The following is a 230,686-nucleotide window of genomic DNA, read 5'->3' as shown; positions in this document are numbered from 1 at the left end:
GTTAGATCCACAATATATTTCGAGTCATAGTTATATGAAAAGTTTCCAGCATATGCAATCGAACGAAAGTTGTTCAAATTGTTCAACAATCCACCTATTGTCTTACGTGTATTGTAGCTGATCCCAGTTTGAAATTGATCATTTGCTGTTCCTCTAATTTTATTTAATGTAGCTGCTGATTGTGAGATTTCCATTTCTGTAAATCCATATATATTAAACACATGCTTTTCATTCACTGCTTTTACATAAGAAAGTAAGTTTCGGTTATACACCTTACTCTTATTATCATAATAACCATAGATTTCTGAACTATTGCCCAGTAATTGCTCAGGCGTGTAGCGATCCTTAGTTGCTGTCGTATAATTATAGTTAAAGGTAGAACTAGCACGTAAACCAGCAAATGGCTCATATTGCACCTCTACTTGCGCGACATAGTTTCCGGTTTTATTTTGATCATCGACATTCAAAGCGGACAATGCGCCCATACTTCCTGAAAACAGAGAAGGTGCTGGATATAAGGAACTCGTATTAACAGATTTTCCTACCCCGGTTTGCATCATGGCATTACCACTACCCATTTGATTTTGCGCTAAATTGGTATTTACATTAGCCATCATCCGGAAGCGCTCATTCGGTTCGTACTGCATATTTGATTGTACCGTATAGCGTTTAAAACCGGTATTTGCGATAATCCCATTCTCATCATAATAGTTCATGTTCACCTTATAGTTGAACACTTGTTCACCTCCTGAGATATTGACATTATGTGTTTGATTATAGGTATTTCTATAAAAATAAGATTGCCAATCGGTCGAATTGTTATAATAAGGGTTTAAACTATCGGCCAACATTGGTGCATCGTTGATACGCTTAAGTGCCGCAGCTAACGTGGTGTCATTTCTTAAAATCTGGTCTACACGAATCATACGCTCATCGCGTCCACCAATTACTCGACGGAGCTCTGGTACAGCACTCATAAAGAACTGACCTTGATATTGTACAAGTGGTATTTTGGAATTACCACGTTTTGTTCTTACCAAGATTACCCCATATGCTCCACGAGAGCCATATAAAGCAGTTGCTTGTGCATCTTTCAATACTGTAATATCTTCGATATCCTCAGGTGGAATCATGGAAATTGGTGATATACCTGGGCCTGCCGTTTCAAAACCGTATTCATAACCGGAGTTGTCATCAATAGGAACTCCATCGATTACAAATAAAGGAGAAGTAGGTGTCAAGAATGTATTGTCGCCATTTCCTGAAACGTTAAAGTTAGATATACCACGTACAGCAATCGAACCACGCATACCCGGGCTACCCGTATTGTTCTGGATATTCATCCCCGCTACTTTACCTTGTAATAAGTCTACAAAGTTACCTGCAGGAATATCTTGAATTTCTTTACCGGAGATGGTGACAACAGAACCTGTCAAAGTTTCACGTTTACGTTGTTGGTATCCAACAACGACAACTTCATCAATTTCTTGATTTTTACTTTCCATTCCAATGTTATATTCATTTTTGGAAGCAGTGACTGTTGCCTTCACTGTACCATACCCTTGGTAAGAAAAGATCATCACGCCATCAACAGGTACAGAAATGGTAAATCGTCCATCTCCACCTGTCTTTCCAAGGTCTCTTTTTGGGTTTTCCATACGAATGGAAACCCCAGCTAAAGGTTTATTATCGGCTCCTTTAACCGTTCCTTTTACCAACTTGGTCTGTGCCATCAAGGCATTCCCCAACATACTGGTAAAAAGAATTATCATTATGCAATATTGTTTCATAATTGTTAGCTAAATCAATTGGTCTATTATCAATCAAACTTCGGAGATTCGTTAGGGAAGCGAAATTGAATTTCCCAATCCCCTTCTTCGTATATACCGAAGTCCAATCCAAAATAATTATCTTCTACTATACCAAAATCACCTTTACGTAGAAATTTAAATTGCATGTAGGCATATAATCCAGTCTCATCTGTATAAGCTGTCATTTGGTTGGTTAAAGGTATTGGATATGCAACATCATAGACGACCTTGTTGTTCTCAAAACGATGATTGAATCCATGAACTAAATGTTCCCAATCGGTCGCTGCAAATTTCTTAGGATCAATCGTATGGTTTAACGAATCTAAAAAGGATATTGTTAAGGTTTTCGAACCTGGAGACTTACTTTCTAACTTGTTAAAATACACATGAATATCGGAATAAAACAAGACCGAATTGGTCCGATCAGACCGCATATTGCCCGACATTTTTGAGACGAAAGCGTAAGGAAAAACCTGCAATCCTGTTATTGGATCTTTAAAGCTTGGTTCATAAGGACGTTCACGCAATGGTTTTAATCTAAAATTGCGTAAATAACGACGACCACCTGTATTCGTCAACTCGACATCAAACACATAACCAGAGTCAGGTTGTGTTTTCACAAAATTAGAGTTAGCAGACTGACCCCAGAAATTAATATTTCCAGATTTTTCCATTATTTCCAGTAACGGACGATATTCCGTTTTGCGTTTACTTTCTATTTCTTCTATCGATTTCTCATAACCGGTATACGTTTCTTTCCAAATTTTTACAGGAAACTTATCATTAAAAAGCGTCGTAGGCTGACCATCTATATCACGCACATTGACAATTTTAAAAGTCAAGGGTTGGGAAGTATTTTGACCAATATTGACAATATTATTGAAAAAGGAATTTCTTCCTAATAAGGGTTCAAATATATTGGTATTATAGACCACATCTTCCCCCAAAGAGTCCTGGTCGCTAGGGATGTTTTTCTTACATGAAGCCAATACGAACAATCCCAATCCGCATAGAACTACTCTTCTAATAGCACTTGTTAATTTCATATGATTATTTTAGGTATGTGGCCAATTTAGAAAATCCATAATTATGGCTAGGAGCCAAAATATGTAACCTTCCATTCGTTGTTCTGATATTGACGACCGAAGTATTACTTTCTTGCCAATACCTTTGAAAGATAGAATTATTCATATCACTTAAGATAATCTGTTGCTGACCTCCATTGATAATCCCTGAGGCAGAGCTCACTTTGTATTTCAAGGTCATGCGATAATCATCGATAGATTGGATGACTTTCCCTTCCACAAAATCTTTCAGATTGTCGGTATCATATATACCATCAAAAGCATAGTGATAGGTTAAAGTATCCATCAATTTTTGTGGTACATCTTCCAAGTATAAAAAAGGTCTATTTGCTGCTTTTCTGATTGCATTCATACCATCGATAGCATTGTTAAAACTATTATTGGTCATCGCAAAAAATGTCAGCGTATCCGCAGGATCTTTCAATCTTGCACGTAAGTCTGGCACTCTTTCTAACACTAACAATAACGAATCATATGTAGACCCTTGATCCTCCAAATATTGTAATGTCGTACCATCATATGAAGTATATTTCACTTGATAGTCTTCATAATACGTATTTCCCTTTTTACAAGCTCCAAGCCCTGCTAACAAGAGCAAGAAGGAAATACCGAGATATATTGTTCTTTTCATCATGGTTTATATTCGTTTATTTCCAATAAGAATTTTGTGATAATTTTGAATTTCGTTCCAAAACATCCGAAGAAATTGGCCAATAAATCCCGCCATTTTCGATCAATGAATTTAAGGTCACATTATTCTTTTTGATTTTGGCCAAACGAATCTGATCATACCATCTCCAACCTTCTCCCATTAATTCACGTCTACGTTCTAAAAATATTTCTTCTAATATATCTTTCGGAGAACTGGCAATATGAGGGACCAATCCACGCTGGGCCTTAATCATATTTAAATATTTGATTGCTTCATCCTTTTGACCAAGAACGTACTTGGCTTCAGCATGTAGCAAATAGATTTCCTCTAAGCGTGTAAACACCAAGTTGGATCCGAAAATCGAGAAATCTGAGTCACCGGAACCATTACGAATAATTTTTATCTTGCTGAAAATCGGGATATCTCCATTATAATTGGTAAAGTAGTTTGTTCTCACCAAGCCAGAAACCGAATCAATACCAAAGCGTGTATCATTGGTATCATCGAAGATTTTATTGATGGTATCACGATTTACATAAATATCTGGTTTAGCTTTTGTCACAATTGGATAGCCTAGTGTCAGGGATTCCAAGTGACCCGTATTTGTCGCTTCTCCCAGTTCATAGGAAGCCCGAACAGCCAAGATCTGCGCGCGCGTACTTGGTCCAAATAAACCATCAGTTGGATTGACTAAGTTAGAAACACTTAATAAATCCAAAATAGATTCCGCTTGATTGTCAATGACGAATTTAGAGTATACATCCGCATTAATGTATTTTCCTTGCCAAGCTGCAATATGAGCCAACAGAGAGTAAGCAGTCATTTTGTTGAACAACACTCCTACCCAGACCGAATAATACTCACCATAATAAGTCTGAGAGCCCAATCCATAGCGATACGGTAAATCTTGAGCGGCTATTAATAGCTCTTCCTCGGCAAAGGCCAATACTGTTGCTTCAGTTGATTTTCCGACTTCCTCGAAAGTCCCGTTATCATAAGAGTTTTTCAATAAAGGCACTTCTCCCCATATCCTTACCATATAAAAATACATCAGCGCTCTGATGCTTCTCGCTTGCGCTATATCATATTTCAAATCACGTTCGGTATAGCGACTATCTTTTCTCATGACTTCGGGTGCGCGCTCAATAAACAGAGATGCAGCATTGATAACCGCGTAAAAACGACGCCAATCTGTCAATCCCTTGATCATGGGATAGGCAGACTTTAACTTATTTTCTTCAACAGCTTTTAAGTCCGCTCGTGAATATGATTTAAAATCACCATAGCGCATTTCGCCATATACCCAGTGACCATAATTATCCACCATGGCCGCACGCATCAAACCATAGATACCCATGAGATGCGCTCTAGTATCCGAAATAGAGGCCCATTCCTTTTCTTCAGAACCTACATTCTTCGCTACGATATCTAATTTTTTATTGCAGGATGTGCCGAGCACGGTCATACCTATCATGAAGAGTAGGTATTTTCCCCATTGATTATATCTTTTCATTTTAAATAGCATTCAATAATTATAAATCCAGTTTGATACCCATAGTAAAGATCGGCGACATAGGCAACCCATAACCTGAGTAGTATCCATTGAAGTCGATTAATTCTGGATCTTTACCTGAAAAATTTGTGATGGTCAATAAATTGGTACCCGACATATAAACATAGGCCCGACGTACTGTCTTCATTTTCTCTTTGATCGAACTTAATTGTGCCAAATCATAGCCTACTGTTAATGCTCTTAGTTTTAAGAAAGAGGCATTTTCTAAGAAAAGGTCTTGATCGATTCTATAGGCAACAATAGGGCTCCATGGATTATAAATGGGATACTTGTCGATATCAACATCCTGTTGCCAATGAAATACCTCGCGAATACCATCCAAAGAGTTTGTATTTTCAGCGTTTATAAAATCGTATTTAGTAGATGCGCGTTGATTGAGCGCTTTATGTCCTAATGCAAAATACCATTGCATGTTCAACTCAAATCCTTTATAACTAAAGTTATTATTAAACCCTCCAACTAACTTAGGCATTGCATTTCCCTTCAGCACGCGATCTTTGTCATCAATTTTAAAATCACCGTTTTGGTCTTTCCAAATAGGATCTCCTACAGCAAAATCGACTCCATCAAATTGCAATTTATTGCCATTTGTAACTGGGATTTCATCTTCCGTATTGTAGATTCCTTTGTTTTCATAAAGCCAAAATTGATCAACTCCTTCACCGACTTTTAACAAACGATTACCAACTTTCAATTCTTGCTTACCATTTGGCAAAGCCGTCAATTTATTTTGGTTGTAATTCAGGTTCAATGCTGCATCCCACTGCAAACCATTTGGATTGCTTAAGATACGGCCGTGTAGATTGAGATCAACACCTCTATTCTGGACAGTCATACCATTAATGATCTGTCCAGAATAACCATATTCAGCAGGTATAGGCATGTTGACCAACTGATTGATATCCTTTTTCTGATATAAAGAAACCGTAAAATCAGCTCTTTTATCTAAGAAAGAACCATCCAATGTTACTTCTGCATGTTCAGTATAAGGCCATTTAACATCATATCCTACCCAACCCTCGGTATAAGGACGAGATGCTACGGCAAAACCATTATAAGAAACGAGCGATTTCTCAGACCCCCAATTCAAATCGGCGGTATAATTAGGACCTCCGGCATATTTACTTGTAAAAATAGGTTTGCCAATACGTGCCCAGGAAGCCTTGATACTTAAATTATCCATTTTAGCTCCCTCTTCCTCATTGATGAGGTGATATTTTGCAGAGAAAGCCGGTGTCATCAACCAGCGTGAATCGGGTTGCATAGTAGACGAACCATCATATCGAAGCACTGCGTTGATATCCAATTTATTGTTCCAGCTATAATTACCGGTTAAGAAAAGTGAATGTAGTCTAAAATCTTCGCGATTAGTCCATCGATTGACATATAATCCTCCAATAGGTTTTAAATAGCTTGCCTCATTGGAATTACCTTCTACGACGTTTACCTTAATAAAATCATTGGGTCCATCATATGCACGTGCATAATGGTAACGATATAAATCTTGGGTATAGTTGGACCCCAGTACAAAATTGAATTTATGTTGTTCTTGAATATTAAAATTATAATCTAGGCTACTATTAAAAGTCAAACGTTCATTGAAGCCAAAGTAACTTGACATATAATTATTTGTCTCCATTAAAGAAACCCGGGAAAAAGGCCTCACGAGTCCCTTCTGAATAATCAACACCAAGGTTTGTATTTAATTTTAAATTTGGTAATAAGTATAAATCTAAGTTGACCAATAGATTTAGCATATTGACAGAATTATTATCGAGTGCTTTTTTGTAAACATCTAGATATTGCCCATACATATCCTTATTTGGCGATATTGGCACTGAGAGATCAGGTACATAAGAAGCTTCGCCAAACCGATCGCGCAAACTACGATTACGATCGCGCATACTACGACTTCCATTGATTGTAGTACCAAAATTAAACCATTTGAACGGAGCCATATTAACGTTAAATAAGGCATTATAACGTTCGAAATTGGTGTTATCTGCAGCGCTCGCATTTTTAGTATAGCCACCCATAAAAGCAAAATTGGCGCGATCTCCTCCACCACGAATCCCTAAATTTCCACCATAAATAGGTGCCGCTTTGTAATACTCTTCGTTCCAATTGGCTGGCCCATAGTAATTCACATTAGTCGAATCACTCAAATAACCCGGGTAATTCAATCGATCGGTATCTGTTCCATATTTATTATAAAAGGAAGAACGGAACTTATTCTCATACTGTGCGTTGACTGGCGTTACTGCAGGTTTTGTTGCTAAGCCTACATAAGCATCAAAACTGATTTCTCGCTTGCCTTCTTTTCCAGGTTTTGTTAATATCCAAATTGCACCATTGGCAGCAAGAGGTCCCAATTTTGCTAATTCTATTGGATCTTTAATGACTTGAATAGATTCGATAGAAGATAAATCAATACCCGCAAAATTGTCTGTTGCTGGACCAATTCGATTGAATTGATATTGTTGAATAGAATAGGTGAAATTATTCTCTCGTGCTATCGGCACGCCGTTAATATATACCGCAGGTTGAACATTCACGGCATCTTTAACTTCAAGAAGAGGGCTGCCAAGTCCGCGCATGACCATGTTCTTGTAAGAGCCTGGCTCGCCACTGGACTCTTGAACATAAAGTCCCGAAATTTGACCTTTCAATACTTCGGAAATACTTACCAATGGTAAACTTTCCACCTGCTTGAAATTAAGGCTATCCTTGACCTGCTTCTTTTGCAATAAGGATTTTAATCTTCCTCGCAAGAGTTGCTGATCCACTTCACTTATCTCAGAAGTGTCTTGTTGCATTTTCCACAAATCCCATGATCGGGCCTGCGTTTTTTGCAACATCGGGACGAGAAATAAAAAACAAAAAAGTCTTTTCATCCGAATATTTTTAGGCTTAAAAAATTTAAAGAAGCAACGATTTTGATTAGTATAAATGGTTACTTCTCTTCGCTCTTTAAAAGCGTGAATAATTGTTAGTTGGAAACAATAATATGACAAATAATCAAATTTAAATGACCGCCAATAAACGAAATCGATTGCGTAATCGAAACAATCGATTGCAAAACTTTATGTAACACATATAATGTATTACTATTCAGTGCAAATAGATTTAAGTATGGGAAAGAGTATCTCCTCAAGCTGCTTAAACAGCTTTTCAGAAAATTCTATCGACAAATATTGAAGTCCAAAGTCATTCTTACACCTAAGAAACAGGAATACAGACGTTTATTTAAGGTAATGATTGGTTTAATTCGGTGATGGTTTATAAAGGCGATTGATTTAGCAAATCATTGCAAATTAGCGATACAAAAATGATCCATAAAAAAAGGCTCCGGAAAATTCCAAAGCCTTTTTATCTATAATCCTGAATTAGTGGCTTATCTAAAAGCCAACACTCTTCAAGTTTAAACCTGCTTTCTCATCAAGATTAAACATGAGATTCATATTTTGTACAGCTTGTCCAGATGCACCCTTTAACAAGTTATCTGTCGCATTTAATATTAATAACTTATCTCCATGTTTCTCGAGGTGAATAATACTTTTATTGGTATTAACGACTTGTTTCAAATCGATATTCTTACGGCTGACATGTGTAAATGGGTGTTCGTTATAGAAACTTTCATATAACTCATAAGCTTCTTCCTCGGACAAGTCAGAATCTACATAAATAACGGAGAAAATACCTCTTGTGAAATCGCCTCTTTGAGGCACAAAATTAATTTTCTCGGCAGCACGCTCTAATAATGTCTTTTCGGACTGTGGTAGAAAACCCTGCTGCAATTGCGCTAAAGATTCGGAAATTTCTTGTACATGTTGATGTTCAAAAGACTTGTAAGCAGATAAATTATTATTTCGCCACGAGAAGTGTGTTGTGGCACCAGGTTTCTGTCCAGCGCCGGTAGAAACCCGTGGTTGCATGTACATGAATCTGGTCGGGTAAGAGGCTTTTACTTGCTAAAGGCAGTAATGCCAATTGGATATTAGTAGCAAAACAACCTGGGTTTGCAATATACGCTGCAGATCTAATTGCATCTCTATTCAATTCTGGTAAACCATATATAAACTGTTTACCTTGAAATTCGGTATTTGCTTTTAAACGATAATCCTGTGATAAATCTATAATTTTCACGGAGGAATCTATCGGATTTGCGTCTAAAAACTTACGCGCATCTCCATGCCCCACACATAAAAATAAAACATCAATATCCGAATGAAAATCAGATGAAAAGGTTAACTCAGTGTCTCCAAATAAATCATTATGTACCTCATAGATTTTGTTGCCAGCATTGGAAGCACTATTGGCAAATATGATTTCTACATGTGGATGATAGATCAACACACGTAATAATTCACCTCCGGTATATCCTGCTGACCCTACTATTCCTACTTTTATCATTTTTTAGTATTTAGTTTAGATGATGGTTTTACTATACAATGGATGTTATAGTACTGCTATTATTCCAACAGTAAATGTTACTGAGTGGATGTTAAAAATGGATCCCTATTTCACCTTTGGTGACTTTGGGATCCATTCCTATATTGTGCAAAGAAATAAGAAACGCTTGCGAGCAAATGTGCTTATTTTCCGTTGACTTTATGCCAAATAATAGTTTGGTTACCAAAAATTTTAGAAAATCCTTTCACATCGTCACCTGTGTAACCTGCATTCATCTCGCCATAAGTTCCAAATTTATTAGACATTAAATCATGCTCTGATTCGATTCCAATGATGACAAAACGATAAGGGTGTAATTCGATGATCACACGTCCAGTTACGGTCTCTTGAGTAGATAACAAAAATGCTTCAATATCTCGCATTACGGGATCGTGCATCTGACCTTCATGCATATAATTTCCGTAGAAACCTGAAATCTGGTCTTTCCATGATAATTGCCACTTAGTCAAGGTATGTTTCTCTAAAGCATGATGTGCTTTAATCAAGATCACTGAAGCTGCTGCCTCAAATCCTACACGTCCTTTAATACCAATAATCGTATCTCCAACGTGAATATCACGGCCTATACCATATGGTTGTGCTAAGGCTTGTAATTCCTGAATAACACGTACCGCATCTAATTTATTGCCATTAAGTGCTGTTGGTTCACCTTTAACAAAATCTAAAGTAATCTGTTGAGGTTCTGTTGAAGTAACAGCGGTTGGCCAAGCAGACTCTGGTAAATATTGATTTGAAGTCAATGTTTCTGCTCCTCCTACTGAGGTGCCCCAGAGACCTTTATTAATGGAGTATTTTGCTTTTTCTGCAGAATATTCAACACCATGCTTATTTAAATATTCGATTTCATCTTCTCGTGATAATTGTAGATCACGAATTGGCGTTATAATTTCAACACCAGGTATTAAGGTATGAAAGATCATATCAAAACGCACTTGATCATTACCTGCTCCTGTAGATCCATGTGCTACGCATTCAGCACCAATCTTCTTTGCATAATTAGCAATAGCAGTTGCTTGACATACACGTTCTGCAGATACAGATAAAGGGTAGGTTGCATTTTTTAATACATTACCAAAAATCAAATACTTAATAGTTTCGCGGTAATAGTCTTCTGTTTCATCAATTGCTGTATGCGATTTTACACCTAAAGCGTAAGCCCGCTCCTCAATCTGTTTTAATTCCTCTTCAGAGAAACCTCCCGTATTAACGACCACTGAGTGAACTTCTAAACCTAAATCTTGTGTAAGATAAATACAACAAAATGATGTATCTAACCCGCCACTGAATGCTAAAACTACTTTTTTCATCTTTTTGGATTAATTCGTTGATAAGCCTCTAATTGAGGTTTCAACAAAAATATAAAAAACTTAAAACTCCTTAACTACTTTTTTACTTTTATGAAAATTGACTGCAACAAACTTCTTTGCTGATTTCCATAACTTTGCTTCAATACGCTTTAATAAAGATTGTTTTTGTGTAATACGTTCCAATCTTTCTTTTGCTTCAGCTTTTCGTTGTATTTTTTCTTTCAATTCACGCTCTTTATCGACAGGATCCCAAAGCATGGCTGTACACATGCAGTTTTTACGATCTTTACTCAATAAGATATCGTAATTTACACAACTCTGACAGCCCTTCCAAAATTCTTCATCTTGCGTTAATTCAGAATAGGTCACAGGTTCATATCCCAGTTCGGAGTTAATTTTCATTACCGCTAAACCAGTTGTTAAACCGAAAATCTTTGCATGAGGATATTTTTCTCGAGATAGTTCGAAAACTCTTTTTTTAATTGCTTTGGCTAGGCCAACCTTACGAAAATCAGGATTAACGATTAAGCCTGAGTTGGCAACGTAGTCTCCATGCCCCCAAGTCTCGATATAGACAAAGCCTGCCCATCGACCATCTTTGTGTAAAGCAATAACAGCTTTACCTTCGATCATTTTATTGGCAACATATTCTGGTTTGCGGCGTGCAATGCCAGTACCTCGAGCTTTTGCAGACTCGAACATTTCACTACAAATTGTCTCAGCATATATAACATGCTCAGGTTTTGCGGGAATAATTAAAAATTCTGAAATAGTCATTGACTTACGACCCAAATAATAAAACTAACAATCGAAATTGCGTTTTGTTATGAAAAAACAATTAATAAAATCGTGGAGCGCCATCATCGGACCTGATGATATTACTGAAAAGAAAAGTCACTACCTCATATCAAGCCCGAGGTAGTATAGGTCGTCGAAAGCGAAGAACCGGAATTTCTACAAAAATAAAAAAACAATAACCCCTCTCTACAAACTTTTGAAAAGCATGTGGTATTGAGAACTTATATATATTGTTATTTTTCATTTCTTCTTTATCGTCTTCGTTATGTGACTGTACAAATGTATAAAATAATTTTTTTCTTTTCTGCAATAATTACGCGCATTTTTTATAAAATGACAAATAACAATAAAAACATAAACATTACAAGTATACAAACTATAAATCAAATACTTAAATGACAATTATACAATAAATTAGTGATTACTAAAAAAATCAATATGCTAACAAAAATCTAAATTCATTAATAACTTACCATCAATGACGTGGAAAATAAAGAAATAGAAACTTTTAGTATTGTCATTAAAATTAGATAATTTTGTAGTTCATCGGTGATCTAATGAAGTTCACCATTAGTACACAACATCATATGAGCACACCAAGTATTATTTTTTATTGCATTTTCGGTATTCCATACTTTATTTTCATGTACTGGTTAGTCAAACAAGATAAGCAAAAATATGCTTGGGGAATAGCGCTCATTACACTGATTGCAATTGTCGCAATTTATGTCTCTCAAAAAGCTAGTAAGGTTGCGATTGATAATTATGAACAACATCAAATTGACTCTCGAGAAATAGAGCAAGAGGAAAGAATGGATAGTCTAAATCATAACTAAAAAAAGCGCTCTAGGCGCTTTTTTTAGTTATGATTTATTTTTTAATATTTTCCAATGCAAACAGGAAAGCATAATTAAGGGCTATATCTTTTAGATAATCAAATCTGCCAGATGCCCCGCCATGCCCGTACTCCATATCTGTTTTTAATAGAAGAACATGATTATCAGTTTTCATCTTCCGTAATTTCGCAACCCACTTTGCAGGCTCAAAGTATTGTACCTGACTATCATGCAGTCCCGTTGTGACCAACATATTGGGATATGCCTTTTCCTCAACATTTTCATAGGGAGAATATCTTTTCATATAGTAATAAGCATCTTTTTCATTTGGATTTCCCCACTCGTCATATTCATTTGTGGTCAACGGAATACTATCATCTAACATTGTATTAACGACATCAACAAACGGCACCTGTGCGATAATGCCATTCCATAGCTCGGGTTCTAGATTGGCAACTACACCCATTAACAAACCTCCTGCACTCCCACCTTGGGCATAAAGATGTCCCAAACTAGTGAACTTTTGATCGATTAAATAATGACCGCAATCAATGAAATCTGTAAAAGTATTCATCTTCTTCATCATTTTTCCATCATCATACCAATATCTTCCCATTTCTTCACCTCCTCGGATATGTGCAATAGCATAGCAGAATCCACGATCTAATAAACTTAATCGAGCACTACTGAAGGTCGGATCCATTGAATAACCGTAGGAACCATATGCATATAGCAATAAGGGTGCTTTCCCATCTCTTTTAAAACCATCTTTATAGACAATCGAAATTGGAATAACTGTTCCGTCCTTAGCTTTTGCGAAAACGCGTTCGGTCTTGTATGCCGTTAAATCATAGCCCCCTACGACTTCTTGCTGCTTTAGTAAACTTCTTCTTTTTGATTTCATATCATATTCAAAAGTCGAAGAAGGGGTAACTAATGAGCTATAACCATAGCGTAATTTATCTGTATTATACTCGACATTGGTGCTCGGATAGACGGTATATGTCACTTCTCCGAAATCTAAATAATGTTGTCCTTTATTATTCAAATCATAAACGGCTAGCTGCGTTAAGCCATCTTTACGTTCTGAGACGACCAAAAAGTCTTTGAATTCATCAATTTCACTCAATAGCACATCAGCTCGATGTGCTATAAATGTCGACCAATTCTCTTTATTGGTTTTGTGCAATGGGCATTGCATCACTTTAAAATTTTTAGCACCGTCATTCGTAATAATCAAAAAACGATCTTCTAAAGCAGTCACCTGATATAATACATCCTTTATTCTGGGTTGGAATATTTGAAAAACCCCATTAGGATCATCGGACTTGATATAGTATACTTCAGAAGAAAGCGTGCCCTCGGATTGAATAAATATATAAGCTCCATTTTTCGATTTCCCTACTCCAATATAATTGGTATTATCATTTTCTTGATATACAGTCGTATCGGCTTTGACATCAGTGCCCAATGTATGCCTATTTATTTTTTCACTTAATAGCGTAATCGGGTTTTTTGCCGTATAAAAAAGTGTCTTATTATCATTGGCCCAAATAGAGCTGCCTGATGTCCTTGGTATTTCATCCTTATACAATTCACCTGATACCAGGTTTTTTACATATATCGTATACTCTCTCCGCGATACGGTATCGACAGCAAAAGCCAACAATTTACTATCGGGACTTATTGAAAATCCTACTGCTGAATAATAAGGGTAACCTTCTGCCATTTTATCAACGTCCAACAGTATCTCTTCTACTGCATGGAGATTATCTTTTTTTCGACAAAACTTAAAGTATTGTTGTCCTTCTTCGGTACGTGTATAGTAGTAATAGCCATTTTTTAGATAGGGAACAGATTCATCTTTCTCCCTGACCCGTGCTTTCATTTCAATAAACAACTGATCCTGCAAAACAGAGGTTGATTCCATGACAGCATCTGTATAGTCATTTTCCTTATTTAAATAATCGATTACCAAATCTGCATCAGGTCCCTTCCTGAAAAAATCATTCATCCAGTAATAATCGTCACTCACTTGATCGTCGTGGATGTTTCTGAAATGGGTCTTAATCTTTGCAACAGGAGCTACAGTTGCCTTTGAGTGCAATCCAATTGATTCACCTTGCTCTTTTAAAACTGCACCTGTAAGGATATTTAAGATAATCATACGTCTAATTTATTATTATAACCAGATAATCCTGTATGAACCTATCAATTCAGGATTACTGCAAGTAAAAATAAGGATGAATTCGCATTATTTAATAAAAATTAACATTTTAAGCCCCTTACTAGCATTATATTTGCTAATCGTAACAACATCAAAATATCAAGAGATGAGATTAAAGAGATTGCTTTATGTATTTGCTATTGGACTAATTCCAACTTTCGGCCATGCCCAAGAAAACAAAAGTGTGCCTGATAATTGGTTCAATTTGGATTATGAGAAAGATGGTGTACTTGGTATAAGTACAGAAAAAACTTACGAAAGTTTATTAAAAGGAAAAAAGTCCGTTCCGGTTATCGTTGCCGTTCTAGATGGGGGTGTTGATGTCCTTCATGAGGACTTAAAGCATGTCGTGTGGATAAACGTAAAAGATAGTGTAGCTAATGGCATAGATAATGATAAGAACGGATTCATCAATGACAAGTATGGTTGGAATTTCATTGGTAATGCTTCGGGAGAAAATGTACAATTCGATAATTTGGAACTGACCCGGCTAATCCGTAAAGATGCACCAAAATTCGAGGACGTGACTGCTACAACAATATTAACCGACCAAGAGAGGCGAGATTATAATGCTTATTCAAAAATGGTGATAGCATATAACGAAAAACTTGATGAAGCCAAGTATGGTGCTTTGAATTATGTTGCATTGAAGGAAAGTGTTGACAATCTCATAAAAGATATCAATAAAGATAAATCGGCAATAACGCCAGCAGATCTGGATAGTCTGAATCCTACTGTGAACCGTCAAAAAATTGCTATTCGCATTGCTAAGGAAGAAATAGAACGAGCAGGTAGTTTCACTCGGTTTTATGAAGACTTAAAATCGGGAGCCGAATACTTTGGCAATCAAGTCGCTTACCATCTGAATAAAGATTATGACTCCCGTTCAATTGTTGGGGATAACTATGACGATGCGAGCGAATATCATTATGGTAACTCGGATGTTACGGGGCCGGACGCGTTGCATGGCACACATGTAGCTGGTATCATTGCGGCAGATCGTAAAAACAGCATCGGTATTAAAGGAGTAGCCGATAATGTTCAGATACTTTCGGTACGCCTTGTCCCTGATGGTGACGAACGTGATAAAGATGTCGCTAATGGCATTCGTTATGCGGTAGATAATGGTGCTAAAGTCATTAATATGAGCTTTGGTAAAAGTTATGCTTATAATAAAAATACAGTAGACGCTGCAGTACAGTATGCAATGTCTAAGGATGTTTCTATTGGTGCATGCTGCGGGTAATGACAGTGAGGATAATGATATTTCGACAAATTATCCAAATAAATATTTTACAGATAGTTTAGGTGCAATTACTGATACTGCTCATGCATGGATAACCGTTGGTGCAACTGGTCCACGTAAAGACGAAGAGCTCCTCGCTAGCTTTTCTAATTATGGTAAGACTTCTGTAGATGTATTCGCACCTGGATTATATATCAATTCTACTGCACCGCATTCGGAGTATAAAGAAGAGCAAGGTACGAGTATGGCTGCACCTGTAGTGGCAGGATTAGCGGGAATGTTGCGTTCTTACTACCCACAGTTAACAGCTTTGGAGACAAAAGAAATCATCATGGACTCAGTTGTAAAAGTCGAGGATACGGTCCGCATCAAATTAGAAGATGGCTCATTTAAAACTGTGAATTTGGCTGATATTTCTATCTCAGGTGGAATTGTGAATGCCTATAATGCTGTGGAAAAGGCAAATGATTATATCGCAAAAAAGAAAAAGTAACATATTGACATAATATTCGCATCTTGTTGAACGTTCTACTTATAAATTGAATGATAACAATAATTGCGTATGGTCGAAAACTTTACAACAGAAAACGAAGTTAAAAACAGCGAAAGAGGTATTAAAATCTCTGATGAGGATGTTGAAAACCTCTTAAAACTTCAACTACCAAAAATCATGATGAATCCAAGTGATTCTTGCATAGAGGGTATTTTGAACTATTCAAAATCGGTAGTCAATAAAAAGGCTTAGTCGAGAGATTAAGCCTTTTTTATTTTTTAAAAACTTAGCTATCTTTGATACATATGTTGAAAAAAGATAGATATAAAGCTTTTGTAGAATATTTTTCTAAGAATAGCCCGGATGCACAGACAGAATTAAATTATAGCAACCCTTATGAATTATTAGTCGCTGTCATATTATCTGCCCAATGCACCGATAAACGAATCAATTTGGTCACCCCAAAGCTTTTTCAACAATTTCCAGATGCCGAAGCATTAGCATATAGCACTTCTGATGAGGTTTTTACCTATATCCGTTCAGTCAGTTACCCCAATAATAAAGCTAAACATCTAGTTGGCATGGCAAAAATGCTGGTCAGTGAATTCGATTCTATCGTTCCTGAAAAAATAGAGGATTTGATTAAGCTCCCAGGTGTGGGACGGAAAACAGCAAATGTAATTTCTTCGGTTGTATATAATAAACCGGCCATGGCCGTAGATACACATGTCTTTCGTGTCAGTAATCGGCTTGGTTTAACCAGCAGGGCGACAACTCCATTAGCCGTAGAGAAGCAACTGGTCAAACACTTACCTGTAGAGACCATCGCTATAGCGCACCATTGGTTGATATTGCATGGACGTTATATCTGCTTAGCCCGCAAACCGCAATGTGACAAATGTGCCATTACCTATATGTGTAAATACTTTGAAAAGGCCCACCAGATTAAAGAAATCAAAGAAAAATCGGTCGAAAAATAATAGACTAACTTTTTTAGTAAAAATATTTTGTACTTTCAAAAGTAATCTGTACTTTTGAATCATCAATACTAAGAATATGAGCAATCCAGATAAATTAAAAGCATTACAGCTTACATTAGATAAATTAGAGAAATCATATGGTAAAGGCGCCATAATGAAATTAGGAGATACGACTGTTGACCCAATTGAATCAATCTCTACAGGTTCTTTAGGTCTTGATATCGCATTGGGTATTGGGGGCGTTCCTAAAGGTCGTGTCATTGAGATTTATGGTCCTGAATCTTCTGGTAAAACAACTCTAGCGACACATATCATTGCTGAAGCTCAAAAACAAGGCGGTATTGCTGCATTTATCGATGCAGAGCATGCTTTTGATAAATACTACGCTCAAAAATTAGGCGTTGATGTAGAAAATTTATTAATTGCTCAACCTGATAACGGCGAGCAGGCTTTAGAAATTGCCGATAATTTAATTCGTTCGGGAGCTATTGACATTATTGTCATTGACTCCGTTGCGGCTTTAGTTCCTAAGGCAGAGATTGAAGGTGAGATGGGTGATTCAAAAATGGGACTTCAAGCCCGTTTAATGTCTCAAGCATTACGTAAATTAACTGGTACTATTTCGAAAACAAACTGTTGTTGTATTTTCATCAACCAACTTCGTGAAAAAATCGGTGTTATGTTTGGTAATCCAGAGACAACAACTGGTGGTAACGCATTAAAATTCTACGCTTCTGTACGTCTGGATATTCGCCGTACTTCTCAGATAAAAGATTCAGATGAAGTATCTGGTAACCGTGTAAAAGTAAAAATCGTTAAAAATAAAGTAGCTCCTCCATTCCGTATCGCTGAATTTGATATCATGTTTGGTGAAGGTATTTCTAAAGTTGGTGAAATCATCGATTTAGGAGTTGAATACAATATCATTAAGAAAGCGGGTTCATGGTTTAGCTATGGCGAAACAAAATTGGGACAAGGTCGTGATGCTGTAAAATCATTATTACATGACAACCCTGATTTAGCCGATGAATTGGAAGCTAAAATTAGAGCTGAGGTTTCTGGCATTGATCCTAACCTAGCTTTAGAAGAAGGTTAATTTTATATTATATAAATAGTTTAGGTATAGCCATTCCCAAAAGAATGGCTATATTTATTTTTAAAAACCTTGACCAATGAAAAAATATATCCTTTATTGTTTTACACTTTTGACTCTATCGTGCAGTACACGAATGCTTTCAGCTCAGGAATTAAAGATTCTGACTTACAATATCCATCATGGTAATCCACCCAGTGAAGATGCAAGCATTATTAATCTAGATACCATTGCAGCAATTATAAAGAGAACCAATGCCGACTTGGTAGGTTTACAAGAAATTGATGTTAACCTTAGTAGATCTCAAAATATCGATCAGGCAAAAAAATTAGCGGAGCTCACAGGAATGCATTATTTCTTTTCTAAGGGTATTGATTTAGATGCAGGTGAATATGGAACGGTCATTCTTTCAAAGCACCCAATTGTAAAGACAGAACGTTTTGAGCTTCCATCTCCTATTGATAGCGAAAAAAGAAGCCTTGCAATCATCCATATTAAACTAAATGGAAAAACAATCAAATTTGCGAACACTCATCTTGATCTGAAAAAAGAAAATAGGCTCGCACAAAGTGCTTTCATTGTTGACAAATTCAAGAACGACAAAGATTTGGTTATTCTAGTTGGTGATTTAAATGCACGCCCTGAAGAGCAGCCTATCCTTAATTTAGAGCAAATATTTAAACGTAGTCAAATTAAAAATGGATTTACAATACCTGAGGTAAATCCAGATCGTGAAATTGACTTCATCATGTTAAATAAAACTCTTCAATTATCATTTAAAAATCATTCTGTTTTAGAAGAAGCATATGCTAGCGATCACAGACCTGTATATGTAGAAATTTATACGCCACAATAGCTCATGAGTATCAATCGAAGAAAATTTTTAGAGGCCTTAACCCTAGCTGGCATAACTTTGCCGAGCGTCACATTTGCTAATTACAAGAGGGAAAACACGAATGATGAAAAATTTAGTTTCATTGTCCCTGCATATTTACAGAATCAAATCGAGAGCAGTATTACTGTATTTTCTATACTCAATAAACCTGCTTTTGCTTGGTTAGAATTATTAGATGATAATAATCAGGTCATCACTAAAATTTATCAAAGTGAAGATGGCATGCTTGAAGCAAATACGGATCTTTTTAAATTTGAAATAGCAACAGCACCTAGAAAATTTAAATATAGAGTAGCGGCTAAGGAGGTACTTAAGTTTGACCCCTATAAAATTTCTTATGGGGAAGAAATCCAATCGGATGTTTTTATGGCTACGTTAGCGAGTCAAGATCAGGAGCAGATTCGCGCCTTGATTTACAATGACGTCCATGAAAATATGGATACCTATCGGGAATTAGTGCCAAATAAAAATACCGATATATATGATTTTTCAATCCTCAATGGAGATTCTTTTCACTATGTAACCAATCAAGTTGATCTTACAGAAAAACTGCTTAAGCCTTTTTCTTTTTTTGCTACCGGTAAACCTTTTATCATGAATCGTGGAAATCATGAAACACGAGGTGCGTTTTCACGACATTTCAAAAAGTATTTTGGTTATCCAGACAATAAATTCTATCAATCTTTCAAATTAGGTCCGATTTACTGGATCTTTTTAGATAGTGGTGAGGATAAACCCGATACTCATGAAGTATATGGGGGAACTGTGGATTATGACAGCTACCGAAAAGAACAAGCTTCTTGGTTAGAGAAAGTATTGCAGTCGAAAGAAAGAAAAACAGCCCAGCATACGATAGTAGTTAGCCACATTCCTGTTTTTCACGCTGATGATTGGCACGGAACATTACATAACCGCTCAACCTTTCACCCGTTGTTTCAAAAATATAGAATTGATGCCATGATTACAGGTCACACCCATAAATATGGTTACTACCCACCTGATCAAGATCATAATTACACCTTATTTATTGGAGGTGGACCGAAAGTTGGGGAGCGTACAATAATTGATGTGATGGGTGATAAAAAAAATCTAGATATAAAAATGATTAAAGATAATGGTGATCTTTTAGGACATCTTAAAAAGTCATAAGAATATTTTAATATTGGATAGAAAAGGCGCCTACTAAGTAGGCGCCTTTTCTATCCAATTTATAATCGATAAGATTATTCGCCTTCTTCTAAGAACGGATACTTATAGTTTGTATCTGGATTAAAAGTTTCTTTGATCGTACGTGGAGATACCCAACGTAATAAATTAATCATCGAACCTGCTTTATCGTTCGTACCAGAACCACGAGCTCCTCCGAATGGTTGTTGACCTACTACCGCTCCAGTACATTTATCATTAACATAGAAGTTACCTGCAGCATTACGCAATGCATGTGTTGCTTGCGCTATTGCATAACGATCTTTAGCGATAACAGAACCTGTTAGGGCATAAATAGATGTTTTATCTACGATCTCTAACGTTTCTTCCCACTTATCGTCTTCATAAACAAAAATCGTCAAAACTGGTCCAAATAACTCTTCGGACATTGTTTCATAATCAGATTTTTTAGCCAAGATGACAGTTGGTGTAATAAAATAACCTTTAGATTTATCGTAAGTACCACCGATTACTACTTCAGCATCATTTGATTCTTTAGCACGGTCAATGTATTTCGCAAGCTTATCGAAAGACTTCTCATCGATAACAGCATTGATAAAGTTTGTGAAATCTTCCGTACCTCCAATTTTGAATGAATTAATATCAGCAGTCATCGCATCTTTCAAAGCAGGCCACATCGATGCAGGAATATATGCACGAGAAGCTGCTGAACATTTTTGTCCTTGGTATTCAAAAGCACCGCGCACTAATGCTGTATTGGTAACCTGTAAGTCCGCTGTTGGGTGAATGACAATAAAATCTTTTCCACCTGTTTCACCTACGATTCTAGGGTATGTTTTATAAAGGTGAATGTTTTGTCCTATTGTCTTCCAGATATCTTGGAAAACACCTGTTGAACCAGTAAAATGGATACCAGCAAAGTCTGGGTGTTTGAAAATCACATCACCTGCATCAGGTCCTGATACATATACTAAGTTGATCACTCCTGCTGGTAAACCTGCTTCAATGAAAATCTCCATTAAAACTTGTGCAGAATAAATCTGTGCATTAGACGGTTTCCATACGACTACGTTACCCATCATCGCTACACACGAAGGTAAATTACCAGCAATGGCTGTAAAGTTAAATGGTGTCAAAGCGAAAACAAAACCTTCTAAAGGGCGTTGCTCTACACGGTTCCACACTCCTTTTCCTGATACTGGAGGTTGTTGTTCATAGATCTGAGTCATGTACTGTACATTGAAACGCAAAAAATCTGTGAACTCACATGCTGCATCAATCTCTGCTTGATATGGGTTTTTTGACTGCGCTAACATCGTTGCCGCATTCAGTTTATAACGATATTTTGTCGAAGCTAATTCAGCTGCTTTCAAAAAGATAGCGGCACGGTCTTCCCATGGTAAATTTTCCCAATCATTTTTAGCTGCTAACGCCGCGTTGATAGCATCCGTTACATGACTTTTTGTACCTTGACTATATTGTCCTAAAATGTGTTGGTGATCATGAGGTGGATTCATGGATACCTTTTTATCCGTACGCACTTCTTTTCCGCCAATATACATCGGAACGTCAACTTGTTTAGCACGCGCTTCGTCAATCGCTGCTTTTAATAATTTACGTTCTTTTGTACCAACAGCATATGAGTAAACTGGCTCATTTGTAGGTGTAGGTACATTAAAAAATCCCTTTATCATAGTAATAATTTTATATTTTCAAAAACCTGAATTTCAGTGAATTCGTTGAAATTCAGAATAAATTTACAAGATCTAAATTCGAGTTCCAATTATTCAATTAGTCTTTAGCTGTACTGGTAAAAATATGTTTAAACTTTTCCAATTTTGGTTTAATCACGAATTGACAGTAGCGGTCTTCTTTGTTATTAGCATAGTAATCTTGATGATAATCTTCGGCCTTATAAAACACTGTATATGGTGCAACTACTGTAACAATAGGTTGATCATACAGCTGCTCTTCTTTCATTTTTTTTAAATAATAATTTACTTTCGCTAATTGCTGTTTGTCATGGACAAAAATAGCGGAACGATACTGCGTTCCCACGTCATTTCCTTGCTTATTTAATTGCGTAGGATCGTGTGCGATAAAGAAAGCTTCTAATAAGGTATCGTATGTGATTTTATTCGGATCATAGACCACATTGATGGCCTCGGCATGCCCTGTCTTACCTGTTATAACCTGTGCATATGTAGGATCCTTTAACTTCCCACCCGTATAGCCGGAAATAACTTGCTGCACACCATCCAAGGTCTTGAGTTGTGCCTCAACACACCAGAAACAACCGGCTGCAAAAGTTGCGGTGTCTATACTACCGATTTGGGAATCTGGCAGAAGATCAAAGGATATTTTTTGATCTTTCTTACTTTTAGATTGGCAAGAGGTCCACAAAGTATAACACAAAATCAGCGCGAGAAGACCGAAGTAATTATTTTTTTTCATCATAATATCCTGAAATTAAAAAGCGGTAAAATGATATCATTTTACCGCTTAATGCTATCGATACTGATTCCTAAATATTATTTAGCTGCAGCATAATTTTTTGCTACTGCATCCCAATTGATTACATTGAAGATTTCTTCTAAGTAAGCTGGACGCTTATTTTGGAATTTTAAGTAGTATGCATGTTCCCAAACATCAATACCCAAAATTGGTGTACCCTTTACTTCTGCAACATCCATCAAAGGATTGTCTTGATTTGGAGTTGAAGTTACTTGTAATTTACCTTCCGCGTTTACAATTAACCAAGACCAACCAGAAACCGAAACGTGTTGCACCAGCATTTTGCAATTGTGTTTTCAATTCTGCGAAAGAACCAAAATTTTCATTGATTGCTGTTGCTAATTCGCCTGTTGGCTCTCCACCAGCATTTGGACCTAACACCGTCCAGAAAAGTTTATGATTATAATGTCCACCGCCGTTATTACGTACTGCTGCAGGATACTTACTGATATTTTTTATGATATCTTCTAAAGACAAATTTTCTGCGTCTGTACCAGCAATTGCTTTATTTAAGTTATCTACGTATGCTTGATGATGTCTATCATGGTGAATTTCCATAGTAGCCTTATCAATATGTGGTTCCAATGCGTCTGCCGAGTATGGTAGCGCCTCTAATACAAATGCCATAATTATTTATTTTTGTGTTTATTAAAAAGATTATTACAATACAAATATAACGTTTAATATACTTTTATGTTTGATTTATGGATGAAATAATGAGCGCTACCCTATCGTTTTTGACGAAAAAATGATTTAACGAGCTCTGCGCATTCTTCGCCTAATTTACCTGACTCCACAATTGTTTTTGGGTGTAAGATTTTATCATGGAATTGTGAATAGCCCCGTTTATCATCTTTCGCACCATATACGATACGTGTAATATGGGTCCAATAAGCAGCCCCAGCACACATCACGCATGGTTCAACTGTCACATATAAGGTGCAATCCACCAAATACTTTCCTCCTAAATGATTAGCTGCTGCTGTAAATGCCTGCATTTCAGCATGTGCAGTTACATCATTCAATCGTTGCGTTAGATTATGACCTCTGCCTATAATATTTCCTTTATGTACTATTACAGCACCAATTGGAACTTCTCCCTCTGCAAGTGCTAACTGCGCTTCTTTTAAAGCCTGCTGCATAAAAAATTCATCTGCGTTGTCCACAGATGTTCCTTCAAAATCGATATATCGCATGTTACATTAATTTCGCGCCATTCGGCACTTTCTTTTCCACGGTAGTCAATATAATATCTCCATTCTCATCAGCAAATCCTGTAATCAAGCATTCTGAGAAGAAGTTTCCAATTTGTTTCGTCGGAAAATTAACAACTGCAACAACTTGTTTTCCTAGTAACTCTTCTTTGGTATAATGCACTGTAATCTGTGCACTACTTTGTTTGATTCCTAAAACCGGCCCAAAATCAACAGTCAATTGATACGCTGGCTTTCGTGCTTTTGGAAAATCTTTTACTTGTTGGATAGTCCCAACACGCAGATCAACTTTCTCAAAATCTGTCCAAGATATATCTTCCATTATAACTGATTACTTGCTATATTACTTAATGATTTAGATAGAGTAAATACGACATATTCACGATCTCTATTTAGACGATTCATTAAATGATTTATCAATATTTCTTCTTGATTTTCATCGAAATGCAAGTCTAAATCAGTAAGATGGTTATATTTTCTTTTTATTTTTTCTTTTGCCGTAATCCAATCAGATTGTGTTATTTTGAGCATTAACATTTTTTAGGTATAAAATTTGTTTATATTTTTACAACTTACTAAAAGTTCAGTTAAAGATACAATTTAAATAGAAAATAAAGTTATGAAGAAAATTTTACCTGCATTGCTATTCATTTGTGGTAGTGTTGCTACCGCTAATGCCCAATTACTACCAGGTGTCGAAGTTGGTTTAAAAGGAGCCCTTAATTTTACTCAATTGAAAAATGATGGAAAATATTTCAACTCAGATAATAAAGCCGGCTATCAAGCTGGATTGTATGGTCGTGTTGGAGTCTTAGGATTTCATGTACAACCTGAAATTTACATTACTGGTAAAAATACAAAAGTTGTCTCAACGACAGACGGAGGGGAAAGTACTGATGTAAAATTTACATCTGTTGACATTCCAGTATTATTAGGCAAACGTTTTGGTTTAGGTCCAATCGGAGCTAGAATTAATACGGGACCCGTTTTTTCATTTGTAGTTGACGAGAAACAGGATAAAAATATAGGCGCCCACTTACAGGCTTCGAATTACAAAAAGAATTCAACTTCTTGGGCTTTTGGAGCGGGTGTTGATGTTTCTAGTCTACGTGTTGATTTACGCTATGAACTAGGCTTAAATAATATCCAAAAAGGCACCACTGAAAAGACAAAAATCAATATGTGGAGCATCGGATTGGGATACCGACTATTTAGCATATAACCCATTCCAGACTAATTATAAAATGCTCGTTATTAAAAAAATAACGAGCATTTTTAGTTTACGATTTAGAATAGTTCTAAATTACTTCTTTTCATGTCAAAATTGTATCATATTTAATATCAAATGGTAAATTTGCCTAATTAAATTAAATTACAAAGGATAATGAGTAAATCAAAGCCAGTTTTAAGTTCTTCTATAGGGAAGAAGCTAATCATGAGCTTAACGGGACTTTTCTTATGTACGTTCCTAATAGTTCACTTGATTGGAAACTTGCAGTTATTTAAAGATGACGCGGGTTTAGCGTTCAACCAGTACGCCTATTTCATGACGCATTTTACACCTATTAAGGTGGTGTCTTATTTATTGTATGCTTCCGTGATCATTCACGTGATTTATGCAATCGTGATTTCATTAAAAAATAAGGCTGCACGTCCTATTGGATATGCATCTTATGATGGAAGTGCTAACAGCAAATGGAACTCACGCAACATGGGTATTTTAGGTACTGTTATCTTGGTATTCTTGGCGACGCACATGTCAAATTTTTGGTGGAAGTACCATAATGACCAAACACCTTACATCGAATATCGTACAGATTTATCGACAGGAGTTACGACACATCAAGAAATCCAAGCTTCAGATTTTCATGATTACTCTGTAATTGTCGAAAATGGTGTTGAAGTTATAAAAGCACGTGACTTGTACAAGCAAGTTGACTATGCGTTTAAAAATGTTGCATTAGTAGCATTATATGTAATCGCAATGGCTGCTTTAGCATTTCACTTAATTCATGGTTTTCAGTCTGCTTTTCAGACCGTTGGATTCAATCACAAAAGATACATTGGATTGGTTCAATTTATTGGTGTATGGGTATTTGGAGTTATTGTTCCAATTCTTTTTGCAGCGATGCCATTATATTTCTATTTCCGTTAACAATATTTTAGGATAGCGGTGCTATACCCTATCTAATAAATAAAATATAAGATATGTTAGATTCAAAAGTACCAGCGGGTCCATTGGCCCAGAAATGGTCAAAACATAAATTTGAAATGAAGCTGGTTAACCCTGCTAACAAACGTAAATTCACAATTATCGTTGTTGGTACAGGATTAGCGGGAGCTTCAGCAGCTGCATCTTTAGCAGAATTAGGTTACAATGTAAAGACTTTCTGTTATCAAGATTCACCTCGTCGTGCGCACTCAATCGCTGCACAAGGTGGTATTAATGCTGCAAAAGATTATCAAAATGACGGTGATTCGGTTTATCGTTTATTCTATGATACAATTAAAGGTGGTGATTATCGTGCACGTGAAGCAAACGTATATCGTTTAGCTGAGGTGTCGAATAACATTATCGATCAGTGTGTTGCTCAAGGAGTTCCTTTTGCTCGCGAATATGGCGGTTTATTAGATAACCGTTCATTTGGTGGTGCTCAAGTATCTCGTACTTTCTATGCACGTGGACAAACTGGACAACAATTATTGTTAGGTGCGTATTCAGCATTAAACCGTCAAATCCATAAAGGTAAAGTAAAATCATACACACGTCATGAGATGCTTGACCTTGTTAAAATTGATGGTCAGGCTCGTGGTATCGTGACTCGTGACTTGGTTACCGGTAAAATCGAATCTCACGAAGGTCATGCCGTATTGCTATGTACAGGTGGATATGGTAACGTATTTTTCCTTTCAACAAATGCAATGGGTTGTAATGTAACAGCTGCATGGAGAGCTCACAAACGTGGTGCTTTATTTGCTAACCCTTGTTATACACAAATTCACCCTACTTGTATTCCAGTTACCGGAGATCACCAGTCGAAATTAACCTTGATGTCAGAATCATTGCGTAATGACGGTCGTGTTTGGGTTCCGAAAACAGTTGAGTTAGCACAGAAATTACAAAAAGGAGAATTAAAGGCTGTTGATATTAAAGAAGATGATAGAGATTACTTCTTAGAACGTAAATATCCATCATTTGGTAACTTGGTACCTCGTGACGTTGCTTCTCGTAATGCTAAAGAAGCGGTAGATGATAAACGTGGTGTTGGTAAAACCGGTGTTGCTGTATTCTTGGACTTCGCAGACGCTATCGGTCGTTTAGGTGAAGATGCTGTACGTGAAAAATACGGTAACTTGTTTGATATGTATTACCAAATTACAGACGAGAATCCTTACAAGCAACCAATGCGTATCTACCCTGCTGTTCACTATACAATGGGTGGTGTATGGGTTGATTACAATTTAATGACAACAGTACCTGGATTATATGCATTAGGAGAATGTAATTTCTCTGATCACGGAGCGAACCGTTTAGGTGCTTCTGCGTTGATGCAAGGGTTATCTGATGGTTACTTTGTTATCCCTTATACTGTTGGAGATTATTTGGCTAATTTAGGTTCATTTGCTCCTGTTGATAAAAACCATCCTGCTTTTGAATCTACTCGTAAAGAGGTTGAAATAAGAATCAATGCTTTATTAGCTTTGAATGGTACTAAAACGGTAGATGATATCCATAAAGAATTGGGCTTGATCATGTGGGAATACTGTGGTATGGCTCGTACTGAAATAGGTTTAACGAAAGCTAAAGGATTGATTCAAAACTTGAAAAAAGAGTTCTGGTCGAACGCAAAAGTTTTAGGTGAAAATGAGGAATTAAACATGTCCCTTGAAAAAGCTGGTCGTGTTGCAGATTTCATCGAATTAGGTGAATTGATGGTTGATGATGCATTGAACCGTAGAGAATCTTGTGGAGGTCACTTCCGCTTAGAGTCGCAAACGGCAGAAGGTGAAGCGCTACGTATCGACGAAGAGTTTACTTATGTTTCTGCTTGGGAATTCAAAGGTGAAAGCCAACCAGAAGTTCTTCACAAAGAGGCGTTAGTTTTCGAAAACGTTAAATTAACACAAAGAAGTTATAAATAATATCATCTGACTACCTGCGGGTAGTCAGTGATAGACTCAATATTATTATTATGAGTGCACATATGAATTTAACGCTAAAAGTTTGGCGTCAAAAAAACGATAAATCTAAAGGTCAATTCGTAACTGTACAAGCAAATGATATCGCTGATGATATGTCATTCTTAGAAATGCTTGATATTGTCAATGATGAATTGACGCGTAAAGGCGAAGATCCAATTTACTTTGATCACGACTGTCGCGAGGGAATCTGTGGAATGTGTTCATTAGTGATTAATGGACGTCCTCACGGGCCTAAATACGGCATCACAACGTGTCAATTGCACATGCGTTCATTTCATGATGGACAAACAATTGTTATTGAGCCTTGGAGAGCGGCAGCCTTCCCTGTTTTAAAAGATTTAGCGGTAGATCGTACATCATTTGACCGTATTCAACAGGCAGGTGGTTATACAAATGTCAACACAGGTGGTGCACAAGATGCTAATAACATTTTGATACCAAAACGTATTGCTGATGAGGCTTTCGAATCGGCTACTTGTATCGGCTGTGGTGCTTGCGTTGCTGCATGTAAAAACGCATCGGCAATGTTGTTCGTTTCTGCTAAGATATCTCAGTTTGCTTTGTTACCACAAGGTCAAACAGAACGTTATGAACGTGCTCAAGCGATGGTTGACCAAATGGATGCAGAAGGCTTTGGTAACTGTACTAACACTGGTGCTTGTGAAGCAGAATGTCCTAAAGGTATTAAATTAACAAATATCGCTCGTATGAATCGTGAGTACTTAGGTGCAAAATTATTCAAAGAGGAAGATATCCACGGATAAAAAATATCACTTTATAGATAAGTCCTTACAATCTTTTTGTAAGGACTTTTTTTATATATTTATATATCTATTCACTGTCAAAATAAAGATTATAAAGTGCCTGTATCCTCGAAAATAAGACTTTTACTTATACTGCTAACGTTAAGCTTTATCGTTACAGCTATTACATTACAGAATGTTGTATCGGATAAAGACATTTTAAATTTCGAGACAGCCAACTTGGAGTCAAAGATCCATGAAAAAGAAGATTTAATCGATCATTTATTCACGGATCCAATTATTTTAAAAACTTTTAAAAATGCCGAAAAATATCCTGACCAATCTTATCGCATATTAGAAAAATATGATAAAGAAGAAGGGATTAAACTTTTTATTTTTAAAAACCATGAGCTTCTTCTCTGGAGTTCTAATATATTTGTACCGCTAACCGATGGTGGTCTTAAAAACACAATCAATTACATCACTACTAACGATCGGACATTTATCGTTAAAAAAAAGGAGATCGGCAACACTACTGTACTAGCCTATGTTACAATAAAAAAATATTTTAACATCAATAATGAATATTTCACAAAAGCGTTCTCACCTTTAATTTCCAAAAGTAATAACATCGAAATTGCCGATTATAAGGATATTGGTAACATTAAAAATATTTATAGTAAAAACAAAATCTACCTATTTTCCATAAAGCTCAAGGCTGGGCAAGTGCAGAACATATTTAGCATCTTGCAAACATTATCTTGGATATTGGCCGCAATATGTTTTATTACATTGAGCTATAGTATTTCTAAACATCTTGTAAATAAAGGAAAGACAATACTTGGAGTCATTCTTTACCTAACTTCTCTAGTTATATTACGGTATATCGATCTTAACTCCAATTGGCTCAGCATTCATGCTAATTTGAGTATCTTCAACCCTAAAAATTATGCCTACAATAATATGTTTCCCAATATTTGGGGGCTACTTATAACCGTAATATTCTGCTTTCTATTTATTCTTTTCCTACATAGTATCAAAGTTAAGTTCAGTATAGAAAGGTATATTAAAAATAAAATACCAAAGATTGTGTTTACGGTAATCGCGATACTGAGTATTTACTTCTTCTTTACGGTACTTTATAGAACTTTAGGTACTCTTATTACACATTCAACAACTACTGCTGTAGATTTCACTAAATTGGTGGAATTAAACATGTTTACTTGGATTGACTTATTCATATTATGCTTAAGCTTAATTACGCTCATTTTATATATTGATATCGTCACTTCTGTAATCAGGAAATTGAAAATATCTGATACCATTTTAATCAATATTCACCTTAGTTGCCTCATTTTATTTATTCTAATAGGTACATTATTAAAAGAGAATAATGGTTTAGTAAATATCCTATTAGCGTTGATTATATTGATTCGATCTTTCAATTCGTTATTAAAATCTCGATATAGACTTGCTACTCACATCGTCGTTATCATCCTGTTATCTGTGATTTTTTCCATATATCATGGTCATTTCTACAAAATGAAGAAGCTTGATAATATGAGGCTTTTCATAAGTAATCTAGAGGCTGAGGATGATATCAACGCTGTTTCTCTGTATACTGAAATAGAAAAGGATATCTTAGAGGATGCGCAGCTAAAACATCTATTTAAAATCAGTTTACCAAATACCAACACACAAACCATAAATGAATATATTGAGCAAAAATATCTGAGTGGATATCTTTCCAAGTATGAATTCATGGGATTTTATTATCATAATAATAAGGAATTAGGACGTTACAAAAACAATAAAATTGAAGAGTATAGAGAAAAGGTAATAAAAAATTCACTAAAAATCAGCAATAATTTTTACAGATTAAACAGTGAACTGGGGACTCATGAGTATTTTTCGATAATCAATCTTCCAATCGATCAACAAAATACAGTATCTCTATATCTTAATCTAAAAAATAGATCTTTTAATAATAGTGTACCATATCCAGAGATATTAGTTGATTCCAGATTAAATAACATTGAGGTAGCGTCTTTTAATAATAGTTCAATTGGCTTATTTAAAGATGGAAATTTAATCACTCAATATGGAAAATATAACTATCCAAGCCATGACAATGCTTACCCCAATAAGGTAGGAGAATACATCAATCTAGATACTGATGATAAATATTTCCATGTCATGTATAGACCCAATAGTCATACAACATTTTTAGTGAGTAATCCTAAAGAAACAGCATGGGAATACTTAGCGACGGCATCATTTCTTTTCTTGGTTATTTTTATCTTTTTTTCTTTCTATTCCATCATCGCTTATGGTTGTAAAATATTAAAAAATAAATCTTTCAAAGTTAGAAGTTTAAAATATCACTATCTCTATTTAGTCAATAGCATCCAATATAGTTCAAGAATCCAAACGCTATTTATATCTTCTATCATTTTGGCCATATTGATATCGGGTATTATATCTTTCATCAGTATCAATATGCAACTGTCTTATAATAATACTTTGGAAAGAGAGAAATCTGTCATGGATATAAGCAAAAGATTAGAAAATATTGTCAGTACTGCTGCTACTGCCGAAGAAAGAGAAGAGCGTCTCATTTATTATCTAAAGTTATTATCAGAATCACTCTCCAAAGACTTTTCACTTTACTCAAAATCAGGCCGTTTACTCTATAGCTCGCAACCAAAAATTTATGATCTAAACATCTTATCTACTTTTATGAATGCAAATGCATTTAGAAAGTTATCACTTTTGAAAAAATCTGAAACTATTGAAGATGAACGTGTCGGAGATTTTAAATATGAATCGAGCTATGCAACAATTCGGGATGAGAACTATGCAACGATCGCTTACTTAGGTATTCCTAATTTTAATGCGCAAAGGGATGATAATTTAAATAAGAATCTTCTTTTAAATACATTAATCAATATCTATTCACTAATCATTATCGGTTTTGGTTTTTATGCTGCATTTGTTGCTAATAAAATAACCGAACCATTAAATCTAATTAGTAAAAAACTTGCTCAAACTAATTTAGGCCAACAAAATGAACCTCTATTTTGGCAGCGAAATGATGAGATAGGTGGACTGATTAAGGAATATAACCTTATGATATTGAAACTAGAGGACTATGCAAATAAAATTAAAGATAACGAACGCGAGTCCACCTGGCGTGAAATGGCACAACAGGTAGCCCATGAAATCAAAAACCCATTGACACCAATGAAACTTGGAATTCAGCAATTAACAAAATCATACCATGACAATGATGTCAAATTTGAGGAACGTTTTAAGCGAATTACGGCATCTTTTATTGAACAAATCAATAGTCTTACCCATATTGCGAAAGAGTTTTCTGCCTTTGCAAAATTGCCTGACACCAAATATGAAAAAGTAAACCTACTGGAAAAACTGAATAAATCCATCGGTGTATATATTCAAAATCCACAAGCTCAAATTAGGTTAACGAACCTAACGAATGATGCCTACTTATTTGTAGAGGCAGATCGCGACCAATTATTAAGAACGTTTAATAATTTATTGAAGAATGCAATAGAAGCAGGTTTCGGGAAAAGAAGAATTAAGATAGATATTAGTATATCGGATGGAGTAAATGAAACATACCTCGTTAAAATAAAAGATAATGGCCTTGGTATACCTCAAGATATGCGAGCACAAATATTCGAGATTAATTTTACAACAAAAAGTTCTGGAACTGGATTAGGACTGGTATTTGTCAAGAAAACTATTGAGGCAATGGGTGGCACCGTACAATTTGAGTCCATAGAAGAACATGGAACAACATTCTATATCGTCTTACCAAAATACAAGACTAATTAGGGTACGATGTTATAGAAATAGTCATTGAACTAAGCTGAAAAACAAATAAGGAGCACATATTCTATGTGCTCCTTATTTTATAATATTCACCGTTAGCAATAAAAGATATTGTTATAATTACTTCAATACGACTGTTGATCTTCCCATAATAGCATTATCTGAATATAGAAGGACAGTATATGCTCCTTTTACAAATTTATTATCGCCAGTCCAGTAAAGCGTATATTCTTCTCCATGATTTGTGAATTGAAGACCATCTTTAAAAGTAAATTGAAGCTTCTCTCCATGAGCATAGAATGTATTACCGTCCTGATTGACGATTAAATTTCCTTGAGGATCAATAATTCTGACGAAAACATCTTTTTTTCCTTCTTTAGCCAAAGTATTATCAGCTATAGTAAAATTGACACTGAGTTTATCCACTCTTTTAGCTCTCTCTTCAATTTCAAGCTTCTTATTTCGCTTTTCTTGAAGACCATAAACAGCTATATTTGAAACCTTAAGTGCAGCTGCAACATTTACTTTTGACGCTAAATTTAGATTCGAATTTTTTAAATCTGAAATCTTATTGGATGACTCAGAGACTTCTTTCTGCAATAGGTCATTCTTTTCCGCCAATATTTTATTTTCCTGTATCAACCTGTTGACATCTAAGGTAAAATATGCAACCTCACTTTTTAAGGAGGTAATTGTTGATTGCGCATAATTAATATCAGATTGTGATAGCTCTTTCCGAGCTAATTTAGCGCGCAAATCGACAATTTTATTTCTAGCATCTAATTCTTTTTCGACTAAGGGAGGAGATAATTGAACATTCTCTATTTTCATTTTATCCAGCTCGGCCTCAATCCGATCAATCTCTACTTCGAGATTTTCTTTTTCGACTGTAAGTGCATATACCTTCTCTCCTGAAGACTTAAACTTTACATAAAAATAAACATTCGTAACAACTAAAGCTGCTATTGCTATTATAAAAAAATAAACTTTCGACGTATTTCTCTTAATCTCTTCCTGCTTATTCCCTTTTACTAATTCAGTTTCCATTACACTTGAACTCCAATTTTTATTTGACTAACCCAATAGCCCTGTAGATATATGTTTACAACAAATATTATTCCAATTTCGTGTTTTAAGTATATTTCACCAATATTATTTGGCAATCTTTTTCTAAACTACGCTAATTAAGGAAGGAGCAATCTATTCTTGTGAAAATTCTTCTTCCCGAACTTGCGATAGGCCTGAATACATCATTTCATTAATAAGCATCCTCAAGTCATATTTAGGGGTCCATTTCAAGCTAATCTTTGTTTTATCAGTATCCATTGATATAAAGTCTACTTTTAATGGGCTGAAAATTGGCTCCTCGATTTTGACAACAGTTTGCCCAAATTTTATCGCATCCTTATCAATATTAAGATTTGCTAATCTTTCTTCATCAATGTCAATTATGACACCTTTTTCCTGCTCTCCCCTGCCACAAAATTCAACTTCTATACCTAGCTCTGCAAAGCTTAATCTGATAAATTCACGTATTGTAGAGGTTAATCCTGTGTCGATGACATGATCTGCGGCTTTATTTTGTTGTAATGTAAGCCAAATTGCTTCTACATAATCTTTAGCATTGCCCCATTTCCTTTGAACTGATAAATTCTCTAGATAAAGACGATCTTGCATGCCTAATGCTATTCGTGCTATAGCTTTAATTATTTTATGCGCTTCAGCTGCTTCTAAAGGGTTTTCGTGATTCAGTAATATAGCATTACATGCATACATCTGATAGGTATCTCGATAGTTAACGGTTGTCCAATATTCATATAGTTGGGATAAAGCATAGGAACTGCTTGAACAAAAAGGTGCAACCTTATCCTTCCCCTCCTCTTGTAAAAGACTGGATATTTCTGATGAGGAACCATGATAAATGCGACATTTATCTGTTAGCCCCAATAAACGTACAGCTTCTAAAATACGTAAGATACCTAATTCATCAACATTGACGCAGTATTCTGGGGATTTATTTGATCTTTTGTCTAATGATTGGGCTCCTAAATTATAAATTTCGTCTGGCTGAACTTTTTGAATGATAGCGCTCAAATTTGTTGAATCTTTCGAATCATTATCATGGAGTATGATATGTCGATCTATTAGTGGACTATCTTGGCACAAAGCAATGACAAGTTCGGAATTAAAAAAATATCCTTGCTTTTTAATCACATGTACAAAATATCCCTTATCTAATAAAAACGCGGCAAGATATACTCCGTCATGTCCCAGAACTCCCGTAATTAAAGCTACTTTTTTCTCACTGCACAACATCGTATTTAGCACTAATTTTATTACTTTTTCAATCTATTCACACTTGTAAAGCATTCTTTTTTAAATAAATAAAGCTATAGTTCCCTATAGCTTTATTTATTTAAACATTTTAATTACTAATTCACTCTAGAAAAAGTAAATACTAAATATGCTTCTCCATTAGTAATAGTTACTGGCATACGCATAACCAATTTATTTGCATCACTATATGAGAGGTCTAAACGATAACCAGTGATAACATTTTTTGCCTTATCCCCAGCATAGATTTTTTTGAATTGAAATTGTGGCTCGCCATTATTTTTTCCCGGGTTATAGATAGACCATATGATATCTCTAGATGCACCAGGAGCACATAGCTTTCCATCAGCTGAAAAAGATATATTTCCTTTACCATTACCTGGTAGAATCCAGGTACTGCCTACAAAACACTCTGCTGGAGCTTCTTCAAATACACTTTTAATGGTATAAGATGCCGGTAAGTTTTCACGATCAATTTGATCTAGTACCCAAGTTCCTTTTACAGCGCCTTTCCAGTCAGATGCGCTAGGGCCAGTAGTCATCGCAGTTGATGAAGAACTGGATGATGTTCCTTTTGGTTGCATACTACAAGCCGAAAAAAGAACCAAACTCAACATGAGAGTTGTGATAGATAAAAGAACTCGATTCATATTCATTAATTTTATAGTTACTTATTGTATTTTTGTTGTAAATATAACAACAAATCATGATTGAGACATCCAAAAATCATACCATTAGTAAGATTGTAGCAAAATCACTAATGCGTATATTCGTTTTACTTTTAGCACTTGCTTCTGTTCCATTATTATCTAATCAGGAAGCAGAATCTAAATTAGATGCAAAGAACGTTGCTTTTCCAAATGAAATGGCTATAGTGGCTCCTGCATTACTTTTTGTTATATTCATTGTTTTGCTTGTTATCATGTTGAAAAATAAATATTCACGTGTAGATATCAATTGGCAATTCTCTTTGTGTACCATATTTTTGTTAATCTATCTTATCCTTTTATACTCGCGTATATATCCTTTAATTGGATAATTGACCTAACGTATTTTTTTAATCAAATTAATAACTTTGAAAATCAATCTCGAAAGTCAAAATATATTCTTAATATCTAATGAATAAAAAACTAATTTGGAAAATAGCTAAAAACCTATTGAAGGTTGTTGTCACTATCACAGCTCTCTATTGGGTATTTAGCCAGGTTTCAATTCAAGATTTGAAAGAAGCTGTGATTAATTCAAATCCGCTATTTTTACTCCTTGCATTCCTAGCCTATGCGATCTCAATCCTCATATCCTCGTCTCGCTTACTCAGTTTCCTGACAGCAATAGGACTTCATGTTTCTGAACGATACAACTTCAAGCTTTATCAACTGGGATTATTTTATAACCTGTTCTTGCCAGGAGGTGTAGGTGGCGATGGATATAAAATTTATTTTCTTCGAAAAAAACATAGTATTAAGGGCCGAAAACTTTTAGGTGCATTATTTTTTGATCGACTAAGTGGACTATGGGCGCTTTGCCTAATTATAGCTGCATTGGTGATTTTTATGCCTCAGCTTGGAATACCTAATTATTTAACCATCATTGGCTTTATTGTTGGTACTGTTCTATATTATATGTTAGTTGGAAAGTTCTTTAAAGATTTTAAATCAAATTTTGTTAAGACACATTTGAAGGCGATAGGAGTACAATCCATGCAGGTTGTTTCTGCTATCATGATTTTATATGCATTAGGTTTTGAAGGTAAATTTTCGCCTTATCTGTTCCTTTTCCTAGCATCTTCATTAGTGGCCATCATCCCCTTTTCGGTCGGTGGATTGGGTATGCGCGAATTGGTATACGTTTGGGGGGCTAATTTCTTTCACCTAGATTCGCATTTAGCTGTTTTAATCAGCCTACTATTTTATATTATATCTGCCATTATGGCCTTTACAGGTTCGTACTATATTTTTCATCCTTCCGTCTTAGGTACCGATAAATTACCCTCTGTTAAAGAGCTGGAAGAATCACAAACTGAAGATTAAATTAAAAAATTATGCCAAATATTATAATAACTGGAGCGAGCAGTGGTGTTGGATTTGAAGCTGTTTTAGATCTAACTGCAAAAAAAGAAAATAATGTGATTGCTTTGGCGCGTTCAGCAGATAAGCTAAAACGATTACATGAGATTGCCTCAGACTTAAACTTTGATGGGGGCAACTTATATCCAGCACAGTTCGATATTGTCTATGATGACTATCAAACGCTATTACCATTCATTAAATCAAAATTTGATCAGGTAGACATTCTTATCAATAATGCAGGAATTTTAATAAACAAACCCTTCATGGAAAGCTCGATGGAGGAAATAGCTTCTATGTTTCAAACCAATATTTTGGCACATGCCAATATGATTCAAAATATCGTCCCGATGATGCAAGAAGGTGCCCATATTCTTAATATTGGAAGCATGGGAGGCGTTCAAGGATCATCAAAATTCAGTGGTTTAGCAGCTTATTCTTCAAGCAAAGCTGCATTAGCAGTGTTGACAGAATGTCTTGCAGAAGAATTTAAGGATAGAGGGATACGTGTGAATTGCTTGGCACTCGGATCAGCTCAAACAGAAATGTTCGAAGCGGCATTCCCTGGTGTAGAAGCAGGTAAATTAGCATTTGAAATGGGTAGATACATCGCAGAATTTGCCCAAAATGGGCATCAATACTACAATGGTAAAATTTTACCCGTAGCATTGACTACTCCATAAAATAATAAAAGGGCTCTAATAGCAATGAGCCCTTTTATTATAAACCAATATGTTCATTTTTATTATCTTTTGGCCCATCTTTACTGATTGCCTTTGGATTATCTCTCGTATAATGCCAGCTAATTTTATCTTCTAATTGCTGCCCATCTATTGAAGCTTTTACCTGAATGGTATTATCTCCTTCTTTCAGTTTAACATTTTGAAAGATATAATGGACATCTGTCTCTCCAATAGCGAATTCCTTTACCTCAACACCATTTACCATCAAAGTAGGTGTGCCGACATTAGAATAAACAGTGACAGCTGTTATCTCATTTGCTCTTTCAACAACGCGACGTTGAGTTAGATATAATACCGGCTCTTTACTCCAATTTGCCTTGTACCAATAGAAAGGGTCTTTTTTAAGCTTCCGGTCAAAAGTAACCAGTCCTTTGTAGTTTCTTGGCTCAACATTTAAAGCTGTAATAGGTGTGGCGAAGTCAAATGTATTCCACAAATATGACGCTAAAAAAACAGGGTGTCTCTTGATCGTCCCCCAATGTATCTCATGAAATTTAGTTGAAAATTCTTCTGGAAAAAACGCGGGGTTTGCCCACTGATTGCCAACATCTCCTACAATTTCTTGCTGATGACTGGGATTGGCCTCAGCTCCATATTCAGAAAAGATTATTTTATAATCTTTAAAGTCTTTTGAAATTTGATCGGCCCATTTATCTACATCACGAATAACGCCATTGTACCACCCAAAATAATGATTTATCCCTTGCATGTCTGCGTTGTTATTAACAGCATGGTCGATTATATTATAACCACTTACTTGTACAGTATATCGAAATGGATCTTCAGTCTTTGCTAAGTCGTTGAGCTTTGTTGTTAATTCGATTGTATAAGCATTGGGTGTATAGACTTCATTGTGTAGACCCCAGGTATAAATGGAAGGATGATTATAATTCTGCCTTATTAGTTCTGTCAATTGCTGTTTAGCATTTGCTTCTTCAAATGTCGTTACACGGTTAACAAATGGAATCTCCGCCCAAACCACAAAGCCCATACTATCGCATTTGGCATAAAAATACTCTGCCTGTTGATAATGTGCTAAGCGAATTGTAGTCGCCCCAATTTCCTTGATAATTGCTAAATCCTCGTCATGATCGGCATTTGATAATGCAGAAACCTTTTCCCCATCTATCTTGATGGCGCGTTACCCCATACATCGGATATTTAATATCGTTTAAAAAGAAACCTTCCCCGGCGCGCATTTCAAACTTACGAAGTCCCAATGGTTGGACTATTTCGTCCAAAACAGTGGTGCCATCTATAATTTGCGTCACAACTTTATACAGGTAAGGGTCGTCAATACCTTGCCATAGGTGCGGATTATTTATTTTAATTTCTTGTACTACCTCCTGTCTACCTTGTGGAAGTATCTGATAGTTCTTTATTTCCTTTGTTTTAACAGTACCATTCTGCTCCAAAATCGTACTTACGATAGCTATATTGCGCGCATCAGCATTTTTATTTTCCAGTTTTACTTTTAAACTTATGTGAGCACTCTTTTTATTTATTTGCTTTTGGCTTATAAATACTCCAGAAGATGCATAGTCCGATACAGCGATGTTAATTTTATCTGTTACTATAAGCTCAACTGGACGATAAATACCACCATACATAGGAAATAGCGTATGGTTTACAGGAATAACTTGTGGGGTAGCCTCGTTACTTACTTTAACAAGGATTTCATTTTCTTCTCCAAATTTCAACATATTTGTCAATTCAAAAACGAAAGCCGAATAGCCACCTTGATGTCTTCCTACAATTTGATAATTTCCATTAGGCTTTGAACTATCATACATCATGTTACCTTTTTCCTTTTTAGATGATAAGGGAGAATTATTGATGTAAACTTCGGAATTTGTATTAACTCCTTCAAACTTTATAAAGATACGCTTACCACGCCATGATTCCTCGGGAGTAATGGTCTTGCGATAATATGCCTCTCCTACATAAAACTTCTCATTAGAGGTGAATCGGTCATTACGGACTTGCATATCTTTTGCATTCCACGTATGGGGGACTGATACAACTTGCCAACTTCCAGAAAAAACGTTGCCGTATTGTAAAACATCTGTCGTAAAAGGTCCCTTTTTGAAAGCCCAATCCTGATTAAAAGCTATAACCTCTCTAGCTGTCGCTATTGAAGCCATAATAGTTAAGAAAGTTAAGATAATAACTGCCTTGAAATTCATAATAATAAAATAAAGGTTTTTGTTTAATAGTGATCATCATGATTATAATGATGGCGTGTAATAACAAAGATATAAACCTATTTGAATTCCAACGAAAGAGGTGGGCACCCCTTTATGAGCATTTACTATTATAAAATATCAATATCACGTCTCAATTAGCTTCAATAGCAATTTACAACGTTATCGCATTTTTAATAAAATAGAAATGCTGTCACTTAAATAATACAAATTAATAAGGATAATTAGCTTATTTGTTGACTGTATGAATCCATTTTACCAAGTCAACTAGCAACTCATTATTCATGGTTTCGCTAATTTCTGCATATTCGGAAACAGCACCAGTTGTCGCTTTTTGAAATAAATGGTTCAAGCCTTCATATTCTTTTAAAATAGTTTTACGATTAAAAGGTAGATTAGATTTCAGACTTTTCAGATTTTCATTTGCAGGGACTTGTACATCCAAGCTTCCAAAAGCCGCATATACTGGAATCGTAATCTTTTTAATAAATGGAATCGGATTAATACGCATAAAATACCGATATGACGGCAACAAAAGCGTCTCGAGTTCCAATTGATTAGCTGAGTTTAATTTTGTTGCATCAATTTTCATATTATCGAGTATCGCTGTCATCGCTTCTTGGTATGGCTTATTACTCTTGACAATTTCAAAATTTATTCTATTGATTTGCATCGCATGATTTAGGGCCTCCTCTGACATTCCCGCAACTTGACCAATACGGTATAATTGCGCTACCATTAATGAATCAATAGCTATTGCAGGGCCAGCTAATGATATGATATATGATAGTGATGGTAGTTTTTGACCAGCTAGCAGTTTCTGCAATCAATCCCCCTTCACTATGACCTATAATACCAATCTTATTCATATCGACGTTTGGTCTCCCTTTAAGGAGGTCTATCCCTGCCATCGCATCTTTACTAAAATTCTCAATTGTTGCATTCATAAAATTTCCTTGCGATTTCCCGACTCCTCGATCATCATAACGCAATACAACTATATTATTTTTGGTCAAATAATCAGAAAGAATACGAAAGGGCTCGTGTCCCATCATGGATTCATTACGATCTTGAGGCCCACTCCCTGAAATCAAAATTACCGCTGGAAATTTTCCTTTCTGTTTAGGAGTTGTTAAAGTTCCGCTCAATTGAACATCATCATACTTATTTTTAAAAAATACATCAACTGTATCGTAAAAATAAGGCGGAATGACTCGTTGAGATCTAACCCGTTTTGTTTCTTTGTTAATATCCCCTGACTTTAATAGATCCAATTTCACTTTAAATGCCCCTTGCTGGAACTCCCCACCTATAAAATCTGCTCGCTCTAATTTCCCTAAATAGCGGATACCCCCATCAATAACAACTTCAATACCATTACCTGTTATGTTCACTTGTGCAGGAATATCAAATGCTCCTTGATCTGGGCTATCTGCGCTTGCCTTCCATACACCCTTTTCTTGAGAAATATGAATTACAAAAACTAAGCTTGAATGACCAACTTTCAAGTCACCTTGCCATTTCCCCGAAAATTCTTGTGAAAAAGAGGATAAAGAACCGCACAATAAAAGAATTATATAAATTAATTTTTTGAAAATCATCATATGTAATAGGGTATAAAAATTGCGCTAATCGCTTCTGATAAGAAAACTATTATTATTAACAGTAAACCATGATAATTTTTCTTACTATTAATAGCAATACGAAAACCTTTAATCAGCAAATAAAAGAAGTAAATAATTAGTAATAATATAATAATCACCCCTATAAACAATAAAATCAAATCACCTTTATCAACGGTGGTTACAGCTTGTGGGTCCAATGCATTTTTTGTCATTAAATCAGCAATCGGATTCAGCCATTTATTAGTGTTTAGTAATGCCATAAAATAGATAGCAGATCTAGCCACCAAAACAGTTGTAAACATATCAACTAATCTCACGCGAGAAGTCAAGATCTTTCCTAGAATAAATAAAACTAGGGTTAATAAAATCGTTGCTATCACATTTTGATAAAATAATTGTAATAATGTCGCTGAATTAGATTTGAAACTTATTAAGCCAGGATAAGACCCCCCTAGATAATAAGCTGCGAAAGTCCCTATCAAAAATGAAATGAAACCAATAACAATCAATTTCGATTCGGAAAGATTATCAAATGGATTTACGATGATTTTATTTATCTTCATTTTAGAAATATTTCTTGATTTACCTTATTAACTATACTTCCTAATTCTTTCTTCTTTTGAGTGCCAATTAATAGTCTAGATCCGTCCTTGAATATTAATTGTAAGCCTTGATTACCTTTTGTATTATATGCCTTACCTTCACCTCCATTTCGATACCCCCAACCACCATAATCTGCGATGGGATTATAATCCTTGACATAAATTTGTTCCAACTCTGACCACTTGATTAATTTACTTTTTAATAAAAAAGGGAAAAATTGGACCGTAATACCGTTTCTATCAATTGTTGTTCTTAATCTAACCAAAGAAAATAAAACCGTAATTGTGAGTATAATCCAAAAACTAGGGTTAATACTGATTTCTTTTAGATTGCCTTTTAATACTGCTTCCCAATCAAAATCTAATGTAGATATAAACAATATCATCATTAATATAACGAGCAGCCAATTCCAAAAAGATTGTTTTTCGTGAAAATCCATATTATTTAATATTTTTAAATTTCAATAATTTTTCGATAAGGTCATCTAATTTATTTCTTACTGTCGGATAGCTCTTACCCAGTTGATTTGCCATTTCTTTCAAACTACCTGAATTTAATAAAAATTGAAGAACAAATTGTTGTTCTTCAAGTGTTAATTGCGTCCAAATGGGTAACGTAAATTTACCAATCACCTCGGTATCACACGATGTACAGGTTAATTTACTGACCTCTAATTTTGCATCACAGCTCGGACATTTATTTGGAAATCTTTTCATTTGTACTATAAATATAAATATTATTAAGAGGAATATCAATATTATGAAAGTAAAATTGAATAAAATTAAAAACATGCACTATCAATTATTTGTAAAGTATATTAATAATTATATTTGCTGCAAATAATTACTAGATTTAAACATGAAGAAGATTATTGGCTTTATTCTGACACCCATTTTTTATTTCTTTTTTGGCTTGTGCCTTTTAATCTTCCATCCAATTCAGTGGTTGAGTTTAAAATTAGGAGGATATGAAGCACATAAGAGAAGTGTAGATATTCTCAATTTTTTGTTAACCTATTGTAATTGCCTTTTACTAAATAGTGTCACTTTTATTGATAATAAAAATATTCCAAGTGGACGTCCTATAATTTTTGTCGCCAATCATCAAAGTTCATTTGACATCCCAGCAATGATTTTCTTTCTAAGGAGATTCCATGGTAAATTTATCTCCAAAATTGAATTAGCTAAGGGAATCCCAAGTATTTCTTTCAACTTAAAACATGGTGGCGCGGCTAACATTGACCGTAAAGATTCAAAACAATCAATAGGAGAAATTTTAAAGCTTGCGAATAATATGAAGACAAAAAATTGGTCTGCTTTTATTTTCCCAGAAGGGACTAGAACTAGGAATGGGAAAATGAAATCTTTTCATATCGGCGGAATCGCTACTCTATTGAAGAAAAATCCACAGGCACTAATTGTCCCAATAGCAATTAAGGGCTCGTATGAAATGACTAAGAATGGCTCATTTCCATTTACTCCTTTTGTAAAAATGAGTTGGGAAGTATTAGACCCTATTGATAAGACAAATAAAAGTTTAGAGGAAATCGTATTGGAAGCTGAACAAAAGATTCGAAAAAAGGTGGAAGATAATTAGACTACTTTACCTGTCTACCTTTCCAATCGTATTTACCAATATTACCCAAGATACCAATGTACACAAGATAAATAATATGTAATAGGGAAAGGATAGGTAAGTAACGAATTAACTCTTCTCTCCCTGCAAATTTTGTCAAAGGTTGTATAAATACATATTCGACAAATATCTTAACGACTAAAATCACCAAGAAAGTAAACAGGTAAGAATAGTGGTAGCATATGCCTCCCAAAAAACAGGCAAGCATGCAGAAATTAAATAGCCAAATCGTTATCCCTAATAATACAACTGCTTTATTTTTATATTTTGTGCTTTTAGAAGCCCAACGTTTTCGCTGGCTAAGAAATGACTTTAAGGTTGGTTTGGCATCGGTATAAACAATGGCTTCTGTGGATTTACAAAAACCTATTTTATTAGCATATTTTTCAGCTACTTTGTGCAAAAATAATTCATCATCTCCAGAAGCCAATTCGTCAATCCCAGAAAATCCGCCCATCTCATAGAAAATATCTTTACGGTAGGCCAAATTTGCACCATTACAGGTTGTTGGATTTCGGTTGCCAATACCGGCAGCTCCTAAACCAATTAAATATAAGAACTCAAGAGTCTGCAGACGCTCAAAAAAAGATTTCTCTTCTGAATAAATGACTGGTGATGATAATAGAAATAAATCTTGTGTTTCGAAATAACTTATTACCGTCTTCAACCAGTTTCTCTCCCATCCTACAGTCAGCATCTGTTGTTACAATAATCTCTCCGGTACTTAAGCCTATCGCTTTTGCAATAGCTAATTTTTTATATGAATTTAATTTATTACTCTCATTCAATTGAATCAATTTAACTCCGCGATCGGCATAAGATGAAATAACTTCACTGGTACGATCGGTCGAATGATCATCTATAATAATCAACTCCAACAATTCCATTGGAAAATTTTGATTAAGAACAGCTTCAATCGTACGTGCTATCCCAGACTCTTCATTACGAGCTGCTATGATAACAGATACGCGCTTCGTAGGTCGATAGTTTGATATCACAGAGGATATCTCAAACCAACCTAAACGCATATACAGCACTAAGGCGATATATATAACCGCCAATATTATTGTTAAAGAGCTAAGACTTAGAATCACCGAAAAAATTTATTTTCAAAACAAAAATAGACCCTAAAACTGCTGGCAGGATCAAATTAACAAACCAAATACAAGAAACAATCGCCATTACTGCCAATTCTTGATTTGTAATATAACTATATAAATTTCCTGCAACAAAGCTCCGAACACTAAAATCAAAAATATCCAATGTCGGTAAGGCCGCTTGTACAAAGAAAAGTATAAATATCATCAAAACCATTGCCATAACTGGCAAATTAGGCAGAATGACCATCATTAAAATAATATATTGTGAAGTAAAAATGATAAAACGAGCTAGTGATATCAAAATAACAACAAGTAATTCTTTAAAGGTATATTCTTCCAATATTGAAAAAAAAGGTTTGATACGATTCAAAAGTTTAATTCTTCCGACCAAGGTATCGATCCAATTTACATTAAAATAGAGTACTAAAAAGCCCGTAGCATAAATAATAGCTAATAGCCATATACCAAATTCAATGGAAACTGGTGTATCTAAATATGTGCAAGCAAACCAAGCTATGCTCAATGCACCTGCAATACTCGTTAATACCAACTGAGCAAATAATCCAACACCCATAGCTACGGCTCCACTAGCTCGGTTTTCAGGTTTTAGAAACAAAACACGACCACCATATTCACCAATTCTATTTGGAGTGAAGATTGCCCAAGTCAATCCACTAAACACAGATTGAAAAGCTTTGCCAAAAGATATTTTTTCAATCCTTACAACTAGATACTGCCATTTTATCACTTCTAGCATCCAATTGGCAAACATTAATAAAACTATCAAAGCAAATGTTAGCCAAAAAAAATGGGGATCAATTCCTGAAATTAATGTTTTAAATTTAAGTAGATTCTTGGGATCAGACAGCTGTTGGTAAATATACCAGCCAGCAAAAGCCAAAACAGCTATCTTAATCAATACACCTACATACTTCTTTTGAGCTTTTGTCAACATTCCTCAATTTTGGACACAATGTTACTAAATTTTAATCAAAGCTAAAGCTATTTTATGGCAATAATAGCATCCTTTAATACCTGACTACATATCCATATCGAATAAAAAATGTAATATTGCACATGCAGAAGGAGAAAGCGAAAGAAAGAATTATTTTAGGTATCGACCCTGGTACAGTAGTATTAGGTTATGGGCTTATTCGTGAACAAGGTAACAATATCAGCCTAATTACAATGGGTGTTATAAAAATGGGACATCTTGACGATCACGCACTAAAACTTCAACGCATATTTAAGAAAACCACTGCACTAATAGAAGAGTACAAGCCCGACAGTGTTGCCCTAGAAGCACCTTTCTATGGAAAAAACATCCAAGTTATGCTCAAATTAGGAAGAGCACAGGGGGTTGCAATGGCTGCCGCATTAAATTTTGATATTCCAATATATGAATACGCTCCAAGAAAAATAAAGCAATCTGTTACCGGAAATGGAAATGCTACGAAAGAGCAAGTTGCCGGTATGCTAAAATCGTTATTAAAGTTTAATGAAAGTCCTGAATTCCTTGATGCAACAGATGGATTAGCTGTCGCTGTATGCCATTCCTTCCAAAAAAATGCTACCTCAGGATCTAGTAAAAGCTACAGCGGTTGGAGCGCATTTGTTAAAGACAACGAAAAAAGGGTCAAATAAGTGCTAAAGCTGCACTTGCCTGATTACATTCTTCACGTTCAATTCAACAATATCTGTCATTGTTTTACACTTTAAATATTGCAGATTTGCCGTCGAAATAGCGTAGGCTTCTCGCAATTGCTTAATGTTAGCCTCCGTCGATAATTGCTGAGTTTTTGAGGCATCGCGCAAATCTGCAATACGATGTCTTTCACTTCTAACACGGTGTACTATCGATGATCGTTCTTCTTGTTGATACTGTAACACCGTTTTTTCTGTCAAATGTTCCATAGAAAGCTTAGCATAGGGAAAATTCTCTTTGAAAAATTGTGGCATATAAACTTTAGGGTTACCCTCATAAAACTGCTGATCAAAATCAATCGCACGAATTCGAAACTGAAAATCATCAAAGTCAGGGGTTATTTGAACCACAAAATTATATGCGCGCATGTCTCCCAAAAGAGTGATAATGCAACGTTCATTAAATTTGACAAATTCCTTCGAAATCCTAGTAAGGTTATAATCCGGCGTATACATACGCTGTTTAGCAAAAGTATCACCAGGAATCCCGACAATATGTTCTTCAACGAGTGTTTCATTGTCGACCATATAGTTTACCTGATTTGGCGATAAAATTTCCTCTAACTCCAAGCCATAAATTCTTGAAGCATCCGCCTGCTTGATATAGAAATAATCGTATACATCATTAAGGCGATTTACAATACGAATTCGAAACGGCCGCGTATTACCAAAGGCACAATACTCAACACGGTCAATATATTTATGCTGTACGATACGGGTATTGCCAGATGCTTTCAATTTTGCATAAATAATCTTTAAACCTTCATAAAGATTATCGATTAGATAGGGTGGGTATAATGGTGTTTCCCAATAAGTATCATTGCCATACTTATCTAGTACAGGTATAGTCTCTGTAAAAGTGAGAAGATCTTTATATGTAATAGGAAATTTTGCATCTCGCTGATACATGCGCAAATATTTATGTAAACCATCTCCAACAGCAAATATTGGTTTCTTTCTCGAAATTCTCACATCTTCTATTTCCATAAATTTCGTTTTATTGGGACAAAGTAAGTCAAAGTTTAAATTAATACTAAAATTGTTATTTAAATATCACATTAACAATATGTCTATTAAATTTTTACTAAATTTACAGACATAAACCAACAAAACTTAGTATTTTTGAAAAATTTAAAATTTTAATCTTTTATATGTATTTATAAATACAACATACAAACAGATTAATTTAATTAAAAACAGCACTTTTAATGGAAAACAACTATTCTAATTACGATTTAGACAATCTTGATATTCAGATATTATCAATTTTGATGAATGATGCGTCTATTCCTTACACAGAAATAGCAAAAAAATTAATTGTATCTGGTGGAACTATCCATGTTCGAATGAAGAAAATGGAAGAATTAGGTATAATTAAAGGATCCAATTTAATTATAAATCCTCAAAAAGTAGGCTTTGACATTACTGCATTCTTAGGTATATATTTAGAAAAAGGTTCTCAATATTCAGATGCTGTAGCACAATTAAAAGAAATCAAAGAAGTCGTTGAGTTGCATTATTGCACAGGGCAATACAGTATTTTTGCGAAAATAATCTGCCGAGATACTGTACATCTACGTAAAGTTCTAAATGAGGATATTCAGTCAGTTCAAGGAATTCAACGTACCGAGACAATTATATCATTGGAAGAAAGCATAAAACGACAAATTAGTCTAATATAAAATGAATAAAAAAGGCACAAATTAATTTGTGCCTTTTTTATTCATTATAATATTTTTTCCAAAATAGCGATATATTCATCTATTCCATTTTTAATTTCATCAACATATATAAATTCATCCGCCATATGACTTCGTCCCGAAAATCCGGGACCCATTTTCACAGAGGGGATTCTTAGCAAAGCTTGATCGCTCATAGTGGGCGACCCATAAGTCTTTTTGCCAAGACTCAAACCCGAAAGAACTAAAGGGTGATTTTCAGGTATAGAGGAAGAGCTTAACCGCGTTGAACGGGCCTTGATTTCTGATTGAACACTATTCTTAATAATATTCAACGTTTCTTCATTAGAATAAGCATCTGTTGTCCTAACGTCTACCACAAAATCACAGGTTGCAGGTACGACATTATGTTGCGCACCACATTGTATCATTGTAACTGACATTTTTATAGGCCCTAGCTTTTTAGATACCCGATCAAACTGATATGATTTAAACCAGTTGATATCTTCGATTGCTTTATATAATGCATTTTCTCCTTCTTCCCGAGCTGCGTGCCCTGCCTGTCCATGTGCAGTACAATCTAGTACCATTAAGCCCTTCTCGGCAATAGCAAGATCCATTAATGTAGGTTCTCCAACAATAGCAAAATCTAAAGAACCTAATTCTGATATAATTGATTCAATACCATTACTTCCAGAAACTTCTTCTTCAGCACTAGCGGCTAAACAAAAATTATATTTTAAATTTTTATTATCATAAAAATGGAGAAATACAGCAATTAACGAAACCAAACATCCACCTGCGTCATTACTCCCTAAACCAAAAAGCTTACCCTCTACAATGTCTGCTGAATATGGATCCTTTAAATATCCCGTATTCGGTTTTACAGTATCATGATGAGAATTCAATAAAATAGTAGGTTTTTGAGCATCATAATATTTATTGTACGCCCAAACATTATTTCCTTTACGATAGGATTTAATACCCTTATTATCAAAAAATTGAACAATAAGCGCTGCTGTCCCACTCTCCTCTCGACTAAATGAGGGAATACTAACCATTGATTTTAGCAATGTTAAACTCTCGTCAAATAATTGAATTCGTTTATTCATTATATAAACCTCCAGCTTTACAAGCAGATAGCTTAATCCCTTTTATAAAAGCAGAACTAAACCCATTGTGCTCCATTTCATTCAAACCAGCAATTGTACAGCCCTTTGGAGAAGTAACTTTATCAATTTCACTTTCTGGATGGCTTTGAGTCTGTAACAATAAATCTGCCGCACCTTTAGCAGTTTGAATTGCCATTTTTAACGCATCATGGGCATGAAAACCAATTTCTACACCGCCTTGCGAAGCTGCACGAATTGCTCTTAAAAAAAAAGCGATTCCACAAGCACACAACGCTGTGGCAGAAGTCATTAAATCCTCATTAATAACCACAACGGCACCAACAGTTTCAAACATAGCCTCAACAGCCCTAACAACATCACTAGATGCATCGTCACTTGCTACACATGTCATCGACTGTCCGATCGCAATTGCGGTATTTGGCATTGCTCTCACAACTGCTGTATCCGTTCCTAATACTGCTTTTATATCTGCACAACTTACTCCAGACACAACCGAAACAAAAACCTGATTAGAATTTCTAACTATCGGAGCAATTTCTTCTAAAACCTTACGTAACTGTTGAGGCAAAATTGCAAAAACAATAATATCAGCTTCTTTTACCGCCAGTAAGTTATTGTCTGTAACAATAAACCCTTCCTGACTTTCAGCGTATAAGGCCTTGACATTCCTTCTTGTCAAAGTAATTTGGTCTGCAGGACAAAATTGTTTCTTAACTAACCCTTTCGCAAGCGATAAACCAATATTACCTGTCCCGATAATGGTGATTCTTTTCATGATTATAAGTTCTATTTTAAGGTTAAACAAGTGCCAAATTGCCCTTGTTGGAACAAATGCAAATTATTGGCATGACCAATATACACATTCCGAACACCTTTTTGAATAGCATCAAAAGCATTTTGCAATTTTGGCACCATTCCGTCGTGGATTATACCATCTTCTTTCAATTTGGAAAATTCATCGGCATGAATAGAATTAATGACAGATTGTTCATCATTAACATCTTTCAATACCCCATTTTTTTCAAAACAGTAAACTAAAGAAGTATCGTACAATGAAGACAATCCAACTGCTAGTGCCGAAGCAATTGTATCCGCATTAGTGTTCAATAATTGACCTAACCCATTATGTGTAATCGCTGAAAACACAGGCACAAAACCCGCCTCCAGGAATTTCTTTATAGAGGCAGTATTAACGGAGTCATGTAAAATATCTCCAACAAAACCATAATCGATATCTCTAACAGGCCGCTTTATGGCCTTAATGGTTCCACCATCAGCACCACTTAAACCAATCGCATCACATTGTAACACCTGAAGTTTAGCTACAATAGTCTTATTTGTTAAACCAGCATAAACCATTGTAACAATACGCAACATCGCTTCATCTGTAATTCGTCTACCCTCAATCATCTTTGCTTCGACACCCAAATCTGATGCCAAACGAGTAGCTATCTTACCCCCACCATGAACCAAAATTTTCTTTCCTGGCAAAGCTGCAAATTTCTCCAAAAATGAATTTAATAATTGTTCATCGTCAATAATATTTCCACCAATTTTTATAATATTCAGGCCACTATTTGACATCTTTCTCTCTAAATCTTCCAAAATAATATATTTTAAAGCTTATCCTTATTTAGCTAAACTTTCCAGCATACGTTTTAATACTACTTGAGCTGCCCAAACACGATTACCTGCTTCTTTAATTACTAATGAATTAGGACCATCCAATATTTCTGCAGACAACTCCAAATCTCTTCTAACAGGCAGACAGTGCATAACCTTGGCATTGTTAGTAAGTGCCAATTTTTGATTATCCATCATCCAATTTTCAGTAACAGGAAAAACTTGACCATATTGCTCATAAGAAGACCAATTTTTCACATATAAAAAATCTGCGTCTTTAATACTTTCTTCCAAATTATTGGAAATATTTGCACCATTCGTAAATTCTTCAGACAACTGATATCCCTTCGGATGAGCAATTGTAAATTCAACTAGACCCTCCACTTGAGCCTGACACATCCATTCCGAAAATGAATTAGGAACTGCTTGTGGCAATGCTTTCACATGAGGAGCCCATACTAGTACAACCTTGGGTTTTTTACTATTTTTGTATTCGGTTATTGTGATTAAATCTGTCAAACTTTGTAAAGGGTGGCGAGTAGCACTTTCTAAGGATACTACTGGAACTCCGCAATATTCAATAAATTTATTAAATAAATCTTCTGAATAATCTTCCTCTCTATCTTTTAGTTTTGGAAAAGAACGTAGGCCTAAAATGTCACAATATTCACCCATAACGGCAGCAGCTTCGCGAATGTGTTCTACAGTAGTTCCATTCATCACAACACCATCTTGAGTTTCTAAAGCCCAGCCATCTTTATCCATATTCATGACCATAACATTCATGCCTAAATTCATAGCTGCTTTTTGAGTACTTAAACGAGTTCTCAAACTTGGATTTAAGAAAACTAAACCCAAAGTTTTATGTTTTCCTAAACTTTCCAGAGCATATGGATTAGCTTTCTGTTCCAAAGCTTCATTTACCACCTCGCTAACAGAGGCGACATCCTTAACTGAAAAAAACTTTTTCATATCTATATATTATTCAAAGCTAATCTTTTAATCTTTCGGCAAAAGCGGTTAAAAACTGATCCGCAACTTCCTTAGTTATATTTAAAGCAGGTAATAATCGGATTACAGAAGGCTTAGCCTCTCCAGTAAATATATTACTCTTATTAAGCAAATCTTTCTTTACATGCGCTAATTCAGCTGGCAAATCAATGCCAATCATTAATCCTCTACCTCGCACATCGATGACTTCATCAAATTTCTTCAATTCTTCAATTAAATATGAGCCCACTACTGCGGCATTTTGAATTAAATTTTCTTGTTTTATAACTTCTAAAACTGAGACCGCGGCAGCACAAGCCAAGTGATTACCCCCAAAAGTAGTACCTAACATTCCAAAAGTGGCAACAAACTTTGGAGCTATACTAATTGCACCTATAGGGAAACCGTTACCCATACCTTTGGCCATAGTATAAATATCCGCTGAGATTCCAGCATAGTCATGGGAATAAAATAGACCCGAACGTCCATATCCACATTGAACAGAATCAGCAATAAAGACTGCATCATACTGATAACAAAGAGAACGAATTAATTTAAGAAACGCGACAGACGCCTCACGAATACCACCAACACCTTGTATTCCCTCGATAATTACCGATGAAATATCATCTCCATAAGATTTAAAAGCTTTAAGAAGAGCCTCTTCATCATTGAAAGGCAAAAATACAACATCATTATTCTCGTTCACAGGAGCAATAATGGCAGGATTGTCAGTACAAGCAACTGCTAAAGAAGTACGCCCGTGAAAGGCTTTTGAAAAAGAAATGATTTTTTTCCTTTTATTATGAAACGACGCTAATTTTAAAGCATTTTCGTTTGCTTCGGCACCGGAATTACATAAAAACAAATGAAAATTCTCTTTTCCAGAAATCTCACCTAACAATCGAGCTAATTCACGCTGGATAGGAATCTCGACTGAATTAGAATAAAAACCAATACGGTCCAATTGATCTTTCAGCCTTTGAACATAATGTGGATGTGTATGACCGATTGAAATCACGGCATGACCACCATATAAATCCAAGTAGGCATTTCCTTCGGCATCCCAAACCGTCGAGCCTTTAGCTCTTACTATATTAATTGGATTAATGGGATAAACGTTAAATAAGTCCATTGACAATGATAAATAATTAAATGAGAAATATAAGTCCGATATGCTTTGCAAATATAGCTAAGTCTTCCTAAAAATCAGTCAAAAATAAAAAAGCCTATCATTTTCATGATAGGCTTTATATCTAATAAAATTAAAGATACTAGTCTTTGTTTTCTTCTTCAGTAGTAGCAGTGGTTTCTGTTTCCGCCTTAGCATCTTCAGTTTCTTCAGCTTTCTTTTTAGAAGTACCACGACGACGCGTTACTTTTTTCTCTGTAGCAGCTTTTCCACCGTAAATTTCATTATAGTCAACCAATTCAATGAATGCCATTTCAGCATTATCACCTAAACGATTTTCCATTTTGATAATACGAGTATACCCACCTGGACGATTAGCTACTTTTTCCGAAATTTCACGGAATAAGATTGTAATAGCCTCTTTGTCTTTTAAGTAAGAGAAAACAGTACGACGAGAGTGAGTCGTATCAGTTTTAGATTTAGTAATCAATGGCTCAACATATTTACGTAAAGCTTTAGCTTTCGCTAAAGTAGTTATAATACGTTTATGTTTTACTAATGACGTTGCCATGTTAGCTAACATTGCCTTTCTATGGCTGTCAGTACGGCCTAAGTGATTTACTTTTTTTCCGTGTCTCATTTTGATTTAAATTTAATGTATGTACCGTCTCTTCACAGAGGGAATTACATACAAGTAGCTTACTTAATATATTATTCTTCGTCTAATTTATATTTAGACAAGTTCATTCCGAATGATAAACCTTTCGATTTAACCAATTCTTGAATTTCGCTTAATGATTTTTTACCGAAGTTTCTGAATTTCAACATATCTGCTACGTCATAAGTAACTAGTTCAGATAATGAACGAATATCAGCAGCTTTCAGACAGTTCAATGCACGAACTGAAAGATCTAGATCTACTAATTCCATTTTCAAAATCTTACGCATATGCAAAATTTCTTCATCAACTACCTTTGTTTCCTCTTTAGTCTGAGACTCTAGAAGCATATTCTCATCAGAGAATAAGATAAAGTGTTGAATAAGGATCTTAGCAGCTTCTTTTAAAGCTTCTTCTGGATGAATAGAACCATCAGTAGAGATATCTAACAACAATTTCTCGTAGTCAGTTTTTTGTTCTACACGGTAGTTCTCAATGGTAAATTTAACATTCTTAATCGGAGTAAAGATCGAATCAATCGCGATTAATCCTACAGGACCATCAACGACTTTATTCTCATCAGCATTTACATAACCACGACCTTTAGCTACGCTCAATTCTACTTCAATTGTAACCGAGCTATCCATATTACAGATAACTAAATCAGGATTTAATACTGTAAAGTTGTTTGAGAATTTTGTGATATCACCAGCTGAGAAGTGCTCTTGACCATTGATTACTACAAATATCTTTTCGCTATCACCTTGATCACCAGTCTTTTGAAAACGAACTTGTTTCAAATTCAAAATGATCTCCGTAACGTCTTCAACTACACCTTTGATAGTTGAAAATTCGTGCGAAACGCCTGAAAACCTTATCGACGTAATTGCATATCCTTCTAATGAGGACAATAAAATACGGCGCAAAGCATTACCAATGGTTACACCAAAACCAGGCTCCAATGGACGAAATTCGAACGTACCATCAAAATCTGTAGATTTTTGCATGATAACTTTATCCGGTCTTTGAAATGCTAAAATTGCCATTTATTTCTTTTTAAAGTTTTTGTAATAATACTTGCAATACAATAGAATATGCATAATCCAGTTTGGACTATGCATATATCTACTTTATTTATTATTTAGAGTATAACTCTACGATTAAGTTCTCTTTAATGTTCTCAGGAATGTCAGATCTTTCTGGGTAACTTAAGAAAGTACCTTTAAGTTCTTTTGCATCCCACTCCAACCACGAGTGTTTGTTGATAATTCTACCAGAAACTGAATCAGTGATTGTTTCAAGTGATTGAGAACGTTCACGAACAGCGATTACATCACCTGGACGTAAGCTATATGATGGAATGTTAACTAAATCTCCGTTAACAGTAATGTGTTTGTGCGATACTAACTGACGAGCAGCAGAACGAGTAGGGGCAATACCTAAACGGTAAACCGTGTTATCTAAACGAGCTTCTAGTAATTTCAAGAAGATCTCCCCTGTAATACCTTGTTTTGAGGCAGCTTTAACAAACAAATTAGCGAATTGACGCTCTAACACCCCGTAAGTGTATTTTGCTTTTTGCTTTTCTAACAACTGAATAGCGTATTCAGATTGTTTACCTCTGCGTTTAGATGCTCCATGTTGTCCAGGAGGATAATTCTTTTTCTCTAACGCTTTATCTGGGCCGAAAATCGGCTCCCTAAATTTACGGGCAATTTTGGACTTAGGTCCTGTATATCTAGCCATTTTTTTTTCTTAAAGTATCTATTAGCCTATAGCTAATGAATCTTATCTTTAACCTAATTAAACTCTTCTACGTTTTGGAGGACGACAACCGTTGTGAGGAAGTGGAGTGATATCTTTAATAGTAGTCACATCAATTCCAACAGTTTGTAATGTTCTGATAGCCGACTCACGTCCAGCACCAGGTCCTTTTACGAATACTTCTACTTTACGTAGTCCTAAATCGTATGCAACTTTACCACAGTCATTAGCTGCCTGTCCTGCTGCGTACGGTGTATTCTTTTTAGACCCTCTAAAACCCATTTTCCCAGCACTTGACCAAGAAATAGTTTGACCTTGATTATTAGTCAAAGTTACAATGATATTATTAAACGTAGCATTGATGTGCGCCTGACCAACAGGCTCAATTACAACAATACGTTTTTTTGCAGCTTTTTTAGTTTTAGCCATTTCTTAATTTTTATTTAGTAGCCTTTTTCTTGTTTGCAACTGTCTTACGTTTACCCTTACGAGTACGAGAGTTGTTTTTAGTGCGTTGACCACGAACTGGTAAATGCTTACGATGACGTAATCCACGGTAACAACCGATATCCATTAATCGTTTAATATTCAGCTGAATCTCTGAACGTAAAGCACCCTCTACTTTAATCTCCTCAGAAATTAATGTACGGATTGCCGCTAATTGTTCATCATTCCAATCTTGAACTTTAACGTCCTGACTGATTCCCGCCTTATCTAAGATAAGCTCCGCTGTTGTTCGACCGATACCAAAAATGTAGGTAAGGCCGATAACACCCCTTTTGTTTTTAGGTAAGTCAATACCTGCTATCCTTGCCATATATGTTTAGCGATTATTTTTAATTAATTAACCCTGACGTTGTTTGTACTTAGGGTTCTTTTTGTTGATTACAAAAACTTTTCCTTTGCGACGAATGATCTTACAATCAGCGCTACGTTTTTTTATTGATGCTCTTACTTTCATGATTTTATTATTTTCAAAAGCTTGCACTATCAGACTATCAGACCGTTACTTATAACGGTATGTAATACGTCCTTTAGTCAAATCATAAGGAGACATTTCTAATTTAACTTTATCCCCAGGCAAAATTTTGATATAGTGCATGCGCATTTTACCAGAAATATGAGCAATAATTTCATGCCCATTTTCCAATTCTACCCTAAACATAGCATTAGAAAGTGCCTCTCTAATTATTCCATCTTGTTCAATTGAGGCTTGTTTAGCCATATATTCTTGATTATTATTTTGTTAAATAGCCTGCAAACAGGAGTGCAAAGATATATAAAATAATTGAAAATCAATTATTTTTCACCTAAAACTTTCTCCACGTGTTCAAATGTCAACAGCACATCGGGCTCGCCTTTACGAATTGCGACCATCTGTTCGAAGTGCGCCGACAGTTTACCATCAACAGTACTTACTGTCCATCCATCATCCCAAAACTTCACGCCTGCTTTTCCTGCGTTAATCATCGGTTCTATACAAATAACTAATCCAGACTCTAGTTTAGCTCCTGAGCCACGTTTACCGTAATTAGGAACTTCAGGCTTTTCATGTAAATGATAACCCACACCATGTCCGACCAATTCTCGTACAATACCAAAACCATATTTAGAAACATGTTCTTGAATGGCAGAACCAATATCGCCTACGCGCTTTCCAGCAACAGCTTGTTCTATGCCTTTATACATAGATTCTTTTGTTACATCAAGTAACAACTGTGCTTCTTCAGTGACATTACCTACACCAAAGGTATATGCAGAATCACTAATAAAACCGTTCAGGTTAACCCCACCATCTACAGAAACTAAGTCTCCATCTTTGATTATATAATCACTAGGAAATCCGTGAACAATCTGGTCATTGACAGAAATACAAAGTGAGTATGGAAATCCATGATAATTAAGAAACGCTGGCGTTCCACCATTATCATGGATAAACTCGTAAGCTAACTTATCAAGAGATAAAGTGGTAATGCCAGGTTTAATAACCTTAGCAACTTCACCAAGCAAGTGGGAAAGTACATTTGCTGACAAACGCACTTGCTCTATATCTTCCTCTGATTTATAATATACTTTAGACATCTAAAGAATTTAAATTGCCGACTGATCTACACCCTCAACCGACGCAGGGGTTTCTACCCTTAATACGTCCAGTTTTCATTAATCCATCATAATGACGCATCAATAAGTGGCTTTCAATTTGTTGCAAAGTATCCAACACAACACCTACCAAAATCAATAAAGACGTACCTCCATAGAAGTGCGCAAATTGATTATTAATACCGAATAAACTTGCAATAGCAGGTAATATAGCAATAATCGCTAGGAAAATTGCACCAGGGAATGTGATGTTTGAAATCACACGATCAATAAAGTTACTTGTTTCTAGACCTGGTTTAATACCTGGAACAAATCCACCATTCTTCTTCATATCATCAGACATCTGCTGAGGATTCACCATAATAGCTGTATAAAAGAATGTAAATGCAATAATTAATACTGCAAAAGTTACATTATACGCAACAGAAGTATAGTTACTCAAAGACGTCAAGAAATCTGACTGAAGATTAGGAAAAAATTGTCCTAAACTCATTGGCACAAACATAATAGCCTGTGCAAAAATGATCGGCATTACACCCGCAGCATTTACCTTTAATGGAATATACTGTCTAACACCACCAACTTGTTTATTTCCAACTATTTTCTTCGCATATTGAACAGGGATTTTACGTACACCTTGTACGATTAAAATCGTAAATACAACAACAAAGAATAAAGCTAAAAATTCCAGTAACAATGGAATTGGTCCACCACCACCTTTACTCATACGTGACACCCACTCCGCGGTAATACCACTTGGCAATTGTGCGATAATACCAGTCATAATGATTAAGGAAATACCATTACCAATACCTTTATCAGTAATTTTTTCACCTAGCCACATTACAAACAAAGTACCCGCTGTCAAAACTATTGCAGTAAGAATTGTGAACATAGGGTCCGCTAAAGTTTTTGCAGCAGGCTCAATCTGAGTCCTAACATATGCAAAAGCTTGAAGCAAAGTGATCGCTAACGTAAGATAGCGAGTAATTTGATTCATTTTAGTACGACCACTTTCACCCTCTTTCTGCATTTTTTGGAAATAAGGAACCGCGATGCCCAATAACTGAACAACAATGGATGCCGAAATATAAGGCATTACCCCTAATGCAAAGATAGCTGAACGAGAGAACGAGCCCCCGGCAAACATATCTAGCAAACCAAGTAATCCTTCTTTTTGACCAGAGGCCAAAGCTTGAGGATTAACTCCTGGCAATACGATATGACACCCAATACGGTAAATTAGAAGAAATAGTAGCGTATTCAAGATACGTGTACGTAAATCGTCAATTTTCCAAATATTGGTTAAGGTTGTGATTAGTTTCTTCATTTATTAAAGTTTAACAATAGAACCGCCTGCTGCTTCAATAGCTTGTTGAGCAGAAGCCGAGAACGCATGCGCTGTTACTTCAACTTTAGCTTTCAACTCTCCACGACCTAAGATTTTTACTTTGTCTTTTTTAGCTACTAAACCATGAGCAACTAATTCTTCTAAGTTTACAACAGTTAAATTATGTTTCTCAACCAATTCTTGTAGAGCATCTAAGTTTACACCATTATACTCAACGCGATTTAAGTTTTTGAAACCAAATTTAGGAACACGACGTTGCAAAGGCATTTGACCACCTTCAAAACCGATTTTCGTACTGTTACCAGAACGAGAGCCAGCTCCTTTGTGACCACGCGTAGATGTACCACCGCGACCAGAAACCTGTACCACGACCAATACGTTTACGATTTTTTACCGAACCTTTTGCAGGTCTTAAATTACTTAAGTTCATTTTAAAACTAAATTGTGTTAGGCCTTCGCTTTCACTAAACAGGTCCTAACGATTAAAAAATTGATTAATAACAAGTAATGGAAAAGACTCTAGAGTCTTTTCCATATGCTACTATTAAATAGTCTCGATAGCTACTAAGTGATTCACTTTTCTTACCATGCCAATAATAGCTGGTGTAGCTTCAACTTCTACTGATTGATTGATTTTTTTCAAACCTAATGCCTCAATAGTTTTCTTTTGGCGCTCGCTTCTGTCGATAACGCTCTTTATCTGGGTGATTTTTATTTTTGCCATGATAATTAACCGTTAAATACTTTGTTTAAATCGACACCGCGGTGTTGTGCTACTGTGTATGCATCACGCATATTAGCCAAAGCGTCAATAGTTGCCTTCACCACGTTGTGTGGGTTAGATGAACCTAATGACTTCGCTAATACGTCTTTGATACCAGCAGACTCTAATACTGCACGCATCGCACCACCTGCTAATACTCCTGTACCTGCGATAGCTGGTTTTATCAAAACTGAACCTCCTGAATATTTACCATATTGAGAGTGAGGAACAGTACCTTTGATAATTGGAACTTTAACTAAGTTTTTCTTAGCGTCGTCAATTCCTTTTGTAATAGCTTCAGTAACCTCTTTCGCTTTACCTAAACCGAAACCAACGATACCGTTTTCATCCCCTACAACAACGATTGCAGAGAAACTGAAAGTACGACCACCTTTAGTAACTTTAGCTACACGTTGGATACTTACTAAGCGATCTTTTAACTCAATCTCGCTTGATTTTACTCTTTTTATATTGCTTAATGCCATTTCTTCTATGATTAAAAGTCTAAACCGCCTTCGCGAGCACCTTCAGCCAAAGATTTGATACGGCCATGGTATAAGTACCCATTACGGTCAAAAACTACTTTACTAATTCCAGCTGCAACTGCTTTTTCTGCAACTAATTTACCTACTGCTTTTGATTGCTCAACTTTGTTGCCTGTAGCAGCAAATTCTTTTGAAGAACTAGAAGCTGACACTAATGTCTTTCCTGCAACATCATCAATTATCTGAGCGTAGATACCTTTATTACTTCTAAAAACTGACAAGCGTGGACGCTCTGTTGATCCAGCCAGGTGTTTTCTGATTCCTTTTTTGATTCTCTCTCTACGAGATGCTTTATGTCCTGCCATGGTTATTATTTTTTAGCTGATTTACCTGCTTTTCTTCTTAATACTTCACCTACAAACTTGATACCTTTACCTTTGTATGGCTCTGGTTTACGGAAACCACGGATTTTCGCTGCGATTTGACCGATTAATTGTTTGTCGATAGATTCCAAAGTGATAGTAGGGTTTTTACCTTTATCAGCAGTTGTTGTTGCTGTAATTTCCTTTGGCAACATAAACACAATCTGGTGAGAGAAACCTAAAGTTAACTCTAATACATTACCAGTGCAAGTTGCACGGTAACCTACACCTACTAATTCTTGAGTAGTTTTGTAACCTTCAGTTACACCGACAACCATATTACTCAATAAAGAGCGGTATAATCCGTGTAGTGCTTTGTGTCTTTTTTGATCTGTGGCACGAGTTACTACGATGTTACCATCTTCTTGAGCAACTGTAATGTCACGATCAACTTGTTGTGTTAATTCACCTTTAGGGCCCTTTACTGTAACTAAATTCTTGTCAGATACAGTCATCGTTACACCTGCAGGCATAGCGATAGGCGCTTTTCCAATTCTTGACATTTCTTTGTGATTTTCCTAGATTAATAAACGTAACATAAAACTTCACCGCCAACATTTTGTAAGCGAGCCTCTTTGTCTGTCATAACTCCTTTAGAAGTTGACAGGACAGCAATACCCAAACCATTCAAAACACGAGGCATAGTCTCAACACTTGCATACTTTCTTAAACCAGGTTTACTCACACGTGTCAACGTACGAATAGCCGAGATTTTGCTAATTGGATTATATTTCAAAGCAATTTTGATTGTGCCTTGAATTCCATCATCCTCAAATTTGTAATTAGCAATATAACCTTTATCAAAAAGAACTTTAGTAATTTCTTTCTTAAGGTTCGATGCAGGAATTTCAACAACCCTGTGGTTGGCCTTAATGGCATTCCTTACTCGTGTAAGGTAATCCGCTATTGGATCTGTATTCATTGTATATAAAATTGTGACAACGGTTTCTTTTCCAACCTTTGGAACAGACCTTTTGCCGATTAATAAATTTTAACGTAAAAAACCCAAGCAAATCTTATAAAAGATTTGCTGGGGCAAAATTACTTTTTTTTTCGATATTACCAAGAAGCTTTTTTAACCCCCGGGATTTTACCATCTAATGCCATCTCACGGAATGTAACACGAGAGATACCGAATTGACGCATATATCCTTTAGGACGTCCTGTTAGTCTACAACGGTTGTGTAAACGAACTGGAGAAGCATTCTTAGGTAATTTATCTAATGCAGCATAATCACCAGCAGCTTTTAACGCAGCACGTTTGTCAGCAAATTTAGCTACTAATTTAGCGCGTTTTACTTCGCGAGCTTTTAATCCTTCCTTAGCCATTGTTATTAGTATTTTGATTTTTAAATGGTAAACCGAATTGTTTCAACAATTCTAAAGCCTCAACATCGTTTCCTGCGCTAGTCACGAAAGTGATGTCCATACCTTGAATTTTGTTGATTTTATCAATGTTTATCTCAGGGAAAATGATTTGCTCAGTAATACCTAAGTTGTAGTTACCTCTTCCATCGAATCCTTTATCGTTGATACCACGGAAGTCACGAATACGTGGAAGTGATACAGCGATTAAACGATCTAAGAACTCATACATGTTATTATCACGTAAAGTAACACGTACACCAACAGGCATACCTTTACGCAATTTAAAGTTTGAGATATCTTTTTTCGATTTAGTTGAAACAGCTTGTTGTCCAGTAATTAATGTCATCTCTGAAAGAGCGTTATCAATTAATTTCTTATCTGAAGTGGCAGCACCTACACCTTGTGAAACAACGATTTTCTCAAGTTTAGGAACCTGCATAACACTTTTATACTGGAATTTATCTTTAAGTGCTGTACGGATTTCCTCCGCATATTTCACTTTTAATCTTGGTATGTAAGTCATTATTTAATTTCCTCCCCTGATTTTTTTGCTACACGAACAAGTTTACCATCTTCATTAACTTTACGACCTACGCGAGTAGGAGCTCCTGTTTTAGGATCGATTAAAGCTAAGTTTGAGATATGAATAGCTGCTTCTTTTTCAATAATACCACCATTAGGAGTAGCCGCACTTGGTTTAGTGTGTTTCTTAATGAAGTTAGCGCCTTCTACAATGGCTCTATCTGCATCCACTAAAACTTGCAATACTTTTCCTTGAACACCTTTAGAGTTACCAGCGATAACTTTCACTAAATCACCTTTTTTAATCTTGATTTTGTGTGTAGTTTTTGTTATTTTCTTGTATGCCATAATTATAAAACCTCCGGTGCTAGTGATACAATTTTCATGAACTGTTTTTCACGTAACTCTCTAGCAACTGGGCCAAAGATACGTGTACCACGTGGTTCATCATTATTATTTAATAATACTGCAGCATTGTCATCAAAACGAATATAAGAACCATCTTTACGACGGATTTCTTTTTTAGTTCTAACAACTACAGCTTTAGAAACAGTACCTTTTTTTACGTTTCCTGAAGGTAAAGCGCTTTTGATGGTAACAACAATTTTATCACCTATCGAAGCATAACGCTTACCTGTGCCACCTAACACACGGATTACTAAAACTTCTTTAGCTCCGCTATTATCAGCAACATTTAGTCTTGATTCCTGTTGTACCATGTTATTTAGCTCTTTCTAATATTTCTACTAATCTCCAATTCTTAGTCTTACTCAGCGGACGAGTTTCCATAATTAATACCGTATCGCCGATACCACAGGTATTAGTTTCGTCATGAGCTTTAAATTTAGTAGTTTTTTTCACGAACTTACCATAGATTGGGTGTTTAACTTTACGTTCAACCGTTACTACGATAGATTTGTCCATTTTATTGCTAACTACTAAGCCGATTCTTGTTTTTCTTAATTGTCTTTCCATTTCGACTTTAATTTATGCCTCAGAGGCTGTTTCTTTTTTAGCTGCAGCTTTACGAGTAGTCAACGCCGTACTAAGACGAGCGATTTGTCTACGAGCCGTTTTGATTACATTAGGGTTCTCAATTGCAGAAACAGCATGTGCAAATTTCAATTTGCTAAGGGCAGCTTTCTCTTCTACTAAACGAGCAGCTAAATCCTCTGTTGATAATTCTAAAATTTCTGAATTTTTCATTTTATTTCAGTTGTTATATTGGGTTATCATTAGTTTATATATAGCCTTAGGAGTAACGGTCCTAAGGCTTAAATAATGATATTACCAACGATTTATGCTTCTACGTAATCTCTACGTATAACAAACTTAGTTTGAACCGGAAGTTTTTGAGCTGCAAGACGTAAAGCTTCTTTAGCAATTTCTAAAGGCACTCCTTCTGCTTCAAATAACATACGGCCTGGGCGTACTACGGCAACCCAGTATTCTGGAGCTCCCTTACCTTTACCCATACGAACCTCTGCAGGTTTCTTAGTTACGGGTTTATCAGGGAAGATACGGATCCAAACTTGACCTTCACGTTTCATGTAACGTGTCACTGCAATACGAGCTGCCTCGATTTGACGGCTTGTGATCCATGCTTCCTCCAATGATTTGATACCGAATGAACCGAAAGCTAACTCTGCTCCACGAGAAGCGTTACCTTTCATACGTCCTTTCTGCATCTTTCTGAACTTTGTTCTTTTTGGCTGTAACATGTTCGTTATCTATTTTAATCTGCTTAAGCAGATATGTTGTTATCTATTAAACTTTTAATCTCTTTTTGCACCACGGTTGTTTCCACCACGATTGTTGTTTCCACCGCGACGATCACCACCACGACCACCTTTACGGTTGTCACGACGATCAGCACCGCCTTCGTTTCCACCACGTGTTTTCACACCAGAAGCTTGACCAAGGTTTGGAGATAAGTCACGTTTACCGTAAACCTCACCTTTACAGATCCAAACTTTGATACCGATTTTACCGTAAGTAGTTAATGCTTCAGCTAATGCATAATCGATATCAGCACGCAATGTGTGTAAAGGAGTTCTTCCTTCTTTGTATTGCTCAGAGCGCGCCATTTCAGCACCACCTAAACGACCAGAACACATTACTTTAATACCTTCAGCACCCATACGCATCGTAGATGCAATCGTAGTTTTCATTGCACGACGGAATGAAATACGAGCCTCTAATTGCTTAGCGATACCTTCAGCCACTAATTTAGCGTCTAACTCAGGGCGTTTAATCTCGAAAATGTTAATTTGAACATCTTTTTTAGTGATTTTCTTTAACTCTTCCTTGATTTTATCAACCTCTTGACCACCTTTACCGATAACGATACCAGGTCTGGCTGTATGGATAGTTACTGTGATACGTTTTAAAGTTCTTTCAATAACAACTTTTGCTACACCACCTTTTGCTATACGAACAGAAAGATATTTTCTAATCTTTTCGTCTTCTACTAATTTATCGGCATAGTTTTTTCCTCCGAACCAATTAGAATCCCAACCTTTGATGATTCCTAATCTGCTACCTATTGGATTTGCTTTTTGTCCCATTTCTCAATAAATTAGTTTTGTTCAACGTTAGATTTACTGTCAACGATCAAAGTAACATGGTTTGAACGCTTACGAATTCTGTAACCGCGACCTTGAGGAGCTGGACGTAATCTTTTCAATTGACGACCACCTGCTACTGATACTTCTTTAACGTATAATTGACTATCTTCAACAGATTTACCTTCGTTTCTAGCCTCCCAGTTTTTAATTGCAGATAATAATAATTTCTCTACACGGATTGCTACTTCTTTGCTTGTATGCTTTAAAATATATAAAGCATTTTCTACTTTCTCGCCACGAATTAAGTCCACTACTAAACGCATCTTACGAGGTGAAGTAGGGCAATTTAATAATTTGGCAGTAGAAGCTCCTCCTATTTGAGCTTTCTCTTGCTCTTTGCGCTGTTTTATTAAAACAGACTTTTTAAGTTTTTTTGTTGCTTCCATTACCTATTATTTTTTCTTTTCTGCGTGGCCTCTGAATGTACGTGTAGGAGCGAATTCGCCTAATTTGTGACCTACCATATTTTCCGTTACATAAACAGGAATAAATTTATTCCCATTGTGCACTGCAAAGGTATGACCAACAAAATCAGGAGAAATCATTGATCTACGAGACCAAGTTTTGATAACTGACTTTTTGTTAGTTTCATTCATAGAAAGAACTTTTCCTTCTAAGTTGTGATCGATATAAGGACCTTTTTTAATTGAACGAGCCATTATTTTTTCCTTCTCTCAATGATGTAACGATTCGATGTTTTCTTCTTGTCGCGTGTTTTGAAGCCTTTAGCTAAAACACCTGTGCGTGAACGAGGTTGACCTCCTGAGGTACGACCCTCACCACCACCCATAGGGTGATCGACTGGGTTCATAGCTACACCACGAACTCTTGGACGACGTCCTAACCAACGGTTACGACCAGCCTTACCTAACACTTCGATTTTTCTATCGTGGTTAGATACTGAACCGATTGTAGCAACGCAAGTCAATAAGATCATACGTGTCTCACTTGAAGGTAATTTGATAATAGCATATTTACCGTCACGAGCAGACAATTGGGCATAAGTACCAGCCGAACGAGCGATTGAACCACCTTGACCAGGGTTCAATTCGATGTTGTGGATGATAGATCCCAATGGAATGTTTGCTAATGGTATTGTATTACCTACTTCAGGGGCAACTTTTTCTCCTGCAACTACTGTCATTCCAACTTTTAAACCAGCTGGAGCAATGATGTAACGTTTCTCACCATCAACATAATGCAATAATGCAATACGTGCTGTACGGTTTGGATCGTACTCAATTGTAGCTACTGTTGCAGGGATATCTTTTTTATCGCGTTTGAAATCTATTAATCGGTAAACTTTCTTGTGTCCCCCACCGATGTAACGCATAGTCATTTTACCGGATTTATTACGACCGCCCGATCTTTTGTTGCTTCCAACTACTAATGTTTTTTCAGGAACATTAGTTGTTACGTCAGAATAGTCAGCGCCTACTCTGAAACGAGTACCAGGGGTTACCGGTTTGAATCTTTTAACTGCCATCTCTAATTATATAGTACTGTAAAAGTCAATAGTTTCGCCGTCCTTAATAGTAATGACAGCTTTTTTATACTTAGGAGCTCTACCAGATACGAAACCCGCTTTTGTGTAACGGCTTTTAGCTTTACCTGCTACTACTGCAGTGTTAACTGCAACAACAGTAACGCCAAACATAGCCTCAATTGCTGTTTTGATCTGAATTTTGTTAGCTCTGTGATCTACTTTGAAAGCATAACGGTTTAATTTTTCCGTTAAAAATGAAGCTTTCTCAGTTAAGATAGGTTTTTTAATAATGTCCATATTACTTAGCTAATGCCTCCTCCAAAGTTTTAAGCGAACCTGTAGTAAATAATAACTTACCTGCATTTAATACATCATATGTATTCAATTGATCTACAGTTGTTACTTTTGCTTTTTTCAAGTTTCTGCTTGATAAATAAACGATATTATCTTGCGCTGATAAAACCAATAAAGTTTTCTCATCTGCTACATTTAAAGCATTTACGAAAGCAACATAGTTTTTAGTTTGGATTGAGTCAAATTTAACTTCATCCAATACTACCACGTTGTTATCAATTGCTTTGTAGCTTAACGCTGATTTACGTGCTACTTGTTTCAATTTTTTATTCAATTTGAAACTGTAATCACGAGGTTGAGGACCGAATACACGGCCACCACCATTAAACAATGGAGATTTGATAGAACCCGCACGAGCACCACCAGTACCTTTTTGTTTGTGTAATTTACGAGTCGAACCCGCAATTTCATTTCGTTGTTTAGATTTGTGAGTTCCTTGGCGTTGATTCGCTAAGTACTGCTTCACGTCCAAATAGATCGCATGATCGTTAGGCTCTAACCCAAATACCGACTCAGGAAGTTGCACCTTGGCACCTGTTTCTTTACCTGATAAATTTAAAACTTTAACTTCCATTTCCTATTTGTCTACAACTACATAAGAACCTTTAGCTCCTGGGATGGAACCACTAACAACGATTAGGTTTTGATCAGCGTAAACTTTCAAAACTTGTAAGTTTTGAACTTTAACTTTATCACCACCCATACGGCCCGCCATACGCATACCTTTAAATACACGCGAAGGCCAAGAAGCCGCACCAATTGAACCTGGCGCACGTAATCTGTTGTGCTGACCGTGAGTCGCACCACCTACACCACCAAATCCATGACGTTTCATTACACCTTGGAAACCCTTACCTTTTGAAGTACCGACTACGTCAACGTACTCGCCCTCCTCAAAAAGTGTAACGTCAACGACGTCACCAAGTTGTTTAGCATCTGGGAAAGTTTTAAACTCTACCAGCTTACGCTTAGGCGTTGTGTTTGCTTTTGCAAAGTGCCCCTTTAAAGAATTCGTTGTGTTCTTTTCCTTAGCTTCACCGAAGCCAAGTTGAACAGCAGCGTAGCCATCTTTCTCTTCCGTACGTATCTGCGTAACCACGCACGGACCAGCTTGAATAACAGTACACGGAATGTTTTTTCCCTCTGCATCAAACAGGCTTGTCATTCCTACTTTTTTTCCAATAATACCTGACATGTTGTAAATTAATTAATTAAAAGTCCATCGAAGCAGTAGGGCTTCGCTCAAGACGTATTTCTCCCAATAAGGGATTGCAAAAGTACAAATAATTTTCTAACTACCAAATTATTAGCACATTATTTTTTATTTTTTTAAGCCTTTTCTAAAACAAAAAAGAACTTTAAACGCCAAAAAAACGAAAGCCGATAAAAAAAAACACCAATGAACTTCAAAGAATATACACAAGAATTAATATGCGACATAATAATCTTTCGGAAATTGTTCTGCTCCCCATGCTTTCTGCGATGTCCATTTCTCAGCAGCGCATGTCCAAAATTCATCATCATCAGGTAGGCCTAAAGGCAAAAAAGATAACGAAGCCACATACATAGAGCCAGCATTAGTATAATAATCTGCTAAATTTTCTTGACGATCCCCCAAGACCCCCATTCGAAGCCATCCTGATGGTGAAAATGTTTTATCAATAAAAATATGCTTAAGCACAGCGGTAAGAGCTGCTCTTACTTGACCTTTAGAAATATCCTCTGGCAATCTGTTTTCCAATGCAACAGCGGCCAAAGGTTGAAAAGCCGCATTTTTATAAGTTGACGATCTGCCCACGACCAAGTAATGTCCCTCCGGAGAAATCATTCGTTCCAAATGATGAGCATAACGTTGCATACGTTTATAAGCCCTATCAAACATCTCTTTATATTTCTCACCTGCACATCTATTATGCCGAAGTGCTTCAACCTGCATATTGTGTATAACGTAACCATTATAATGATCAAAGCTAAAACGAGCTCCATCACTATACCATCCATCTCCAACATACCATTCTTGATCAAACTTATTGACAGCGTAATCGATCTTCTCTCGCACGCAATCTTCGTTTATACTATACAAGAATGTCTCTATCATTGCCGCAAATAGAAGCCAATTACTTTCGTTGGGTTTAATTTTGCGCAATAACTTAAATTCTTCTACAACTCTTTTCTTAGTCAATTCATCCAAAGGTTTCCCATAGTGCTTTTGGCGCACGAAGAAAAGCCAAAGCAAGATGTGCCGCATCTACCAAGGTTTGAGACGAAGCCCCTCTCCAAGTGAAATAATCTGGTGATATCGGATCGACTCCATATTTAATTCCTAATAAAGCCTGCTTTCGTAATCGCTCACGAAGCTTACCCTCATCAGAGTCATCATCAGAAAGGGCAAGCCAAGGTGCCATTCCTGCCAACAGCCTCCCAAAAGCTTCCAGATATCCCACACCCGAATCTCTATTATCAAATGTTGGACTAACTTCCATTGGCATGTTCTTTCTCCACTGTTGTATACTGATATTACTCAAGATTGGCGAGGCTATCTTCGTTAATATTGCAACCCAATAGGAACGATCATTCTCGGTAACCGATTCCTTCATCTCATGTTGAGATTCAGCCTTCGCATCTATTGGCAACGATGTAGCCAAAGTACCTATACCTGCCCCGCCCAATAACTTCAATAATAATCTTCTTTTCATAAATTTGATATTACAACTTGTCAATTTAGTATTATCTCTAATTCACATTTAAAAAACAACATTGCTTAAAAAAAAGCAAGTCTAAAAAATTAAAATGCCGTGTCAATAGATTATACTGGTAGTTGATAATTATTACAAACAAACGGATATATTCCTTCATACTTTTATAAAAGCTGTATAATTTCTTAGCACAACTTGATTATCTCTTATACCGAATCAGACTGATATCCGTCCTCTTCCCAATTGAGAAACTAATCAAGCACATAAATTACTTGGTAATCTCAAAAATAACAGATTGTCCCTCTAATAGCCTTTTATATCTAATTAATGCCTCAACATAATAATAATCAGCATATGTCAAAGGCACATCAACTTCCGAATTCAATGGCAAAGCCCCAACACTATGATTTAACAAATAGCCTCCATTTTCACCAGCTACAGATTTATAGGGTGTTTTTGATAAATTGGTAAGCATAGTCTCTGCTTTAGTCAGATAGAGTATCGACTCTTGCCCCTTCGTATATTGGGAAAGCTCTAGCAATGCCGAAGCATATAAAGTCGCCGCAGAGACATCACGCAAATCTTTTTTCGAATACATCTTATTTGAAGGGTCAATTTTATCCTTATCAAAATCCCAATATGGTATAAGGTCCTCTGGTAATGCTGGGTGATTTAAAATATATTTGGCTATGTGTCTTGCTTGATTTAAAAATTCCTTCTTCTTAGTTTCACGATACATCATTGTATAACCGTACAGGGCCCAACCTTGCCCTCTAGACCATGCCGATTCATCAAATGCACCTTGATGAGTCTTTTTACCAATAACTCCACCTGTAGCTTCATTGTAATCAATAACATGATAAGAACTATAATCCTTTCTAAAATGATTCTTCAATGTTGTTTGTGCATGTGTTACAGCTAAATCATAATATTTCTGATTCCCAGTCATCTTCGATACCTTTGTCAAAAATTCCAAATTCATCATATTATCAATAATAACAGGATAATTCCAAGGCTTATGATCCCATGATCGAATTGTTTTTGTCGTCTCATTAAATCGTGAAGCTAATGATTCCGCCCCTGTTACTAAGACGTGCTTATATTTTACCGTATCTCCCGTTAACCGTAATCCATTACCGAAACTACAAAATAACATAAACCCCAAATCATGCGTACCTTTATTATTTTTCTCTTTCTCCAAAAAAGGTAACTTATCTTCCACTTTTTGAAGTAATTCACGATCATGAGTTCCCTCATATAAATACCACAAAGTACCGGGATAAAAACCAGAACACCACCAGCTAGATGAAGAAAAAACCTGTTTATTATTTTCAAAAGTTTTAGGAAATTTTTCATTTGGTGTCTCTGCTGCGAGCACTTTAATTTGCTGCGCTGCATCATCCAAATTTTTTTGGATAAAGTCCTTCGTTAATTTCAGATTCTTAACTTGCCCATTCACTGTTGCTATTCCCAATATTGAACATAACACAAAAAGGATTTGGTTTTTCATTTTCATAATAAATATACTAATCTTAATTCGCTCTTATTTTATACATTATTTAATTTTTCACTTTTCACTAGCATTTGTACAATAAAGCTTATCCCATACTTTAATCAATCGAGAATCCTTAATTTTCTTAAAATTTACAAACAGGCTCTTTGTATTTCCAGAAACAGGGAAAACATGTCCTTCTAAAGGATCAATTTGATTATATCCGTCCAAAAAAAACAGAAACATCACTACTGTTAGATTCAATCTTTTTAAAAACTGTTACATAATCACCGCGGTTAACAATTGCTAATTATAAAATCGTAATTCAGCACAACTATCCTTAATTATGATTCCAAATACGTCATTGTTCCAAATAAATCATTACACGTAAAAAATACCGTGATAAATCGTATCCGCAATATCATAAATATGAAATACAGTTTTATCCCAACCGTTTGCATATTGACCATAAAAGAACAGTAGGTAAAAATAAATGAATATAATTTTCATGATAGATTCTATTGGTCTCTAAAAATGTAGTTTTTTTACTAGAGACACAAGGGAAACTTACGAAATCGTTTGAGAAGAAATAGACAAATGAAAAAGGTTGACTCTTAATAAGCCAACCTTTCATTTATAAATTAAATTTGTATTTTGCTATATTAACACCTTTATATAGCATCAGACTTAGACTAGTATTGACCTGTACTTAAAAGCACTAAAGTACAAGAATTGTCGGTCAGAATCCCCAATTTTTCCGCAAGCCCAACTAATTCGGGATTTTCAGTTCCAGGATTAAAAATAATCCGTTTAGGATTGGTTGCCAATATATAATCATAAAAACTCTTCTGATTGTTCGCGCTAACATATAACGTAATCGTATCTATATCTTGGTGTATATCACCTATTTTTTCGATTTCCACTCCAGCAACCTCTCCCTTTTTTAAACCTATATTGACAATATCATGTCCATACTTCCTCAATTTAAGAGCAGCTTTATACGAATATCGGTCTGGGTTAGTACTAGCTCCTATAATTAGTGTCTTTTTCATATTTACATCTCCTATTAAACATCATCAGCTGCATTACCGGCATCATTGTATGCGCCCTTTCTCAATATTGGCATACCTAATATTTTGTAAAGTTCATCCAATTTCACCAAGCTACCATTGGCCATATTAGAAAGCAAGACAATCGTAATATTATTTTTTATATCCCTAACATAAAGATTACGAAATCCATGCCACCATCCAGTATGATATATCATAACATCGTCACGATGATGAAAAGTACGCCAACCTAATCCATATCCAAAGATTCCATTCTTAGACTTAGCACGATCCACATAAGCAGAGTCTAAAGTCTCCTTCTTCAGTAATCGTCCCTCGCTTAAAGCCAAATCAAGTTTGTAAAGATCCCTTACCGTACTATAAATACCTTTATCCCCCATGGGACCATCTTGGAAATTCTGCACAACAGATCGTCTCCACACTTTATCATGACCAACAACATCCGTAGGAATTTTTTCATATATTGCTTTTGATAGCGCTACCGTATTAGTCATACCAGCCGGCATAAAGACATTTTCTTTCATCCATTCTGCATAGCTCTGCTTTGTTACCTTTTCAATAATAGCCGCCAAAACCATAAAGTTTGAGTTATTATAAAAAAATTTACCATCAGGTTTACCATAGCGATTCGGTTTGAACTCTGTCAGCATTCGCATAACATCTTGATTGCTCATCCCTTTCTTTTTTTCTTTCCAATGCTCATCAGAAAAGTAAACATAATTGGGTAATCCAGAACGATGTGATAACAATTGTTTTATCGTAATATCGGTATATGGAAAATCTGGATAAAAATCATTAATTGTTTGATCTAAGCTTAATTTACCTTCCTCAACCAATTTTAATATACCTATACCAGTCATCGGTTTCGAAACAGAAGCGAGCTCAAATTTTGAATCAATCTTCAAGCTATCTTTTAAAAGGTAATTAGCCCAACCAAATGAATTTTGATATAAAATTTTTCCATTTTTAGCTATTAAAACATTACCGTTAAAACCAGATTTCTTATGCAAATTTTGCATAAATGCGTCTATTTTTGGATCCGCATCAGCAGGGTTATAAATAAGCTTTAGACTATCTGTTTTAGCCTGTTCAACAAATGCTTGTTGCTTTTTTTCTTCTTTGGAGCTGCACGATATAGTTGTTGCTATAAGAGTTGCAACAAGACCTTGTATTATATATAATTTCACTATTTTATTGGATTCTATTTCTATTCTTATGTCTTAATGCTAAAATGAACATTTTAGTATTAAAAAAAGAAAAAAACAAAAAAAAAGGGCCACTTTATTTAAAGTGACCCTTTTAATACTTATATGAATGAGATTATGCCAGTAATCTTACTGGATTTTCCAATAAAGCTTTAAGTGTTTGTAAAAACTGAGCTCCGTTAGCACCATCCACTACACGGTGATCGCAACCTAAAGTCAATTTCATAACATTTCCTGGAACAACTGCACCATTCTTAACAACAGGCACCTGTTGGATTGCGCCTACAGATAAAATTGCACCATCAGGAGAGTTAATGATTGATGTAAACTCATCAATACCAAACATACCTAAATTTGAAACCGTAAAAGTAGATCCTTCCCAGTCAGCTGGAGTCAATTTCTTTGTTTTAGCTTTTTGTGCAAAATCTTTAACTTCTGCTGAAATATGAGATAAAGATTTACCATCAGCAAAACGAACAACAGGAACTAATAAACCATCTTCAACAGCCATCGCGACACCTATATTCGTATGCTCATTAAAACGAATCTTATCCCCTTTCCAAGAAGAGTTTACTGCAGGGTGTTTTTTCAAAGCAACCGCTACCGCCTTAACTACAATATCATTGAATGAAACTTTAACTGGCGCTACTTCATTGATTTGCGTACGCGCAAGCATCGCATTTTCCATATCAATACTTACAGTTAAGTAGAAATGTGGAGCTGTGAATAAGCTTTCACCTAAACGACGAGCAATCGTTTTACGCATTTGAGAGACAGCAACTTCAGTATATCTTTCTTCTCCTACGTAAGAAGGCAAAGAAATCGCTTTTGTTTCAGTAGCAACTGCAGTAGATGCTGCACTAACTGGAGCTGATTTGGCCGCAGGCGCGTAAGATTCAACATCTTTTTTCACGATACGTCCGCCATCAGCAGAACCTTTAACATCGTTCAAATTAATCCCTTTATCTTTAGCGATTTTACGCGCTAAAGGAGAAGCTTTTACTCTTGAATCGTCAATTACATCAGAGGTTTTATTTTCCACTGAACCACCTGACTCAACTTTAGCTTCCTCTTTTACCTCTGTAGCTGCTGGTTGCGTAACTGTCGTTTTTTGATTTAACAATGGTGTTACATCAGTACCTGCCGGACCTACAATCGCAATGATATCATTTACTTTTGCAGCTTCCCCCGCTTCAAGACCAACATATAACAATGTGCCATCAGCATAAGCCGTCACCTCCATTGTTGCTTTGTCTGTCTCTACATCAGCGATTGAATCATCAGACTTTATGGTATCACCAACTTTAAAATTCCATTGTGCTATAACACCTTCAGTCATCGTGTCGCTTAGCAAAGGCATCGTAATCACTGTTACACCCAATGATTCAGGAGTAACATCTGATTGTGGAGCTACTGCAGTATCAGAAGAAGTCGAAACCTCTTCTTTTTTCTCTACTTCAGCAACCACTTGAGGCGCATCACTTAATAATGATTGAAAATCTTCACCCGGTTCACCAAGAATAGCTATAATAGCATCAATTGCCACTGCTTCACCTTCTTTTGGACCAATATATAAAAGAGTACCTTCTTGGTATGATTCAAAATCCATTGTTGCTTTATCCGTTTCGATTTCTGCAACTAAATCACCAGAATTAACTTTATCACCAACTTGTTTGTGCCATTTAGCGATGACCCCTTCAGTCATGGTATCGCTCATTTTCGGCATTCTAACTACTTCAGCCATTGTATTTTATTTATCTAGTTAAAGTAACTTATATTAATCTAATATAAATGGATAATCTTCTTGAACGTACACATCTTTGTACAATTCATCTACTGTTGGAAAAGGAGACTCCTCAGCAAATTTAACAGACTCATCTACGATGCTTTTCACTTCTGCGTCCACCTCAGCAAACCATGCTTCATCAGCATAATTATTTTCAACAATTGCATGCTTAGTCGCTAATAATGGGTCACGACCTTTATATTCTTCTAATTCTTCTTTCGTACGGTATTTAGCAGGATCGGACATCGAGTGACCTTTATAACGGTAAGTACGAATTTCTAAGAAAGTAGGACCTTCTCCAGCACGTGCGCGTTGAACAGCTTCATCCATTGCATTGTGAACAGCAACTACGTCCATACCATCTACAGGAGCACAAGGCATATCAAAGCCTAAACCCATTTTATAAATATCTTGCATATTGGTTGTACGTTGTACAGAAGTACCCATTGCGTAACCATTGTTTTCACAAACAAAAATTACAGGTAATTTCCACAGCATCGCCATATTCAAAGATTCATTAAAAGCACCCTGACGAACAGCACCATCACCCATGTAACATACGTTAACATTATTAGTACCCAAATATTTTTCAGCAAAAGCGATACCAGCACCTAATGGAATTTGACCACCAACTATTCCGTGGCCACCCATCATCTTATGTTCTTTAGAGAAAAAGTGCATAGATCCACCTTTACCTTTTGAACAACCAGTTGCTTTTCCAAACATCTCAGCCATACATGCATTTGCAGACACACCTTTTGCTAAAGCATGTGCGTGATCACGATAGGCAGTAATTAAAGAATCTTCAGGTTTGATAACAGACATCGTTCCCGCTACCACTGCCTCTTGTCCAATGTACAAGTGACAGAAACCACGGATTTTTTGTTGTCCATAAAGTTGACCTGTTTTTTCTTCAAACTTACGCATAAGTAGCATAGATCTATACCACTCTAAATATGTCTCTTTTGTTATAGGTGTTGAACTCATTTCAAAGTTTTGAATTTCTTACTAATCTTGACTACAAATCTAATCAATTTGGGTGATATTTTGGTCAGAAAAACAAATTTTATTCTAGTTTTAGACAGTTCTAAGACATTTGAATTAAACGACATAAGAACAATGGCAAATAAATGACTGGCTTATTTTAGTAAATTAAATTAAGAACAAACTAAAAAGCCAAAAGACATGATATTCTTTTGGCTTTTGATATATTGTAACAAAGATGATTTTATTTCAAGTGATTGACCAAAGTCTCTTCATCCATTTTTATTTGATCTCCTGAAAACATATCTTTCAATGAAAGTTTCCCTGTAGACACTTCTTCTTCCCCGACCAATAAAACAAAAGGAATGCCTTTACTATCGGCATAGCTCATCTGTTTTTTTAATTTCGCAGCAGTTGGGTAAAGTTCGACGGCAATATTTGCTTGACGTAAACGATTCAATAGTGGCAAAGTATAAGATTCAATTTCTTTATCGAAATTCACGATAAGTAGCTTACTAAAATCCCCCTTATCTTCAGGGAACAAATTCAACTCTTCCAAAACATCATATATTCTATCGGCACCAAATGAAACACCAGCTCCTGTTAAGCCCTTTAAGCCAAACATACCCGTTAAGTCATCATATCGTCCCCCGCCGCCAATACTGCCCATGGCTACTTCATTAGTTTTCACCTCAAAAATACAACCAGTATAGTAGTTTAATCCACGAGCTAGCGTAATATCAACCTCAACAAAACCAGTTAAAACTGCTTCAGAAGGATCCAACTTTTTGATATAGTCAAAAGTCTCTTCAATTTCAGCAATTCCCTCCTGACCAACTTCGGAATTTAAAAGCACGTCCTTCAAAGCAGACAACTTCTCCTCATTCGAACCCTCTAACAAAATTATAGGTCGTAAAATGTCTAAATCAGTTGTTGTAAAACCTCTTTCCAACAACTCTTTATTCACACCTTCTAGACCTATTTTATCCAATTTATCGATAGCAACGGTCATATCAACAATTAGTTCTGGTTTACCAATAATCTCAGCTATTCCAGACAGGATTTTACGGTTGTTGATTTTAATTGTAAAGTCCTTTAATCCCAGATTAATCAATGCTTCATGATAAATCAGGATAAATTCCGCCTCATTCAATAAGCTATCAGAGCCAACCACGTCCACATCACATTGATAGAATTCACGGTAACGTCCTCGCTGTGGTCTATCTGCACGCCAAACAGGTTGAATTTGAAAGCGTTTAAAAGGCAAGGAAATATCATTCTGATGCATGACTACATACCTTGCAAAGGGTACAGTCAGATCATATCGAAGAGCCTTTTCAGAAATATGGGTTATTAACTTAGTCGAAGATTTCGCTTCCAGCAGATTTTCAGGAGCTTTACTCAAATAATCACCCGAATTCAATATTTTAAAAATCAGCTTATCCCCTTCGTCACCATACTTCCCAGTAAGTGTCTGTAAATTTTCAAAAGAAGGAGTTTGAATTTCACTATAACCATATTTTTTAAAAACGCATTTTAAAGTATTAAAAATATAATTACGTTTAAGCATCTCAGCAGGTGAAAAATCACGGGTGCCTTTAGCTAAAGAAGGTTTTACTATTGCCATTCGGCAAAGTTAAGATTTAAGAAGGATTTATTGGAACTTCGACAAAAAAAGCTTAAACAAGCTCTAAAATTTTTAAATATTCACATGCCTTTTCTGCAGCAGTTTTTTCGGCACTCTTTTTATTAAAGTCTTGCCCCAATCCACATACTTCACCTTGAACAACGGCTTCCACAGAAAACATCTTACTCGATTCTCCTGGCGGGTTTTCGACTTGATTAAAAACAACCTCTTTACCATTATGTTGGCACCACTCAATTAAGCGACTTTTGAAATTAGTTTCCGTTTGTTCTAATAGCAGAATATCCACATGTGGTTTTATGATGCGATTTAACAAGAAATTTTTAGTGAAAACGTAACCTTTATCCAAATAAACAGCACCTATCAGTGCCTCAAATGCATCTCCTAGCAGAGACCCTTGTTTGTTAGGGAAACTAATCATTCTGGCATCAAATTGTATCAGTTCATTCAATCCCAATTTACGAGAAAGCTGATTGAGGTGTGCTCGACTCACAATTTTAGATCTCATTTCAGTTAAGAAACCCTCGTCTTTATAAGGATATTTTTTAAATAGTAATTCTGCTACCACAGACCCCAAAATAGCATCGCCGAGAAACTCCAGTCGCTCGTTACTATTTTTCGCTCCCTCTTTAATCAAGACAGCCACAGACTTATGCCTAAAGGCCATTTGATAAAGACGTACGTTTCCAGGGACAAAACCGAGTAGGTTCTTCAACTTTCTGACATAAACTTTGTCAGAAGAAAAATATAATTTATAAATCCTTGAGAAAGGCATCTTTATCTTAAAAAGGGACAACAGGTCAAAATCAACCTGTTGTATCCCAATTATTTTTAATAACTTTTAATAAGTAACTCTTACGCTTTGTACTTTTTCACCACAATCGTAGCGTTATGTCCACCAAAGCCAAAAGTATTACTCATCGCAGCATTTACAATACGCTTTTCAGCTTTATTAAATGTGAAATTCAACTTATTGTCCAATTGTGGATCATCTGTAAAATGATTAATAGTAGGCGGTACTATATCATTTTGAACAGCTAAAATAGAAGCAATAGTCTCAATAGCACCGGCAGCACCTAAAAGGTGTCCAGTCATCGATTTCGTCGAACTAATGTTCAATTTATAAGCATGTTCACCAAACAAATCCACGATTGCTTTCGTTTCGCTAATATCACCTACCGGTGTCGAGGTTCCATGAACATTGATGTAGTCAATATCTGTGAAATTTAATTCCGCATCATTAACTGCCATTGTCATAGCAAGTTTCGCTCCCAATCCTTCAGGATGTGAAGCTGTGATATGATGAGCATCTGCGCTCATACCACCCCCACCGATTTCAGCATAAATTTTAGCACCACGCGCTAAGGCATGTTCTAAACTTTCTAATATTATAGCTCCAGAACCCTCTCCAGAAACAAAACCATCACGATCTTTATCAAAAGGTCGTGAAGCTGTTTTAGGATCATCATTTCTTGTTGACAGTGCATGCATGGCATTAAATCCACCAATTCCGGCTTCATTAATTGTCGCCTCTGAGCCACCTGTAACGATTATATCAGCTTTTCCCATACGGATATAGTTGAAAGCATCAATCATTGCATTAGTTGCAGAAGCACATGCTGAAACAGCAGAAAAGTTAGGTCCACGAAGACCGTGACGCATTGAAATATGTCCCGGCGCAATATCGACAAGCATTTTAGGAATGAAGAAAGGATTGAAACGTGGTGTTCCATCTCCTTTTGCGAAATTCACTACTTCATCTGTAAAAGTAGTTAATCCCCCAATTCCTGATCCCCAAATTACCCCGATACGATTTGTATCTAAATTTTCAAAAATTAAACCAGCATCCTTAATTGCTTCATCAGATGATGCAATAGCATACTGTACAAAAGGATCTACTTTGCGAGCTTCCTTGCGATCCATAAATTCATGCGGATCAAACCCCTTCACTTCACAAGCGAATTGGGTTTTAAATTTTGACGCATCAAAATGCGTAATGGGAGCAGCACCGCTTACACCATTTAGTAAACTATTCCAATATTCTGAAACAGTATTACCAATTGGTGTAAGTGCGCCTAATCCTGTTACTACTACTCTTTTAAGCTCCATTTATACGATTTGGCCCAATTAATTAGTTAGTTAACGTTTTTTTCCAAATAAGTGATTGCTTGTCCCACTGTACCAATAGTCTCAGCTTGGTCATCAGGTATAGCAACGTTGAATTCTTTCTCAAATTCCATGATTAACTCTACAGTATCAAGTGAATCTGCACCTAAATCATTAGTGAAAGAAGCTTCTGGTGTTACCTCGTTTTCGTCTACACCTAATTTTTCAACGATAATTGCCTTTACTCTTGAAGCGATATCTGACATGATTTTATAGTTTAATTGTTTAATAAATCTGTGCAAAGAAAATTAATTTTCATCAAATATAAAAATCCATTTGATTTTTAGATTGTCAAATTATTTTCCATCTCGGTATAGCCACACCCTTAACTCGCTATAAACTAACCTTCTTCAAGTATAACAATAATTCCTAATATGTACAAACATGAAGGCAATTAATTCAAATTTTACATTAAATTCACAGCAATTGCATCAATTTTTCGTATTTTCGTCAAGAACTCAAGCATAGATTTTCACTTTGAATAACAAAACGATACTAAAATGGGACCTAGAATTTGATGCAGAATTAGACTTCGTGCTCATTGCTATTTCATGTCCTTTGAAAGATTATCGCCTCTGTCACTTTATTAATAAAATGACCCTACTGAATTTCGTCAGGGGGAAGGAGGATAAATATGATCATAATCAAAAAATAAAGCAAAAACCGGAGGAAGAATTAGAATATCATACTATTTTTGACTCCAGCAAGAAGACAACGCAGCACTTCACGACCTTTTGGTATATCAACACCAAATTTCAAACGGAATTCTATTTAATCAACAACAAAAGTATTGAGGGAAGTCTTCTAATACCTGAACATCCCAATTTTGATTATTTTATAATCATAAAAAATTATATCGATGAAGATGACCTAGATCGAATTATAAAAAATATAAACAAAATACCTGAAGTGGTGTTTGTAAAAGAAATATCGCCAAAAATATTGAAATCTAAAGAAAATCTGATATTTTAGCAAACTATTTAATAGTGTACAAGATACACGCTTTAAATCTAAATTTTTCCTCGTCAATGAAAACGAGTTATATAACTCCATATATTATTGAGTTATACAATATAAAGTACATAGTATAAAAAAATTAGAATGGAAAAAGTTCAAAAAAGGACTAAAATTGTTGCAACGTTAGGTCCAGCATCTGCAGATAAACAAGTGTTAACAAATATGATTGCCAAAGGTGTAGACGTTTGTCGTTTAAACTTCTCTCACGGTAGTCAAGAAGATCACTTGAAAGTTATCCAAACCATCAATGCGATCAATGAAGAAACTAATTACAATGTTGCGATCTTAGCCGATCTTCAAGGTCCTAAAATTCGCATTGGAAAAATGAAAGAAGGTGGTGCTATTTTAGTAAATGGTTCCAAAGTTGAGATTACCACTCACGAGTTAATAGGTGATGAAGAAAAAATCTACATTACTTACGAAAACTTTCCTAACGATGTTTCAGAAAATGAAATCATCTTATTAGATGACGGTAAATTGCAATTGCGTGTTTTAAGCACGAACCATAAAGATACGGTAAAATGTGAAGTTGTACACGGTGGTGTATTAACTTCTCGCAAGGGTGTCAACTTACCCAACACTAAAGTTTCGATTCCTTCCTTAACAGAAGAAGATTTAGATAACTTAAATTTTGCGCTTGACCATGGGGCAGATTGGATTGCTATGTCATTTGTCCGCTCAGCCGAAGACATCTATCAATGTAAAAAAATCATTGCTGAAAAAGGAAGTCATGCACAGGTAATCGCGAAAATCGAAAAACCTGAGGCTATAGAAAATATTGATGCCATTATCGAAGCAACGGATGCAATCATGGTCGCACGTGGTGACCTTGGTGTTGAAATGCCAATGGAAGAAGTACCGGGATTACAAAAGATAATCGTTCAGAAATGTCGTGATTTATCAAAACCTGTCATCATCGCAACCCAAATGTTGGAAAGCATGATTACAACTCCTCGCGCTACACGTGCAGAGGTAAACGATGTTGCAAACTCTGTTATTGATGGAGCTGATGCTGTAATGTTAAGTGGCGAAACTTCTGTAGGTGAATTCCCTGAGATTGTTATCGAAACGATGAGCAAAATCATTATCCACGTGGAACAAACGTCTTACCCATATTATAATGAGAAAGTTAGTGAAATTAGCGATGGAACCAAAATTCCTGATGCAATCTGTGCCTCATCAGTATATTTAGCTAAGAAAACAGATGCTGCAGCTATTGCTGTATTAACATCTTCGGGTGCTACCGCATTCGAGATCGCTAGTTACAGGCCGAATGCAGACATCATGGTCTTTACGGGCACGAAGACATTGCTGCGTCAATTGAGCTTGCTGTGGGGTGTTAAAACCTTTATCTACGACAAGTTTGATAGCACTGATGGTTCGATTCATGATGTGAACAAATTTATCGTTAAGAACAACTACATCGCGCCAGGTTCTATTATTATTAACACCGCATCGACTCCATTGATCGAAAAAGGAAAAACAAATACCATTCGCGTGTCTCAATTGTAGACATCAATCAATAAATATCAAAAGCGCTTACTAAAATAATTAGTGAGCGCTTTTTCTTTATAGCAACTCTTTATCTTGGTGGGCACATCCTACTTCTAAATACATCTCCTATTTTAAAACTTACCATCACACAAAACGCTACAACCATTTGGGTATACATTTTCACCGCCCCATTGAAAAGTATAATTCATCTTCATTAAAGCACGAAAATTGTATTCAAAAACATAAGAAACTATTTCAACTGTCGATCAGCACCTCGCCTCAAGGGGCTGTCAATACGATGAAATGCACTATCTCGCAAAGCCTTATTTATAACACGATTGCTTGTTGAATCTTGATTCAATTTACGCATGTATCCCCCTTCTGGCATAATAAAATCTTCATGACTATTAGGGATTTCAATGGTACGAAGTTGTTTTGTTTTCTTATGTAATATATGATAGTAAATGTTGGAGTCGGCCGGAATTTTTAACACAGGTGTTCTCGAAAGATAAGAATGAGCTTCGACTTTCGATTTTATTTTTAACGTATCTTTAGCTATACTTTTTTGTTGTGCATGCAGCAAAAAAAACGAAGTACAAAAACACATACAGGTCAATAACTTTTTCATATCTTCACTATTTAAAAAACACATAATCTAATATACCTATTAATAGCCTTAAAGAAAAACAATCAGCTTGTTAAACATTGTTAAAAGCAATTAAATCAAGTAAAGCATTCATATATTTGTAACAAATGAGAAAAAGAAGCATAGTTTTGATTATTAGTCTAATGACCCTCGCCTTATTGGGAGTGGCAGCTATGCAATTCTATTTTATCAGAGAATCATATCGTCAAAAATCCCAACTTTTCGATGAATCGGTAAATGCATCACTCACAGCCGTTGCTGGCAAAATAGAAAGACGCGAAGTGATTGACTTTGCTAAAGTTCAACAGCAGAACAATATAAAAAAATATCAATTCGAGCAAGAAAAACAAAGACATCTTGCAGAACAGCTTAAATTGCAAAGAGATTTAGAGGCCCTAAGAGCGGAACAATACGCAATAAAAGAAAAATTTAAGGAAGCAGAAGACCAATTAAAAGAAACTTTCCCAAGTGTAATATCGATTGAGAACTGGTTTTTCGAAACTTATATTAATAAAAAGAACAAAGAAAATTTACTAAGCATTGATGTTATTAAATACAATAGCCCAGACCATGTCGTTAATGAATATGTTGAGATTGGTGCTACAAAATTTCTACCAAAGGTAAATGCAAAGGATGACAGTTCTCGATTTGTCATACCCACAATCGACCCCGTTTTAAAACAAGCAGTAGAATATAAAATAGCAACTTTACCCCCTAAGATCAATAAAAAAATTGGCTATAAAATAATCGAGCTCGAAAATAAACTGGAAAGTATGAGCGGTCAAAATTTGATTGGCCCTGGGAAAAATGTATTTGATACGATTGCTGCCATAGGTGGTAAAAGATCCGGGTTAATCGAAGATGTAGCGATTGGAATGGAATTGTCAAAACGCCCTTTTAGAGATCGACTCAACATTAGTCTTATCCAGAATTTATTAAAAGAAGAGTTGGCTGAACGCGATATTAAATATCCTTTTAATATTGAGGTTAGAGACAGTAGCAACATCGTATTCAGTGTACAGACAATAGACAATATCATCAAGCCAAACAAAATCACACGTTATTCAACGGCACTATTTAAAGGTGATATTGGCTCCCCCCCAGGAAGATTGAGCGTCTATTTCCCTCGAAAAAGCACAATTATAGTTGACAACATGAGTTATCTCCTTTTACCAACATTAGCCTTGCTATTTCTGCTCATCGGATGTTTTGCCTATACGCTATTAATTATTTTTAAGCAAAAAAAAGTGTCAGAGATGAAAACAGATTTCATCAACAATATGACTCATGAATTTAAAACCCCTGTTGCAACCATAATGATTGCAAGTGAATCACTACGTGACCCCGAAATTATTTCGGATGAACGTCGTGTGAAACGACTTGCGAATATCATCTATGATGAAAATGTGCGCTTAGGTAATCATATTGAACGCGTTCTTGACATAGCCCGTCTTGAAAAGGAAACATTAAAACTAGAAAAAACAACTATTCGCATCAATGATCTTTTGTTCGCAGTACTTGACAGCATGCAATTACAATTACAAAAAGTAGGAGGCCATTTTGAGCATCACTTAGAAGCAAAGCATGATACAATTATTGGCGATGAGCTACATCTTTCTAATGTCTTTTTCAATTTGATTGATAATGCCATAAAATACAGCAAAGATAATCCTCAAATCACAGTAAAAACAAAAAACACAAAGGACAGTATCCAAATTACTATTATTGATAATGGAATAGGAATGGCAAAAGACCATTTAATAAAAATATTTGATCAATTCTATCGAATCCCAACAGGAAATATACATAATGTAAAAGGATTTGGCTTAGGGCTTTCCTACGTTTATGATATAATCAAAAGAATGAACGGTAAAATTCAAGTTAAAAGCGAGAAAGACAAATGGACTCAGTTTGAAATAACATTACCCATAAAAAATTAAACCGATATTAATTTCGTATATTATCATCAATATTCGAACAAAACTATAAGAATATGCAGAAGATATTATTAGCAGAAGACGACCCAAACTTAGGGGATTTGTTAAAAGATTACCTAGAACTGAAAGGTAAATTTGACGTCACACTTTGCACGGACGGAGAAGATGCAGTTAATCAATTTCGTAAAAACACTTTTGATCTTTGCATTCTAGATGTCATGATGCCAAAAAAAGATGGCTTCACAGTTGGTAGAGAAATAAGAAAAATAAACAACACGACCCCTATCATATTTGCGACAGCAAAAGGTATGATGGAAGATAAAACGGAAGCATTTGAGCTCGGTGGAGATGATTATATCACGAAACCATTCCGTGTAGAAGAATTGCTTCTTCGCATCCATGCATTACTTAAACGAGTAGTAAGGGAAAAAGATGAACAAGTTATTAGTGATAAGTTTGAAATCGGAGAGTATTTCTTCGATTATACAAGTCAACAAATTGCACACAAGGGACTACAGCAAAAACTATCTACAAAAGAAGCAGAGCTACTTCGACTGCTATGTCTAAAGAAAAATGATGTACTAACACGAGAAGAAGCCCTATTAAAAATTTGGCACGATGATAATTACTTCACGGGCAGAAGTATGGATGTTTTCTTAAGTAAACTAAGAAAATATTTAAGAGATGACCCTAAAGTAGAAATTGTCAATGTGCATGGAAAAGGTTATAAATTATTAGTAAGCTAAAAAAAGCTTCAATTTAAAGAGATGTATATAGCGTCTCTTTAAATTGAAGCTTTCCTCAATAAAAAGGCGTCATAATCGTTGATGTGATACAGAGAACTTCTTGCATTCATATCGATGAGCTATCTAAGTTAGAAAACCGCTATAAATACGCGCTCACTTTATGCCAAGTAAAATTATTATTTAAGTACAACAATGAAAATTTCATCCCTATTATTTTTAAGCCTCTTACTATCCTTCTATTCAACATCTCTCCATGCCCAAAGTGACTCGTTATCACTTATTAATTCTAAAGCCGAAGTCAAACAGATATCATACAAGCAATTACTTGTCCCAGCCACATTAATAACGTATGGAATAGTATCCTTAAAAAGCCCTTACCTAAAACATAAAAATGAACAAATAAACAATGCAATAAATAACAATCCGTCGAAAACATTCAAGCTCGATAATCTCACACTTTTTATTCCTTCGGCAGCTGTATATGGTCTTGATATACTCGGGATACCCAGTAAACACAGTCTCAAAGAACGTTTGGCAATTAGCACAATCTCTCACGCTATCACCCTCTCAACTGTATATACAATTAAGCATACCACCCCTACTTGGAGGCCAGACCAAGCAGACCAAGAGTCATTCCCATCAGGACACACTGCAATCGCCTTTACAGGAGCAGAGATGTTGTGGCAAGAATATAAAGATCAATCTGTTTGGTATGGAATTGCAGGTTACACAATTGCTGCAGGAACAGGATACCTCAGAATGTATAACCATAAACATTGGTTTTCTGATGTAGCAATGGGCGCAGGTATCGGAATCATGGGAACCAAAATTGCATATTGGCTGCTACCCCTCTTCGATAAACATTTACAATCAAAAAAAAGAACTCCATTCACGATGGCCTCTCCATTTTACAATGGCAAACAACTCGGAATGGTTGCTACATTTCAATTATAATACACGATTCTTTGTCATTTTTTCACAAAAGTTATAAAAACTTTGTTTTTCTAAAAGAAATTCCGATATTTACAGCACTTATAGAGAAAGGCAGAGGGAATAGACCCAATGAAGCCTTAGCAACCTGTCATTTGACAAGGTGCTACATTCTACCCAATCAAATTGGGAATGATAAGCTAGACACAAAATATCCTGTGCCCTCCTCTCTAAAAGCAATCAAAAAATTTAGTAAAATAGATTCAAGAATTTTTGATCGTTTTTTATTTCAAATACAAAACTCTTCTAATTTCTTGCTTCGTTAAGGTTGAACAAATAAAATAATCTCATATTTATGTTACTAACGAACAACTTAGGTTACCCACGTGTAGGTGCCTTTCGCGAGTTGAAAAAGGCCAATGAAGCATATTGGGCTAAAAAAATCAGCGCGCAAGAATTATTGCAGGCTGGACTGAAAATCCGTGAAGGCAACTGGAAAACTCAAAAAGATGCTGGCATCGATTTGATTCCTTCAAATGATTTTTCATTTTATGACCAAGTTTTAGATTTGACTTTAACGGTAGGCGCAATTCCTGCACAATACCAATCTCTTTTAGATACAAAAGATAATGGCTACAACTTAGATCTTTACTTTGCAATGGCACGTGGCTTCCAACAAGATGGTGTTGATGTTACGGCAATGGAAATGACAAAATGGTTTGATACAAACTACCATTACATCGTTCCAGAATTCGTGAAAAATCAAGAATTCAAATTAACTTCAGAAAAGTTCCTAAACGAATATAACGAAGCAAAATCTTTGGGTATCGAAACTAAACCAGTTTTAATCGGCCCAATCTCATACTTATTATTAGGTAAAGAAAAAGAAACTGGTTTCAACCGTATCGATTTAATCGACAAGTTAGTTCCTGTTTATGAAGAAATCCTAGGCAAATTGGCTGCCGCTGGTGCAAAATATGTACAAATTGACGAGCCATTTTTAGCATTAGATATTGATGATGCAACACGTGCATTATACACAAGTGTATTCACGAAATTAGCTGCTGCAGCTAAAGACATCAAAATTATTGTAACAACATATTTCGAGGCTTTACGTGACAATGAAGAAACTGCATTAAACTTACCTGTTTACGCTGTTCACGTTGACTTAGTAAGAGGTGAAAACCAACTCGACACCATATTAGCAAAAGTTCCAGCCTCATTAACACTTTCATTAGGTGTTGTTGAAGGTCGTAACATTTGGAAAAATGATTATGAAAAATCTTTAGCACAAATCAAAAAAGCTGTTGATGCTTTAGGTAAAGACCGTGTATTAATTGGACCTTCGAGTTCTTTACTACACGTTCCTTTCGATTTGGATAACGAAGACAATGAAGAATCACTACCAAAAGAAGTGAAAAATTGGTTAGCATTTGCTAAACAAAAATTAGCTGAGGTAAAAGATTTAGCGATTTTAGCTGATGGCGAAGTAGATTCAAAAACTGCTGAGCGTTTCGAAGCAAATAAAGCTGCTGCTGAAGATCGTCGTACTTCTACCTTGATTCATAAACCAGAAGTTAAAGAACGTACTGCAAATATCACTGATGATGATGCTAAACGTACTTCTACATTTACTTCACGTAAAGAAGCACAACAAGAAAAATTTAACCTTCCTGCATTCCCAACAACAACTATCGGTTCATTCCCACAAACGAAAGATGTTCGTAAATGGAGAGCAGACTTGAAAAAAGGTGTAATTTCTCAAGAGCAGTATGATAAAGAAATCGCCGAAGAAACAGAAAGAACAATCCGCCTTCAAGAGCAATTAGATATCGACGTTCTAGTTCACGGTGAGTTCGAGCGTAATGATATGGTTGAGTATTTCGGTGAGCAATTAGCTGGTTACGCATTCACTAAAAATGGTTGGGTACAATCATATGGTTCACGTTGTGTTAAACCTCCAGTTATTTATGGCGATGTATACCGTCCTGCAGACATGACAGTTCGTTGGTCAGCCTATGCACAGACTTTAACTAACCGTCCTGTAAAAGGAATGTTAACTGGTCCAGTAACAATCTTACAATGGTCATTCGTACGTAACGATCAACCCCGTTCTACCACAACATACCAAATTGCATTAGCGATCTTAGATGAAGTACAAGCTCTAGAAAAAGCAGGTATCAAAATTATCCAGATTGATGAGCCAGCAATACGCGAAGGCCTTCCATTACGCAAAGCTGATCAACAACAATATTTGGATTGGGCAGTCCGCTCATTCCGTGTATCTTCTTCAAATGTAGACGATGATACACAAATTCATACACACATGTGTTACTCTGAATTCAATGATATCATCGAAGATATCGCTGCAATGGATGCTGACGTAATCACGATTGAAACATCTCGTTCTCAAATGGAGTTATTAGACGCTTTTGCTGCTGATTTTAAATACCCGAACGATATAGGTCCAGGTGTATATGACATCCACTCTCCTCGCGTACCTAGTACAGAAGAAATGGTTGAATTATTACGCAAAGCAAAAGCTGTAGTTCCTGCAGCACAACTTTGGGTAAACCCTGACTGTGGTTTGAAAACTCGTGCTTGGCCTGAAACTAAAGCTGCTTTAGAAGCAATGGTTGCAGCTGCTAAAATCTTAAGAGCTGAATAAGTTCAGAAATTTAGTATTATAAATTATAGCAAGCCCGATGTATTTTATTTCGGGCTTGCTTTTTTAATATATTGAACGTGACCGCTTAATTCTAAGTCAAGAATAGTTATTTTTACGGAAGTAAAATAACCATAAGATGAAGAATCTGATCAACTCCATATACTTGCTATTTTGCACAGCAATAAGCAGCTTTGCACAAGAAGGTTATCCAACACCAGCAATCAATCCAAAATTTCTTTTCTATATTCAGCATAGTGAAGGTCATAACACTTATGTTTATGAAGCTAACATGATTGATAAATTAAATTTTGACAATAAAAATCCGATTAAAAACTACCGTATTTTATATGATAAAAATGGAGAAATTAGACCCCTGACAGGTATCCAACAAAAATTTGCATATGGTATTAAATCAAAAGAATTGGAAAACAATACCTTTGAAATCAAAATTGTGTCTTATGCCAATCAACCACTATACCTCAAAATTGACAAAACAGGTAAGCCCTATGTAGAAACTGTAGTCAATGGGCACAAGCTTAATCTTCAAAGGATATTCATCAAACAGAAAGAGGGAACTTCCGGATTAGGAACTCAAGTAGAATATCTCCTATTCTATGGCACTGACCACTATGGCAAAAAAGTTCATGAAAAATTAATCCCATAGTCAATCATATATAATTATCCTGTTCTCATAGCATCTCATATAGTTTCAGAAATTGTGGATATGTGATAAAATTCACCTCATGAATTAATCTTAATGGAAACATAAATAGCGATAACCCATAATTTTATTCTCTATTTTGGCTCTCTTTTAACAATTAAAATCATACTACCTTCTATGACCAAATAACCATATTCATAAACAAAAAAGTAGGTTTGCCCTTTTACATTTATAAAAGTATTTGTATAATACTTCATGTCAAATCCCTGTTGCAGCAATTTTTCTCTATTAACCTTTAACATCCCCTCTTCCCCCAAAAGCTCTAGCAGGATACGTCTATTTTTACGTAGTGTGTAGTTGATTTTTCGTACTAGGTTCGTATGGTCACTGTTCTGTCGATTATTATAGCTATTCCGACAATTATCATCGCAAAACCGCTTATCAGCTCTTCCACGTATAGGTTGATTGCATTCCAAACAAATTTTTAAAACATTTTCTAACATAAGCTTAAAAAATAAACGACAACAAACGTTTACAAACGCTTACAGTCGAATATAAACGTTTAATAACCGACTAAATTTTATTCTAATTCTGACTTTTACAGCAGTTATTCGACGTTGTTGAAGAACATAATTATTGAAGTTAAACAATTTTATATCATTTAAAGCTAAAGTTATGAGTACATTAAGAAACAAAGTTCAGTTAATTGGTCATTTAGGTGGGGATCCCATTATCAAAACAAGTAATAGCGGAACCAAGGTATCTACGCTGAGACTAGCAACCAAAGATTTATTTAAGAACAAAGCCGGAGAGTGGGTGGACGAAACCCAATGGCACACCCTAGTTGTATGGGGCAACCTCAATAATATCATTGAGAAACATTGCCAAAAGGGATCACAGGTATTAGTAGAAGGAAAACTAACTTACCGCGAATTTGAGGATAGTATTAACGGCAAGAGAACACTAACTGAGATTAAAGTTGAAAACATTATTGTGATGAGCAAGTCTAAATCAAGTAAAGGAAACACTACTGTTAATTCTGAAGATACGATAGAAGAAGATTTACCTTTCTAGAAAAAATGAATGTAAAGAACAAACATTAGAACCTAATGCTTGTTCTTTATTAAAACACAATATATCATGAAGAGAATATTTCCAATAGTATTTATCCTGTTAACTTGCCTTTCTTTAACGAGCTGCTCGGTAATTGAGGGCATTTTCAAAGCAGGTGTATGGTCAGGCATTATCGTAGTCGTCATTGTAGTGGGTCTAATCCTTTGGATTGTATCCAAACTTTTTGGAGGAGGAAAAAAGTCAGACATCGATTAAAAAAAAAGCTCCTAAACAATTTTAGGAGCTTTTTTTGATTGTTACTTTTCTATATCTTTCAAACTATTCATTTTCTTATATTCAAGAAATCCTTTTATATCTGTAAAATGCTCACGAACACGTTTATTTCCAAATTCAAATACTTTGTGCGCTAGACCATCCAAGAAGTCACGATCATGGGATACTAAAATCAATGTCCCATCAAAATCTTGAAGAGCATCTTTTATAATGTCCTTCGTTTTCATGTCCAAGTGATTGGTAGGTTCATCGAGAATCAGAACATTGACAGGCTCCAACAATAATTTTATCATGGCTAAACGTGTTTTTTCTCCCCCTGACAAGACCTTCACTTTTTTAGTTGTATCGTCACCACTAAACATAAAAGCACCTAGTAAATCCTTAATTTTCACACGGACATCCCCAACTGCAATTTGATCTATGGTGTCAAAAACAGTTAATTCACCGTCTAATAACGCAGCCTGATTCTGTGCGAAATAACCAATCTTAGCATTATGACCGATTTTCAAACTCCCTTCATACTCGATTTCTCCCATGATTGCTTTAATCATAGTTGACTTCCCTTCACCATTTTTACCAACAAAAGCAACCTTTTCACCACGTTCAATGACCATATCTGCTTTCTGAAAAACAACATGGTCGCCATATTTCTTGGTTAGTTCCTCAACCATCACAGGATATTGACCCGAGCGAGGAGAAGGTGGAAATTTTAATCGCAACGCTGATGTATCAACCTCATCAATTTCGATAACTTCTAATTTTTCCAACATCTTAACACGCGATTGTACCTGTAGTGTTTTTGAATATGTTCCCCTAAAACGGTCTATAAATTCTTGATTGTCCGCAATAAATCGCTGCTGCTCTTCATAAGCTTTTAGCTGGTGCAAGCGACGATCTCTACGAAGCTCTAGGTAATGACTGTATTTAGCTTTATAGTCGTAAATACGACCCATCGTTACCTCTATCGTCCGATTGGTAATATTATCAACAAAGGCTCTATCGTGTGAAATAACAATCACTGCTTTAGCTGAGTTCATTAAAAAATCCTCTAACCATTGAATACTTTCAATATCCATGTGGTTAGTTGGCTCATCCAATAAAATTAAATCAGGCTTTTTTAATAATATTTTTGCCAATTCAATACGCATGCGCCATCCTCCAGAGAATTCGGAAGTCTGACGTGTAAAATCATTACGCTCAAAACCTAGACCCTTTAATACTTTTTCAACCTCAGCTTCATAGTTAACTTCCTCTATAGAATAGAATTTTTCACTTAATTCTGATACCCGTTCGATGAGTTTCATGTAATCATCCGTTTCATAGTCTGTCCTGACATTCAACTGTTCATTTAACTGTTCTAGTTCATCACGCATATGATAAACCTCCTCAAATGCCTTTAAAGTTTCTTCAAAAACAGTAACATTATCTTGCGTCAATAGATGTTGCGGAAGGTAGGCTATAACAGCATCTTTTGGTCCAGAGACATGACCTGTAGTGGCTTTTCCTGCACCAGCAATAATTTTCAACAATGTTGATTTACCTGCCCCGTTCTTTCCCATTAGAGCGATTTTATCATTTTCATTAATTGAAAATGAAACATCACTAAAAAGAGTTGTTCCTCCAAAGGAAACTGAAATATTATTTACGTTAATCACTTTTATTCGCTTTTTTTTCGCAAAGATAAGCGAATCAATCTTATAAATACATAGGCGTTGATGATTATCATAAACATGATGCCCAAATCATTTATCAAAGGCTAATGAATTGATCAAAAACCTAACTGTTTTATAGAAAAGAAATTAATATTGGGAATTTTCAATTTTATGTATCTTTGCAGAATGCGATTTGATATTATTACCGTACTTCCAAGCTTATTAGATAGCCCATTTGCTCATTCTATTTTACAGCGGGCACAAAAAAAAGGATTAGCAGAAATTGTTGTCCATAATTTACGTGATTATTCAACAAATAAGCAGAAAAGTGTTGATGACTATCCATATGGCGGAGGCTCAGGGATGGTCATGCAAATCGAACCCTTCGCTTCTTGCATAGAAAAATTACTAGCCGAGCGGACTTATGATGAGGTCATTTTTATGTCCCCTGATGGTGAGACGCTCAATCAAGAGATTGCTAATAATCTTTCCACAAAAGGGAATATGATGATTCTTTGTGGTCATTACAAAGGTATTGACCAACGCATAAGAGATATTTATGTTACAAAAGAAATTTCTGTTGGTGATTATGTACTGTCAGGAGGAGAATTGCCTGCAGCAATTTTAACAGATGCTATCATACGGTTAATCCCTGGAGTTCTGTCTGACGAAACCTCCGCATTATCAGATTCTTTTCAGGATGGTCTACTTGATGCACCGATATATACACGCCCAGCGGATTGGAAAGGCCATAAAGTACCCGACGTCTTACTCAGTGGACACGAAGCTAAAATAGCGGAATGGAGAGATGAACAACAACTAAAACGCACCCTTGAAAGAAGACCCGATTTATTAAATGACTAATAAATTTTAGATTTTATTGATTTTTTATCATAAAAAGTTTGCTTAATCATTTTTTTTTATAAATTTGTGATACAATGACGACAATTAGAACATATACAAATTGGTGGTGGCCTGAAGCAATAAGCATCGGGGACTAATTGGTATTGTCAAAAATATTTCATAATCAACCAAAACCATTTATGGAAGTTCAAACCCGATGCTACTCAGTGTCGGGTTTTTTTATGTTTAAAAATTAAGAATAAAATGAAATACACGTTTAAAACAAATCTCAAAAAATTGCTTGCTGATACGACGACTCCGGTTAGCATCTATCTTAGATTACGTGATGTCTTTCCAAATAGCATATTACTAGAAAGCTCTGACTATCATAGCAGGGATAATAACATCAGTTACATCTGTTGTCAGTCTATTGCACATATAAAATTAGATAAAACGCAATTAGAAATTGCCTATCCAAACGAAAAAATCACCATCAAGAGCAAGAAAGAGATCAATCTAAAGGAAGAGGTTGCTAGCTTCAGAAAAGCATTTGCTGTAACCAACACTACAGAACGAAATATCATTTCTAATGGTCTGTTCGGTTATTTCACATTTGATGCAATCGAACATTTCGAAGACATCAAATTAACCACAGCCCCAAGTCCAAAATTGGATATTCCGCATATGCAATATCATGTGTATAAATATGTGATAGCGATTGACCATTTCCGCAACGAACTCTATGTATTTGAACACTTATTAAATGACGAAGAATCAGAATTGGAAAAACTTCAATATTTAATCCAAAATAAAAACTTTCCAGAATATACATTTCGCATAACCGGTGAGGAATCTTCCAATCGAACGGATGAAGAACATCGGGAACTCGTAAAAAAAGTAAAAGAACATATTCAGCGAGGCGATGTCTTTCAAATTGTGCCTTCACGTGCCTTTTCTACGCCATTTCTAGGTGATGAGTTTAATGTATACCGTGCACTACGATCGATCAACCCTTCTCCCTACTTGTTCTACTTTGATTACGGTAATTTCAAGCTATTTGGTTCATCTCCTGAGGCACAGTTAACCATTAAAAATGGAGAAGCAACAATATACCCTATCGCTGGGACATTTAAACGTACAGGCAATATGGAGGAAGATATTAAGCTAGCAGAAAAACTTAAAAACGACCCTAAAGAATCTGCTGAGCATGTTATGTTAGTAGATTTAGCACGAAACGATTTAAGTAGACATTGTAATCAGGTAGAAGTAAAATCCTATAAAGAGGCACAATACTACTCGCATGTCATTCATTTGGTATCGAAGGTATCAGGCAAATTAAAATCTGATGTTAATCCATTTGATGTTGTTGGAGACACCTATCCAGCCGGAACATTGAGTGGTGCACCTAAACATATGGCATTAACATTAATTGATAGATATGAAGGTCAGCAACGTTCGTTTTACAGTGGAGCAATCGGATATATGGGCTTCAACGGTGACTTTAATCATGCCATTATGATTCGTTCCTTTTTAAGTAAGCAAAACTTACTAAATTATCAAGCTGGTGGCGGAATCGTGCTAGATTCAGACCCTGAAATGGAATTGCAGGAAGTAAATAATAAAATAGCCGCATTGAGAAAAGCTTTAGAGTTAGCAGAAACGTTATGATTAGACCTTTAGAGTATTGTGATAACCTATCACACGTTCGTAGTTCAATAGATTGTATCGATTATAGGATCATTGAACTTATTGCGCAACGTGCAAAATATGTGCAACAAGCCGCTCAATATAAATCTTCATTAGAAGAAGTTAAAGCGGATCAAAGAGTAATCAATATGTTCGAACAGAGAAGTGAGTGGGCCAATTCCTTACATATTGAAGCAACACTGGTAGAAAATATATTCCAGACTATTATCAAACATTTCATTAATTTAGAAACAGAAATTTTCCATGAGCAATCATAAAATATTAGTAATCGATAACTACGATTCATTTACGTACAATTTAGTTCATTTGTTACAAGAGTGTGATCAAGAGTATACGGTTTGGAGAAATGATAAATTCAATTTAGAAGATGTAGCGGAATTCAACAAGATTTTACTATCACCAGGTCCTGGCATTCCCGAAGAAGCTGGCTTATTATTAGAGGTTATCCGTAAGTACGCAGAAACTAAAAGCATATTGGGAATCTGTCTTGGTCAACAGGCCATCGCAGAAGTTTTTGGCGGGAAACTCTATAATATGCCTAGACCTTTACACGGTGTTGCAACAGATTTAATCATTACAGACCCATCTGAAAAATTGTTCGAAGGTTATACCAACCATAGTAAAATTGCACGCTATCATTCTTGGGCAGTAGAACCTTCATCACTTCCCGAAACACTTAAGGTAACAGCTACAGATGAAGATGGTGTCATTATGGCCCTATCTCATAAAAAACTCGATGTTAAAGGGTTACAATTTCATCCTGAATCAGTCTTAACTGAAAATGGTAAAAAAATAATTGAAAATTGGTTAAAAAATTAAAAATGACAATTTTAGATAAAATAGTTGAAAGGAAGCACGTCGAAGTCAGAGAAGCTAAGGCAAAAATTTCAATTGAAGAACTAAGCCAGTATCCACTTTTTAACAGGACGTGTTACTCCTTAAAAGAATCAATACTTGATTCGCGAAGAACTGGGATTATTTCAGAATACAAAAGAGCCTCACCATCAAAGGGTATTATCAACGATACAAATAGCGTTTCCGAAGTTGTAAAAGGGTATCAAGACGCTGGAGCATCTGCAATATCTGTCTTAACAGATGCAGATTTTTTTCAAGGTAGTTTGGACGATTTAAAAGCAGCTCGTGCCGTATTGACCATACCATTGCTTCGTAAAGAATTTATTGTAGATAAATATCAAATTGCAGAGGCAAAAGCCTATGGTGCTGATATTATTCTACTTATTGCAGCATGTTTGTCCACTGAGGAAGTTAAAGAGCTTTCCTTTTATGCAAAGTCTCTTGGCTTAAATGTGCTACTGGAGGTTCATAATGAAGAAGAGTTAAATCGTAATTTGTTTGAAACAATAGATGCCATCGGTGTTAATAACCGGAATTTAAAAGACTTCACAGTATCACTAAGTCATTCCTATGATTTAGTCGATAAGATTCCAAACTCTTACATAAAAATATCCGAAAGTGGAATTTCAGACCCTGTTACTATCCGTGATTTAAAAAAAGCCGGCTACCACTCTTTTCTCATTGGAGAAACCTTCATGAAGACTACTAATCCAGGTAAAGCCCTGGTTGAATTTATAAAAGAAATCTAAAAATTATTTAAAACGAATCTAAATAAGAGTATATTTGCTACTTAAAGCACAGATTAAGTAGCCACTTCTTATTTTGGAAACAAAAATTTTTATCATTAATAAAGAAAACTTTGAGCAAATATACCTTCAGTATTGGGAAGGTATGTTTGCTTTTTGTCTAAAAAATATCCAAGATGAAGAAGTAGCAAAAGAGATTGTTCAAGAGGTTTTTAAATCATTATGGGAACGTCGCGATGATCTTCGTCTAAAAGAAGTTGAGCGGTACTTGATAAGGGCTGTTAAACTAAAAACATTTGAATATATTCGAAACAAAGTTACTCGTCAACAGCATTTAGAAAATTTCAGCAATAATGCGCAGAAACTACTACTTGGAATATCCGTTAATTGCCGAAGAGCTATCACAAAAAATCTCGACATTAGTCAACAAATTACCTGCTCAATGTAAGAATGTTTTTCAAATGAGTAGAGATCAAGGCTTAACGAATAAAGAAATTGCCAATAAACTTCTTATTTCAGAAAGAGCAGTAGAATATCATATATCCAAAGCTTTAAAGACGTTAAAAACCGAATTGAATGATTATATTAATTAAATAAAAAAGAAATCCTGTATTTTTGTAAGAAGTATACATTACCATGCAAGTTGATCATAAGTTGATAGAAAAATATCATTTAAACCAATGCACTCCGGAAGAAAGAAATCTTGTGGAAGATTGGTTAATGGATGATACTTTCGACTTTACACCACTGCCAATTCCTCAAATTGACAAGTCCCACATGCAATCACAAATCTGGGGAAACATAGTACCTTATATAAATGAACCTATAGCAATTATAAAAGATTCCAGGAGAACAAAACTCTTGTGTTACATTTCTATAGCTGCTTCACTCTTAATAATATTTGGCTTCTTTATATCTAAAAGCAGCATAGACAACGAAATTAGTTATGCTACCTTTGATAATAGTACAAGTCCAGATTCAAAATATTTTAAAAAAAATAGTTATGAACTAATTTTAGCAAAGCATGCTACAGCAAGGATTAATTTAGAAACAGGGGAATTTTTTTCAATAGGTACAATGGTCATCATTCCAAAGAAAGATTTTGAATTTAATCTTATCGGGACTAGCCAGAAAAAAGAATTAAAAAATGGAGAAACTTATTTCATTCTAAACTCTAAAAATACAGGAAAGCAAATTATTTTTTCTCAATCGGAGCTTACTTTTTTAGCACCAACAATACAGAATCAACTTAAATTACAGTTTAACATTATATAAAAAATATAATAAGCCTTAATAACACCAATTTTCATGCAATTAAAACTTATTTCTAAATTTTCTCTTCTTTTATTAATAGTTTTTTTTATTGGTTGTTCGAATCGAGACCAAGTCAACAGCACGACCAACAAATACAGTCTGTATATCATGAATAAGGATTTAGGAAATACAATCTTAACAACTAACTCCATTGACTCGGGAACGATGGATATCCTAAAAAATGGTATCGACGTACCAACACAGTATTTTGATAGAAGCATAATCATACATGAAGGTTTTTTCTATCATATAAAAAGTGAAAAATTCAGGAAATTTTCAATTAAAGAAAATGCATTGACAGAAATCGCGGCAATCCCGATGTCTGACCAACATATAGAAAATATAAATTGGCAAGGAAAAGATACTTTACTGATTTTTACACTTGATAATAAAACCTATAGCAAACTGCACTATTATAAGATAGATGTAAAAAGGTTTGAAATCCTACAAAAAGAAGAAATACCTTTGCCATCACCTCCACCTAATTTTACAACAGTATCCATAGGCTTCAGCACATTACATCACAATAACTTAATCATTGGGTATACCTACAATAAAGTATTCAATGAAACCGATTTCACGACCATTGATACCATGTATATGGCAACGCTAAATCCAGAGAATCTGCAAATAAGAGCTATACAAAAAGATAACAGATCAACGTATCCAGGAGGTATTAATACAGTACAATCCTATAGTTTTGCCGATGAAAATGGGAATTTCTATTTTATGAGTTGTCCAGGAATTGCCTTAGGGAATAACCTGAGTAAACCCACTGCAATCTTTCGGATCCCAAAAGATACAACTAAAGTAGATTCAACCTATTTCTTCAATCTAACTGCTGCTACCCAAAATCACGCCTATGGCATGTGGTACTTAGGCAACAATGAAGCTATTATCCGTAGCGAGAGAAAAGACCTTTACAATGATTTCAGTGATCATCATTCCACCTATCAGTTTGAATATTATGTTGTAGATCTTTTGAAACAAACCACAACAAAGCTGAAACTACCTTATGACAAAGGCACACGAAAAGAATCTGTTCTTGTTGAGAATGGTAAAGCATACATAACCATCGACGATAAAGACGATAATCATCAAGTATGGATATACAATATCCTTACTAAAAAAATCAGCACGGGACTAAAACTAGACAAAGAAACAGATTTCATCGTTCGTATAGACAAATTAAATTAATTTTTATTCGTCGGTAAATTTAGAGTTACGTTATAGCTAATGCGCATTTAATCTAATTATCTTATGTCAAATTTAAAAGCGATATCAATATGTATATTGCTTATTTCTTCTTTTGGTACTTACACTCAACAATATAGTATCATTCACGGTAGCCTATACAATGTCCTTGATTACAGTCCCATTCCTTAAGCACGTATCAGTCTAAAAAATACGACAACAGGAAAAATAACAGATCAATATGGCTTTTCCCGTTTAAATCAAATACCTCCGGGCAGATATCACCTTATAATCACAGCAATAGGTTACAGCAATCTGGAAAAGGAAATTCAAGTAATTTCAAACCTAAATAAAACTTTAAAACTGTTTCTTCGTCCTATCGAGAAAAAGCTGTAAACTGTCCAGATTAACGGTAGATCTGAAAACACGAAAATTAAAGAATCAGTTTGCAAACCATAATATGGATATTACATATAAATAGCCGGTAATTTAAAATAAGATATTATATATAACTATAATACAGTTACCGGACCAACTACCAAAGGCTTAAAAATTGAAGGCATAAATATTGTTACCAAAATGGTGAAATTATAAAATACCAATCTATTCAATATATTAAAACCCTAAATGTCTTTAATCAGTCGTGTAATTACTTCCTCAGAGCTATAAGACTGATTTTTATCTTCATAGCACAATTTACCTGCACCCTACAAGATTCAAGTATAACAATTTGAACGAACCTCTCGGTTTTACAAGTACCTAATTCTTCTCCATTAATTAAAAAAACACTTTACAGATTAGCTTAATCCAAGAGAATTAAAAATACCAACAAAAAATTAACAGATTAATGGCCTATCAGATAAGTACATAGCCTAACTCATAATCTTTTTTAAAATTTAACCTTCGGTAAATTTAGAGTTACGCAACATCTCTATGTATAATTAATCTAAATAAGGGATGTTAAAATTAAAAATAATATGGTTAAATCTATTCTTGATCATATCGTTTACTTCTAATGCGCAGCAGTTAGGAGAATTAAATGGAAAAGTAAGCACAACTTCAAATGTACCCATTGAAGGTGCAACAATAACAATTATCGGAACAAGCCAAATAACTCAGACAGATAAGAATGGTTTATTTTCAATAAAAAATATCGCTTTTTCCAACTATACTATACGTGTATCAGCTGTTGGATTCCAAGCTAAAGACAAGACCTTCCGTATTAATCAAAAAACAATCGAGTTGTTACCTATACAATTGGCGTCACAACATACAACAATGGATGAAGTAGAGATCGTTGCGCGATCTGAAGCAAAAGAAATACAAAAACAACCATTTAATGTCACAGCAATTGATGCGAAGAAATTGTACAATACAACAATGGATATTGGTCAGGCGCTAAATCGTATATCAGGCGTCAGATTACGAGAGTCAGGTGGTGTAGGATCAAATATGAATTTTAGCTTAAATGGCTTTTCAGGAAACCAGGTCAAATTATTTGTTGATGGAATTCCAATGGATAATTTTGGATCATCCTTTCAGCTAAACAACATACCTATCAACTTTGCTGAACGAGTAGAAGTCTACAAAGGAGTCGTTCCCGTATGGTTAGGAGGTGATGCATTAGGTGGTGCCGTAAACATTGTCACGAAAAATCAACCAGGGAAATACTTAGATGCTTCATACTCATATGGCTCATTCAATACCCACAAAACCTCAGTAAATGCCGGATACATTGCAGACAATGGCTTTACAATGATGCTTTCCGCTTTTCAAAATTATTCAGACAACAGTTACTTGGTAAATGTAAGATCATACGATTTTGACACTGGAAAGTTTTATCCTGCCGAAAGAACAAAACGTTTCCACGATGCGTACAGAAATGAAACCTTCGTTTATAACATGGGCGTTTCAAATAAAAAACACGCCGATCAGCTCCTTGTTGGTATTACCCTCGGTCAAAATAAGAAAGAAATCCAGACGGGTAATAATATGGAAGATGTATATGGAGGTCGAGAAAGCCTTGGAAACATTGTACAGCCAACTTTTAAATACATCAAAAGAAATTTATTGATAGCAGGTTTAGATGTCACCATAAACGCTCGATACAATTTTGGTAAAGAAAGAAGCTTGGACACTGTTCCAAGAAGATTCACTTGGACAGGAGAAAGCACGCCCAAAAACCCCAAAGACCCAAATGCTCCTGGAGGAGAGAATGACTTAACAGATTACCGCTACAAAAACAATAATGGTAACCTTTCTGCGAATATTTCTTATGCTCTCAACGATAACAATAGCATTATGATCAATCATTTGCTGACAACATTTGACAGAAAAGGAAAAGATCATTACTATCCAGATTTAGAAGTAAATAAGCTCCCTCGCAAAACAACAAAAAACATTACCGGAATCGGATACAGAACTTCGATGAGTAATCATTGGGATACCAATATTTTTCTAAAAAACTACAATCAAAACGGAAAATACTTCAATGAATTAGAGAAAGAAGTATATGAGAACGTGGAAATAGCAATCAATAAAATCGGATATGGCTTAGCAACTTCCTATTTCTTGAATCCAGACATTCAACTAAAAGCTTCCTATGAGAAAGCGTACAGACTTCCAGATAATACCGAATTATTTGGTGACGCTATAAATATCAGCGGCAATCCTACGCTAAGACCTGAGAGTAGTGACAATATCAATTTAGGTTTATCCTACGCTATAAAATTACAGAAGAACCATCAACTTGTTATAGATGCCAATTACATATACCGCAACGCCAAAGATTTTATACGTCAGCATGTAGGACCACTAAGTAGCAATAATAAAAGAGAGCTTAAAAGTGCCAATCTAAGAAGTGTAAAAAATAATAGCGTTGATATTAATTTAAAATATTATTTCAAGAACCAGTTTTCAGTCGGAGGTAATATGACCTACCAAAACCTGATTAACACAACTAAAGTTGAACCATCGCAAATCATACAAAGTAGTATCTACAAGGATAGAATGCCCAATATGCCCTATCTATATGGTAATGCTGACGCGGCCTACTATTTTCACCATTTAGGCAAACAGAATAATACTTTAACGGTAGGCTATAACCTCCAGTATATACATGAGTTCTTTTTAGATTGGCCAAGTTTGGCCACCCCATCTCAAAGATATAGAATCCCAACACAGGTATCACATGATGTCAATATCATTTACTCTCTAGCTTCTGGTAAATACAACATCGCTATAGAATGTAATAACCTGACCGATGCAACACGATTTGACAATTTTGAAATGCAAAAACCAAGTAGATCGTTCAATCTTAAGTTGAGATACTTTATACGCACAAAATAACAATCACAATTCAAAAATAAATGACAATGAAAAAGTTCAACACTTTAAAAATGCTAACACTAGCATGTGGCGTTTTAGCCATTACAGCATGTTCAAAAGACAATCCTTCTGATGGAGGAGGCGATACTGGAAATTCTGGAAAAAGAGAGAAATTTGTATTTATAGTAAATGGACAAGGTAGCGGCGAGGCTGGAACTACAGGCAATTACATCTTAGCAACAGATAATGTAAACGATGGTTCTATTAGCATTGTAGGCAATGGTATGCCTGCAACAGAGCTCTCATTTATCAACCAGAACAACCATATCTTCGGATTAACATATGGCGGACAAGGTCCGATAACACCCTATAACATTGACAGTAAAGGAGAGCTACAGAGACTTAAAGACGAACAGGTAAATGCAGAAACTGCAGGTATTTATGGCCATTTTGGAGATAAAAATATTATTTTGGGCACAACCAATAGAAGTATTGTCAATCCTGTTGCGACTTTAAGAAATTATGATGCGCAAAATTTTTCAATAGCAAATAAAAATACGGTAGATCTATCTAAAGTCTTAGGCGAAAAAAGGATGGCCATCTGGACTGGCGTATTTCAGGTAGGAAATAAAATATATATTCCTTTTCAATCTGGCGACGGGTCAAACAATTGGGGTGGTAATTTCACCACCACCGACACCACTTACATCGGTATCTTCTCTTATCCTGAGCTAGAATTCGAAAAAACCATAAAAGACGGTCGTGGTTCACATATTGGGAACTGGTGGGCACAACAAGGTCTAGCTGTAGACGACAAAGGTGATGCGTACGTTTGGTTCTCTGCAAATGAAGCATCTTTAGCTTCTAAAAACAAATCTGGATTCCTAAGAATTAAGAAAGGAACAGATGAGTTTGATAAAGACTACTATTTTGATATTGAATCATTAGGCAATGGAAAAATTGCAAGAGGAAGCTATCTTAAAGACAACAAATTTTTAATGACAGTCTATAATAAAGGTGAGCAGGCTGAAGGTATAGGTGGTGGATTAGTAAAATTATATATTGTAGATATCCAAACGAAAAAAATGACAGAAATAAAAGAAGTTCCTGCTCATGAACAACAAGGATATAAAGATGTCGTATTTGTTGAAAAAGACGGTAGCAAGGCTTACTATACCTGTCAAAATCTTGAAGACAAACAATACTACACTTACTCAATTGACATTAATAATGCGACAGCGAACAGAGGTTTAAAATTTGTTGGCGTATCAGGTATTTCTTCCATGAGTAAAATCAATTATTAAAATTTAAAATCCATTTATTCTGTCAAAGAAATACATTGACAGAATAAATGTCATCACTTTAATAAATAGCACTTTAAATCATTATGCTCAGCAAAATTAATGCATGGCTGCATCTTTGGTTAGGATTAGCTGCAGGCATACCTGTTGTTATCCTAAGTATAACCGGCTGTGTACTTGTCTTTGAACATGACATCAAAGAACTCACCACAAATTATATCCGCGTAGAAGCACAAAAATCTGAAAATCAGCTTCCGCCCTCTGAAATCTATAAAGCCGTAAAGGCAGCTATTCCAGACAAAGAAATAACTAGTTCCTGGTATTACGGTTTAGATAAATCAGTAAAAGTAAGTTTAGACCACTCCGATAGCTTAGTCTATGTCAACCCTTATACTGCCGAGATAATGGCCATAGTCAACCATGAAGATTTCTTTCATTTTATGGATGAAGGGCACCGTCATCTATGGATGCCAAACAAAATAGGTCGTCAAGTCGTAGGATGGAGTACGCTTATATTCTTTTCACTATTAATAACAGGCCTTATTCTATGGTGGCCAAAAAAATGGAACAAAAAATCTAGAGCACAAAGTTTTTCTATAAAATGGAAGGCACGATTCAAACGGGTTAATTACGACCTTCACAATGTATTAGGCTTTTATGCCCTCACTATCGCATTAATCATGTCCCTTACAGGTTTAATCATGAGCTTTCCATGGATGCGTCAATCAGTAGTTTGGCTTAGTGGTGGCTATCCAAACAAGCCAAAAACAGAAAAAGTCGAAAAAAAAATACCTATAGATCAACCATTAAACGATGCGCTAATAGTTGCCGATAAAATCTGGTATAAAGTACGTCATGAATACGCACGCCATAATAAAGAAGCTGTTATTATACACTATCCCGAAGAAGAAGATAAAGCAGTATATGCGTGCACAGATATGGAAAACGGAATATGGCGAGATTTAAATTTCGACCGCAATACTTTAGAACTAACAGGTAGAAGACAAGGCCCAATTGATGATGCCAATACCACTGAATGGCTCATGCGAGCAAATTATGCTTTGCATACAGGCTTCATAGGCGGGATGACAACTAAAATTATCTACTTTTTAGCATCACTCATCTGCGCAACATTACCTGTTACTGGTTTTTATATCTGGTGGGGGAAAAAGAAAAAAACAGTGAAAAAATCAAAACCAGTTCATTCCATAACATCTTAATCTTGCAGACATGTTTCATCATTACAGATACCTTCTCACTCTATTTTTAGTTTTCACCTTATTTTTTGCACACGCACAAAAAACCACTAAAATCTTTGGTCGCATCCTGGATGAACAAACAGCACCTGTACCCCACGCACAAGTAAGCTTACATCATGTTCATGATGGAACTGTCGCAAAAATTATAATCGCAGATAGCACTGGAAATTTCATTTTTCAAAGCACTTCATTTGGAAATTACTACGTGCATATAAAAAACATGACACACCAAGACTTCACAACTTCACATTTCAAATTAAGTGAAAGTATCAACGAATACAATTTTGGAAAAATAATAATCCTTCAAAATACGGCTTACCTTGCTGAAGTAGTCATCAGTAAACGCAAACAATTTATAGAACAACATCAAGACAAAACCGTTTTTAATATAGAAAACTCTATACTGGCAGACGGTAATAGTGGATTAGAATTACTGACCAAAATTCCAGGCATAAGTCTAGGTGATAATGGAACCTTCAGTTTAAAAGGAAAATCAGGTGCTTCTATAATGATCAATGGAAAACTCACCTACCTTTCTGCTGATCAACTCGCCAATTTGTTAAGAAGCACATCGTCAAACGACATTACAAAAATTGAAGTTATGACCAATCCAAATGCCAAACAAGATGCTGCAGGAACATCAGGCATAATCAATATCGTATTGAAAAAAGGATTGAAACAAGGATGGAATGGCACTGCCTCCGGTAATATGGGAGCAGGTCGCAGTTTACACCTAGGAGGAAGTTTAGACTTGAACTACAGAACGGACAAAGTAAACATATTCGGAAATTACAATCAATATTTTCAAAATCTAGAATATTACAATTCATTAACACGCTATTTCTATAGAAATTCACAAACAGAACCAGAAACCTTCTCTCAACAAGAAAATAAAATCCAACCGAAACTACGATCTAATAATTTCAGGGTAGGAATGGACTTTTACATTAGTCCAAAGCAAACCTTAGGATTCTTAATAAACGGAGGATTTGGTAAATATCCAAAATACGAACCAACCACCAATCATTTTAGAAATTATGAAACAAAAGACCTCATCTGGTCCGCCTCTACCATAACCGAAGGAAAGGAAAGATGGGAAGACATGTTGTATAACATCAATTATAACCTGAAGTTTAATGAGACAGGTCATGAATTGAAAGTCGATTTTGATATGATTGACCATCATTCCAAAATGGATCAAACACTAACAACCGAGTACAAGAATGAAAAACTAGAACCGATACCTCATAAATCATCGCGTATTGGTGATATTCCTTCGGATAGTAGAGTTTACGTAGCAAAAATTGATTATACTCTTCCCTTTAATGAACACTTTAAATTAGAAACAGGTTGGAAAGCAAGTCACATTCGAACAGAAAATGATCTACAGTATGATACGCTACAAGAAAATGGTAATCGTGTTTCCGATCATTCGACAAGCAACCATTTCATTTATAAAGAAACGATACAGGCTGGATATGTTAATCTTTCGAAAACATGGAATAAACTATCAACACAAGTAGGTGTACGTGCAGAACACACCTCTACGAATGGCAATCAGATTACTCTAAATGATCGGTTCTCAAAAGATTATTTAAAATTTTTCCCATCAGCATTTATATCTTACAATATCAGTACTAATCATAAAGTACAATTAAGCTACAGTTATCGTGTTGAACGTCCATCATTCTGGAGTCTAAATCCATTCCGTGTCTATACAGATCCCTTCTCCTATTCAGAAGGCAACTCAAAACTAGACCCAGCATACGAGCACGCTTATGAAGCCAACTATACGCTAGCTAGCAAATATATATTTACGTTAAATTATGCCGACCGATCTAATGTCGTAAATGATATCATAGGATTAGACCCGACGAATCAACAGATCACTTTTGAAAGACCCGAAAATATTGGTTCATTCAAAAATTATGGAATATCATTCATGGCCCCCACACAATTCTTTTCCTGGTGGACAGCTACACATTTTGCGAACTATTACAGAAACGAATATGAGATTCCACAAGAAGATGAATTAATTAAAAGATCAGGCAATACGTTATCATTAAACACACAAAATAGTTTCAAACTAACAAAAGATTGGTCTTTAGAAATCGGCGGTAATTATAACTCCGGATTGACCATTGGTTTAAGCAAGATCAAAAGCTACGGACTAGTTTATACCGGGATACAGAAGAATATCTTAAATAAAAAAGCAACGATCAAGCTAGTTGTCAATGATATATTCCATACCAATACCCGTAGATATGAAACCATTTCAAATGCGGTAAGATTAGTAGGAAAATCTAATCCAGATAGTAGAACAGCAATTTTATCATTCAACTATCGATTTGGAGGCTCTAATAACAAAGCAAAGGAACGGTCGACAGGTTCTGAAGATATAAAAAATAGATTATAAAAGTCAAGACAATCCAACTGGGCTTCCCATATCAGTTTTAAATAAAAACAGCTATCAAGACAAGTTGATAACTGTTTTTATTTCTAATTATTAAAAGAGCGCAAAAACTTCATACCTTCACAAATTTCATTATTTATACTTACATTAATTAATCTGTACATGTAGAGCATCCCTTTACCTATAAACTGTTACGTTATAATCTCAAATAATAAAGTAGTACTTCCCTTAATCTATCATCATATGACATTCATATCAAAAACAGCATAAATAGAACAATTTCAAATTTACTATCTTTGTAAAAAAATATAATATGTCTGTTAAGATTGGCGAAAATATAGATTTAGGAGAATTCCCTTTGTTACTAGCACCGATGGAGGATGTGAGTGATCCACCCTTCCGTTTTGTTTGTAAGCAAAATGGGGTAGATATGATGTATACTGAATTTATTTCTTCTGAGGGATTAATTCGCGATGCCGCAAAATCACGTAAAAAGTTAGACATCTTCGAATACGAAAGACCAATAGGAATACAAATCTTTGGTTCCGAAATCGAACATATGAGGCAATCTTCTGAAATTTGCACTTTAGCAAATCCAGACTTAATAGATATTAATTACGGTTGTCCAGTTAAAAACGTTGCCTGTCGTGGAGCAGGTGCAAGTCTACTACAAGATATAGACCGCATGGTAGCGATGACAAAAGCAGTTGTCGATTCTACTCACCTACCCGTTACTGTAAAAACTAGACTGGGTTGGGATGATGATACAAAGAACGTATATGAGGTTGCTGAACGCTTACAGGACATAGGAATCAAGGCATTATCCATTCATGGCCGTACACGCGCTCAAATGTACAAAGGACAAGCTGATTGGTCTATGATTCGTGATATCAAACGTAATCCTCGAATTAAAATCCCTATTTTCGGAAATGGAGATGTAGATTCTTTAGAAAAAGCAGTAGCATGGCGTCAAGAATATGAAATTGATGGCATTATGATTGGACGCGCTTCTATTGGCTATCCATGGATATTTAGAGAGATTAAGCACTTTTTCAAAACCGGTGAACGATTGGAAGGTCCCACAATAACCGAGCGTGTTGATGTATGCAGAACGCATTTGGTCAAATCAATTGAATGGAAAGGACCAAAAACAGGTATTTTCGAAATGCGTCGCCATTACTCGAATTATTTCAAGGGTATTCCAAATTTTAAAGAATATAGAATGCGCCTTGTTAGTCTACAGACGTTTGAAGAGATTCAAGAAGTTTTGGACGAAATCCAACATAATTTTGTAGAAGAAGCGATTTTTTAAAAATCGCTTCTATCTTTTTGCCCCAACATTTTCATAACCGTTTTTTTCTCCACAAAAGCAGCTCCCAATATATAGCCTAACAACAGCCCATTCCCTATCCAAAAATTACGATCAAAAGCTGTATAATGAATATACACTATAGCAACACCAACCAACATGTAAGCCGCTATTTTAAATAGCTTATAAGGAATAGGGTAATTTCTTTGCCCCCAAAAATAAGATAAAAATACCATCACTATATACGTGACAGAAGTGACGAATATTGCACCAACATAACTATATTGAGGTATAAATATATAGCAAAGAAAAACTGTCAATAAAGCACCTATTCCAGATATATATAAACCGTAACGAGTTTGATCGGATAATTTGTACCAAACAGAGAGATTCATATAAATCCCAAGCATAACATAGTTGAAAAGAATAACAGGAATAATGAACAAGCCCGACCAATATTCCGCACTTTCCTTAGGCGAACCTCCTTGGATAAAATACTTCAACCAGTCGATATTGACTGATAGCCCAATCATAACAATCATCATAGCTATCACAAAATACTCCATAATTACTGCATAAACCTGTCTCGAATTTTCATTTTTTGAATAGGAAAAGAAGAAAGGTTCAGCTCCTAAGCGAAATGCTTGGACGAAAATGCTTAAAAAAACAGCGATTTTAGCAATAGCCCCATATATTCCAACATCTCGATCAGCAATATCTTTAGGCAAAAGCTCAGGCATCATTATCTTATCCAAATTCTCATTGATGATATAAGATATATTTGCAATTAAAATCGGAAAACTATACCGAAACATATCCCCTAGCAAGACTTTATCAACCTTAAAACTGAAGGTTCTTATCTCCGGTAATAACATCAATAAGGTCAATGTACTGGCAACAAAATTTGATATAAAAACATATCCCAACCACGAATCAACATACCAAGATGAAAAGTAAGAGGAAATAGCCGGAAAATGTTTAAGTAAATAAGGAATGAATACAATGAAGGTTAGATTTAACACGACAAAAGTGATGATATTTACAAGCTTCAATACACCATAGCGCATTGGTCGTCCATTAGCACGAACCTTTGCAAAAGGAACTACCGCCAATGCATCCACCACTAACGTTAAACCTACAAAATAAACATAGCTCTTATATTCGCGTATAGAGTCAATATTTTCTTTGGCAAACCAAATGGCAATATCATGAGAAAAGAGAAGAATCGTTATCAGAAAAATTAGAGAAGTAAAAATAGTAACAACAAAACTATTATTGAAAACTTTTGATTTATCTTCATCTTTTACTTTCTGTAAATATCTAAAATAGGTTGTCTCCATGCCAAAGGCAAGGAAGGCATTGATCATCGCAGCCCAAGAATACATATTCGTAAAGATTCCATAGGTGGAAGCTTCAAATTTACGAACAAATATAGGCGTTAGAACAAAATTCAGCAATCTGGAAATAATGGTACTTAAACCATAAATCAGAGTTTGACCCGCAAATTTCTTAAAAACAGACAAGATGGTAGAATTTATTTAGATGATAATTTAAGCACTTCAAAATTCTTAAATCCCTTCCAATCTCCCTCTTCACATGTCACCTCTTCTACCTCTGCACGTTCAGGTCCCTCTTCACAGAATTCAACTAAGGAAGTCAATGCAAAATCATCACCTTCAGCCTCTACATAAACAGAACCATCGGCCACGTTTTTCACAAACCCCTTAACTCCCAATTGGTCCGCTACAGCTTTTGTAGAGAGTCTAAAGTAAACCCCCTGTACTTTTCCCTTGATAGAAATATTGAAATGTTTCATATCAACAAAAGTACAGAAGATTTTGAGTATTTTATTATGCTAATCGTTGTACAGAAACTTTATCCGTTAACCTAAAGTGTTCCATATTTTTCAATAACACCAAACCTGGTTTTTTACCTATTTCAATTGATCCAAATTGATCATCGATATTCAAAGCTTGCGCTCCGTTAATCGTGGCCCATTGAATCGTCTGCTGAAAATCTAAACTTTCAAAATGTTTATGCAAGACTTTAAGCTCATCTAAAATTGATAGCGAATCATTAGATGCTAAACTATCTGTACCTATTACAATTTTCTGATTATCATTCACAAAATTGAGCACTTTAGGTAATTGCCCCTCAATATATAGATTAGCTTTCGGGCAAAAACACCAAACAATATCACGTCCCATTCTATCTACAAAATCCAAATCCTTTAACGAAGTGTAAGTATTATGCACTAGAATCAACTTATTAGGATGAGGCAAATACGGTAAATAAGATTGTATTGAATTACGTGCCTGAGCCTTGAATAAATCAGGATTCTTACCTATTTTTTTAAAAAAATCTAAAAACTCACCCGTTTTATATCTAAATAATTTATTCTCTTCATCACTTTCTTGGTTATGAATACTAATAATATTGACATCAGGAACAGCTTTCTTAAATTTTTTAAGTAGAATCTTAGAGCAAGAGTATGGCGCATGAGGAGTAATTGACGAATGCGCAGGGTCAAATTCGTGTATCAAATCTTTTGCCTCTTGCAATTTGCCGTCAGCCTCGTCTGGTTCTACACCAAAAAATTCAACAAAAGTGTGGTATAGGATTTTACTAGATTCCTTAATCTTAGAAGTATTATCCGTATTTGCATGGTCAGCTACCGCTACGATACCATTGTTATACATTTGTTCATCCGCAGCAGCCATGGCCTTATCAATCACTTTCAGTGAAGAAGTTCGACTGGTCATAACACTAGTAAGAAAAGCTGGTAATCCAGTTTTTTGCGGAATCGCACCCTTCATGTGGGACAATTCTAAATGACAATGCGCATTGATAAATCCCGGAACAATAACTCCATCAAATTTTTCAATATGCTGGCCCTTCAATTCCATCGACTTACTCTCATAAATACCTAGAATTTCTCCATCATCATTTACTTTCACCACTCCATCTTTAATTGGCAAAGATGTAATTGGTAAGATATAGTTAGCGCTAAAATATTTCATTATCATAAAAACTTTAAGAATCACTTTACATTCAGGTTAATGTAAAGCAATTGTGATTAATAACGTTAAAATTCGTGCCAAAGTTTAGTAAAAAAATTATTACCATTAAAAAAATCAAACTTACATAAATAGTTTAATTATTTAATCATGATAAAAGTTAAAAAACAACTTACTTACATTAACCTAAACGAATTTCAAATGAATTTCAGGTTTAATATAAATTCTTTAATTGCTAAAAATAATCACAAACAGCTAAATAATTAAATTTTAGCATATTTATTGAAGATATGAAATAAGTTTAATTACGGCCAATTAATTATCAAAAAAAACACTTTCTACAGATATAATGTAAAATTTGTAGCTATTCACTGACGCAATGACAGTAAACTACTCCAATAGATGAATTTTGATTTAACAATTCAGAACTTTCACATTAGAAATTAAACATTCTTTTTAAGCTTAATCCCAAATGACTTAATAAGACGATACTAAATCTATATCATAATTTCTTATTTATATACGAATACCTAAAAACTCGCTCCCTCTCACTAATTCAGGAAATTACACTTAATCTTTTTAGTACTGATATTATTTGATAACTTCGCATATCAATAAGGGGTGCCTTGTTCTAAGAACACGAATAAAGGCTGAGAATATACCCAACAATACGGTTTGTATTGTGCACCTGATCCAGATAATGCTGGCGGAGGGAAAAGGTTAGTTAAATAAGTAAAAACTGTTGTAACCCCTTGCAATAGTTGTTTAACTCAAAATTCAATTAAAAAAACATGATTAAAAATTTAATCAACACAGTAGTATTTTTAGGTATAGCGCTATCCTCTTATGCGCAGAACAATCTTACTATCAAAGTATTAGACAATGTAACGAAAAAGACTTTGCAGGGTGCTAGTATCAACCTGATAAATAGTCAGATTAGAACTTCGATATCGGATCGAAATGGAATATCAAAATTTTCTGAGCTATCCAATGGAAAATATGACGTTGCTATATCCTATATAGGTTACAGCCCCGAAAAAAAACAATTCAATTTACTTGGCAATAAAACATTAGAAATTTACCTTAATCCTCATATGATAAAGACCGAGGAAATTATTGTACAAGCAACACGTGCCAAAAGCAATTCTTCTACAACCTATAAAAATCTGACCAAAGAAGACATTGCTAAAAACAATGTCGGACAAGACATTCCTTACCTGTTAGATCAGACACCCTCTGTAGTGATTGGATCCGATGCCGGAGCTGGTATCGGCTATACCAGTATGCGAATTCGTGGTTCTGACAATGCGCGCATAAACGTTACGCTAAATGGTATACCGCTCAATGATGCAGAAAGTATGGGTTCATTCTTCGTCAACCTTCCAGATTTTGCTTCTTCCACCGAAAGTATCCAAATACAAAGAGGTATAGGTACCTCTACAAATGGAGCCGGTTCATTTGGAGCTTCACTGAATATACAGTCCAATATATTGGATAAAGAGCCAAGCGTAGAATTCAACAACTCCTTTGGTTCTTATAACTCCTGGAAAAATACGTTAAAAATTGGTTCAGGGCTTTTGAACGATAAATTTGCATTCAATGTTCGACTTTCCCGTATATTAAGTGATGGGTATATTGACCGTGCATCGTCTAACCTAAAATCATTCTATGTCGATGGTGGCTATTATAGCGATAAGCATATTTTAAAGGCAATCGTGTTCTCAGGTAAAGAACAAACCTTTCAATCTTGGTATGGAACTCCCGAACCAAGACTTAAAAATGATGTAGAAGGAATGAAAGACTATGCCAGTAATGATGGCTATACTGCCGAGGAAACAGAAAATCTATTAAACTCGGGCCGAACTTATAACAAGTATTTATACAAAAATCAAACCGACAATTACACACAAACACACCATCAACTACATTACAGTAACTTTATTAATGAGAAGTTGACATTCAATGCTGCTTTGCATTACACCAGAGGAGCCGGTTATTATGAAGAGTTTCGCCCCGAGGAAAAATTATCCAAATACAATCTGCCTCCTGTCATTATAAGTGCAGATACCATATCCAAAACAGATTTAATAAGGAGAAGATGGTTAGATAATCATTTTTATGGGACAACCTTTTCATTCAACTACAATCCATCTGAATATTTAAAATTTACATGGGGAGGTGCTATAAATCAGTACAAAGGTGATCATTATGGTGAAGTCATCTGGGCCGAATATGCTTCGACCAGTAATTTAGGAGATAAATATTATTTAAATAATGCCAAAAAAAACGATGCCAGCACATTTTTAAAAGCAGACCTTACGTTAAATAACTGGCTATTATTTGCGGATATACAGTATCGAAATATTAGTTACACCATTAAAGGTGATGATGATAAAATCAAAGCAATGGATTTTCATAGAAAATTCAACTTTTTAAATCCAAAGTTGGGTTTCACTTACCTATTAAATGAGCATTCAAATTTATACGCTTCTTATGCCTATGCCAGTAAGGAACCTGTTCGTAATGATTTTATCGATCTATTAGGACACAACCCAAAGCCCGAGAAAATGCAAGATTTGGAGCTTGGCTATCGACTCAAAAATGATAAATTCAACTTGGGAACTAACTTTTACGGGATGTTCTACAAAGACCAGCTCATCCCTACAGGTGCCCTAAATGATGTAGGTTCAACACTAAGAATAAACATTCCTAATAGTTACCGTTTAGGTATAGAACTAGACGCTGCATGGAAAATTTCGAATAGATTTGGATGGAAAGCAACAGCAGCATTTAGCGAAAATAAAATAAAAAACTTTTCAGATGAAACAAGCGGTGAAATACTAAAACGAACAGATATTGCACTCTCCCCAGCTACCATAATATCGAGTGAATTTTCATATAGCCCATTTCATTCATTAGAACTTGCATTAATATCTAAATATATTTCAAGACAATATCTAGATAATACCTCAGCTAAAGAGAGAAGTATTAATCCATCTTTTGTCAACAATATAAGAATGAATTACAGCTTCTCAATTTTAGGAGTGAAAAATATAGGCATTGGACTAATGATCAATAATATCTTGAATGAAAAGTACGAGACAAATGGCTACACATGGGGATACATGGATGGCGACACACGCAAATCCTTTAATTTCTATTATCCTCAAGCTACAACAAATTATATGTTAAGTGTAAATGTCAAATTTTAGTCCAACCACTGAGGTCTATATATTGATATAGACCTCAGTGGTTAATACGTACAAACCATAATCTTTCCGATTGTTCATCGCAGTCCAACACCTTTCCGCAATAGAAGCGAGAGAATCGTATTTAATAATATTTTTCTTAATATTGCTATATGCGTGCAGTAATACAACGAGTTTCTAGGGCCAGCTGTTCGGTCGATAACACGATCACAGGGCAAATTAAAGATGGTCTATTAATCCTAATCGGAATTGCAGATGAAGATACCACCGAAAGCATGAAGTGGATGGCTCAAAAATTTGTCAATCTCCGTATATTCAATGATGATAAAGGCCTGATGAACAAATCGGTTCTTGATATTTCTGGCAACATCTTACTCATTTCACAATTCACTTTATTTGCACAAACCAAAAAAGGAAATCGTCCCTCCTTTACACGTGCCGCCAAACCAGATAAAGCACAACCAATGTATGATCAATTGGCAGATTATCTCACTATTTTATTGGGGAAAGAAGTACAACAGGGCATCTTTGGAGCTGATATGAAAATTGATTTGTTAAATGATGGCCCCGTTACAATTATAATGAACACAGAAGATAAAGATAATTTCTAATACAATGACAATAAAAGAAGCACAAGAAACCATTGACAAGTGGATTAACACGACAGGAGTTCGTTATTTCAATGAGTTAACCAATACTGCAATGCTCATGGAGGAGGTTGGAGAAGTCGCTAGAATAATGGCTCGACAATATGGGGAACAATCATTTAAGAAGTCGGATAAGGAAGTAAATCTCGCAGATGAAATGGCCGATGTTCTGTTTGTATTGATGTGTTTGGCAAACCAAACTGGAATCGATTTGACAGATGCTTTAGAAAAAAATTTAGAAAAGAAATCAATACGGGATGCCGATCGCCATAAGAACAATGATAAATTAAAATAATATTTTAATCCTTCACAACACACAACAATTTGGCAGCATTAATCGTTTATATTAGTACCAAATTAATTTTAATACAGTTCCATCGAGAACTGTTGAAAGGCTGTATCAAGAAACTTGATACAGCCTTTTAATTTCTTTATCTTTAATGCAGATCATTAATTCCCTTTGGAAATGAATTTCACAAATTACCTCCATACATTAAAATACCATTTGCTATTTACAATCTTAATGATTGGATTGCAAGCTGCAGCTCAAGACCGAGATAAAGAATTTAAACTTCAATATGACTCGAATGATGTCGTACTAGAAAGTAATTTTAGAAAAATATATGTACTTGATTCCAGGAATGACACCACTCATTATGGTATCATACAAAAAGGTTTTCTAGGGAAATCTGCAAAAGTTATTGCTAACCCGGCTCTTGAAGAGCAATTACAGAGATATTTGGAAACGGTTACGCAAACTAGCCAAAACAGTGACACGCTCTTACTGCAGATCAGAAGACTCTCCTTCTCCGAAATAGGCGGTGGAATAAAAGAAAAAGGATTTTTCGATTTTCGAGCTAACCTCTATCAAAAAAAGGGAAACTATTACTTCTCGATTAACCACATCGATAGTAGCTTTCAAGTTTCTGGATTAGACGTTTCCAACAAATTATTAAAAAAGGGAAGTTATATTATTGATTCCTTTATTCGTACAAACCTCGCTGCCCAGATATCATCACCTGAATCACTATCAATCCATGATATCAAAAATATCGATTATAAAGAAAAAGAGCAATTGCCCTTATATTCAGCCGAGCATCTAGTAGATGGTATTTACTTGGATTACGAGAGCCTTAAATTCCAGAAACCCAATCACCCTCTTGCAGATAAGAGAGATTCCAAAGGAAGAATCAAGTATTATTATTACACGAATGATAAGGGAAAGATTGTCAAATTAAAAGACTCCCAGATATATGCTATTGTCGATAATGATGAGACCTATATCTCCACAAATTACGGTTACTATCCACTCGTTATGCAAAATGATGAATATTATTTTTATGGACTAGTAGATGAGAACAGCACTAATATCTTTGTCTCCGCTTCCATAGGTTCAGGATTTGGTGGTGGTATGGTCGGAATTGGTATGGGATCGGCTCCTAATCATGTCAAAAAATATAAAATTAAAATTGACCATTTAGATGGGAATTTTGAAAAAATACACCCCGTAACCGACTAAAGATGATAAAAAAATACAGGTTTTATATATGGATAACAGGCGCAGCTTTATTTGCTCAATCTTGCAGTGTATCACATAGACTCAGTAAAAATCCAGAAACATTTGACAAAGCAGCAGTTGTTACCGCTCATCCCCTCGCGTCAAAAGTAGGTGTAGACATCTTAAAAATGGGAGGAAATGCTATTGATGCTGCTGTTGCAGTACAATTTGCATTAGCCGTTGTATACCCAAATGCGGGAAATATTGGCGGCGGCGGCTTTATGGTCTATCGAAGTAATAAAGGCGAGGTCAATGCCTTGGACTTTAGAGAAAAATCGCCCGAAAAAGGATATGCAGATATGTATTTGGATAAGCAGGGGAATGTCATTGAAAATTTAAGTGTTTATGGACATTTGTCCGCTGGAGTACCTGGCTCTGTTGCAGGGATGGTTGAAGCCCATAATAAATACGGAAAACTAGATTGGAAAACATTGCTAGCTCCAGCAATTGCATTAGCTCAAAATGGTTTTCAAATCACCAAACAACAAGCGGAAGAATTTAACCATTTTAAAGAAAGTTTTGAAAAATACAATCCTGATGGTGCACCCATACTTAAAACAACAAACTGGAAAACAAATGATGTATTTCAGCAACAAGAACTAGCCAATACCATTAAAAGAATCGCGGAACAAGGTCGCGATGGCTTTTATAAAGGTATTACAGCCGACCTGATTGTTAAAGAAATGAAGAGTGCCAATGGCATTATCAACCATAATGACTTGGAAAATTACCATGCCGTTTGGCGAGAAACCAGTTACAGGGTACTATCGGGGACATAAAATCATATGCATGGCGCCCCCTTCAAGTGGCGGCCCCGCTTTAGTTGCGCTCTTACAATCTGTAGCACAGTTCCCGCTAACAAAATGGGGGTTCCAAAGTGATTCTACCATTCGGGTAATGGTTGAAGCAGAACGTCGTATTTACGCCGACAGAGCAGCATACCTAGGCGACCCCGACTTCATTCGCGTACCCGTAAAAGAACTTACAGATTCTATTTTCAACAACAACAGATTAAAAGCGATAAGTTTAGCAAAGGCGACACCAAGCACAGATGTAAAAGCCGCTAAATTTCCTGGATATGAATCAGAAGAAACCACACATTTTAGCATCGTAGACCCCGAAGGAAATGCAGTTTCCATCACCACTACACTTAACAACTCATATGGCTCCCGTGTTTTTGTAACAGGAGCTGGTTTTATATTAAATGATGAGATGGATGACTTCTCCGTTAAACCAGGAGTTCCTAATATCTATGGTCTTGTTGGCGGAAAAGCAAATGCGATTGAACCCAATAAAAGAATGTTAAGCTCCATGACACCAACAATTGTAGAAAAAGATAAGGAACTCTATATGGTTGTTGGAACACCAGGAGGCTCCACCATAATGACCTCAGTCTTCCAGACCATTATTAATGTCATTGACTTCCATCAAAACGCGCAACAATCGGTTACTGCCCCACGTTTTCATCATCAATGGCTACCAGATCATATTGACGTAGAGAAAAAAGCAATAGCATCTAAAGTAAGGAAATCATTGGAAAACGCTGGATACAAAATTTCTCCACGCGGTAATATTGGACGAGTTGAGAATATCATCCGTTTACCGAACGGAAAATTACAGACAGGTGCAGACCCCAGGGGTGACGATACTGCAGCTGGTTTTTAATTATCAATAACAAGGCTATTACAAATAACGCCTTACTAAAAAAATAAAGCCCTGTTACAAAGTTGTAACAGGGCTTTATTATATTCTTAAGAAGAATGATATTACATCATTCCACCCATGCCACCACCCATTGGAGGAGCACCAGCGCCAGAGTTTTCTTCTGGTTCATCAGCCAATACACATTCAGTTGTTAACAACATAGAAGCGATAGAAGCTGCGTTTTCCAAAGCTACACGAGAAACTTTAGTTGGATCGATTACACCTGCACCAATCAAGTTTTCGAAAACGTCAGTACGTGCATTATAACCGAAATCACCTGTACCTTCTTTCACTTTCTGAACAATAACAGCACCTTCGATACCAGCATTGAAACAGATTTGACGTAAAGGCTCTTCGATTGCGCGTCTAATGATATCGATACCAATAGTCTCATCTTCGTTAGCACCTTTTAATCCTTTTAAAGCATCAGTTGCACGAATGAAAGCAACACCACCACCAGCAACAATACCTTCTTCTACAGCTGCACGAGTAGCATGTAAAGCATCATCAACACGGTCTTTCTTCTCTTTCATCTCTACTTCAGTCGTAGCACCTACATAAAGAACTGCAACACCGCCAGATAACTTAGCTAAACGCTCTTGTAATTTCTCACGGTCGTAATCAGAAGTAGTCGTTTCGATTTGAGAACGGATTTGAGCAACACGAGATTTAATATCTTCAGCGTTACCAGCACCATTAATGATTGTTGTATTATCTTTATCAACAACCACTTTCTCAGCTTGACCTAAATACGATAATTCAGCATTCTCTAATTTGAAACCTCTTTCTTCAGAAATTACTGTACCACCAGTTAAGATTGCGATGTCTTCTAACATTGCTTTACGACGGTCACCAAAACCTGGAGCTTTAACAGCTGCAACTTTCAGAGAACCACGGATTTTATTAACAACTAAAGTCGCTAATGCTTCGCCGTCTAAATCTTCAGCAATGATAATTAATGGTTTACCAGTTTGTACTTGTTTTTCCAAAATCGGTAACAATTCTTTCATGTTACTGATTTTTTTATCATAGATTAAAATGTAAGGGTTTTCTAATTCCGCTTCCATTTTATCAGAGTTCGTAACAAAATATGGAGATAAGTAACCGCGGTCAAATTGCATACCTTCAACTGTTTTAACTTCAGTTTCAGTACCTTTTGCCTCTTCTACAGTAATAACACCATCATTACCAACTTTCTCCATTGCTTGCGCAATTAAAGCACCGATAACATCGTCATTATTAGCAGAAATTGATGCTACTTGTTTAATTTTATTATTGTCCTGACCAACAGTTTGCGATTGTGCTTTTAAGTTTGCTACAACAGCAGCTACTGCTTTATCAATACCACGTTTCAAGTCCATCGGATTAGCACCTGCAGCTACAGATTTAATACCTGGAGCAACAATAGCTTGAGCCAAAACTGTTGCAGTAGTAGTACCATCACCAGCTTGATCAGCGGTTTTAGAAGCAACTTCTTTAACCATCTGAGCACCCATATTTTCCAAAGCATCTTTCAATTCGATTTCTTTAGCTACAGTAACACCATCTTTCGTGATTACTGGAGAACCAAATTTTTTCTCGATGATTACATTACGTCCTTTAGGACCTAAAGTTACCTTTACTGCATTTGCTAATGTGTCAACACCTTTTTTAAGTGCTTCACGTGCTTCAACGTTATATTTTACTTGTTTTGCCATTATCTTTAAATTTTTGAAATTTTCATTTAACTCTTAAAGTGATAGTAAGAAATCAAATCTATTTACTTTTGAATTTATATTAAAAAAATTAAATAACCGCGTAAATATCAGCTTCACGCATAATCAAATACTCTTTACCTTCAACAGTAATTTCAGTTCCAGCATATTTACCATATAAAACTTTATCACCAACTTTAACAGTTAAAGGTTCGTCAACTTTACCTGTTCCAACTGCTACAACGATTCCTTGAGATGGTTTTTCTTTTGCTGTATCAGGGATGTACAATCCTGAAGCTGTTTTTTCTTCTGCCTGAGCAGCTTCAACTACTACTCTGTCACCGATAGGTTTAATGTTTAATGCCATAATATATTTTATTTTTAGTTCTATTTCAATTATACTTAAACTTCATCAGCAATTATGCCAAAGCCCCAAGAACAGACTTTTGAGACAAATTTGCATCGAAAAGCAATGGACTGGCAGATTTATTTGAGATTCGCTGTCAGGCTGTCACTCTCCAAAACTGACAGCATAAAAAAAAGCCTCCGATATCTCGGAGGCTTTAAATTTTCTATTCAAGAACCTATTTAGTTGAGTCTGTAACTGTATTCTGTACAGGTGCTTGTTGACCAGTCCCAGCAGGTTGTTGTGTATTATTTAAGTTCAATGGACTTGTCTGTGCAGGAGCTTCAATTTGATTACCCAAACCGCCACCTACAGTAGCTGTTGATGATGGAGCTACAATATTAAATGCTAAACAGAAAACCATGATCGCAATCACTAATCCCCAAGAACCTTTTTCTAAAAGGTCACCTGTACGTTTAACACCCATAATATTTGTTCCACCAGCAAATCCTGATGATAAACCTCCTCCTTTTGGATTTTGTATTAAAACTAAAAATGATAATAAAATACTCGCCAAAATTATAAGAGCAATTAATATTCCTTGCATTTCTTTATATGTATTAAGTTAATTTCTTTTCTAAATTTAAAATTTCCGATGCAAAGTACGCATTTTTTTCTGGATATTTCAAAACTAATTTTTTGTAAACCTCTATAGCCTTAGGATATAATCCCTGTTCAATATAAATTCGGGCTAAAGTTTCCGTCACCAGAGAATACTGATCTTCAGAACTTTTCCTTGCTTTATTTTCGAGATTGATTTTATCAGCAGGCGGCGGCTTTATCTGAGGATCCTCTTTAATAAACCTTTCGATTAAATGATCTGTATTTTTTTTCTCAACTTGAAAAGGAACAGTATTTTTAAACTCTTCACTCAGCTTAACCTCTGGAGATTGCAAATGAAAAATATTCTCCCTAATCTGTTGATCCAAAAGCTGTGAATCAATTGTCTGTTTAAAACGTGTTATATCCTGTTCAACAGGTTCAGGACGAAAAATTGGAGCTTTCAAAAACGGTTGATACGTTTCCGCATGTTCTAAACGCGTTTTATGTAACCACCATAAAAAACTATAAGGCAGCAAATCATCATCATAAACACTAACACGTTCTTCTTCTCCTTTTTCTATAATAGTTTCCACAGGCAATATGGTTTCGGTAATAGGATATACATCCTCCGACTCCTGTTCCAAAACAGGTTCAACCTTTTCCAACCGAAAAAAATCATGCGCAACACCTGACTGAATCAAGGCGTTCAATTCCTTTTTTCCATCCTCAGCATCAACACCACTATCAACCAACTCTACTTCCTCATCAGTAGTATCCTCAAAATCTATATACTCATCGTCTTCAAACGCTACTTCAGCCGTAGGTTCTACCGGAGTAGCCTTATGCAGGTATTCATATAACCAATTGGGATTGGCTGCATAAAGCAAAGTAGATGAAATATTATGCACTTCCTTATTTAACAAATAAAGATGGCGCTCGTAAGCGAAACGAAGCGATTGTGCGTAAGGAAACTTAGCAATCAAGGACAACAAATCGGATTCCGAAAGCGTTAACGGATTATTGATCGCTTGATGAAACAAGTTGATATCTTCTGAAATTCGTTTATTTTCCATTATTGCATGATTACCAATTAGCAAATGCTCTATTATAAACATCTTCGACCAACATTTGAATAATTTCCTTATTCAATGTCTCTTCTTGAGCCGCCTGTAATTGTCCTGAAAAATCCTTATATCTGGTAAATGACTGTTCAAAATTATCCTTCTCAACAATTTTATTATGATAATTTACTTTAATCGTTATTGAAAGACGATTTAAGGCTGCTCGATCGGTCCCTGCTTCTACAGCCGCAGGACTAATGGTATAATCGGTAATAAAGCCTTCAAATGTTGCATCTGCATTATCATTTACCTGACTCAGGCTAGATTGATTACGAATCTGCTCTTTAAGTTTCTCTGTAAAATTCTGACTTAAAGTCGGATAAACCATGGATGCAATATTCTCAAAGTAGATTACGCTCACCGTCTTCATTCCTTCGGGAATTGACCCACCAGTAAAACCATACTTCACACCACAACTTGTTGCTGAAAACAGCAGCGCCATCATCATAAAAACAGGTAACAATCTTGATTTAAGCTTCTTCATAAACGACGATTTATAAATCTAAATTTAAGTCTTTAATTTTTCTATACAAAGTTCTTTCCGAAATACCCAATTCCTGTGCAGCTGCCTTGCGCTTACCACGGTGTTTCTTTAATGCCTTTTTGATTAAATCAGATTCCTTCTCTGTTAAAGAAAGCGATTCCTCCACCTCTTCTGCATCCTGAGTATCATAATTTAAATAACCGTCTTGTCCAGGATTACCTTTTAAAACATTGGGTTGGTGGATCGTTAATGTCTGTGAAGCAGAAAGTTGGTCCTGCAGACGTTCAGCACTAGGCTCAATTTCTTGATATAAACGATTTATATAAGGTGAATTTTCATCATAAGTGGCAGGATTAACCCCATTCTGAATCAATTCAACGACCAATTTTTTCAAATCGACCATATCCTTCTTCATATCAAATAGCACTTTATATAAAAGATCGCGTTCTGAAAAATCCTCCTTACCACTTTTATTAGCCATTATAGCAGGCAATGTTGAGCGCGTTTCAGACGGAAGATAATTTTTCAATATCTGAGCATCCACAACACGTTCCTTTTCTAATACCGCAATTTGTTCAGCAATATTTTTCAGTTGACGTACATTACCTGGCCAAGCATAAGTTTTCAATAACTGCTGCGCATCTTCTGTCAATTGTATACTTGGAGAACGGTACTTGTCAGAGAAATCAACGACAAATTTTCTAAATAATAAATAGATATCTTCAGCACGTTCGCGTAGAGAAGGAATACGTAATGGAAACTGTATTCAATCTATAATACAAATCTTCACGAAACCTCCCATTTTGTACCGCATTAAAAACATCAACGTTTGTTGCCGCAACAACACGAACATTCGTTTTCTGCACTTTAGAAGAACCTACACGGATATACTCCCCTGATTCCAAGACACGTAATAAACGCGCTTGAGTACCAAGGGGCAGCTCCCCTACCTCATCTAAAAATATAGTTCCGCCATCAACGACTTCAAAATATCCCTTTCTAGCTTCATGAGCTCCTGTAAAGGAACCCTTTTCATGCCCAAACAATTCAGAATCAATCGTTCCTTCAGGAATAGCACCACAGTTCACAGCGATAAAAGCACCATGTTTGCGTGCACTCATTTGATGAATAATATGCGAGAATACTTCTTTACCACTACCACTTTCACCCTGAATCAATACTGAAATATCAGTAGGAGCCACTTGGCGAGCAATATCTATAGCTCTATTGAGTAAGGGCGAATTACCTATAATCCCAAATCGATTCTTAATATCTTGATTATCCATCTTCTAAATTTAATAATAAAAGACCTATATTAAATCCTAATTAATCAACAATTTTACCTAACAAAGTAGCTGAAGTACATGATTCAATCAAAACAGTTACATAATCTCCCGCCTGATAGCGTTCATCTACAGGAAAAATAGCCATTGCATTTTGGTCATTACGTCCTGCAAAATCCTTGTCCGAGCGTTTTGAAAAACCTTCGATTAAAACACGTTGATTTTTACCAACAAATTGTTGCAAACGATCAAAGCTATGTGCTCTTTGTTTGGCAACAACCTCTGTTAAACGACTTTTCTTAACTTCCTCTGGTATATCATCGGCATAGCGTTTTGCAGCCAAAGTGCCGGGGCGTTCCGAATAAGCAAACATAAAAGCATAATCATACTTTACGTAATCCATCATACTTAAAGTTTCTTGGTGGTCATCATCCGTTTCCGTACAGAAACCCGTAATAATATCCGTTGAAATACCACATCCCGGAATAATACGATTAATCGCATCAATACGATTGATATACCAATCCCTATCGTAGGTACGATTCATCAATTCTAATACTCTAGAATTCCCTGACTGAACCGGTAGGTGAATATAGTTACAAATATTATCATGACTCGCCATTGTATGCAATACTTCATCCGTAATATCCTTCGGATGAGAAGTCGAGAAGCGAACACGTAGTAAAGGATCAACAGCAGCAACCAATGCCAATAAATTAGCAAAATTAATTGGAGCACTTGCTTCCTGCCCCTCAACTGTCGGAGCTGTATATTTATATGAATCGACGTTTTGCCCCAATAAGGTCACTTCGCGGTATCCCGCATTAAAAAGGTCTTGTGCTTCCTTCACAATAGATTCAGAGTCGCGACTACGCTCTCTTCCTCTCGTAAATGGGACAACACAAAAAGAACACATATTATCACAACCACGCATGATTGAAATAAAAGCCGTAATGCCATTCGAATTTAAACGAACAGGGCTGATATCAGCATAAGTTTCCTCACGAGAAAGCAATACGTTAACAGAACGATTCCCCTCATCAACTTGCGCAATTAAGTTTGGCAAATCACGATAAGCATCAGGTCCTACAACAACATCCACTAACTTTTCTTCTTCCAAAAACTTAGCTTTAAGCCGTTCAGCCATACAGCCTAAAACGCCCACAATCATCCCAGGATTGCTTTTCTTGGCAAATTCAAACTCTTTCAGACGATTCCGCACACGCTGCTCTGCATTCTCACGAATAGAGCAGGTATTGATAAAAATAACATCTGCTTCTTGATAGTTTTTAGTTGTCTCAAATCCAGTTTCCAGTAAAATAGAGGCAACGATCTCACTATCTGAAAAATTCATTTGACAACCATAGCTCTCAATATATAATTTACGTCCATTACGTTTTTCAACATCATTTTTAATCAATAATGCTTCACCTTGACGTGTTTCGTCGTGTTCCTTAGTTGTATGCGTTAAATCTAACATAGCTCAAAATTCAAAGACCACAAAGTTAAAAATAAATATTGGATTGATGACAGTTTGTCATATTAATATTGCACGTATATGAATATAGATTCCAATAAAAAAGCGCTGATGAATAATCAGCGCTTTTTCAGAACTATAATGAATGATTCTTATACTTATTTTGCTTGATTCTGAGCTTCTTGTTTCATTTGGCTTCCTGCAACGATAACAATCTCTACACGACGATTTGCTGCACGACCTGCTTCAGTATCATTACTCTCTAGTGGCTCAGAAAAATTCCTTCCCTCTGTACGGATACGTGATGAAGCCAACCCTTGAGAAACAGCAAAAGCACGAACAGCATTAGCACGATTTTCAGAAACTTTTTGATTTGCATCAAGTGAACCTACATTATCTGTATGACCAATAACTAAGATATCTGTACCTTGCTCTTTATTTAAAGTTGCTACTAAATTTTTGATGTTCTCTCTTGCTGAAGCTTTTAAATCTGACTTGTTAAAATCAAATAAAATACCTGAATCAAATTTTACAACAATACCTTCACCAGCCTGGGTAACTTCAGCACCTTCTACCGTTTTAGCAATTTCAGCAGCTTGCTTATCCATCTTCTTACCAATCAATACACCTGCAGCACCACCAATAGCAGCTCCTGCAATCGTACCAATAGCAGTACTACCTGCCTTGTTACCAATAAGTGCACCTAACGCACCTCCCGCAACCCCACCGATTACCCCACCTTTTGTGGTATTATTTGCATTTTGAATTGTTGAACAGCTCCCAAATAACATTGCTGATGTAGCCACAGTAAGACCAAAAACAGCTAACTTCTTATTCATTTTCATAATTATAATATCTTTAATAATATTTCTAGTGTGATTCCACAGCAATATTAAACAAACCAAATGCCAAAAAACAAATAATAGCCGATTAAGCCTATTTTAGTAACAAAAATATAGACAGAGAGTACGAGATAATAAAATACATGGATTATTTCTCCTGTGTTTTTACTTCAATATCAGGAAGAGTAAATCCCGCTGGACGACCATTTTTGTTAAAATCATCCAACGATCGCTGCACATATTCCAAAAAATCATAGTGTTGCCAGTGTTCAACCGCCTCGAAAGAAGGCCTATATATACGCATAAAAGATTCTAAATCTTTATCCTCCAATTTTGTTATCTCACGAACAGCTTCCTTTGAAAAAGCTTTATCAACCTCAAGTTCTCTTTTTTCCGAATCTAAAAAATGACTAAAGCGCTTTGCATTCTTTGCCTCACGACCAAAAAGATTATAAAGAGCTGTTGCAGGGCTAGCTAAATAAGTCCCAAATTTATTATTACCCCCATTATAGACTCCTTTTTTTCCGTAATCACGCATAGCTTCATTAAGCTCCGCTTCTTTTGTTTTCCTTTCTACAACAACAGTTTCCAAGGTAATACCAGGTTGCAGCTCAATATAAAAATCTTTTAAATCTGTGATCACGGTTTTCACTTCAGAATAGCCGACCTTTGAAAAAGATAAACTATCCCCTATTGATGCCTCGATCAAGAAAACGCCAAATGAATTTGAAATAACAGATTTATTAGTTCTTAAATTACTAATATTGACTTCAGAAAGACGCAGCGAAGTTCCTTTTTCAAAAACCATCCCTGAAATTCTTTGAATCTGTTGTGCATAAATATTTGTACCTGAAAAACACAAGAACAACAAGCAAAGAACACCGATGATATGACTAATTATTTTTCTATACATATTAAAATAAAAGTAATAATAGTTTGACATATCATATGTTAAAAAAGTTTAAATATTTTATAGACCCTTATTTATAAGGATAGAAAACGAAATTTGCGCCTTCAGGAACAACAACAAACAAACACATAAAATCCTGTGCACGTTTGTATTTTTTGAGAAAGGCCTCTTTTCTATCCTCTTTAATAATATTGGCCTCAACAAATTCTTCGAAAGTAGAAGCGTTGATACTCCAATTTGTTTTCAGCTCTACATGATCAAGAATCATTTCACCGACATTTACGACATGCTGATGTGCAATAAAAATCGGATAAGCAGACAAGCCCTCACCCATAATTTCTAAAGATATTTCTTTAATCGAATCGTTATAATAATCTAAATCGATTTTCAAACTTTTTAAAGGACTTGATTTTTGGGTTTCATCTTCCTTATTTTGCGAAGCTCCAAACCATTCTTCCATTTCCATAAATTATCCCTTCAATTTTAATAAAACAACATTCTCAACGTGTTGTGTATGTGGAAACATATCAACTGGCTTAATACGAACAACATCGTATTTCTCAGCCAACAGTGTCAAATCGCGTGCCTGAGTTGCTGCATTACAACTTACATAAACAATTTTCGGAGCTTCCATTTCTAAAAGTCGAGCAACAACATCAGTATGCATTCCTGCACGAGGAGGGTCTGTAATCACCACATCAGGCTTACCATGTTCTGCAATGAAATTAGCTGTTAATACATCCTTCATATCACCGGCATAGAACTTTGTGTTTTTTACGCCGTTTATTTCAGAGTTTATTTTCGCATCTTCAATCGCCGAAGGCACATACTCTACCCCTATAACTTCCTTCGCGTATTTAGCAACAAAATTGGCAATCGTACCCGCTCCAGTATATAAATCATATACCAACTCTTCGCCAGACAAACCAGCAAAATCTCTCGTTATCTTATACAATTCATATGCTTGAGCTGAATTCGTTTGATAGAATGATTTCGGACCAACTTTAAATTTAAGACCTTCCATTTCCTCATAAATAAAATCACGTCCATTATAAACGATTATATCTTGATCGAAAATAGTATCATTCTTTTTCTGGTTGATGATATAAAGAAGAGAAGTAATGGTCGGGAATTTTTCTTTGATAAAGGACATCAATAATTCTACTTGGCCATCCTCTGGGTACGCAAATACCACAATTACCATCAATTCTCCCGTAGATGAAATGCGAATGATCAGATTGCGTAAAACTCCACTATGTCCTCGTAAATCATAAAAGGAAATATCATTTTCAACAGCAAACTCACGAACACTATTACGCAAGATATTAGAAGGATCTTCCTGTAAATAGCAATGATTAACATTTAAAATTTTATCAAATCGGCCAGGTACATGGAAACCTAAAGCATCCATATTCATATCTTCGACATTATCATCAATAGAAGTTAACCACTTTTTATTCGAAAAAGTGTATTCCAATTTATTACGATAATACTTTGTCTGAACAGAAGGCAAGATCGGTTTCCATAGAAGATGTATCCACCTTACCAATACGTGTAAGTGCATTTTCTACAGACTGTTGTTTGAACAATAGTTGCGCATCATAAGTCATGTGTTGCCATTTACAACCACCACAGACTCCAAAATGCTCACAGAAAGGCTCAACACGGTGTTCCGAAGCTTTCTTCAAAGTCTGAATACGACCTTCGCCAAAACTTTTCTTTTTGCGTATCAATTCCACATCAACCACATCACCTGGAATCGCTCTTTCAACAAACAATACCAAATCATCTGTTTTACCAACACCTTTGCCCTCTTCTGCAATATCAACAATCTCGATATCACTGAAAACTAATCTTTCTTGTGAACTTCTTCTTCTCATATTGGCGCAAAATTACGCTTTTTTGATCAGAATTTTAATGAATAGTTGCGTGAACTAAATATGGAAGAATTTCCTTTTGAAAAGAAATGAAATTTTTACGAACGTCTGCTTCAGTAACTGCTGTAAACGCAAATGAAAAAACGATATTTTTACTCGTCTTGATAAGGAATGTCAACTTCTTTTCGGGGATGGAAGCTGCAATTGTATCATTTTGTATGAACGAACTAAGTAGTAAAAACTCCAAATCGTCCGACAATGTTTTTAAATATTCTTGGGCATTCGCAGATTCACGAATAAACTCCCAACCCACAAATTCATTACAGACCGTATAAGTCAAACGACTGACCTTAAGGATTGTGTTACCCAAGAAAACAGCTAAATCTTCTTCTCCCACATTTTTTTTCAAAATATCCTTAACATTCTCCTGAATATATTCCATCAAAATAGCGTGAAGAATAAGCTCCTTACTCTCAAAATATTTATAAAAAGTAGCTTTTGCGATATTAGCACGTTTCGCTAATTCGTTGACACTAGTCTTATTATAACCATACTTTCGAAATAACTCTCGAGCAGATCTTTTGATAGATTCAATAATTTTGTCTGCTTCCATAATTTAGCTTGATATCTTAAGTACTTTAACCGAATGATGGGGGACACATACATTAATAGCACATCCAGCTATAAGGGAGTGAATATACAGAATAGGGTTACTTTTAAAGTTAAAAAAGACAATCACATTATCTATGTCACTTGCAAACAAATGATTTACAAAAGATATAGACAATGTGATGGCACAATCGATTCGTCTTAACATTAAATAATTTCGCTTTCAAATTGAGATAAGAATCTCATATCATTCTCCGAAAATAAACGTAAATCCTTAATCTCATATTTCAAATTGGTTACGCGTTCAATACCCATACCAAACGCAAAACCAGAATATTTCTTACTATCGATGCCACAATTATCTAAGACGTTTGGATCAACCATACCACAACCTAAGATTTCCACCCAACCTGAATATTTACACAGCTGACAACCCGCACCCTTACAAATCGTACATGAAATATCCATTTCAGCAGAAGGCTCAGTAAATGGGAAGTAAGAAGGACGGAAACGCACTTCAGTTTCCCTCGCCGTATAACTCTTGTACAAAGTGAAACAAAGTCTGTTTCAAATCTGCAAAAGAAACATTTTCATCAACGTAAAGTCCCTCCACTTGGTGGAAAAAGCAATGTGCACGTGAAGAAATAGCTTCATTACGATAAACACGTCCTGGCATAATTGCGCGGAAAGGTGGCTTACCAGCTTCCATTAAACGAACTTGGACAGATGACGTATGTGTACGTAACGTGATATCATTACCTTCTTGTTTCTTAATAAAGAAGGTATCTTGCATATCACGTGCCGGATGTTCTGGAGGAAAGTTCAAAGCAGAAAAATTATGCCAATCATCCTCAATTTCTGGCCCTTCAGAAACGATGAATCCTAATTTCTTAAAGATTTCAACAATCTCCTTACGAACTAAAGAAAGTGGATGACGAGATCCTAATCTAAACCCTTGTCCAGGTAGCGTAAGATCACCTTCGCTCTTCTGAGCTTGTGATTTATTCGTACCAAATTTTTCGTGAGCTTCTTGATAAGCTTTTTCAGCCAACTGCTTAAATTCATTCAATACCATACCCAAAACACGTTTCTCTTCTACAGAAACGGTTTTAAATTCATCAAACAAATTCTTAACAATACCTTTTGAAACTAAAAATTTCAGCCTGAAATTTTCTACATCAGCTGAAGAAGTTGGAGCAAATTGCTTAATTTCTTCAGTATACTGCGTTATTTTATCTTGCAACATAATTATTCAAAGATACAGGAAAATATTATAAAAGATAAAGTGTTTTCATTCAAGAGGTACAAATTCATTCCACATTCTTAAAAAAGAATCATAAAAAAGAGCATCATGTTTGATGATGCTCTTTTTTATAGTTTATAAGAAATCTTTAGAACGGCAATGGATTACTATCATTCTCATTTTCTGTAAAATCAACGTCGACTTCTTTATTTTCAACTTTTTCCGCCTGCGTTTGTGCAGGAGAAGCAGTTGTAGGTTCAAAATCTGATTTACGACCCAATAAGGTAAAGTTCTCCGCTACAATTTCTGTCGAATAGCGTCTAACTCCTTCTTTATCTTCATACGAACGTGTTCTTAATCGTCCCTCAATATACACTAACTTCCCTTTTGTCAAATACTTGGCAGCGACATCTGCCAACCCGCGCCATAGCACAACTGTATGCCACTCCGTTTGCTCTACCCGTTTACCATCTCGATTAAAAGTTTCTGATGTTGCTAACGGAAAACTAGCAACAGAGACATTATTATCTAAATATCTAATTTCTGGATCTTTGCCTAAATGACCTACTAGAATAACTTTGTTGACTCCTGACATAATATTAAAGGTGTTTGGTTATAATTTAGCTGTTTCTAAAAAAGAAAAAATGAGCTTATGTTTAGCTAATTTATCCAAATCTTTTAACAAAACATAATTCCAATTTGTTTTTTTTCGCTCCAATCCCTTAAAACTTAACATCCTATAAAAGGTCGCATAGATATTCTGATGACTCAAAATATGTTTTTTATTTGTTCTCAATAGGCTTAATCCGACTTCTGAACCGAATAAATCTATAAATTCTGGACTAGCAAGAATCGCTAAACCGTCCAAAGCCTCAGCTGTTTCAATCATTGGAAATTCATATAAATTTTCCCAAACATCCGAAGCACCCCGCTTAGACATCAAAATAGCATCATCTTGTTCAATAATAAAGTAATGAAAATAACGATTCCTACTCTTCTTAGCCTTAATCTTAACCGGTAGATCCGCTACTAGGCCATTGACATTTGCAAAGCAATCCAATTGAAGTTCACATTCCTGACATAATGGTGATTTAGGTTTACAATGCAATGCACCAAAATCCATTATTGCTTGATTGTATATCGCAGGATGCGCTAAATCAAGATTCTCTTTTGCCAATTGTGTAAAAATTTTTTTTCCTGCAGGAGTATTTATTGGCGTATCAATGCCATAATACCGCGCGAGTACACGAAAAACATTACCATCCAAGACTGCTTGAGCCTCGTCATTAGAAAAAGAAGAAATTGCAGCAGCGGTGTATTCACCGACACCAGGCAATTTAATTAATTCGACATATGTTTTAGGAAATTCACCTTGATACTCATTCTGTACAATACCCGCAGCCTTATGCATATTTCGTCCTCGCGAATAATAACCCAGACCCTGCCATAAATGCAAAATATCATCCTCTGAAGCATTTGCAAATGACAATACATCAGGGTACCTTTCTACAAACCTCAAGTAATAAGGCATTCCCTGCTCTACCCGAGTTTGCTGTAAAATAATCTCAGATAACCAAATTTTATAAGGATCTCTTGTATTTCGCCAAGGTAAATCACGTTGATGTTCATGATACCATTCTATTATTTTCTTCGCAAATGACATCCTACAAAAATGCGCTTTTTATCGTAGCTATCAAATAAATGCCCTACTATTATTTCCGTAATTCCTTTTCAAGAATTGCTTTCAACTCCATCACTTTTTGAGGATTACTTTCTGCAATATTATTTCTTTCGCCTTTATCAATACTCAAATCGTATAATTGGTCGACCTCATCATTTCCAAGTTCAATATTGACAAGACTGTTTCTTTTAGCCCCCTTACCGGCTTTAATATATTTAAAATTACCTTCCAATACACTTAATGTGCCTGATGATTTTATTAAATGAGCTCTCCCTACCGAATCCTTACCAGTAAAGCTCTTCCATAAATTCTGACTATCAACAGCCTCATCAGCATTATATTTAACATTAAAAAATGAAGCAAAGCTACTAAGCAAATCAACCTGACAAACTAAAGCATCAGATGTAGTACCCTCCTTAATCATTTTTGGCCAAGTAATAAAAAAAGGAACACGAGTACCCGCTTCAAATGCCGAATATTTACCTCCGCTAAATGGTCCAAATGGATTATGCCCGTTCAGTTGTGTAACCGCACCATCATCATAACCATCATCCAACACTGGCCCATTATCACTAGAAAAGATAATTATCGTATTTTCATAAATTTGATTGTCCTTTAAAGTCTTCACCAATTGCCCAACAGTATAATCAAGTTGTAAAATTGCATCTCCACGATAACCCAATCCACTTTTACCCTTAAACATCGTAGCAGGCATACGAGGCACATGTGGCTCGGTAGCGTTATAACTTAAGAAAAACGGGATTTGACGATGATCTTGAATGAAATGAATTGCTTTGTCAGCAAATGTTAAAGTAAGCTCCTCATCTACCCATTTAGCTTCTTTACCCCCCGACATCCATCCAATTCTACCTATACCATTCACTATCGTATTATCATGACCATGATTTGGTGAGTTTTTCATCTTCAATAAATCAGGATTCTCTTTACCTGTAGGTTCATTTCCTACCTTTTGGGTATATGATACTACAATCTTATCATTATGATCCACACCAAGTACATCATGGTTTTCTAAAAACACCGTTGGCACTCGGTCAGCAGTTGCAGGAAAAATAAAAGAATAATCAAACCCAACTTCTAAAGGACCCGGCTTAATACTTCCGTTCCAATCCTTATCAACTTGATCCCCTAAGCCTAAATGCCATTTTCCAATCACAGCAGTTTGGTAACCGGCCTGCTTAAACACTTTAGGTAAAGTCACCTTATCTTGAGGAATGATTAATTTCGCATCACCCGGCAAAATACCTGTTCCCGTCTGACGGAAAGGGTAATTTCCAGTCATTAAAGAGTAGCGGGAAGGAGTACAAGTCGCTGCAGTTGCATGACCATTTGTAAACCTAATTCCATCGGAAGCCAAAGCATCCAAATTTGGCGTCTTTATTTTAGTTGCACCATAGCTCCCCAGGTCGCCATAGCCCAGGTCATCCACATATATCAATACAACATTTGGTTTTTGTTGCTGTCCAAATACCGAAGTAAAGGGAACAATCAAGGTCAATAGACCAATGAGATAAGAGTTGCCTAGTTTCATTACAATTTTTGATTAAAAATGCTTAGTGCATCGTTATCTTCCACCTTTATAATTTCTCGCTTCAATTTCTTTTTCAATTTATTTACAATCTTTGAAGATGTTGAATCATATATATTTTTCATTTCAGAAGGATCTTGGGTAAGATCATACAACTCCCAACTATTAACACGTTTATAAAAACGAATTAATTTGTATCGACCATCACTCACTCCAAAATGTGGAGATACAGCATGTTCACCATTTTCATAATAATGATAATATAAACTCTGACGTCCTTTATTGTCTTTCCCTTTCAATACATTAACAAATGACTCTCCCTGCATTTGGCTTGGTTTCTTCACTCCAGCTAACGCTAACAAAGTCGGGGCAATATCAACATTCATAACTTGAGCATCAGATACCGATCCCTTAGCAATCATTTCTGGAAACCTGGCAACCATTGGCGTCCTAAAAGACTCCTCATACATGAAACGCTTATCAAACCAACCATGTTCACCCATATAAAAGCCTTGATCAGACAAATAAATAACAATCGTATTCTGCTCTAAATCATGTTCCTTCAAATAATCTAATACTCGCCCGATATTGCGATCCATAGATTCCGCAGTATTCAAATAATCAATCATATAACGACGGTACTTCCACTCAGCCAAAGCTTTACCGGAAAGTTTCTGCATGTCCAATTGTTCTTTTATTGGTTTATAATAAGCCAAATACTTCCTCATCTGATCTTCACTCATGCGAGAGAAATTCCCATCTTTTTTCATTTCGGCAACTGAGTTATACATTTTTAGATCATAACCCATCTGCATATCCTTATCAATGGACATTTCCTGTCCAGCAGCAGATAATCGGCCTTCATAACCATCATAAAAATTTTCCGGAAGGGGAAATTCCTTCCTATCATTTTTTCCAAAATCCTGAGGATCAGGCATCCAAGTGCGATGCGTTGCTTTATGGCCAATAACGAGGCAAAAGGGATTATTTTTATCTAAAGAATCCAACCAATGCGTTGCTTTATCCGTGACAATATCAGACACATAACCATTGACAGTCTCTTTTTGGTTATTTGCATTTATAAAAGTTGGATTGAAATAATGCCCTTGTCCAACTAAAACACTGAAGTAATCGAAACCTTGAGGTTCATTTCCTAAGTGTTGTTTTCCAATCCAAGCAGTTTTATAACCCACTTTTTGTAAGTCTTTTACAAAAAGATCCTGACCGTGATCAAAATTGGACGTTTCATTATCCTTAAATCCGTTTTTGTGACTATATTTTCCTGTTAATAAAGTTGCTCTACTTGGACCACAAATTGAATTGGTCACATAAGCTTTATTAAAGCGAACGCCTTCAGACGCAATCCTATCAATATTTGGTGTATGCCCCAATTTAGAACCATAGGCTCCAATAGTCTGGTATGAGTGATCATCAGAAATGATAATAACAATATTCGGTTTTTGCTGCGCGTAAGCAATCACATTCGCTACACAGAGAGCTATAAATAATGCTGTTTTCTTCATAAATTATAAGAGAATTAGTTTGGTTGAGCTTCAAACTTAGATAAATTTGAGTTTCTATGCAATTAAATTCTTATTAAATATAACTGCAAATTTTTCGTTATGCCAATCAAAATAAATAGTCGCCAAGCTATTACCATTGAAAAAGCAAGGTTACTTAATCGATGTTAATAGCAATAAGAAATCCAACAATCATGACTTCATAACCAAAAGGATGAAAATAATATAATAGGTCTCATTTTTGTTTTAGCCTAGGTTTATGTTTCTTTGTACAAAATTAAATCATGGAAAAATTGAGCTTTAAAATTGCAACATTACACCGCGGTAGATATATGTTGCTCATGATGTTATTTGTTTTGGCTCTTGTCTATATCGTTTCAAGACTTCCCATATCTGAAGTTGTAAAAATAATGGGATCCCTATTCTCATTACCACTAGTACTCTTCATCGCTGTAAAATGTTCAAAAAAAACATCCACTTGGACGATAAGCAACGATGAGTTAACAATGGAAGATAGCATTTCAAGTAAAACAATACCCTTGGCCAATATCGATTATGTACGCAACCTCAGAAGATCCGGCGGCAATCTGATTATTATCAAATTGAAAACAGGTGCTAATATTAGGGCGTGGCGAAACAAATTATTCGAATCTGAAGATGACCTAAAAAGTTTTTGTCAATACTTAAAAAACATTAAAACAGAATATTACGATATGTAACATGCTATTAAAAAAGAGAAAGATTGTAACTTTAGTTACAATCTTTCTCTTTTTTGTTGCTTTACTTTGTATTCAAATTAGACTATTATGTTGGAAATTATTCAAAAACCATGGCCTTGGTATATATCAGGGCCCCTAATTGCCCTTATTATGTATTTACTACTTAAGCAAGGTAAAGATTTTGGGATGTCCAATAATCTGAGAACGATGTGTTCGATAGCGGGAGCTGGTAAAACAAGTGCTTTTTTTAGATTTGACTGGAAATCTCAAATTTGGAACCTGTTGGTAGTATTAGGAACTATAATCGGTGGTTTCATAGCACATTTCTATTTAAGCGACGGAAATCCTTCTGACATCAATAGTAAGAGCATCGCTGACCTTCAATCTTTAGGGATCATCGATAACCTGAAAGGGTATATGCCCGAAAGTCTCTTCAAGTATAACGGTTCACTTTTCCAATTTTCACTCTTAAGCATAGGCGGATTATTGATTGGCTTCGGTACACGATATGCCGGTGGATGTTCATCAGGACATGCCATCTCCGGACTTAGCAACTTTCAATTACCTTCATTGATTGCTGTTATCGGATTTTTTATAGGCGGAATCATTATGGTCCACTTTATTTTTCCACTTATCTTCTAATTACAAAATGAAACAATTAAAATTCATATTAATCGGCATATTCTTTGGAATCATCATGTATAAGTCAGAGGCCGCTTCATGGTATCGCATCTACGAAATGTTTCAGTTTAGATCCTTCCATATGTATGGAATTATAGGAACAGCGTTAACAACTGCAATCATCATTGTACAGATCATTAAAAGAAAGAATGTAAAAGACAGTGAAGGACAAACTATACAATTCGTAGACAAAAATAAAAGTATCACACGTTATCTACTTGGTGGTACCATCTTCGGATTAGGTTGGGCTTTGACAGGTGCATGCCCTGGCCCCATGTTTACACTTCTTGGTGCAGGCTACTGGACTTTGGGAGTGGTACTTATATTTGCATTAATAGGAACATGGATTTATGGCCTTTTACGAAATAAATTACCTCATTAAAATCAAAATTTATGATAACAATTCAGCAAGAATTTTCTGGAATTTTCGAAAAAGAATTGGTTACTGAGATGGAACAAGTCGCAGTCATCAAAAAATTCATGGCAGGCGAAGTCATCATAGACATTGGTCAATATATTAAATTTATGCCCCTACTTTTAGATGGTGTAATCAAGATTATTCGCGAAGATAAAAATGAAGGTGAATTATTATTATACTTTTTAGAAAAAGGAGATACTTGCGCCATGTCCATTGCCTGTTGCGTCGGTGCAAAAAAAAGTGAAATAAGAGCGATTGCAGATGTCGATACTACAGTAGCTATGATCCCAAACCAATACCTAGACGGTTGGATGGGAAAGTATAAATCTTGGCGTAACTTTATTTTAGAAAGCTATTCCAATCGACTTAATGAAATGCTAACAACAGTTGATAATATCGCTTTTTCACAGATGGATGTACGCATCATGAATTATCTGAAGGAAAAAGCAACAATAAGTCAATCACAAAGCATTGATGTCACCCATCAGATCATTGCCACTGACCTCAATACATCTCGTGTGGTCGTATCTCGCATCTTAAAATCTTTAGAAAATCAAGGGAAGATCCTATTACAAAGAAATAATATCCGGCTACTCTAGTCAATGGAGATTTAAAATAAAAAATCGAAGGTAACTTATGTTGCCTTTTATCATTTTAGGAGGTCTTACCTTTGAGAAAAAGGAACAATAATATGGAGTTTTCACTCATTCTTGGATACATCTTAGCAATTGCAATTGGTCTCACAATGGGAGCCATGGGTAGTGGTGGAAGTATTTTAACACTCCCCATATTTGTATACCTATTTCATCTAGAACCTATCCAAGCAGTGGATTATTCTTTATTCACCATCAGCATCGTCTCGCTTCTAGGTTTCCATAGGGCATGTACACAAAAAGGAAATCGATTTTAAGACAACAGCACTTTTTATCTTTCCCTCCCTAATATCCGTATACATCGCTAAACACTATATCCTGCCGAGTATACCCGACCGCTTCTTCATAGACCAAGTATCAATACATAAAGATCAGATTATCATGAGTCTCTTTTCATTGATCATTATTGCTTCAGCACTTGCGATGATCATAAAAAGAGATGATAATAGTAAAGTTGAAAGTCCTTCCTATAGCACAATCATTTTGATTGTTCTTGGATTTATAACAGGAATATTAACCGGATTAGTTGGTGCTGGCGGAGGCTTTATCATCGTGCCATCTTTAATACTATTGTTGAGGATTACCATTAAACAAGCAACAGCAGCCTCCTTATTTATCATTGCTATCAATACCTCCTTCGGCCTATTAAGCAATTTCCAACATCTGGATCATATCAATTGGACAATATTAATTATCTTTACAGGAATCACACTGATGGGATTGATGATTGGATTCCAATTGAAAACAAAGTTAAAACCCGAAAAATTAAAAATAGCATTCGGATACTTTCTTGGTGCAATAGGTATTGCCATAGCAGGTACCGAAATCAGTCAGTTTATAAATTTATAAAGAAATAATTATGTTTTTTCAACACATTTTCGAATCATCATTAGCACATGCAAGTTACCTCATCGGCTGTCAAGCCAAAGGAGTAGCAATCGTGATCGATCCTAAAAGAGATGTAGACACATATATAGCACTTGCAGAAAAAAACAACTTAAAAATAACCCATATCGCTGAAACCCATATTCATGCCGATTATCTTTCAGGATCATTAGAATTAGCCGCATTAACAGGGGCTAAACTTTATCTTTCTGAGGAAGGAGGACCAGATTGGCAATATGCTGTTGATCATATCGGCTTAAAACATCAGGATGAAATAAAACTGGGTAATCTTATTTTCAAGGTCCTACATACACCTGGCCATACACCCGAGAGTATCAGCTTCCTATTAACCGATACTCCAGCAACGAACGAACCCGTCATGTTATTCACGGGCGACTTTGTCTTTGTTGGTGATGTAGGCCGTCCAGATCTATTAGAAAATGCGGCAGGTCTAATTGGCACAAAAGAAATTGGAGCACATCAAATGTTTGAGTCTTTGAAAATATTTGCTAACCTACCCGAGTACGTCCAAGTATGGCCAGCTCATGGAGCAGGGTCTGCATGTGGAAAAGCTTTAGGCGCAGTCCCAAGTACAACAGTTGGATATGAAAAAATAAGAAACTGGGCACTACAGTATGGCAATAATGAAGAAGGGTTTGTTGAAGAGCTATTAAACGGTCAACCAGAACCACCAAAGTATTTTGCGATGATGAAAAAACTCAACAAAATCAATCGTCCATTATTAACAGCAGTACCTCAATACAAAGAATTAGAAGCGAACGAATTTAGAGCACATTACAACGCTCATGTCGCATTAGTAGATACCCGCCATAAATTAGATTTTGCAAAAGGATTTATCCCAAACAGCATTAACATTCAAAATAACAAAGCATTCAGCAATTGGGCTGGCTGGGTATTAGATTATAATCAACCATTTATACTCATTGTTGCAAAAGAACAATTAGAAGAGGTGACACGAAAACTGATGCGCATAGGTCTTGATCAAGCAATTGGTTTTATAACACCTGATTCATTAATAACACTTGGTATACCTTTGGATAAACAGGAAATTATTCATTTCGAAGAAATGAATAACGCTTTAGATAACCCAAACGCACAAATTTTAGACGTTCGCAATGATAGCGAATATAAAGCTGGGCACATTCCAAATGCCACACATCTATTTGTGGGTACATTAACAGAAAACCTACATAAAATCGATCCAAATAAAGAACTTTATTTATACTGTCAATCAGGAGATCGTGCTACAATAGCGACATCGCTGTTATACCGAGCTGGGATAAAAAAGATTAAAAATTATAGCGGCTCCATGAAAAATTGGAAAGACCACAAAGGTAAAACCGTAAAATAGCAATAGTAAAATTCTTAGATACCTCCAGGGAGTAGAACAGATCTGGAGGTTTTTTTGTCTCTAATTGATCCCGATACCATCCGGAAAGTAGAAAAAACCCTTCTTTATCAAACAAATATTACAAAACAGGGCTCCCTTCAGTTCCACATATTCCTAATCATTTTTGTAAGTTTGGAGCATGAATTTGAAATACCTCTACACGTTAATCTTAGGACTGTTCGTCTTCCAGACAGCAACAGCACAACGAAAAGGCTATTGGCAACAGACCGTAGATTATAAAATGAATATTGATGTGAACGAAAAAACATATCAATATAACGGAAACATGCAATTGAAATACAGCAATAATTCAGGACAATCACTCAAAAAAGTGTATTTCCACCTGTATTTCAATGCCTTTCAACCCGGATCGATGATGGACAATAGGCTTGCCAATATCGCAGATCCAGATAAAAGAATGACCACCAATCTTGGGACAAAAGATAAACCAAAATACCAGAGCCGTATTGCAACATTAACAGCAAAACAAATTGGTTATCAAAAAATAAAATCATTAACAATGAATGGTAACAATACCAGCTTCAAAGTTGATGGTACACTTTTGGAAGTAACATTACCCAATGCTATTGAAGACGGCGAAACCGCAACATTTGATATGAAACTGGGAAGCCCAAGTCCCTGAACAGATCAGAAGGTCGGGACGTAATTCTAAAGAAGGAGTAGCCCTATCCATGGCGCAATGGTATCCTAAAATGGCACATTTTGATGAATTTGGATGGCACTTAGATGAATATATAGGTCGCGAATTTATCGCTCCTTTTGGTAACTTTGATATCACCATCAATATCAACAAAAATTATATTCTAGGAGCATCCGGTGTTTTACAAAACCCGACAGAAGTAAAAGGCTATGTTGGAAAACCAAGGATCAAAGCAAAAGAAAATAAAGTCCAGTGGCACTATGTTGCTAAAAACATCCATGACTTTGTTTGGGCTGCAGATCCAAAATTTGTTGTTGACTCCGCAAAGAGCAACCAAGGTGTGCATGTATATACTGTATATATTCCAGAAAGCGATTCTGTCAAAACAAATTGGAAAACAGCCTTGGGGTTAGCGACCGAATTTTTCGATTTTAATTCAAACACATTTGGAGCATACCCGTGGCCAAATTATACCATTATCCAAGGCGGAGATGGCGGCATGGAATATGGAACCGCAACATTGGTAACAGGTGGTCGTAATTTAAAAAGCCTAGTCGGTGTCATTTTCCACGAAGCTGCTCACTCTTGGTACCAACAGTTATTCGGAATCAATGAGACCGTAGACGAATGGTTTGACGAAGGTTTCACGTCTTATGTAGAAGAGCTTGCGATGCAAAATCTATTTGAAAAACGTGGCGCCATTGAAGCAAACCCTTCGATCGATGCATATCGTGCATACTACAAACTTGCCTTATCAGGAAAAGAAGAACCTGCCAGCCTGCTTGCAGATTACTACAATACCAATTATGCGTACAGCAATGAAGCGTATAATAAAGGACAGGTGCTAGCAGTACAATTAGGCTACATTATTGGAAAAGACAATTTGGACAAAACATTCTTAGAATTCTATAAACAATGGAAATTTAAACATCCAACGCCAAATGACTTCAAAAGAATTGCGGAAAATATAGCAGGCATCAATCTAAAATGGTACTTCAACCTGTTTATCAATACAACACGCAAGATTGATTACGCGATCAAAACAGTTTCCGATAAAGAAATTACGTTACAGAACAAATCAGATTTCGCAATGCCTATCGATTTGTTAGTAACCTATGAAGACGGAACAAAAGAACTTTTCTATATCCCTTTACGTGAAATGAGAGGCGAAAAACCGGTAGAAAACTTCAAGATATACGAAGGTATTAAAAGAACCACACTAGAAGACTGGAACTGGACACAACCATTGTATCAGATCAATTTAGAAAAAAAACCAGCAAAAGTGATTATAGATCCATCACTACGCTTAGCAGATATCGAATCCAGCGACAATACCTGGGAAAAGAAATAACATTAAAACAAGAGACCGGTTTATTAACCGGTCTCTTGTTTTAATGTTAATCTTCCCGACTTCCATCATCAGCCATCCGCACAATCTTAGGAGAGAAACTTGCGATAATATCCACCAGATCTTCTTGTGCAGCCATCACCTCGTGAATGTTTTTATAAGCCATTGGTGCCTCATCCAGACCAGCCCCGATTAGCGTTATACCATTATCCGACAACATGGATTTCAAATCTTTACGCGCTATGGTTTTTATAGCTTTCGTACGACTCATCAATCGACCAGCGCCATGAGAAGCCGAATGAATTGCCTCCTCTTTTCCTTTTCCTCGCACTAAGAAACCTGGAGTAGCCATCGATCCAGGAATAATCCCCAGCACCCCTATCGCTGCCGAAGTTGCTCCTTTCCGATGCACGATCACCTCCTCTCCCTTCCATAATTCTTTCCATGCAAAATTATGATGATTTTCAACCATCGCCAATCGCTCTGCTCCTAAAGCCCTACTGATTTTCTCATGTATGACCTCATGACAGGCCGAAGCATAATCACCAGCAAGATTCATTGCTAACCAATACTCTTGTCCTTCCGCTGTATCTAAACTCATATATGCCAAATTTTGAGCCTCATAAGGTAAAGAACAAATCTTTTTAGCCAATTTAGTATAATGATCAGCAATAGTTGCTCCCAATCCTCTAGATCCCGAATGCGTCAATAAAGCCACATATCGTCCTTTCTCAATACCAAGGGCCACATCTGCCTCGTTAAACTCCATGACCCCGAATTCAACGAAGTGATTTCCCCCGCCAGAAGAAACCTAATTGTGTCCAAGCCTTATCCTTTAATTGACGAATAAAATCATTCGCTTCAAAAGTCTTATTAGCTAAGACAGCGTGGTCAACACGTTCATGTTTCAAGTAACCATGTCCAGCACCAAATTTGGTATTATCCATAATCACTTTCTTATAAAAATCGTGATGCAGATACAGGTGCTCCTCAGGTACATCAAAAATTGACAATGCCATTCGACAACCGATATCAACACCCACGCCATAAGGAATGACTGCATGATGAGTCGCCAATACCCCACCAATCGGCAAACCATATCCTTGATGTGCATCGGGCATTAATGCTCCCGCAACTGCAACAGGAAGTTTCATCGCGAGATCCATCTGGCGTAATGCACCCTCTTCAATCTGTGACTCACCGTAAATGCTGTAGTCTTGTTTCCCCGCCTTTAAAGAAATCGTAACTTTAGCCACTTCATCAACATTTAAAAGTACTTGCGCCAGCGGTTTGAATATTTCATCCTCCAAATAGCTATCCGGAGCAGCCAATACATCCGCAAATTTCAACAACATCTCTTCTCGGGTAAACCCCAATCTCTTTTTATTAATTTTCAATGCTTCACCTAAAGCAAAATTCTCTTCATATCCCAAAGCAATTAAATCATTGCCATTTATTCGTTTATTTTCCATCGTGATCGTACTCAAATGCATATGTTTAAACCATCGTTTACAGACCGGTCAATCTTTCACATTGGTTATTCTTTTTCCCTAAACAAGGAACAGCACCTCTTTACCGCTGTCCCCTGCACCTCTTTATTTATATCTACCGCTTTAGTCTAAAAAAAAGCAGTAACTGTATTATTTCACGAACAGTTGCTTCAGCTGATCCACAATCTGACCATTACCGGAAACCGATATATTGTTTATTTTTTCAGCAATCTTCTCCACATATTCCATCTCTTTCAATTTAAACAACATCGCATTATCTTCCATCAATTTAGCTGTATTTAACAAGCTTCTTGTAGAAGCAGTTTCTTCACGCCGCGTGATGATATTGGCCTGAGCTTTTTTCTCCGCGACCAGTACCTGATTCATTATCTCTCGGATATCTCCTGGCAAGATGATGTCTTTAACACCGGCATGGAATACCTTTACCCCAAGTAGTTCAACCTGCGAGGCAGTCTCCTCTAGCACATGTGCATTGATAGCCGACTTATTGTCCATCAACTCATCCAAAGTCATTCGACCTATGTAAGAACGTAGGGCCAATTGCATCAGCATGTACAACTGCTTCTCAAAGTCTTTATTTTCAAGCAATGCTTTCAGTACATCCACAACATGGTACTGTATCGAAAAATTAATCCGAATCTGCGCCTTATCTTTAGTCAAGATCTCTTGACCAGCAATATCCATTGTTGTCAATCGTGTATCCACTTTTGAAATACTGATGGATGTCGCATTTTTCCACCAGTAGTATGTACCTGCATCCAATATCTTTGAAAAAGCTCCATCAAGAAATAGTAAACCCTTCTCCGATGGCTCTAACTTAAACTGTCGTACATAGTAAGCTAGCGTCTGCTTCTCTAATAACTGCTTGTGTACAGTTGATCCAATTGCTATCTCCGTGATATCCTCCTTCTGGAAATGATAGGTTAATAAACCCTTCCAGAAGACATGTCTGCCAGCAGCTAGTACCTGCTTATAGTTGTTGTTAACAAAAACCAGACAGATCTCATTATCGGTAACCTCCACCAATTCCACATGCTCCGAAAAACCTGCAAGCTGCAACAATACATCGACATCTAAGCTAACTGGAAAAGGCTTCGACAAATCATATAATGCTAGTTTTTCACCAAAACCTAGCCAGTATTTTCCAGCAGGTAATACACGGGTATACCGATTGTTTTTAACAACTAATCCCAACTGATTGATATCTATAGTTACTCTTTTCATATCTTATTTTATTTTTTATTCTTACTAATATCCATCGCTAGCACAAAACGATGTGCTTTATCCGGATATGTTATCATCTATAAATGATCCTATTATTTAAAAACGCCTCGATTCTTGTTCATTAAATAGAATCGGAATGTAAAAGCGGGCTAAAAGAAAAATAAAATGATGACAGCTTATCCCTAAAGAAAATACACCCCATTCGTGTATTGCTTTAAGTATTCCAATATCCTCAACCTTATCGTTGCCTTTAGCACCTAATTTATACTTCAAAGACCCCATTCAATTGTCTCCCCTTTTTTAAAAAACGAGAAGACCAAACGAGAGACGAAGCGCTTATTAAGTGGAAACTTTTTTACAGAAAGTTTAAAACTTGACTATGGAACTTTCGTTCCTCCAACCGGTGGACACATGTTTGAAATGTGCGTGGGACTCGAACCCACCCTTTTGTTGTACTCTACCCCTGAGTTACTCCGTTCGAGACGGAAGTAGGATTCGAACCTACGACCCCAACATGAGACAATCGTGATTTTTTTAAAGTCAGTATATTATTTTCGACTGAAACAACACTACCCTGCTATACAGAAACAGGAGACGAGGACCTCAAAATCATGCACTATGTCATACACCCTTTCAGGTATATATCTTAAAAAGCTATTCGCTTACTTTCTCAAAGAACTATTTGTCTTGATCGACATTACAAATGTGCGCACCCCATCACGCAACCTTCCTGCGTAGTAAAACATATTGTCAAAAAACAAAACAAAAACAACACATTAACCTGAAAATCAAACGAATAAATTTGTTAAAAAAAATAAAAACCATTAATAAAAAACTTCATGCGCAAATACATTGCGCAGTAAAAATGAATTTTGTACATTTAAATTCGTAACATTTCATCAAAAACAAAATGTCCACCAATAAACTTGCATTAATACGCTACAAAACCATAGACAGTTGCCTATGTCAACGTCATCGCAAATGGACGTTAGAAGATCTTATTGAAAAAGTATCCAATGCACTTTATGAGCTGGAGGGTATCCATAATGGTATCAGCAAAAGAACAATACAGGGCGATATTCAACTTATGCGCAGCAATAAACTTGGTTACAACGCTCCTATCATTGTTACAGATCGGAAATTCTATAGCTACAGTGACCCTCAATATAGCATCAGCAATTCGCCCATTACCTCCTTAGATATGAAGAAGATGAAAGAAGCGGTAGACTTACTAAAGCATCTTAATGGATTCTCTTATTTTGACGAAATGAGTGATATGATCTTACGTTTAGAAAATAGTCTCATTAAGTCGAAAGGAACTCAAAAGCCTGTCGTGCAAATGGAAAGTAATAAACTATTGAAAGGTTTAAACTGGATCAGCACCCTGCATCATGCCATCCTCGAAGAAATACCTTTACTCATCACTTACAAATCCTTTAAGTCACTTGGACCAACACAGGATGTTTATTATCCATATCTCTTAAAAGAATACCGCAATCGGTGGTTCTTAGTTTGTAAACCAAAAAAAGGAAAATTATTACTTATCCTTGCCCTTGATCGTATAGTAGATATTGATGAAATGGCAAAAAATGGGTTCGTACCTTATGACGGAATTGATTTCGAACGCTATTTTGCAGATACAATCGGGGTAACAAAAAGTCAAAAAGACCGTGGTCAAAAAGTGATCTTAAAAATCGACAGCTTCAATGCACCATATGTAGAAACAAAACCTTTACATAACTCCCAGCAGATCATTGATAAAAATAACGATGGTAGTATTCTCATTCGTCTTGATGTCGTCTTAAACTTTGAACTGGAGCGCGAAATTTTAGGATTTGGAGAAAACATAGAAGTTATTGCACCCCGAAATCTACGAGATCGGATAAAAAGAAGAGTCAGTAAAAACCTCCAACAGTATACCAAAGAAACAGAATAAATCCATTTTAATATGGATTTTCCTTTACCTTTGTCATCAAAACAAATTACCCATGATCTATTTTCACATTCCATTCTGTAAGCAAGCCTGTCATTACTGCGACTTCCATTTCAGTACCTCACTGAAATACAAAGACGAAATGCTCAGCATGTTATACAAGGAAATTGAACTTAGAGCCGATTATCTGGAAGACAAAAAGATTCAATCCATCTACTTTGGTGGAGGTACACCCTCCATACTCGAAGCAGAGGATATCTCCAGACTCATTGATAAAGTATCCAAGCACTTTGAGATTGACTCCAATATAGAGATTACACTCGAAGCCAATCCCGACGATCTGAACCGGGAGAAAGTCGAGAAACTTCGTCAAACTGAAATCAACCGCTTTAGTATCGGAATTCAATCCTTCTTTGAAGAAGATCTAAGATGGATGAACAGGGCGCACAACCAAAAAGAGGCTGAATCATGTATCATGCGGGTTCAAGATGCTGGATTCGAAAATATCACCTGCGATCTGATCTACGGCTTTCCACTATTAACCAATGAAAAATGGAAGAAGAATATGCAAAAGCTGGTAGATTTCCAGATTCCACATATTTCATCCTACTCCATGACCGTAGAAAAGAAAACTGCACTTGATCATATGATCAAAACAGGTAAATCGGCAGCAATAGATAGCGATCAAGCGGCAGATCAAATGCTTATGCTTATTGCGCATCTAACAGAATCCGGTTTTGAACAATATGAAATCTCCAATTTTGCTAAAAACGGCATGTATGCCAAACATAATACGAACTATTGGAAAGGGAAACACTATTTAGGAATAGGTCCATCGGCACATTCTTTTAATGGCAAGTCACGTTCATGGAATATCGCCAACAATGCCAAATATATACAGGATATTGCTCAAAATTCTCTTCCGTTGGAAACCGAGGAACTTTCATCACTTGACCGTATTAATGAATACACGATGACCTCACTCCGAACCATGTGGGGCATTAATCTAACCGCTGTAGAAGAAAAGTTTGGCGCAGAAGTAAAAAAACAACTGCAGAACAATGCTGCAGAATTCATTGATAACAATCAATTAAAGCAAGTAGAAAACAAGATCACACTAACCGACAGTGGAAAACTAATGGCAGACCACATTATGTCCGAGCTATTTATCGTAGATTAAGGGATACGTTCACGATAAATTTTGTAACTTCATACTTATGGCAAAATTGTTGACGTTTCTTCTTTTTCTATTCATGGGCATACCCAGCATTTTTTCTCAAATTAGACAAGTCGACATTGTAAAAAAAGAGATCAGTATTATAAATAAAGGGAGTGCTTACGAACTCAAGGCTTCTGAATTAGAAGACGAGCAAATTAAGATTACTTTCAGGAACGATATTAAAGATAAAATAGACTTTGGTGAAATTTACCTTAAATCACAAAAAGACTTCGAAGATCTATATGAAATCATTTTAAACGGATTCAGAACAAAAAAAGATGCGACCATTTTTGTTGACTTAGGAGCAAGCAGACTAGCACTCTTTTATTCCGATATGCTATGGGGAAATCCCCAATTGCAGCTGATACATAGCTATAAAAATGCATTGTACTCTACAAAAAGCACGAAAATGCTCAGTAAAAAAGATATTATTAAGTTCTTTAAAAAAGACCTATAAATCTGAATATCATACAAATTAAGAAATGCTATATTCACCTTTTGGAGCATTTATAAATCCGAACAAAAACAACTCTTATTTCAATAATTTAGAAGAATAAAGATATTTCATAATAATTGCAGTAGCACCTGCATGTTGTTGAACATATTGTTTTGCTTGTTTCCCCGCATATTCCCGTTTAACATTATCCTGCAGGCACGTAAGCACCTTAATCAGTTCTTCCCGATTAAGAATTGAAAACCCAGCCCCTTGCTCAATAAGGTCTTTAGCCTCTTGAAATTTATGATATTTGGGACCAAATATAACAGGAACACCATAAGTCGCGGCCTCTAACGTATTATGAATACCGACCCCAAAACCACCACCTATATAAGCTATCTTTCCATAGCCATACAATGATGAAAGCATTCCGATATTATCAATAATCAGCACCTGAGAATCTATTATTTTTTGATCAGCATAAGAAGGATAGTTTGAGAAACTGTAAGGCATCAGGAAATAACTCTAAAATTGACTTTATATGAGCATCATGAATTTCATGTGGTGCCAATATCAACTTCCACTTTGGAAATATCAACATCATCTCTTTTAATATCTGCTCATCTTCCAACCAAGTACTACCAGCCACCAAAACAGGAGATTCGCCAACAAATTGCGCAACTTCAGGAATACGCCTCAACTGCTTTGGCAATTCAACCACACGATCAAAGCGCGTGTCACCCGTCAACCCAACATTTCTAAATCCATGCTCTTTCAATAAATGAACGCTCTCTTCATTCTGCATGAAAAAATAAGTCACAGCGCTCAAGATCTTACGAAAAAAACCACCATAGGACTGAAAGAATATTTGATCCGGTCTAAAGATTGCCGAAATCATCAGTAATGGGATTTGTCTATTTTGCAGCTCAGAAAAATAATGATACCAGTATTCATATTTTGTAAAAATGACAAACTCAGGATTTATGAGATCAATAAACAGTTTTGCATTTTTTGCTGTATCGTCGGGCAAATAAAAAACGTAATCTGCCAGATTAGTATTTTTACGAACCTCATATCCTGAGGGAGAATAAAAAGTTATAACAATTTTTTTAGTGGGAAAATCTTTTTTTATACTTTCTAATACAGCCCTACCTTGTTCAAATTCACCCAACGAAGCAAAGTGAAACCAAATGTGTTTTTGCCCCGTTTCAACCGTTTGACTCATGTATGCATACCAGTCCCTCCTACCATCCACCCAAAGCTTTGCTTTAGAATGAAAAGGCGCTACAAGGCGTAATAAAAGGCCATAAAGATAGATTCCTAAAGAATAAAGAAGGCGCATGTTCGTAAAATAATACTTATATTCGTCAAAGATATTAAACCTTTTCTAATTGTTAGAATAAGTGGAAAACAAGATACGCAAACGAATTTTAATAACAGGAGCCGCTGGATTTCTAGGCTCTCACCTTTGTGATCGTTTTATTCAAGAAGAATACCACGTCATTGGTATGGATAATCTCATTACTGGAGACCTTAGAAATATCGAACACTTATTCAAGCTATCAAATTTCGAGTTTTACAATCATGATGTCTCCAAATTCGTCCATGTACCAGGGCACCTCGATTATATTTTACACTTCGCATCACCAGCAAGTCCAATAGACTACCTAAAGATTCCAATTCAAACGCTTAAAGTTGGCTCATTAGGCACACACAATCTATTAGGTTTAGCATTAGAAAAAAAGGCGAGAATCTTGGTAGCATCCACATCCGAAATTTATGGCGATCCACTTGTAAGTCCACAATCTGAAGATTATTGGGGCAATGTAAATCCAGTAGGACCACGTGGCGTCTATGATGAAGCCAAACGTTTTCAAGAAGCGATTACCACGGCCTATCACAACTTTCATCAATTAGAAACAAGAATCGTACGAATCTTCAATACATTTGGACCTCGCATGCGTATGAATGACGGCCGAGCAGTTCCCACCTTTATCACCCAAGCACTACTAGGAGAAGATATCACCCTATTTGGCAACGGTGAACAAACAAGATCATTTTGCTATGTAACTGATCAAATAGAGGGCATTTTTAAAGTACTGCATTCAGATTGCACTACCCCCATCAACATTGGTAATACGGAAGAAATTTCACTCAACCAGTTAGCGAGTGAAATCTTACAAATTACACAGGCCACAGGAAAAAAGGTCTATCAACCACTCCCCACAGAGGATCCAAAGCAGCGGAAACCAGATATTTCGAAAGCAAAGAGAATATTAAACTGGGAACCCGAAACTTCGAGAATAGCAGGATTGGAAAAAACGATTGCTTACTATCAATCGTTACCCATAGAAAATTTAGAACATAAAGACTTTACATATTATAACTTTAAGCAATGAGCAAAATACTTGTAACAGGCGGAACAGGATATATTGGTTCGCATACAGTTGTTGAATTACATAATGCAGGTTACACACCGGTTATCGTTGACAACTTATCTAATTCTAACATCAAAATGTTAGACCAAATTGAAAAAATTATCGGCATAAAACCTGAGTTTCATCAATTTGATTTATGTGACGAGACAAAAGTTTTAGAATTTGTTAAAAACAACACAGATATTAGTGGTATCATCCATTTTGCAGCATCCAAAGCAGTTGGAGAATCCGTTCAAAATCCACTAAAATACTACCATAACAACTTTTTCTCGTTAATCAATCTCTTAGAAGCTTATCGTGAAAAACCGGTGAACTTTGTATTTTCCTCTAGCTGCACCGTTTATGGAGAGCCCGATTACTTACCTGTAGATGAAGCTGCACCAGTAAAAAAAGCAACTTCTCCTTATGGCAATACCAAACAGATTGCAGAAGAAATTTTAGAAGAAACAGCTAACGCATATGACAACTTTAATATCATAGCATTACGTTATTTCAATCCAGTTGGAGCCCACGAAACTGCATTAATCGGAGAATTACCATTAGGAGTTCCTCAGAACCTTCTACCATTCATTACACAAACCGCTATTGGCAAACGTGATAAATTGACGGTATTTGGCAATGATTTCGATACGAAAGATGGTTTCTGTGTCCGTGACTTTATCCATGTTGTTGATTTGGCAAAAGCACACGTTGCAGCAATTAAATTATTAGAAAAAGGAAATCCTAAAGGAAAATACGATGTCTTTAACGTAGGTACAGGAAATGGATATTCTGTTTTAGAAGCCATTAAAGCGTTTGAAGAAGCATCAGGTCAAAAACTGAACTATGTAGTAGGGCCACGTCGTGAAGGAGATATCGTGAAGGTGTATGGTGATGTCACTAAATCGACCAATGAGTTGAATTGGAAAGCACAATTAGGCATCTTTGAGATGATGGACAGCGCTTGGAAATGGGAGAAATACCTACACGAAAATCCAATCGTTTAATAAAAAAATAGGCTAGCTGTATTATTGGTTAGCCTATTTTACATTGTCCCACAATCCTATCGACTAAAAGTTTGGTCTAATATCAGAAGATAGAACCAAATAACGTTCTTCTCCTATTTTCTTTCTCAGCCGCTGTTTTGCTTTTTTCACAGCATCTTCAGTAATCCCCAAAATATTGGATATTTCGGTATTTTTCAAACCCAATTTACCTAAGAAAATGAACCTCAGATTTGACTCTGTCAACTCAGGAAATTTCCGAAGCAAATCATTATAGAAGAGTGGATACTCCTTTAAAAATGCTTCTTTAAACAAAATCCATTTATCCTCCGTCATCAAATGCGATTCCAATAGCGCTTGTAGCTGCCCCCTCTCGTTCTCAATAGACGAAAAAGAAGTTTGCTCCACCTTTACAATTTCTGCCTTTAAGTTGGCAATATATTCGTTCTTTTCTTTCAAATAGATCGTAAATGAACTGAGGTTATTATTTGCTTCCATTAGTTTTTGGTCAGACAAATACTTTTCCATCTGTAGACTCAAAACACGCCTTTCATAGAGCACAGTTCGCACTTTCAGTTTTCGCTTAAATAAGACAAAAAGACTAATCGACAGCGCCAATAGCAATACAACAACGATACTATAGGCTCTCTTCTTAAACAACTCTTTGTCCAAACGTTCATTTCCTAGTTCTATTTTATGGATATAACTTTCCTGTTCCGCCAACCACTTCAATTTTTGAAGCTTCTCATCGCTATTCCACAGCTGCAGGCTATCATTAAGCTGTATTAATCTTCTTCTAGCCAACAACTCGTTCTTTTCATCATGACGTCTTACTGCGAGCTCCAATCTAATTTCCGTGATTTCTTTCTCCGATTTCTTTAGATAGACTTTACTAGAAGCATAAATAGCCGCACGATTGATTGCATTTTCAGCTTCCGTCAATTTCCCTTGATCTAAATAAACGTGGGCCAATAAAGTATAGGCATACATGGTGTTTTGTTCACTACCGTGCTGCTCTGAATAAACAATATCTTCTAACAAAAGTGCTGCTGCCATTTCCAAATCACCTCTTCCTCTATAGATGAGAGCCTGATTGCCGAGCGCTTTACCCAGTCTAATATTATCCCCGTTTAACTTCGACAATGCCTCAGTCTCTTTAAAAAACCGAAAAGCAGTTGTTGTATCAGCCATATTCAAGTAAGTGACACCTAATGCATCAAGGATACTGCCCATCACCTCTGATTTTGGATTAGCATATTGACGAGCAAGATTCAAATACTCTAAACTTGCACTATTATCACCCAGAGTTCCAAAAAAATACCCCATATTACGTAAAGAGATATCTGGATTTGGTAATTTATTTAACGACACTACAGGTAAAATATTTCTAATTTCCAAAAACACTTGAAAAGCCTCTGTAAGCACACGAAAGTTATATAGGTAAAAACCATAGTTGGCTTTAGTCCAAAATTCCAGCTCTTTATCCCGATTACGTTTTGCCTTTTCAATTGCAGATAAATACAAACCTGTACTTCTATCATTGATAGCATCATAAGCCTCTGCCATCCCATTTGCCAGCATATTATCGTAAGCGATTAATAGCGAAGCATCATTGTATACTTTGGCAAAGGTGATAATAGGTTTTAAGTAATTTTTCAAAGCAAGAGTATCTTTCCCAAACTCTTTCTCTTGTTTCATTAAATATTCAATCCTACTCTTGCTAGAAAATAAATCTTCCAATCTGATTGATTCAGCAAAGGCAGCGTTAAAAAAAACTAACGTAAAGAAGAATAAACTAAGAAATTTCAAATCAATAGGTTCTTATTAAAATTTGTGGGTATTTATCTACAAATATAAATAATTTTAGATGTAGTTTAGATAGAAGCTTCATTAAAAAAATGTAACTAAAAATAGCTGATTTTATAAAAATCATAAAAGAAGTGAACTTTCCATATATTGAAGATAAACGTACAGAAAAGTTTTTCTATCATCTTGAATATATACGAAAAATTCCAAATTCCCACTAAATTTTTTAAACTGTAAATTTTCTCCTATCTTTAAATCATGTCAATCCATCAAGATCCAGAATTAAAAAAAGCAGTATTAAACCTTCCTGTAAAAGAAAAAGATAAGTTATTGCTAAGATTGATTAGTAAAGATAAAATGTTAATCAAGCAACTTCATTTTCAACTGTTAGAAGATGAATCTGACTTAGAGCAACGTATCGAAAACTTAAGGAACCAGCTTAAACAACTTTTCGACTTAGGAGAATCGCAAGTATTCAACTCCCCAAGCTTGAGTAATTTTGTGGGATTAAATAAATTGGTGAAACAAGCAAGTGGCATGATCAATGAGCATGAGAAAGTCACCAAAGATAAAGTTAGTGAAGTAGAGTTTCGGATTTATGTCCTAGAAAGAGCTATTATCAATTACCCAGCTCTTTTAAGTTCATCCTATCAATCAGCAGCTCATAAACTTCAAAAATACATCGCAGGAAGAATAAAACATGCCGTGGGAAAATATGCAAAGATTCACGAAGACCATCAGTTTGATTTTAGAGAAAATTTCCAAAACATTCTAGAAACAGCCAATAAGAGCGCATTGAAGGATTATATACAGGTCTTACAAATCAATACGGACTTATGATGCTTTGTTACGAATCCGCTCAAGATTAAGGAAATTAAATAACGATACATACCAATACTCGAATACGTAGTTACACCAGTTGAGATGAGTTAAAATCGACAAGATTCATCTCATTTATTTATCAAAGTACCAGATAGGTAAAGCTAATTTTGTAACAACCCATCATTTTCATTAAATTCGCAGTATTCCAAATTAGTGAACGCGTGGGAATTAAAGAAATTATAGAAAAATACGGTCAAAGTGAGTTAACACAAACTTTGACAAAAGCGATACAAGCTAAAAATCCAAAGGTCCAATTAAAAGGTCTTATCGGTTCATCTGATGCCGTCATTGCTGTAGCGAGTTATACTTTACAAGAACGACCTTATCTCTTTATCCTACCAACACATGAAGATGCATCCTATTTCCTAAGTGATCTCGAAAGCCTCCTTGATAAACAAGTTTTATTTTTCCCGACCTCCTACCGTAAACCTTTTGATTTTACCCAGCTGGATGCAACCCACGTTTTACAACGTGCAGAAACGCTAAACGTGTTGAACCACGCATCCGAGTTGCCAAAAATGGTCGTTACATATCCGGAAGCGATTGCGGAAAAAGTCATTAATAGAAGTGATCTCGAAAAAAACACCTTAGAGATAACGGAAAACACAAAATTAAGTATAGACTTTATCAATGAGTTTTTATTTGAATACGAATTCGACCGCGTAGATTTTGTTTACGAACCAGGGCAATATGCCATCAGAGGTGGAATTGTAGATATATTCTCCTTCTCCAATGACCTACCATATCGGATAGAATTTTTTGGTGACGACATTGAAAGTATTCGAACATTCGAAATTGAATCTCAATTATCTGTATCAAAAATCCACAAAGTAACAATTGTTCCCAACGTACAAGCTAAATTTTTAACCGCACAAAACATCTCCCTATTGGAGTATATTGACAGGGATACTGTTGTTTGGATAAAGGATGTACAGTTTACATTGGATACCATAAAAGATGGAAATAGAAAAGCAACAGAATTCTGGAATGCTTTAACAGAAAAAGAAAAGAAAGACAATTCAGAGTGGATAAATCCTGCATATGGATTTTCTGATGAAAAGAATTTCAATGCCTTACTTTTTGATTTTCCAATTATCGAATTCGGGAAACAATTCTTTTATAAGCCCGATACCACAATCAAATTTGATATCCATCCACAACCTTCATTCAATAAAGATTTTAACCTGTTAATCCATAATTTCAAAGAGAATGAGAAAAATAAAATTGAAAATTTAATCTTTTCAGATTCTCCCAAACAGATTGAAAGAATATACAAAATCTTAGAAGACCTCGACAAAACAGTCACTTTTATCCCGATACACAAAGGGTTCAGGGAAGGTTTTCGCGACGATGACGTCAAATTAGCATGCTATACGGATCATCAAATTTTTGATCGATACTATAAATACAAAAGAAAAAAAGGCTATGAAAAAAGCCAAGCGATTACTTTAAAAGACCTACGCGATCTCAAACCTGGTGACTACATCACCCATATCGATCATGGTGTAGGAAAATATGCGGGACTTGAAAAAATAGAAGTCAACGGAAAATCTCAAGAAATGATTCGATTGAGTTATGCCGACAACGACCTCCTTTATGTCAACATCAACTCGCTAAATCGAATATCTAAATACTCCGGTAAAGAAGGATCTATCCCAAAAATGAACAAATTGGGTACCGATGTTTGGGACAAGCTGAAGAAAACAACAAAAAAGAAAGTTAAAGATATTGCCCGAGATTTGATCATGCTCTATGCCAAACGTAAAGCACAGACGGGTACAGCTTTTAGTCCAGATAGCTATCTTCAAAATGAATTGGAGGCATCCTTTATGTATGAAGATACTCCAGATCAGGAAAAAGCTACAGCAGATGTTAAACGCGATATGGAATCGCCACACCCAATGGATCGGTTGATCTGTGGTGATGTCGGATTTGGAAAAACAGAAATTGCTATTCGCGCAGCATTTAAAGCTGTCGCAGACAGTAAACAAGTAGCCATTTTAGTCCCCACAACCATTCTTGCACATCAACATTTTAGAACTTTTAACGAACGTCTTAAAGATTTACCCTGTACCATTGATTACATCAATAGGTTTAAAACAGCAAAACAAATTAAAGAAACACTAGCCAAATTGGCCGAAGGTAAAATCGATATTATCATTGGTACGCATCGTTTGGTCAGTAAGGATGTTAAATTCAAAGATCTGGGATTAATGATCATTGATGAAGAGCAAAAATTTGGTGTCTCCGTCAAAGAAAAATTAAAATTATTACGTGCCAATGTCGATTCACTGACATTGACCGCTACACCAATTCCCAGAAACCTTACATTTCTCGCTCATGGGAGCAAGAGATTTAAGTCTCATAAACACGCCGCCACCCAATCGTCAACCCGTACAAACAGAATTACATGTATTCAATGAAACATTGATACAAGAGGCGGTGTCATTTGAACTGGAACGTGCAGGTCAAGTATTCTTTATCCATAATCGTGTTGCCGATTTAAAACAATTAGGCGCTATGATTCAGAAACTAGTCCCTAACGCACGAGTAGGTATCGCTCACGGTCAATTAGAAGGTGATGATCTGGAAGATGTCATGCTTAAATTTATCAATCATGATTTTGATGTATTGGTTGCCACAACCATCATTGAAGCTGGTCTAGATATTCCCAATGCCAACACCATCATCATCAATCATGCACATATGTTCGGTCTGAGCGATCTTCACCAAATGCGTGGACGTGTGGGACGTTCCAATAAAAAATCGTTCTGTTACCTGTTAAGCCCTCCCCTATCTACACTTACTTCTGAAGCCTATAAACGACTTTCTGCAATAGAGGAGTTTTCAGAATTGGGAGCAGGATTTAACGTCGCTATGCGCGATCTAGATATTCGCGGTTCTGGTAACTTATTAGGCGGTGAGCAATCTGGATTTATTGCTGAAATTGGTTTTGAAATGTATCATAAGATTCTTGATGAAGCTATCCAAGAGTTAAAAGAAGATGAGTTCTCAGAAGTTTTTGCCGATGACAAAGACCACAAGTACGTTTCATTTACACAGATCGACACCGATATGGAAGTTTTGATCCCAGATGAATATGTAACCAATATCAGTGAACGTTATAATTTATACACGGAAATATCGAAACTTGAGAATGAAGAACAACTGACTGATTTTGCAGTATCATTAGAAGACCGATTCGGCCCTGTACCACATGAAGTCTTTGAATTATTTAATACATTACGCTTACAATGGTTCGGAAAGCAGATTGGATTTGAGAAAATATCCTACAAGAAGAACACCTTAAAAGGTTATTTTGTCAACAATCCAAAATCATCTTACTTTGAGTCAGATCAATTTGGAAAGGTGCTGTCATTTGTCCAACAACACCCAGAAATTAGCAATCTGAAAGAAATTAAAAAACAGTTAAGATTAGCTTTAAGCAATGTCAATAGTATTGGCTATGCCTTAAAGCTTTTAAAAGAAATGGTTTAAAATAAAGGTTATCATATTTATTTTAACAAACAGGGTTTCTATCTTGTGATAGAAACCCTTTTTTGTTAAATCAATGCTATAAAACCGATGTACCATCATCCGTTTTCACTTGAATTACGGTCAATTCTTTTCCAAAGTGCGCTAAGTATTGGGGAGATACTTGAGCGATGAATTCAGATACAAAATCGTCTTTTACAAGATTGATCGTGCAACCTCCAAAACCACCTCCCATTTGTCGTGCGCCCAATACCTGTGGGAATTGTTTAGTAAAGTCCACCAAATAATCGGACTCCTCACAGCTTACTTCATATTCTTTACTCAAGCCATGGTGTGAAGCGAACAGATTTTGACCTAATGCAACCAGATTACCAGCCTTCAAATGTTCGCATGCTTCATGAACACGCTCGCTTTCTTCTACGACAAAACGCGTTTTTGTGTATACTTCAGCATCCTTATCCTTCACCATTTCGTCCAACATAGCAACCGAAACATCGCGCATATTGACAACTGTAGAGTATTTCTCCTTTATCCACGCTATTGCTTTTTTACATTGTTCCACACGTTTATTGTAAGCTGTGTCACCTAAAGCATGCTTCACATTTGTATTCAACAAAATAATGGTAAAACCATCCAATACCAATGGAACGTATTCATATTCCAATGAACGACAATCTAATTTTAGCACATGATCCTTTTTACCAAAAGTCGAGGCAAATTGGTCCATAATACCACATTTAACACCGGCATACGTATGCTCTGCCAATTGTCCAATTTTAGGAATCTCCAAACGCTCTATATGTAATTCAAATAGTTCACTTAACGCCAATGTCGTAGCACATTCAACTGCTGCAGAAGACGACAATCCTGCTCCCAAAGGGACATCACCATCGATATAAAGGTTAAATCCACCAATTTCAAAGCCTCTTTTTTGAATTTGATCAACAACTCCTAAAATATAATTTGGCCAATGTAGATCCGTAGGAGCAATATGATCCAATTCAACCTCATATGCTCCTTTATAATCTTCAGCATATAAAGAAATTAAATTATCTGCCCTCTTAGAAACCGCGATATAGACCGCTTTATCGATTGCTGCAGGAAGCACAAAGCCATCATTATAATCCGTATGCTCGCCAATGATATTGATCCGCCCAGGAGAGCGTACAACAATAGGGTCTGCTTGAAAAATAGATTTAAATTTACTTTGTATTAATTCTTTTGTGATCATATTTTAAACGTTTTTATAATGAGTGGTAGCGCAGTTTCTTAATTGTTGAGCCGCAAATTCAGGTGTAATATCACGTTGCGGATTTGCAAGCATTTCGTAACCTACCATAAATTTTTTAACGGTTGCAGAACGTAATAATGGTGGATAAAAATGCATATGCCAGTGCCATTCTGGGAAATCTCCACTATTCACTGGTGCCTGATGCATACCTGCGGAATAGGGAAATGATGTATTAAAAAGGTTATCATAGCGTGTCGTCAGCAATTTCAAAATTGCAGCCAAATCCTCCTTTTCCTCCTCTGTAAAAGCTAATATATTCTGAATAGGTCTTTTGCTCACAATCATTGTCTCGTATGGCCAAGAAGCCCAATAAGGCACTAATACCACAAACGAGTTGTTCTCGTCGATAATTCGCTCCTGCTTTTTCAATTCTGCATTTACATAAGCGCCAAGCATAGTTCTACCATGCTTATCAAAATATTGTTTCTGATTTTTAGACTCTTTTTGAAGCTCTACGGGTACATGATTCTGCGACCATATTTGACCATGGGGATGGGGGTTGCTACATCCCATTATGGCACCTTTATTTTCAAATATTTGAATATACTTTATCCATTCATGCTTTGCCAAGTCTGCAAATTCTGCTTGCCATACATCTACAACAGCTTTAATAGCTGGAACAGTCATTTCTGGAAGCGTCAGATCATGTCGCGGAGAAAATGCAATAACTTTACAAATACCTTTCTCCGATTCCGCGATGAACAGCTCTTCTTCGTTGATATCTTCCGATGGTGTATCCTTCAAAAGTGCAGAGAAGTCGTTTACAAAAACGAAACTTTCTGAGTAATTTGGATTGACATCACCATCCGCACGCTTATTTGTTGGACACAGGTAGCACTTCTCATCGTATGCTGGTCTTTGTTCTTGATTTACATCTTCTACTTGTCCCTGCCAAGGTCTTTTACTTCTATGTGGAGAAACCAGAACACGTTCTCCTGTAAGAATATTCAACCGAGTATGGGGATCCGAATTAATTTCGAATGATTGTTGCATGATAATATTATTATTTCACAATTTTAGTCCCTAAAGATAGTAATTAGACCGTTAAAGAAAATGGCAATAAAAAAAATAAGCACTCGATTGAGTGCTTATTTTTTTTATTGCCAATATGACCACTTTTCCTAGTAGGTAGGATAGATACTTTTTTTATTATACACGCGCTTTTGGGTCATTCCCTTTTATAAGTTCAAAAATAGTAATCTCAGGTAATATTCCCACTCGTCCGGGATAGCCTAGAAAACCATAGCCAACATTTACATAGAGTTGTTTATTCTCCTTTTCTTTATATAAGCCAGCCCACTCTTTGTATACATATTTAGCCGGACTCCATTGTACATTTTTCAGACGAACACCGAATTGCATACCATGTGTATGTCCTGCAAACATCACATCAACATCTGTATCCAATACCTGAGCACGCCAATGTGAAGGATCATGAGAAAGGAGCAATTTAACAGACTGCTCTTCTGTACCTAATAATGCCTTTTGTAGATCGCCATGTTTAGGAAAGCGACCTGTGCCCCAGTTTTGAACCCCAATAATAGCCAATTCTTCATTATCAACCTTTAAAATGCGATTTTCATCGTTCAGTAAATCCCAGCCCATAACTTTATGCGTCTCGATCAAATCCTGAAGATTTTTTCTTTTGGCAGCTGAATCTTCTTTTCCAAAATAGTAATCACCGTAATCATGATTTCCTAAACTCGAGAAAACACCTAAGTCAGCTTTCAGCCTAGAGAAGATATCTTGATAATCACGCATTTCTGACGCGACATTATTGACCAAATCTCCGGTGAAAAAAATTGCATCGGGCTTTTCATTCAATAATAAATCGACACCACCATTAACTGCTTTTCTATTGTAAAATGACCCCGAATGGACATCGGAAATTTGCCCGATTGTCATACCATGAAAAGCTGCGGGTAAGTTCGGCAAATATAACTTTTGACGGCGTATCCGATAGTCATAAGCGCCAGAAATAATTCCCCAGCTTAGAGGTACCAGTGGCGATGCACCAACCAAAATCCCTGCTTTCGTTAAAAAATCCGATCGTGTGATTCCTTTGACAGGCTCTTCAGCTATTGGCATTTCCAATACATTGACTGCTTGTTTCACTGTTTTTTTTGGTGTTACCAATCTTGTTAGCCATAGTCCCCCTCTTCTCAAATCATCCAGGATAAGGACGAAGAAAAAGAAAAACTTAGAGGCTGCAGTGAGAAAAAATGCAACTAAAAAAACAGAACGAACTATAAGTGGGATATTGAATTTAAAAGATATGAGAACCCCTAGAGAAAGTAAAATTGAATAACCCCACCAAAGAATTCCAAAAGTTTTAGTCTTTGCAAACTTGATCTTCGTTGCCTTTAATGCAAAAAAGATATAAAAATCTAATATCAGAAGTATAATTACATTTACTATTAACATCGTTGTTTTAAATTAGTACTAAGCATCTAAAGCCAATCGCTTTAAAGCCTCAATCCACTTAGGGTCACCGTTTAGGCTTTCAACAAGTTGAACCTCCTCGCCTCCTAAATGCTTAAACTCATTAGCATATTCCACGCCAATTTCATCAATTGTTTCAATACAATCCGCAACAAATGCTGGGCTAAATACTAAGAGTTTCTTCTTTCCACTTTTAGCCAAAGTCTCCAATAAACTAGATGTATAAGGCTGAATCCAAGGTTCTTTACCTAATCTTGACTGAAAACAGATACTATACTGATCTTTTTGCAAGCCTAACTCCTCCGCGATAGCGCGCGTCGTTGCATGACATTGTGACAAATAACAGAAAGAATTGACGTTAATTTTACATGAATCACATCCATCCTCCGGACATTTTAACTGCTTTGTCGGGTCAACTTTTCCCAATTGGCGGACAGGAAGTCCGTGGTAGCTGAAGACGATATGATCAAAACTAGCAATATCATGTTGTCTTGCGTGATCGGCAAATGTTTCAATCATCAAAGGTTCTTGGCAGTAACTGCTTACGAAACTCATGCTTGGCAGATAGTTCCATTTACGGATCAACTCCATCACACGATCGATAACCGAGCCACTAGTGGCGGAAGCGTATTGTGGGAATAAAGGTATAACACGAATCGAATCTAGCATCATACCCTCCAAATTTTTCAACGCATTTTCAATGGAAGGGTTTTGATAACGCATAGCCAGTTCAACATGATAATCTTCACCCAATGATTCTTGCAAAAGATCACGTTGCATTAGGCTATAATACATCAACGGAGAACCAGTCTCTTTATCCCAAATTGTTTCATAAATCTTAGCTGATTTTGGGGCACGGGTTGGAGCGATAATCCCTTTAACTAAAAGAGTTCTATTGATATATGGAATATCAATTACTCTTCCATCCATTAAAAATTCTGTCAAATATTTTCGAACATCTGATGTAGCAGGACTATCTGGAGTCCCCAGCTGAACTAATAAAATTCCTTTGGTAGCTTTCTTACTCATTTAACACAAAACTACGGAAATTACACGGTAGATAGTGGCTATCTACGACAAAATGAAATATTTATGACGCGTAATTTTGGATCTACAGGGCTTCTAGAAAGGTTTTAACTTCTTTCATAAGCCACATCGGAGTTGATGTTGCCCCACATATACCCACGCTATCATGTTCGTTAAAGTCTGCAATATTAATCTCGCTAATTTCTGAAACGAAATAAGTGTTGGGGTTTTCTTTAAGACATACTTCAAAAAGTACCTTACCGTTAGAAGATTTCTTTCCAGAAACAAAAACAATCTTATCGTACTTTTTAGCAAAGTGTACTAAATCTTCATAACGGTTTGAAACCTGGCGGCAAATGGTATCATTAGCCTTGACTTCATATCCTCTTTTAATCAACTCCTCTTTAATTTCATAAAACCGATCAACGCTCTTCGTCGTTTGGCTATAGAGGGTAAAGGAAGCTGGTAAATCAGCATCATCCAATTCTGCAATATCTTGGAACACCAATGCCTCATTATTCGTTTGTCCCTGAAGACCAACGACCTCGGCATGGCCATGCTTACCAAAAATTAATATCTTTTCCTCTTGATCAAAGGAGGTTTTGATTCGATTTTGCAACTTGAGTACAACAGGACAAGAGGCATCAATCAGCGTAATGTTATTTTCTAATGCAATCTTGTAAGTTTCGGGGGCTTCGCCATGGGCACGGATGAGCACTTTCTCATGTTGCAAAGTTGGCAACACATCATGGGCGATAATACGTAGGCCCTTCGCTTTAAGGCGGGCTACCTCCTCATCATTATGTACAATATCACCAAGACAGTACAAATAACCATCTTCTTCCAAGATTTCTTCGGCCATATCTATCGCATAGACTACACCAAAACAAAACCCTGAATCTTTATCAATATCAACTGTTAGATTTAATGCCATAATAATACAAAGTTAATCATTTCTAGATACTCTAGAAAAATACTTTTTTCAAAGAAAATGTGACAATAGGTGATGAATAGAAGAATATAACGCGCTTATCTTTCAGTTATTGGCAGAAATCATTACTTTTGCAAAAAAAATAACATTAATGGCAACTAACAGAACTTTTACGATGATCAAACCAGATGCAGTTGCAAATGGTCACATCGGCGCAATTTTGAATGATATTATTGCTGGCGGTTTCAAAATCGTAGCAATGAAATATATTCAATTGTCTACTGAAACAGCTGGTGCATTTTATGCAGTACACAAAGAGCGTCCTTTCTATGGAGAATTAGTAAACTTTATGACTTCAGGTCCTATCGTTGCTGTAATCTTAGAAAAAGACAATGCTGTTGAAGATTTCCGTACATTGATCGGTGCTACTAACCCAGCTGATGCTGCTGAAGGTACTATCCGTAACAAATATGCAAAATCTATCGATGCGAATGCAGTTCATGGATCTGATTCTGATGAAAATGCACAAATCGAAGGATCTTTCTTCTTCTCACAATTCGAGAGATTTTAGTCTTAATCAAAATCATAAGAAAGGCGTTCAGCATACAAGTTGAACGCCTTTTTCATTTCTAAAAATCTCGTTTACCAAGATATTCATTCTCTTTAGCGGTCATCAAAGCTTTATCTTCTGGTTTTTTATCGTAATATCCACATAAATGCAATACACCATGCATGATAACGCGATGTAATTCTTCTCTGCTATCGACCTTAAATTTATCCGCATTTTCAGAAATACGCTCAACACTGATGAAGATATCTCCCGCGATTACATCTTCATCTTCCGAAGAGTCGAAAGTAACCACATCAGTATACGTATCGTGGTTCAAATATTGTTTGTTGATTTCCAACAAGTACACATCTGAACATAAAATGAAACTTAACTCTCCTACACGTTTAAATCCTTCAGATTTAATCGTTTTCATAATCCATTCTCTAATCTTTGCCTTTTCCTTTAATTTGAAATCAACATCTTCAGTAAAGAATAGGATATCTTTTAATGCCATATTAATATGCTTTTGTTTCCATATATGTCTGCAAAATAAGGGCTGCTGAAATTGTATCAACAATACCTTTTTCTTGCCTTTTATTTTTTTTCTTACCACTCTGAGCAATTACAGCAGAGGCCATTTTAGAAGTAAACCGCTCATCCACTTCTACCACGGGGATGGTAGGATATGTTTTCTTTAACCTGCGAACAAAGCCTAGCACATGTATGGCAGATTCCGAATCTGTTCCATCCATTTGCAATGGTTTCCCCACAACAAAAGTCTCCACTTGCTCATTTTTAAAATAATCTTCTAAAAATTTCCAAACTTCGTCTGGATGCACCGTTGTCAATGCTGTTGCAATTATTTGCATGGGATCAGTCACCGCTATACCGATACGTTTGGTCCCATAATCAAAAGCCATTACTCTCATACTGATGCTTATCTTGAATATTTTGACAAAAATACAAATCTGTTTCTGTAAATAGATGCCCAATTGATTAAAATAATCTATAAATTTGCTAGACTTTAAATCAAAAGGAATGAAATACACCATACTAATTGGCCTTTTCTTGGCAGCTTCAAGTATAAAAGCAAATGCGCAAGATTACCAAGAGCTTGTTCTAAAGGATAGGCAAGAAAAAGCTTTGAGCTTATCTAAGTCCAAATTTGGACCCTTACCCGCAGATCAAGTACAGTTTTTAGATTACTTCCCAGTCGATCAAGATTACCGGGTTACAGCAGATGTAACTTTGTTATTGGGTGAGGAAACCTTCAAAATGCCCACCTACGATGGCACAAGCAACCCCTATAAACGTTACGCTATATTGAATTTCACCTTGAACAATAAACCTTATCAATTGACAGTTTATCAAAGTGCAGCACTATTTCAAAATCCACAGTACAAGAATCACTTATTTTTACCCTTTTTAGATTTAACAAATGGTGAAGAGAGTTATAGTGGTGGACGTTACATTGATTTATCAACTGAAGATATCATAAGCGGTAAGGCAACCATCGATTTCAATACCGCATACAATCCTTATTGTGCGTACAGTAATGGCTATCGCTGCCCTGTACCACCCCAAGAAAACATTTTAGAAACCAAGATTATGGCAGGAGAAAAAGCATTCCATAAAGAAAAAAACGAAAGACCTATTGATATCCAATCGGGAATGAACTTTAATCAGGAAGACTTACAGATTATTACTAGTGGACCAGCAACAGAAAAGCTACGCATACTGCAAATAACTGATAAAAAAGACCTTGCTATACTGACAACTCCATCAGTTGACCTTAAATATAATGATTCCTCAATTTCTGCATTAGAAAAGAGAATGTTAAGCACGGTTCAACATCCCGAGCACGCTGGCGTTGGTATCGCGGCACCACAGGTAGGAATCAATAAAAATTTAATCGTAGTTCAAAGATTTGATAAAGAACATGAACCATTTGAAAGCTATATCAACCCTAAGATTATTTGGAGATCAAAATTGACGCGAAAAGGAGTAGAAGGATGTTTATCCATACCCGACCGTAGGGAAGATGTATTACGAAGCTATACAATTCGACTGCAACACATCAGTAAAGAAGGAAAGATAATGGAAGAAAATATTGAAGGATTTACGGCAGTCATCTTCCAGCACGAAGTTGATCACTTATATGGCATCCTTTATCCCGATCGTGTAGAACAAGCGCAAAAAGAAGAGTTTGAACCTTTAAGTGAAAAAATGGAATTTTTCATAAAACCACATGCTTTACGTCCTTAAGAACACCCCGAGAAACTAGAACTACCTCTATTATTTTTTAATGATTTAATACCGGTTTATAATTCGATTGAGATTCAAACAACTTAACACCTGCTTTGTATCAGCTCGGTATTTTTTAGAGTTATACTAGAGGTATTATACAGGGTTTATAGAGGGTTCATAGAGGTAAAGCTCTATAAACCCTCTATAAATTCTATCTAATAACAGTTTTAATATCGAAGTAGGTATTACTTTGATACTAAGTTGATATGAATGCGCTTTCAACAAAACACCGCCCTTACTTAAGAGCATTTCTTAAATTATTAATCGCATTTAAATTTCAAGACAAAAAAAGAGCATAAAACTATATTTTATGCTCTTTTTTGAATTTATAATGCTTGTCAATACTTGACCGCATAAGACTTCTTCATTTTTTCTCAAAAGGTCGTACTTACCGCGCGATCATTTTAATTTCAAACAAAGTATTCCAAAGTTTACCGGTCACAAATAGACGATCGCTCGCCTGATCATATGCAATACCATTCAACTCATTATCATATTGTGCATGCTGGTAGATTCCTACCAAATTTATTCTACTCTCTACCACTCCTGTTTGCGGATTGATAATAACAATAATATCTTGTTCATATACATTGGCATATACCTTTCCATTGATATACTCCAATTCATTTAATGCAGCAACTTTTCCATTATTGTCATATACCTCAATGAAATCTATTTCTTCCTGCGTATTTGGATCTAAGAAATATAATTTATGTGATCCGTCAGACTTAATCAAACGTTTACCATCAAATGTTAGCCCCCACCCCTCTTTGCTATTATGATAAGGAAATGTTTTCTCCAATTCAAAACTTGATTTATTTAGAACGAAGCCTTCCATATTTCTCCATGTTAACATCACGATTTTATCCCCAACAATGGTCATGCCTTCGCCGAAATATTTTTCTGAGTCAAAATCTTTTCGCTGCAATACCTTCCCTGATTTTAAATCGACACGTCGCAATGAGGTAAGTGTACCATTCCCGCTACCAGTAGACTCGTATAGAAATCCATTTTCGTATTGCAGTCCTTGTGTAAATGCTGTTGTATCATGAGGGAACTTATTAACAACCTCAAAACCATACTCCTTAGGTGCAGGAGGTACCACACTAATATATTCACTCGCACTGTCTACTTTAGCTCCCTGATATAACTTCGCCGAAATATTGCGAGCACCTAGCGCTAAGTTTTTGCTATCGACTTGAAGTGCTGTTGTATCTTGCTTTTGTCCAACCACCTGATTATCGATATAATACACCACAGAGTCCAAATCTGATGAGGAAAATTTCAATTGCAACTGAATGGGCTCTCCTTGCTCTATGGATTGACTCGTGTCAGGTTTCGCAAACTCAAGCTTACTCGATTTCTTAGTTTTACAGGCTCCAAGCCCAAATATTAATCCTAAAAAGACATACGTTGTTTTTTTCATATAAAATATACTTTATTCATTCCAGAACGCATCTTTGATATGTTCTATTTGTATGGTTTCTTTATCCGCGATAACGATGGATACGATATCAAAACGGATCTCTCCTTGTACCTTATATTTTTTTAAATAATAATCCGCTGCCCTTGTCAATTTTCTCTTTTTTTTCCAATCGACAAATTCAAATGGCTCACCGTAATCAATTTGACGTCGTGTCTTCACTTCAACAAACACCAAAATATCAATATCTTTGACAATCAAATCTACTTCTAAATTCTTACATCGCCAATTTCTTAACAAAATTTCACAGCCTAAATCCTGCAGAAATTTCTCAGCATATGATTCGCCTAATTTTCCAAATTCAAGATGTTTGGCCATACTTTATTTGACTACGGTATTTCCGAGCAATCCTCCCAACATCTTCTCTGCGTCTTTAAGCTTTTGATATTTAAAAATTAATACCTCTACATTTACGTCGTCTTTCTCACTTTTTAATTCTTCCCTAATCTTATCCATCTCACGTGTTATCTTCCGCTTCTTAATTCGGTAAATTGCCGTAACAACAAGTGCTTTTAGGTGTTCGTATTCTTGGGTGACATAAATTTTGCGTTTATCATCGTTCCAATTTTCACTCAAATTGTATTTTGATGCCACGCAATTAATCGCAAGCTCAGCAACAGTATCATCTGGATTTGAATAAAACTGTTTTGCTTCGGGGATTTCATATTTTTCAGCTGCTTCTCGGTAAACTTTTAAAATATAAGCCGCAGCCTTATCCTCAAAATTAACATCCTCAATATTACTTAGTAATACGCCTGCTACCGGAATATCTCCATCACCTTCCCAGGTCGCTAAATAATCTCCATAATTAATCAGGATACGTATTATCTCACGTTCTTGTAGAATTTCTGGTGTAATTTGTTGCGTCGGTGTTTCACCTACAAGTGCTGCTGCCCCACCTCTTTCTTCATCTGTCATGAAGAAATCTGCAGGCGGACCGTCCATTGGCGGTACACCTGAACCTATAGCAGGTGTGCTCTTCTTGCTAAAATCCTTATCTGCTCTTTTAGCTTTTGAAATTCGTATTTTATTAAGTTCAGAAAGTAAGATTCGCTCTTCAATATCCAATAAATTGCTACACTCTCGAATAAATACGGATACTTTAATTTCATCAGGTATCAGTGCAATACTTTCAACTACATCACGAATAACTTCTGCTCGTTTGATTGGGTCATTATTCGTGTCACGAAGTAGGATCCTTGTTTTATAAAAAATAAAATCTTGTTGATTTTCTTTGATGTAAGCTTTAAATGCCGAAGATCCAAATTTCTTCACATAAGAATCTGGGTCATTCCCATCAGGGAATAGCAAAATCTTAACGTTCAAACCTTCTTCAAGCAACATATCTGTTCCACGAAGGGACGCTTTTATTCCTGCTTCGTCTCCATCATAAAGTATCGTGACATTTTTAGTAAAACGTGCTATCAACCGAATCTGAGCGGTAGTCAATGATGTTCCTGAGGAAGACACCACATTTTCAACCCCTGCCTGATGCGTGGATATAACATCTGCATAACCTTCGACCAAATAGCAATTATCATCATCCATGATTGCTTTTTTGGCGAAATTAAGTCCATAAAGCACATCTGACTTATGATAGATATCACTCTCCGGCGAATTTACATATTTGGGAACTTTCTTATCAGTCTTTAAAGTTCGGCCTCCAAAACCGATAACTCTTCCTGTAAGATTATGAATTGGGAACATGACACGTCCACGGAATCGATCGTACAGGCTCTTATCATCCCGCTCGATGGCGAGACCAATTTCTTTGAGATAGTCCGGATGAAAACCAGCCTTTACGGCAGCATCAACAAAAGCGGTCCAATTATCGGGAGAATAGCCAAGTTCAAATTTCTTAATGATGTCTTCACGGTAGCCGCGTTCTTTAAAGTAATGCAATCCAATAACCTGTCCCAACTCTGTGGTCCACATCTGCTCTTTAAAAAATTTACTTGCCCAACCGCTGAGCACATATAAGCTTTCTCGCTTATCTTGCGCCGCTAATTGCGCAGGCGATCGTTCTACTTCTTCGACCTCGATGCTATATTTATTGGCAAGATATCGGATGCCTTCTGGATAGGAAAATTTCTCCAACTCCATCACAAACTTCAACGAGTCTCCTCCTACACCACAACCAAAGCACTTATAGATACCTTTTGAGACAGAAACGTGGAAAGAGGGCGTTTTCTCATGATGAAAAGGACAATTCCCAATAAGCGATGTCCCTCTCTTTTTCAAGTCTACAAATTCCCCTACAACCTCCTCAATGCGAGCTGCATCCAACACTTTATCTATTATCTCTTGCTTGATCAATTTCGTATCCCTTTATGTTCAGTAAAATTAATAATTATATAAGCAATTACAACATCAAATTGATCTACATTCCTGCTACCCAAGCTAAATATTTTGTTATTTTTGTATTACTATAAAAATGCTTGAATAGAAAGCTATGTCATTTAATATCAAAAAAATCTGTTGTATTGGTGCTGGATATGTCGGAGGACCTACAATGTCTGTGGTTGCCCAACAATGTCCTAACATCCAAATCACTATTGTAGATGTCAATGAAGACCGTATTGCGGCCTGGAACGATGAAAATCTAGACAACCTACCCATTTACGAACCCGGGTTGGCAGAAATTGTTGCTGAAGCGAGAGGTCGCAATTTATTTTTCTCTACAGAAGTTGAGAAAGCCATCGATGAGGCAGATATGATCTTTATTTCGGTCAATACCCCAACGAAAAACTATGGGAAAGGAAAAGGTATGGCCGCTGATCTCAAATACATTGAACTATGTGCAAGACAAATTGCTGCTGTTGCTAAAACAGATAAAATAGTGGTGGAAAAATCCACCCTACCTGTTCGTACCGCTGCCGCATTAAAAAGTATTCTAGACCATACCGGTAATGGTGTCAATTTTCATATCCTGTCAAATCCAGAATTCTTAGCTGAAGGCACGGCTATTCAAGATTTATTAGCTCCTGATCGTGTACTAATTGGGGGAGAAAATCAGGAGGCTATTGATACACTTGTAAGTATATACCAAAACTGGGTCCCTAATGATAAAATATTGACTACAAATCTGTGGTCATCAGAATTATCTAAATTAACGGCAAATGCTTTTTTAGCACAACGTGTATCTTCTATCAACTCCATTTCAGAACTTTGTGAAAAAACAGGAGCGAATGTCGACGAAGTAGCAAAAGCAATTGGCATGGACACCCGTATTGGTGCAAAATTTTTAAAAGCATCAGTTGGTTTTGGAGGTTCTTGTTTTCAGAAAGACATTTTAAACCTTGTTTACATTGCCAGAAGCTATGGGCTAAATGAAGTTGCAGATTATTGGGACCAAGTGATTATCATGAATGATCATCAAAAACATCGATTTGCAGATCATATTATTCAAACCTTATATAATACTGTTTCTGGAAAGAAAATCACGTTTTTAGGATGGGCTTTCAAAAAAGACACGAACGATACTAGAGAATCTGCAGCCATATACGTTGCTGATTATTTATTAAATGAACAAGCGGAAATCACGATTTATGACCCAAAAGTATCTGCTGAACGTATATATGCTGACCTTGATTATTTGAATACGAGAAGCCCTGAAGAAAATAGAGCACTTGTAAAGGTCGTAAATGACCCTATGCAAGCTTGCGAAGATGCACATGCTATTGCAGTGTTGACAGAATGGGATGAATTTAAAGATTACGACTGGTCTATAATCAAAAAACAGATGAAAAGGCCATCTTTTATTTTCGATGGCAGAAAATTGTTAAATAAATCGCATTTAGAAAATTTAGGTTTTAATTATTATGCCATTGGGGAATAATTCTTGGCATCATAAAAAAAGGGTTGTTCGCGAACAACCCTTTTTTATTACACCCTACCTCTAACATAGAGTGAGGTCATCTGAAAGACAGCGTTATACATTTAGAGTATAACATCAATCAGATTTATTAGTGCCTGTAATACCTTTTAAAAGAATAGAAGAAGAAAATTGAAAAGGCTTACAGGACTTTTTATCTGCTAAGAAATCATCTGATATATTTCGCTCATATAGGTTGATTCCGAAAGTGCATCTGAAAAATCATTCCATTCATCTTCGTTGAATACAAAGACAATCTCTGGACAAGGAGTATCAATCAACACCCTCATATCTCCATCAGGAAAGCTAAAATAATTACTTTTGATATTACTCTGCATAGTCGCTGCAACAAATGCCTCAAACTTTAGATATCCCAAACTTAGGAGATAAGAATCCTGCCAAATATAAAATGTTTTACATTTGATGCAATAACTAATATGGGATTTACCTTTATGACTGAGAACAACTGACTGACACATATAATTCGCTTATATTAAAACATGATTACCACTATTATTATTTAGACTAATTATAAACAATAATCAAATGTAAAAATTATTTTTGTATCTAACGAATAAAAACAAAAAAAGGAGCAAAATATTTTGCTCCTTTTTTTGTTCTATTTTGGTCGACTAATTAATTCAACCCTCTTTTTATTAGCAAGTATTTTGGATCTGGATCAACACCTCTAAATGCTTTATACATTTCTGCTGGATCTCCAGTTCCACCTTTTTCTAAGATGTTACGACGGAATGAATCTGCCGTAGTTTGATCATACAATGATTTCTCCTTGAAAGCTGCGAAAGCATCTGAATCTAATACCTCAGACCAGATGTAGGCATAATATCCCGCAGAATATCCCCCTTCAAAAATATGTCTGAAATAAGTGCTTCTATAACGTGGGATAATGGCATCGATTAAACCAATTTTCTTCAAAGATTCTTTTTCAAATGCATTGATATCTCCTTTTATTGGAGCTGTAGCAGCGTGATAGTTCATATCAAGTAAAGATGCTGCTAAGTATTCCACTGTTGCAAAACCCTGATCAAAGGTTCCTGCTTTTTCCATTTTAGCTATTAAAGAATCTGGAATCGCCTCTTTTGTTTTATAATGTTTAGCGTACTCTTTCAATACTGATGCATCAGCCGCCCAATTTTCCATAATTTGAGATGGTAATTCTACAAAATCTCTGGAAACTGAGGTTTCCTGCTAAACTTCTATATTTCACATTGGATAATAAGCCATGTAAAGCATGACCAAATTCATGGAACAAAGTACTTGCTTCATCAAAAGTTAATAACGCCGGTTGATCGCCAACAGGTTTCGTGAAGTTACAAACGATGGAGATTACAGGAGCATTGCGTTTTCCTTCTTTTTTACTTTGACTACGATAAGAAGTCATCCATGCACCACCGCTTTTCGATGCACGAGGAAAGAAATCGGCATATAATAATCCCAAATGCGAACCATCTTTGTCCTTAACCTCGTAAACCTCTACATCTTTATGGTAAACAGGAACATTGTTTAACGCAACGAAAGTTAAACCATACAGTTTATGAGCAACTGCAAATGCACCTTCTCTTACAGTAGGTAAGCTGAAATAAGGTTTAATCTCATCCTCATTTAATGCAAATCTATTTTTGCGAATGATCTCTGTATAATATCTCCAATCATAAGGGGCTACCTCAAAATCGCCACCCTGTGCTTTGATTTCTTTATTGATATCTGCAGCCTCACCTTTTGCTTTACTTAGCGCTGGAGTCCACAGTTTATTTAGCAATTCGTATACGTTGGTTGGATTCTTAGCCATTGATTCTTCCAAGACGTATGCAGCATAAGAAGTATAACCCAATAATTTAGCTTTTTCTAAACGTAGATTAGCAATCTTTCTTAAGACTTCCTTATTATCATGCGCATTATCATTATTGCCACGCATTTGATAAGCTTCCCAAATCTGCTTTCTTAAATCTCTGTTCTGAGCATATTGCAAGAATGGCATAACAGAAGGATTTTGTAAAGTAAACAACCACTTGCCTTCTTTTCCTTTCGCTATTGCATCTTCAGCAGCAGCAGATTTTAATGATTCTGGCAAACCTTCTAATTGGCTAGCACTATCAACAACCATTTCAAACGCATTGGTCTCTGCTAATACATTTTGACCAAACTCTACGGTTAAACCTGCTAATTCAGAATTGATTTTCTTTAACTTCGTTTTGTTCGCATCATTTAAATTAGCGCCTGAACGAACAAAATTCTTATAGGTATTTTCCAACAGTTTAATATCTTCAGCATCTAAACCTAATGATGCCTTCTTATCCCAAACCGTTTTAATGCGAGCGAATAGTTTACTATTCATCGATATGTCGTCGTAATGGCCTGTTAATACAGGTGCCAATTCCTTATCTAAAGCACTGATACTATCGTTTGTATTCGCTTTACTTAAATTGCCAAATACACGCGATACATTACTCAATAAACTTCCTGCATTTTCAATCGCTAAAATTGTATTTTTAAAAGACGGTTCTTCTGTATTATTTACAATCGAATCAATTTCTAAATTATGAACTTTAATGGCCTCCTCGTAAGCAGGTTTAAAATGTTCATCCTTAATTTTATCAAATGGAGGAACATTAAAAGGGGTATCATAAGCTAATAATAGCGGATTATCAGTCATTTGTTTTTTTTCTTCACAACCAACAAAGGCAGTTGCCACAATCAAAAAGAATGGCAAAAGTCGTTTTTTCTTCATTATATAATTTTTTTTTCTCGCAATAATTTGGGCAAAGTTACAAATATTTGGTCAAGTAATCCTTTTTACAAAGATCAAAATAAGTAACTATATTTATCACAATAATGTAATAACCAGAAAAGTAATGAAACAATTTTTTATTTTTATTGTCTCTTTACCAATAAATTCGAATAAATGAATAGTATCAACCATTTTTTTCTGTATTGCGCTGGCATACATGAAGAAACCCTGCGTAAATATCCTCAAGAACATAATAAATATGTCGCCATAGGAGCAACGATTTTTTTCACAGGATTATTTGCCAGTCTTTCTGGCGGTTATGCTATGTATTTTGTATTTAGTGGAACTTATTTGGATTGGCTCTTAGCAATTGTATTCGGCCTAATATGGGGGTTGATGATTTTTAATATGGACCGATATATTGTCCTAAGCATCAACAAATCAAAGACAGGGTCGTTCCAATTTCTACAAGCCTTACCTCGTATCTTATTGGCAATACTAATTGGAGTAGTCATTTCTAGACCTTTGGAACTTAAAATATTTGACAAGGAAATTAGGGAAAATCTTAAAACAACTTACATTGCCAACGAGCGTGCAAAAATTGATAGTTTAAATATCATTTTCAATAAAAAGTATGTATTCGAGCTTAATCAGCTTAAGGGCTTGATAGCAGAGCGAGATTCCCTAGATGCTAACATCAAAACAGACCGGCAAAAACTGAACTATGAAATTTTCGGAAATAAAACAACTGAAACCTCAGGTGTGATAGGCTACGGACCTTATGCAAAGCGAAAAGAGCTCGAATTGGAAAAATCTACGGTATACCTGGATACATTACGAAGTAAAGTTATGGCCCAGGAAAACAATATTCGTGATAAACAGCGCGTGGAAGGTATTTTAAATCAAAAAGGACTCTCAAATGCTAGTTTGGATAGTGCTGTTAATTTAGCAGGATTTGCAGACCGAAACTCAGCATTGGGTAATCTTAAAATAAAAGCGAACGGCAAAGTGGATCAAGCAACAGAAAATGCGGTTACTTTCATAGGCCTGCTCTTTGTTTTTTTAGAATGCTTACCCGTATTTGTGAAGTTGCTTTCCGGTAGAGATGCTTATGACCGACAGATTCGCAATCAGAAGACAATCGATGAATATGAGTCTGACGTATATACAACGACCGAAATGGCGGCTATTGATCATTTAAAGGATGCTTCAGTAGATATTAGCATAAACAAAAGACTTAAAAAAATGAATGCAGAAATAGAAGAAGTTTAATCTTCTTCTACCTCTTCATCTAAATATTTTGAATCGATTTGTTTATTAGCCTTTGCGCCCAATTTTTTCAGATTCTCTACTCTTCTAATGATATTTCCGGGTCCAAAAGACAGCTTTTTGGAAGCATCTTCATGACTTTTCAAAGCCTTGTGCAACTGCGCTTGTACTTGGTCCATATCGGTTAAGAAACCATAAAATTTATCGTATAAGGCCCCGGCTTCTTTTGCAATTTCAATGACATTACGCGTTTGGCGCTCTTGCTTCCAAATGCTAGCAATCGTACGCAGGGTAGCCAATAAAGTCGAAGGACTTACAATAACAACTTTTCTGTCCCAAGCATCGCTGAAAAGATCGGGTTTTTCTGAAACAGACATACTCAAAGCCGATTCTATTGGCATAAAAAGTAATACGAAGTCTGGTGACTCTATACCATATAACTCATGGTAATTTTTTGCAGATAAATCTTTAACGTGATTTTCAACAGATAAAATATGTTGCCTCGCAAAAGTTGCTCGTTCTATATCATCTTCTGCATTTACCCAACGTTCATACGCGACTAATGAGACTTTCGAATCTACAATCAGATGTTTATTTTCAGGTAAATCAATGATCGCATCTGGTTGCATACGTCTGCCTTCCATATCCAACAAAGATGCCTGCAATCTAAATTCACGGTCTTTCTCCAAACCCGAGCGTTCCAAAACACGCTCAAGGATTACCTCTCCCCAATTCCCTTGTTTCTTTGCATCACCTTTAAGGGCTCGAGTCAAATTTGTTGCCTCGTCTTTGATTCGTAAACTCTGTTCCATCAATTGCTGTACGACACCTTTTAAAGAATTACGCTCAGCAGCTTCTTGCGAATATGTTTTATCAACTTTTTCTTCAAAAAGTTTGATTTTTTCTTTCAAAGGGTCTAAGATAAGTCCAATAGATTTCGAGTTAGTTTCGGTAAAGCGAAGCGTTTTTTCTTCTAAAATCTTATTTGCGATGACTTGAAACTCAGCATTAAACTGACTTTTAATCGCTGCGATTTCAACTTTCTGTTCTTGAAATTTATCTTGTTGTGCTTCATAAAAAGAACGTGTACTTTCCAAAGAACGCTCTACGATCAATACATGTTCCCGTTCTTTCTCTAATTCGTCACGTAACATTGCTCTTTCTTGCAATAAACTCTGTTCGCGTTGTTGTACTTTAGCCAATTCAATAGACATCAGCTCCTTCTCACGACGCCATTGGCTATCATCCTGAATTGAATCTTTCTTCTTCAATGAAATCACGATAAGAACGACCAATAAAATAATAACGATAATAATATACATTGTTTCCATAAACTCTTTTTAAGAAATAAAAAATGGTCTTGTCAGACCATTCAGATTATTGTAATTTTTGATGGGTACGCCACCATAAATCGGGCATTTCACCCGTTACTGCCAACTGATAATCTTCATATCGACATGGAACTAAGTGATAACGTTCGTTTACAGATCGTGACCCAAAATAGGGAACTTGCATCCACCAGCGATCCGATTTTTTACTTTTAACAAATACCAACTCATGATCCTCGTTTTCCAAGGTGGTCCGGTAGATGATATAGGAAGACTTAGGCAACAAGGGAGTATCTTGTTTTCGGTTATAAAACCCATCGATAAAACACCAGATCATTTGCGAAACCAACATCGCTGTCTGTTGCATAGGATCGTAGTCAGGATTAAACTCATAAAAACCAATAGACGAACATTTGTCTGACATTCCGGCATAGCGTGCAATCTGACAAGCCTCATCACCATATAATCCATTTGGCATAGCATTGGCATTGCCAGATGCGTCTGATGAACGAATGGCTCCGATATCAAAACTGACCATGTCTGCTGCTCGCACTAAAGGCTCAGACTGATCCATACGACCAGCAATAGCGCCAACACGAGTTGCATTAAAGAATAACTTATCGTACATACTCAAAGATTCCTTGCTGACTAAATAGGTCTGATAGGCGATATTATTCAAATTGAATAAATAATCTGGCTCATGTAAAATAATGTGATTCAAATACGACCTAGAATCCAATGCTACCTGCTCACTGCTTTCTTGGTTTAGATCAAATCTAGCATCTATAACCGCTAATTCGACCTTTTGTCCCATACTCTGATAGCCCAAATATTGTGCATAAGTCAAATCATGACCACCACCTATAATAATAGGAATGATTTCCTCAGCAATTAACTCTTCTACAATAGCTTTTAATGCAGCATAAGTATCCTTCAACGTAGCTCCAGCTTTGACATTCCCTAAATCTACTGCATTGATTGCATAATCTCCCTGATAGAGCTTATATAAATGTTTACGAATGGCATCTGGAGATTTTGCACAGCCTTGGTTATTCACCGCTGCTCGATCTTCCTCTACTCCGATTATTGCCAATTGAGGCTTATCGTCCTTATCCCAACTTGGGAACTGATTGTCATAAATACGAAGAACATTCCCAAACTGCGAACGTAAAAACCCTTCATCGGGGAGGAGCTCTTTGGCAACAATTGGGCTAAAAAAAACGGATAATGACATATGATAAATTTGTATTGGTGATAATCAAAAATGAAAACCTTGTCTTAGACAAATATCCATTTATTAACTTACTTTTGAAAACATTATTTTTAACGTTATCTTTAACATGTGATATTAATAACAGGAGGAACCGGATTCTTAGGCGCTACATTGATCAAACAGATGATCGATTTGGGCATTGATGTAATAGCAATAAAACGCTCCAGCTCAATCATTCCACAACAGCTATTATCTTCGTCTTTAATCCAATGGGTGAATGCCGATATTTGTAACTATTTTGAATTGGCAGAGATTTTTTGCAATATTACAGAGGTATACCATTGTGCTGCTGTCGTATCTTACCAAAAGCAAGACGCTGCAAACATGATAAATGTAAATAGGGATGGTACCTCGCATATTGTCAATCTATGCTTAGAGCATAACGCTAGGCTCGTCCACGTGAGCTCCGTTGCTGCTTTAGGATCGAGCAAAAACCAAACACCAGTTAGCGAGAAAGATTATTGGGAATATGAACCGACCTTATCAAACTATGCCATTTCTAAGTATGAAAGTGAGATGGTGGTATGGAGAGGAATTGCTGAAGGCTTAGATGCAGTTATTGTCAATCCTTCAGTTATCATTGGCGCATCATCTGGTAGTAAAGGGTCGGGTGCAATATTTTCACTCATCAACAAAGGTCTAAAATATTATCCCACAGGGACCGTTGGTGTAGTTGATGTCGAAGATGTCGCCAACATCATGCGTTACTTAATGGCTACAAAATCAATCTCTGGCGAACGGTTCATCATCAATAATGTCAACCTTAGTAATAAAGAATTGCTCGAAAAGGCTAGTGCAGTAATGGGCAAAGCAGCTCCTAAAATAGCCGTATCTCCAACACTATTACATATCGCTGCAACTTTAGCTACTTGGGTAGCAGCTATCAAGAACGAAAAATCAACACTGACCAAGGATAGTGCTAGGGCTTCTAGTGAAAAACTCGCCTACTCAGCTGCCAAATTACAGCAAGTTTTGCCCTTTAAATATAAATCTTTAGACCTAACATTAAAAGAAATCGCTCAACAGTATAGTCAATCAACAATCTAACTCCTAAACAAACTAAACCGTGAAAAATTATTACATTATCGATTTTGACAGCACCTTTACGCAGGTAGAGGCTTTGGACGAATTAGCTAAAATTTCACTTGAACATCATCCTGATCGCGAAAAAATATATCTCGAAATCGAACGGTATACAAATCTTGCGATGGAGGGAAAACTATCTTTTCGTGAAGCGCTGGCAGGTCGTGTTCAACTCCTTCAAGCGAACAAAAGTCATCTCGACAAACTCATTACCCACCTCAAAAAGAAGGTGTCTACCTCTTTCTCAAGAAACAGAGAGTTTTTTAAGAAAAATTCAGATACTGCTTGGATTGTGTCCGGTGGATTTAAAGAATTCATTACACCAGTCGTGACTCCTTACAATATCAAAAAGGAGAATATTTATGCCAACACCTTTATATTTGATGAGCATGATAATATCATTGGATTTGATGAATCGAATCCATTATCGGATGAGGGTGGAAAAGTTAAATTACTAAAAGAGTTAAAAATAGAAGGAACCATCTACGGCATTGGTGATGGCTATTCAGATTTTCAATTAAAAGAGTCAGGTCTCATTGAAAAATTCTTTGCTTTTACGGAGAACATCTCCAGAAAAACTGTGACTGAAAGAGCGGATTTCATCACACCTAGCTTTGATGAATTTCTATACGTTAATAATTTACCTCGTGCCATATCCTATCCAAAAAATCGAATCTTATGTTTGATTGTTGGTGATGTACCCGAAATAGCTGCACATATCCTCAAAAGGGATGGTTTTTCGATACGATCGAAAGATACATTCGAAGAAAAGTATACCAAAGATGTGGGTATGTTATTGCTCGGGAAAGACATCAAAGTTTCTGATGAGCAATTGTCCCGCGCAGATAAATTAAAAACAATCGGCGTGATAGGAGATGCAAAAAGTCATCTCAGTAAAGAAATCTGTAATGCAAAGGGGATCGTTGTCTTTGATGATAAAAAAGACAAGAAAAGAAATGCAGAATTTATTCCGAGAAGAATGGCCGATTTCATTAATAATGGAGATACCTATATGAGTCGCAATTTTCCAAATTTGCTCCTACCTAAGGTAAAGGATGTCACTCGTTTGCTGCATATCCACAAAAATGTTCCAGGGATTATGGCACAAATCAATCTGGTGTACGCCCAAAATGACATTAACATTATTTCCCAATTTTTGATGACCAAATCTGATATCGGTTATGCCGTTACGGATATTAGAGGTGAATACGACAAGGACTTAATCAAACAACTCAAGAAGGTACAGAATACAATTAAATTCAGAATACTATATTAATTAAAATAAGACAGGAGCTCGTTATTTAGCTCCTGTCTTATTTCAATAATGATATACAGCGGTTGGTGTCACACAAATATCTAAAGGAATATCATGTACATCAATATCTTCAATCAATGCTATAGGCTCGAAAAACGATAACCCTACCTTTTGAACATCCGGTCTACAAAGTGCTAAAAATCGATCATAATAACCTTTTCCATATCCAACTCGGTGTCCGAAAATATCCGATATGAGCAATGGGACGAGTACCATATCAATACTTCTTTCATTTACAGAAATGCCATCTGTTGGTTCAAGTATCCCCCATTTATTATGCACTAAAGTTACCGTATCACTATAGTGATAATGACTCATGACATTTGAAGCTAAGTCCGATCTTGAAACGACAAGCTGAATATGGGGATATTGTTCTTGGAGATAAGAAATCAACAAAAACGTATTAGGTTCATGATATTTGGAAATTGGCAAAAAAACATGACAAAATTTCACATGCTGCCATTCTAAACTCTTGAGTTGATTCAACAGAGCCAAATTCAATGCTGCCTCATCTGTTTCAGACAAGTTTGATCTAAGATCTCGATAGTGCTTTCGCAGTTCAGTTTTAGTCATCATAGTAAAAAAAAACGGCCTTGCAGCTGGGTGCTAACAAGACCGAATAATCAACCTAAACCTAAATCTTTATATTATTTGACACGCTCGACGTATTCACCTGTTTGCGTATCAATTTTAATTTTATCACCTTGATTGATAAAAAGAGGTACTTTCACTTCAACACCAGTTTCTACTGTCGCATTTTTCAATGCATTTGTTGATGTATCTCCTTTTACTGCTGGCTCCGTATATGTGATTTCTAATTCCACATTCTTCGGAGCGTGTGCCATGATTGCTTCCTCACTTTCGAAAGCTACAATCACGTTCATACCCTCTTTCAAGAATCGTGCCGAATTTCCAAACAAAAACTTAGGGATATTGAACTGATCGTATGTCGTGTTATCCATGACTACAAAGAATTCTCCCTCTTCATATAAATATTGATAATCGTTTGTCTCAACACGAGCAATTTCAACACTTTCGTCAACACGAAAACGGTATTCTACTAATTTACCAGTTTTGACATTACGCATTCTTGCTTGATAGAAAGCACGTAAATTACCTGGTGTACGATGTATATATTCCTCAACAGCTACTAATTCACCATTGAATCTTAAAACATTTCCTGACTTAACGTCTGATGCTTTTGCCATGATTTAAACTTTTATGATTATTTTCTGAGTTACAAAACTACTAAATCTAATCTTTTTATAAAAATCTAATAATTATCAGCTTTTGAAATCCGAAATCGATAATTTATGGTCGCAAAAATGATACTCCTTTTCTTGGTTTGAACAAATGATAAACAATCGATTTTCATGTTTTGTTTTATTGATCAATTCCAAATACCACTCCTCTCCTACTACATCCAAATTACTGGTTGGTTCATCCAATAAAACAAGAAGGGAATCACTACAACAGGCCAAAGCCAGTTTGACACGTTGCTTCATTCCGGAGGAAAAATACTTCAACTCTTTGTCTATCGCTTTTTCCAAACCCAATAACTGGACGACCTCACGCTCCGTAAACCCCGCTAAATAATTCTTAAATTTAAAATGAAACTGTATTTGCTCTCGCAATGTAAATTCCTCGATTAACTCAACATAAGGCGTAGCTAAAGACAGAAATCCAAAGATATCCTCTACTGCTATTGCTTTATTATCCACTTCGAAAAGAATAGTCCCTGCAGATGGACTTAAGCTTCCAGAAAGCACCTTTAACAAGGTTGATTTACCTGAACCATTAGGTCCAAGTATGGCATATGACTGACCGGATTCAAATTCATAATGAATATGCTTAAAAATCCATTCCCGATTATACCGTCTACCTACATCTATTAAAGTAACTTTCAAACTACTTTTAATTAAACAGCTCTTTGATTGAATCCTTTAATAACCCCACGGTTTGAATTACGGATAAAACCTAAAATCTCATCACGAATTTCAGTAGCCTGAAATTCAGCTTCGATAATAGCTGCTGCTTTTGTTAAATTCCTGTTTTGAATAAACAGTACACGATAAATATTCTGTATTTCCGCAATTTGCTCTTCTGTGAATCCTCTTCTTCTTAAGCCAACAGAGTTTATTCCTGCATAAGAAATAGGCTCACGAGCTGCTTTGATAAACGGAGGGACATCTTTTCTCACGAGTGTACCACCTGTCACAAATGCATGCGATCCGATAGTACAAAATTGATGAACAGCGACCATTCCTGCCAAAACAACATAATCACCAACGGTGATATGTCCAGCTAATGTACTACTATTGGAAAATATACAATAGTCACCTATTGTACAGTCATGCGCAATATGGCTATATGCTTGTATCAAGCAATGCTTCCCTATTACGGTACGAAATTTATCTTTTGTACCTCTATTGATTGTAACGCATTCGCGAATTGTCGTATTATCCCCAATTTCTGCAGTTGTAATCTCTCCGTCAAACTTCAAATCTTGAGGTTCACCTGAAATCACTGCTCCTGGATAAATTTTACAATTTTTCCCAATACGTGCCCCATCCATAATTGTTACATTGGAACCGATCCACGTTCCTTCTCCAATTACTACATCTTTATGAATCGTAGCAAATGGCTCTATAACAACATTTTGAGCAATTTTTGCTTCTGGATGAATATAAGCTAACGGCTGTATCATTTCTCCTATTATTTTACTTTCACGATCTGAGCCATTAACTCAGCTTCGCAAACAACTTTTTCACCTACCATGGCAACACCTTTCATTTTTGCTATGCCTCTACGGATAGGTTTCCGTCAAATCACATCTAAAAATAATCGTATCACCTGGACTAACTTGCACCTTAAAGCGTGCATTTTCTATTTTTAAAAATAAAGTTAACCAATTTTCAGGGTCCGGTACAGTATTCAATACTAAAATACCACCCGTTTGCGCCATTGCTTCAATTTGCAAAACACCTGGAAATATCGGAGCACCAGGAAAATGTCCCATGAATAAATCTTCATTCATTGTCACATTTTTCAAGCCTACTACGTGATTTTCGGTTAACTCCAAAATCTTATCAACCATTAACATCGGTTGACGATGAGGCAAAATCTTCATAATCTGCACCGTGTCATACACAGGAGTCATATTAGGATCGTATACCTTTATCTTTTTTGTATTCTTATCTTTCCGTATTTGTTCTTTAATTTTTTTCGCAAAAGCAACGTTTGCCGCATGTCCGGGGCGTGCTGCCATAACATGACCTTTCAATGGTCTGCCTACTAATGCTAAATCGCCGACCATGTCTAATAATTTATGACGGGCAGGCTCATTTTGATGACGTAACTGAATATTGCTCAAGATACCTTCTTTTGCAACAGTAACATCATCGCGGTTGAATAAATGTGATAATTTCTTCAGCTCTTCAGGTGAAGTCTCTTTATCAACGATTACGATTGCATTGCTTAAATCGCCTCCTTTAATCAGACCGTTATCCACCAACATTTCCAACTCATGTAAAAAGCAGAATGTTCGTGACGATGAAATCTCTTTGGAGAAATCTTCAATTGTATTGATAGCAGCATGCTGGCTTCCTAACACAGGAGAGTTAAAATCAATCATACATGTTAAGCGATAACCATCTAACGGCATTGCCATGATTTCTACTTTACGGTCTTCTTCTATATGATGAATATTACTAGGTATTTCATAATAATCACGATCAGCATCTAACTCTTCGTAACCTGCAGCTTCAAATTTTTCTATAAATATCGCAGAACTACCATCTAAGATAGGAACTTCTGGTCCATCAATCTCTATTAATACGTTATCTATCTGTAAACCGACTAAAGCTGCCATCAAATGTTCGATGGTGCTTACACTTGCGCCATTTTGCGAAATCGTAGTACCTCTTGATGTATCTGTAACATTATCAGCATCAACCAATACCTCTGGTTGACCTTCTAAATCTATTCTTTTAAACTTATACCAATGATTTTCAGGAGCTTGTTTTATTGTCATCGAAACAGTTTTACCTGTATGTAAACCGACTCCAGATATGACCACATCTTGCTTGATGGTTCTTTGTTTTACATTCATTTCTAACATATATTTAATCAAAAACGACCATAAGGTTCTTTTAAGATTTCAAATTTTCCTTTAACAATCGCTCTAATTCTCTTATGCGTTTTTCCAAATCTGGCAATTTTGCATAAATAACATGCGATCTCATATTTGATTGATAACCCAAAACAGGACTACCAGCCCATTTTTTATTTTCTTCGGTTATCGACCTATTTATTCCAGACTGTGCTTGTATCTGACTTCCGTCTGCTATAGTAATATGACCTACTACGCCTACCTGTCCACCTAGAATAACATTTTCTCCTATCTTACTGCTACCAGACACACCCGTCTGAGCTGCAATTACGGTGTTTTTACCTAGTTCGACATTATGTGCTATTTGGATTAAGTTATCCAATTTGGCACCTTTACGCAATATTGTAGAGCCCATAGTTGCGCGATCAATGACCGTATTTGCCCCTATTTCGATATCATCTTCGATAACTACATTTCCAATTTGAGGTACCTTAGTATAGGTACCATCCTCCTGCGGAGCAAAACCAAATCCATCAGAACCAACAACGGTTTCCCGAGTGAATAGTTACATTACGACCTAAGATACAATCTTGGTAAATTTTAACTCCAGGGAATAAGGTTGTATTATCACCTATGATGACATTATCTCCAACATAAACTTGCGGGTAAATTTTCACATTTTTACCAATCTTTCCTCCCTTACCGATATAAGCAAAAGCGCCAATATAGCCTTCTTCCCCTATTTCGGTACTATCATGTATATACGAAGGCTCTTCTCGACCTTTTCGGTCTAAACGAACTTCATTATAGATATTCAATAATGTAGAAAACGCACTATAGGCATTTTTTACACGAATCAACGTTAATGTTGATTTAGGAGCCGATAAAATTTGTTGATCTTCATTAACGATTACTATAGAGGCATTTGTCTCATATAGAAATTGCTCATATTTAGGATTCGATAGAAACGAAAGATCCCCTAAAGAAGCTTCTTCTATTTTCGCTAAATTTGAAACTTCTACATCAGGATTCCCCTCTATTGATCCATTTAATAAGGATGCTATTTGTTGAGCAGTAAATTGCATGCTACAAAGCTATGTTTTTTTATTATATTTTAATTATATTTTAACTGGAATTGATATATATCCCAGCTCTTTCGGATAACAAAGCGTGAACTTCTGTACTTTTTTTGCCAAAGCCTCCAAGTTTGACAAATCTGAAGCTTCAGCGATATCGCTGATCTCCCCAGTCTTCATCAATATCTTAATGGTATCCTGGTGAATGTCATATGCACTATTATGAATGGCTTGCGTAAAGACATAATATTGCAATTCATCATCGCTCGCATGAAAATGACTTTTTACTCGACGGTAAACTTCAGCCATCAATTCTTCTGAAAAAGGCTCATTACTCATGACGGTACGATACAACTCCCTGCTCATCAACTTTTGGCACATGACGCGCAGTATCTTATCTTCATGCTGTACCCAAGTTTTGATTGCCGACATAATATCAGTATCATCTAAACGTGTAAACCAGTCTAGATGTGACTCATCGGCCAAAAAATTACTTTTATCAATCTTTTGGGTTAAAAACCAACTGAAAGCTGGTGTCGCAAACATAGACACACCACTATTAGATAGCTGCTTTGCCCGTTGCAATATTTTGATTAATAGTTGCTCTGCTCCTACCACTGTCTTATGCAGGTATACTTGCCAATACATTAATCTCCTAGCTATCAGAAACTTTTCGACCGAATAGATTCCCTTTTGTTCAACAACTAGTTCATCATCAACAACGAAGAGCATAGCAATAATACGGTCAAAAGAGATAACCCCTTCCGAAACTCCTGTAAAGAAACTATCTCTACAGAGGTAATCCATTCGATCGGTATCCAGTTGACTAGAAACCAACTGATGGAAAAAATTACGTTGATACTTATTATTGAACATGATAATCGCCAAATCCAATTTTCCTTCGAAATCCTTATTGATACGATCCATTAATAAAGACGATAGTAGTTCGTGAGAAACACCATTAATAATCGTATGTTCCAAAGAATGTGAAAATGGTCCATGCCCAATATCGTGTAACAATATCGCGGCCAATGCGGCCTCTTCTTCCTCTTCACTAATTGCGACACCTTTAGCTTTCAAGGTAACGATAGCGAGAGACATGAGATGCATAGCTCCGATCGCATGTTGAAAACGTGTATGCAATGCTCCTGGATAAACCAAATGCGTCATACTCACTTGCTTGATGTACCGTAATCGTTGAAAGTAAGGATGCTGTATAAGGTCAAAAATTAAGCCCGATGGAATGGAAACGAATCCATAGACAGGGTCATTTATTATTTTTTTCTTATTCAAATTTTGAATGTATTACTGCTGTTAATACTGCGAAACAATAATTCAATACCATTGTTCTTGATATAATGAATAGCTGAGTCTACTTATTTTCCTCTTGTAGATGGTAAATATTACCACAAATATAATTAGTTTAAGTCGTTAACAAGTGTTAAAAATAATAGGTGGAGTCCCTTTTTTATTTAAGTTCGTATATATTACGAAAATAAATCAAAATAACAACTGACTATCCCGCCAACTCCCTGAAAGATAAAACAATTGGGATACGATCAATTTTGATTATAGCAAATAGAACAACATGCAAAAAACACATATACTTTGGGCAGATGATGAGATTGATTTCTTAAAACCTCATATCCTTTTATTAGAGGAGAGAGGCTATAAGGTCAAAACAGTAAATAATGGTAATGATGCGGTAGATGCTTTCAAAGAAGGTCTTTTTGATCTCGTTTTTTTAGATGAAAATATGCCTGGATTAACAGGTCTAGAAACATTGGCCATATTAAAATCCATAAACCCCACAGTTTCCGACCGTACTGGTGACTAAAAATGAGGAGGAGCATGTCATGGAAGATGCCATTGGCTCTAAAATAGACGACTACCTGATAAAACCTGTCAATCCTAAGCAAATTCTATTGACGATCAAAAAGCTAACGGAAAACAGAAGGCTTGTCAATGAAAAAACATCAATGGCCTACCAACAGGATTTTAGAAATCTAGGTATGGTACTGAATGATGATTTAAGCTATAAACAATGGACCGAAGCTTATAAAAAACTAATCTATTGGGAACTTTCGCTCGAGAAGCTAGAAGATGCAGGAATGCACGAAATCTTGACCACGCAAAAATCGGAAGCTAATGTTCAATTCTCGAAATTTATCGAACGTAATTACTTGAACTGGATGAAAAATCCAGATCAGTCTCCGATTTTATCACATCAGTTATTTAAGAAAAAAGTATTCACCCAATTAACGGAGGATAGACCTACATTTTTCTTTTTAATAGACAATCTGCGTTACGACCAGTGGAAAGTAATCAACGAAGTTATTACCGATTATTTTAGATTAGAGGAAGAAGACACCTATTACAGTATCTTGCCTACTGCCACACAATATGCTCGTAACGCCATTTTTAGTGGATTAACACCTTTAGAAATGGAAAAAAGATTTCCTAAAATGTGGCAGAACGATGAGGACGAAGGTGGTAAAAACTTATATGAGGATAAATTTTTAGAAGACCAGATTAATCGTGTCTACCGTAAGCCCATTAAGCATTCCTATACAAAAGTGTTGACTTTGGATCAAGGGAAAGATGTTGTTGACAACCTGAGTAATCTCATGCAAAACAACCTAAACGTACTTGTTTACAACTTCGTAGATATGCTTTCGCATGCAAGGACAGATATGGCGATGATTCGTGAATTGGCAAATAACGAAGCGGCATACCGCTCTTTGACGCTTTCATGGTTTGAGCACTCTCCATTGTTCGAGGCTTTAAAATGGCTTTCACAACGCAACGTAAAGGTCATTATAACGACTGACCACGGTACCATCAAAGTGAAAAAACCGAGTAAAATCGTTGGGGATCGAAATACGAATACCAACCTACGCTATAAACAAGGCAAAAACTTAAATTTCATAGAAAAGGATGTTTTTTTAATTAAAAACCCACATGATGCACAACTTCCTAAGCTTCATATGAGCTCTTGTTTTGTATTTGCCAAAGAAGACTCTTATTTTGTATACCCTAATAATTACAATCAATTTGTCAATTATTTTAATGAAACTTTCCAACACGGAGGCATTTCATTGGAAGAAATGATCATTCCTTTCGCTACTTATACTTCCAAATAAGTAATTTTGCAGCATGGTAATCGAAGTCAATCAACTATCGGAATTAGGTCATGCTGCAGAATTAATTTTAAAATCCTTTCCTGATGATCGTGTTTTTCTTTTTTATGGAAATATGGGTGCAGGAAAAACCACCTTTATTAAAGCTCTTTGCGAAGCCTTACAGGTGGAAGACAACACCTCTAGTCCCACATTTTCTATCGTAAATGAATATCATTCGGCTCAAGGTACAATCTTCCATTTCGATTTTTACAGGATAAAAGAAGAAGAAGAAGCTTATGATTTTGGTTATGAAGATTATTTCTACTCGGGGAATTATTGTTTCATTGAATGGCCTAACAAAATCCCAAACCTACTTCCTGAAGATGCTAAAATAATTGAAATTGAGATCACTTCTCCAAGCAGTCGAAAAATAATTATAAAATAGTTGTACCCCACGCAACCTTTATCCTTTATCTTACGTCTTCCTAATATAAACTGATTAAATTTTGGAAAACCTAAGTATAGATTCAATATGGAAAAAATGTCTCCTAGGAGATAGAAAAGCACAATTTGATTTATACCAGTTTTTCTCTAAAAAAATGTATGCCGTCTGTTTACGCTATGCTAAAGATAGCTTAGAAGCTGAAGACATACTGCAGATCGGTTTTGTAAAAGTATTTTCTAAAGCGCATCTATTTTCAGAAAATGGATCTTTAGAAGGATGGATACGAAAGATTATGGTCAACACCGCAATTGAAACACAACGCAAAAATAAAATTAGTTTTGTAGAACCACTTGAAAGTGATGGTATTCTTGAAATAACGAATACCACCCATAGTGATCCGCTACATTACAAAGACCTCATGTCTCTCGTCCATCAATTACCTGTTGGTTACCGTACCGTTTTTAATCTCTATGCCATCGAAGGATATGCTCATAAAGAAATTTCAGAGATGCTCAACATAAGTGAAGGAAACTCAAAGTCACAGTTATCTCGGGCAAGGCAATGGTTAAAAACAAGATTATTAAAAATTGAGGCATTAACATTATGAAAGATCAAGATTTAGATAAATTATTACGGGATCATTTTGATAACCTTGACATACAACCGAGCACGGATGTATGGAAAAAAATAGTACTAGAACTTGATGAACAAAAGGTCGTCCCAATAAAGAAAAAAACAAGTTGGTTGAAAGCAATAGTTGCAGCAGCAGCAATCTTAATCTGTGTAGGTATTGCCAGTTTTCTACTACAACACCAGTCTGGCAATAATGCTGAAAATATAAGATATGCTGAGCGCAAAATAGATAATGAAATTATAACTCCGCAAAAAGTAACACCAAAGGTAGCACCCGTAATTATAGAAAAACAGGTGCAGTTTTCGGGCAAATCTGTAAACAACGCCAACCCGCATGAAAACAAATCAGTGCAACCTATAGCATCATACACGGAAGTCATTCCGTCTGAAAAACAGCAAGCATTTCAACGATTAAAAGTGGACAAAGAGCAACCGATCATAGTTGTGGTAGACACACAAACACAGGCTGCTCGTGTAGTTGAATACATACCCATCAAACCATTGGTTGAAAATCCTGAAGAAGAGAATAGTATGATGGCTTCCACCAACGCAAACTCGCAAACTGTTGTAACCAAAGTGCTCAATATCCTCAGCAAAACCATTAATCAAGGGAATGGTCCAGAAGTTCAGTTCAGCAATGATGACGAAGGATCATTACAGATTGACCTCCTGAATAGCCTCGTTAAAAATAAAAAAAGAAAAAAGTAACACCTTATAAACTCTTTCTATATGAAAAAATATATTGTATCGTTCGCAATCACCGGTATCCTAATTTGCTGCATGATAGGAAAATCTCAAGCACAACAAGATAGCACTAAAAAAATAAATATTTCAACGAGTATTTTAGGTAAAGAAGATAGCGATAAAGCCGACGATAAGGACAAACCTGCTGTATCCAAGTATCCAAGAACATTCGGAGGAATTACATTTTCTCGTATAGATTGGGGATTTTCAAGACTTATCAATGACGGTAGTTTTACCCTAAATGAAAATAACGAGTTTTTAGAATATAAAAAAGCATCCAATTTTGGTTTCGATATTGCGCAATTTGGCCTTAGATTTAACGATCAATTCAAAACATATATATCGACAGGGTTCGAATGGAATTATTTAAGATTAAAACACAATGTTTTATTAGATCAGGATGCCACACCTTTAGACTATTCCTATCCTGAGGACATCAATTATAAGAAAAATGTGTTCACATCCACATACCTACGTGTTCCATTAACATTTGAATTCAGAAGTAAAAAATTCAGAAATGGTGATCGCGCCAAACTTGCCGTTGGCGCAATGACCGGAATCTTATTAAAAGGAAGTCAGCGTCTAAAAAGTAGTGCGCAAGGAAGTCAAAAATTTAAGGACAACTACAACCTCGCGAGTTTCCAATACGGGGCCTTTGCAAGGCTCGGTTATGATTCTATGGGAGTTTTTGTCAAATACTATTTCAACGATATGTTTGAAAATAGCCCAAATCAAGAGGGTCTGAATAACTTTACTTTTGGTCTAACACTAGGTTTTTAGAGAAGAATAATATTATTATGCTTAATTTTAAGCCGAATCAAAAAATTCGGCTTTTTTATTTTGAAAAATATGTTACAATCTTCTTGTCAATACGTACCCTTTGATAAAGAGGTCCTTGGACTTCCCTATATCCATACTAAAAATCTCAGTTTTTCATTTTCAGAAAAAGCAGAAATCTTAGCCGTAGATCAGGCAGACCTAGGAATTCAAGAAGGTAAAATCACAGCCATTATTGGAGAATCGGGAAGTGGGAAAAGCACCCTTCTTCGATTGATTTATGGCTTACTGGAACCCTTACAAGGTGAAGTTCGCTATAAAGGGTGGTTGGTGCCCACAAGAAAAGATAAATTAATACCAGGTCATCAAGATATGAAACTGGTATCTCAAGGTTTTGATGATTTAAACACATTTGCAAATGTTTGGGATAATGTTGCTTCGCAACTGCCAAACACGAATTTAGAAGCTAAGCACAATAAAACTGCTGCAATTTTGAAAAGATTGCGCATCGACCATCTCGCAAAAAAAAGAATTGCTGACATCAGTGGTGGTGAGAAACAACGCGTAGCCATCTGTAGAGCACTTGTCAATGACCCTAAAGTTCTATTAATGGACGAGCCTTTCAATCAGGTAGATGCTTCATTTAGGGACACCTTACAACAAGATATCAAGCAAATTGTAGTCGATACTGGTCTGACGATTATACTCGTATCGCATGATCCGACAGAAGTTCTTGCCTTGGCGGACGATCTTATTGTCATGAAAGATGGTCGCATTCTGGATCAAGGACATCCCCGCGACCTTTATGAAAGACCCACAAATCCGTACACAGCACAACTACTGGCGAAAAGCAATATCCTAAGTAGTCCCGAAGCTCAATTGCTCGATATCCAAGGCGGATCTACCATCATCATACATCAGGAATGGGTGTCTGTCCATCCTTCAGATAGCGCACATCAATTCACGTTAGTAGATATCCGTTTTAGAGGGTTCTATTATGAATTGGTCGTTTCATCTGACGAACTACATCTGCATGCCATAACCACAGATCCCGTCAATATGCAGATAGGTGCAGCAGTATCAGTAACAATCCAACAATATATCAGTCTTTAAGCAATATACTGTCCAAGAGAGCAATCAATTCATCGAACTCTTTTGCCTCATAGCCGATGGACTGGTAGATGACTTTACCTTCACCATCAATAATGACGTTGCGTGGAATACCTTGGTCTGCAAATAAACCAAATACGTTTCGTTCTAAATCAGGATAAATAGGCAAAGTAAATTTATGCTCAGCTAAAAAAGGATCAATTTTATCCCAATTCTGTTCACGGGCTAACACCAAAAGTGAAAACTTCGGATGATCTTTGTATTTATCCCAAACTTCCTTTTGTAACCTCGGAAGTTCTTCTCTGCACGGCGGACACCAAGTTGCGAAAAAATTAAGTAGCACAACCTTTCCTTTTAAATCTGCACTCGAAACCAATGTACTATCCTTACCCGGAACTACAAAGGTGGGAGCTGTTTCATTTAGCTGTACTTTCCATCCGCTATCAGACGTCTGTGCTTCTGCAGCAAAAAACAGGAAGCTAAGAATAAGACCTAAAATATTTTTCATCAGCATATTTTTTTATAACAGGATAATAATTCCGATGCATCAATACGCTCGACACATGCGGATTGTATCATTCCTTAATCTTTCAATTTTCGAAGGTATTTAAGGTTTGCCCTTCGCACTTCATTAATTAATTACCGAATACAAATGGAGTCAATGGGCGCTCTCCACTAAGCTTAAAGCTATCCTAAACTGAATTAATCGACCCACTCCATAAAACTATCCAACCAAGCTATGGGACTTGTTTTATTAACCAACCCAAAACCGTGGCCACCCTCTTCATAAGTCAACAATTTATTTTTTACATGAGCAGCATCGAGTGCTTCAATCATCAAATAAGTATTCTCAATAGGCACGGCCTTATCATCTTTGGCATGTACAAAAAATACAGGACAAACTTCAGCAGTTACCTGCTTTTCAGATGAAAACTCATTAATCTTATCTAAAGAGGGATGCTCACCTAACAAATTTATTTTAGAACCTTTATGTGTGATGCTATCCACCATTGAGATGACGGGATAAATCAATCCTCCAAAATCTGGAGCTAAGGATACACCAGTAGGATTAGCAATAAATGGGTGATTGAATTTGGTCAGTAAAGTAGAAGCAAGATGTCCACCTGCTGAAAAACCGATCACTCCCACCTTTTTCAAAGTCGGATAACCATTTCGGATAAACTGCATCGCTCGCTGTGCATCTTGTATGGGACCAATACTTTTGTCTACCATGATATTTGGAGAAGGCAATCTATATTTTAGCACAAATGCTGTAAAACCTTCTTTCGTCAATTCTTTTGCCACATCATGCCCTTCATGATCTATGGCAATATGCGCATATCCTCCACCTGGAATTACCAAAACACCAATTCCCTTATCTTTATTGAGTTCCGGTTTATAAACGAATATTTCGGGAATATTACGATTAAACCTTGCCGTATCTTTATTTATGGAGTTTGGGATACTATCTTCATATAGCGCAAACTTTTCTTGAGCATTCGCCTGAAACACAATAGAGAAAATAATCATTATTAAAATACTTTTCATCAGAATATAATTTGTTTTTTATCGGTGTTGAAGCTATTATGAGCCAAATATTCTTTCGTGAACTCGCGAACTAAATTCAGCTCGATACTTTGAGTGATTTACGCTCCTAATGGCTCCATAAGCTACAAATTGGTCACAATAATTAAATCTAAGTCCTTCGCAGTCATATCAAATTTCGAGGCAATATCTTTGTTTGTTAATACTCCTTGATATAAATAGGTTGCGCATCTAATTCCTGCATTTCTCCAAATGACATTTTTCACTCCTCCCTGCTCTGCAATATCCAATAATATAGGTGTAAAAATATTAGTCAAAGCATACGTAGCGGATCGCGCAACTCGAGAGGCGATATTGGGTACGCAATAATGGATAACATCGTACTTAATAAAGGTTGGTCTATCATGAGTCGTAATACGGGAAGTTTCAAAACACCCTCCTTGGTCGATACTGACATCTATGATAACCGCATTAGGCTTCATCTCAGAAACGGTCTCGTCGGATATGATACAAGGTGTTCTTCCATTTTTTGAACGCAAGGCACCAATAACCACATCACAACTTTTAACTGCTTTATTAAGAATAGTCGGTTGGATAATGGAAGTATACACGCGACTTCCCAAATTATTCTGTAATCGTCGCAATTTATAAATTGAATTATCGAAGACTTTCACCTGTGCGCCTAAGGCAATTGCGGTTCGAGCAGCATACTCCCCTACCGTTCCAGCACCTATTATAACCATCTCTGTTGGCGGCACACCTGTAATACCCCCTAGCATAAGACCCTTGCCCCCAAAACTATTACTTAAGTACTCCGAAGCTATTAGCGTAGAGGTAGCGCCAACGATTTCGCTCATTGCTCTAACAACAGCTAGACAGCCACCTTCATCACGTAAATATTCATAAGATAAGGCCGTTATTTTCTTTTGAATTAGCGCACGAAGAACCGGTAGCTCCAATAATGATGGTTGAAGGGAAGACATCAAAATCTGATTTTGTTTCATCATACCAACTTCAACTAAGGTTGGAGCCGATATTTTCACGATACAATCTGCTTGATATACCTCCTCGGCTGAGGAGACAATACGAGCACCTTGTTCACTGTAGTGATGATCCATAAAGTTAGAACCGATACCTGCACCAGTTTCCAAAACAACTTCATGACCATTTTCTACTAAAAGACCGACCGATAAAGGTGTCAAACAAATCCTTCTTTCTTGAAAAGCTATTTCTTTTGGAATACCAATAAACAGTCTTTTTTCCCGAGAAGAATTTGCTAACAAAGTCTCCTGTGGCTGTATCATCGCCTGACTTGCCAATTTACTTAAGTCACTCATTTATTATATACATTACTTTTTAAATTTACTATTTTTATTTAAGCTAAGCAAAAGAAATTAAGCAGTTGAATAGGTTCGTCTTTAGAAAAAAAAGGTACATTTGCACATAAGCACTAAAAAAAAACTATGTTTAATAAACTTAATATCGTTCCTCGCTGGATTATTTTTATATTAGATATTTTTACCGCAGTATGCGCTTTTACCCTAGCCAATATCATTTTTTACAGTTTTGATTTTGCTTTTATACATACAAGCGATTTCGCGATTAGACTGCTTTACGCAATGGGTGTCACTGCAACTTCCTTCTATTTATTCAAGATGCATACCGGTATTATCCGCTATACCAGTGCTGTAGATTCTATTCGTATTCTAACAGCAATAGTTTTCTCAGTTCTTGTTTTCTTGATTATTAAAACTGTGTTTTTAGCGACAGGAGACATGCATACTATACCCGCCTCCTTGATTATTTTATATGCGCTATTTTGCTTTTTATTGCTCACCACCTATAGAACATTTATCAAGATATTCTTTGTTTACACGAAAAATATACGAAGTGAAAGACGCAACACGCTCATATATGGTGCAGGAGATTTAGGCATTACTGTTAAAAGAGCCTTAGACCATGATATCAGATCAAAAAATGCCATTGTTGGTTATTTAGATGACAATGAGCAAAAGATTGGGAAAGTGATTGATGGCATCAAAATTTTTGACCCAAAGAAATTAGGTCAAGTCATCATCGACTTGAACATTGAAGAGGTCATCATTGCTTCTCACAATATACCATTGGAATCTAAAAATGATGTCATCGACATCTGTTTAGCAAAAAAGGTCACGATATTAACGTTGCCTCCCGTCAAGAAAATAATGAATGGGGAGTTAAATCCCAATCAGATACAAAAAATAAAAATTGAAGATCTCCTTGAAAGGTCTCCTATAAAAATCAGTAATACCAATATCTTAAGTCAACTTAAGGGTAAACGGATCTTAGTAACAGGGGCTGCTGGTTTCTATTGGTAGCGAAATTGCAAGACAGTTAGGTAGATTTGAGCCGCAGATGATCATTCTTTGTGACCAAGCGGAGTCACCACTACACAATTTACAACTGGATCTACAGGACGAATACCCGCAGCAAGTCTATCATTCATTTATTGGAGACGTACGTAGTCTTGACCGAATGAAACTGATGTTCGAGACTTTCAAGCCTCATTACGTTTACCATGCTGCTGCATATAAGCATGTCCCGATGATGGAGAATCATCCTTTAGAGGCGGTACATACGAATGTTGTTGGCACAAGAAACATCGCTAATTTAGCGGTTGAATTTGGTGCGGAAAAATTTGTTTTTGTTTCAACCGATAAAGCCGTTAATCCCACAAATATTATGGGTGCTACAAAAAGAATTGCCGAGATATATGTACAATCTTTCAACCACTTCTTACATTCAAATAAGCATATTAATGCGAAGACTAAATTCATAACCACGAGATTTGGCAATGTTTTAGGATCGAATGGCTCTGTTATACCCCGATTTAGAGATCAAATCGAAAAAGGGGGGCCAGTAACGGTTACCCACCCCGAGATCACACGTTATTTCATGACCATTCCCGAAGCTTGCCAGTTGGTACTAGAAGCCGGATCTATGGGTGAAGGCGGTGAAATCTTTGTTTTTGACATGGGTAAATCGGTGAAGATTATTGAATTGGCCAATAAGATGATCAAACTTTCAGGCTATATCCCTAATGAGGATATTGAAATCAAATTTACAGGTCTTCGTCCTGGTGAAAAATTATATGAAGAACTTCTCAACGATTTAGAAAACACAATGCCTACGCATCATAAAAAAATCATGATTGCAAAAGTCAGAGAGAATGATTTTCAACAGGTCAATACGCATCTAGAAAACTTAATAGAGGGTATTAGGGTACAAAACAGACATGATGTCGTTTTAGAAATGAAAAGAATTGTACCTGAATTTAAAAGCCAAAACTCCATCTATGAACAAATAGATAAAGAAATTGAAGCCGAAAGAAACTTAGTAAATAGAGTTTAACGTTTATTATAATTACAAATGCTTGCATATTTACAGTAAAATTGTATTTTTGCAATCTATCTTTTTTCATTGAATCATAATGTCTAAAAATCAAAACCAAAATAACGCTGGACAAGCGAATAAACCTTCACAAGGTTCATCTTTTCAGGACAATCAAAAAAGCATCACTTTTATTGTAGGTGGTATTTTTGTGTTAATTATATTGTATTTTGGATATCAAAAGCTTTATTTACAACCAAGAGCTGAAAAAGCGGCTAATGAAATATTTAAAGCGGAAGAATATGCAACAATAGATTCGTTACAAAATCGTGCTATTGAAGGCGACGGCTCTTTCTTAGGGTTTAAAGAAATCGCAGATGAATATTCAAACACGAAATCGGCTAACATCGCAAATGCTTATTTAGGAGGTTTATACTTACGTCAAGGAAAATACAATGAAGCCATTGAAGCGCTAGAGAACTACTCGGCAACAGGTAGCGCAGTTCTAGATCCATTGGTAATTGGATTAAAAGGTGATGTATATTCTGAATTAAAAGATTATAAAAAAGCAGCTTCATTTTACAAAGAGGCAGCGGATAAATCCACAAACTCGTATACTACTCCAGTATTTTTGAAAAAACTAGGATTAGTATATGAAGCACAAAATGAGTTCAAACAAGCCGCGGATACATACAGAAAAATCAAATTAGATTTCCCTGAAAGTCAAGAAGCAGCTATGATCGATGCTCTTATTGGTCGTGCTCAAGCACATTTATAGCATACAATACTTATTAATCATATTAAAGGTTGCTCTCAAAGGCAGCCTTTTTTTATGGTATCTGCTCAGCAAAAACACATCATAGGCAGATAATACGAACGATAGCAGCCTAGCTTTCACAGGTGCCAACAAAAGATACGAATACTTTTATATCAACATAATTATATTGCGTATCTACGCAAATTTATCTAAGTTTGTTTTAATATGGCAAGTAGCATTAAAAATTTATCCGACTTCTCTCACATCAAAGTTGCAAACGCAAGTCCCTTTAAATTTGGAATTGTTGTAGCGCAGTGGAATGCAGAGATAACTGGAGCTCTACTAAATGGAGCAGTTTCTGGATTAGAAAAGCACGGAGCACAAGAAGAAAATATAACAATCATAGAAGTACCTGGTAGTTATGAATTAATTACTGGAGCTGATATATTATTACGTGATGACTCATTTGACGCAATCATTTGTTTAGGATGCGTGATTCAAGGAGAAACACGCCATTTTGATTTCATCTGTGATGCCGTTGCTAATGGTATCAGTAATGTTGCCATAAAATACAATAAACCTGTTATTTTTGGCGTTCTAACGACAGACAATCAACAACAAGCATTAGATAGGGCTGGCGGCCAACATGGTAACAAAGGTGAGGAAGCAGCAATCACTGCTATACAGATGGCACAGATTAGTGCTCAAAATTAGCCTCATTTCCTCGTATAAAAAGGATTAGGATATTAGCATAGTCTTCGGTTAGATTAAAGATGATATCCAATTTAGCATATGGGCTTATCAAACAAGAATAAAATAATATTGTTATCATATAGTATTTGATCGACTTACGCATTCTGTATAAGATGCGCAAGTCGATTTTATCTTTTATAAAGATTCATATTATGAAAACTATAATAAGAATTGCTTTCTTATACCTTGTCGTGCAATTAAATTTTGCCTTAGGAATAGCACAAGAAAATAATATCCAAAGTAAGCTATGGGCTTCTTTAGGGGGTGCAGACAATTGGCAGGACACAAAATTTCTACTGTTTTCTTGCTCAGGAAACGACAATTCAAATGTATTGAATAGCGATGTCGAGCGATCATTACTTTGGAATCGAGAGACCGGTGAGTGCCGTTTTGAAGCGCAATCTAAAAAAAATGAACAACTTGTCTATTTATTCAATTTCACGACCAATAAGCCCCTCAAACTTTTTATCAATGCTGTGGAGGTAGCGACGATAGATCCAGCATTACAGCAGGATATCCGTCATCAAATCAATGAAGATCTCTATCTCCTATTACTACCGACAATAGGAGATCTCAAAGGAATAAGCTTCTCTGATACAAAAGTGAAATTGCTCAATAATGAGAAACAATTAAGCACGATTGTAGCATACGATGGGGATTTTTATGGTAGTCCAATAAATGGGACTATATTGATTAATGCCAATAGTGGTGAAATAAATGCTTTTGAAAATAGCATCAAATCGATTGACTATCAAATTGATCAATATAAGGATGCGGGATCAGGGTTACGATTGCCCACTTCATTCAATGCCGTCAATAATAAAAAGAAAAGCTGTACATTTACAACTGTTTCTACATTCGAACACGTAGAATCTTCAAAATTTACTGATTTATAATATGATTAACTGGGTTCCTCTAAATAATTTAGACCAACTACAACAGATACTTGATAGTCAACAAGTATGTGCCATTTTCAAACATAGTACTACCTGTGGTATCAGTGGTATGGCTAAGAAAAACTTTGAGCGTTTTGCTAATTTATCGGATAAGTCTTACGATGTTTACTATTTGGATTTATTAGCCTTCAGAGAAATTTCTAATCAAATAGCTTCCATCTGGCATATACAGCATCAGTCGCCTCAATTGTTGATCCTGCAAGGAGATACTTGTATTTTCAATGCTTCACATGGAGAAATTGACTTCGACGATCTTGTTACTTATTTAAAATAGAAAAAGCTACTTAAGTAGCTTTTTCTATTTTAAAATCTATATGATAAACTTATCCTTCTCCTTCCCACCAATCTTCCTTTAAATCGTCAATTTCACGACGATCTCTTTTAGTAGGCCTTCCAGCACCACGATCTCGCTTTAATATTGGGGCATTAAAAACAGATTTGTATGCAGATGTTTCTTCTTCAGGAGTTTGATCTTCATAAAATTGAACGGATGTTTTAGCATCGACCCTCCTTTCGAGTAGTCCCAATACCTTAATAATTTTACGTTCAATTCCCTTTTGCACCTGATAAATATCTCCAATTTTCACAACATAGGATGCCTTTATGTTCTGTCCATTTAATTTTACACGACCAGCTTTACAAGCTTCAGTTGCCAAACTACGTGTTTTAAAAAGACGTATTGACCACAAATATTTATCGATTCGAAGTTTTTCAGTTTCTGTTGCCATTTGTACAAAAATAGTCATATTGACTTAAAATCTGCTGATTATACATTATAAATTGAACAAATTTTAACATATTTGTTCTTAAGTAATAAGAACCATGAATTTTTGATTTATAAAAGATGCTTGAACAATTAAAAAAACTTATTGAAGACGCCTGGGAGGACAGACAACTTCTTGAATATAAAGAATATGCGGAAGCAATTCGTACCGTTATATTAAAGCTTGATACAGGTGAATTAAGAGTTGCCGAACCAATTGGTACGAGATGGCATGTCAATGATTGGATCAAAAAAGCAGTTATTTTATACTTCCCTATTCGTGAAATGAGCGAATCAAGCGCTGGCCCATTCGTTTATTATGATAAGATGAAATTAAAAACGAACTACAAAGAAATTGGCGTTCGTGTAGTACCTGGAGCTTCCGCTCGCTTAGGTGCATATTTAGCTAAAGGCGTTATCTTAATGCCATCTTATGTCAATATTGGTGCTTACGTGGGTGAAGGTACTATGGTGGACACTTGGGCTACTGTAGGTTCATGTGCACAAATCGGTAAAAATGTACACTTAAGTGGTGGTGTTGGTATTGGCGGCGTATTAGAGCCCGTACAAGCTGCTCCAGTTATCATCGAAGATAATGTTTTTGTAGGTTCCCGTACTATCGTTGTAGAAGGTATTCGTGTAGAATCAGAAGCAGTGCTTGGTGCTAACGTGGTATTGACTGCTTCAACTAAAATCATCGATGTATCAGGTCCAGAACCAGTAGAATATAAAGGATATGTACCTGCTCGCTCTGTGGTTATCCCAGGTTCTTACACCAAGAAATTTCCGGCTGGCGAATACCAAGTTCCTTGTGCATTAATCATTGGAAAACGTAAAGAATCAACGGATAAGAAAACATCGTTAAACGATGCGTTACGCGACCATAATGTTGCCGTATAATAAGATAATATAAAAAATAATGGCGCAATTTGTAGATAGGAACGATATTAATCAGGCTTTAGAAGTTCTCAAAAACGGTGGTTTGATTTTATACCCCACAGATACCATCTGGGGTATAGGTTGCGATGCAACGAATCCGGAAGCTGTAGAAAAAGTTTTTCAATTAAAAGGAAGAGCGAAAGATAAAAGCCTCATTATTCTACTACATAATGAAAATCAATTGGCAAGCTACGTCACTGAAATACCAGAAGTAGCCTATCAAATGATTGAATATACAGAAAAACCATTGACCATAATTTATTCAGCAGCTAAAAATTTAGCGCCCAATGTTATTGCTGAAGATGGTTCTATAGGCATTCGTATTGTGAAACATGATTTTTGTCAGCAGCTTTTACAACGCTTTAGAAAACCTCTTGTCTCTACATCCGCCAATTTAAGCGGAGATCCTTCACCAACGTGTTTTGATGATATCAGTGCAGAGATTAAAGATCATGTTGACTATATTGTCAATTTTGGTCAACAGGTTATAAGTGATGGTAAATCTTCAAGTCTGATGAAATTAGATCCCAGTGGAAAGTTTGAATTTATTCGAAAATAAGATGAGTATCAAAAAAATAATCTTGCTAGCTGCTTTAGCATTTGGCATTTCATTGCCTAGTGAAGCACAGCAAAAGGAAATTACTCCTGCTCAAATCGGTGTTCAATATGGTAAAAAGGTTGATAAAGCTGGAGCAATTACGGTTGAAAAGCTTGAAAAATCTTTAGAAAAATCACCAAAGTTCACCGGTAAGGTAAGCGGAAAAGTTGTTCAAGTCTGTACAAAAAAAGGGTGCTTTTTAACACTTCAACGAACTGGAGAGAAAGACCCACTAATGGTTCGATTTACCGACTATAGTTATTTTGTACCCGCTGATCTAATTGGCAAAAATGTCGTGTTGGATGGCTATGCAAAAGTAAAAGAATCTACAAATGAGATTACATTTATAGCAGATGGCGTTTTAGTTGTAAAATAAAACATTTAATACCTAAAAAAGGCTATTTTCAATACTGAGAATAGCCTTTTTTAGGTATAGCATCTCTTTATTAATTATGCTTGATATCTTTGCAGAAGATGAAAATGATTAAAACTACCCCCGCTCAATCTATCAACCTGAAAGGTCGGATCATGACATTTGACCGCCCAATCATTATGGGGATTTTAAATGTTACCCCAGACTCTTTTTTTGATGGAGGACAACACAACCATATAGCGCAAACCCTCACCAAGGCCAAACAATTACTTGATGATGGTGCAGATATCATCGATATTGGAGCTTATTCCTCACGACCGGGAGCTACACTGATTACTTCCCAAGAAGAATTAGACCGTGCCCTTCCAGCCATTGTAGCAATCGTGGCTGCATTTCCAGATGCCATACTATCCATTGATACCTTCCGGGCTGATGTTGCTGAAGCCGCTATTCGTGCTGGTGCACATATGGTCAATGATGTATCAGGCGGTACTATCGATCCCCAGATGTTTCATACTGTAGCAAAACTACAAGTGCCCTATATATTGATGCATATGCGGGGCATTCCTGAAAATATGCAAGAATTAACACAATATCAAGATATAGTTACTGATGTAGCAACCTTTTTTGGAGAACGGATTGCAACATTAAGGAGCCTTGGAATCAAGGATATCATTCTTGATCCTGGTTATGGGTTTGCAAAAAATGTAGAACAAAATTATGAGCTCCTTTACCGTGTAGATGAATTGCACTACTTTGGCCTTCCGATACTCGGGGGTATATCCAGGAAGTCTATGATTTATAAGAAGCTGGGACTAAATCCTCAAGAAGCATTAAATGGAACAACAGTACTCAATACCCTGCTCCTTAGTAAAGGAGTCCAATTACTTCGTGTACACGACGTGAAAGAGGCGAAGCAAATTGTAGATTTATTATTTCAATAACGATTATATCAAAAACAAAGGGCCTAATCATCTTTAGGCCCTTTGTTTTTGATAGATTATAATACTTCCAGCAACTTTTCAAAGGCCATCCCTCTCGATGCTTTTAAGAGTATGGTGGAATCAGAGATGGGTTCATTTGCTAACGCCATCTTGACATCATTTGTAGTTTCAAAAAATTCTCCTCCGATTTCGTTATGTTCGCAAAAAGCCTTTCCCACAAAAATCAACCGCGCATCCTGAATGGTTTTAGCATACGCAATCACTTTTTTATGCTCATCAAAAGATTCAGCTCCGAGCTCAAACATATCGCCCAAAATAACGACTTTGTGTTCTGCCTCTACGATTCTCATATTCGCCAATGCCGCTTCCATACTTGTTGCATTCGCATTATAATAATCACAAATCACCGTATTACGATCAGTTTTCGTAATTTGGGATCGATTATTTGTTGGTTTATATTCAGAAATAGCCGCATTGATATTCACTAGTGGAACATTAAAATAATGCCCAATAGCAATAGCCGCTAAAAAATTTTCAATATTATATGCCCCTGTCAGTTGTGTATCTGCTTGAAAAAGATCTTCCGATCCCTGAAGATGCCATTCAATTTGTAATAATGGATTTGCTTTAATCAAACGACCAATAACAGCATTAGAGTCTGAAAAACCATATTTCACCACCTGTTTAAACTGGCGTCGTCCAGCCATTTCCGTAAGAAAAAGATTGTCAGCTTGTAAAAATAATGTCCCCTTATTGTCTTGCAACCAATCGTAAAGCTCACCCTTTGTTTTCTTTACACCCTCGAAAGAACCAAATCCCTCTAAATGCGCTTTCCCTACATTGGATATCAGTCCATGGGTCGGTTCGGCTATCCGGCACAAAAAATCAATTTCACCAACATGATTTGCTCCCATTTCAATAATAGCGATTTCAATGTGCTGATCTATAGCCAACAAAGTCAGTGGTACACCGATATGGTTATTTAAATTACCATGGGTAGCGTACGTTTTAAATTTCTTTGATAAAACAGCATTCAACAATTCTTTAGTTGTTGTCTTTCCATTAGTACCCGTAACACCAATAAATGGAATATCCAATTGCCGACGATGATAATGCGCTAAGGCCTGTAGCGTCTCCAATACATTTTCAACTAATACAAACCGATCATCTTGCTGATATTGCTCTTCATCTATGATGGCATATGCCGCACCAGATGCCAAAGCTTGCTCTGCAAATTCATTCCCATTAAAATTCGAACCTTTTAATGCAAAAAAAAGTGAATCAGGTAAAATATGGCGTGTGTCTGTCGATACAACAGGGTATTGCTTAAATAAGTGATATAATGCTTTCAATTCCATTCTTAAAAACGTTTTCATGATGACGGCAATAAATCACAATCATCAAACAAATATAATGATTTAGAAAACGATAAATCAGCACAAAAATTCCAATATAATAACAAGTAAAAATCAGTATAATTAAACAATCCTTATTCTTGATTTAGATCGAGCTGAAATACAGCTAGGACAGCTGATCTATGTAGGTAAATTGCTAATTAAAGTGTTTTATCTAAAAAAGCAATCATTTTATCGACCATTGGTCCAAACCAAGGGTTGAAAAACCAAAATGTATGTGGTGAATCTTCAAATTCAAAAACCTCAGAATAAATACCAAAATCATTCATCTTCCTGATCATATCACTCCTTTCTGCATGGAAACGAGGAATAGCACTATTCAAAAATAATGTCGGAGCAGTTAACGAATTGACTTTGAACAAAGGAGATGCGTCGTCCCAATGTGCAGGATTCTGTTGATATGTTCCCCCCAACCAAAATGAAGCCATTTCCCCCTCTTCCGACTCAGGATGGTGAAAAGCAAGAATCCCATCAATATTGACCACAGATTTAACAAATGATTTTTTATTACTATGTGTATTTGACCCCAGCAAACTAGCCAATTGTCCACCTGAGGAGGTGCCGACAACCCCAATTCTTTTCATATCAATAGGCAATTGCTTTTGGCTTTTAGCCCATAAAATGGCATCGATCAAATCGTCATAAGCAGCAGGGAATTTCGCTTCTAGCGAAAGCCTATATTCTACACTCAACACCACATATTTATCAGCTAGGGCCTTCGCCATCGTAGCCATCATCTCTTTATTGCCAGAGCGCCATCCTCCACCATGTATCAAAATGAGACATGGATAAATACTGTCAAAATTTTGAGGGAGGTAGGCGTCCAATGATAATATCCTATCCACGGTCTTTTTATAAGGAATCTGACGAATTGTCAAAACATGAGTATCTGTTTTTTCCGCCAAAGAAATATAGGCTCTCTTCTTGCTTTCCTTGACAAAAGTATTTTGTATTGTAAACGAGGTATCCACCTTTAATTGTTCTTGAGCAACACTAGACAAGAACAAAAGATTAAAAACAATAAGCCAAAAACAATTCTTCAATATTTCTAAATTTTCATTCATTTCCTGATGTTAACATAAGTGCTACAGGTACAAATCCCTTTACACCATTTTTTTAAGCTACAGCTCTTAATAATGGTTGGATTTTAATCTCAACCCAATATGAAGCATAAAAGAACCATCTGTATATCCCCTCAAATCAGAAGCAAATTATCGAATATATTTGTTGAAACCTCATAAAAAATACGCTAAATTTTCACAACTGACTACAGATCGTACAGCTTTAAAAGAAAATATCAATGAAAACGTTTTCGTAAATATAAGCTGTTGTTTTTGCCCAACTTATTATTAGAAGCCTTAACTTTAACGTATATCTATAACCATTTATCAACCTAAATAACAAGTAATTACTTGCCAATAGATATGGATACACTTGTTTAGGAAGTTAAAACAATAAACTTATTTTTCTTTATACCAATAATATATAGAAAAAGTAAACCAAAAAGATGAACAATAATAAACCAACAAAGTATCGCTGGAGCGTTTGTGCCCTCCTTTTTTTTGCTACCACTATAAACTATTTAGATAGGCAAGTACTTTCTTTAACTTGGAAAGACTTTATCAGCCCCGAGTTTCACTGGACAAACAACGACTACGGAAACATTACGGCTTTATTTTCCATATTTTATGCCGTAAGCATGTTATTTGCAGGACGTTTCGTAGATTGGATGGATACAAAAAAAGGCTTTCTTTGGGCTATTGGTATTTGGTCAATTGGTGCTATTCTTCATGCATTCTGCGGCATCGTTACAGCGGGGCAACTGACGGGAAATTGGATTTTTAACTTCGAGGAGTCCAAAGCAGCAATAGCAACGGTTAATGATGTTGGTTTAGTAATCAGTACAAGTGTCACCTTATTCATTTTTGCACGTTTTGTATTAGCAGTAGGAGAAGCGGGGAACTTTCCTGCGGCAATTAAAGCAACTGCAGAATATTTCCCCAAAAAAGATCGTGGCTTATCGACCAGTATCTTTAATGCAGGGGCAACTATCGGCGCATTAGTGGCACCCATAACCATACCTACAATTGCCAAACACTATGGTTGGGAGATGTCCTTTATTATTATTGGAGCGCTGGGTTTTATATGGATGGGATTTTGGATATTTATGTATAAAAAACCTGAAGAACACCCTAAGGTTAATGAAAGTGAGCTAACCTACATCTTACAAGACTCTGCTCATCATACAGAAGAACAAAAATCCAATGAAAAGATAAGAGTCTCTTTCCTCGAATGCTTTAAACATAAACAAACATGGGCTTTTGCCTTTGGAAAATTTATGACAGATGGTGTGTGGTGGTTTTTTCTATTTTGGATGCCTGCTTACCTCAGTAGCGTGTATGACATTAAGTCGTCGGATACACAGGGACAACTCGCTATTTTTGTTTTATATGCGATTACACTATTCTCCATCTACGGCGGATATCTGCCCACACTCTTTGTTGAAAAGAAAGGTATGAATCCCTATGATGGCAGAATGAAAGCGATGTTAATTTTTGCATTTATTCCATTAATAGTATTATTTGCACAACCATTAGGCTATATTTCCTATTGGGTTCCAGTAATCTTTATTGGGATAGCGGGAGCTGCACATCAATCTTGGTCGGCTAATATTTTCTGTACCGTCGGCGACATGTTTCCAAAGAAAGCTATTGCTACAGTAACCGGCATCGGTGGTTTAGCAGGAGGTTTAGGTGCATTTATCATCAACAAAATATCAGGTGTTCTTTTTGATTATGCTAAAGAAACACAAATGAAATTTATGGGGTTCAATGGAGAGGCTGCGGGTTATTTCATCATTTTTTCCTTTTGTGCTTTTGCCTATCTTATTGCGTGGGTAGTCATGAAGGCATTAGTTCCAAAAATGAAAATTGTAAATTTATAACGGAAATTTTGTAGATTTATAAAATATTGTATCTTTATAATATAAATAATTCAACACCTAATCCAAAATTAAATTAAACTCTAAAATGAACTTAGAATTAGAAAGTATTTTCTACGAGGAGAGTAACATCCCTCCTGAATTTACGCTTCAACAACAAGTCGATCAACGCGAGTTCCTTTCTGATGGGGAAATGATTCCTTGGGAAGGTCAAATCAATGAAGTTTTTTCACCGATATGTGTTAAGACCAAGGATGGTCTTCAACGAAAACGCATCGGTAGTTTCCCTGTATGTACAGAAAAAGAATCAATGGCTGCGTTAGATGCTGCTGTTAATGCTTTTGATAACGGACGCGGAGAATGGCCAACAATGAGTGTCGCTGATCGCATTACTTGTGTCGAGAATTTCACGAAAAAAATGATCGAGAAGAAAGACATCGTTGTCAAATTGATCATGTGGGAAATCGGAAAATCATTCACTGATTCTATTAAAGAATTTGATCGTACAGTAGAATACATTTATGCAACTATCGACGCTTTAAAAGATATCGATAGACAATCATCAAGATTCGAGATAGAACAAGGTATCATTGCGCAGATCAGACGTTCACCACTAGGTGTAGTACTTTGTATGGGGCCGTTCAATTATCCTTTGAACGAAACCTTTACCACGCTAATACCGGCATTGATAATGGGGAATACGCTGTTATTCAAACCACCTAAGCATGGTACTTTATTACATTACCCTTTATTAGATGCCTTCAGAACAAGTTTTCCTAAAGGTGTGGTCAATACCATCTATGGTAGAGGTAATAATATTGTTCCGAGCTTGATGCAGTCTGGAAAAATTAACGTTTTAACTTTAATTGGATCTAGTAAGGTCGCCAATGAATTAAAAAAACTACATCCAAAAGTAAATCGTCTTCGTGCCATTTTAGGTTTAGATGCCAAAAATGCTGCGATTATTACAAAAGATGCAGACCTCAATTTGGCCGTATCAGAAACGGTGCTAGGTTCACTATCATTCAATGGGCAACGTTGTACAGCAATCAAAATAGTGTATGTACACCGCAGTATTGCTCAGGAATTCTTGAAACGCTTGACAGTTGAAGTAGAGAAACTGAAGTTTGGTATGCCTTGGGAAAAAGGAGTCTCGTTGACCCCACTACCTGAATTGAATAAACCTGCTTATCTAACGGAGTGTATCGAAGATGCGATTGCGAATGGAGCAAAAGTCATTAATCCAAATGGCGGACAAGTTGCGGAATCATTTGTATATCCTGCAATTGTGTATCCCGTAAATGCCAATATGAAACTTTACAGAGAAGAACAGTTTGGCCCAGTTATCCCTGTAGTTCCATTTGATGACTTGGAGGAACCAATTGAATATCTGATTGAATCATCTCATGGTCAGCAAGTAAGTATTTTCAGCAACAATGCAGCTGTGATATCATCTTTAATCGATCCACTAGTGAACCAAGTAAGTCGTGTAAATATTAATTGTCAATGCCAAAGAGGACCAGACAACTTCCCGTTTACTGGCCGTAAAGATAGTGCCGAAGGCACTTTATCGGTTGTTGATGCATTACGTGCATTCTCGATTCGTTCACTTGTCGCAGCGAAATTCACGGATGAAAACAAAAAAATACTGAACGAAATTGTAAGTAGCAATAGCTCCAATTTCTTAAGTACCAAATACATCTTTTAAACAAAAAAGGGGCTTTGCCCCTTTTTTTATTTAAAGTTGTTTCGCTATTGCCACATGTTACTCCTTTCCCATAGGATGACTCTCTACAAACCATAAGTTACAAATACCATTTATCTTCTGCATATTAAAGCGTAAACAGCATGAATAAAAAAAACCGCAAGTACTTTCATACTTACGGCCTACATATTAAATAAACATTGAAACTACTAATTTTTATTGTGCACGTTGCTTTTCTTCATTATCTGTACTCTTTTTCTTAACTACATTTTTCAAATTCCCAAATTTATATGAATAAGTCAAACGTGCAACCCTACGATCTTGATGTTGTCTAATCTTCGTATTAAACGATGAGAAATTCGTCGACAGATTCTGGTTACTGGTATTGAAAATATCAGAAACAGCAAGTTTAAGCGAACTTCTTTTATCTTTAAAGTTTTTGGTAATACCAATTTGTGCGTCCCAGCGACTTTCCAATTTATATATATTATAGGTAAACGGAGAGAAATAACGAAGATTCATCTCTGCAGAAACCGACGGCGACAGTTTAAAAGAACTCATCGAGTTTACTTGGAACAGAACACTTGTGTTATTAACGACCGACCCTGCTATTGCCCCATCAAAATTCATATAAACAGCCGTGATATTATTATAAGAAGACCAGAACTTCGCCACTTGAACTGGCAGGCTCAGATTCACAAATGCTGAATTGCTTTTCCCAAGGTTTTCACGTGTCACCCATGTTGTGTTTTTAACCGAATCCTGCCCCATACTTTCAACGATCGCATCAGTCTGTGCATTATAGCCCAACGTGACTGTATACTTCTTATATAGGGTATAATTCAAGTTCAATTCGTTTGCATACTGCGGATTTAGGTACGGATTTCCACGCTCTGAAGTATATTTATCAATAAAATAATCAAAAGGGTTAAGCTGGCGGTAGTTGGGTCTTGTGATTTTTCTCGAATACCCTAAAGAGAAAATATGATTTTCATCTGCATCATAACTCAAATTTGCAGATGGAAACAAATCAAAATAATCTCTTTTTACTTGTTTATTCTCTGTGATCGAGTGTCCATCGGATAGCGTATATTCCCCTCTTAAACCAGCCTTAATACCCCATTTACCGATTTGATTATCATAATCAATGTAACCTGCAGTAATTTGCTCGGTATAAACAAAGTGATTCGATCGATTGACAATATCAGTCCAAGCGCCATCCAGCTGTTCCTCAAATAAGAGGTTATTATCCGACTTTACATTTGAATACTTCACCCCTGTTTCAAGGTTAGAGGTCTTGCTTAGCGGTTGATTATAATCGAGCTTAGCAACATAAATGTCAATACCAATTGGCATTTGACTTCGTAATAATTCTGGATCTCTTATTAATTCGTTATTCAGATCAAACAATCTATTGTCATAATCTGCTTTTTTGCTATTTCTAAATTTACTCCAATCCAAATCCAAGACCAATTTTTTACCGGTCGAATCGATCTTAAACTCATTATTAAAATTAAAAGAATAGCGATTAAATCCTTCCCTGAATTGAGACATTGAGGTCAATGTAGAATCTAGCGTAGTCAGATTTGGTCCGATAAAAGATTTACTATCATTATCATTAAGCTCTACATTATTACTCCCATTAAACTGCAAAGACATCACATTACGCTCAGATGTCCGCTGTTCCACTCCTACTTTATATGCGTGTGTCCGATCTTTGATATGTAGATTTGATTTCTGATCAAATGCGGTCTCCACACCATTGTTTGCGATAATACGCTCTAAATTAATTCGGTTTATATATCGTTCATCACTATACGAGTAAGACCCAAAATAAGTGGTGTTATTTTTTTTGTAATTAAGAGACAATGCTGTATTACCTCTAAACTTCTCGGCTAATCCAGCAGTAGCAGAAAAATTACCATTAAAACCCTCCATCCGACTCTTCTTCATCACAATATTGATCGTTCCTACAGCACCCTCGGCATCATCCTTAGCACTACGTGACTTGATCACCTCAACAGCCTTAATCTGGTTACCATCGGTACTTTTAAGTAGCGTCGCCAATTGTTCACCAGTCATATAAGTTTGACGACCGTCGATCGTAACTTTAACACCAGACTGCCCCATGAGCTGTAGATTATTATCATTATCCAAGCTAACTCCTGGAGCGCGCTGTACAATATCCAATCCATTATTGCCTGCGGCTAAAGGAGAATTTTCAACATTTAAAATCAGTTTTCCTTGCTTATTCTCAACCAGAGGTCTTTTCCCTTCTACAGTCACTTCAGATAACGTATTAGTACTTGGCGCCAACTGCAGATCAGCCAACACTTGCTTCGTATTACTATAGTTGAAAATAGCCGAACGCTTTACATCGTAACCAATCATTCGTGCTTCGACATAATAAGATCCAGCAGCAATATTTTCAAAAGAATATTGCCCATCTTCCTTTGTAACGGCTGTTTTCAAGATGGTATTATTGGCACTATGAATCAAATAAGTAGTCACTGAACTCATTTGTTCATTTTTTTCATTCACAACCCTACCAGTCACATCAATAGCCGCCCAGAGTAGCTGTGTACTGATTGCAAATAAGACCGTTAGTAATAATTTCGTTTTCATTTTATGGTTTAGGTTTCTTCTATCGAAATAGAAATCTATGATTGATTAGTATACATTTTTAAAATAATGTTACAATCTCAAGAGATTATTTTAAAAATCTAGGTGCATAGCACCTAGGTCTTATTTTTTCTTTTCTTTGCTTTCTATAATGACGCCACTTGGAGTAATACTGATGATGGTATCGCGCTTAATCACTGTTGTATCATCCACAACAACATCTTCTTCATTTTTATCGTCCGTCTCGACCACCTCCGGAAGCGCACATTTCAAACCGAGATTCGTCATGACCCATTCCGTTTCTTTAACATCATTATTTTCATAGCGATTAAAACATTCATAATAGGAGATATCAGCATAATTACGTTGCAGATCCCTATTCAATACTACTTTTGCTCCAACAGGAAGATACAGGGTAACATTTACTTTTTGATCTCGATACAACTCTTTTTCACCCAATTTAAAGTGACTATCAAAAACAATATTTACACTATCCTGAACAGCTTTGTAATTGATGGCAGAAGCTCTTTTAGTTGCTAGATTATAATTAGAACCCTTAGCGGCATATTCGTATTTGATATAAGGTGCTTGAGTAGAATCAATGCGTTCAAAACGGATACGGATATCGTCCTGTAGATATTCCGATAAGTTGGTGCCTATCTTCAGATTTGAACGGCCCTCATCCCCATTAATTTTAATTACCCTTACATCACGTTCGTTAATACGATATATAGACCTAACCTCCAATGGTTTTTCTTCGACAATTCTACTTTCTTCTTTAAAGTCCTTCGCTACTGAGCCTGCATAATAGACCATAGCTCCCAATGAAATAAGCCATACTAAAAACAAAGAAGTTGTCAGATAATTATTCATCGATCTTCGGTTAAACAAAAGACGTATGATCAGGTAAAACAAACCTGCAAACGGAATCGCAACCGCTAAAAAAGCTGCTGCTAGCGCCCATGGAGCCTGAGTTGGATCAATCAGATTTAAGGGTTTCTATCACGCCACGGTCTGTTATCCCAGCAATCCCCAAGCTAAAAAAGATGAGCGCAATCAGCAATGATATCAAGCTTAGACCTATGCTAAAGGCGACAATTAAACCAATTACTTTAGCGAAAAGCTTGATGATTTCTCCAAACGCATTACCTGCCGATGAAACACCTTTATTAAAAGTATTACCGACACCCGAAAAATTCTCTCTTAGGCCACTCAATTCCTCTTCAAAACTTCTTTTAAAATTCTGAATGTTAGGCGACTCTCCACGCATTTCCATACGGTCTGCTCTGGTCACCGCAATCGGCATTACAATCCATAAAATGATGTAAATCAAAAATCCTGAGCCAAAGATTACAAAAAATAAGACAAATAAAAGCCTGATCCATCGTGCCTCAACACCAAAGTAATGCCCTAAACCACTACACACACCACTGATCACTTTATCTTCAGGGTCACGCATCAGCTTTTTACCTGTTCTAAAGCTATTTTCTGTATAATTAGTCCTTTGACCAGTATATTGTTGATCCTCTTCGTTGATTTCAAAATCACTGACACTGCCCATCTGGGCGATTACAGCATTGACATCATCCATATTCAACACTTCTTTAATTCCGAGCTGAATCTTCTCCGTAAACATTTCTGCAATGCGATTTTCAATATCCTCCAAAATCTCTTTGCTATCTTCCGAACTTCCGAAATGCTTTTTAATATCAATCATATAATTGCGCAACACATCATATGCGTCCTCTTCTATATGAAAAACGATACTATTTATATTGATAATTATAGTCTTGTTCATGGTTATATAGGTTATATTGATTTATCGATTTTATTAATTCTATCTGCTAAGGATATCTCCACTGCAAACAGCAGTTCCTTCCACGTCACATCCAAGCGCTCCAGAACCTGAAGCCCTTCTTCCGTAATCTCATAGTACTTACGTGGAGGACCAGATGTTGATTCCTTCCATATATAACTCAGCAAACCGTTATTTTTAAGTCTTGTTAGTAAAGGGTATAATGTACCTTCTACGACCAAGAGCTGCGCTTTCTTCAGTTCGCTGATGATATCTGATGCATAGATCTCCCCTCGGGAAATAATAGAAAGAATACAATATTCAAGTATTCCCTTCCGCATCTGTATTTGTGTATTTTCAGCTATCATAACAATACAAAGATATATGTTTTATTATGTACTATGCAATACACAGTACTATGTTAGTGGAAACATATTTCTCAACATGCTGATAATCAGCGTAATAATTTTAATTATCATTTAACGTCAATATTTCACTATTTCTCAAATTTATCCCTATTTTAGCACGAAAATTGATTATAAGGAGAGCATGATAAGATTATTATTAGATTACAAATGGGTAATGCTCTGGGCAGTAATAGTGATTCTACTTTGTTGTATGCCGGGACAAAATTTTGAAAAAGTACCATCCTATCCAGGAATGGATAAGCTTGTACACGCAGGGATGTTCTTCGTGTTTTGTACATTAATTTATAATGGCGTATTAATTCAATTCAAAGGTCGTCCATCTCGATGGGTACCCGTCATAGTTGTGAGCATTCTAGGGATCCTATTCGCTTTATTAACAGAAGCTTTACAACTTTATATTTTCACCTACAGAACCGGTGATTGGTGGGATTTATTCGCAGATAGTGTGGGTATTGGAATGTCAGGTTTTGCCTATTTGCTTTTTTACGTAAGACGAAAATAAAACAAGATTTATGGGGATGGACAGTCCCCGCCTTGTAACTAAAGAATACACATTTTACAACACTACTCTGAAACCTTAGGATATCAATACAGCTAAGCTCTAGCCAAAGTTAAAACAGATATCGTACAACCTGCGGCAATAAGTTGCTCTGCAGCAGCAGTAAGGGTAGCTCCCGTTGTCAACACATCATCCACCAATAGCACACGTTTACCTTTCAAACTATGCCCATCTGCGCATAAAAACACATTCTGGACATTGTCATAGCGTTCTAATCTTGATTTCTTGGTCTGACTTACCGACTCGCCCACCCGTATTAGCCCATGTTCTAAAACCGGTTTCGATAACGCCATTCCAATACCTTTTGCCAAATAAAATGATTGGTTATAGCCTCTTTTCTTAAGCTTTTTTTTATGTAAAGGAATAGGGATGATCACATCCACATTTGTAAAAACCAGGCTTTTAACTAAAGTTTCTCCATACTGTCTTCCAAGGAAATAAGCCAGTTGAGGCCGATTAGCATATTTTATCTGATACAAAATCCGCTCAACACGCGTTTCCTTTTTCAGCAATAACATGGCCGTTGCGTTTTCAAATGGAAATTTCCCCCACAGCTGACGAGCGACTTGATTATTTGGATCCTGATGAAAGTTCGTAATCGGTAAGTGAAATAAACAGGAAGTACAGAGTTGTTTTTCTTGACGGACTAAGACATGACCGCAACCCGCACAAATTTTAGGAAAAAAAAGTGCTAAAAAGTCCGATAAATACTGGCTAAATTGGTTGTTCATCATGATTATGCCTATACGAACTTAGCTAAATTTGTTTTATTTACAATTAAAATTGTAAATAAAACAAACTGATTCATTAGCAGCTATATTTCATAGGCATTCATGATTGCTTTGCATTATCCTCTTCCATCACGGAATATTCAGTAACAGAAATAGCAGGATAATCACTTATTATTAAGCTTCTTGAGCTTCTTTATCTTTAATCGCTAACTGACCACATGCCGCATCGATGTCTTTTCCACGACTTCTACGCACATTGGTAATGATACCCTGATTTTTTAGATAATTAGCAAAAACCTCAATCTTATCTGCATCAGCATTTACAAAACTAGCTAATGAGATGGGGTTATATTCAATTATATTAACCTTACAAGGAACATGTTTACAGAATCTGGCCAACTCTTTTGCATCTTCTAACTCATCATTAAAATTATCAAAAACGATGTATTCAAATGTAATTGGGCTTTTAGTCTTCGCGTAAAAATATTTCAATGCATCCGCAAGTGCTTCCAATGAATTTTGCTCATTGATAGGCATGATCTCATTACGCTTTTTATCATTTGCAGCATGTAATGAAAGGGCCAAATTAAACCTGACCTCATCGTCACCTAGCTTCTTGATCATCTTAGCAATACCTGCAGTAGATACTGTAATGCGTTTTGCAGCCATATTCAAACCATCAGGAGAAGTAATTCTTTCTACCGATTTCATCATATTGGCATAATTCAATAGCGGCTCACCCATACCCATATACACGATATTGGTTAATGGTTGATTATATTTTTCTTCTGCTTGTTTTGCAATCAAAACAACCTGGTCATATATCTCATCCGCATTCAAATTCCGTTTACGGTCCATATAGCCTGTCGCACAAAATTTGCAGGTCAAACTACAGCCTACCTGTGAACTTACACATGCTGTCATACGCTCAGGAGCAGGAATCAAAACACCTTCAATGATGTTACCATCGTACAAAGCGAAACTGCTCTTGATCGTTCTATCCGAACTGATCTGCGATTCCTTAACCTTGACTGCACGAATAACAAAATTTTCTTTCAGCTTTTCACGCAAAGGTTTACTGAGGTTACTCATCAAATCAAAATCTATACAAGACTTTACCCAAATCCACTCATAAATTTGCTTTGCACGGAAACCTTGCTCACCCATTTCAGTAAGCTTCTCTTTAATCTGATCTATCGACAGACTACGAATATCAATTATTTTACTTTTCTCAGTCACACGACAAAGGTAAGGTTATTTATATAAAAATCTTATTTTTATAATGTCATAAAAAGCAGAACTATCTGAATCCTAAATTATTACTTCTAGTTATGCTATACCAATTCAGCAAGAAGAAGAGCATAGTACCTCTTTCAGATCCTACTAAATGCATGACAAGTCTACTTAACTAAATGAAAAACAAGATCATGGTCATTTCAGAAAAACCATGTTTACTTAAAAAAACAAGAATAATCTAGCAATAGCCTTCAAAACTTTTCCTAGTTTTGAATCATCATAAGAGATACCGCAACAGCAGTAAAAAAGACATAAAGCACCATCATATGCTACAGATAGAAATACAGCATCTAGAACAAAGGCATTACCCCGATATTGCACGCATCTACCAACAGGCGATCGATGCCGGAAATATCACATTAGCGACAAAGACAAGTACTTGGGAAGATTGGGATAAAGATCATCTGCCCGCGATGCGGTTTGTCGCTATTGAAAACAACGCTCTAATAGGTTGGGTTGCATTATCTCCCGTTTTGCAGCGAACAGGATATCAGGGTGTCACGGAGCTCAGCATTTATATCGATCAACATCATCAAGGCAAAGGACTTGGGAAAATCCTCATGCAACATATCATTGATAGATCTGAGAAAGCTGGTATATGGACGATTATGTCCTTTATTTTTCCTGAGAACGAAAAAAGTATAGCGCTCCATCTAAAATTTGGGTTTCGACTACTGGGCACACAACATCAAGTTGCACAATTAAAGGGCGTCTGGATGGACAACTGTATTTTAGAGCGAAGATCAACCTTGATATAACGTAAGATCCCCATTTTCAATACTGAAAATGGGGATCTTACTATTCCAATAGCACGAATCTATCCGTGTATTGCTTCTTTAGTGCCATAAGACTGTATCAGTTCTCCTTCAAAATCCAACCATTCTTTCCAACGCTTGTCCACATCCACATCTGTCGAAAATTGACGTGCAAAATTAAGAAACGTTGTGTAATGATTTGCTTCGGAAACCATTAAGTCATAATAGAACTTCGCTAACTTTTCATCTTTAATATTTAGAGATAATACCCTAAAACGTTCACAACTTCTCGCCTCAATCATTGCGGCAAACAGTAAACGGTCTATAAAAGCCATATTACGAGAACCATCTTTCTTATTGAATTTCATCAACTGCCCCACGTAATCATCTTTACGCTCCTTACCTAGGGTATAGCCTCTTTCTTTAATAATATCGATGACCATTTGGAAATGTTGCATTTCCTCAATTGCAATCGCTGTCAATTCGTGTACCAACTCTTCATGTTCAGAGTTGTACATAATTAAAGAAATCGCATTTGAAGCTGCCTTTTGCTCACACCAAGCGTGATCAGTCAGTATCTCCTCTAAATTTCCTTCTGCAATATTTGCCCACCTTGGATCCGTTAACAATTTCAATCCTAACATTTTGTCCTATCTATTTTTAAAACACAAAGTTAAGCATATCCAAGCGATATAAAAATATTCGCAATTAGTTTTGCGATAGCCTTATTCTCCTTTTTTAAGAGCAGCTCTTACTTGCGGAGCGATTTTCGAACCAAAAACCTCAATTGCTTTCATCATATCAAGGTGACTAGGTGCTCCCACATCCATGTGCGCAGAGAAACGTGTCAACCCTAAAGCCTCCTGGATTTTCAAAATCTTATCCACAGCATAATCGGCATCCCCAATAATCAAATGACCATGAGATGAACGTCCAAAATCATATTGGGTCCGTTGATAAGGAGGCCAGCCGCGATCACCACCGATGCGATTCATCTGTGCTGCATAAATAGGGTAATAAGCATCTGCTACCTGCTGCGAATTATCACCAAACAAAGCATGCACATGTACACCAACTTGATAATTGGACATATCATGACCATTATCGGCATACGCCTGTTGATACATTTCGACTAAAGGTTTGAAAGCTTCGAAAGTTCCTCCAATTATGGCAAACATAACGGGCAAACCCAATTTCCCAGCACGGATAACAGATGAGGTGGTGCCACCCACAGCCACCCATATCGGCAATTTGGGTTGAACAGGACGTGGAAATATTTGCTGATTGACTAATGTAGGTCGAAATTTACCCGTCCAGCTAATCGTCTCTTGATTATTCAACTTCACCAATAAATCTAACTTTTCTTCAAACAATGCACCATAATCATTCAGATTATAGCCAAATAAAGGAAATGACTCAATAAAAGATCCTCTTCCCGCCATAATCTCAGCGCGACCATTAGATAAAACATCAACTGTAGAAAAATCCTGATAGAGTTTAACAGGATCTGCAGAACTCAATACAGAGACAGCACTTCCTAATTTTATGTTCTTAGTGACAGAAGCTGCCGCCGCTAATATAATTTCTGGAGCTGAAACAGCATAGTCTGGACGATGATGTTCACCCATTCCAAAAAAGTCAAGGCCTACTTCATCCATCAACTTTACTTGTTCAATAATTTGATGCAATTTCTCTTGCGAAGATTGTATTTGTCCTGTTTTGGGATCAATATGCAAATCGCCAAACATACCTATTCCTAATTCCATATTCTTTTATTTAAATGATATACTACAAACTTATCAATTTTGAACCGCTAAAAAATTGACCTACAACAATAAAAATGTGAAAAGTGTTATGTAGTTCCCAAACTATTTACTTTCATCTGGACCTGACTCATTATCTGGCTTCATTACCTTAGACAAAGCTTGCGGCAATTGTAATAAGTCAAAATCATTGCCAAAAATTAAATACTTATTTTCCCAAATAGTCGCATACTTCTCTTTGAAATCTCTCAGGCTCTGATAATGTCTGAAAGAACCAACTTTATCTGCCGCAAACTTCATAATTTGTTCGGCAGGGCTCTCCGGAGATTCAATACCACTCATGGGTACCATACCCAAATTGATATATTTCCTACCCTTATTTCGTGCATATTCCGCCAATTTCACAACCAAAGCATCCATACACCCCCCTGGAGCATTTTCTATTTTCCGAATCAGATCATAGGTGCACTCACCCTCTGTAAAATCAGGAATAATATTTAGAAATGATACGACTTTTTGATGTTCATCCTGTACCACGATTACATCTTGTTCAGAAATTGCTACAGGATCAAATTGTCCTTGCGAAAAAACCATTTCCTTTTTATCAAATACACGCAACCATTCATCAGACACCTCTTTCAATTCCGTTATGAACACAGCAGCATGAGGAGCCTGTACAATCCGAGTGGTATACCCCTTTTTTTCTAAACTATTCAAAGCATTTCGAAGTGATTTTCGATTTTTTCCCTCTAAGGAAAATAAAGAAACATCCATCAATGCCTCCTGTCCAATAATAATTTTACGTTTTCGAAGCGCATTAAAATAGGATAGGCTATCTTCGTCTACACGATAATACACCGACTTAAGCCCCAGAGAAGAGCAATAATCCTCAAATTCGACAATTACTTCTTCTTTATCCTCAATAGCACATACAGGCCCATCTAAAACAATTGCAAAAGCTTGACCGATGCGATAAGCTACAAAGCCGTCTGTTACCCTAGAAAAATACAACTGCTTATCTTCGGCAATTTTAAAATAATCCATCGGTGAACCACCATATAGTTTTAGCAAGCGTTTTGCCCTATCCAACACATTTTGTTCCTTATCCTCTTCATGAATGATCCGCGGACATAAAAACGTGTAAAGTAATAGTATCCATGAAAAAAGGCCCAAAAAATGGGTGATATTCAAAAACTCTTGACCAAACGCTGTATGCGGCCTTAGCTCATCATTAAACAATAAAAAGCTTTGCATGGTGTAGTATAGGGATTGCTCCCATGTAAAATCAACACCAAAGTGCTTTTTATCAATGACATAAAAACAAACAAAACCAAACAAGCAAACTCCAGCCAAGGCAATAAAAAAAGTAGCGAAACCGATTCGCATCCAATTTTTATTGATTTTTATACGATATTGCTTTTGGTTGGTGATCAATAAAATGATGATGAATAAGGATACCAAGGCTTCTTCATAATCCAGTGCTTTTCCAATATGACCCAACAAGGATAAAAAAGAAAAGGTAAGCGCAATCCAGAAAGCAGACCGATATCCTTTAATCAGGTATGCTGCACTCACCATTAGTCCAAGCCCTAAGACCAGAAACCATCAACTTCGAAGCATGCATAGCTTCAATCGGCAGATAATATTTCTCAAGCTGCATACGCTCCATCAAAGGAGGGGTAGCCACAGAGATGAGGTTGATGATCCCTAAAAAGAAAATAGCAATTGCAGGTAAAATACGTGCGATAATCTGTCGCCCTCTCCAAATGAAGGAGATGATTCCAAATAGCAAAGGCAGCCAAAATTCAAATGAACGATAGATGATGGTAATACCTAGGCCTTCCTCTTGCGTATAGCCATAAGAAGTCAATATGTACAACATCGTAAACTCTACGGCCCCTAGTCCCCTCAAAAAGGGTGATACCATCATCAAAACCACGGTAATGGTATAGGCAACTGCAGCAGCCTCAAACGATACATGCGTCTGGAGCGCATGCATACTAATAAAAGCATGCGCGATACCACAGAGCTCTATACCGGTTGAAATGAGGATCGTGGTCCATAAATAGCCTTTATGAATATGAGCAGAAAATATGTCGTGTATATTGGCTATTAAACTAGGAAATTTGAGTTCCAGCCAACGGTACAGCCCATTTTTTACCCTAATCGACCAAAAGAAAACAAAAGATAAACCGAGCAATAAGCCCAAAACAAGCAGTGATATCCAAGCATTATCAAAATTTTTATGATCAAAGACCGTATACAGAATGATGGGCACCCCAATAATAAAAACGGTCAAAAGCCCCACATAACCATATATCGCTCCCGCCTGATGGATCTTGGTTGAATTGAGCTGTTTCTTTCTTAACTGCGATGTTGTATACGCCAATGAGCTCACTCCCCCTGCAGGAAGAAAGACACTCAGTAGGTTTCTTTTCAAAAACAATTCAATCGCATCCCATAAATTCAACTTCAATCCAATCGTTCGAAAACTAAAGATGTACATCACCCCCTGCAATAGGATATACAGGAGGGTTACGGCAAGTCCGACGAGTAGCCAATTGAAGTCCGCCGTGGCCAACTGCGGGCCTATTGAAGCTATCTCCTTACGTTCGTTCCTAAAAAAAACAAATGCCAACAACACGATAAAAACAGCTAACAGTTCTTTCCAATATGTTTTAGGGGAGAATTTTTGTATACCGCTTAACAATGATTTCTTCATAGGGATGATGGCCGTTATCTACTATAAATATAAAAAGTATTTACCCACATTAAATAAAGAAATTGTAATCCTTGTTTTAAATCAAAATAAATTACTGCTTTATACCCTAATATCTTTTGACATCTAGCGACATCCCCCCTCTTGGACGTTAAGCAATTATCCTTTGTTATCAATGCCTATTCCCACAGAAACAATTTGGAATTACGCTGCTAACCCAGTATGGAATTATGATTCATCATTAATTTTAAAGTAATGACCTGCTTATTCATTCATGTATTCTTTGTCTTTTATTATTTTTCAAAACGTAAATATTACAATCTAGTAGCCAGTCGATTGAAAATATAATGAAGATATTATTGGGGTTTTTGTGTAAATTTCCATCGATGGAAAAACAAGAAATACTTTTTATCGGTTTAGTATGGCCGGAGCCGAGTTCTTCAGCTGCGGGATTTCGCATGGTCCAATTGCTGAAAAGTTTTCAAAAAAATAACAACACCATCACATTCGCAAGTGCTGCATCCAAATCGCCATACAGTGCCGATTTAAAAGCAATGGGTATAAAAGAAGTGGAAATCAAACTTAACGATGATCAATTCAATGAGTTCGTCCGCGACCTTCATCCTCAAATCGTTGTTTTCGATCGCTTCATGACCGAAGAACAATACAGTTGGCGGGTGGCTCAAGAATGTCCAGATGCTGTACGTATACTCGATACCGAGGATTTACACTTCCTAAGACATGCCCGACAGTCCAATGCTAAAACTGGGGAACAGTTTGATCAGACACTGCTTTACTCCGATATCGCAAAAAGGGAAATAGCCGCAATCTTACGATCGGATATCTCCATCATTATCTCCGAACTTGAGATGCAATTGTTGACCAATCAATTTGCCATCAGCCCCGCTATCCTCTATTATCTACCATTTTTAGAAGAAGAAATTGACCATGCCTGCATCGATTCATGGAAAACCTACGAGGAGCGCGCAGATTTTATGTTTATTGGCAATTTTATTCACGAACCCAATTGGAATACGGTACAATATTTAAAAAAAGAGATCTGGCCCCTGCTTAGGAAACAACTTCCTCAAGCCAAATTAAACATCTATGGAGCTTACCCAAGTCAAAAGGTACTGCAGCTCAATAATCCGAAAGAACGTTTCTTTATACATGGAAGGACGGAAAATGCCCAGACCACAATGGCTGACCATCGCATCCTTTTGGCACCTATCCAATTCGGAGCAGGTGTAAAAGGCAAGTTTATAGACGCCATGCAAACCGGCACACCATCCGTTACAACCAGCATTGGCGCCGAAGCCATGTGTGGCGACTTACCTTGGAACGGTTTTATTGCTAATGAACCGCAGCTATTTATTGAAAAAGCAATCGAACTCTATAACAATAAAACACGCTGGCAAGAAGCGCAAAGCAACGGCATAGCGATCCTAAATCAGCGTTACGCACGTACCAAGTTTGAAGACGATTTTTTAATGAGTATCCGTTTCATAAAAGCACAACTTCAAGCACATCGACAACAGAATTTCATGGGGCAACTCTTGTTACACCACACCCTACAAAGTACTAAATACCTATCCTTGTGGATTGCGGAAAAGAATAAGTAACAGCCTTATTGAAGACCTTCCCACCATTTCTCATACGGTTTATCCAATTGCTTTAAATAAACGATTTCACCCATTTTTGGAGTCAAAACTGGGATATTGGCTTCCGCAGCATACCGGCTTACAAGAGATAAAGGCTCCTTCCAATCGTGTAGTGCTAAAGCAAACTTACCCGAATGCACCGGCAGAAAATGTTTAGCCTGCAGATCAACAACCTCCTTTAGGAGTTCATCAGGCATGGAGTGGATATAACGCCAAGTTTCGTTATACTGACCATTCTCCAAAATAGCCAAATCAAATGGACCGTATTTATCGCCTATCGTTTTAAAATGTTTACCATATCCACTATCACCACCTAAAAACAGATTATAGGTTGCTGTTTTTAACACAAAAGATGTCCAAAGGGTGGTATTACGCTTAAATTTTCTTCCCGAGAAGTGACGTGCAGGTGTTGCAATTACAGTAAAATCATCTTCCGTTCTTGCCTCATCAAACCAGTCCAATTCCGTGATCTGATTTGCTGCAAACCCCCATCTTTCAAAATGGGCACCGACACCAAGGCCACAAACAACATGTTTGATCTGTGCACGCAATTGTAATATCGTTTTATAATCCAAATGATCGTAATGATCATGGCTGATCAACAACATATCAATAGCAGGAAAATCACTAGCCTGATAAGTATAGGACAAAGGAAATGGTTTATTGCTGCCAGGTACAGGCGAGGCATTATCAGAAAAGACAGGATCGACTACGATTATCTTTCCGTCTATCTGCAACAAATAAGAAGAATGACCGAACCAAATCATCAGATCATCAGAAGGTAGGTTCTTAAGATCTTGTTGTACGACAGGAAGCGGTCTCTTAGGACTTCTGATAGCACGATCTTTAAACATAAAAGCATACATCGCCCCCACGAAGCTCTCCCCCTCTTTTAGTGATGGCGTGTGCTCCAGATTTTGAAACTGCGTATTCCTAAAATTAGGTGATTTCTTGATGCGCTCCAAACGCTCCCCAGCGATATTCCCTCCAAAAAGAGGCCTCGTTAAATAAACATTACCCATGACAATAAGAATAGTTACACTAGCAAGAATTACGATTAGATATTTCCCGATTTTCATTGCCGTCAAACTAAGCTAAATTTTTATTATATACAAAAAATATAGTACCAATGATTGTTACTCTGGGATCTAAATCGCTCTTTCATTAATAAAATAACCTATCTCGACCTTATAGGACGTTTCAAATAAAAAATAAATACCATGAATACTACGGGTCAAGACATGTATCAATCTGATTATTTTCAACGTGACTTAGAGCAGTTCATATTTTGAATAAACAATCCGTTCACTACGATGTATTCTTATTGTACTTCAGTAATATTATTCAAAACATTACAAGCAAAATGAAGTTTATATAGAGAAGCTAATCCAACAAAATAACCGCTTAATTACGCGTTTTTTACAGAAAAAAGATCTCCTATGTTAAAATTACATAACCTAAAAATCATCTTGTTGTTCTTAGTAATAACAAGTTGCAAAAACGCTAAAAATGATGCCGATACCCTCTATTATGGTGGTCCTATTTTAACGATGGAAGATGATAACCCGCAGGTAGAAGCGATTGCGATAAAAGATGGAAAAATTCTATTTGCAGGTTCCAAACAAAATGCAAAGCGTTTTATCGGAGATAATACAAATCAGATCGATTTAGAGAATAAGACCCTCATGCCGGGTTTTATTGACGCACATGGGCATATTACTTCCAGAGCAGGTATGTCGCAAGCAGTGGATCTTTCGCCAAGCCCATACGGTACAGTCAATAATATTCCTGAGCTACAGACAACGTTAAAAGAATACATCAACAAGTATCAATTAGATCCTACTACACCTGTCATGGGAAATGGCTATGATGATGCCATTATGGAAGAACATCGACATCCTACCCGTGAAGAGCTGGATGCCGTAAGCACTACCCATCCCATTATCGTCATACATGCCTCTGGACATGCTAGTGTGGTCAATAGTGCCATGCTCAAATTATTGCAAATCCCTGAAGACGTAAAAGATCCAGAAGGTGGACATTATAGGCGAGATCCTAAAACCAAACGATTGAACGGAAAGCTAGAGGAAAATGCCAGTTTTATGGCACTCATGAAACTAACAGCACTGCTACCAAAACCACCTGAAACTGCTGGTCTATCGCAGTCACTCAAAGATTTTTTAGCTGCTCAAGACGAATGGTTCAGTTATGGACAAACAACGATTTGCGACGGTAGAAACCATGGGTGTGGGACTTACGTTGCTTCGTGAGGCTGCTGCAAAAAAATTGATAAAAGCTGATATCGTTTATTTCCCTGATTTTGAAGCTAACAAAAAAGAATGGGAATCTTTTTTACCTCATTACATGAAATATGAAAATAACCTCAAATTTGGAGGTTTCAAATTCTCTGATGATGGCTCTCCTCAAGGTAAAACAGCTTGGTTAACACAGCCCTACTTGATCCCTCCTGAAGGACAAAGTAAAGACTATAAAGGATTTCCCATCTTTACGGATGAGGTACTCTACGATGATTTAAAAACAATCTTCTCGAAAAATATAACCGCTCAACTGCACGTAAATGGTGATGCAGCTATTGATCAAGCATTACGTGTAATCGGAAAATTGAGGCAAGAAGGAATTTATAAACCAGAGCTTCGTGCTACGCTTATTCACGTACAAAATAGTAGACCTGATCATATTTCAAAAATTAAAGATATAGGGGTCATCCCTTCTTATTTTTCAGCACATGTATACCTATGGGGAGACTGGCATTATAGCAGTGTTTTTGGTCCCGAAAGGGCCGCATTTATTAGTCCCGCAAACGCAGCTAAAGATGCTGGGATTACGTTCACCCTTCACCACGATGCTCCTGTTACACCTCCCGATTTGATGACTGGTGTGTACGCTGCGGTGAATAGAATAACGCGTTCTGGGATGGTTTTAGGTCCCGAACAGCGTATAAAAGTAATCGATGCATTAAAAGCAATCACGATCAACGCTGCTTATCAGTACCATGAAGAAGATATAAAAGGCTCTTTAAAAGAAGGTAAACTCGCGGACTTGGTTATTTTGAATAAAGATCCATTGACCATCGACCCGAAAGAGCTTAGATCCATTCAGGTCTTAGAAACAATCAAAGAAGGAAAAACAGTATTTAAAAGATAAACATACCTTATGAAAAAGCTCCTCAATTTACTGCTGTTACTGATGATCAGTATCAGTAGTTTTGCGCAAGGTCATTACAATGGTTCATCCTTTAACCCTAATGATTATTTTGCCCCTCATGCTGGCTTTATTATACCGGTATGGTATGGTTATGCCAATATGAACTATTATAATAAACAGGGCAATAAATCGGATCAACTGATCAATCCGACACCTAATAATCCGACCACGCTCAATATCGAACAAAATGTCAAAACGCATTCATTTATTTTAATGGCCATATATGGCGGTAAAGGAAAAATTCTAAATGCAGATTGGGGAATGATGATCATACCGACATTGAATAGTCCTACCGCCAGTATCGCATTGGATTACTATTCGCAACAGACAGGTTCAGGTCGCTATAACTTCACCAATAAAAGTATCGGCTTTGGCGACATGTACATCCAACCCATCTGGTTATCCTGGAAAGATGGTAACTTTAAATATGCCTTAAATTATGGAGTATGGGCACCAACAGGGAAATATGAACATAATAGTTTAGATAATGGTGGCCATGGCTATTGGTCACACAATATACGTGGGGCTTTGCAATACAAACCGCAACCCAAAATCAACTTAAGTATAGCACCAACTTTAGAGATCAACCAATGGCAAAAAGATACGGACTTCAAAGAGGGCAGCCATCTTACGGTCGACATGGGAGGTTCGTATCTCTTAAACTCGCGTGGTGATGAAGTGGGTGTATTTGGACATTACACCAAACAGGTCTCGGACGACAAGGGAACGGAGGGTAGTTTTCTTTCTGACCAAACTGCTGGTGTTGGTGGGTTTGTTTCCTATTGGATTGTCCCTAAAAAAATTGGGGCTATGGCTCGTATTACCCAAAATTTTGCGACCGAAAGCCGTTTTGGTGGAATGGCAGTTCAAGCAGGCGTCAATATTTTAATACCGACAAAAGGATCGAGCCATTGATATGCTTACTTCTTTTGAATAGATTTCTTGACTAGAAAGAAATAATTGAGAATTTATCTTTAATAACACAGTTGAAGTTGAAATTGGTACCAGTTAT

Annotated in this window: 228 protein-coding genes, 10 pseudogenes and 2 riboswitches (1 of these 240 cut by a window edge); of the genes and pseudogenes, 95 read left to right on the top strand and 143 right to left on the bottom strand. The window is 36.2% G+C overall.

Going from position 1 to position 230,686, the window contains the following annotated elements; translation table 11 throughout:
- From ACFX5U_RS01190 to ACFX5U_RS01150, 9 genes and pseudogenes are all read right to left on the bottom strand, one after another.
- Positions 1-1,772, bottom strand: partial view of a SusC/RagA family TonB-linked outer membrane protein gene (locus tag ACFX5U_RS01190; RefSeq protein ID WP_400262291.1) — the 5' portion only. Its footprint begins 1,384 nt before the window's first position; the window shows 1,772 of its 3,156 coding nt (coding positions 1-1,772); its start codon is at positions 1,770-1,772; the stop codon falls past the left edge of the window.
- 47 nt (positions 1,773-1,819) lie between these two features.
- Entirely contained in the window at positions 1,820-2,857 is a 1,038-nt protein-coding gene (locus ACFX5U_RS01185; RefSeq protein ID WP_400262290.1) for a DUF5007 domain-containing protein, read from the bottom strand.
- Positions 2,858-2,861: 4 nt separating this feature from the next.
- Complete coding sequence (locus ACFX5U_RS01180; RefSeq protein ID WP_400262289.1) at positions 2,862-3,530, bottom strand: hypothetical protein; 669 nt, start codon at positions 3,528-3,530, stop codon at positions 2,862-2,864.
- Positions 3,531-3,543: 13 nt separating this feature from the next.
- Complete coding sequence (locus ACFX5U_RS01175; protein WP_400262288.1) at positions 3,544-5,061, bottom strand: RagB/SusD family nutrient uptake outer membrane protein; 1,518 nt, start codon at positions 5,059-5,061, stop codon at positions 3,544-3,546.
- 19 nt (positions 5,062-5,080) lie between these two features.
- Positions 5,081-6,742 carry a hypothetical protein gene (locus ACFX5U_RS01170; RefSeq protein ID WP_400262287.1) on the bottom strand — a complete coding sequence of 554 codons (1,662 nt, stop codon included), beginning with the start codon at positions 6,740-6,742 and terminating at the stop codon, positions 5,081-5,083.
- Between the two features lie 4 nt (positions 6,743-6,746).
- Entirely contained in the window at positions 6,747-8,015 is a 1,269-nt protein-coding gene (locus ACFX5U_RS01165) for a TonB-dependent receptor plug domain-containing protein (RefSeq protein ID WP_400262286.1), read from the bottom strand.
- A 504-nt stretch (positions 8,016-8,519) separates the two neighbouring features.
- Positions 8,520-9,534, bottom strand: a pseudogene (argC, locus tag ACFX5U_RS01160) (N-acetyl-gamma-glutamyl-phosphate reductase).
- Between the two features lie 182 nt (positions 9,535-9,716).
- Positions 9,717-10,901 carry an argininosuccinate synthase gene (gene argG / locus ACFX5U_RS01155; protein WP_038695595.1) on the bottom strand — a complete coding sequence of 395 codons (1,185 nt, stop codon included), beginning with the start codon at positions 10,899-10,901 and terminating at the stop codon, positions 9,717-9,719.
- 60 nt (positions 10,902-10,961) lie between these two features.
- Positions 10,962-11,678: a GNAT family N-acetyltransferase gene (locus ACFX5U_RS01150; protein ID WP_280571055.1), complete on the bottom strand. Its 717-nt coding sequence runs from the start codon at positions 11,676-11,678 to the stop codon at positions 10,962-10,964.
- Between the two features lie 665 nt (positions 11,679-12,343).
- On the opposite strand from ACFX5U_RS01150, the gene ACFX5U_RS01145 reads away from it, so the two are divergent.
- Positions 12,344-12,535 carry a hypothetical protein gene (locus tag ACFX5U_RS01145; RefSeq protein ID WP_235212334.1) on the top strand — a complete coding sequence of 64 codons (192 nt, stop codon included), beginning with the start codon at positions 12,344-12,346 and terminating at the stop codon, positions 12,533-12,535.
- Between the two features lie 34 nt (positions 12,536-12,569).
- Here ACFX5U_RS01145 and ACFX5U_RS01140 read toward each other — a convergent pair whose 3' ends face one another.
- Positions 12,570-14,702, bottom strand: coding sequence for a S9 family peptidase (locus ACFX5U_RS01140; RefSeq protein WP_400262285.1), 2,133 nt, complete (start codon positions 14,700-14,702; stop codon positions 12,570-12,572).
- A 166-nt stretch (positions 14,703-14,868) separates the two neighbouring features.
- Here ACFX5U_RS01140 and ACFX5U_RS01135 point away from each other — a divergent pair, with 166 nt between their 5' ends.
- From ACFX5U_RS01135 to ACFX5U_RS01105, 7 genes are all read left to right on the top strand, one after another.
- Positions 14,869-16,008, top strand: a complete 1,140-nt coding sequence (locus tag ACFX5U_RS01135; RefSeq protein ID WP_400262284.1) for a S8 family serine peptidase — start codon at positions 14,869-14,871, stop codon at positions 16,006-16,008.
- On the top strand, positions 15,980-16,501 hold the full coding sequence (locus tag ACFX5U_RS01130) for a S8 family serine peptidase (protein ID WP_400262283.1): 522 nt from the start codon (positions 15,980-15,982) through the stop codon (positions 16,499-16,501). Before ACFX5U_RS01135 ends, ACFX5U_RS01130 begins: the two co-directional genes overlap by 29 nt.
- A 69-nt stretch (positions 16,502-16,570) precedes the next feature.
- On the top strand, positions 16,571-16,753 hold the full coding sequence (locus ACFX5U_RS01125; RefSeq protein ID WP_038695585.1) for a hypothetical protein: 183 nt from the start codon (positions 16,571-16,573) through the stop codon (positions 16,751-16,753).
- A gap of 53 nt (positions 16,754-16,806) precedes the next feature.
- Complete coding sequence (nth, locus tag ACFX5U_RS01120; RefSeq protein ID WP_400262282.1) at positions 16,807-17,481, top strand: endonuclease III; 675 nt, start codon at positions 16,807-16,809, stop codon at positions 17,479-17,481.
- A 76-nt stretch (positions 17,482-17,557) separates the two neighbouring features.
- A complete protein-coding gene (gene recA / locus ACFX5U_RS01115; RefSeq protein ID WP_038695581.1) occupies positions 17,558-18,577 on the top strand; it encodes a recombinase RecA in 1,020 nt (339 codons plus the stop codon).
- A 76-nt stretch (positions 18,578-18,653) separates the two neighbouring features.
- Positions 18,654-19,430: an endonuclease/exonuclease/phosphatase family protein gene (locus ACFX5U_RS01110; RefSeq protein WP_400262281.1), complete on the top strand. Its 777-nt coding sequence runs from the start codon at positions 18,654-18,656 to the stop codon at positions 19,428-19,430.
- Between the two features lie 3 nt (positions 19,431-19,433).
- A complete protein-coding gene (locus ACFX5U_RS01105) occupies positions 19,434-20,618 on the top strand; it encodes a metallophosphoesterase family protein (RefSeq protein ID WP_400262280.1) in 1,185 nt (394 codons plus the stop codon).
- Positions 20,619-20,692: 74 nt separating this feature from the next.
- On the opposite strand, the gene pruA is transcribed toward ACFX5U_RS01105, so the two are convergent.
- The 6 genes and pseudogenes from pruA to ACFX5U_RS01075 all read right to left on the bottom strand — a co-directional run bounded on the left by pruA (position 20,693) and on the right by ACFX5U_RS01075 (position 24,895).
- Positions 20,693-22,330 carry an L-glutamate gamma-semialdehyde dehydrogenase gene (gene pruA, locus ACFX5U_RS01100; RefSeq protein WP_038695574.1) on the bottom strand — a complete coding sequence of 546 codons (1,638 nt, stop codon included), beginning with the start codon at positions 22,328-22,330 and terminating at the stop codon, positions 20,693-20,695.
- A 97-nt stretch (positions 22,331-22,427) separates the two neighbouring features.
- Positions 22,428-23,093, bottom strand: a complete 666-nt coding sequence (msrA, locus tag ACFX5U_RS01095; RefSeq protein ID WP_400262279.1) for a peptide-methionine (S)-S-oxide reductase MsrA — start codon at positions 23,091-23,093, stop codon at positions 22,428-22,430.
- Between the two features lie 74 nt (positions 23,094-23,167).
- Positions 23,168-23,777, bottom strand: a pseudogene (locus ACFX5U_RS01090) (superoxide dismutase).
- Between the two features lie 101 nt (positions 23,778-23,878).
- A complete protein-coding gene (locus ACFX5U_RS01085) occupies positions 23,879-24,346 on the bottom strand; it encodes a nucleoside deaminase (RefSeq protein WP_038695568.1) in 468 nt (155 codons plus the stop codon).
- Between the two features lies 1 nt (position 24,347).
- Positions 24,348-24,686: a tRNA-binding protein gene (locus ACFX5U_RS01080; RefSeq protein WP_038695566.1), complete on the bottom strand. Its 339-nt coding sequence runs from the start codon at positions 24,684-24,686 to the stop codon at positions 24,348-24,350.
- Positions 24,686-24,895, bottom strand: coding sequence for a hypothetical protein (locus ACFX5U_RS01075; protein ID WP_235212333.1), 210 nt, complete (start codon positions 24,893-24,895; stop codon positions 24,686-24,688). Before ACFX5U_RS01075 ends, ACFX5U_RS01080 begins: the two co-directional genes overlap by 1 nt.
- 88 nt (positions 24,896-24,983) lie before the next feature.
- Here ACFX5U_RS01075 and ACFX5U_RS01070 point away from each other — a divergent pair, with 88 nt between their 5' ends.
- The 5 genes from ACFX5U_RS01070 (at position 24,984) to ACFX5U_RS01050 (ending at position 33,171) form a co-directional block, all read left to right on the top strand.
- Positions 24,984-25,586, top strand: coding sequence for a porin family protein (locus ACFX5U_RS01070; RefSeq protein WP_280571076.1), 603 nt, complete (start codon positions 24,984-24,986; stop codon positions 25,584-25,586).
- Between the two features lie 162 nt (positions 25,587-25,748).
- Entirely contained in the window at positions 25,749-26,519 is a 771-nt protein-coding gene (locus ACFX5U_RS01065; RefSeq protein WP_280571078.1) for a succinate dehydrogenase cytochrome b subunit, read from the top strand.
- Positions 26,520-26,572: 53 nt separating this feature from the next.
- Positions 26,573-28,507, top strand: coding sequence for a fumarate reductase/succinate dehydrogenase flavoprotein subunit (locus tag ACFX5U_RS01060; protein ID WP_400262278.1), 1,935 nt, complete (start codon positions 26,573-26,575; stop codon positions 28,505-28,507).
- A gap of 50 nt (positions 28,508-28,557) precedes the next feature.
- Positions 28,558-29,331, top strand: coding sequence for a succinate dehydrogenase/fumarate reductase iron-sulfur subunit (locus tag ACFX5U_RS01055; RefSeq protein WP_200878598.1), 774 nt, complete (start codon positions 28,558-28,560; stop codon positions 29,329-29,331).
- A gap of 219 nt (positions 29,332-29,550) precedes the next feature.
- Entirely contained in the window at positions 29,551-33,171 is a 3,621-nt protein-coding gene (locus ACFX5U_RS01050; RefSeq protein WP_400262277.1) for an ATP-binding protein, read from the top strand.
- Between the two features lie 117 nt (positions 33,172-33,288).
- On the opposite strand, the gene ACFX5U_RS01045 is transcribed toward ACFX5U_RS01050, so the two are convergent.
- The 3 genes from ACFX5U_RS01045 to ACFX5U_RS01035 form a co-directional block, all read right to left on the bottom strand.
- Positions 33,289-34,215, bottom strand: a complete 927-nt coding sequence (locus tag ACFX5U_RS01045) for a hypothetical protein (RefSeq protein ID WP_400262276.1) — start codon at positions 34,213-34,215, stop codon at positions 33,289-33,291.
- Between the two features lie 153 nt (positions 34,216-34,368).
- Positions 34,369-35,496 (bottom strand): GDP-mannose 4,6-dehydratase, encoded by a 1,128-nt coding sequence (locus ACFX5U_RS01040; RefSeq protein WP_400262275.1) that lies wholly within the window; start codon positions 35,494-35,496, stop codon positions 34,369-34,371.
- Between the two features lie 104 nt (positions 35,497-35,600).
- A complete protein-coding gene (locus tag ACFX5U_RS01035) occupies positions 35,601-36,152 on the bottom strand; it encodes a lipocalin family protein (protein WP_038702013.1) in 552 nt (183 codons plus the stop codon).
- 56 nt (positions 36,153-36,208) lie between these two features.
- Here ACFX5U_RS01035 and ACFX5U_RS01030 point away from each other — a divergent pair, with 56 nt between their 5' ends.
- From ACFX5U_RS01030 to ACFX5U_RS01020, 3 genes are all read left to right on the top strand, one after another.
- Complete coding sequence (locus tag ACFX5U_RS01030; protein WP_038695554.1) at positions 36,209-36,541, top strand: hypothetical protein; 333 nt, start codon at positions 36,209-36,211, stop codon at positions 36,539-36,541.
- 79 nt (positions 36,542-36,620) lie between these two features.
- Positions 36,621-37,532: a lysylphosphatidylglycerol synthase transmembrane domain-containing protein gene (locus ACFX5U_RS01025; protein ID WP_400262274.1), complete on the top strand. Its 912-nt coding sequence runs from the start codon at positions 36,621-36,623 to the stop codon at positions 37,530-37,532.
- A gap of 11 nt (positions 37,533-37,543) precedes the next feature.
- Positions 37,544-38,251, top strand: a complete 708-nt coding sequence (locus tag ACFX5U_RS01020) for an SDR family oxidoreductase (RefSeq protein WP_038695550.1) — start codon at positions 37,544-37,546, stop codon at positions 38,249-38,251.
- Positions 38,252-38,288: 37 nt separating this feature from the next.
- On the opposite strand, the gene ACFX5U_RS01015 is transcribed toward ACFX5U_RS01020, so the two are convergent.
- The 7 genes from ACFX5U_RS01015 to ACFX5U_RS00985 form a co-directional block, all read right to left on the bottom strand.
- The gene (locus ACFX5U_RS01015) at positions 38,289-39,356 is read right to left on the bottom strand and encodes a glycoside hydrolase family 2 TIM barrel-domain containing protein (RefSeq protein WP_400263561.1); all 1,068 of its coding nucleotides are present in this window, start codon (positions 39,354-39,356) and stop codon (positions 38,289-38,291) included.
- Positions 39,357-39,396: 40 nt separating this feature from the next.
- Entirely contained in the window at positions 39,397-40,497 is a 1,101-nt protein-coding gene (locus ACFX5U_RS01010; RefSeq protein ID WP_400262273.1) for a glycoside hydrolase family 2 protein, read from the bottom strand.
- 247 nt (positions 40,498-40,744) lie between these two features.
- Positions 40,745-41,254, bottom strand: a complete 510-nt coding sequence (locus tag ACFX5U_RS01005) for a hypothetical protein (protein ID WP_400262272.1) — start codon at positions 41,252-41,254, stop codon at positions 40,745-40,747.
- 7 nt (positions 41,255-41,261) lie between these two features.
- Entirely contained in the window at positions 41,262-42,119 is an 858-nt protein-coding gene (locus ACFX5U_RS01000; protein ID WP_400262271.1) for an alpha/beta hydrolase family protein, read from the bottom strand.
- Positions 42,116-42,703, bottom strand: coding sequence for a hypothetical protein (locus ACFX5U_RS00995; RefSeq protein ID WP_038695546.1), 588 nt, complete (start codon positions 42,701-42,703; stop codon positions 42,116-42,118). The genes ACFX5U_RS01000 and ACFX5U_RS00995 overlap by 4 nt, the downstream gene beginning before the upstream one ends.
- Positions 42,700-43,182 carry a hypothetical protein gene (locus ACFX5U_RS00990; protein WP_051959736.1) on the bottom strand — a complete coding sequence of 161 codons (483 nt, stop codon included), beginning with the start codon at positions 43,180-43,182 and terminating at the stop codon, positions 42,700-42,702. Before ACFX5U_RS00990 ends, ACFX5U_RS00995 begins: the two co-directional genes overlap by 4 nt.
- A gap of 1 nt (position 43,183) precedes the next feature.
- Positions 43,184-43,459, bottom strand: coding sequence for a DUF2089 family protein (locus ACFX5U_RS00985; RefSeq protein ID WP_038695544.1), 276 nt, complete (start codon positions 43,457-43,459; stop codon positions 43,184-43,186).
- A 142-nt stretch (positions 43,460-43,601) separates the two neighbouring features.
- Between ACFX5U_RS00985 and ACFX5U_RS00980 the strand changes: the two genes are divergently transcribed.
- A complete protein-coding gene (locus ACFX5U_RS00980; RefSeq protein WP_038695542.1) occupies positions 43,602-44,339 on the top strand; it encodes a lysophospholipid acyltransferase family protein in 738 nt (245 codons plus the stop codon).
- 1 nt (position 44,340) lies between these two features.
- On the opposite strand, the gene ACFX5U_RS00975 is transcribed toward ACFX5U_RS00980, so the two are convergent.
- Genes ACFX5U_RS00975 through ACFX5U_RS00965 form a run of 3 tightly spaced genes read right to left on the bottom strand, consistent with a single transcriptional unit; the run spans position 44,341 to position 46,433 of the window.
- On the bottom strand, positions 44,341-45,045 hold the full coding sequence (locus tag ACFX5U_RS00975; protein ID WP_400262270.1) for a glycosyltransferase: 705 nt from the start codon (positions 45,043-45,045) through the stop codon (positions 44,341-44,343).
- Complete coding sequence (locus ACFX5U_RS00970) at positions 44,957-45,439, bottom strand: glycosyltransferase (protein WP_400262269.1); 483 nt, start codon at positions 45,437-45,439, stop codon at positions 44,957-44,959. Before ACFX5U_RS00970 ends, ACFX5U_RS00975 begins: the two co-directional genes overlap by 89 nt.
- Positions 45,440-45,455: 16 nt before the next feature.
- The gene (locus ACFX5U_RS00965; protein WP_235212330.1) at positions 45,456-46,433 is read right to left on the bottom strand and encodes a lysylphosphatidylglycerol synthase domain-containing protein; all 978 of its coding nucleotides are present in this window, start codon (positions 46,431-46,433) and stop codon (positions 45,456-45,458) included.
- Positions 46,434-46,555: 122 nt separating this feature from the next.
- Here ACFX5U_RS00965 and ruvC point away from each other — a divergent pair, with 122 nt between their 5' ends.
- Positions 46,556-47,122 (top strand): crossover junction endodeoxyribonuclease RuvC, encoded by a 567-nt coding sequence (gene ruvC / locus ACFX5U_RS00960; protein ID WP_038695538.1) that lies wholly within the window; start codon positions 46,556-46,558, stop codon positions 47,120-47,122.
- Positions 47,123-47,125: 3 nt separating this feature from the next.
- Here the strand turns inward: ruvC and ACFX5U_RS00955 are convergent, their stop codons facing one another.
- On the bottom strand, positions 47,126-48,169 hold the full coding sequence (locus tag ACFX5U_RS00955; protein WP_400262268.1) for a hypothetical protein: 1,044 nt from the start codon (positions 48,167-48,169) through the stop codon (positions 47,126-47,128).
- Positions 48,170-48,390: 221 nt separating this feature from the next.
- On the opposite strand from ACFX5U_RS00955, the gene ACFX5U_RS00950 reads away from it, so the two are divergent.
- On the top strand, positions 48,391-48,864 hold the full coding sequence (locus tag ACFX5U_RS00950) for an Lrp/AsnC ligand binding domain-containing protein (RefSeq protein WP_038695534.1): 474 nt from the start codon (positions 48,391-48,393) through the stop codon (positions 48,862-48,864).
- Between the two features lie 44 nt (positions 48,865-48,908).
- Here the strand turns inward: ACFX5U_RS00950 and ACFX5U_RS00945 are convergent, their stop codons facing one another.
- The 45 genes and pseudogenes from ACFX5U_RS00945 to ACFX5U_RS00725 form a co-directional block, all read right to left on the bottom strand.
- Complete coding sequence (locus ACFX5U_RS00945) at positions 48,909-49,973, bottom strand: M20 family metallo-hydrolase (protein WP_400262267.1); 1,065 nt, start codon at positions 49,971-49,973, stop codon at positions 48,909-48,911.
- Positions 49,966-50,769, bottom strand: a complete 804-nt coding sequence (proC, locus tag ACFX5U_RS00940; protein WP_038695531.1) for a pyrroline-5-carboxylate reductase — start codon at positions 50,767-50,769, stop codon at positions 49,966-49,968. The genes ACFX5U_RS00945 and proC overlap by 8 nt, the downstream gene beginning before the upstream one ends.
- A gap of 11 nt (positions 50,770-50,780) precedes the next feature.
- The gene (gene argB / locus ACFX5U_RS00935) at positions 50,781-51,578 is read right to left on the bottom strand and encodes an acetylglutamate kinase (protein ID WP_038695529.1); all 798 of its coding nucleotides are present in this window, start codon (positions 51,576-51,578) and stop codon (positions 50,781-50,783) included.
- 45 nt (positions 51,579-51,623) lie between these two features.
- The gene (locus tag ACFX5U_RS00930; RefSeq protein ID WP_038695528.1) at positions 51,624-52,589 is read right to left on the bottom strand and encodes an acetylornithine carbamoyltransferase; all 966 of its coding nucleotides are present in this window, start codon (positions 52,587-52,589) and stop codon (positions 51,624-51,626) included.
- 19 nt (positions 52,590-52,608) lie between these two features.
- Positions 52,609-53,742 carry an aspartate aminotransferase family protein gene (locus ACFX5U_RS00925; protein ID WP_400262266.1) on the bottom strand — a complete coding sequence of 378 codons (1,134 nt, stop codon included), beginning with the start codon at positions 53,740-53,742 and terminating at the stop codon, positions 52,609-52,611.
- A 139-nt stretch (positions 53,743-53,881) separates the two neighbouring features.
- Positions 53,882-54,379: a 50S ribosomal protein L17 gene (gene rplQ, locus ACFX5U_RS00920; RefSeq protein ID WP_038695524.1), complete on the bottom strand. Its 498-nt coding sequence runs from the start codon at positions 54,377-54,379 to the stop codon at positions 53,882-53,884.
- A gap of 71 nt (positions 54,380-54,450) precedes the next feature.
- Positions 54,451-55,443, bottom strand: a complete 993-nt coding sequence (locus tag ACFX5U_RS00915; protein WP_038695522.1) for a DNA-directed RNA polymerase subunit alpha — start codon at positions 55,441-55,443, stop codon at positions 54,451-54,453.
- A gap of 91 nt (positions 55,444-55,534) precedes the next feature.
- The gene (gene rpsD, locus ACFX5U_RS00910; RefSeq protein ID WP_038695520.1) at positions 55,535-56,143 is read right to left on the bottom strand and encodes a 30S ribosomal protein S4; all 609 of its coding nucleotides are present in this window, start codon (positions 56,141-56,143) and stop codon (positions 55,535-55,537) included.
- A 57-nt stretch (positions 56,144-56,200) separates the two neighbouring features.
- Positions 56,201-56,590 (bottom strand): 30S ribosomal protein S11, encoded by a 390-nt coding sequence (gene rpsK, locus ACFX5U_RS00905; protein ID WP_021190946.1) that lies wholly within the window; start codon positions 56,588-56,590, stop codon positions 56,201-56,203.
- A 10-nt stretch (positions 56,591-56,600) separates the two neighbouring features.
- Complete coding sequence (gene rpsM, locus ACFX5U_RS00900; RefSeq protein WP_038695517.1) at positions 56,601-56,978, bottom strand: 30S ribosomal protein S13; 378 nt, start codon at positions 56,976-56,978, stop codon at positions 56,601-56,603.
- A gap of 27 nt (positions 56,979-57,005) precedes the next feature.
- Positions 57,006-57,122, bottom strand: coding sequence for a 50S ribosomal protein L36 (rpmJ, locus tag ACFX5U_RS00895; protein ID WP_038702005.1), 117 nt, complete (start codon positions 57,120-57,122; stop codon positions 57,006-57,008).
- Positions 57,123-57,167: 45 nt separating this feature from the next.
- Positions 57,168-57,386 carry a translation initiation factor IF-1 gene (infA, locus tag ACFX5U_RS00890; protein WP_002997456.1) on the bottom strand — a complete coding sequence of 73 codons (219 nt, stop codon included), beginning with the start codon at positions 57,384-57,386 and terminating at the stop codon, positions 57,168-57,170.
- Between the two features lie 74 nt (positions 57,387-57,460).
- Entirely contained in the window at positions 57,461-58,243 is a 783-nt protein-coding gene (gene map, locus ACFX5U_RS00885) for a type I methionyl aminopeptidase (protein ID WP_038695513.1), read from the bottom strand.
- Positions 58,244-58,277: 34 nt separating this feature from the next.
- Positions 58,278-59,591 carry a preprotein translocase subunit SecY gene (gene secY, locus ACFX5U_RS00880; RefSeq protein ID WP_400262265.1) on the bottom strand — a complete coding sequence of 438 codons (1,314 nt, stop codon included), beginning with the start codon at positions 59,589-59,591 and terminating at the stop codon, positions 58,278-58,280.
- 3 nt (positions 59,592-59,594) lie between these two features.
- Positions 59,595-60,042 (bottom strand): annotated as a pseudogene (gene rplO, locus ACFX5U_RS00875) (50S ribosomal protein L15).
- A gap of 114 nt (positions 60,043-60,156) precedes the next feature.
- Positions 60,157-60,336, bottom strand: a complete 180-nt coding sequence (gene rpmD, locus ACFX5U_RS00870; protein WP_038695506.1) for a 50S ribosomal protein L30 — start codon at positions 60,334-60,336, stop codon at positions 60,157-60,159.
- Between the two features lie 5 nt (positions 60,337-60,341).
- On the bottom strand, positions 60,342-60,860 hold the full coding sequence (gene rpsE / locus ACFX5U_RS00865; protein WP_038695504.1) for a 30S ribosomal protein S5: 519 nt from the start codon (positions 60,858-60,860) through the stop codon (positions 60,342-60,344).
- Between the two features lie 11 nt (positions 60,861-60,871).
- Positions 60,872-61,234 (bottom strand): 50S ribosomal protein L18, encoded by a 363-nt coding sequence (rplR, locus tag ACFX5U_RS00860; protein ID WP_400263560.1) that lies wholly within the window; start codon positions 61,232-61,234, stop codon positions 60,872-60,874.
- Complete coding sequence (gene rplF / locus ACFX5U_RS00855; RefSeq protein WP_038695500.1) at positions 61,231-61,785, bottom strand: 50S ribosomal protein L6; 555 nt, start codon at positions 61,783-61,785, stop codon at positions 61,231-61,233. The genes rplR and rplF overlap by 4 nt, the downstream gene beginning before the upstream one ends.
- 20 nt (positions 61,786-61,805) lie before the next feature.
- Positions 61,806-62,204, bottom strand: a complete 399-nt coding sequence (gene rpsH, locus ACFX5U_RS00850) for a 30S ribosomal protein S8 (protein ID WP_038695498.1) — start codon at positions 62,202-62,204, stop codon at positions 61,806-61,808.
- Between the two features lie 137 nt (positions 62,205-62,341).
- Positions 62,342-62,611: a 30S ribosomal protein S14 gene (gene rpsN, locus ACFX5U_RS00845; protein WP_038695496.1), complete on the bottom strand. Its 270-nt coding sequence runs from the start codon at positions 62,609-62,611 to the stop codon at positions 62,342-62,344.
- Positions 62,604-63,173 (bottom strand): 50S ribosomal protein L5, encoded by a 570-nt coding sequence (rplE, locus tag ACFX5U_RS00840; protein WP_038695494.1) that lies wholly within the window; start codon positions 63,171-63,173, stop codon positions 62,604-62,606. The genes rpsN and rplE overlap by 8 nt, the downstream gene beginning before the upstream one ends.
- Complete coding sequence (gene rplX / locus ACFX5U_RS00835; RefSeq protein ID WP_038695492.1) at positions 63,173-63,520, bottom strand: 50S ribosomal protein L24; 348 nt, start codon at positions 63,518-63,520, stop codon at positions 63,173-63,175. Before rplX ends, rplE begins: the two co-directional genes overlap by 1 nt.
- Positions 63,521-63,522: 2 nt before the next feature.
- Entirely contained in the window at positions 63,523-63,891 is a 369-nt protein-coding gene (gene rplN / locus ACFX5U_RS00830) for a 50S ribosomal protein L14 (protein ID WP_021189647.1), read from the bottom strand.
- A gap of 1 nt (position 63,892) precedes the next feature.
- Positions 63,893-64,147 carry a 30S ribosomal protein S17 gene (gene rpsQ / locus ACFX5U_RS00825; protein WP_038695490.1) on the bottom strand — a complete coding sequence of 85 codons (255 nt, stop codon included), beginning with the start codon at positions 64,145-64,147 and terminating at the stop codon, positions 63,893-63,895.
- 12 nt (positions 64,148-64,159) lie between these two features.
- Entirely contained in the window at positions 64,160-64,378 is a 219-nt protein-coding gene (gene rpmC, locus ACFX5U_RS00820) for a 50S ribosomal protein L29 (protein ID WP_038695488.1), read from the bottom strand.
- 92 nt (positions 64,379-64,470) lie between these two features.
- Positions 64,471-64,893 carry a 50S ribosomal protein L16 gene (rplP, locus tag ACFX5U_RS00815; RefSeq protein ID WP_038695486.1) on the bottom strand — a complete coding sequence of 141 codons (423 nt, stop codon included), beginning with the start codon at positions 64,891-64,893 and terminating at the stop codon, positions 64,471-64,473.
- Positions 64,894-64,947: 54 nt separating this feature from the next.
- On the bottom strand, positions 64,948-65,739 hold the full coding sequence (gene rpsC / locus ACFX5U_RS00810; RefSeq protein ID WP_038695484.1) for a 30S ribosomal protein S3: 792 nt from the start codon (positions 65,737-65,739) through the stop codon (positions 64,948-64,950).
- Positions 65,740-65,750: 11 nt separating this feature from the next.
- Positions 65,751-66,185 carry a 50S ribosomal protein L22 gene (rplV, locus tag ACFX5U_RS00805; RefSeq protein WP_280571156.1) on the bottom strand — a complete coding sequence of 145 codons (435 nt, stop codon included), beginning with the start codon at positions 66,183-66,185 and terminating at the stop codon, positions 65,751-65,753.
- 6 nt (positions 66,186-66,191) lie between these two features.
- The gene (gene rpsS / locus ACFX5U_RS00800; RefSeq protein WP_021189653.1) at positions 66,192-66,458 is read right to left on the bottom strand and encodes a 30S ribosomal protein S19; all 267 of its coding nucleotides are present in this window, start codon (positions 66,456-66,458) and stop codon (positions 66,192-66,194) included.
- Positions 66,458-67,285: a 50S ribosomal protein L2 gene (gene rplB / locus ACFX5U_RS00795; protein WP_038695478.1), complete on the bottom strand. Its 828-nt coding sequence runs from the start codon at positions 67,283-67,285 to the stop codon at positions 66,458-66,460. Before rplB ends, rpsS begins: the two co-directional genes overlap by 1 nt.
- Positions 67,286-67,291: 6 nt before the next feature.
- Positions 67,292-67,582 carry a 50S ribosomal protein L23 gene (gene rplW, locus ACFX5U_RS00790; protein ID WP_038695476.1) on the bottom strand — a complete coding sequence of 97 codons (291 nt, stop codon included), beginning with the start codon at positions 67,580-67,582 and terminating at the stop codon, positions 67,292-67,294.
- A 1-nt stretch (position 67,583) separates the two neighbouring features.
- The gene (rplD, locus tag ACFX5U_RS00785; RefSeq protein ID WP_038695474.1) at positions 67,584-68,213 is read right to left on the bottom strand and encodes a 50S ribosomal protein L4; all 630 of its coding nucleotides are present in this window, start codon (positions 68,211-68,213) and stop codon (positions 67,584-67,586) included.
- A 3-nt stretch (positions 68,214-68,216) separates the two neighbouring features.
- Positions 68,217-68,834, bottom strand: a complete 618-nt coding sequence (gene rplC / locus ACFX5U_RS00780) for a 50S ribosomal protein L3 (RefSeq protein WP_038695472.1) — start codon at positions 68,832-68,834, stop codon at positions 68,217-68,219.
- Positions 68,835-69,065: 231 nt separating this feature from the next.
- A complete protein-coding gene (locus tag ACFX5U_RS00775) occupies positions 69,066-69,857 on the bottom strand; it encodes a DUF2264 domain-containing protein (RefSeq protein ID WP_400262264.1) in 792 nt (263 codons plus the stop codon).
- Entirely contained in the window at positions 69,823-70,335 is a 513-nt protein-coding gene (locus ACFX5U_RS00770; protein ID WP_400262263.1) for a DUF2264 domain-containing protein, read from the bottom strand. Before ACFX5U_RS00770 ends, ACFX5U_RS00775 begins: the two co-directional genes overlap by 35 nt.
- Positions 70,336-70,603: 268 nt before the next feature.
- Positions 70,604-71,851 (bottom strand): glycoside hydrolase family 88 protein, encoded by a 1,248-nt coding sequence (locus ACFX5U_RS00765; protein ID WP_400262262.1) that lies wholly within the window; start codon positions 71,849-71,851, stop codon positions 70,604-70,606.
- Between the two features lie 668 nt (positions 71,852-72,519).
- Positions 72,520-72,879 (bottom strand): CoA-binding protein, encoded by a 360-nt coding sequence (locus ACFX5U_RS00760; RefSeq protein WP_038695466.1) that lies wholly within the window; start codon positions 72,877-72,879, stop codon positions 72,520-72,522.
- Between the two features lie 14 nt (positions 72,880-72,893).
- Positions 72,894-74,084: a serine hydrolase gene (locus tag ACFX5U_RS00755; RefSeq protein ID WP_038695463.1), complete on the bottom strand. Its 1,191-nt coding sequence runs from the start codon at positions 74,082-74,084 to the stop codon at positions 72,894-72,896.
- Between the two features lie 133 nt (positions 74,085-74,217).
- Complete coding sequence (locus ACFX5U_RS00750; protein WP_400262261.1) at positions 74,218-75,846, bottom strand: 2-oxo acid dehydrogenase subunit E2; 1,629 nt, start codon at positions 75,844-75,846, stop codon at positions 74,218-74,220.
- A gap of 33 nt (positions 75,847-75,879) precedes the next feature.
- Positions 75,880-76,875 carry a pyruvate dehydrogenase (acetyl-transferring) E1 component subunit alpha gene (gene pdhA, locus ACFX5U_RS00745; RefSeq protein WP_038695459.1) on the bottom strand — a complete coding sequence of 332 codons (996 nt, stop codon included), beginning with the start codon at positions 76,873-76,875 and terminating at the stop codon, positions 75,880-75,882.
- A 241-nt stretch (positions 76,876-77,116) separates the two neighbouring features.
- Positions 77,117-78,499 (bottom strand): histidine--tRNA ligase, encoded by a 1,383-nt coding sequence (hisS, locus tag ACFX5U_RS00740; protein ID WP_280571173.1) that lies wholly within the window; start codon positions 78,497-78,499, stop codon positions 77,117-77,119.
- A gap of 52 nt (positions 78,500-78,551) precedes the next feature.
- Positions 78,552-79,292 carry a ribonuclease III gene (rnc, locus tag ACFX5U_RS00735; protein WP_051959735.1) on the bottom strand — a complete coding sequence of 247 codons (741 nt, stop codon included), beginning with the start codon at positions 79,290-79,292 and terminating at the stop codon, positions 78,552-78,554.
- Positions 79,293-79,372: 80 nt separating this feature from the next.
- Complete coding sequence (gene fabF / locus ACFX5U_RS00730) at positions 79,373-80,626, bottom strand: beta-ketoacyl-ACP synthase II (protein ID WP_038695455.1); 1,254 nt, start codon at positions 80,624-80,626, stop codon at positions 79,373-79,375.
- A gap of 26 nt (positions 80,627-80,652) precedes the next feature.
- Entirely contained in the window at positions 80,653-80,889 is a 237-nt protein-coding gene (locus ACFX5U_RS00725) for an acyl carrier protein (protein ID WP_021192392.1), read from the bottom strand.
- Between the two features lie 271 nt (positions 80,890-81,160).
- Between ACFX5U_RS00725 and ACFX5U_RS00720 the strand changes: the two genes are divergently transcribed.
- Together ACFX5U_RS00720 and pyk are read left to right on the top strand one after the other, a co-directional pair.
- Positions 81,161-81,655 carry an IPExxxVDY family protein gene (locus ACFX5U_RS00720; protein WP_038695452.1) on the top strand — a complete coding sequence of 165 codons (495 nt, stop codon included), beginning with the start codon at positions 81,161-81,163 and terminating at the stop codon, positions 81,653-81,655.
- A gap of 129 nt (positions 81,656-81,784) precedes the next feature.
- Positions 81,785-83,212: a pyruvate kinase gene (gene pyk / locus ACFX5U_RS00715; RefSeq protein ID WP_038695450.1), complete on the top strand. Its 1,428-nt coding sequence runs from the start codon at positions 81,785-81,787 to the stop codon at positions 83,210-83,212.
- Positions 83,213-83,444: 232 nt separating this feature from the next.
- Here pyk and ACFX5U_RS00710 read toward each other — a convergent pair whose 3' ends face one another.
- A complete protein-coding gene (locus tag ACFX5U_RS00710; protein ID WP_400262260.1) occupies positions 83,445-83,822 on the bottom strand; it encodes a hypothetical protein in 378 nt (125 codons plus the stop codon).
- Between the two features lie 125 nt (positions 83,823-83,947).
- Here ACFX5U_RS00710 and ACFX5U_RS00705 point away from each other — a divergent pair, with 125 nt between their 5' ends.
- From ACFX5U_RS00705 to ACFX5U_RS00685, 5 genes are all read left to right on the top strand, one after another.
- The gene (locus ACFX5U_RS00705; RefSeq protein WP_038695446.1) at positions 83,948-85,780 is read left to right on the top strand and encodes a sensor histidine kinase KdpD; all 1,833 of its coding nucleotides are present in this window, start codon (positions 83,948-83,950) and stop codon (positions 85,778-85,780) included.
- A gap of 53 nt (positions 85,781-85,833) precedes the next feature.
- Positions 85,834-86,523, top strand: coding sequence for a response regulator transcription factor (locus tag ACFX5U_RS00700; protein WP_038695444.1), 690 nt, complete (start codon positions 85,834-85,836; stop codon positions 86,521-86,523).
- A 192-nt stretch (positions 86,524-86,715) separates the two neighbouring features.
- Positions 86,716-87,477, top strand: coding sequence for a phosphatase PAP2 family protein (locus ACFX5U_RS00695; protein ID WP_400262259.1), 762 nt, complete (start codon positions 86,716-86,718; stop codon positions 87,475-87,477).
- Positions 87,478-87,552: 75 nt separating this feature from the next.
- A riboswitch (SAM riboswitch) is annotated at positions 87,553-87,655 on the top strand.
- A 153-nt stretch (positions 87,656-87,808) separates the two neighbouring features.
- Positions 87,809-90,121, top strand: coding sequence for a 5-methyltetrahydropteroyltriglutamate--homocysteine S-methyltransferase (gene metE / locus ACFX5U_RS00690; RefSeq protein ID WP_400262258.1), 2,313 nt, complete (start codon positions 87,809-87,811; stop codon positions 90,119-90,121).
- 136 nt (positions 90,122-90,257) lie between these two features.
- Positions 90,258-90,785, top strand: coding sequence for a DUF4833 domain-containing protein (locus ACFX5U_RS00685; RefSeq protein WP_038695438.1), 528 nt, complete (start codon positions 90,258-90,260; stop codon positions 90,783-90,785).
- Positions 90,786-90,916: 131 nt separating this feature from the next.
- On the opposite strand, the gene ACFX5U_RS00680 is transcribed toward ACFX5U_RS00685, so the two are convergent.
- Positions 90,917-91,285 carry a hypothetical protein gene (locus tag ACFX5U_RS00680; RefSeq protein ID WP_038695436.1) on the bottom strand — a complete coding sequence of 123 codons (369 nt, stop codon included), beginning with the start codon at positions 91,283-91,285 and terminating at the stop codon, positions 90,917-90,919.
- A 172-nt stretch (positions 91,286-91,457) separates the two neighbouring features.
- Here ACFX5U_RS00680 and ACFX5U_RS00675 point away from each other — a divergent pair, with 172 nt between their 5' ends.
- The gene (locus ACFX5U_RS00675; RefSeq protein ID WP_280571190.1) at positions 91,458-91,856 is read left to right on the top strand and encodes a single-stranded DNA-binding protein; all 399 of its coding nucleotides are present in this window, start codon (positions 91,458-91,460) and stop codon (positions 91,854-91,856) included.
- Positions 91,857-91,922: 66 nt separating this feature from the next.
- Positions 91,923-92,111 carry a hypothetical protein gene (locus ACFX5U_RS00670; RefSeq protein ID WP_081918288.1) on the top strand — a complete coding sequence of 63 codons (189 nt, stop codon included), beginning with the start codon at positions 91,923-91,925 and terminating at the stop codon, positions 92,109-92,111.
- Between the two features lie 41 nt (positions 92,112-92,152).
- On the opposite strand, the gene ACFX5U_RS00665 is transcribed toward ACFX5U_RS00670, so the two are convergent.
- Positions 92,153-93,784, bottom strand: a complete 1,632-nt coding sequence (locus ACFX5U_RS00665) for an ABC-F family ATP-binding cassette domain-containing protein (protein ID WP_038695430.1) — start codon at positions 93,782-93,784, stop codon at positions 92,153-92,155.
- A 183-nt stretch (positions 93,785-93,967) separates the two neighbouring features.
- Between ACFX5U_RS00665 and trmD the strand changes: the two genes are divergently transcribed.
- The 15 genes from trmD (at position 93,968) to dusB (ending at position 110,052) form a co-directional block, all read left to right on the top strand.
- The gene (trmD, locus tag ACFX5U_RS00660; RefSeq protein ID WP_400262257.1) at positions 93,968-94,645 is read left to right on the top strand and encodes a tRNA (guanosine(37)-N1)-methyltransferase TrmD; all 678 of its coding nucleotides are present in this window, start codon (positions 93,968-93,970) and stop codon (positions 94,643-94,645) included.
- Between the two features lie 243 nt (positions 94,646-94,888).
- Complete coding sequence (locus ACFX5U_RS00655) at positions 94,889-96,292, top strand: anthranilate synthase component I family protein (RefSeq protein WP_038695426.1); 1,404 nt, start codon at positions 94,889-94,891, stop codon at positions 96,290-96,292.
- Positions 96,289-96,588, top strand: a complete 300-nt coding sequence (locus tag ACFX5U_RS00650; protein ID WP_280571196.1) for a chorismate mutase — start codon at positions 96,289-96,291, stop codon at positions 96,586-96,588. Before ACFX5U_RS00655 ends, ACFX5U_RS00650 begins: the two co-directional genes overlap by 4 nt.
- Positions 96,575-97,150, top strand: a complete 576-nt coding sequence (locus ACFX5U_RS00645; RefSeq protein ID WP_280571198.1) for an aminodeoxychorismate/anthranilate synthase component II — start codon at positions 96,575-96,577, stop codon at positions 97,148-97,150. The genes ACFX5U_RS00650 and ACFX5U_RS00645 overlap by 14 nt, the downstream gene beginning before the upstream one ends.
- A gap of 2 nt (positions 97,151-97,152) precedes the next feature.
- Complete coding sequence (gene trpC / locus ACFX5U_RS00640) at positions 97,153-97,935, top strand: indole-3-glycerol phosphate synthase TrpC (protein ID WP_400262256.1); 783 nt, start codon at positions 97,153-97,155, stop codon at positions 97,933-97,935.
- 73 nt (positions 97,936-98,008) lie between these two features.
- On the top strand, positions 98,009-98,380 hold the full coding sequence (locus tag ACFX5U_RS00635; protein WP_400263635.1) for a hypothetical protein: 372 nt from the start codon (positions 98,009-98,011) through the stop codon (positions 98,378-98,380).
- Entirely contained in the window at positions 98,286-98,525 is a 240-nt protein-coding gene (locus tag ACFX5U_RS00630) for a sigma-70 family RNA polymerase sigma factor (RefSeq protein ID WP_400262255.1), read from the top strand. Before ACFX5U_RS00635 ends, ACFX5U_RS00630 begins: the two co-directional genes overlap by 95 nt.
- A 43-nt stretch (positions 98,526-98,568) precedes the next feature.
- Positions 98,569-99,207 (top strand): hypothetical protein, encoded by a 639-nt coding sequence (locus tag ACFX5U_RS00625; protein WP_400262254.1) that lies wholly within the window; start codon positions 98,569-98,571, stop codon positions 99,205-99,207.
- A 147-nt stretch (positions 99,208-99,354) separates the two neighbouring features.
- The gene (locus ACFX5U_RS00620; RefSeq protein WP_284180524.1) at positions 99,355-100,443 is read left to right on the top strand and encodes a DUF4374 domain-containing protein; all 1,089 of its coding nucleotides are present in this window, start codon (positions 99,355-99,357) and stop codon (positions 100,441-100,443) included.
- A gap of 195 nt (positions 100,444-100,638) precedes the next feature.
- Positions 100,639-100,836, top strand: a complete 198-nt coding sequence (locus ACFX5U_RS00615; RefSeq protein ID WP_400263559.1) for a carboxypeptidase-like regulatory domain-containing protein — start codon at positions 100,639-100,641, stop codon at positions 100,834-100,836.
- A gap of 561 nt (positions 100,837-101,397) precedes the next feature.
- Positions 101,398-103,788: a TonB-dependent receptor gene (locus tag ACFX5U_RS00610; RefSeq protein WP_400262253.1), complete on the top strand. Its 2,391-nt coding sequence runs from the start codon at positions 101,398-101,400 to the stop codon at positions 103,786-103,788.
- Between the two features lie 26 nt (positions 103,789-103,814).
- A complete protein-coding gene (locus tag ACFX5U_RS00605; RefSeq protein WP_400262252.1) occupies positions 103,815-105,071 on the top strand; it encodes a DUF4374 domain-containing protein in 1,257 nt (418 codons plus the stop codon).
- Positions 105,072-105,154: 83 nt separating this feature from the next.
- Positions 105,155-106,288, top strand: coding sequence for a PepSY-associated TM helix domain-containing protein (locus tag ACFX5U_RS00600; RefSeq protein WP_400262251.1), 1,134 nt, complete (start codon positions 105,155-105,157; stop codon positions 106,286-106,288).
- A 10-nt stretch (positions 106,289-106,298) separates the two neighbouring features.
- On the top strand, positions 106,299-108,743 hold the full coding sequence (locus ACFX5U_RS00595) for a TonB-dependent receptor domain-containing protein (protein ID WP_400262250.1): 2,445 nt from the start codon (positions 106,299-106,301) through the stop codon (positions 108,741-108,743).
- Between the two features lie 310 nt (positions 108,744-109,053).
- Positions 109,054-110,052, top strand: coding sequence for a tRNA dihydrouridine synthase DusB (gene dusB, locus ACFX5U_RS00590; RefSeq protein ID WP_038695405.1), 999 nt, complete (start codon positions 109,054-109,056; stop codon positions 110,050-110,052).
- Here dusB and ACFX5U_RS00585 read toward each other — a convergent pair.
- The 3 genes from ACFX5U_RS00585 to ACFX5U_RS00575 are packed head-to-tail and all read right to left on the bottom strand — an operon-like array spanning position 110,049 to position 113,069.
- The gene (locus tag ACFX5U_RS00585; protein ID WP_081918287.1) at positions 110,049-111,572 is read right to left on the bottom strand and encodes an oligosaccharide flippase family protein; all 1,524 of its coding nucleotides are present in this window, start codon (positions 111,570-111,572) and stop codon (positions 110,049-110,051) included. The genes dusB and ACFX5U_RS00585 overlap by 4 nt on opposite strands.
- Positions 111,573-111,583: 11 nt before the next feature.
- Positions 111,584-111,865 (bottom strand): acylphosphatase, encoded by a 282-nt coding sequence (locus ACFX5U_RS00580; RefSeq protein ID WP_038695403.1) that lies wholly within the window; start codon positions 111,863-111,865, stop codon positions 111,584-111,586.
- A 34-nt stretch (positions 111,866-111,899) separates the two neighbouring features.
- The gene (locus ACFX5U_RS00575; RefSeq protein WP_235212328.1) at positions 111,900-113,069 is read right to left on the bottom strand and encodes an amidohydrolase family protein; all 1,170 of its coding nucleotides are present in this window, start codon (positions 113,067-113,069) and stop codon (positions 111,900-111,902) included.
- A 604-nt stretch (positions 113,070-113,673) separates the two neighbouring features.
- A riboswitch (TPP riboswitch) is annotated at positions 113,674-113,798 on the top strand.
- 59 nt (positions 113,799-113,857) lie between these two features.
- Between ACFX5U_RS00575 and ACFX5U_RS00570 the strand changes: the two genes are divergently transcribed.
- The 6 genes from ACFX5U_RS00570 (at position 113,858) to ACFX5U_RS00545 (ending at position 120,145) form a co-directional block, all read left to right on the top strand.
- A complete protein-coding gene (locus ACFX5U_RS00570; protein WP_400262249.1) occupies positions 113,858-116,278 on the top strand; it encodes a TonB-dependent receptor in 2,421 nt (806 codons plus the stop codon).
- A gap of 149 nt (positions 116,279-116,427) precedes the next feature.
- The gene (dtd, locus tag ACFX5U_RS00565; RefSeq protein ID WP_038695399.1) at positions 116,428-116,886 is read left to right on the top strand and encodes a D-aminoacyl-tRNA deacylase; all 459 of its coding nucleotides are present in this window, start codon (positions 116,428-116,430) and stop codon (positions 116,884-116,886) included.
- Positions 116,887-116,890: 4 nt separating this feature from the next.
- Positions 116,891-117,217 carry a nucleotide pyrophosphohydrolase gene (locus ACFX5U_RS00560; protein ID WP_038695397.1) on the top strand — a complete coding sequence of 109 codons (327 nt, stop codon included), beginning with the start codon at positions 116,891-116,893 and terminating at the stop codon, positions 117,215-117,217.
- A 171-nt stretch (positions 117,218-117,388) separates the two neighbouring features.
- Positions 117,389-118,441, top strand: a complete 1,053-nt coding sequence (locus ACFX5U_RS00555) for a hypothetical protein (protein WP_144243246.1) — start codon at positions 117,389-117,391, stop codon at positions 118,439-118,441.
- Between the two features lie 2 nt (positions 118,442-118,443).
- Positions 118,444-119,259 carry a gamma-glutamyltransferase gene (locus tag ACFX5U_RS00550; RefSeq protein WP_400262248.1) on the top strand — a complete coding sequence of 272 codons (816 nt, stop codon included), beginning with the start codon at positions 118,444-118,446 and terminating at the stop codon, positions 119,257-119,259.
- A 10-nt stretch (positions 119,260-119,269) separates the two neighbouring features.
- Positions 119,270-120,145: a gamma-glutamyltransferase family protein gene (locus ACFX5U_RS00545; RefSeq protein ID WP_400262247.1), complete on the top strand. Its 876-nt coding sequence runs from the start codon at positions 119,270-119,272 to the stop codon at positions 120,143-120,145.
- A 101-nt stretch (positions 120,146-120,246) separates the two neighbouring features.
- On the opposite strand, the gene groL is transcribed toward ACFX5U_RS00545, so the two are convergent.
- The 17 genes and pseudogenes from groL to ACFX5U_RS00460 all read right to left on the bottom strand — a co-directional run bounded on the left by groL (position 120,247) and on the right by ACFX5U_RS00460 (position 137,423).
- Positions 120,247-121,884, bottom strand: coding sequence for a chaperonin GroEL (gene groL / locus ACFX5U_RS00540; protein WP_200878648.1), 1,638 nt, complete (start codon positions 121,882-121,884; stop codon positions 120,247-120,249).
- 85 nt (positions 121,885-121,969) lie between these two features.
- Positions 121,970-122,245 carry a co-chaperone GroES gene (groES, locus tag ACFX5U_RS00535; RefSeq protein ID WP_021192191.1) on the bottom strand — a complete coding sequence of 92 codons (276 nt, stop codon included), beginning with the start codon at positions 122,243-122,245 and terminating at the stop codon, positions 121,970-121,972.
- Between the two features lie 217 nt (positions 122,246-122,462).
- Positions 122,463-122,831, bottom strand: coding sequence for a preprotein translocase subunit SecG (gene secG, locus ACFX5U_RS00530; protein WP_038695390.1), 369 nt, complete (start codon positions 122,829-122,831; stop codon positions 122,463-122,465).
- A gap of 13 nt (positions 122,832-122,844) precedes the next feature.
- The gene (locus ACFX5U_RS00525) at positions 122,845-123,900 is read right to left on the bottom strand and encodes a tetratricopeptide repeat protein (RefSeq protein ID WP_038701995.1); all 1,056 of its coding nucleotides are present in this window, start codon (positions 123,898-123,900) and stop codon (positions 122,845-122,847) included.
- Positions 123,901-123,910: 10 nt separating this feature from the next.
- Positions 123,911-124,432 carry an LptE family protein gene (locus ACFX5U_RS00520; RefSeq protein WP_280571233.1) on the bottom strand — a complete coding sequence of 174 codons (522 nt, stop codon included), beginning with the start codon at positions 124,430-124,432 and terminating at the stop codon, positions 123,911-123,913.
- 10 nt (positions 124,433-124,442) lie between these two features.
- Positions 124,443-125,718: pseudogene (locus tag ACFX5U_RS00515) on the bottom strand (sigma-54 interaction domain-containing protein).
- 40 nt (positions 125,719-125,758) lie between these two features.
- The gene (gene miaB / locus ACFX5U_RS00510) at positions 125,759-127,195 is read right to left on the bottom strand and encodes a tRNA (N6-isopentenyl adenosine(37)-C2)-methylthiotransferase MiaB (protein ID WP_038695384.1); all 1,437 of its coding nucleotides are present in this window, start codon (positions 127,193-127,195) and stop codon (positions 125,759-125,761) included.
- Between the two features lie 155 nt (positions 127,196-127,350).
- Positions 127,351-128,037, bottom strand: a complete 687-nt coding sequence (locus tag ACFX5U_RS00505; protein ID WP_280571238.1) for an OmpA family protein — start codon at positions 128,035-128,037, stop codon at positions 127,351-127,353.
- 145 nt (positions 128,038-128,182) lie between these two features.
- Positions 128,183-128,947 carry a hypothetical protein gene (locus ACFX5U_RS00500; protein ID WP_038695382.1) on the bottom strand — a complete coding sequence of 255 codons (765 nt, stop codon included), beginning with the start codon at positions 128,945-128,947 and terminating at the stop codon, positions 128,183-128,185.
- A gap of 67 nt (positions 128,948-129,014) precedes the next feature.
- Positions 129,015-129,410 carry a hypothetical protein gene (locus ACFX5U_RS00495; protein WP_038695380.1) on the bottom strand — a complete coding sequence of 132 codons (396 nt, stop codon included), beginning with the start codon at positions 129,408-129,410 and terminating at the stop codon, positions 129,015-129,017.
- 3 nt (positions 129,411-129,413) lie between these two features.
- Positions 129,414-130,824 (bottom strand): annotated as a pseudogene (gene rlmD, locus ACFX5U_RS00490) (23S rRNA (uracil(1939)-C(5))-methyltransferase RlmD).
- A 34-nt stretch (positions 130,825-130,858) separates the two neighbouring features.
- A complete protein-coding gene (locus tag ACFX5U_RS00485; protein WP_038695376.1) occupies positions 130,859-131,434 on the bottom strand; it encodes a TetR/AcrR family transcriptional regulator in 576 nt (191 codons plus the stop codon).
- Positions 131,435-131,637: 203 nt separating this feature from the next.
- A pseudogene (gene pheS, locus ACFX5U_RS00480) lies at positions 131,638-132,676 on the bottom strand (phenylalanine--tRNA ligase subunit alpha).
- 145 nt (positions 132,677-132,821) lie between these two features.
- Positions 132,822-133,268 carry a single-stranded DNA-binding protein gene (locus tag ACFX5U_RS00475; protein ID WP_038695372.1) on the bottom strand — a complete coding sequence of 149 codons (447 nt, stop codon included), beginning with the start codon at positions 133,266-133,268 and terminating at the stop codon, positions 132,822-132,824.
- An 18-nt stretch (positions 133,269-133,286) separates the two neighbouring features.
- A complete protein-coding gene (gene mutY, locus ACFX5U_RS00470) occupies positions 133,287-134,336 on the bottom strand; it encodes an A/G-specific adenine glycosylase (RefSeq protein ID WP_280571249.1) in 1,050 nt (349 codons plus the stop codon).
- 49 nt (positions 134,337-134,385) lie between these two features.
- On the bottom strand, positions 134,386-135,903 hold the full coding sequence (locus tag ACFX5U_RS00465) for an arylsulfatase (RefSeq protein ID WP_400262246.1): 1,518 nt from the start codon (positions 135,901-135,903) through the stop codon (positions 134,386-134,388).
- Positions 135,903-137,423, bottom strand: coding sequence for a sulfatase (locus tag ACFX5U_RS00460; protein ID WP_400262245.1), 1,521 nt, complete (start codon positions 137,421-137,423; stop codon positions 135,903-135,905). Before ACFX5U_RS00460 ends, ACFX5U_RS00465 begins: the two co-directional genes overlap by 1 nt.
- A gap of 281 nt (positions 137,424-137,704) precedes the next feature.
- Between ACFX5U_RS00460 and ACFX5U_RS00455 the strand changes: the two genes are divergently transcribed.
- The 9 genes from ACFX5U_RS00455 to ACFX5U_RS00415 all read left to right on the top strand — a co-directional run bounded on the left by ACFX5U_RS00455 (position 137,705) and on the right by ACFX5U_RS00415 (position 144,199).
- Positions 137,705-138,139, top strand: coding sequence for a hypothetical protein (locus ACFX5U_RS00455; RefSeq protein WP_051959731.1), 435 nt, complete (start codon positions 137,705-137,707; stop codon positions 138,137-138,139).
- A 150-nt stretch (positions 138,140-138,289) separates the two neighbouring features.
- On the top strand, positions 138,290-138,781 hold the full coding sequence (locus ACFX5U_RS00450) for a YeeE/YedE family protein (RefSeq protein ID WP_400262244.1): 492 nt from the start codon (positions 138,290-138,292) through the stop codon (positions 138,779-138,781).
- 7 nt (positions 138,782-138,788) lie between these two features.
- Entirely contained in the window at positions 138,789-139,202 is a 414-nt protein-coding gene (locus tag ACFX5U_RS00445) for a DUF6691 family protein (protein ID WP_038695365.1), read from the top strand.
- Between the two features lie 11 nt (positions 139,203-139,213).
- Entirely contained in the window at positions 139,214-139,837 is a 624-nt protein-coding gene (locus tag ACFX5U_RS00440) for a Crp/Fnr family transcriptional regulator (RefSeq protein ID WP_400262243.1), read from the top strand.
- Between the two features lie 92 nt (positions 139,838-139,929).
- Positions 139,930-140,148, top strand: coding sequence for a hypothetical protein (locus ACFX5U_RS00435; protein WP_400262242.1), 219 nt, complete (start codon positions 139,930-139,932; stop codon positions 140,146-140,148).
- Positions 140,114-140,740 (top strand): sulfite exporter TauE/SafE family protein, encoded by a 627-nt coding sequence (locus ACFX5U_RS00430; RefSeq protein WP_400263630.1) that lies wholly within the window; start codon positions 140,114-140,116, stop codon positions 140,738-140,740. The genes ACFX5U_RS00435 and ACFX5U_RS00430 overlap by 35 nt, the downstream gene beginning before the upstream one ends.
- A gap of 10 nt (positions 140,741-140,750) precedes the next feature.
- A complete protein-coding gene (locus ACFX5U_RS00425) occupies positions 140,751-142,148 on the top strand; it encodes an MBL fold metallo-hydrolase (RefSeq protein WP_280571262.1) in 1,398 nt (465 codons plus the stop codon).
- Positions 142,149-142,326: 178 nt separating this feature from the next.
- Positions 142,327-142,830 carry a hypothetical protein gene (locus ACFX5U_RS00420; protein ID WP_400262241.1) on the top strand — a complete coding sequence of 168 codons (504 nt, stop codon included), beginning with the start codon at positions 142,327-142,329 and terminating at the stop codon, positions 142,828-142,830.
- Between the two features lie 49 nt (positions 142,831-142,879).
- On the top strand, positions 142,880-144,199 hold the full coding sequence (locus ACFX5U_RS00415) for a M1 family metallopeptidase (protein WP_400262240.1): 1,320 nt from the start codon (positions 142,880-142,882) through the stop codon (positions 144,197-144,199).
- A 46-nt stretch (positions 144,200-144,245) separates the two neighbouring features.
- Here the strand turns inward: ACFX5U_RS00415 and ACFX5U_RS00410 are convergent, their stop codons facing one another.
- The 3 genes from ACFX5U_RS00410 to ACFX5U_RS00400 form a co-directional block, all read right to left on the bottom strand.
- Positions 144,246-144,965, bottom strand: coding sequence for an RtcB family protein (locus ACFX5U_RS00410; protein WP_400262239.1), 720 nt, complete (start codon positions 144,963-144,965; stop codon positions 144,246-144,248).
- A gap of 10 nt (positions 144,966-144,975) precedes the next feature.
- Positions 144,976-145,683 (bottom strand): RtcB family protein, encoded by a 708-nt coding sequence (locus tag ACFX5U_RS00405; protein ID WP_400262238.1) that lies wholly within the window; start codon positions 145,681-145,683, stop codon positions 144,976-144,978.
- A gap of 153 nt (positions 145,684-145,836) precedes the next feature.
- The gene (locus ACFX5U_RS00400) at positions 145,837-146,931 is read right to left on the bottom strand and encodes a slipin family protein (RefSeq protein WP_280571268.1); all 1,095 of its coding nucleotides are present in this window, start codon (positions 146,929-146,931) and stop codon (positions 145,837-145,839) included.
- Positions 146,932-147,841: 910 nt separating this feature from the next.
- Between ACFX5U_RS00400 and ACFX5U_RS00395 the strand changes: the two genes are divergently transcribed.
- Genes ACFX5U_RS00395 through ACFX5U_RS00385 form a run of 3 tightly spaced genes read left to right on the top strand, consistent with a single transcriptional unit; the run spans position 147,842 to position 150,540 of the window.
- On the top strand, positions 147,842-148,867 hold the full coding sequence (locus ACFX5U_RS00395; protein ID WP_400262237.1) for a helix-turn-helix transcriptional regulator: 1,026 nt from the start codon (positions 147,842-147,844) through the stop codon (positions 148,865-148,867).
- Positions 148,868-148,919: 52 nt separating this feature from the next.
- The gene (gene hemW / locus ACFX5U_RS00390; RefSeq protein ID WP_400262236.1) at positions 148,920-150,044 is read left to right on the top strand and encodes a radical SAM family heme chaperone HemW; all 1,125 of its coding nucleotides are present in this window, start codon (positions 148,920-148,922) and stop codon (positions 150,042-150,044) included.
- Between the two features lie 37 nt (positions 150,045-150,081).
- Complete coding sequence (locus ACFX5U_RS00385) at positions 150,082-150,540, top strand: hypothetical protein (RefSeq protein ID WP_400262235.1); 459 nt, start codon at positions 150,082-150,084, stop codon at positions 150,538-150,540.
- 75 nt (positions 150,541-150,615) lie between these two features.
- Here the strand turns inward: ACFX5U_RS00385 and ACFX5U_RS00380 are convergent, their stop codons facing one another.
- Both ACFX5U_RS00380 and ACFX5U_RS00375 read right to left on the bottom strand, forming a co-directional pair.
- Positions 150,616-151,032, bottom strand: coding sequence for a 3-deoxy-D-manno-octulosonic acid transferase (locus tag ACFX5U_RS00380; protein WP_400262234.1), 417 nt, complete (start codon positions 151,030-151,032; stop codon positions 150,616-150,618).
- Positions 150,995-151,861 carry a 3-deoxy-D-manno-octulosonic acid transferase gene (locus ACFX5U_RS00375; protein WP_400262233.1) on the bottom strand — a complete coding sequence of 289 codons (867 nt, stop codon included), beginning with the start codon at positions 151,859-151,861 and terminating at the stop codon, positions 150,995-150,997. The genes ACFX5U_RS00380 and ACFX5U_RS00375 overlap by 38 nt, the downstream gene beginning before the upstream one ends.
- Before the next feature lie 61 nt (positions 151,862-151,922).
- On the opposite strand from ACFX5U_RS00375, the gene ACFX5U_RS00370 reads away from it, so the two are divergent.
- Positions 151,923-152,918, top strand: a complete 996-nt coding sequence (locus ACFX5U_RS00370) for a GDP-mannose 4,6-dehydratase (RefSeq protein ID WP_400262232.1) — start codon at positions 151,923-151,925, stop codon at positions 152,916-152,918.
- Positions 152,915-153,943, top strand: coding sequence for a UDP-glucose 4-epimerase GalE (gene galE / locus ACFX5U_RS00365; protein WP_038695340.1), 1,029 nt, complete (start codon positions 152,915-152,917; stop codon positions 153,941-153,943). The genes ACFX5U_RS00370 and galE overlap by 4 nt, the downstream gene beginning before the upstream one ends.
- Before the next feature lie 63 nt (positions 153,944-154,006).
- On the opposite strand, the gene ACFX5U_RS00360 is transcribed toward galE, so the two are convergent.
- Entirely contained in the window at positions 154,007-155,638 is a 1,632-nt protein-coding gene (locus ACFX5U_RS00360) for a hypothetical protein (protein WP_051959729.1), read from the bottom strand.
- A gap of 366 nt (positions 155,639-156,004) precedes the next feature.
- On the opposite strand from ACFX5U_RS00360, the gene ACFX5U_RS00355 reads away from it, so the two are divergent.
- Both ACFX5U_RS00355 and mfd read left to right on the top strand, forming a co-directional pair.
- The gene (locus ACFX5U_RS00355; protein ID WP_280571281.1) at positions 156,005-156,586 is read left to right on the top strand and encodes a hypothetical protein; all 582 of its coding nucleotides are present in this window, start codon (positions 156,005-156,007) and stop codon (positions 156,584-156,586) included.
- A 203-nt stretch (positions 156,587-156,789) separates the two neighbouring features.
- A pseudogene (gene mfd, locus ACFX5U_RS00350) lies at positions 156,790-160,126 on the top strand (transcription-repair coupling factor).
- A gap of 76 nt (positions 160,127-160,202) precedes the next feature.
- Here mfd and galK read toward each other — a convergent pair.
- The 5 genes from galK to ACFX5U_RS00325 all read right to left on the bottom strand — a co-directional run bounded on the left by galK (position 160,203) and on the right by ACFX5U_RS00325 (position 165,816).
- Positions 160,203-161,354, bottom strand: coding sequence for a galactokinase (gene galK, locus ACFX5U_RS00345; protein WP_400262231.1), 1,152 nt, complete (start codon positions 161,352-161,354; stop codon positions 160,203-160,205).
- 3 nt (positions 161,355-161,357) lie between these two features.
- Positions 161,358-162,407: a UDP-glucose--hexose-1-phosphate uridylyltransferase gene (locus tag ACFX5U_RS00340; protein WP_400262230.1), complete on the bottom strand. Its 1,050-nt coding sequence runs from the start codon at positions 162,405-162,407 to the stop codon at positions 161,358-161,360.
- 156 nt (positions 162,408-162,563) lie between these two features.
- Positions 162,564-163,838: a metallophosphoesterase gene (locus ACFX5U_RS00335; protein ID WP_400262229.1), complete on the bottom strand. Its 1,275-nt coding sequence runs from the start codon at positions 163,836-163,838 to the stop codon at positions 162,564-162,566.
- 18 nt (positions 163,839-163,856) lie between these two features.
- On the bottom strand, positions 163,857-164,885 hold the full coding sequence (gene hemH, locus ACFX5U_RS00330; RefSeq protein ID WP_280571295.1) for a ferrochelatase: 1,029 nt from the start codon (positions 164,883-164,885) through the stop codon (positions 163,857-163,859).
- An 82-nt stretch (positions 164,886-164,967) separates the two neighbouring features.
- Positions 164,968-165,816: a 4-hydroxy-3-methylbut-2-enyl diphosphate reductase gene (locus ACFX5U_RS00325; protein ID WP_400262228.1), complete on the bottom strand. Its 849-nt coding sequence runs from the start codon at positions 165,814-165,816 to the stop codon at positions 164,968-164,970.
- 148 nt (positions 165,817-165,964) lie between these two features.
- Here ACFX5U_RS00325 and ACFX5U_RS00320 point away from each other — a divergent pair, with 148 nt between their 5' ends.
- Positions 165,965-166,384, top strand: a complete 420-nt coding sequence (locus ACFX5U_RS00320; protein WP_038695325.1) for a nucleoside-diphosphate kinase — start codon at positions 165,965-165,967, stop codon at positions 166,382-166,384.
- Positions 166,385-166,442: 58 nt separating this feature from the next.
- Here the strand turns inward: ACFX5U_RS00320 and ybeY are convergent, their stop codons facing one another.
- Together ybeY and ruvX are read right to left on the bottom strand one after the other, a co-directional pair.
- Positions 166,443-166,877, bottom strand: a complete 435-nt coding sequence (gene ybeY / locus ACFX5U_RS00315; protein ID WP_038695324.1) for an rRNA maturation RNase YbeY — start codon at positions 166,875-166,877, stop codon at positions 166,443-166,445.
- 1 nt (position 166,878) lies between these two features.
- A complete protein-coding gene (ruvX, locus tag ACFX5U_RS00310) occupies positions 166,879-167,292 on the bottom strand; it encodes a Holliday junction resolvase RuvX (protein WP_400263629.1) in 414 nt (137 codons plus the stop codon).
- 109 nt (positions 167,293-167,401) lie between these two features.
- On the opposite strand from ruvX, the gene def reads away from it, so the two are divergent.
- Positions 167,402-168,628 (top strand): peptide deformylase, encoded by a 1,227-nt coding sequence (gene def / locus ACFX5U_RS00305; RefSeq protein ID WP_081918284.1) that lies wholly within the window; start codon positions 167,402-167,404, stop codon positions 168,626-168,628.
- A 430-nt stretch (positions 168,629-169,058) separates the two neighbouring features.
- Here def and ACFX5U_RS00300 read toward each other — a convergent pair whose 3' ends face one another.
- From ACFX5U_RS00300 to dnaG, 3 genes are read right to left on the bottom strand one after another with little or no spacing between them, the layout of a single operon-like run.
- On the bottom strand, positions 169,059-170,096 hold the full coding sequence (locus tag ACFX5U_RS00300) for a glutaminyl-peptide cyclotransferase (RefSeq protein ID WP_280571301.1): 1,038 nt from the start codon (positions 170,094-170,096) through the stop codon (positions 169,059-169,061).
- 12 nt (positions 170,097-170,108) lie between these two features.
- Positions 170,109-170,471, bottom strand: coding sequence for a YraN family protein (locus ACFX5U_RS00295; protein ID WP_038695320.1), 363 nt, complete (start codon positions 170,469-170,471; stop codon positions 170,109-170,111).
- Between the two features lie 3 nt (positions 170,472-170,474).
- Positions 170,475-172,469, bottom strand: coding sequence for a DNA primase (dnaG, locus tag ACFX5U_RS00290; RefSeq protein ID WP_038695318.1), 1,995 nt, complete (start codon positions 172,467-172,469; stop codon positions 170,475-170,477).
- Between the two features lie 136 nt (positions 172,470-172,605).
- Between dnaG and ACFX5U_RS00285 the strand changes: the two genes are divergently transcribed.
- The gene (locus ACFX5U_RS00285; RefSeq protein ID WP_280571305.1) at positions 172,606-173,991 is read left to right on the top strand and encodes a nucleotide sugar dehydrogenase; all 1,386 of its coding nucleotides are present in this window, start codon (positions 172,606-172,608) and stop codon (positions 173,989-173,991) included.
- 197 nt (positions 173,992-174,188) lie between these two features.
- Here ACFX5U_RS00285 and ACFX5U_RS00280 read toward each other — a convergent pair whose 3' ends face one another.
- From ACFX5U_RS00280 to ACFX5U_RS00270, 3 genes are all read right to left on the bottom strand, one after another.
- Positions 174,189-174,404, bottom strand: a complete 216-nt coding sequence (locus ACFX5U_RS00280) for a hypothetical protein (protein WP_280571306.1) — start codon at positions 174,402-174,404, stop codon at positions 174,189-174,191.
- 259 nt (positions 174,405-174,663) lie between these two features.
- Positions 174,664-175,188 carry a M3 family metallopeptidase gene (locus ACFX5U_RS00275; RefSeq protein ID WP_400262227.1) on the bottom strand — a complete coding sequence of 175 codons (525 nt, stop codon included), beginning with the start codon at positions 175,186-175,188 and terminating at the stop codon, positions 174,664-174,666.
- Positions 175,169-176,776, bottom strand: coding sequence for a M3 family metallopeptidase (locus ACFX5U_RS00270; RefSeq protein WP_400262226.1), 1,608 nt, complete (start codon positions 176,774-176,776; stop codon positions 175,169-175,171). The genes ACFX5U_RS00275 and ACFX5U_RS00270 overlap by 20 nt, the downstream gene beginning before the upstream one ends.
- 174 nt (positions 176,777-176,950) lie before the next feature.
- Here ACFX5U_RS00270 and ACFX5U_RS00265 point away from each other — a divergent pair, with 174 nt between their 5' ends.
- Positions 176,951-178,048 carry a DUF4407 domain-containing protein gene (locus tag ACFX5U_RS00265; RefSeq protein WP_400262225.1) on the top strand — a complete coding sequence of 366 codons (1,098 nt, stop codon included), beginning with the start codon at positions 176,951-176,953 and terminating at the stop codon, positions 178,046-178,048.
- Here ACFX5U_RS00265 and rmuC read toward each other — a convergent pair.
- Complete coding sequence (rmuC, locus tag ACFX5U_RS00260) at positions 178,045-179,376, bottom strand: DNA recombination protein RmuC (RefSeq protein ID WP_400262224.1); 1,332 nt, start codon at positions 179,374-179,376, stop codon at positions 178,045-178,047. The genes ACFX5U_RS00265 and rmuC overlap by 4 nt on opposite strands.
- A gap of 46 nt (positions 179,377-179,422) precedes the next feature.
- A complete protein-coding gene (locus ACFX5U_RS00255; RefSeq protein WP_038695306.1) occupies positions 179,423-180,607 on the bottom strand; it encodes a formimidoylglutamase in 1,185 nt (394 codons plus the stop codon).
- A 108-nt stretch (positions 180,608-180,715) separates the two neighbouring features.
- On the opposite strand from ACFX5U_RS00255, the gene ACFX5U_RS00250 reads away from it, so the two are divergent.
- Together ACFX5U_RS00250 and ACFX5U_RS00245 are read left to right on the top strand one after the other, a co-directional pair.
- Complete coding sequence (locus tag ACFX5U_RS00250) at positions 180,716-181,693, top strand: NAD-dependent epimerase/dehydratase family protein (RefSeq protein ID WP_038695304.1); 978 nt, start codon at positions 180,716-180,718, stop codon at positions 181,691-181,693.
- Positions 181,694-181,712: 19 nt separating this feature from the next.
- Positions 181,713-183,005: an HAD-IB family phosphatase gene (locus tag ACFX5U_RS00245; protein ID WP_038695302.1), complete on the top strand. Its 1,293-nt coding sequence runs from the start codon at positions 181,713-181,715 to the stop codon at positions 183,003-183,005.
- Positions 183,006-183,047: 42 nt separating this feature from the next.
- On the opposite strand, the gene ACFX5U_RS00240 is transcribed toward ACFX5U_RS00245, so the two are convergent.
- The 7 genes and pseudogenes from ACFX5U_RS00240 to ACFX5U_RS00210 form a co-directional block, all read right to left on the bottom strand.
- Positions 183,048-183,620: a 5-formyltetrahydrofolate cyclo-ligase gene (locus ACFX5U_RS00240; protein WP_280571310.1), complete on the bottom strand. Its 573-nt coding sequence runs from the start codon at positions 183,618-183,620 to the stop codon at positions 183,048-183,050.
- 71 nt (positions 183,621-183,691) lie between these two features.
- Positions 183,692-184,252: an elongation factor P gene (gene efp, locus ACFX5U_RS00235; protein WP_038695300.1), complete on the bottom strand. Its 561-nt coding sequence runs from the start codon at positions 184,250-184,252 to the stop codon at positions 183,692-183,694.
- A 75-nt stretch (positions 184,253-184,327) separates the two neighbouring features.
- The gene (locus ACFX5U_RS00230; protein ID WP_400262223.1) at positions 184,328-184,951 is read right to left on the bottom strand and encodes an ATP-binding cassette domain-containing protein; all 624 of its coding nucleotides are present in this window, start codon (positions 184,949-184,951) and stop codon (positions 184,328-184,330) included.
- Between the two features lie 11 nt (positions 184,952-184,962).
- A complete protein-coding gene (lpxA, locus tag ACFX5U_RS00225; protein WP_038695296.1) occupies positions 184,963-185,751 on the bottom strand; it encodes an acyl-ACP--UDP-N-acetylglucosamine O-acyltransferase in 789 nt (262 codons plus the stop codon).
- Positions 185,752-185,759: 8 nt separating this feature from the next.
- Positions 185,760-187,155: pseudogene (locus ACFX5U_RS00220) on the bottom strand (bifunctional UDP-3-O-[3-hydroxymyristoyl] N-acetylglucosamine deacetylase/3-hydroxyacyl-ACP dehydratase).
- A 40-nt stretch (positions 187,156-187,195) separates the two neighbouring features.
- A pseudogene (gene lpxD, locus ACFX5U_RS00215) lies at positions 187,196-188,240 on the bottom strand (UDP-3-O-(3-hydroxymyristoyl)glucosamine N-acyltransferase).
- Between the two features lie 33 nt (positions 188,241-188,273).
- Positions 188,274-189,524, bottom strand: a complete 1,251-nt coding sequence (locus tag ACFX5U_RS00210; protein WP_400262222.1) for an HD domain-containing protein — start codon at positions 189,522-189,524, stop codon at positions 188,274-188,276.
- Between the two features lie 295 nt (positions 189,525-189,819).
- Between ACFX5U_RS00210 and ACFX5U_RS00205 the strand changes: the two are divergent.
- The 6 genes and pseudogenes from ACFX5U_RS00205 (at position 189,820) to ACFX5U_RS00180 (ending at position 195,065) form a co-directional block, all read left to right on the top strand.
- Positions 189,820-191,374: pseudogene (locus ACFX5U_RS00205) on the top strand (PglZ domain-containing protein).
- Between the two features lie 13 nt (positions 191,375-191,387).
- On the top strand, positions 191,388-191,798 hold the full coding sequence (tsaE, locus tag ACFX5U_RS00200) for a tRNA (adenosine(37)-N6)-threonylcarbamoyltransferase complex ATPase subunit type 1 TsaE (RefSeq protein ID WP_038695286.1): 411 nt from the start codon (positions 191,388-191,390) through the stop codon (positions 191,796-191,798).
- 61 nt (positions 191,799-191,859) lie between these two features.
- On the top strand, positions 191,860-192,405 hold the full coding sequence (locus ACFX5U_RS00195; protein WP_400262221.1) for an RNA polymerase sigma factor: 546 nt from the start codon (positions 191,860-191,862) through the stop codon (positions 192,403-192,405).
- Entirely contained in the window at positions 192,402-193,139 is a 738-nt protein-coding gene (locus ACFX5U_RS00190) for a hypothetical protein (protein WP_400262220.1), read from the top strand. Before ACFX5U_RS00195 ends, ACFX5U_RS00190 begins: the two co-directional genes overlap by 4 nt.
- 21 nt (positions 193,140-193,160) lie before the next feature.
- On the top strand, positions 193,161-193,955 hold the full coding sequence (locus tag ACFX5U_RS00185) for an outer membrane beta-barrel protein (RefSeq protein WP_400262219.1): 795 nt from the start codon (positions 193,161-193,163) through the stop codon (positions 193,953-193,955).
- A 69-nt stretch (positions 193,956-194,024) separates the two neighbouring features.
- Positions 194,025-195,065, top strand: coding sequence for an ABC transporter ATP-binding protein (locus ACFX5U_RS00180; protein WP_400262218.1), 1,041 nt, complete (start codon positions 194,025-194,027; stop codon positions 195,063-195,065).
- Here ACFX5U_RS00180 and ACFX5U_RS00175 read toward each other — a convergent pair.
- The 3 genes from ACFX5U_RS00175 to ACFX5U_RS00165 all read right to left on the bottom strand — a co-directional run bounded on the left by ACFX5U_RS00175 (position 195,055) and on the right by ACFX5U_RS00165 (position 197,944).
- Positions 195,055-195,570 (bottom strand): TlpA disulfide reductase family protein, encoded by a 516-nt coding sequence (locus ACFX5U_RS00175; RefSeq protein WP_038701975.1) that lies wholly within the window; start codon positions 195,568-195,570, stop codon positions 195,055-195,057. The genes ACFX5U_RS00180 and ACFX5U_RS00175 overlap by 11 nt on opposite strands.
- A 194-nt stretch (positions 195,571-195,764) precedes the next feature.
- Positions 195,765-196,610: an alpha/beta hydrolase gene (locus ACFX5U_RS00170; RefSeq protein ID WP_038695276.1), complete on the bottom strand. Its 846-nt coding sequence runs from the start codon at positions 196,608-196,610 to the stop codon at positions 195,765-195,767.
- Positions 196,611-196,732: 122 nt separating this feature from the next.
- On the bottom strand, positions 196,733-197,944 hold the full coding sequence (locus ACFX5U_RS00165; RefSeq protein ID WP_038695274.1) for an alanine dehydrogenase: 1,212 nt from the start codon (positions 197,942-197,944) through the stop codon (positions 196,733-196,735).
- Positions 197,945-198,070: 126 nt separating this feature from the next.
- Here ACFX5U_RS00165 and ACFX5U_RS00160 point away from each other — a divergent pair, with 126 nt between their 5' ends.
- The 6 genes from ACFX5U_RS00160 to ytxJ all read left to right on the top strand — a co-directional run bounded on the left by ACFX5U_RS00160 (position 198,071) and on the right by ytxJ (position 202,716).
- Positions 198,071-198,964: a nucleoside-diphosphate sugar epimerase/dehydratase gene (locus tag ACFX5U_RS00160; protein ID WP_400262217.1), complete on the top strand. Its 894-nt coding sequence runs from the start codon at positions 198,071-198,073 to the stop codon at positions 198,962-198,964.
- A gap of 37 nt (positions 198,965-199,001) precedes the next feature.
- A complete protein-coding gene (locus tag ACFX5U_RS00155) occupies positions 199,002-199,997 on the top strand; it encodes a UDP-N-acetylglucosamine 4,6-dehydratase family protein (RefSeq protein ID WP_400262216.1) in 996 nt (331 codons plus the stop codon).
- A 79-nt stretch (positions 199,998-200,076) separates the two neighbouring features.
- Entirely contained in the window at positions 200,077-200,754 is a 678-nt protein-coding gene (locus ACFX5U_RS00150) for a tol-pal system YbgF family protein (protein WP_400262215.1), read from the top strand.
- Positions 200,755-200,958: 204 nt separating this feature from the next.
- A complete protein-coding gene (ribH, locus tag ACFX5U_RS00145) occupies positions 200,959-201,447 on the top strand; it encodes a 6,7-dimethyl-8-ribityllumazine synthase (protein ID WP_038695268.1) in 489 nt (162 codons plus the stop codon).
- A 191-nt stretch (positions 201,448-201,638) separates the two neighbouring features.
- On the top strand, positions 201,639-202,382 hold the full coding sequence (locus tag ACFX5U_RS00140; RefSeq protein WP_144243244.1) for a hypothetical protein: 744 nt from the start codon (positions 201,639-201,641) through the stop codon (positions 202,380-202,382).
- A gap of 1 nt (position 202,383) precedes the next feature.
- Complete coding sequence (gene ytxJ / locus ACFX5U_RS00135) at positions 202,384-202,716, top strand: bacillithiol system redox-active protein YtxJ (RefSeq protein ID WP_051959728.1); 333 nt, start codon at positions 202,384-202,386, stop codon at positions 202,714-202,716.
- A gap of 49 nt (positions 202,717-202,765) precedes the next feature.
- On the opposite strand, the gene ACFX5U_RS00130 is transcribed toward ytxJ, so the two are convergent.
- Positions 202,766-203,188: an RNA-binding S4 domain-containing protein gene (locus tag ACFX5U_RS00130; protein WP_280571319.1), complete on the bottom strand. Its 423-nt coding sequence runs from the start codon at positions 203,186-203,188 to the stop codon at positions 202,766-202,768.
- A gap of 98 nt (positions 203,189-203,286) precedes the next feature.
- Between ACFX5U_RS00130 and ACFX5U_RS00125 the strand changes: the two genes are divergently transcribed.
- From ACFX5U_RS00125 to folP, 4 genes are all read left to right on the top strand, one after another.
- Entirely contained in the window at positions 203,287-204,105 is an 819-nt protein-coding gene (locus tag ACFX5U_RS00125; RefSeq protein WP_038695264.1) for a 2,3,4,5-tetrahydropyridine-2,6-dicarboxylate N-succinyltransferase, read from the top strand.
- Positions 204,106-204,124: 19 nt separating this feature from the next.
- Complete coding sequence (locus tag ACFX5U_RS00120) at positions 204,125-204,703, top strand: L-threonylcarbamoyladenylate synthase (protein ID WP_038695262.1); 579 nt, start codon at positions 204,125-204,127, stop codon at positions 204,701-204,703.
- Position 204,704: 1 nt separating this feature from the next.
- Positions 204,705-205,118, top strand: coding sequence for a DUF4920 domain-containing protein (locus ACFX5U_RS00115; RefSeq protein WP_051959727.1), 414 nt, complete (start codon positions 204,705-204,707; stop codon positions 205,116-205,118).
- Positions 205,119-205,216: 98 nt separating this feature from the next.
- A complete protein-coding gene (folP, locus tag ACFX5U_RS00110; RefSeq protein WP_400262214.1) occupies positions 205,217-206,059 on the top strand; it encodes a dihydropteroate synthase in 843 nt (280 codons plus the stop codon).
- A 56-nt stretch (positions 206,060-206,115) separates the two neighbouring features.
- On the opposite strand, the gene murF is transcribed toward folP, so the two are convergent.
- Both murF and ACFX5U_RS00100 read right to left on the bottom strand, forming a co-directional pair.
- Positions 206,116-207,435 carry a UDP-N-acetylmuramoyl-tripeptide--D-alanyl-D-alanine ligase gene (gene murF, locus ACFX5U_RS00105; RefSeq protein WP_400262213.1) on the bottom strand — a complete coding sequence of 440 codons (1,320 nt, stop codon included), beginning with the start codon at positions 207,433-207,435 and terminating at the stop codon, positions 206,116-206,118.
- A gap of 179 nt (positions 207,436-207,614) precedes the next feature.
- Positions 207,615-208,538, bottom strand: a complete 924-nt coding sequence (locus ACFX5U_RS00100; protein WP_400262212.1) for an alpha/beta hydrolase — start codon at positions 208,536-208,538, stop codon at positions 207,615-207,617.
- A 443-nt stretch (positions 208,539-208,981) separates the two neighbouring features.
- Between ACFX5U_RS00100 and ACFX5U_RS00095 the strand changes: the two genes are divergently transcribed.
- Complete coding sequence (locus ACFX5U_RS00095; protein WP_280571322.1) at positions 208,982-210,418, top strand: MFS transporter; 1,437 nt, start codon at positions 208,982-208,984, stop codon at positions 210,416-210,418.
- Between the two features lie 85 nt (positions 210,419-210,503).
- A complete protein-coding gene (locus ACFX5U_RS00090; protein ID WP_038695255.1) occupies positions 210,504-212,123 on the top strand; it encodes an NADP-dependent glyceraldehyde-3-phosphate dehydrogenase in 1,620 nt (539 codons plus the stop codon).
- 213 nt (positions 212,124-212,336) lie between these two features.
- On the opposite strand, the gene ACFX5U_RS00085 is transcribed toward ACFX5U_RS00090, so the two are convergent.
- The 4 genes from ACFX5U_RS00085 to ACFX5U_RS00070 form a co-directional block, all read right to left on the bottom strand.
- Positions 212,337-214,745 carry a TonB-dependent receptor domain-containing protein gene (locus ACFX5U_RS00085; RefSeq protein WP_400262211.1) on the bottom strand — a complete coding sequence of 803 codons (2,409 nt, stop codon included), beginning with the start codon at positions 214,743-214,745 and terminating at the stop codon, positions 212,337-212,339.
- Between the two features lie 120 nt (positions 214,746-214,865).
- On the bottom strand, positions 214,866-215,672 hold the full coding sequence (locus ACFX5U_RS00080) for a hypothetical protein (RefSeq protein ID WP_400263628.1): 807 nt from the start codon (positions 215,670-215,672) through the stop codon (positions 214,866-214,868).
- A gap of 49 nt (positions 215,673-215,721) precedes the next feature.
- Complete coding sequence (locus ACFX5U_RS00075) at positions 215,722-216,540, bottom strand: PspC domain-containing protein (RefSeq protein WP_400262210.1); 819 nt, start codon at positions 216,538-216,540, stop codon at positions 215,722-215,724.
- Positions 216,541-216,551: 11 nt separating this feature from the next.
- Complete coding sequence (locus ACFX5U_RS00070; RefSeq protein WP_038695249.1) at positions 216,552-216,905, bottom strand: PadR family transcriptional regulator; 354 nt, start codon at positions 216,903-216,905, stop codon at positions 216,552-216,554.
- Between the two features lie 181 nt (positions 216,906-217,086).
- On the opposite strand from ACFX5U_RS00070, the gene ACFX5U_RS00065 reads away from it, so the two are divergent.
- Positions 217,087-217,467: a VanZ family protein gene (locus ACFX5U_RS00065; RefSeq protein WP_144243243.1), complete on the top strand. Its 381-nt coding sequence runs from the start codon at positions 217,087-217,089 to the stop codon at positions 217,465-217,467.
- 92 nt (positions 217,468-217,559) lie between these two features.
- Here ACFX5U_RS00065 and ACFX5U_RS00060 read toward each other — a convergent pair whose 3' ends face one another.
- Together ACFX5U_RS00060 and rlmN are read right to left on the bottom strand one after the other, a co-directional pair.
- Positions 217,560-218,258, bottom strand: a complete 699-nt coding sequence (locus ACFX5U_RS00060) for a ComF family protein (protein WP_400262209.1) — start codon at positions 218,256-218,258, stop codon at positions 217,560-217,562.
- Between the two features lie 171 nt (positions 218,259-218,429).
- The gene (gene rlmN / locus ACFX5U_RS00055) at positions 218,430-219,494 is read right to left on the bottom strand and encodes a 23S rRNA (adenine(2503)-C(2))-methyltransferase RlmN (protein WP_280571326.1); all 1,065 of its coding nucleotides are present in this window, start codon (positions 219,492-219,494) and stop codon (positions 218,430-218,432) included.
- Positions 219,495-219,817: 323 nt separating this feature from the next.
- On the opposite strand from rlmN, the gene ACFX5U_RS00050 reads away from it, so the two are divergent.
- Complete coding sequence (locus ACFX5U_RS00050; protein WP_400262208.1) at positions 219,818-220,309, top strand: GNAT family N-acetyltransferase; 492 nt, start codon at positions 219,818-219,820, stop codon at positions 220,307-220,309.
- Between the two features lie 59 nt (positions 220,310-220,368).
- Here ACFX5U_RS00050 and ACFX5U_RS00045 read toward each other — a convergent pair whose 3' ends face one another.
- The 4 genes from ACFX5U_RS00045 to ACFX5U_RS00030 all read right to left on the bottom strand — a co-directional run bounded on the left by ACFX5U_RS00045 (position 220,369) and on the right by ACFX5U_RS00030 (position 224,791).
- Positions 220,369-220,950: a tRNA-(ms[2]io[6]A)-hydroxylase gene (locus ACFX5U_RS00045; RefSeq protein ID WP_038695245.1), complete on the bottom strand. Its 582-nt coding sequence runs from the start codon at positions 220,948-220,950 to the stop codon at positions 220,369-220,371.
- Positions 220,951-221,031: 81 nt separating this feature from the next.
- Positions 221,032-222,072: an LLM class flavin-dependent oxidoreductase gene (locus tag ACFX5U_RS00040; RefSeq protein ID WP_038695243.1), complete on the bottom strand. Its 1,041-nt coding sequence runs from the start codon at positions 222,070-222,072 to the stop codon at positions 221,032-221,034.
- A gap of 102 nt (positions 222,073-222,174) precedes the next feature.
- A complete protein-coding gene (locus ACFX5U_RS00035; protein WP_400262207.1) occupies positions 222,175-223,647 on the bottom strand; it encodes a phosphatidylglycerol lysyltransferase domain-containing protein in 1,473 nt (490 codons plus the stop codon).
- The gene (locus ACFX5U_RS00030; RefSeq protein ID WP_400262206.1) at positions 223,622-224,791 is read right to left on the bottom strand and encodes a YbhN family protein; all 1,170 of its coding nucleotides are present in this window, start codon (positions 224,789-224,791) and stop codon (positions 223,622-223,624) included. Before ACFX5U_RS00030 ends, ACFX5U_RS00035 begins: the two co-directional genes overlap by 26 nt.
- Positions 224,792-225,174: 383 nt before the next feature.
- Between ACFX5U_RS00030 and ACFX5U_RS00025 the strand changes: the two genes are divergently transcribed.
- Positions 225,175-226,410, top strand: coding sequence for a glycosyltransferase (locus ACFX5U_RS00025; RefSeq protein ID WP_081918283.1), 1,236 nt, complete (start codon positions 225,175-225,177; stop codon positions 226,408-226,410).
- A gap of 5 nt (positions 226,411-226,415) precedes the next feature.
- Here the strand turns inward: ACFX5U_RS00025 and ACFX5U_RS00020 are convergent, their stop codons facing one another.
- Positions 226,416-227,528, bottom strand: coding sequence for an MBL fold metallo-hydrolase (locus ACFX5U_RS00020; RefSeq protein ID WP_038695237.1), 1,113 nt, complete (start codon positions 227,526-227,528; stop codon positions 226,416-226,418).
- A 360-nt stretch (positions 227,529-227,888) separates the two neighbouring features.
- On the opposite strand from ACFX5U_RS00020, the gene ACFX5U_RS00015 reads away from it, so the two are divergent.
- Genes ACFX5U_RS00015 through ACFX5U_RS00005 form a run of 3 tightly spaced genes read left to right on the top strand, consistent with a single transcriptional unit; the run spans position 227,889 to position 230,589 of the window.
- Complete coding sequence (locus ACFX5U_RS00015) at positions 227,889-228,719, top strand: amidohydrolase (protein WP_400262205.1); 831 nt, start codon at positions 227,889-227,891, stop codon at positions 228,717-228,719.
- The gene (locus ACFX5U_RS00010; RefSeq protein ID WP_400262204.1) at positions 228,658-229,614 is read left to right on the top strand and encodes an amidohydrolase; all 957 of its coding nucleotides are present in this window, start codon (positions 228,658-228,660) and stop codon (positions 229,612-229,614) included. Before ACFX5U_RS00015 ends, ACFX5U_RS00010 begins: the two co-directional genes overlap by 62 nt.
- 9 nt (positions 229,615-229,623) lie before the next feature.
- On the top strand, positions 229,624-230,589 hold the full coding sequence (locus ACFX5U_RS00005) for a transporter (protein ID WP_038695224.1): 966 nt from the start codon (positions 229,624-229,626) through the stop codon (positions 230,587-230,589).
- Positions 230,590-230,686: the final 97 nt, after the last annotated feature.

This window comes from Sphingobacterium sp. SG20118 (genome assembly GCF_044740685.1).
GTDB lineage: Bacteria > Bacteroidota > Bacteroidia > Sphingobacteriales > Sphingobacteriaceae > Sphingobacterium.
This window is presented reverse-complemented; position numbering and strand designations above follow the sequence as displayed.

Excerpts from the sequence above, each read along its gene's own strand:
- ACFX5U_RS01185 (WP_400262290.1), bottom strand. The coding sequence starts at position 2,857 with ATGAAATTAACAAGTGCTATTAGAAGAGTAGTTCTATGCGGATTGGGA.
- ACFX5U_RS01180 (WP_400262289.1), bottom strand. The coding sequence starts at position 3,530 with ATGATGAAAAGAACAATATATCTCGGTATTTCCTTCTTGCTCTTGTTA.
- ACFX5U_RS01175 (WP_400262288.1), bottom strand. The coding sequence starts at position 5,061 with ATGAAAAGATATAATCAATGGGGAAAATACCTACTCTTCATGATAGGT.
- ACFX5U_RS01170 (WP_400262287.1), bottom strand. The coding sequence starts at position 6,742 with ATGTCAAGTTACTTTGGCTTCAATGAACGTTTGACTTTTAATAGTAGC.
- ACFX5U_RS01165 (WP_400262286.1), bottom strand. The coding sequence starts at position 8,015 with ATGAAAAGACTTTTTTGTTTTTTATTTCTCGTCCCGATGTTGCAAAAA.
- argG (WP_038695595.1), bottom strand. The coding sequence starts at position 10,901 with ATGAAAAAAGTAGTTTTAGCATTCAGTGGCGGGTTAGATACATCATTT.
- ACFX5U_RS01150 (WP_280571055.1), bottom strand. The coding sequence starts at position 11,678 with ATGACTATTTCAGAATTTTTAATTATTCCCGCAAAACCTGAGCATGTT.
- ACFX5U_RS01145 (WP_235212334.1), top strand. The coding sequence starts at position 12,344 with ATGTACTGGTTAGTCAAACAAGATAAGCAAAAATATGCTTGGGGAATA.
- ACFX5U_RS01140 (WP_400262285.1), bottom strand. The coding sequence starts at position 14,702 with ATGATTATCTTAAATATCCTTACAGGTGCAGTTTTAAAAGAGCAAGGT.
- ACFX5U_RS01135 (WP_400262284.1), top strand. The coding sequence starts at position 14,869 with ATGAGATTAAAGAGATTGCTTTATGTATTTGCTATTGGACTAATTCCA.
- ACFX5U_RS01130 (WP_400262283.1), top strand. The coding sequence starts at position 15,980 with ATGTTTCTATTGGTGCATGCTGCGGGTAATGACAGTGAGGATAATGAT.
- ACFX5U_RS01125 (WP_038695585.1), top strand. The coding sequence starts at position 16,571 with ATGGTCGAAAACTTTACAACAGAAAACGAAGTTAAAAACAGCGAAAGA.
- nth (WP_400262282.1), top strand. The coding sequence starts at position 16,807 with ATGTTGAAAAAAGATAGATATAAAGCTTTTGTAGAATATTTTTCTAAG.
- recA (WP_038695581.1), top strand. The coding sequence starts at position 17,558 with ATGAGCAATCCAGATAAATTAAAAGCATTACAGCTTACATTAGATAAA.
- ACFX5U_RS01110 (WP_400262281.1), top strand. The coding sequence starts at position 18,654 with ATGAAAAAATATATCCTTTATTGTTTTACACTTTTGACTCTATCGTGC.
- ACFX5U_RS01105 (WP_400262280.1), top strand. The coding sequence starts at position 19,434 with ATGAGTATCAATCGAAGAAAATTTTTAGAGGCCTTAACCCTAGCTGGC.
- pruA (WP_038695574.1), bottom strand. The coding sequence starts at position 22,330 with ATGATAAAGGGATTTTTTAATGTACCTACACCTACAAATGAGCCAGTT.
- msrA (WP_400262279.1), bottom strand. The coding sequence starts at position 23,093 with ATGATGAAAAAAAATAATTACTTCGGTCTTCTCGCGCTGATTTTGTGT.
- ACFX5U_RS01085 (WP_038695568.1), bottom strand. The coding sequence starts at position 24,346 with ATGCGATATATCGATTTTGAAGGAACATCTGTGGACAACGCAGATGAA.
- ACFX5U_RS01080 (WP_038695566.1), bottom strand. The coding sequence starts at position 24,686 with ATGGAAGATATATCTTGGACAGATTTTGAGAAAGTTGATCTGCGTGTT.
- ACFX5U_RS01075 (WP_235212333.1), bottom strand. The coding sequence starts at position 24,895 with ATGCTCAAAATAACACAATCTGATTGGATTACGGCAAAAGAAAAAATA.
- ACFX5U_RS01070 (WP_280571076.1), top strand. The coding sequence starts at position 24,984 with ATGAAGAAAATTTTACCTGCATTGCTATTCATTTGTGGTAGTGTTGCT.
- ACFX5U_RS01065 (WP_280571078.1), top strand. The coding sequence starts at position 25,749 with ATGAGTAAATCAAAGCCAGTTTTAAGTTCTTCTATAGGGAAGAAGCTA.
- ACFX5U_RS01060 (WP_400262278.1), top strand. The coding sequence starts at position 26,573 with ATGTTAGATTCAAAAGTACCAGCGGGTCCATTGGCCCAGAAATGGTCA.
- ACFX5U_RS01055 (WP_200878598.1), top strand. The coding sequence starts at position 28,558 with ATGAGTGCACATATGAATTTAACGCTAAAAGTTTGGCGTCAAAAAAAC.
- ACFX5U_RS01045 (WP_400262276.1), bottom strand. The coding sequence starts at position 34,215 with ATGGAAACTGAATTAGTAAAAGGGAATAAGCAGGAAGAGATTAAGAGA.
- ACFX5U_RS01035 (WP_038702013.1), bottom strand. The coding sequence starts at position 36,152 with ATGAATCGAGTTCTTTTATCTATCACAACTCTCATGTTGAGTTTGGTT.
- ACFX5U_RS01030 (WP_038695554.1), top strand. The coding sequence starts at position 36,209 with ATGATTGAGACATCCAAAAATCATACCATTAGTAAGATTGTAGCAAAA.
- ACFX5U_RS01025 (WP_400262274.1), top strand. The coding sequence starts at position 36,621 with ATGAATAAAAAACTAATTTGGAAAATAGCTAAAAACCTATTGAAGGTT.
- ACFX5U_RS01020 (WP_038695550.1), top strand. The coding sequence starts at position 37,544 with ATGCCAAATATTATAATAACTGGAGCGAGCAGTGGTGTTGGATTTGAA.
- ACFX5U_RS01010 (WP_400262273.1), bottom strand. The coding sequence starts at position 40,497 with ATGAATTTCAAGGCAGTTATTATCTTAACTTTCTTAACTATTATGGCT.
- ACFX5U_RS01005 (WP_400262272.1), bottom strand. The coding sequence starts at position 41,254 with ATGGTAGCGCAATTATACCGTATTGGTCAAGTTGCGGGAATGTCAGAG.
- ACFX5U_RS01000 (WP_400262271.1), bottom strand. The coding sequence starts at position 42,119 with ATGATGATTTTCAAAAAATTAATTTATATAATTCTTTTATTGTGCGGT.
- ACFX5U_RS00995 (WP_038695546.1), bottom strand. The coding sequence starts at position 42,703 with ATGAAGATAAATAAAATCATCGTAAATCCATTTGATAATCTTTCCGAA.
- ACFX5U_RS00990 (WP_051959736.1), bottom strand. The coding sequence starts at position 43,182 with ATGGATTTTCACGAAAAACAATCTTTTTGGAATTGGCTGCTCGTTATA.
- ACFX5U_RS00985 (WP_038695544.1), bottom strand. The coding sequence starts at position 43,459 with ATGAAAAGATTTCCAAATAAATGTCCGAGCTGTGATGCAAAATTAGAG.
- ACFX5U_RS00980 (WP_038695542.1), top strand. The coding sequence starts at position 43,602 with ATGAAGAAGATTATTGGCTTTATTCTGACACCCATTTTTTATTTCTTT.
- ACFX5U_RS00965 (WP_235212330.1), bottom strand. The coding sequence starts at position 46,433 with ATGTTGACAAAAGCTCAAAAGAAGTATGTAGGTGTATTGATTAAGATA.
- ruvC (WP_038695538.1), top strand. The coding sequence starts at position 46,556 with ATGCAGAAGGAGAAAGCGAAAGAAAGAATTATTTTAGGTATCGACCCT.
- ACFX5U_RS00955 (WP_400262268.1), bottom strand. The coding sequence starts at position 48,169 with ATGGAAATAGAAGATGTGAGAATTTCGAGAAAGAAACCAATATTTGCT.
- ACFX5U_RS00950 (WP_038695534.1), top strand. The coding sequence starts at position 48,391 with ATGGAAAACAACTATTCTAATTACGATTTAGACAATCTTGATATTCAG.
- ACFX5U_RS00945 (WP_400262267.1), bottom strand. The coding sequence starts at position 49,973 with ATGAATAAACGAATTCAATTATTTGACGAGAGTTTAACATTGCTAAAA.
- proC (WP_038695531.1), bottom strand. The coding sequence starts at position 50,769 with ATGAAAAGAATCACCATTATCGGGACAGGTAATATTGGTTTATCGCTT.
- argB (WP_038695529.1), bottom strand. The coding sequence starts at position 51,578 with ATGTCAAATAGTGGCCTGAATATTATAAAAATTGGTGGAAATATTATT.
- ACFX5U_RS00930 (WP_038695528.1), bottom strand. The coding sequence starts at position 52,589 with ATGAAAAAGTTTTTTTCAGTTAAGGATGTCGCCTCTGTTAGCGAGGTG.
- ACFX5U_RS00925 (WP_400262266.1), bottom strand. The coding sequence starts at position 53,742 with ATGGACTTATTTAACGTTTATCCCATTAATCCAATTAATATAGTAAGA.
- rplQ (WP_038695524.1), bottom strand. The coding sequence starts at position 54,379 with ATGAGACACGGAAAAAAAGTAAATCACTTAGGCCGTACTGACAGCCAT.
- ACFX5U_RS00915 (WP_038695522.1), bottom strand. The coding sequence starts at position 55,443 with ATGGCAATTTTAGCATTTCAAAGACCGGATAAAGTTATCATGCAAAAA.
- rpsD (WP_038695520.1), bottom strand. The coding sequence starts at position 56,143 with ATGGCTAGATATACAGGACCTAAGTCCAAAATTGCCCGTAAATTTAGG.
- rpsK (WP_021190946.1), bottom strand. The coding sequence starts at position 56,590 with ATGGCTAAAACTAAAAAAGCTGCAAAAAAACGTATTGTTGTAATTGAG.
- rpsM (WP_038695517.1), bottom strand. The coding sequence starts at position 56,978 with ATGGCAAGGATAGCAGGTATTGACTTACCTAAAAACAAAAGGGGTGTT.
- rpmJ (WP_038702005.1), bottom strand. The coding sequence starts at position 57,122 with ATGAAAGTAAGAGCATCAATAAAAAAACGTAGCGCTGATTGTAAGATC.
- infA (WP_002997456.1), bottom strand. The coding sequence starts at position 57,386 with ATGGCTAAACAAGCCTCAATTGAACAAGATGGAATAATTAGAGAGGCA.
- map (WP_038695513.1), bottom strand. The coding sequence starts at position 58,243 with ATGTCTAAAGTATATTATAAATCAGAGGAAGATATAGAGCAAGTGCGT.
- secY (WP_400262265.1), bottom strand. The coding sequence starts at position 59,591 with ATGAAGAAACTAATCACAACCTTAACCAATATTTGGAAAATTGACGAT.
- rpmD (WP_038695506.1), bottom strand. The coding sequence starts at position 60,336 with ATGGCAAAAATAAAAATCACCCAGATAAAGAGCGTTATCGACAGAAGC.
- rpsE (WP_038695504.1), bottom strand. The coding sequence starts at position 60,860 with ATGGCATTAAGCAATATAAAAAGAGTAAAATCAAGCGAGATTGAGTTA.
- rplF (WP_038695500.1), bottom strand. The coding sequence starts at position 61,785 with ATGTCAAGAATTGGAAAAGCGCCTATCGCTATGCCTGCAGGTGTAACG.
- rpsH (WP_038695498.1), bottom strand. The coding sequence starts at position 62,204 with ATGAATACAGATCCAATAGCGGATTACCTTACACGAGTAAGGAATGCC.
- rpsN (WP_038695496.1), bottom strand. The coding sequence starts at position 62,611 with ATGGCTAAGGAAGGATTAAAAGCTCGCGAAGTAAAACGCGCTAAATTA.
- rplE (WP_038695494.1), bottom strand. The coding sequence starts at position 63,173 with ATGACTTACATACCAAGATTAAAAGTGAAATATGCGGAGGAAATCCGT.
- rplX (WP_038695492.1), bottom strand. The coding sequence starts at position 63,520 with ATGGCATACAAGAAAATAACAAAAACTACACACAAAATCAAGATTAAA.
- rplN (WP_021189647.1), bottom strand. The coding sequence starts at position 63,891 with ATGGTACAACAGGAATCAAGACTAAATGTTGCTGATAATAGCGGAGCT.
- rpsQ (WP_038695490.1), bottom strand. The coding sequence starts at position 64,147 with ATGGAAAGACAATTAAGAAAAACAAGAATCGGCTTAGTAGTTAGCAAT.
- rpmC (WP_038695488.1), bottom strand. The coding sequence starts at position 64,378 with ATGAAAAATTCAGAAATTTTAGAATTATCAACAGAGGATTTAGCTGCT.
- rplP (WP_038695486.1), bottom strand. The coding sequence starts at position 64,893 with ATGTTACAGCCAAAAAGAACAAAGTTCAGAAAGATGCAGAAAGGACGT.
- rpsC (WP_038695484.1), bottom strand. The coding sequence starts at position 65,739 with ATGGGACAAAAAGCAAATCCAATAGGTAGCAGATTAGGAATCATCAAA.
- rplV (WP_280571156.1), bottom strand. The coding sequence starts at position 66,185 with ATGGAAGCAACAAAAAAACTTAAAAAGTCTGTTTTAATAAAACAGCGC.
- rpsS (WP_021189653.1), bottom strand. The coding sequence starts at position 66,458 with ATGGCTCGTTCAATTAAAAAAGGTCCTTATATCGATCACAACTTAGAA.
- rplB (WP_038695478.1), bottom strand. The coding sequence starts at position 67,285 with ATGGCAGTTAAAAGATTCAAACCGGTAACCCCTGGTACTCGTTTCAGA.
- rplW (WP_038695476.1), bottom strand. The coding sequence starts at position 67,582 with ATGGACATTATTAAAAAACCTATCTTAACTGAGAAAGCTTCATTTTTA.
- rplD (WP_038695474.1), bottom strand. The coding sequence starts at position 68,213 with ATGGAAGTTAAAGTTTTAAATTTATCAGGTAAAGAAACAGGTGCCAAG.
- rplC (WP_038695472.1), bottom strand. The coding sequence starts at position 68,834 with ATGTCAGGTATTATTGGAAAAAAAGTAGGAATGACAAGCCTGTTTGAT.
- ACFX5U_RS00770 (WP_400262263.1), bottom strand. The coding sequence starts at position 70,335 with ATGAAAAGAAGATTATTATTGAAGTTATTGGGCGGGGCAGGTATAGGT.
- ACFX5U_RS00765 (WP_400262262.1), bottom strand. The coding sequence starts at position 71,851 with ATGAAAATGAAAAACCAAATCCTTTTTGTGTTATGTTCAATATTGGGA.
- ACFX5U_RS00760 (WP_038695466.1), bottom strand. The coding sequence starts at position 72,879 with ATGAAAAAGACACTAATTATAGGAGCTAGTACTAACCCAGACCGATAT.
- ACFX5U_RS00750 (WP_400262261.1), bottom strand. The coding sequence starts at position 75,846 with ATGGCTGAAGTAGTTAGAATGCCGAAAATGAGCGATACCATGACTGAA.
- pdhA (WP_038695459.1), bottom strand. The coding sequence starts at position 76,875 with ATGAGTTCAACACCTATAACAAAAGAGACATATTTAGAGTGGTATAGA.
- hisS (WP_280571173.1), bottom strand. The coding sequence starts at position 78,499 with ATGGCAATAGTAAAACCTTCTTTAGCTAAAGGCACCCGTGATTTTTCA.
- rnc (WP_051959735.1), bottom strand. The coding sequence starts at position 79,292 with ATGCCTTTCTCAAGGATTTATAAATTATATTTTTCTTCTGACAAAGTT.
- fabF (WP_038695455.1), bottom strand. The coding sequence starts at position 80,626 with ATGGAGCTTAAAAGAGTAGTAGTAACAGGATTAGGCGCACTTACACCA.
- ACFX5U_RS00725 (WP_021192392.1), bottom strand. The coding sequence starts at position 80,889 with ATGTCAGATATCGCTTCAAGAGTAAAGGCAATTATCGTTGAAAAATTA.
- pyk (WP_038695450.1), top strand. The coding sequence starts at position 81,785 with ATGGAAAAAGTTCAAAAAAGGACTAAAATTGTTGCAACGTTAGGTCCA.
- ACFX5U_RS00710 (WP_400262260.1), bottom strand. The coding sequence starts at position 83,822 with ATGAAAAAGTTATTGACCTGTATGTGTTTTTGTACTTCGTTTTTTTTG.
- ACFX5U_RS00705 (WP_038695446.1), top strand. The coding sequence starts at position 83,948 with ATGAGAAAAAGAAGCATAGTTTTGATTATTAGTCTAATGACCCTCGCC.
- ACFX5U_RS00700 (WP_038695444.1), top strand. The coding sequence starts at position 85,834 with ATGCAGAAGATATTATTAGCAGAAGACGACCCAAACTTAGGGGATTTG.
- ACFX5U_RS00695 (WP_400262259.1), top strand. The coding sequence starts at position 86,716 with ATGAAAATTTCATCCCTATTATTTTTAAGCCTCTTACTATCCTTCTAT.
- metE (WP_400262258.1), top strand. The coding sequence starts at position 87,809 with ATGTTACTAACGAACAACTTAGGTTACCCACGTGTAGGTGCCTTTCGC.
- ACFX5U_RS00685 (WP_038695438.1), top strand. The coding sequence starts at position 90,258 with ATGAAGAATCTGATCAACTCCATATACTTGCTATTTTGCACAGCAATA.
- ACFX5U_RS00680 (WP_038695436.1), bottom strand. The coding sequence starts at position 91,285 with ATGTTAGAAAATGTTTTAAAAATTTGTTTGGAATGCAATCAACCTATA.
- ACFX5U_RS00675 (WP_280571190.1), top strand. The coding sequence starts at position 91,458 with ATGAGTACATTAAGAAACAAAGTTCAGTTAATTGGTCATTTAGGTGGG.
- ACFX5U_RS00670 (WP_081918288.1), top strand. The coding sequence starts at position 91,923 with ATGAAGAGAATATTTCCAATAGTATTTATCCTGTTAACTTGCCTTTCT.
- trmD (WP_400262257.1), top strand. The coding sequence starts at position 93,968 with ATGCGATTTGATATTATTACCGTACTTCCAAGCTTATTAGATAGCCCA.
- ACFX5U_RS00655 (WP_038695426.1), top strand. The coding sequence starts at position 94,889 with ATGAAATACACGTTTAAAACAAATCTCAAAAAATTGCTTGCTGATACG.
- ACFX5U_RS00650 (WP_280571196.1), top strand. The coding sequence starts at position 96,289 with ATGATTAGACCTTTAGAGTATTGTGATAACCTATCACACGTTCGTAGT.
- ACFX5U_RS00645 (WP_280571198.1), top strand. The coding sequence starts at position 96,575 with ATGAGCAATCATAAAATATTAGTAATCGATAACTACGATTCATTTACG.
- trpC (WP_400262256.1), top strand. The coding sequence starts at position 97,153 with ATGACAATTTTAGATAAAATAGTTGAAAGGAAGCACGTCGAAGTCAGA.
- ACFX5U_RS00630 (WP_400262255.1), top strand. The coding sequence starts at position 98,286 with ATGCGCAGAAACTACTACTTGGAATATCCGTTAATTGCCGAAGAGCTA.
- ACFX5U_RS00625 (WP_400262254.1), top strand. The coding sequence starts at position 98,569 with ATGCAAGTTGATCATAAGTTGATAGAAAAATATCATTTAAACCAATGC.
- ACFX5U_RS00620 (WP_284180524.1), top strand. The coding sequence starts at position 99,355 with ATGAATAAGGATTTAGGAAATACAATCTTAACAACTAACTCCATTGAC.
- ACFX5U_RS00610 (WP_400262253.1), top strand. The coding sequence starts at position 101,398 with ATGTTAAAATTAAAAATAATATGGTTAAATCTATTCTTGATCATATCG.
- ACFX5U_RS00605 (WP_400262252.1), top strand. The coding sequence starts at position 103,815 with ATGAAAAAGTTCAACACTTTAAAAATGCTAACACTAGCATGTGGCGTT.
- ACFX5U_RS00600 (WP_400262251.1), top strand. The coding sequence starts at position 105,155 with ATGCTCAGCAAAATTAATGCATGGCTGCATCTTTGGTTAGGATTAGCT.
- ACFX5U_RS00595 (WP_400262250.1), top strand. The coding sequence starts at position 106,299 with ATGTTTCATCATTACAGATACCTTCTCACTCTATTTTTAGTTTTCACC.
- dusB (WP_038695405.1), top strand. The coding sequence starts at position 109,054 with ATGTCTGTTAAGATTGGCGAAAATATAGATTTAGGAGAATTCCCTTTG.
- ACFX5U_RS00580 (WP_038695403.1), bottom strand. The coding sequence starts at position 111,865 with ATGAAACATTTCAATATTTCTATCAAGGGAAAAGTACAGGGGGTTTAC.
- ACFX5U_RS00575 (WP_235212328.1), bottom strand. The coding sequence starts at position 113,069 with ATGAAATATTTTAGCGCTAACTATATCTTACCAATTACATCTTTGCCA.
- ACFX5U_RS00570 (WP_400262249.1), top strand. The coding sequence starts at position 113,858 with ATGATTAAAAATTTAATCAACACAGTAGTATTTTTAGGTATAGCGCTA.
- dtd (WP_038695399.1), top strand. The coding sequence starts at position 116,428 with ATGCGTGCAGTAATACAACGAGTTTCTAGGGCCAGCTGTTCGGTCGAT.
- ACFX5U_RS00560 (WP_038695397.1), top strand. The coding sequence starts at position 116,891 with ATGACAATAAAAGAAGCACAAGAAACCATTGACAAGTGGATTAACACG.
- ACFX5U_RS00555 (WP_144243246.1), top strand. The coding sequence starts at position 117,389 with ATGAATTTCACAAATTACCTCCATACATTAAAATACCATTTGCTATTT.
- ACFX5U_RS00550 (WP_400262248.1), top strand. The coding sequence starts at position 118,444 with ATGATAAAAAAATACAGGTTTTATATATGGATAACAGGCGCAGCTTTA.
- ACFX5U_RS00545 (WP_400262247.1), top strand. The coding sequence starts at position 119,270 with ATGGCGCCCCCTTCAAGTGGCGGCCCCGCTTTAGTTGCGCTCTTACAA.
- groES (WP_021192191.1), bottom strand. The coding sequence starts at position 122,245 with ATGGCATTAAACATTAAACCTATCGGTGACAGAGTAGTAGTTGAAGCT.
- secG (WP_038695390.1), bottom strand. The coding sequence starts at position 122,831 with ATGCAAGGAATATTAATTGCTCTTATAATTTTGGCGAGTATTTTATTA.
- ACFX5U_RS00525 (WP_038701995.1), bottom strand. The coding sequence starts at position 123,900 with ATGGAAAATAAACGAATTTCAGAAGATATCAACTTGTTTCATCAAGCG.
- ACFX5U_RS00520 (WP_280571233.1), bottom strand. The coding sequence starts at position 124,432 with ATGAAGAAGCTTAAATCAAGATTGTTACCTGTTTTTATGATGATGGCG.
- miaB (WP_038695384.1), bottom strand. The coding sequence starts at position 127,195 with ATGTTAGATTTAACGCATACAACTAAGGAACACGACGAAACACGTCAA.
- ACFX5U_RS00505 (WP_280571238.1), bottom strand. The coding sequence starts at position 128,037 with ATGAAAATGAATAAGAAGTTAGCTGTTTTTGGTCTTACTGTGGCTACA.
- ACFX5U_RS00500 (WP_038695382.1), bottom strand. The coding sequence starts at position 128,947 with ATGTATAGAAAAATAATTAGTCATATCATCGGTGTTCTTTGCTTGTTG.
- ACFX5U_RS00495 (WP_038695380.1), bottom strand. The coding sequence starts at position 129,410 with ATGGAAATGGAAGAATGGTTTGGAGCTTCGCAAAATAAGGAAGATGAA.
- ACFX5U_RS00485 (WP_038695376.1), bottom strand. The coding sequence starts at position 131,434 with ATGGAAGCAGACAAAATTATTGAATCTATCAAAAGATCTGCTCGAGAG.
- ACFX5U_RS00475 (WP_038695372.1), bottom strand. The coding sequence starts at position 133,268 with ATGTCAGGAGTCAACAAAGTTATTCTAGTAGGTCATTTAGGCAAAGAT.
- mutY (WP_280571249.1), bottom strand. The coding sequence starts at position 134,336 with ATGTCATTTGCGAAGAAAATAATAGAATGGTATCATGAACATCAACGT.
- ACFX5U_RS00465 (WP_400262246.1), bottom strand. The coding sequence starts at position 135,903 with ATGAAACTAGGCAACTCTTATCTCATTGGTCTATTGACCTTGATTGTT.
- ACFX5U_RS00460 (WP_400262245.1), bottom strand. The coding sequence starts at position 137,423 with ATGAAGAAAACAGCATTATTTATAGCTCTCTGTGTAGCGAATGTGATT.
- ACFX5U_RS00455 (WP_051959731.1), top strand. The coding sequence starts at position 137,705 with ATGGAAAAATTGAGCTTTAAAATTGCAACATTACACCGCGGTAGATAT.
- ACFX5U_RS00450 (WP_400262244.1), top strand. The coding sequence starts at position 138,290 with ATGTATTTACTACTTAAGCAAGGTAAAGATTTTGGGATGTCCAATAAT.
- ACFX5U_RS00445 (WP_038695365.1), top strand. The coding sequence starts at position 138,789 with ATGAAACAATTAAAATTCATATTAATCGGCATATTCTTTGGAATCATC.
- ACFX5U_RS00440 (WP_400262243.1), top strand. The coding sequence starts at position 139,214 with ATGATAACAATTCAGCAAGAATTTTCTGGAATTTTCGAAAAAGAATTG.
- ACFX5U_RS00435 (WP_400262242.1), top strand. The coding sequence starts at position 139,930 with ATGGAGTTTTCACTCATTCTTGGATACATCTTAGCAATTGCAATTGGT.
- ACFX5U_RS00425 (WP_280571262.1), top strand. The coding sequence starts at position 140,751 with ATGTTTTTTCAACACATTTTCGAATCATCATTAGCACATGCAAGTTAC.
- ACFX5U_RS00420 (WP_400262241.1), top strand. The coding sequence starts at position 142,327 with ATGAATTTGAAATACCTCTACACGTTAATCTTAGGACTGTTCGTCTTC.
- ACFX5U_RS00415 (WP_400262240.1), top strand. The coding sequence starts at position 142,880 with ATGGCGCAATGGTATCCTAAAATGGCACATTTTGATGAATTTGGATGG.
- ACFX5U_RS00410 (WP_400262239.1), bottom strand. The coding sequence starts at position 144,965 with ATGGAGTTTAACGAGGCAGATGTGGCCCTTGGTATTGAGAAAGGACGA.
- ACFX5U_RS00400 (WP_280571268.1), bottom strand. The coding sequence starts at position 146,931 with ATGAAAAGAGTAACTATAGATATCAATCAGTTGGGATTAGTTGTTAAA.
- ACFX5U_RS00395 (WP_400262237.1), top strand. The coding sequence starts at position 147,842 with ATGTCCACCAATAAACTTGCATTAATACGCTACAAAACCATAGACAGT.
- hemW (WP_400262236.1), top strand. The coding sequence starts at position 148,920 with ATGATCTATTTTCACATTCCATTCTGTAAGCAAGCCTGTCATTACTGC.
- ACFX5U_RS00385 (WP_400262235.1), top strand. The coding sequence starts at position 150,082 with ATGGCAAAATTGTTGACGTTTCTTCTTTTTCTATTCATGGGCATACCC.
- ACFX5U_RS00380 (WP_400262234.1), bottom strand. The coding sequence starts at position 151,032 with ATGCCTTACAGTTTCTCAAACTATCCTTCTTATGCTGATCAAAAAATA.
- ACFX5U_RS00375 (WP_400262233.1), bottom strand. The coding sequence starts at position 151,861 with ATGCGCCTTCTTTATTCTTTAGGAATCTATCTTTATGGCCTTTTATTA.
- galE (WP_038695340.1), top strand. The coding sequence starts at position 152,915 with ATGAGCAAAATACTTGTAACAGGCGGAACAGGATATATTGGTTCGCAT.
- ACFX5U_RS00360 (WP_051959729.1), bottom strand. The coding sequence starts at position 155,638 with ATGAAACAAGAGAAAGAGTTTGGGAAAGATACTCTTGCTTTGAAAAAT.
- ACFX5U_RS00355 (WP_280571281.1), top strand. The coding sequence starts at position 156,005 with ATGTCAATCCATCAAGATCCAGAATTAAAAAAAGCAGTATTAAACCTT.
- galK (WP_400262231.1), bottom strand. The coding sequence starts at position 161,354 with ATGATCACAAAAGAATTAATACAAAGTAAATTTAAATCTATTTTTCAA.
- ACFX5U_RS00340 (WP_400262230.1), bottom strand. The coding sequence starts at position 162,407 with ATGCAACAATCATTCGAAATTAATTCGGATCCCCATACTCGGTTGAAT.
- ACFX5U_RS00335 (WP_400262229.1), bottom strand. The coding sequence starts at position 163,838 with ATGTTAATAGTAAATGTAATTATACTTCTGATATTAGATTTTTATATC.
- hemH (WP_280571295.1), bottom strand. The coding sequence starts at position 164,885 with ATGAGTAAGAAAGCTACCAAAGGAATTTTATTAGTTCAGCTGGGGACT.
- ACFX5U_RS00325 (WP_400262228.1), bottom strand. The coding sequence starts at position 165,816 with ATGGCATTAAATCTAACAGTTGATATTGATAAAGATTCAGGGTTTTGT.
- ACFX5U_RS00320 (WP_038695325.1), top strand. The coding sequence starts at position 165,965 with ATGGCAACTAACAGAACTTTTACGATGATCAAACCAGATGCAGTTGCA.
- ybeY (WP_038695324.1), bottom strand. The coding sequence starts at position 166,877 with ATGGCATTAAAAGATATCCTATTCTTTACTGAAGATGTTGATTTCAAA.
- ruvX (WP_400263629.1), bottom strand. The coding sequence starts at position 167,292 with ATGAGAGTAATGGCTTTTGATTATGGGACCAAACGTATCGGTATAGCG.
- def (WP_081918284.1), top strand. The coding sequence starts at position 167,402 with ATGAAATACACCATACTAATTGGCCTTTTCTTGGCAGCTTCAAGTATA.
- ACFX5U_RS00300 (WP_280571301.1), bottom strand. The coding sequence starts at position 170,096 with ATGAAAAAAACAACGTATGTCTTTTTAGGATTAATATTTGGGCTTGGA.
- ACFX5U_RS00295 (WP_038695320.1), bottom strand. The coding sequence starts at position 170,471 with ATGGCCAAACATCTTGAATTTGGAAAATTAGGCGAATCATATGCTGAG.
- ACFX5U_RS00285 (WP_280571305.1), top strand. The coding sequence starts at position 172,606 with ATGTCATTTAATATCAAAAAAATCTGTTGTATTGGTGCTGGATATGTC.
- ACFX5U_RS00275 (WP_400262227.1), bottom strand. The coding sequence starts at position 175,188 with ATGGAAAATTGGGCGGCTGATGCATCAGTATTGAAAGAGTACGCTAAA.
- ACFX5U_RS00270 (WP_400262226.1), bottom strand. The coding sequence starts at position 176,776 with ATGAAGAAAAAACGACTTTTGCCATTCTTTTTGATTGTGGCAACTGCC.
- ACFX5U_RS00265 (WP_400262225.1), top strand. The coding sequence starts at position 176,951 with ATGAATAGTATCAACCATTTTTTTCTGTATTGCGCTGGCATACATGAA.
- rmuC (WP_400262224.1), bottom strand. The coding sequence starts at position 179,376 with ATGGAAACAATGTATATTATTATCGTTATTATTTTATTGGTCGTTCTT.
- ACFX5U_RS00255 (WP_038695306.1), bottom strand. The coding sequence starts at position 180,607 with ATGTCATTATCCGTTTTTTTTAGCCCAATTGTTGCCAAAGAGCTCCTC.
- ACFX5U_RS00240 (WP_280571310.1), bottom strand. The coding sequence starts at position 183,620 with ATGATGACTAAAACTGAACTGCGAAAGCACTATCGAGATCTTAGATCA.
- efp (WP_038695300.1), bottom strand. The coding sequence starts at position 184,252 with ATGGCAAAAGCATCAGACGTTAAGTCAGGAAATGTTTTAAGATTCAAT.
- lpxA (WP_038695296.1), bottom strand. The coding sequence starts at position 185,751 with ATGATACAGCCGTTAGCTTATATTCATCCAGAAGCAAAAATTGCTCAA.
- tsaE (WP_038695286.1), top strand. The coding sequence starts at position 191,388 with ATGGTAATCGAAGTCAATCAACTATCGGAATTAGGTCATGCTGCAGAA.
- ACFX5U_RS00190 (WP_400262220.1), top strand. The coding sequence starts at position 192,402 with ATGAAAGATCAAGATTTAGATAAATTATTACGGGATCATTTTGATAAC.
- ACFX5U_RS00185 (WP_400262219.1), top strand. The coding sequence starts at position 193,161 with ATGAAAAAATATATTGTATCGTTCGCAATCACCGGTATCCTAATTTGC.
- ACFX5U_RS00180 (WP_400262218.1), top strand. The coding sequence starts at position 194,025 with ATGTTACAATCTTCTTGTCAATACGTACCCTTTGATAAAGAGGTCCTT.
- ACFX5U_RS00175 (WP_038701975.1), bottom strand. The coding sequence starts at position 195,570 with ATGAAAAATATTTTAGGTCTTATTCTTAGCTTCCTGTTTTTTGCTGCA.
- ACFX5U_RS00170 (WP_038695276.1), bottom strand. The coding sequence starts at position 196,610 with ATGAAAAGTATTTTAATAATGATTATTTTCTCTATTGTGTTTCAGGCG.
- ACFX5U_RS00165 (WP_038695274.1), bottom strand. The coding sequence starts at position 197,944 with ATGAGTGACTTAAGTAAATTGGCAAGTCAGGCGATGATACAGCCACAG.
- ACFX5U_RS00160 (WP_400262217.1), top strand. The coding sequence starts at position 198,071 with ATGTTTAATAAACTTAATATCGTTCCTCGCTGGATTATTTTTATATTA.
- ACFX5U_RS00155 (WP_400262216.1), top strand. The coding sequence starts at position 199,002 with ATGATCATTCTTTGTGACCAAGCGGAGTCACCACTACACAATTTACAA.
- ACFX5U_RS00150 (WP_400262215.1), top strand. The coding sequence starts at position 200,077 with ATGTCTAAAAATCAAAACCAAAATAACGCTGGACAAGCGAATAAACCT.
- ribH (WP_038695268.1), top strand. The coding sequence starts at position 200,959 with ATGGCAAGTAGCATTAAAAATTTATCCGACTTCTCTCACATCAAAGTT.
- ACFX5U_RS00140 (WP_144243244.1), top strand. The coding sequence starts at position 201,639 with ATGAAAACTATAATAAGAATTGCTTTCTTATACCTTGTCGTGCAATTA.
- ytxJ (WP_051959728.1), top strand. The coding sequence starts at position 202,384 with ATGATTAACTGGGTTCCTCTAAATAATTTAGACCAACTACAACAGATA.
- ACFX5U_RS00130 (WP_280571319.1), bottom strand. The coding sequence starts at position 203,188 with ATGACTATTTTTGTACAAATGGCAACAGAAACTGAAAAACTTCGAATC.
- ACFX5U_RS00125 (WP_038695264.1), top strand. The coding sequence starts at position 203,287 with ATGCTTGAACAATTAAAAAAACTTATTGAAGACGCCTGGGAGGACAGA.
- ACFX5U_RS00120 (WP_038695262.1), top strand. The coding sequence starts at position 204,125 with ATGGCGCAATTTGTAGATAGGAACGATATTAATCAGGCTTTAGAAGTT.
- ACFX5U_RS00115 (WP_051959727.1), top strand. The coding sequence starts at position 204,705 with ATGAGTATCAAAAAAATAATCTTGCTAGCTGCTTTAGCATTTGGCATT.
- folP (WP_400262214.1), top strand. The coding sequence starts at position 205,217 with ATGAAAATGATTAAAACTACCCCCGCTCAATCTATCAACCTGAAAGGT.
- murF (WP_400262213.1), bottom strand. The coding sequence starts at position 207,435 with ATGAAAACGTTTTTAAGAATGGAATTGAAAGCATTATATCACTTATTT.
- ACFX5U_RS00100 (WP_400262212.1), bottom strand. The coding sequence starts at position 208,538 with ATGAATGAAAATTTAGAAATATTGAAGAATTGTTTTTGGCTTATTGTT.
- ACFX5U_RS00095 (WP_280571322.1), top strand. The coding sequence starts at position 208,982 with ATGAACAATAATAAACCAACAAAGTATCGCTGGAGCGTTTGTGCCCTC.
- ACFX5U_RS00090 (WP_038695255.1), top strand. The coding sequence starts at position 210,504 with ATGAACTTAGAATTAGAAAGTATTTTCTACGAGGAGAGTAACATCCCT.
- ACFX5U_RS00085 (WP_400262211.1), bottom strand. The coding sequence starts at position 214,745 with ATGAAAACGAAATTATTACTAACGGTCTTATTTGCAATCAGTACACAG.
- ACFX5U_RS00075 (WP_400262210.1), bottom strand. The coding sequence starts at position 216,540 with ATGAACAAGACTATAATTATCAATATAAATAGTATCGTTTTTCATATA.
- ACFX5U_RS00070 (WP_038695249.1), bottom strand. The coding sequence starts at position 216,905 with ATGATAGCTGAAAATACACAAATACAGATGCGGAAGGGAATACTTGAA.
- ACFX5U_RS00065 (WP_144243243.1), top strand. The coding sequence starts at position 217,087 with ATGATAAGATTATTATTAGATTACAAATGGGTAATGCTCTGGGCAGTA.
- ACFX5U_RS00060 (WP_400262209.1), bottom strand. The coding sequence starts at position 218,258 with ATGATGAACAACCAATTTAGCCAGTATTTATCGGACTTTTTAGCACTT.
- ACFX5U_RS00050 (WP_400262208.1), top strand. The coding sequence starts at position 219,818 with ATGCTACAGATAGAAATACAGCATCTAGAACAAAGGCATTACCCCGAT.
- ACFX5U_RS00045 (WP_038695245.1), bottom strand. The coding sequence starts at position 220,950 with ATGTTAGGATTGAAATTGTTAACGGATCCAAGGTGGGCAAATATTGCA.
- ACFX5U_RS00040 (WP_038695243.1), bottom strand. The coding sequence starts at position 222,072 with ATGGAATTAGGAATAGGTATGTTTGGCGATTTGCATATTGATCCCAAA.
- ACFX5U_RS00035 (WP_400262207.1), bottom strand. The coding sequence starts at position 223,647 with ATGGTGAGTGCAGCATACCTGATTAAAGGATATCGGTCTGCTTTCTGG.
- ACFX5U_RS00030 (WP_400262206.1), bottom strand. The coding sequence starts at position 224,791 with ATGAAGAAATCATTGTTAAGCGGTATACAAAAATTCTCCCCTAAAACA.
- ACFX5U_RS00025 (WP_081918283.1), top strand. The coding sequence starts at position 225,175 with ATGGAAAAACAAGAAATACTTTTTATCGGTTTAGTATGGCCGGAGCCG.
- ACFX5U_RS00020 (WP_038695237.1), bottom strand. The coding sequence starts at position 227,528 with ATGAAAATCGGGAAATATCTAATCGTAATTCTTGCTAGTGTAACTATT.
- ACFX5U_RS00015 (WP_400262205.1), top strand. The coding sequence starts at position 227,889 with ATGTTAAAATTACATAACCTAAAAATCATCTTGTTGTTCTTAGTAATA.
- ACFX5U_RS00010 (WP_400262204.1), top strand. The coding sequence starts at position 228,658 with ATGGACAAACAACGATTTGCGACGGTAGAAACCATGGGTGTGGGACTT.
- ACFX5U_RS00005 (WP_038695224.1), top strand. The coding sequence starts at position 229,624 with ATGAAAAAGCTCCTCAATTTACTGCTGTTACTGATGATCAGTATCAGT.